The following is a 227,264-nucleotide window of genomic DNA, read 5'->3' as shown; positions in this document are numbered from 1 at the left end:
GGGACTTCATTCTCGAACAGCTGGCGGATGAATTCCGGCGCGGTGCGCGACAGGATCACCTGCTGGCCGCGCGCGGCGTGGTCTACGCGCAACACAAAGGCGCGGACGCGGTCGGCCACCCGGAGGTTTTCCTTCGGGATCATTTCGGAACGCGGCAGGCGCGCTTCGATCTTGCCGGTTTCGACGATGGCGTCGCCCTTGTCCATGCGCTTGATCGTGCCGGACACGATGGTCTCGCCACGGTCCAGGAAGTCGTTCAGCACCTGCTCGCGCTCGGCGTCGCGGATCTTCTGCAGAATGGCCTGCTTGGCGGCCTGCGCGCCGATGCGGCCGAACTCGATGGGTTCGAGCGGCTCTTCGATGTACTCGCCTTCCTTGATGCCGGGGACGATTTCCTGCGCGTCCGACAGCATTTCCTGCTTGTCGGGCTCTTGCAGGCCAGCCTCGTCGGGCACGACCAGCCAGCGGCGGAAGCCTTCGTGATCGCCCGTGTCCCTATCGATGGCGACACGGATGTCCGCATCATCCTTGAAGCGCTTTTTCATCGCCGAGGCCAGCGCGCTTTCCAGCGCTCCGAACACGACGTCGCGCGTGACGTTCTTTTCACGCGCCAAGGCATCGACCAACAGAAGAATTTCGCGACTCATCGCTTTTTGCCCTTGAAATCCAGAACGGGATCCAGTTTTGCACGTTCGATATCGTCGACCGTGAAATTCAATACCTGGACGTCGTTCTTTTTTGCCTCAAATTCGAGACCGAACACGGTCTTTTGCATTCCAGCAGCCGCGTCGGAGGCTGCGGCGTCGTCTTCGGGCACCGTCAGGGTGCCGGCAAAGACCTTGCGGCCGTCCAATGCCTCGCGCAGCTTGATTTCGATGCGCTCGCCTGCGAACCGGCGGAAGTCGGCCTCGTTGCGCAGCGGGCGGTCGACGCCCGGCGAACCGACTTCCAGCCGCTTGTAGTCGACGTTCTCGACTTCGAACACCCGCGACAACTGGCGGGACACCTGTTCACAGTCTTCGATGCGCACACCGCCGACCCGATCGATCGTGACGCGCAAAAGGCCCAGGGCGGCACGCTCGACGTCCACGAGTTCGACGTCCATGCCGGCCAGAGCCTCTTTGGTCAATGCGAATAAATCAGCCATATACTCAAAAAAAATGGGCTGCACGCCCAGCCCACCGTATTGCACAGCGCCCAGCCGCCACCCTACTGCACGTAAGGAGCAATGCTGGGCAGTGCCCTATATTGCGACCTAAATTTGGCTTGCGCCGCCCCAAGGCCATTAAGACCCGCCGCCCCAACCCGCAACCCGGGCCAGGCAGCACCAGGCGCAAAGTCCGATGCAAACTGCCAGCTCTTGCCGCCCCTGTATTTGCGTGCTTTTCCTTGCGGGCACGCAAAAGGCGACGGCGCGAAGCCATGAAAACCATTGATTTTACCAGATAAACTGGAAAAACGCCTGATTCGTCGCGGGCTTACGTTTATGCGGGACATATCCCGCGCAGCGGCGCGTCCGGCGCGCCGCCCGCAGGCCTTCAGCGACCCTGACGACCGCGCCCGCCCATCACGCCCAGACGGGATTCGTGCGCCGAAGCGCCGCGCGGCTGCCAGTCATCGCCGCGCGGGGACGACGAGGCATTACGGGGTGCGCGCGGCTTGCCGCCAGCGTTCGGCCCCTTATTGCCGCCGGCGCCGCCCGACTTGTTACCGCTACGGCCGCCACCGGCGCCTGCCGGCTTGCCGCCGCGACCGCTATTGCCACGCGCACCGGCAGGCTTGCCGCCAGCCGAGCGACGACCGCCAGCCGGCGCTTCCGCGACATTGCCGCCGCCAGCCTCGACCGACACGGCATTGCCAGGCTGGCCGCCCGCCGCAGCCGCGCGCGGACCGCGCGGCTTGCCGCCGGACTTGCCACCAGGCTTGCCCCCGCCCTGCTTGCCGCCGGCCTTGCCGCCCGCCCCCGCTGCGGAACGGCCGCCGCCAGGCTTGCCGCCCTTGCGGTTGCCCCCAGCGCCCTCTCCCGACAGGGGATGGCCGTTGGCATAACCACCGGCAATCATCAGGCCCGTGCCAAAAGGATCCGACGGACACGCGGCCGCCTGGCCTGCGCTGCCCAAGCGGCCGCCTTGCAGCTTGCCGCGGCGGCCGATGCGCGCGCCGTTCATGCCGTTGCGGTCCATGGTGCCGAAACCCGGGGGCAGCGCGCTGTCATGCGACTGCGGCTGCTTGGAGCGGCGACGGTTGCCGCCGGATTCATCGTCGTCGCGCACCAGGCCCAACTGGACCATCAAGGCCGTGACCAGGGAAGAATCCAGTTCTTCCCAGCGGCCGCGGCGCAGCGTACGCGGCAGGACCACGTCGCCGAAACGGGTGCGGATCAGCCGGCTGACCGTGACGCCCACGGCCTCGAACATGCGGCGGACTTCGCGGTTGCGGCCTTCCTGCAGGGTGACGCGGTACCAGCGGTTGCTGCCGTCGCCGCCCAGGTAGTCCAGGGCGCCGAAGGCAGCCATGCCGTCGTCCAGCTCGATGCCGTCGACCAGCGATTGGCGCTGAGCCTCGTCCATTTCTCCCAGCACACGCACCGCGTACTCGCGTTCCGTGCCGTAGCGCGGATGCATGATGCGGTTGGCCATGTCGCCGGAGGTCGTGAAGATCAACAGGCCTTCCGTGTTCAGATCCAGACGGCCGACCGACAGCCACTTGCCCGTGCGCAGCTTCGGCAGGCGGGCAAAAACGCTTGCGCGGCCGCCCGGGTCGTCATGGCTGACGATCTCGCCAGCGGGCTTGTGATACAGGATCACGCGCGGCGGCTTTTTCGTATTGACGCGCATGATGGGCTTGCCGTTGACGCGCACCTGGTCATTGGGCGCCACGCGCTGGCCGATATGGGCCGGCTCGCCGTTGACCGACACGCGGCCCGCAACGATCAGTTCTTCCATTTCGCGGCGCGAACCGATGCCGGCGTCCGCCAGCACCTTGTGCAGCTTGGGCATGACCGAATCGCTGTTCAGGTACTTGCCCAGACGCTGCTCCATGCGGTCAGCGGTTTCCAGGTACGACAACGCCTGCTCGGCTTCCTGCTCGGTGCCGCGCGACTCCTGCGGCTCGGCCTGAGGGGCGGCAGCCGCCGCGGGCTGCGCTTCGCCGGCCGGCGCCTGCTCGGCGGCGGTATCGCCGCGGCGACGGCGGAACGGCGTTCTCAGCTTGCGGCCCCTGCCGCGGGCTCCCGTCTCGCCTTCAGCCGCCGGCTCACGCGCGGCGGATTCCGGCTGGCCATTGGAAGCGGCATCATCCGAACGGGGATTGTCGTCCTGCATTGCTGTATTCGTTGTCACTGGGACAGCTCCGAATTTCAAACTTGGGTGGGCCTGCCTGCGGCAGGCTCGTCATCATCTGGGGACGCCGGCTGTCGGTCGGCCTCGGGCCGCTCGACGCCTGCCTCGTCCGATTCCGGAGAGGCGGCATCCGGGCCAGGCCGAACAGGATCGGCAAGACCGGAAGCGGGCTCATGCCCGGCGGCGTCAGGCGCCGCGGTATCGGTCTCGTCAATCGGGTCGGTCGGTTCCGCGTGTTTTGCGTTCTCGACGCTTTCCTTTGCAGCGCCGGCTTCTGGGGCATCGGCGGCCATATCGGAAATGTCGTTGTCAGCCGCATCGTCGGGAAAACCGGACGTGGCTGACGTATTGGACAAGCCTTCGGCTTGCTCCCGGACGGTGGATTCGTCGGCGGGATCCGCGCCTTCTTCTGTGCGCGAAAGCATGGATTCTACGCTATCGACGGGAGCGATGGGTACATCCTGTTCCGAAACAGACAATTCCGCAACCGGAATACTGACTTCGGACGCCTCACCCTCGCCTGCCGTAGCCGCAGGTTCGCCGCCAGGACGAGCCTCGGCTTCGCCGCCAACCTCGCCCTCGGCGCTCGCCTCACCCTCGACGCCCTCCGCAGCCTCGGCAACCGCTTGACCGGCAGCGTCGGCGTCCTCGGTGGACGCATCCTCGGCGGCGGGCGCTTCGCCGCCCAGCACCTGCTGCACTTCACCCAGATCCAGCCCGGCGAGCGCGGCCGCGGCCTGCGCGGATTCCAGCGCCGGCAATTCGTCCAGGGCGCGCAGGCCCAGGTCATCGAGAAACTGGCGCGTCGTGCCGAACAGCGCCGGACGGCCCGGCGCGTCGCGGTGGCCGATGACCTCGATCCAACCGCGGTCCTCCAGCGCCTTCACGATCTGCGAAGACACGGTGACGCCGCGGATATCCTCGATGTCGCCCCGCGTCACCGGCTGGCGCCAGGCCACGATGGCCAGCGTTTCCATCACGGCGCGCGAATACTTGGGCGGCTTTTCCGGATTGAGGCGCTCAAGGTAGCGCTGCATGCGCGGACGGCTCTGAAAGCGCCATCCGGTGGCCAACTGCACCAGCTCCAGCCCGCCATCGGCCCAATTGGCCTGCAACGTTTCCAGAAGCGTGCGCAATGCGCTGTTGTCGAATTGTTCATCGTCCCCGAATAGCTTGCGCATATCGGACAGTTGCATCGGCTGCGCCGCGCAAAGCAGCGCGGTTTCCAACACGAGTATTGCCTCGCTATCGTTCATCGACATTCAAATTCAAAAAGGGCTAACTTGCGCTAGGTTGAAAATAAGGCTACTATTCATTTCTCAGACGCGGGGTGGAGCAGTCTGGCAGCTCGTCGGGCTCATAACCCGAAGGTCGTAGGTTCAAATCCTGCCCCCGCAACCAAATTGATTCAGGCCTGGCGATTTCGCCGGGCCTTTTTCATTTGCGGCGCCGGAAAAAATCCGCAGATCCAGCAAACCCGGCCGCACCGACGTGCGCAGCACGGCAGCACAGGCACCCGCCGCCGCACCGGCAGCCTCGGCGGCTCGCCAGCAACAGACTGCATGGGTTTGCGTAGTTCTCACTGGATTCCTGTGTTTACCGCCATGCGCCCCGGATAGAGATACCCCGGACATGTGCCGAAACGACCGCGCCAATCGGGATTGAGCGGGATGCCTGCCGCGCCCCGCGCAGCAAACACTCAAGCAAATTCTGGAAAAGCCGGCACAAATCGCCAGCCAGCCCGCGGAGCACGCCGGCAACCCGGCGCCGCCTTCCCGCGGCAATCGATATCAAGGACCTGAATCATCAAGGTTCGGGCGCCACGGACAGACCGCCACAACCCACAAACCCGATACGTTTCCCCTGGCGCACGCGAAAAACCAGTTCCGCAATGCCCGCGGCCCACATAAGCCGCAACCACGATTCTTGGATGTTTTCTAACCAGACAAGGCCGGCATCCGCCCGCCGCGTCCAACATATTCAAGCAGTTGTTTCATTATACCGCCATATACCCCACCCTCAAGCCCGCACAGCGCCTTGCGCGGCGCAAAAACTACGGAGCAGGCTTGTCCCACGGCGTGGATTCCAGGCGGTCCACCAGAAAATCCAGCATGGACCTCAAGATCAGAGGCATCTGGCGGCGCGAGACATAAACACCATAAATACCCAGCTCCTGCGGCTTGCTTTGCGTCAGGATGGCCCGCAGGCGGCCCGATGCGATGTAGTCCGCGGCATAGTAGGTCGGCAGCATCGCAATACCCGCGCCCTCCAGCGCCGCGCGCGACAACACCGACACCTCGTTCGCGCTGATATTGCCACTGACCGGCACATCCACCGGCTCGCCGTCGCGCTCGAAGCGCCACAGGCTCTTGCCGAAATACGAATGAGTCAGACAGTTGCGCAAGGACAGGTCCTCGATGCGCGCCGGCACGCCTTCGCGCTGCAGGTACTCGGGCGAGGCGCACACCACCGAACGGCAGACCGCCAGCTTGCGGGCGATCAGGTTGGGATCCAGGTCATTGGTGATACGCACCGCCAGATCCACGCGCTCTTCCACCAGATTGACGGCGCGGTCGACCAGCATCAGGTCAACCGAGGTGCCCGGATGCAGCTTGACGTAGTCGGTAATGGCGCTGGCCAGATGGCGGGAGCCAAACGACATGCTGGTGGTAATGCGCAGCAGCCCGCGGGGCGTGTCGTCCGGGGTCGATACCGCATTGCGCAGGTCTCCCACCATGTCCAGCATCTGGCGGCAGCGCGGCAGCGTTTCGGCGCCTGCCGGCGTCAGGCTCAGGCGCCGCGTCGTGCGGTGCAGCAGGCGCACCCCCACCCACTGCTCCATTTCCGCGAGATAGCGCGACACCATGGCGCGCGACATGTCCAGATGGATCGCCGCCGCCGACAGGCTGCCCCTGTCAGCGACTTCCACGAATACCTGCATGGCTTTCAAACGATCCATGATTGTCTCGATTCTTGCACCAGACCGCTCCGGTTATACCGTATTTCGGCGCAACATCGACACCATAATCGAGACGGCCACCCGCAAGCCCTGACCAGACCAGACGCTCAGACGCAGACGATCAAGGAGCCGGCTGCCCGAGCGCAACGCCCAAGGCGGCACGAACCTCATTGACATCCAACCCCCGCAGGATGCAGACCAGCCGTGACGCCCGCCCCTCGTCCGGCCACTGCTCCAGCTGATTGATCGGATAGAGCTCGCCATGCACGCCATGCACCTCGCACGGCAGCGCCTCACCCTCAAAGCACACCAGCCCCTTCATGCGCAGCAAGCCCTGCCCAAAGCGTTCCAGAACCCGCGACATGCCAGCAAGAAACGCCGCCCGCCCGACAGGAGCAGCCAATACCAGCGAGAAACTGCCCACATCTCCATGAGCGGCGGCTCTCGACTGCGCGAAGGGCCGCAACCAATTCGCAAGGGTCACGCCATCGCGCCTGGCCCGCAGGTCGAGACCCGCGCGCAGCGGATCCGCAAGCGGCGCATCAGGCCATTGCACGCAGCGCTGCGCCCCCGGATTAATGGCGGCGACGGCCTGATCCAGAAGATCCAGACTCGCGGCGTCCGCCAGGTCCGGCTTGCTGAACACCACGACATCCGCCAGGGCCAGTTGCCGCGGGGCTTCGGGCTGCCGCTCCAATTGGTCCAACCCATTACGGGCGTCCGCCAGGACGATCGCGCCCCGGTACGCATAGCGCTCGGCGAGGAAGCGGTCGTGTTTGAGGGTGAACAGGATGGGCGCGGGATCGGCCAATCCGCTGGTTTCGATGACCACGCGACGAAAGGGCTTGATCTTGCGGCTGAGCGCCAACATGAATAATTCGCGCAAAGCGTCGACTACCGCGCCGCTGACGACGCAACACAGGCAGCCGCCCTCAACCAGGACAATGTTGTCGCGGGCCTGGCGCACCAGGTGATGGTCCACACCGATCTCACCGTACTCATTGACGATGACGACAGCGTCAGCGTATGCCGGATCCCTCAGCAGGCGATTGAGCAGCGACGTCTTGCCGCTACCCAGGAAGCCGGAAATCACCGTCACGCCTATGCGTTTGTCGTCCATACCCGATCTTCCATGCTCGCCGCCCTGATGGAGAAAACCAAAAGGGCCATTCACTTGCGTGAATGGCCCTGAATTCTTTGGCTCCCCGAGCTGGGCTCGAACCAGCGACCTGCGGATTAACAGTCCGTCGCTCTACCGACTGAGCTATCGGGGAACTGCTAAGAAACGAGATTATGAACTAAAAATTTGAAGTGTGCAAATCGCTGATTTTTTCGCCGGTTTGGCCTGCTTGGTTTCCCATCGCAAAAAAACTCTGATATGATCTCGGTCTTTCCAGATCGGACCCCATAAACAGGGTGACGGACCGGAAAAAACGAAGATGTTTTGCTTGCGGCTCTTACAGGAGCGGAGCAAATGGTCTTGCCGGCATAGCTCAGTTGGTAGAGCAGCGCATTCGTAATGCGAAGGTCGTAGGTTCGACTCCTATTGCCGGCACCAGATTCCAAAAAGCAGCCCGCTCGGGCTGCTTTTTTCATTTCCGCGCCGGTTCGCGCGCCGAACCCTTACCCGGGAACTCCCGTCCGCCGCCACGCGTCCAATCTGCTGGACCATCCTGGCGGACACGACCATGCGCATCCTTCTAGTCGAAGATGACCTCATGATAGGCGAGAGCGTGCTGGACTGCCTGCGCGCCGAACACTACGCCGTAGACTGGGTCAAGGACGGCAATGCCGCGGAGCTCGCGCTGCGCACCGATACGTACGACCTCATACTTCTGGATCTGGGGCTGCCCAAGCGCGACGGCCTGTCGCTCCTACGCGACCTGCGCACGCGCAAGGACCGCACGCCGGTGCTGATAGCCACCGCCCGCGATGCCGTGAGCGACCGGATCGCGGGACTGGACGCCGGCGCCGACGACTATGTGGTCAAACCCTACGACGTGGATGAATTGCTGGCCCGCATGCGCGCCCTGATCCGCCGCAGCGCAGGCCGCGCGGAACCGGTGTTCGAGCATGAGGGCATCACCATCGATCCCCAGTCGCACGCCGCCATGGTGGACGGCGCTCCGGTCACGCTGACCGCGCGCGAATGGGCGGTGCTCGAACCGCTGATCGCTCGCCCGGGCATGATTTTTTCGCGCGCCCAGCTGGAAGAAAAGCTGTACAGCTGGAAAGACGGCATCAGCAGCAACGCTGTTGAGGTTTATATTCATGGCCTGCGCAAGAAGCTGGGTCCGAACCTGATCCAGAACGTCAGAGGCGTCGGCTATGTCATCCCCAAAACATGAGCATTCCGCTTAGCTACTCACTGAGAGCCAGGCTGCTTTTCTTCCTGTTGGCCGCCATCGTGGTCGGCGCGCTGGTGCAAGGCGCCATCGCTTACCGCAGCACTTTGGCGCAGGCCGACGATATCTTCGACTCGCTGCTGCAGCGCACCGCCCTGTCGCTGGGCACCGGCGACGGACTGCTCAGCACAGGTCCGGCGCACGCGCGCGGCGCGGGTTCGCCCGTGGCGGACGACCTGATCATCCAGATCTGGACGCCCGACGGCGTGCGCGTCTTCAATTCCCGATCCCGCCGGCCGCTCCCGGACCAGATCATCCTCGGCTTCTCCGACGCGAAGATGGAGGGCAGCACCTACCGCGTATATTCGCTGGCCACGCCCTTCCAGGTCATCCAGGTGGCGCAGGACATGACCGTGCGCACCAGCATGGCGCGCGCGCTGGCGCTGCGCACCATCGCCCCCATCGCCGCCGCCGCTCCCCTGCTCATGCTGATCGTCTGGTGCGTGGTCAGCTGGTCGCTACGGCCTGTGAAGCGGGCGCGCGCCCAGGTTGCGGCGCGCCAGCCGGAAGATCTGTCGCCCGTCAGCGTGGAGGGCCTGCCCGATGAGATCCGGCCGCTGGTGCTGGAACTGAACCTGCTGCTGGAGCGCATGCGCGGCGCCTTCGCGCAGCAAAAGCAGTTCGTCGGCGATGCGGCGCACGAACTGCGTTCGCCCCTGACTGCGCTACGCCTGCAATTGCAGGCCCTGCAACGCGCGGGCGACACGGATGCGCGCCGGCTGGCCGAACAGCGGCTGGCAGCCGGCATCGACCGCGCGACACGCCTGGTCGAACAGCTGCTATCCATGGCGCGCCATGAAAGCGCGGCCGGACAGGCACCCGCCGAAACCGTGGACCTGGCCGACGTGCTGCGCCAGGCGCTCTCTGAAATGCTGCCCCAGGCCAACGCGAAATCGATCAGCATCGACCTGGACGGCGCGCCGCAAGCATCGGTGCAGGGACATCGCGACGCGCTGACGCTGCTGGCACGCAACCTGCTGGACAACGCAATCAAGTACACGCCCGCCGGCAAGCGCGTCCACCTCCATCTGGAACAGGCTTCCGGCGAGGCGACCCTGCTGATCGACGACGAGGGCCCCGGCATTGCGCCGGACGAGCGCGAGCGCGTGTTCGACCGTTTCTACCGCGTCGAAGGCAATTCGCAGCACGGCAGCGGCCTGGGGCTGGCGATCGCGCGCAGCATCGCCGACCAGCACGGCGCCACCATAGAACTGCAGGACACGCCGGTGGGCGCAGGCCTGCGCGTGAAGGTGGTTTTTCCGACTTAAGACTCGCCTAAGTGTCAGGCCCGAAGATAGCGCCATGTCCTTCAACATGAACGCAGGAGCCGACATGAAGACCACCCAAATGAAACCCTCGCGCCTGGTGCTGGCGCTGCTGGCAGCCGGCGCCATAGGCGGCGCGGGCGCAACCGCCTTCACCGGCGGCGTTTCGATGGCGGCCACCGCGCCGGCCATCGCTTCCTCCTTCCAGGCGCCGGGCACGTCCAGCCCGCCCAACTTTGCGCAGATCACGCGCGACTTCGGTCCGGCCGTGGTGAACATCAGCGTCAGCGGCACGCGCAAGGTGTCCGCCGACGAAGGCGATCCGTTCGCCCAATTCTTCGGCCAGATTCCCGGCGCGCGCGGCCAGCGGCCCGCGCGTGAAGTGCCCATGCGCGGCGAAGGCTCCGGCTTCATCGTCAGCGCCGACGGCATCATCCTGACCAATGCGCACGTGGTGCAGGACGCCAAGGAAGTCACGGTCAAGCTGACCGACCGCCGCGAATACAAGGCCCGCGTGCTGGGCTCGGATCCGCAGACCGACGTGGCCGTCCTCAAGATCGACGCCAAGAACCTGCCGGTGGTGAAGGTGGGTGACGTCAACCAGCTGCAGGTGGGCGAATGGGTGCTGGCCATCGGCTCGCCCTACGGCCTGGAGAACACGGCCACCGCCGGCATCGTCAGCGCCAAGGGCCGGTCGCTGCCCGACGACACCTCGGTGCCCTTCATCCAGACGGACGTGGCGGTCAACCCCGGCAACTCGGGCGGCCCGCTGTTCAACGACCGCGGCGAAGTCGTGGGCATCAATTCGCAGATCTACAGCCGCACCGGCGGATTCCAGGGCCTGTCGTTCTCGATCCCGATCGATGTGGCCTACAAGATCAAGGACCAGATCCTCGAACACGGCAAGGTGCAGCACGCCAGGCTGGGCGTGACGGTGCAGGAAGTGAACCAGGACCTGGCCAACTCCTTCAAGCTGGATACCCCCTCGGGCGCGCTGGTTTCCAGCGTGGAGAAAGGCAGCGCCGCCGACAAGGCCGGCCTGCAGCCTGGCGACGTGGTGCGCAAGATCGACGGCAAGACCATCGTGTCCTCGGGCGACCTGGCCTCCACCATCACGCTGGCGACTCCGGGCGAAAAGATCAAGCTGGACGTCTGGCGCAACGGCTCGCAGAAGGAGCTGGTCGCCACCCTGGGCGGCGTGCCCAAGGACAAGACGCAGGCCTCGGCTGGCGACCAGGAGGTTCAGCGCGGCCAACTCGGCCTGGCACTGCGTCCGCTGAGCCCGCAGGAGCAGCAGGCGGCTGGCGCCGAGGGGCTGCTGATCGAACGCTCGATCGGACCGGCCGCCAAGGCCGGGATCGAACCGGGAGATGTGCTGCTGTCGCTGAACGGCGTACCGGTGCGCAACGTCGCTCAGGTGAAGGACGCGCTGTCCAAGGCGGGCAAGACGGTCGCCCTGCTGGTACAACGCGGCGAAGACAAGATCTTCGTGCCGGTGCAGATCGGCTGAGCCGGTCTGCACCCGGATAGGCGCTACTCCGCGTCGGGCTGCTTGCCCGGCGCGGCCGCGTCGAACGCCGGCAATGCACGGCAGGCGGCATCGATGCGCACGACGTTGGGCATGGCCGACAGGTCGCAGTCGAAACGCTGGGCGTTCGCCACCTGAGGCACCAGGCACAGATCGGCAATGGTGGGCGTATCGCCGTGGCAGAAGAGGCCGGTGGCGGAAGAACCGGCCAATTGCGCCTCCAGGGCTTCCAGGCCCTGATGCACCCAGTGCTTGTACCAGGCGGTCTTGGCCGCCTCGTCCACGCCCAGGGTGTGCTTCAGGTACTTCAGCACGCGCAGGTTGTTCAGGGGATGCGTGTCGCAGGCGATACCCAGCGCCAGGTCGCGCACCCGCGCGCGGCCTACCGCGTCCGCCGGCAGCAACGGCACTTCAGGATGCGTTTCTTCCAGGTATTCGATGATGGCCAGCGATTGGCCGATGACGGCGTCGCCATCGACCAGCGTGGGCACCAGCGCGGTCGGATTCACCTTGCGATAATCTGCCGACAGTTGCTGGCCGCCGTCCTTCAGCAGATGCACGGGCAGGTATTCGTAGGGCAAGCCCTTCAGGTTGAGGGCGATGCGCACGCGGTACGCGGCCGAGCTGCGAAAGTAGCTGTACAACTGCATGAAGTCTCCTTGATTTTCTGTTGCGGCGCCGCGCATGCGCGCGGCGCCCGCCTGCTTATTCCAGCGATTCCGTCTGCGCCGACTTGCGGGACAGGCCCTTGGGCAGCGGGAACGCCACATTCTCTTCCAGGCCGGGCATGGTGCGTACCGACACCGCGCCCAATTCCTTGACCCGATCGATCACCTGCTGCACCAGGATCTCCGGCGCGGAAGCGCCCGCGGTCACGCCGATGCGCTTGCGGCCCACCAGCCAGGCCGGATCGATCGATTGCGCACCGTCGATCAGATAGGACGCGACGCCCTTGCGCTCGGCCACTTCGCGCAGCCGGTTGGAGTTGGAACTGTTGGGACTGCCCACCACCAGCACCAGGTCGCAATCCGGCGCCATCACCTTGACCGCGTCCTGGCGGTTCTGGGTGGCGTAGCAGATATCGCTTTTCTTGGGCTCGGCGATGTTGGGAAAGCGTTCTTTCAACGCCCGCGACACGGCCGCCGCGTCGTCCACCGACAGGGTGGTCTGCGTGACGTAGGCCAGGTTCTCGGGATCGGTGACCTGCAGGCCGGCGACGTCCTCGACGGTCTCGACCAGGTACATGCCGCCCTGGGCCTGGCCCAGCGTGCCCTCGACCTCGGGATGGCCCTTGTGGCCGATCATGATGATCTCGCGGCCGGCCGCGCGCATGCGGGCCACCTCGATGTGGACCTTGGTGACCAGCGGGCAGGTGGCGTCGAACACGCGCAGCCCACGGGCGTCGGCCTCGGCCCGCACCGCCTTGGACACGCCGTGCGCCGAGAACACCACGATGGCGCCGGCGGGCGCGTCGTCCAGTTCATCGATGAAGATGGCGCCCTTGGCGCGCAGGTCTTCCACCACGTAGCGGTTATGGACGATTTCGTGGCGCACATAGATGGGCGCGCCATGCAATTCAAGCGCGCGCTCGACGATGTCGATGGCGCGATCCACACCGGCACAGAAGCCGCGCGGCTGCGCCAGCAGGACTTCGGCGTCGGTGGCGGTGACAACCTGGCTCATCAGAGGACTCCCAAGAGCGCCACGTCGACCCGCAAGCTGATGCCCGCGAGCGGGTGGTTGAAATCGAACAGGGCCGATTCGTCGTTGATTTCCTTCAGGACGCCCGAATAGCGGCCGCCGTTGGGCGCGGTGAATTCCACCAGGTCGCCGGGTTCGAAGGTGGCGTCGGCGCCCGCATGCTCGGCCAGCATGGCGCGCGTGACGCGCTGGATCAGTTCGGGGTTGCGTTCGCCGTAGGCGTCGGCGGGTTCGACCGTGACGCTGAAGCGCTCGCCTTCGGCGCGGCCGACCAGCGCCGCTTCCAGGCCAGGCGCCCATTGGCCGCTGCCCATCTGCAGCGTGCCGGGACGGCCATCGAAGGTGTCGGCGAACACGGAATCCTTGCCCGGGCCCGAGGCCAGCGTGATGCGATAGTGCAGCGTCAGGTAGGAATCCGGACGGACCAAAACGTTCACTTCATTAGAGGCGATGCTCAAGATCTGCCACCGTATATGCAATTGAGTAAACCTTGATTTTAGAGCCTCTTATGAAATTGTCCGACCGGCTGCCCAAACACGAGCGCCCCAGGGAGCGGTTGCTGCGCCACGGCGCCGCTGCGCTCCAGGACTCGGAACTGCTCGCCATCGCCCTGCGCACCGGTATTCCCGGCCTGGACGTGGTTGAATTGGGCAGCCGGCTCCTGACCCGATTTGGCGGCCTGCGAGGCCTGCTGGGCGCGACGCCCGAGGAACTGACCGCGGTTCCCGGCCTGGGGGTTTCCAAGGCGTGCATGCTGGCCGCCCTGCTGGAACTGGCCCGCCGCGCCATCGAGGAAGACCTGGCCCGCAACAGCAATCTGGATCACCCGCTGCCGGTAAAACAATATTGCAAGATGGCGCTGGGGCACCGGCAGGTGGAACACTGCATTGCGCTCTACCTGGACAACCGCCTGCGCCTGATCGCCACGGGCGAGCTGGCGCGCGGCACCCTGTCGCAGGCATCGGTCTATCCCCGCGAGGTCGTGCGCGAAGCCCTGCGCCATCACGCGGCCGCCCTGATCATCGCCCACAACCATCCGTCCGGCCTGGCCGAGCCCAGCGCCGCGGACCGCATATTCACCCAGCACCTGAAGCAGGCGCTCGCGCTGGTGGACATCCGGCTGGTGGACCACCTGATCGTGGCTGCCGGCACGGTCGTGTCCATGGCCGAACTCGGCGGCCTGTAGGCTGCGGCCCGCGCCGGAATTCGTTAGACTAGCGCCCGCAATTGCTTTAGGCTTAACGCATCTCTCGATCCCCCCGCCTGACATGAAACGCTTGTGGGACATTTCCCCGCCCGTGTCCACCGCATCGCCAGTCTTTCCTGGCGACACGCCGTACCGCCAGCAATGGAAATGGTCGCTTGCGCCCGGCTGTCCGGTGAATGTCAGCGAAATCACCATGTCGCCGCATATCGGCGCGCACGCTGACGCTCCCCTGCACTACCAGAACGGCGCCGCAGCCATCGGGGCCGTATCACTGGAACCATTCCTGGGTCCCTGTCGCGTCATCCACGCCATCGATTGCGGCCCCCTCATCACGGTGGACCACCTGGCCCATGCGGCCCTGAACCTGCCGCCGCGCGTGCTGGTCCGCACCGCCAAGCATGCCGCGCAGGACTGGTGGACCGACGATTTCTCCGCCTACGCGCCCCAGACCATCGAATGGCTGGCCGAACGCGGCGTCATGCTGATCGGCCTGGATACGGCCAGCATCGACCCCGCGTCCAGCAAGACCCTGGACAGCCACCACACGATCTTGCGGCACGACATGCGGGTACTGGAGAACCTGGTGCTCGACGATGTGCCGGAAGGCGATTACGAGTTGATCGCACTGCCGTTGGCGCTGGTCCAGGCCGATGCCAGCCCGGTTCGCGCCGTCCTGCGCGAACTGTAGGCTGGTCCGCTGGCCATGGCGGCCGATCCGAAGTCGGCCGCCGGTTCTGGAAGCACGACCATGAAAGACCATTCCGATTTGCATGCGGCGCTTGCCTGCGCCCGCCCCCACGCGCCCTCGTGGCGCGCCCTGCCCGCCTCGGCGCGCCGCGCCGCCCCGCCCTGCAAGGGAGGCCGCGCATGAGCCACTCCGAACGCCCCGAAGACATCGTCCGCCAGGAAAAAGCGCAGCTGGATTTCACGCGCGACATGACCTATGGCGATTACCTGCATCTGGACGAACTGCTGGGCGCGCAGCATCCGCTGTCGCCCGAGCACAACGAGATGCTCTTCATCATCCAGCACCAGACCAGCGAACTCTGGATGAAGCTGATGCTGCACGAACTGCGCGCCGCCATCGCCAATGTGGCAGCCGACCGCTTGCAGCCCGCCTTCAAGATGCTGGCCCGCGTCAGCAAGATCATGGAACAGCTGGTCCATGCCTGGGACGTGCTGGCGACCATGACGCCGCCCGAGTATTCGGCGCTGCGTCCCTATCTGGCGCGTTCCAGCGGATTCCAGAGTTATCAGTACCGCCAGGTCGAATTCCTGCTCGGCAACAAGAACGCGGCCATGCTAAAGCCGCATGCGCACCGCGAGGACCTGCTGGCCCAGGTGCGCAGCGCCTACGAAGCCCCGTCGCTGTACGACGAGGCGCTGCGGCTGCTGGCGCGCCACGGCCTGGACGTGCCGGCCGATCACCTCGAACGCGACTGGACCCAACCCTACCAATCGTCGGCTGGCGTGGAAGCTGCCTGGCTGACGGTCTACCGCCAGCCCGACCGCTACTGGGACCTGTACCAGTTGGGAGAAAAGCTGACCGACCTGGAAGACGCGTTCCGCCTGTGGCGCTTCCGCCACGTCACGACGGTCGAACGGGTCATCGGCTTCAAGCGCGGCACCGGGGGCACGTCGGGCGTGGACTACCTGCGGCGCATGCTGGAAGTGGTGCTGTTCCCCGAGATCTGGAAGCTGCGCACGGATCTTTAAGCGCCGAATTTATCTGGCCCCAATTTTTGGCCAAGGGGCGCCCCTGAGCGGGGCCTCCTTTCCTCTTGGCCTGGCCAAAATTCCCATGCTAGAATTTGGGGTTACTTTTTGGATACGTGGCTGGAACAGTCAACGAGTATCCGGCCGCTGGGCAAACCCGATCCGCATATCGGCGGGTTCGCCAGGCAGGCGGGACACCGGACACCCGGCTGGCGACCCTAACAACTTGCAAGGCTCGACAGAGCCCTAGGAAAGCACCATGAAAGAAGGCATTCACCCCGAATACCGCGAAGTCGTCTTCGCCGACCTGCAAACGGGCAACAAGTTCATCACCCGTTCGACCGTCCAGACGCGCGAAAGCATCGAACTGGATGGCAAGACGTACCCGCTCTTCAAGTGCGACGTGACCTCCGAATCGCATCCGTTCTACACGGGCGCCCAGACGCGCATCGTCGAAACCGGCCGCGTGGAAAAGTTCCGCGCCCGCTTCGCCCGCACCGCAGGCACGGTCAAGTCCGCTTCCTGATCTGTCGCTCCCCCGGGAGCCGCAGCGAAAAGGCAGCCTCCGGGCTGCTTTTTTTTCTCCCTGGCCGTCCGATTCTGACGCTGGGTACTAGCGCAACCAGACCACTCGGTTACATTAACGCCCGTGTCCCCACTTTCCATTTCCACTCCAGCCCGGCTCACGTCCGTGGCTACCGCGAAACTGCCCAGACTGATTCTGCTGGGCTTGTCGCTGGCCTATATCGTGGCCGGCCTGTTCATGCGCGACCCGTGGAAAACAGACGATGCCGTGGGACTGGCGACCATGATCACGGCGATCCGCGAAGGCGGCATCACCTGGTTGCTGCCGCAGGTGGGACACTTGGCGCACGCCGAGGAAGGTCCCCTGATCACCTGGGTGGGCGCGATCTGCATCTGGCTGTTCGGCCCCTACATCGGCGACATCACCGCCGGCCGCCTGCCCAATCTGCTGTGGTTCGGCATCACCGCCACCAGCGTCTGGTACGGCACCTATCTGCTGGGCCGCCGCGCCGAGGCGCAACCGCTGGCCCTGCCCTTCGGCGGCGAACCCGAACCGCGCGACTACGGACGCATGCTGGCGGACGCCGCGCTGTTGTTGCTGCTGGCCACGGTCGGCATCCTGCAGCGCACCCACGAAACCACCGTGGTGCCCGCCATCATGGCTTGGCAGGCGCTTGCCTTCTATTCGCTGGCGCGCAGCATAGACCGGCCATTCACCGGCAGCACCACCCTGGGCATCGCACTGGCGGCCAGTTTCCTGACCCGCGGCTGGGTCGGCGCCATCCCCATCATGGTGGGCGCGGCCCTGGCGTTCTACCCCCGCAGCCGACTGTGGAAATGCCGGCGCTGGCTGCCGTGGGCCGCGCTGCTGGCCGCCGTCCTGATTCTGGCTTGGTGGATACCCGCCAGCCACAGCAGCGAATACTGGATCCGCAACTGGAAGACCTGGAACCTGTCGTCCTTCGCCGTGCCGCCCTGGCATGACATCGGGCGCACCCTGCGCGACCTGCCTTGGTACCTGTGGCCGACCTGGCCGCTGGCCCTGCTGGCCATCTGGCGCTGGCGCGCCTGGCTCTACGCGCCGCACATCTGGCTGCCGCTGGTCCTGCTGGTGTGCTCGGCGGTCGTGCTGTTCGGCCTGGAAGAAGCCTCGGATTCCGAGTACGTGCTGCTGGCCGTGCCCTGCGCGGTGCTGGGCGCGTTCTCGCTGCCCACACTGCGCCGCGGCGTGGTCAACACGCTGGACTGGTTCGCCGTCATGTGCTTTTCGCTGACGGCCATCACGGTCTGGCTGGGCTGGGTTGCCCTGCACTTCGGTTGGCCGGCGCAGATTTCCCGCAATATCGCCCGCCAGACCACCGGCTACCAACCCGAGATCTCCTGGGTCGCGTTCGCGCTGGCCGTGGGTTTCACCGTGGGCTGGATCGCGCTGGTGGTGTGGCGGCTGCGGGTGCGGCCGCAGGCGCTGTGGCGCGGCACGGTGCTGTCGGCCGGCGGCCTGACGGTGACCTGGATCCTGCTGGTGCTGCTGTGGCAACCCGCCGTGGACTACGCCCGCAGCTACCGCACCGTGTCGGGCCAGTTGGCCCAGGCGCTACAGCAGAACGTGCGCCCCGGCGAGTGCGTGCGCGGGCTTAGCCTGGGCAGCGGGCAGCGCGCCTCGTTCCTGATCTTCAATAACCTCACGTTCACGTTCGACTCCAAGTGCACGCTGGTGCTGCAGCAGACCAGCAACCAGAGCTTGCGGGACAACACCGCCGCCTACAGCGACGGCGCCGAGGTGCTGTGGCAAGGCGGCCGGCGCGCCGACCGCCAGGAAGTCTTCCGCCTGCTCCGAGTCGGCGCCCCCCGATGACGCCCGCGCCCGCCGCGCCGATGAGTTTCGGCGCCACCCTGCGCGGCATCGCCAGGCAGGCCTGGCCGGTGCTGGTCAGCCAATGGGCCGGCATCTCCTTCGGCGTGCTCGACACCGCCATGACCGGCCATTCCAGCGCCGCCGACCTGGCGGCAATGGCGCTGTCCGCGTCGATCTACATCACCATCTTCGTCGGACTGATGGGCGTGGTGCACGCCCTGATCCCCATCCTGGCCCAGCACTTCGGCGCAGGCAACAATCTTGAGGTCGGCCGCAGTTGGGGCCAGGGCGTCTGGCTGGCGCTGGGATTGTCCGTGGTGGGCGCCGTGCTGATGCTGTTCCCCAACATGTGGCTGTCCATGTCCGGCGAGGTCGCTCCCGGCGTGCGCGAACGCATCGGCTCGTATCTGCAGGCCCTGGTGCTGGCCCTGCCCGCCGCGCTGGTGTTCCGCACCATCTACGCGTTGGGCACGTCGGTTTCGCGGCCCAAGCTGGTCATGGCGATCAACCTGACAGCCATAGTCTTCAAGGCCTTCTTCAACTGGCTGTTCATCTACGGCAAGCTGGGATTGCCCGCCATGGGCGCCACCGGGGCAGGGCTGGCCACCGCCGTGGTGTCGTGGATGAGCCTGGGCCTCGGCTTGTGGGTCATCACCCACGACCGCTACTACCGCCGCTTCAAGCTGCACGTCGGCAAGCCCGACTGGAAGACGCTCAAGGAACTGCTGCGCCTGGGCATCCCCATGGGCGGTTCCTACCTGGTCGAAGTGTCGGCCTTCACTTTCATGGCCCTGCTGGTGGCGCGCGAAGGCACTTACGTGACCGGCGGCCATCAGATCATGTCCAACCTGGCCGCGCTCTGCTACATGATGCCCATGGCGCTGGGCGTCGCCACGGCAGCCCTGACCGCGCAGGCCATCGGCGCGGGCAACCTCGCCCATGCGCATCGCACCGGCATGGCCGGCCTGACGCTGGGCATCCTGGGCGCCCTGCTGACGGCGGCGGTGCTGCTGGCCGGCCGTCCGCTGATCCTGGCCGCCTATACCGACAATCCGGAGGTGGCCGCGGTGGCGACCACGCTGCTGGCCGTCCTGCCCCTGTTCCACCTGTTCGACTCGATGCAGTGCATCAACTCCTACCTGCTGCGCGCCTACAAGGTCGCGGTGGTGCCGCTGCTGCTGCAGGTGGTGGCGCTGGCGGGCGTGGGCCTGGTCGGCGGCTGGTGGTTCGGTTTCGGCCCGGGCCGCGGTGGCCTGGACGGCGTGCGCGCCATCCTGGTCCCTGGCTCCCCCCAGGGCGCGGGCAGCATGTGGCTGATGGCCATGGTCGGCCTGGGACTGTCGGCGGCCTTGCTGCACTATTGGTACCGGCGCATCGTGCGCGGGACGATCAAGTAAAAAAAGCAGCCTTGCGGCTGCTTTTTTTGGACCTTATTTCGGCCGCTTGTCGATCACGCGGCGAGCCTTTCCGGTCAGCGTGCGTTCCACGTGCCCGGAATCCGACACCTGGATGCGCGCGCTCACGCCGATGTGCGTCTTCACGGCATGCTGGAGCTGCTTGCCCAGGTTTGCGCGCTCGGCATCCGACAGGGTCGAGAATTCGGCGCGCAGTTCGGTCAGGATTTCCAGCTCGTCCATATTGCCGGTGCGCGACAGCACCAACTGGTAATGCGGCGCCAGCTGGGCGATCTTCAGGACCAGTTCCTCGACCTGGGTCGGGAACATGTTCACGCCGCGCACGATCAGCATATCGTCGCTGCGGCCAGTGATCTTGCCGATGCGCCGCATGCTGCGCGCGGTGGGCGGCAGCAGGCGCGTCAGGTCGCGGGTGCGGTAGCGGATGATGGGCATCGCTTCCTTGGTCAGCGAGGTGAACACCAGTTCGCCCGGCTCGCCGTCGGCCACGGGCTCGCCCGTGTCGGGATTGATGATTTCCGCGTAGAAATGGTCTTCCCAGACCACCGGACCGTCCTTGGTCTCGACGCATTCGCTGGCAACGCCAGGCCCCATCACTTCGGACAGGCCGTAGATGTCCACGGCGTCGATGCCGGCTTCGGCCTCGATGTCGGCGCGCATCTGCCCGGTCCAGGGTTCGGCGCCGAAGATGCCGATGCGCAGCGAACTTTGACGCGGATCAATCCCCTGGCGGCGCTGTTCCTCCAGAATATTGCAGAAGTAGGAGGGCGTGACCATGATGATGTCCGGACGGAAATCGTTGATCAACTGCACCTGCTTTTCGGTCTGTCCGCCCGACATCGGGATGACCGTGCAGCCCAGGCGTTCCGCGCCGTAATGCGCGCCCAGGCCGCCCGTGAACAGGCCGTAGCCGTAGGCCACGTGCACCGTGTCGCCGGGCTTGCCGCCCGCCGCGCGGATCGAGCGCGCCACCAGGTTGGCCCAGTTGTCCAGGTCGCCCTTGGTGTAGCCCACGACCGTCGGCTTGCCGGTGGTGCCGCTGGAGGCGTGGATGCGCGAGATGCGCTCGCGCGGCACGGCGAACATGCCGAAAGGATAGTTCTCGCGCAGTTCCTTCTTCGTGGTGAAGGGGAACTTCGAGATATCGGACAGCTGCTTCAGATCGTCGGGATGCACGCCGGCTTCATCGAAAGCCTTCTTGTAGTGCGGCACATTGTCGTAGGCATGCTTGAGCGACCACTTCAGGCGCTCGAGCTGCAGCGCGCGCAGCTCATCCTGGCTGGCATGCTCGATGGGGTCCAGCCCCGGCTTGCTCATGGTGTTGGACATGGTTATCTCTCTCCTGAAATTCTCTCTGCGCGGGGCCGGATCGCGGCGGGCATATGCCCTGCCCGCTCGCGGCGCGGCCCGCGGCCGTATAGCTTTGGTTGGCTGGCTGCCTCAAGCGTCCGCGGGGACGCCGACGATCTGGCCCTTGATGCGGTAGGAACGGCCGCGGAACAGCGCCACGTTGCGTCCTTCCTGGTTGGTGACGGTGACGTCATAGACACCGGTGCGGCCGGCCAGCGAACGCTCCTGCGCCACGGCAGTCAGCAGATCGCCTTCGAAGCCCGGGGCCAGATAGTCGATGGTGCAGCCCGAGGCCACGGTGCTGACGTTGCGCGAATTGCACGAAAAGGCGAAGGCGCTGTCCGCCAGGGCGAAGATGAATCCGCCGTGGCAGGTCTTGTGGCCGTTCAGCATGTCGGCGCGCACGCGCATGGTCAGCCGCGCGTAGCCCGGCGCCATTTCCTCGACTTTCATGTCCAGGCCCTGCGAGGCCGCATCGCCCGCAAACATGACGGTGCCGACGGCCTGCGCCAGCTCCTGGGGATCGGCCGGCACTTCGACCGCGGGAACATGTGCGTTCATTCTTATTGCCCCTTGAATTGCGGTTCGCGCTTACCGAGGAAGGCGGCCACGCCTTCCGCGTAGTCTGCGCTGCGGCCGAGTTCGCGCATCATGTCGCGCTCAAGGTCCAGCTGCGTGGACAGGTCATTGCCCAGGCTGGCCTGCATGGCCCGCTTGGTGTACGCCAGGCCCTTGGTCGGCGCCTTGGCGAAGTGCTGCGCCAGGCGTTCCAGCGTGGCATCGAATTCCTCGTCCGCCACGCATTGCCAGATCAGGCCCCACTCTTCGGCCTGCTTGGCGCTGAGCTTGTCGCCCAGCATGGCCAGGCCCATGGCGCGGGCACGGCCGATCAGACGCGGCAGCACAAAGGTGCCGCCCGTGTCGGGGATCAGCCCGAGGCGGCAGAACGACTGGATGAACGTTGCCGAAGCCTTGGCGATGACGATGTCGCCCGCAAACGCCAGGTTGGCGCCTGCGCCGGCCGCCACGCCGTTCACGCCCACCACGACGGGCATGGGCAAGGCGTTGACGCGGCGCACCAGCGGCCCGTAGAACTTGTCGACGGTTTCGCCGAGATCGGGCGGCGTGCCGTCGGCGGCGGGCTTGCGCTCGCTCAGGTCCTGGCCGGCGCAGAAGCCGCGGCCGGCTCCCGTCAGCAGCAGCACACGCGCGCCCTCGGTCTCCACGCGCGTCAACGCGTCGGCCACTTCGCCGTGCATGTTGGCGGTGAAGCTGTTCAGCTTGTCGGGACGGTTCAGCGTCAGGCGCGCGATGCCGCCGGACAGGTCGAATTGGATATCCTGGTAGCTCATGTCATCGCCCCCGTTCAGACATGACGGCGGGTTTGCACCACGCGGAAGCGGTTGGACACGAAGGCCGAATCCGACAGCGCGGCGTTGGCAGCCGGGTTGGCGCCGGTGCCGTGGAAGTCGCTGAAAGCGGCGGTCTGGTTGACGAACACGCCGCCCGTCAGGTTCAGCGACAGCGACACGCCCGAGACTTCAGCCGCGTCCTGCACCTGGTCGGCGACGGCGTCGCTGGTGGTGTAGGCCGACAGCGACAACGCGCCATGCTTGATGACGCTGTCACGCGCCAGCTGGATGCTGTGGGTGGTGGAATCGGTAGCCACCACGAAGGCGATCGGGCCGAACCATTCCTGGCTGATGGCGGCGTTGCCAGCTTCCGTGCGCAGCAGCAGCGGCGTGCGGACGCGGGCGTTCTCGAACTGCGGGTGCGTCAGCGCCTTGCTGTCGGCCACCACCGGCAGGCCCAGCGCGCGGGCCTTCTCGATGCGCTCGACGATGCCTTCGTTCTGGATCGCGCCGGTCAGCTCGACGGCCTTGGCCGCATCGGCTCCGACCTTCTCGACCGCGGCGCCCAGGGCAGCAGCGACCTCGTCGAAGCTGACGCGGCCTTCCGGCGTCTGGATGCCGTCGCGCGGCACGTAGATGTTCTGCGGCGCGGTGCACATCTGGCCCGAGTACAGGGCCAGCGAGAACGCCAGGTTGCGGGCCACGCCCTTGAGGTCGTCGGTGGAATCGATGATGACCTGGTTGACGCCGGCCTTCTCGGTGTAGACCAGCGCCTGGCGGGCGTTGTTCTCCAGCCAGTCGCCGTTGGCGGTGCTGCCGGTGAAGTCGACGATCTTGACCGCCGGGTCCAGCGCCAGCTTCTGCGCGGTGTCATCGCCGGCAGCGTGCGCGGCCAGCAGGACGACGTCCGGGTCGAAGCCCGCTTCCTGCAGAACTTCGCGCGCCACCTTCACGGTGATGGCCAGGGGCAGGATCGCGCCGGGGTGCGGCTTGACGATGACGGTGTTGCCGGTAGCCAGGCTGGCGAACAGGCCGGGGTAGCCGTTCCAGGTCGGGAAGGTGGAGCAGCCGATCACCAGCGCCACGCCTCGCGGCACCACGGTGAACTGCTTTTCCATGCGGATCGGGTCGTTCTTGCCTTGCGGCTTTTCCCAGACGGCCACGCCGGGGATGCGCGACATTTCCTGCCAGGCGTAGGTCACGGCTTCGAAGCCGCGGTCCTGCGCGTGCGGGCCGCCGGCCTGGAAGGCCATCATGAAGCCTTGGCCGGTGGTGTGCTGGACCGCGTAGGCGATCTCGAAGCTGCGCTTGTTCAGGCGCGCCAGGATTTCCAGCGACACGCCCACCCAGGCGCGCGGGCCGGCGCGGCGCCAGTCTTCCAGCGCGCGCTTGGAGGCGGCGATCAGCTTGTCGGCGGGCACGTGCGGATAGGTGATGCCCAAGTCGAAGCCGAACGGCGATTTTTCGCCGCCGACGGTACCGTCGGCGTCGTGCAGGTTCAGCGGGAAAGGCTTGCCTTGCAGCGCTTCAAAAGCCGCGCGGCCGTCGTCGTTGGCGGTTTCGCCATAGTTGCGGGGGCTGGGCGACTCGGCAAAGGGGCTCCAGTAGCCGCGCAGGGAGGCGGCGGCCATGGCTTGTTCCAGCAGGGGCTGATGGCGTTCGAAGAATTGTTGGGACACTGCGTCTCTCCAAATGGATATGGTTTTATCTGCCTGGCGCGGGCCGGGTCAGGTTTCCTGGTCGAAGTCGATGACCAGGCGGTCGCTGACCGGAAAGCTCTGGCAGCTCAGGATGAATCCGCGCGCCACTTCGTAGTCTTCCAGGGCGAAGTTGGCGTCCATGTCCACCTCGCCTTCGATGACCTTGCAGCGGCAGGTGGAACACACCCCGCCCTTGCACGAATACGGCAGTTCGATACCTTGCGCCAGCGCCGAATCCAGCACGCTGTCTTTATTCTTTTCAATCACGAACATACGGCTGTGGCCGTCCTGCACCACGGTCACCTCGCACTGGCCCTTGCCGGGCGCCTGGCGGGCGTCCTGGCCGGTGCGCAATGCGCGCGGCCCCTTGGGCGCGCCGAAGAGTTCGAACTTGATGTTCGACTTCGGAATGCCGCGGGCCTGCAGCCGCTCGACCACGCTTTCGGTCATGGTCTGCGGACCACAGACAAAAGCGTAATCGATATCCTCGGGGCTCATCCAGGCCGACATCAGCTGGTCGACCTTGTCGCCGTCCAGGCGGCCGTTGAAGAGTTCGATGTCCTGGGTCTCGCGGCTCATGATGTAGACCAGCGAGAAACGCTCCATATAGAGGTTCTTCAGGTCCTCGATCTCTTCGCGGAACAGCACCGCGGACGAAGCGCGGTTGCCGAAGAACAGCGTGAACTTGCTGTCGGGCTCGGTCGACAGCGCGGTCTTGACCAGGGAGAACACCGGCGTGATGCCGCTGCCTACGGCAAACGCCACATAGTGGCGCTTGTTCTCGGGGGAAAAATCGACGGTGAAGTTGCCGGCCGGCGCCATGACTTCCAGGGTCTGGCCGGGCTGCAGTTCATGGTTGGCCCAGCTGGAGAAAACGCCCTCGTCCACCTTCTTGATGGCCACGCGCAGCAGCTTGTCGTGGGGCGCGGAACAGATGGAATAGGAGCGGCGCTGCTCCTGGCCGTTGAGCTCGGTGCGCAGCGTCAGGTACTGGCCCGGCAGGAAGGCGAACTCTTGCGCCAGCGTCTCGGGCAGGTCGAAGGTCACGACCACGGCGTCGCGCGTGTTGCGCGCCACCGAAGCCACCGTCAAGGAATGGAATTGGTTCTGGCTCATTGCGAAACCGCTCTCAGTGAGTCTTGAAATAATCGAAGGGCTCGCGGCAAGACACGCAGCGATACAGCGCCTTGCACGACGTGGACCCGAAGTTGCTGACCAGGCGCGTGTCTTTCGAGCCGCAGCGCGGGCAGGCGATGGCGGGGCCGGCCGCGCGCCGGCTGATGCCCGAGATGTCGACGGCGCGTTCGGCGGGCGCGGCGATGCCGTAGCCCTTGAGCGCCTCACGTCCCTTCTCGCTCATCCAGTCGGTGGTCCAGGCTGGCGCCAGGCGGGTTTCCACGCGGACCTCGGCGACGCCGTGGCGGGCCAGCGTCTGCTGGATATCCTGCGTGATCTCGCGCATGGCCGGACAGCCGGAGTATGTGGGCGTGATGACCACGACACAGGCCTCGCCGTCCCAGGACACGTCCCGCACCACGCCCAGATCCACCACGGACAGCACAGGGATCTCCGGGTCGGGGACCTCCTGCAGCCAGGCGTAGACCTGGTCGGCGGAAACGGGCGCCAGCGCGTTCACCAGGTCGCTCCCGGGTAGGCGCGCGGCAGGAACTGCATTTCGGCGAGCACGTAGCCCAGTTCCTCGGTGTGCTTGCCCTGGCGTCCGCCACGGTATGCCAGATGGCTGGCGGCGGCTTCGTCGGGCACCGTCAGGGTGGCTTCTTCCAGGACTTCGCGCACATGGGTCAGCCAGGGCTGGCGCAGGGCCGACAGTTCACAGCCGATGCCGCGGGCGGCGACGTCCAGGTCGACGGCGTCGTCGGCGAACAACTCACCGGTGAAACGCCAGGCATCATCGATGGCGGCCTGCATCTTGGCATGGCTTTCCGCCGTGCCGTCGCCCAGGCGCACCACCATGTCCGAGGAACGCCGCACGTGGTAGGTCACTTCCTTGATGGCCTTGGCCGCAATGCCGGCGACGCGTTCGTCGCTGGACTTTTCCAGGCGCTGCAGCAGGAAATAGTGCCAGACGTCGAACAGGAACTGGCGCGCCATGGTGTCGGCGTAGTTGCCGTTGGGGCGTTCGACCAGCAACGCGTTATGGAACTGGTGCGCATCGCGCAAATAGGCCAGCGCGTCTTCGTCGCGGCCGGCGCCTTCGACTTCGCCGGCCAGCGTCAGCCACATGCGGGCCTGGCCCAGCAGGTCGAGCGCGGTGTTGGTCAACGCCAGGTCTTCTTCCAGGATCGGGCCGTGGCCGGTCCAGGCGCCCAGCCGCTGCGACAGGATGAGCGAGGAATCGCCCAGGCGCAGCAGGTATTCAAACAGAGTCTTGTCCATGTCTCCCCCGCCGTCTTACATGTGCTTGATTTCTTCGGGCATCGGGAAGAACGTGGGATGCCGGTAGACCTTGCTGTTGGCCGGTTCGAACAGCGGATCCTTGTCGCCGGGGCTGCTGGCCGAAATATCGGAGGCGCGCACCACCCAGATGCTCAGGCCTTCGTTGCGGCGCGTGTAGACGTCGCGGGCGTGGTTGATCGCCATTTCGGCGTCGGGCGCGTGCAGGCTGCCGACGTGCTTGTGCGCCAGGCCGTGCTGGCTGCGGATGAACACTTCCCACAGGGGCCAGTCTTTGCTCATGATGGATGTCCTTGAATGCCGGGCGCGCGCGGCGCGCTTCGGTTTGCAATGGTGGTGAAGAAGAGTGGAGCCCGCTCGCGGGCTCAAGCTACCTTGCGCTCGGCCTGCTTGTCGGCGTAGGCGACTAGCGCATCGCGCACCCAGGCGCCGTCCTCGTGCGCCTTGACGCGCGCGGCCAGGCGTTCGCGGTTGCAGGGGCCGTTGCCCTTGAGCACCGCGTAGAACTCGGACCAGTCGATCTCGCCGAAGTCATAGTGGCCGCGTTCGGCGTTCCACTTGAGCTCGGGATCCGGCACCTTCAGGCCCAGGTATTCGGCCTGCGGCACGGTCTGGTCCACCATCTTCTGGCGCAGTTCGTCGTTGGAGAAGAGCTTGATCTTCCAGGCCATGGACTGGGCGCTGTTGGGCGAGTCGGCATCCGAGGGACCGAACATCATCAGCGCGGGCCACCACCAGCGGTTCAGGGAGTCCTGCACCATGGCCTTCTGCTCGGGCGTGCCGTGCAGGCACATCTGCATCAGCAGGTCGTAGCCCTGGCGCTGGTGGAAGGACTCTTCCTTACAGACGCGCACCATGGCCCGCGCATAGGGGCCGTAGGAACAGCGGCACAGCGGGATCTGGTTGATGATGGCCGAGCCGTCGACCAGCCAGCCGATCATGCCGATGTCGGCCCAGCTGAGCGTGGGGTAATTGAAGATGCTGGAGTACTTGGCGCGGCCGGCATGCAGGTCGTCGATCAGGTCGTCGCGTGACACGCCCAGGGTTTCCGCGGCGCTGTACAGGTAGAGGCCGTGGCCGGCTTCGTCCTGGACCTTGGCCAGCAGGATGGCCTTGCGCTTGAGCGAAGGCGCGCGGGTGATCCAGTTGCCTTCGGGCAGCATGCCCACGATTTCCGAGTGCGCGTGCTGGGAAATCTGGCGCACGAGCGTCTTGCGGTAGGCGTCCGGCATCCAGTCCTTGGCCTCGATGCGGACGCCGTCGTCGATCCGGCGCTGGAACGTCTGTTCCCGGCCTTCGAGCTGGTCCGCGGTCTTGACCTGCTTGACGCCGGTTTCGACGAGTTGAGCGTACATGTTTGTCTCCTTGAAGACGGTTTGCGAAAACGCAAAGCAAACGTTCCGCAGTGCCGTCATGTCATAGGCGGATTATTTAATACAAAAAATTCATTGTCAAACTCAAATCTGTATCACATTGGATTTATGTATCATATTGCGGATCCCGATATCGGCCACTCTGGCCCCCTCTAATGGCAAACCCTCAGTCGCCCCTGGACCGCTTTCTGTCACGCCTGATCAAGAACGATCCGCCGCGCGCGAAATCGCTCTGCGTCAGCCTGCTCGGGGACGCATTGGCGCCGCACGGCGGCGCCATCTGGCTGGGCGATCTGATCGAGCTGCTGGCCCCGCTAGGCATCAATGAACGGCTGCTGCGCACCAGCGTGTTCCGCCTGGTGGCGCAGAACTGGCTGCAATCCGAACGCCACGGACGGCGCAGCCTCTACCTGATCTCCGAGCAGGGCCTGCGCCACACCGCGCACGCCTCGCAGCGCATCTATGTCGGTCCGCCCCTGGAATGGAACGGCGAATGGACGCTGGTCGCCCTGCCGCGCACCGGCAACGGACTGGCCGAGCGCGCCGAGTTGCGCCGGGAACTGGTCTGGGAAGGCTTCGGCATGATCGCGCCGGGGCTGTTCGCGCATCCGCACACCGAGGCAAGCGCCGCGCACGACATCCTGGAAAAGCTGGGTATCCCCGACCGCGCGCTGGTGCTGTCGGCGCGCGACCTGGCCGGCGCAGGCGGTCTGCCGATAGCCAGCCTGGCCTCGCAATGCTGGAACCTGGACGAGCTGGCCGAGCAGTACCGCCAGTTCGCGAAGAATTTCGGCCCGCTGGAAAAGCTGCTGGAAACCCCGCCCGCCCCCGCCGATGCGTTCATCGTGCGGGTCATGCTGCTGCACAGCTGGCGCCGGATCGTGCTGCACGATCCGCAACTGCCGGGCCCCATGCTCCCTGACGACTGGCCCGGCCATGCCGCCCGCGAGATCTGCGGCCGCATCTACTGGCAGGTGTTCGACGCGTCGGAAGCGCATCTGGATGCACTGGCCGGCCGCGACAACGAGCGCTACGCGCCGCTGGCGGCCGACATCGCCTCGCGCTTCGGCGGCAAGCCCGCCTAGGCCAAGACGCCAAGACCTGCCTTTCGGATCAGGCCGCCGGCTCGATGGTCACGCCCAGCGTGTCCACTGCCGACACGCCGCAGGCGTCGCGTCCCGGGCCTGGCCGTTCCAGCCCCCTGGCCCGGCCGATGAAAGACAGCGTCCAGCGCGCCCGGATGGGCCGCCCCAGGGCCTCGCCGCTGTCCGCGTCTATGCCGCTGGGCACGTCCAGCGCCAGCACCGGCACGCTCCAGGCGTTGACCGTGTCCACCAGCGCCTGCCAATCCGCGCCCAGCGGGCGATTCAAGCCGATGCCGAACAGGCCGTCTATGACCAATTCCGGCACGAAGCCCGGTTCCAGTTCCGACCAGGTTTCACCGCCCGCGGCCATCCAGCCGGCATAGGCGCGGGCGGCATCCGGCGGCAGGCGCTGCGCCCCCGCCGGCAACAGCACCCGCACGTCATGTCCCATGGCGCGCAGGCCGGCCGCAGCTTCCAGCGCATCGCCGCCATTGTTCCCAGGCCCCGCCAGTGCCAGCACCCTCGCCCCCGGCCCGAGCCGCGCCGCCGCGTAACGGGCCGCAGCGGCCCCCGCCAGGGGCATCAAGTTTCTGCCGGCGGCCAAGGCCTGGCGTTCGGCGTCGCGGATCCGGGCGACCGAGTATGAAGATGGCATCGCTTTTTATGTGTGAAATTCACGCATTGCGTGAAAATTTACCCGCAAATTTAAAGAGATCGCGCCGACAAGCCCGCAAATTCGCGGGTTTTACGCTTCCCGCCAGTTGGCACGCATCTTGCGTTGTAGTCATTGCCGGTACGAGCGAGACCGGACGACTCAACTGAAGAGACTACACCCATGCGTTCCATGAGCATCATCTGCCCGAACGGGCACTTAGGATTCGCCCCCTTGCGCACCGAGAGCTTCCAGCTCGGCGTCGCCGCCGGGCCGGACTGCATCGCCGCCGACTCGGGCAGCGACGACGTGGGTCCCGTGCCGCTGGGCTCCGACACCTCCACCAGCCCGCAAGCCTGGCAGCGCCACGACCTGGAACAGATGCTGCTGGCCGCGCGCAAGCTGGGCGTGCCCATGGTCATCGGCTCGGCCGGCGACACCGGCTCCAACAGCCGGGTCGACCTGTACGTGCGCCTGATCAAGGAGATCGCCGCCGAGCACAAGCTGGCGCCGTTCAAGGTCGGCTACTTCTATTCCGAAGTCGACAAGGAACGCGTGCGCCGCGCGCTGCGCGCGGGCCAGCAGGTGGCCGGCCTGGACGGCTACGCTGACCTGACCGAAGCCGAGCTGGATGCCAGCGACCGCATCGTGGCGGTGGCCGGCGTGCATCCCTACATCAAGCTGCTGGAAGCTGGCGCGGACGTGATCATCGGCGGCCGCAGCTCGGATGCCGCCGTGTTCGCCGCCCCTGCCCTGCACCGGGGCTACGACGCCGACCGCGCCTATTACCTGGGCAAGGTGCTGGAGTGCGCTTCGTTCTGCGCCGAACCCTATGGCGGCAAGGAAACCGTGATGGGCGAGATCTCGGCGGAGGACGTGCGCGTCACGGCCATGCATCCCGACCAGCGCTGCACCATCGCGTCGGTCGCGGGCCACGCGATGTACGAGCGCTCCAATCCCTACGAAGAATTCTTCGCAGGCGGCCGGCTGGACATGGCCGATTGCCGCTACGAGCAGTTGAGCGAAAAGACCACCCGCATCACCGGCTCGCGCTTCGAACCCGCCGCCCAGGTGCGCGTAAAGCTGGAAGGCTCCGGCAAGGTCGGCGAGCGCTACATGGGACTTTGCGGCATACGCGATCCCTACACCATCGCCAACGTCGACCGCGTCATCGCCTGGGCGCGAGACAAGGTGCGCGAACGCTTCGGCGACTCGGGCTATGAGCTGCACTACAAGGTCTACGGGCGCGACGGCGTCATGGGCGACCTGGAGCCGCTGCGCGACCAGCCGGGCCATGAGCTGTGCGTCATGGTCCAGGGCGTGGCGCCGACCGCCGAAATGGCCGAGGAACTGACGCTTACGGGCCTGCGCCAGATGTTCTACGCCCGCCTGCCCGACGTGAAAGGCACGGCCGGTTCGGTGTCGTTCCCGCTGGACGAGGTGGTGCGCACCAGCGCCGCCTACCGCTGGACCCTGAACCACACGCTGCCGGTGGAAGACGCCGGCGAACTCTTCCCGACCCACCTCACCGAGGCTGGCGCCTGAGCCGGCAAGACCATGAGCACCCAGAAACTCAGCACCCTGGCCAAGACCATCCGCAGCAAGAACGCGGGCGTGAACAAGATCACCTTCGACATCATCTTCCGCGAGCCGGCGACCTACGAGGCGGTCAAGCGCTCCGGCGCGCTGACGCGCGCCAGCATGGCGGCCCTGTACCGCATCGACGACAGCCGCATATCGGACTTCGTGCATTACGATCCCGGCCTGGCCATCAAGTTCACGATCTACCGGCTGGCTCCCAGCGGGTCCGCGGGCGATGGCGACATCTTCGGCGCGCAGCAATATGCGCCGCTGCTGGACGTCGCCGTCCCCATGCCGGACTGAACGCCGCGGGCGCCGCACCCGGCGCCCCGCTCCAACCCCCGCTCTCCTAGAGAATCGATCATGAAAGCGCTAATGCAAACAACGTTGTTCCTGGCGGCATCCTTGCTGGCCGGCGCGGCAGCGGCCCAGACGGAAGTGCCCAAGCAGGTCAAGATCGTGGTGCCGTTCACCGCCGGCGCCAGCAATGACGCGATCGCCCGCGCGATCGCGCCGCAGCTTGCGGCCCGCTTCGGCAACACGGTGATCGTGGAAAACCGCGGCGGCGCGGCCGGCGCGATCGGTTCCGAGTACGTGGCCCGCTCGGCCAAGGACGGCTCGGTGCTGCTTCTGACCTCGTCGACCTTCCTGACCACCGCCGCCACACAGCCTCACCTGCCCTACGACCCGCTGAAGCAGTTCGCGCCGGTGGCGATGATAGGACAGGGACCGCTGGTCATCGCCGCCTCGGCGCAGACGCCCTATACCTCGTTGAAGCAGCTGCTGGAAGCGGCGCGCAGCAAGCCGGGCGCCCTGAACTACGGCAGCGCCGGCGTCGGTTCGCTGGCGCATCTGGCCACCGTCATGCTGGACGACGCGGCCGGCACGGAGATGACTCACGTGCCCTACAAGGGCGCGGCCAACGCCGCCTCCGACCTGGCCGGCGGGCTGATCCATGTCATGCTGTCCAACTACAGCACGCTGGCCCCCGTGGTGCAGGGCAAGAAGGTCAAGCTGCTGGCGACCACCGCGCAATCGCCCTCCGCGGCGTTCCCCGACCTGCCGCCGGCCGCGCAGGCGCTGCCGGGATATTCGGTGCAGATCTGGGTGGGTGTGTTCGCGCCGGCGGGCACGCCGCAGCCTTATATCGACAAGCTCAACGCCGCGCTCGTCGAGATCTCGGCTTCGCCCGAAATGAAGGCATTGCTGGACCTGGACGGCACCGTGCCGTCGCGCATGGACAGCGCCGAATTCGCCACGCGCGTGCGCGAGGAACTGGCCCTGTGGCAAGGCATTGCGCGCAAGCACAACATCAGCGCGGAATAGGCCTCAGCCTTCCAGCCCCAGCTTGAGCATCTGGTGGCGCAGGGCGTGCCGCGTGAGCCCCAGGGACTCGGCGGCGCGCCCCAGGTTGCCGTCCTGGGCCTGCAAGGCCGCCCGGATCAGGCCGCGCTGGAACTGCGCGGACAGTTCGGCGTAGGTGCCGGCGGCGGCAGACGAGGCCGCCGGCGCGGGCTTGCCCGCTTCGCGCAGGATGCGCTGCGGCAGGTGTCGCGCCAGTACCGTGTCGCCGTCTTCCAGGATGCAGATGCGCTCCAGCAGATTGCTCAGTTCGCGCACATTGCCCGGCCAGGCGTAGGCCTTGAAAATGCGCCGCACCTCGGGATCGATGACGGTGAAACGGCTGCCGTGGGTGGCGTTGTAGCGTTCCAGGAAGCGCTGCGCCAGCACGATCACGTCATCGCCGCGCTCGCGCAACGGCGGCAGGTTGATCGACACCACCTGCAGGCGGTAATACAGGTCGTCGCGAAAGCGCCCGGCCTGCACCTCCCCCAACAGGATCTTGTTGGTGGCGGCGATGAAGCGCGCATCGACTGAAACCTCCTGGACGGAACCGATGCGCCGGAAGCGCCGGCTGTCCAGCAAGGTCAGGATCTTGGCCTGCATGACCGGATCCAGCTCGCGGATTTCGTCCAGGAACACGCTGCCGCCATTGGCGGCTTCGAGCAGGCCGGTCTTGCGCGCCACCGCCCCGGTGAACGCGCCGCGTTCATGGCCGAACAATTCGGACTCGAGCAGGTTGCCCGGGATGGCGGCGCAGTTGATCTCGGTATAGCCCTTGGCCGCGCGCGCCGACTGCGCATGCAGGTTGCGGGCGACCAGCCCCTTGCCGGTGCCGGTTTCGCCGTAGATGAGGACGATGCTGGCCTTGCTGCGGGCGACCCGGCCGACCAGATCGCGCAGCGCCGCCATCGACGGGTGATCCCCGATGAGCGGCTCGCAGGCGGACGGGGCGGCAGGCATGGGCGGGGGCCGCTTATACCTTCAGGAAGTGTTCGCGGTAGTACTTGAGCTCGTCGATCGATTCGTAGATGTCGGCCAGCGCTTCGTGGCGGCTCTTCTTCTCGAATCCCTTGTAGACGGCCGGCGCCCAGCGGCGGGCCAGTTCCTTCAGCGTGCTCACGTCCAGGTTGCGATAGTGGAAAAACTGCTCCAGGCGCGGCATGTAAGCAAACATGAAACGGCGGTCCTGGCTGATGGTGTTGCCGCACAGCGGCGACTTGCCCGCCGGCACATGCTGCGCCAGAAACGCCAGCAGCGTATCCTCGGCCTGCGCCTCGGAAATCGTGGACGCCTTGACCTTGTCGATCAGGCCGCTCTTGCCGTGCGTGGACTTGTTCCAGCTGTCCATGGCGTCGAGCAGGCTGTCGGGCTGGTGCACCACCAGCACGGGGCCCTCGGCCACGACGGTCAGGTCGGGTTCCGTCACCACCACGGCGACTTCGATGATGCGTTCTTTCTCGGGGTCCAGGCCGGTCATTTCCATGTCCAGCCAAACCAGGCGGTTTTCGTTCACAGCCATATAATTTGCCTATAAAACGTTCGATTTTCGCACATACCCACACTTGAGCACGCCGCATCGCCCATGTTCACATTGCTGTTCGTTGCCTTCCTGCTGACCGATATCGCCGTGCGCCTGTGGCTGGCTACGCGCCAGATCCGCCATGTCGCGCGCAACCGCGACCAGGTGCCGTCCGAATTCTCTCACCGTATCGGGCTGGCCAGCCACCAGCGGGCGGCGGACTACACCGTGGCGCGGGTCAAGCTGGGCATGCTGGAACGCACCTACGACGCCATCCTGCTGGTGTGCCTGACCCTGATGGGCGGACTGCAGCTCATCGACCTGATGGTGGCCCAGATTACCAGCAACGACTTCCTGCGCCAGATGCTGCTGCTGGTCGTGGTGGCGCTGTTGCTGGGCGTGCTGGGCCTGCCCTTCACGTTGTGGCGGCAGTTCAAGCTGGAAGCGCGCTTCGGCTTCAACCGCATGACGCCCGGCCTGTTCATCGCCGACGCCGCCAAGGGCCTGCTGGTCGCGGCGGTGCTGGGCCTGCCGCTGGCGGCCGCGGTGCTGTGGCTGATGGGCAGCGCGGGCGCCTACTGGTGGGTGTGGGCCTGGGCGCTGTGGACCGCGTTCAACCTGGCGCTATTGATCGTCTACCCGATGTTCATCGCCCCGCTCTTCAATAAATTCACGCCGCTGTCCGACCCGGAGCTGGCCGGCCGCATCCAGCGCCTGGCCCAGCGCTGCGGCTTTGCGCTCAACGGCCTGTTCGTGATGGACGGCTCGCGCCGCTCCGCCCATGGCAATGCCTACTTCACGGGCTTCGGCCGCTCGCGCCGCATCGTGTTCTTCGACACCCTGCTGGCGCGCCTGAACGGCGACGAGATCGAAGCCGTGCTGGCGCACGAGCTGGGCCATTTCGCCAAGCGCCACATCGTCAAGCGCATCGTCTTCAGCTTCGCCGCCGCGCTGGTGTTCTTCGCCATCCTGGGCTGGATCTCGCAACAGCCCTGGTTCTACGTGGGACTGGGCGTCATGCCGCAACTGGGCGGACGCAACGACGCCATGGCGCTGCTGCTGTTCTTCCTGGTGATCCCCGTCTTCACTTTCATGCTCACGCCCGTGGCCAGCTGGTACTCGCGCCGCGACGAGTTCGAAGCGGACCGCTACGCGGCCGAACAGAGCTCGCCGGAACGCCTGGTGTCCGCGCTGGTCAAACTCTACGACGACAACGCCGCCACCTTGACTCCCGACCCCGTGCACTCCGCCTTCTACGACAGCCATCCCCCCGCCGCCGTGCGCATCCGCCACCTGACGGCGGCCGCTGCATGACCGCGCCGTCCAACGAAGGCCGCATCATCGCCGCCCACGGGCGCCACTACACGGTGGAGCTCGCCGACGGTACGCTGCGCAAGTGCTTCCCGCGCGGCAAGAAGGCAGGCGCCGCCGTCGGCGACCGCGTGCGCATCACCCCCCAGGGCAAGGACGAAGGCGCCATCGACGCCATCCTGCCGCGGCGCAATCTGCTGTACCGCTCGGACGAAATGCGTTCCAAGCAGTTCGCCTCCAACGTCGACCAGTTGCTGATCGTGGTCGCCGTGCAGCCCACGTTTTCGGACGACCTGACCGGCCGCGCCCTGGCCGGCGCCTGGAGCGCGGATATCGCGCCCATCATCATCCTCAACAAGACCGACCTGGCGGACGAACTGCCGGCGGCGCGCGCGCGGCTGGCGCCGATCGCCGCGCTGGGCGTGGACGTGATCGAACTCAGCGCGCTGGAACCCGAAAAGGTGCATACGCTGCTGGCGCCGCGCCTGGCCGGACACACCAGCCTGCTGCTGGGCCAGAGCGGCATGGGCAAGTCCACGCTGCTCAACGCTCTGGTGCCCGACGCGGCCGCTCCCACCCGCGAGCACTCCACCGCGCTGGACATGGGCAAACACACCACCACCAGCACGCGGCTCTATCACCTGCCCGCGCCGGGCGGCGACCTGATCGACTCGCCGGGCTTCCAGGCCTTTGGCCTGCAGCATCTGAGCCGTGAGGACATCATCCGCGGCTTCCCGGAGTTCACCAAGCCCATCGAGGAGTGCCGTTTCTACAACTGCACCCACCGCCAGGAACCCGGCTGCGGCGTGGTCGCGGCCTTGCAGGCGGGCGCAATCGATCCGGCGCGCTACGCCTTGTACCAGCGCATCCTGGAAGAAAACCTGGCGGGACAGCAGCGCTACTAGCGTGTCGTCCAATGGGGACCTGCTGCGGAGTCCGACACACACTCCCCTGGACGTCCCGTAATTGAATACGGCCCCTGTACGGGGCCGTATTCATTGGCAGCGAAAGCCGGAAACCAAGGCCGGCTTGCGGCGGGGATCAACGGGGCGTAAAGCCGTGGCGCAGCAGATGGTAGAGGTTGCGCAACATGCCGGCTGTCGCGCCCCAGATGAAATGCTTGCCGTAAGGCATGCCGTAGTACTGGCGCACCCGGCCGTCGTCCAGACGGGCCTCGTACAGCCGGTGATTGGCGGGATCCATCAGGAAGGACAACGGCACTTCGAATACTTCCGCCACCTCGAAGGCGTCGGGCGCCAGGTCAAAGCCTGGACGCACCAGCGAAACAACCGGAATGATGGAGAACCCCGTCGCCGTCAGATACGGCGGCATGCTGCCCAGCACTTCGACGTGGTTGGCGGGCAGCCCGGTTTCTTCCTGCGCTTCGCGCAAGGCCGCGGCCTCCGGCGTGGAGTCGCTGGTTTCGATGCGCCCGCCCGGAAAGCTGATCTGGCCGGCATGGTCATGCAAGTGGGCGGCGCGCTGCGTCAGCATGATGTGCACGCCATTGTCGCGCGTTACCAGCGGAATCAGCACCGCCGCAGGCACGGGCACGCCTTCGCGGCCCGGATAACGCAGGTCGGTGTCGCGCGACAGCTCCAGCGTCCAGGTGGACGGCTGGCTGAGCGTGCCCCGCAACGAATCCGGGGTCAACAGGCTGGCGGGCACGGCCGGCAAGGACGCGTTGGCCACCACCCAGGGTTGCGTCGCCGGATCGAAGCCGGGACGCGCCAGCGGCCGCCGGGGCCGCGGGGAAGACGAGGAATCAGACATACGTCTCTGCAAAAGACTCTGCAAAAAGAAAAAGGCACCCTCGCAGGTGCCTTTTTAACCCGGAAACCCGTGCCGAACGAAAACGCTGGATGGCGTGAGCGTCCGACACTGGTAGGGCCGTGTGCCGATAAGCGATCAAGCCGCCGAGGCTTGCTTGCTGACCAGCTTTTCCTTGATACGCGCCGACTTGCCCGAGCGGTTGCGCAGGTAGTACAGCTTGGCGCGGCGCACGTCGCCGCGGCGCTTGACTTCGATGCCGGCGATTTGCGGCGAGTACAGCTGGAACGTACGTTCCACGGCTTCACCCGACGAAATCTTGCGCACGGTGAACGCGGAGTTCAGGCCGCGGTTGCGCTTGGCGATCACGACGCCTTCGAAAGCCTGCACGCGCTTGCGGGTGCCTTCAACGACGTTCACGCTCACGATGACGGTGTCACCAGGAGCAAATTCAGGCTTGGCTTGACCGCCGGTCAGGCGGGCAATTTCTTCCTGTTCCAGGATAGCGATAAGGTTCATGAGAACTCCTAGATCATCATGTCTTTGCGGACTAAAACTTTTGCCGTTCGATGTTGTTCACGTGGCTTCTGCAGGATTGCGCTATAAGCACAAGCCCGCATCCATCGCGTGTTGCACGGCCAACTGACGCTAAGGCCAGCTCCCGTTGCATGTGCCGCAAGCAGAGGATGAGATTTGGCAAACCAATGATTCTACACCAAAAATCGCTCCGGGCATCAGGTAACATGGCCCCGGTTCTCGCGGTTTGGAGTACCCTTCCGTCTTCTGTAACAAACACGTCATCTGGCGCTGTTCCTTCATGTCGTATTCGTCCCTGATATTGGTCGTCCTGGCGGCAATGGCCCACGCCACGTGGAATCTGCTCGCCAAGCGCGCGGCCATGGTGGGCGCTCCCTTCGTCTTCGCCTATGGCCTGTGCGCCTCGGTACTGTATGCGCCGTGGGTCATCTGGGTGCTGTTGCACGACGGCATGACCTGGACCTGGCCCGTGGTCGGCGCCATCCTGACTTCCAGCCTGTTGCATCTGGGCTACAGCCTGTGCCTGCAACGCGGGTACCAGGTGGCCGACCTGTCTGTGGTCTACCCCATCGCACGGGGCACCGGGCCGCTGCTGTCCACCACCGGCGCCTTTCTGCTGCTGGGCGAACCCGCCACCAGCACCGGCATCATCGGCATGCTTTGCGTAGTGGGCGGGGTGCTGCTGATCGCAACCCAGGGCCGCCTGGCCATTTTCAAGCAGGCCCAGGCCTGGGTGGGCGTGCGCTGGGGCGTGGTGATCGGCCTGTTCATCGCGGCCTATACCGTCGTCGACGCCTACGGCGTGAAGGTGCTGCTGATCAGCCCCGTGCTATTCGACTGGTTTACCTGCGTGACCCGCACGACCATGATGGCCCCCCACATGCTGCGCCGCCGCCCCCAGTCCTGGGAGGCCATGCGCGGGCACTGGCATCTGGCGCTGGCCGTGGGCCTCTTGTCGCCGCTGGGCTACATCCTGGTGCTGTACGCGCTGCGCAACGGCGCGCCGCTGAGCCTGGTAGCCCCTGCCCGGGAAATGTCCATGATGCTGGGCACCCTGGCCGGCATGTTCCTGCTGCGCGAAAAAGTCGGACCGGGCCGGTTGGCTGGCTGCCTGGCCATCCTGGCGGGCGTCGTTCTGCTGGGTTCAAGCTGACGAACCCTGCTCCGGGCAGTTCCGGCTGGCGGGGCTGGCGCGTACCGGTTACGCCTTGCCTGCCGGCTACCGCCGGGCATCCGACCGTTCAGAATCCGGCGGCCGCGCCCAGCCACATCAGGCCAGGAATGATCGCGCCCCAGGCCAGCACCATCACCACATCTATCACCATGGCCTTCATGGTCACTTGAGCCGTCACGGGTTCCACCGTGGCGTTACCCAGGCTGCGCTCGCGCGCGGCAGGCGCGGCGGCAACCGCGGCCTCGACCGGTGCTGCGGGCGCAGGCATCGGCGCGGCGACGGCCGGGCCTGCCGGCGCGCCAGCCTCGGCCGGCGCGGGCGGGAACGGCCAGCGAGCCGGCGCGGAGCCGGGCCGCACGCGGCGGCGCGGCTCGACATCGGCGCCGGAGGTGTTCCAGGGCAGCGCCATGCCGGCCACCCGGGCGCACCAGGCGCGGGCGCGGTTCGTGCCGCGGCGCAGCGGGTTCAGCGTAACGACGAGTTCGTCCGACAAGACGGAAATATCAGCGGTGTTCATGGGAACTCCTAGGAAAGACGGTCCAGCGCCAGGCGTAGCCCCCCGGCAGGCATCCGCGGCGGCAGCCGGCGGTCAATCGAACAATGACAACTGGCCTGCGGCCATGGCTTGCAACTGGCGCGCTGCGCGCCCGTGCGCGCCGCCGGCTGCGGGCGATACGGCGGGAAAAGGGACCCCTGAAGACGCTTGCGCGCCAACCGGGGATAGGAAATCGGCAGCCTTCGCCGCAGTTGCGGCAGGAGGCAGGAAACGGTCGCAGTCCAGCGCCAGGCGATGGCGGTTCAGGCCCAGCTTGCGCGTGGCGATGGTGAACCGCTGACGCAGCAGATCGGCCCAGACGCCGGTTCCGCGCATGCGCGACCCGAAGTTGGGATCGTTGCGGCGGCCATTGCGCAGGTCTTCGATGCGATGCAGGACGCGCTGGGCGCGGTCCGGGAAATGGGCGTTGAGCCAATCCTCGAACAGGGTCTTGACCTCCCAGGGCAGGCGCAGGACGGTGTAGCTGGCATAGTGCGCGCCGGCCGCCTTGGACTCCTGGAGGATGTGCTCCATGGACTCGTCGTTGATGAACGGGATGATGGGCGCGACCAGCACGCCGACCGGCACGCCGGCGTCGGTCAGGCTGCGCACGGCTTCCAGCCGGCGCCACGGCGCGGCGGCGCGCGGTTCCAGCGTGCGGGCCATGCCGGCGTCCAGCGTGGTGATGCTCATGTACACCACCACCAGCTTCTGCTCGGCCAGCGCGGCCAGCAGGTCCAGGTCGCGGGCGACCAGCGCGTTCTTGGTGACGATGGTGAGCGGATGGCGGGTTTCCAGCATCAGTTCCAGCAGGCCGCGCGTCAGCCGCCATTCGCGTTCGATGGGCTGGTAGGCGTCGGTGGCGGAACCGATGTTGATGGGAGACGGCTTGTAGCCGGGCCGCGCGAGTTCGGCGCGCAGGGCCTCTACCGCGTTGGCCTTGGCCACCAGCCGGGTTTCGAAGTCCAGCCCGGGCGACAGGCCCAGGTAGGAATGCGTGGGCCGGGCGTAACAATAGACGCAGCCATGCTCGCAGCCCCGGTACGGATTCACCGCCACGTCGAAGGGGATATCGGGCGAATCGTTGCGCGACAGCATCTTGCGCGCTTCTTCAGCAGTGACCGTGGTCTTGGGAGCGGCGGGCGCTATGCGCGCATCCGGCAGGATGGGAATGACGCGGGCGGCTTGCTCGCCGGCGGCAGCTTCGGGGAAATTATCGGGGACGGAATCTATGAAGTCGGCGGGCAGGCCGGAGGAGGACCAGCCGTCGTCGACCTGCACGCGGTCATCGCGCTGAAAGCGATGCCGAACATTAGTAACCGCACCCCGACCGCGCAAGGCGGCGGGGGCGGCAGCCGGGGACCCAGAACCGGCGGGAAAAGAATGATCGGTGCGTGCCATGAAAACTACTGTACAAAAACACAGTGATTTTGACAAGCACCAAAAGCCTTTTCGTAAGACAGCCCCACTTTACCGCAAGACGCCGGCGCCGTCCGGACAAATCGATTTCACCAGGCGAGATCGCCCGGAAACACGCGCCAATACTGGATCTAGCAGAAAAACAACAGGTCCCGCAGGGGCTGGAAACCCGTTGTTTTCCGGCCTCTTGCGGATTAGCGCAACATGCCTGCCGCAGCAGTCTGATGCGTGGCCTCGTCGATCAGGATGAATGCGCCCGTCGCGGGCACATCGGCATAACGATCGACCGCCAACGACTCGCGCGTGGTGAGCGTGACGCGTCCGATGTCGTTCATGCGCAGCGTGCCCTCGGTGTTCTCCACTTCCTGCAATTCGTGGATGTCACGATGCGACAGCACCGCGCGGATCTTCGCCGAGGTCAGGCGCGTACCCGACTTCAACAGATACTTGCGCGCGGGATTCAAGGCCTGCGCATCGAGCCAGCACAGCTCGGCTTCGAATTCGCGCGCGACCTGCGCCGGCGCCGACGCATGCACGATCACGTCGCCGCGCGACACGTCCACGTCGCGATCCAGCACCAGCGTGATCGAGTCGCCCGCCACCGCCTCATCCAGCGCGCGGTCGAAGGCGCGCACTTCGCTCACAACAGCCGTCACGCCCGAGGGTTGCACCGTGATCTCGTCGCCCGGCCGCAGCACGCCGCTGGCGACGCGGCCGGCATAGCCGCGGAAGTCATCCTTGCGACTGCCGTCATGGCGTGCCACCCATTGCACCGGAAAGCGCAGCGGCAAGGCGCGGCCGTCGCTTGCCAGGTCCAGCGATTCCAGCAAGGCCAGCAAAGGCTGCCCGCCGTACCACGGCGTCTGCGGCGACAAGGTGACGACGTTGTCGCCATTGAGCGCCGACAGCGGCAAGGCGTCGAAGTGCTCGATGCCCAGCTTGCCTGCCAGATCCGCATAAGCATCGCGGATGCGCTCGAAGACGGCGCGGTCCCAGTCCACCAGGTCCATCTTGTTGACCGCCACCACGATATGGCGGATGCCCAAGAGGCGCGCGATGGTGCTGTGCCGCTTGGTCTGCGGCAGCAGCACGCCGTCGGCCGCGCGGGTGGCGTCGATCAGGATGACGGCCACGTCGGCGGTCGACGCGCCCGTGACCATGTTGCGCGTGTACTGCTCGTGGCCCGGCGCGTCGGCGATGATGAACTTGCGCGCGGGCGTCGAGAAGTAACGGTAGGCGACGTCTATGGTGATGCCCTGTTCGCGTTCGGCCTCCAGGCCGTCGGTCAGCAGCGAAAAGTCGATGCCGTCGCCCGCCACGCGCTTGTGCTTGGCGCGCGAGATCGCGTCCAGCTGGTCGGCGAACACGCCCTTGCTGTCATACAGCAGGCGGCCGATCAGCGTCGATTTGCCGTCATCCACCGAGCCGGCGGTGATCAGGCGCAGCACGCCCGTATCGGCGCCGGAAAGAAAAGAATCGTTGAGTGCGTTCATGTGCGTTCCTGGTCGCCGGCTGATGCCGGCGTGTCAAGCGATCAGAAATAGCCTTCCTTCTTGCGGCGCTCCATCGAGGCCTCGGAAGTCTGGTCGTCCATGCGCGTGGCGCCGCGCTCGGTAATGTCGGTCACCGCTGTTTCGGCGATGATGGCCCGGGTGTCGGCGGCATCGGACGCCACCGGGCAGGTGCAGGAGATATCGCCCACGGTACGAAAGCGCACCTGCAGGCGTTCGACCTGTTCGCCATCCTGCGGCGGGGTCAGCCGCGTGACCGGCACCAGCAGGCCCTTGCGGCGCACGACCTCGCGCTGGTGGCTGTAGTAGATCGACGGCAGCGCCAGCTGCTCGCGCTGGATGTACTGCCAGACGTCCAGCTCGGTCCAGTTCGAGATCGGGAACACGCGCATGTTCTCGCCGCGATGCACGCGGGTATTGAACAGGTTCCAGAGTTCCGGGCGCTGCGCCTTCGGATCCCATTGGCCGAACTCGTCGCGGAACGAGAAGATGCGTTCCTTGGCGCGGGCCTTTTCCTCGTCGCGGCGCGCTCCGCCGATGCAGGCGTCAAAGCCGAATTCCTCGATCGCCTCCAGCAGCGTCACGGCCTGGGCGGCATTGCGCGAATCGGTCTCGCGGCGCAGCACCACGCTGCCGCGCGCGATCGAATCCTCGACGCTGCGCACGATCAGGGTCTCGCCCAGTTCTGCCGCGCGCGCATCGCGGAAGGCGATCACTTCGTCGAAGTTGTGGCCAGTGTCGATGTGCATCAGCGGGAACGGAAAGCGTCCCGGCCGGAATGCCTTCTCGGCCAGGCGCAGCAGCACCACGGAGTCCTTGCCGCCAGAGAACAGCAGCACGGGCTTCTCGCTTTCGGCGGCCACCTCGCGCAGGATGAATATTGCTTCCGATTCCAGCCAATCCAGGTGGCTGCGTTGGATCACTGCAGACATATGCACTTCCCCTAAAACAGATTTCGAATTCGTGGGCCGCATCAGTCGGCGCGCGCCGCGATGCCGATGACCCGGTTGCCCGCATGCAGGCCGCATTCCTTGGAGTCCGACGACTCCCACCACCAGCGCCCTGCCCTGAGGTCCTCGCCCGGACGGATGGCGCGGGTACAGGGTTCGCAACCAATGGACGGGTAGCCTTGGTCATGCAGCGGGTTGTACGGGATGCCCAGCGCGCGGATGGCGGACCAGACTTCCTCTTCGCTCCATTCGGCCAGCGGATTGAACTTGTAGAGGCCGAAGGTCTGGTCGTGTTCTTCCAGCGGCAGTTCGCCGCGGGTGGTGGATTGCGCGCGCCGCTGCCCGGTGATCCAGGCGCCGCGTCCGGCCAGCGCGCGCTTGAGCGGCTCGACCTTGCGGATCTGGCAACAGGCCTTGCGCAGCTCCACGCTTTCATAGAACGCATAGGCGCCGTGTTCGGCGACGTGCTGCTCGACCGCGGCCGCTATCGGCCGGTACACGGAGACCTCGCGGCCGTAGCGTTCGCGCACGGCGTCCAGTACGCCCAGCGTTTCGGCGTGCAGCCGGCCCGTGTCCAGCGTAAAGACTTCCAGGTCCAGGCCGGCGCTGTAGATGGCGTGCGTCAGCAGCATGTCCTCGGCCGCCAGCGAGGACGCCAGCGCGGCGTCCGGGTAGCGTTGCTGCACGTCGGCCAGGCGTGCGCCCAGCTCGCGCCAGCGCGCGGCCAGGCCCGCCTCGAGTTCAGGCAAAAGATCGGTAGTGCTCATGATTGCGTCGCGAAAATGCGCGCCCGCCGCGGACGCGCCAACAGAATTTCGCCATCGCGCAGGCCCAACTCCCGGTACAGGGACTCGGGCACCTCGGCTTCGATGATGGCGTCGGAATCCTCGCTCGCCAGCTCCAGATAGGCGCTGGGCCCGGCAAGGAAGGCGTGTGCCAGGCGCACCGGAATGCCGTCAGCGCCGGCACGGTAGCGCTCGACTTCGAACTCGTGCGGCCGTACGTAGGCCGTGGCGCGCTGCGCTTCGGCCTGCGCCAGCTCTGGCGCGGGCAAGGACAGGCCGGCGCCGTTCCAGACGCCCCGCGTGGCAAAGCCCTGCAACTGGTTGACGTCGCCCAGGAAGCCGTAGACGAAGGGCGTGGCCGGTGCTTCCCAGACCTCGCGCGGCGTGCCGACTTGCTCGATGCGGCCCGAGTTCATCAGCACCACCCGGTCCGACACTTCCAGCGCTTCTTCCTGGTCATGGGTGACGAACACGCTGGCCACATTCAGCTCGTCATGCAGGCGGCGCAGCCAGCGCCGCAATTCCTTGCGCACCTTGGCGTCCAGCGCGCCGAAGGGCTCGTCCAGCAGCAGCACCCGCGGCTCCACCGCCAGCGCGCGCGCCAGCGCGATACGCTGACGCTGGCCGCCGGAGAGCTGCGCGGGATAGCGGTCGGCCAGCCAGTCCAGCTGCACCAGGCCCAGCAGGTCATGCACCTTGCGCTGGATCACGTCCTCCGAAGGACGCTGCGAGCGGTGCTTGACGCGCAGGCCGAAGGCCACGTTCTCGAACACCGTCATGTGCTTGAACAGCGCGTAGTGCTGGAACACGAAACCGACCTGGCGCTGGCGCACGTCCACCGCGGTAGCGTCTTCGCCCGCGAACAGCACGCTGCCGGAATCAGCCGACTCCAGCCCCGCGATGATGCGCAGCAGCGTGGTCTTGCCGCAGCCCGACGGGCCCAGCAGCGCGACCAGCTCTCCCGTCTCGATATGCAGCGAGACGTCGTTGAGCGCGCGGAACTGGCCGAAGCGCTTGGATAGATTGCGGACTTCGATACTCATGCTTGTCTCCTGTCAGGCCAGGGCCGGCTTGATGGCGGCCGGCTGGCCGGGATACTCGACCGGCAGGTCGGCGGCCTGCTGAAAGCGCGCGTTGCGCCACTCGACGACGTTCTTGGCCACCAGCGTCACCAGCGCCAGCAGGGCCAGCAACGACGCCACGGCGAACGCCGCGGAATACTGGTACTCGTTGTAGAGAATCTCGACGTGCAGGGTCATGGTGTTGGTCAGGCCGCGGATCTGCCCGGACACCACCGACACCGCGCCAAACTCGCCCATGGCCCGCGCGTTGCACAGGATGGCGCCGTACAGCAGCCCCCACTTGATGTTGGGCAGCGTGACGCGCCAGAAGATCTGCCAGCCGTTGGCGCCCAGGGTCAGCGCAGCCTGCTCTTCCTCGCTGCCCTGCGCCTGCATCAGGGGGATAAGCTCGCGCGCCACGAACGGAAAGGTCACGAAGAGCGAGGCCAGCACGATGCCCGGCACCGCGTAGACGATCTTGATGTCATGTTCCTGCAGCCAGCCGCCGAACCAGCCCTGGGTGCCGAACAGCAGCACGAACACCAGGCCGGCCACCACCGGCGACACCGAGAACGGCAGGTCGATCAGGGTGATCAGGAACTGCTTGCCGCGGAACTGGAACTTGGTGATCGCCCAGGCCGCGGCCACGCCGAACACCAGGTTTACCGGCAGCGCGATGGCCGCCACCAGCAGCGTCAGTCGGATGGCGGACAGCGCGTCCGGCTCGACGATGGCGTCCAGGTACAGCTGCCAGCCCTTCTTGAAGGCTTCGGCGAATACCGCTGCCAGCGGCACCAGCAGGAACAGCGCCAGGAATCCCAGCGCGATGAAGAGCAGCACGCCGCGCACCCAGCGCGGCTCGGTCAGATGGGCGGGACGGTCCGCGGCGCTCATGCGAGCCTCCCGAGGTTGCGGCGGGCCTGCCAGCCCTGCAGCAGATTGATGACGAGCAACAGCGCGAAGGACAGCACCAGCATCACCGTGGCAATGGCGGCAGCGCCCGCGTAGTCGAATTCCTCGAGCTTGGCGATGATCAGTAGCGGCGTGATCTCGGACACCATCGGCATGTTGCCGGCAATGAACACCACCGAGCCGTACTCGCCCACCGCGCGTGCAAACGCCAGCGCGAAGCCCGTCATCAAGGCGGGCATGATGATGGGCAGCAGCACCCGGCGTATGGTCTGCCAGCGGTTGGCGCCCAGGCTGGCCGCGGCCTCCTCGATTTCGCGCTCCACGTCTTCCAGCACCGGCTGCACCGTGCGCACCACGAACGGCACGCCGATGAAGATCAACGCGATCACGATGCCCAAGGGCGTAAATGCCACCTTCCAGCCGAACCAGTCGGCCAGCGGTCCGCCCAGCCAGCCCTTCTGCGAATACAGCGAGGTCAGCGCGATGCCCGCCACCGCCGTGGGCAGCGCGAACGGCAGATCCACCAGCGCATCCAGAATCTTCTTGCCCGGAAAGCGGTAGCGCACCAGCACCCAGGCCACCACCGTGCCGAACACCAGGTTCACCAGCGCCGCGATCAACGACGCGCCGAAGGTCAGCTTGTACGAGGCCAGCACCCGCGGCGCGGTCACCGCGTCCCAGAAGCCTTGCCAGCCCAGGCCCGCGCTCTTGATCGGCAAGGCCGCCAGCGGAATGAGCACGAGGATGCTGAGGTACAGCACCGCGTAGCCCATCGAGATGCCGAATCCGGGCAGCACGCCCGGGCTGTTGCGCCGAAAGGCAAAAGGCGCTTGCGCGCCGCTTGCCACCGGGTTCGAGGCTGTCGTCATGGCCGTCGTCCGATCGTCAGATGCTTATTTCTTTTGCGGCAGGTAGATCTGGTCGAAGGTGCCGCCGTCGCTGAAGTGGTCCTTCTGCGCCTTGCGCCACCCGCCGAAGATCTTGTCGTCGATGGTCACGAGCTTGACCTTGGGAAACTTGCTTTCGTACTTGGCGGCCACGGTCTTGTCGATGGGCCGGTAGTAGTTCTTGGCAATGATTTCCTGCGCGGCGGGCGTGTAGAGGAATTCCAGATAGGCCTGCGCCGCGGCGCGGGTACCCTTCTTATCCACGACCTTGTCGACCACGGCCACCGGCGGCTCGGCCAGGATGGACAGCGACGGCACCACGATGTCGAACTTGTCCGGACCCAGCTCTTCCAGCGCCAGGAAAGCCTCGTTTTCCCAGGCCAGCAGCACATCGCCCACGCCGCGCTCCACGAAGGTGGTGGTGGCGCCGCGCGCGCCAGTGTCCAGCACCGGCACGTGCTTGAGCAGGTCGCCCACGAAGGCGCGAGCCTTGTCCTCGCTGCCGCCGTTCTTCTCCAGCGCATAGGCCCAGGCGGCCAGGTAATTCCAGCGCGCCCCGCCCGAGGTCTTGGGATTGGGCGTGATGACCTGCACGCCATCCTTGACCAGGTCGTCCCAGTCCTTGATCTGCTTGGGGTTGCCCTTGCGCACCAGGAACACGATGGTGGAGGTGTAGGGCGAGCTGTTCTGCGGCAGGCGGGCCTGCCAATCGGCAGGCAGCAGCCCACGGTCGGCAACCGCGTCGATGTCATAAGCCAGCGCCAGCGTCACCACGTCGGCTTCCAGGCCGTCGATGACGGAGCGCGCCTGGCGGCCCGAACCGCCGTGCGATTGGCGGATGGTCAGGTCGACGTTGGCCTTGTCCTTGTATTGCTTGATGAACGCATCATCGATGGCGCGATACAGCTCGCGGGTCGGGTCATATGAGACATTCAGGAGCGTCTGCTTCTGCTGTGCCTGCGCCGGCGCAATCGCGGCAAACGACATCGTCACTGCGGCCAAGGCGGCCAACCAACCGGCTTTCCTGAAAGACATCCCATGCTCCCTGTGTTCGGCAATGTGGGAGCAAGTGTGCTGGCTGGGCGTTCTGAACGGAACGAATCATTATTTGGTTGCTCATCGCTCGCAGGCATATAGGACCGGTGTCCCAGCAATGGGAATTTGCCCTGGCCCCATGCGCGCCCCAATGAAAAACCGCCGCCTCCCCAAGGGGCAGGCGGCGGTTGCTAACGGGGACCCGCCCCTTCGATTTCCGAATTTACTTATTCGGCTGAGGCGTAATGCGCAGATAGGGACGCACGGCCTTGTAGCCCTTCGGGAATTTCTGCTTGATCACGGCCTCGTCCTGCAAGGACGGAACAATGATCACATCGTCGCCGTCTTCCCAGTTCACCGGCGTGGCCACGCTGTGGCTGTCGGTCAGCTGCAGGGAGTCGATGACGCGCAGGATCTCGTTGAAGTTGCGGCCGGTGCTGGCCGGATACGTGATGGTCAGGCGCACCTTCTTGTTGGGGTCGATGATGAACACCGAGCGTACGGTCAGCGTGGCGTTGGCGTTCGGATGGATCATGTCGTAAAGCTCGGACACCTTGCGGTCCTTGTCGGCCAGGATCGGGAAGTTGACCTTGGTGGACTGCGTGTCGTTGATGTCCTCGATCCACTTGGTGTGCGAATCGGTGCCGTCCACGGACAGCGCCAGCACCTTCACGTTACGCTTGGCGAATTCGTCGGCCAGCTTGGCGGTGTAGCCCAGTTCAGTGGTGCAGACGGGCGTGAAATCGGCCGGGTGCGAGAAAAGAACACCCCAGCTGTTGCCCAGATACTCATGGAAGCGGATCGGCCCTGCCGAAGATTCCTGTTCGAAATCAGGGGCGGTGTCGCCCAGGCGTAGATGACTCATGGTGTCTCCAGTGTGCGGATGCAGGTTGGGGGCTGGCCGCCCGTCGCGGCGGGCAGCGCAGGAAAAGCGTTTCATGGCGCAGGTCAGCGTCTGTGAAACGATTCTTCCATCAAACCTGTAGCCGGGGAAATACGCAAGTCATATAACCTTATGCAATATTCAAGCTGGCGCCGCAGGCGTCCGCCACCACCCCGGCCCGCACTGCGGCGGACAGGGCCAGCGCGCGCGGCAGGATGTGGGCGCCGTAGAACAATCCGGTCGCCAGCTTGGCCCCGTAGAACGGATCGGTGGATCCTGCCGCCAGATGCCGGCGGCAGGCCAGCACGGCCCGCGCCATCTGCCAGCCGCCGTGCACCACACCGGCCAGCATCAGATAGGGCACGCTGCTGGAATAGACCGCCCTGATATTGGTCGGCGACTGCTCCAGGATGAATGCCACGCCGGCCTCGTAGGCCTGGATGGCGCTGTCCAGGTTGTCGCGCAGCAGGCGCAGTCCTTCGCGATCGTCCGCCGACGCGCGCATCGCCTCGTTCTCGACTGCGCGCAGCGTCTCGCGCATCGCCGCGATCGCGGCATGGGCGGTGGCGCCGCCGTCGCGCTGCGTCTTGCGGCTGACCAGGTCATTGGCCTGGATCGCGGTCGTGCCTTCGTAGATGGGCAGGATGCGCGCGTCGCGGTAATACTGCGCGGCCCCGGTTTCCTCGATATAGCCCATGCCGCCGTGCACCTGCAGGCCCAGCGATGCGACCTCGACCGCGGTCTCGGTGGAGAATCCTTTGACGATGGGCACCATGTACTCATAGAAGGCCCGGTTGCGCGAGCGCTGCTCCGGATCCGGATGATGCGTGCCCTTGTCGTGCGCGGCCGCCGTCACGTAGGACACGGCGCGCGCCGCCTCGGTCAGCGCCTTCATGGTCATCAGCATGCGCTGCACGTCCGGATGGCGCACGATGGCCACGGGGCCGGCCGACCCTTCGACCGCGCGGCCCTGCACGCGCTCGCGCGCATAGGCCAGGGCATGCTGATAGGCGCGTTCGGACACGCCTATGCCCTGCTGCCCCACCGAATAGCGGGCGGCATTCATCATGATGAACATGTATTCCAGGCCGCGGTTCTGCTCGCCGACCAGATAGCCGATGGCGCCTTCGCCCACGTCGCCCTTGCCCGAACCGTACATGAGCACGGCGGTGGGACTGCCGTGGATGCCCAGCTTGTGCTCCAGCGACGCGCACCAGACGTCGTTGCGCTTGCCCAGGCTGCCGTCGGCCTGCACCAGGAACTTGGGCACGATGAAAAGCGAGATCCCCTTCACGCCGGCCGGCGCGTCCGGCGTGCGCGCCAGCACCAGATGGATGATGTTCTCGGCCAGATCGTGGTCGCCATAGGTGATGAAGATCTTCTGGCCCGTCAGCCGGTAGCTGCCGTCGTCCTGCTTCACCGCACGAGTCGCGACCTGCGCCAGGTCCGAGCCGGCCTGCGGTTCGGTCAGGTTCATCGTGCCGGTCCACTTGCCGCCGATCAGCTGCGGCACGTACTGCTTGCGTTGCGCGTCCGATCCGACCGTCAACAAGGCTTCGATCACGCCGTCCGTCAGCATGGGGCACAGGGAAAATGCCAGGCTGGCCGCCTGGATGTTCTCGCCCGGCGCCGCCGCGACCAGCTTGGGCAGGCCCTGCCCGCCCCACTCCACCGGATGCTGCAAGCCCTGCCAGCCGCCCGCGGCGTAATCCTTGAAGCCCTGCCCGTAGCCCGGGGTGGTCGTGACCTGGCCATCCTTCCAGACCGGCGGCTGCGTATCGCCCGGCACGTTCAACGGTGCCACGGCCTGCTCGACGAAGCGGCCGTTTTCTTCCAGGATGGCGTCCACCAGATCCGGCGTGACTTCTTCGAAGCCGGGCAGTTTCAGGACATCATCGAGTCCTGCCAGCTCCTTCAAAGCGAAGCGGAAGTCCTGCAGCGGGGTTACGTAGGGCATGGGGTCTCCATCAATTGGCCGTTTCCTGACTCTCTTTGGCCAATCTTAAACCCTTGCTTCCTTCCTTGCGGGCATACTCCCCGAACGCGGCCAAGGACGCGGACGGCGTCACTTCCTCGTATCCGGCCGCCATGCCCTGCTGCACATCGGCCAGCGCCAGCACATCGTTGCTGGCCTTGAACAGCGTGTCCAGCACCTGCGGCGGCGTGCCCTTGGGAGCAAAGATTCCCCACCAGTTGGACACGTCATAGCCGGGCACGGTCTGCGCGATGGTCGGATAGGGCAACAGGCGCGAGGGCTGGCCAGACGTGACCGCCAGGGCCACCACCTTGCCCGTATCGATCACCGACTTGGCCGAAGGCGCCGTGGCGAACGAGATATCTGTGTCGCCCGCCGCCACGGACTGCGCCGCCGCGGCGCCCCCCTTGAAGGGAATGTGCATCAGCTTCACGTTGGCAAGCGTCATGAACTCGACCGCGGCCAGATGCGTGATGACGCCGTTGCCGGACGAGGCGACATTGATGGACCCCGGCTTGCTCCTGGCCCGGTCTATCAGGTCCTGCACGCTTTTCAGCCCCAGCTTTGCGTTCGCGATCAGGACCATGGGGCCGGTCGTGAGCTGGGCCACGGGCACGAAGTTGTCCGGCGTGTAATCCACCTTGTACAAGGCGCTGTCGCTGCCCATGACGCTGGAATTCCCCAGGTACAGCGTGTAGCCGTCGGCGGCGGCGCGCGCGGCCAGGCTGGCGCCGATCGTGGAACCGGCGCCAGGGCGGTTTTCCACGACCACCGGCTGCTTCAATTGCCTGGCCAGCGCATTCGCATAGACCCGCCCCACTTGATCCGCCCCGCCGCCGGGCGGGAACCCGATCACCAAGGTCAGGGGTTTGGAGGGATAAGGATCGGCGGCATGCGCGGCGCCGGACATCGCGGACAAGGCGATGGCGGCAAGCAAGGCGCCATGGACGGCAATAGCAGGTTTCATCAGGGTCTCCTTTGATGGAATCGGAGCCGCTTGTGGCGCGGCTCTCTGGTCATGCGCCGGCCGCGTCAGCGGCCGGTGAAATCCGGCGCGCGCTTCTCCTTCCACGCCCGCGCGCCCTCGGCCAGGTCGCGGGACTGCTCGGAACGCAGCACCGCCTGCTCGATTGCGGCCAGATCGAGCTCGCCCCGCGCGATGCGGTTCAGGTGCGCTTTCACACCGAACAGCGGAATCGGAGCCATTGCCGCAATCTGCGCGCTCAAGGCGTCCAGCCGGGCCGATAGCATTTCTTGCGGTACCAGCTCCGTCAGGAATCCGATGCGCAGCATTTCGTCGGCCTGGATTTTTTCCGCCGTCAGGAACAGGCGCTTGGCCTGGTCCAGGCCCAGGCGCGTCACATAGCGCGACATGCCGCCCGCGTAGAAGTGCAGGCCCAGGCGCGTGGCCGGCATGAACATGTCGGACTGCGGCGTGCCGATGCGGAAATCGCAAGCCAGGCACAGGTCCGTGCCGCCGCCATAGGCCCCGCCCTGCACCGCCGCGATGGTCACTGGCCGCGCCGCCTCGATCAGGTCCATGGTCTGGCCAAAATAAAGAGAGCTGGGCGCGCTGTCGGACGCCAGGGACGAAATGTCATACCCGCTGCAAAAATACTTGCCGTCGGATTGAAAGCGCAGCACCCGCACGGCGTCGTCCGCGTTGACCCTGTCCAGATGCTCTCTGAGGACCGCCAGGTCCTGCGGCCCGAGCCGGTTGGCATGGCCGGGCCTGCGCAGCCGGATGGTCGCCACGTGGCCGTCGACGGCAAGGCTGGGCGTATCGGCGGAACCCGTCATGTGCACGTCTCCGCCTGATGCGCCACGCCCTCGGCCAGCAGCCGGTCGATCTCGGCATCTGCCATCCCGTAACGGGCGAATACCTCGCGCGTGTGCTGGCCGAACACGGGCGGAGCGCGGCGGCTCGGCGCCTGCGCGCCGCTCAGACCCAGGGGCAGGTCCACCTGCCGCAATTCGCCCAACACCGGATGCGTCAACGAGCGGACCAGTCCGCAAGCCTGCACCTGCGCGTCGGCGAACACATCCTCCAGGGTATTGATGGGCCCTGCGGGAATGCCGCCCTCGATCATCAGCGCGGTCCATTCCATGCGCGTCTTGCGCTTGAGCCCCGCCTCCAGCTCCTGCTTCAACGCATAGCGGTGCTGCATGCGCTCGGCGTTCGTCAGGAACCGCTCGTCGGACACCAGATGGGAGAGTCCGAGAATGCCGCAAAGCCTGACCCACATCGCCTGGGTCGCGGGCGCCAGGTTGAGCGGCCCATCCGCGGTCTCGAATGTGCCGTAGGGCGCGATGACCGGATGCACGTTGCCGCAGGGTTCCGGGATCTCCCCCTTGCTGAGGTAGCGCTGGCCCTGCACGCTGAGCAACGCCATGAGGCCCGCCAGCAGCGAGGTTTCCACATGCTGCCCGCGACCAGTCGAGGCGCGCTGCGCGACGGCGGACAGTATTCCTATCGTCAGCCACATGCCGGCGCTCAAGTCGCCCACGGCTACGCCCACCCGCATCGGCCCCGATTCCGGCGTGCCGGTCAGGCTCATGAAGCCCGAATAGCCCTGCGCGACCTGATCGAATCCGGCCCAGTCCCGTGCCGGCCCCTTGCTGCCAAAGCCGGAAATCGACGCCATGATCAGGCCCGGATGCTCTTGCGCCAACGCCTCGTATCCCAGGCCCATCGCCTCCATCGTTCCGACCTTGAAGTTCTCGACCACGATGTCGGAAGCCAGGGCCATCTTGCGCAGCAGCGCGATCCCTTCCGGCTTGCGGAAGTCCACGCCTATGCCTTGCTTGCTGCGATTGGCACTAAGATAATAAACACTTATGTCGTCATCGAAGGGGCCCCACTGCCGCGCCATCTCGCCGGCGGGCATGGGTTCCACCTTGACGACCTCGGCGCCCAGGTCTCCCAGAATCATTGTGCAGAAAGGCCCGGAAAGGGCCCGAGTCAGATCCAGCACTTTCAGCCCTGCCAATGGCAGACTCATGTTCGTCCTCCCGTGATGCGAAGCCCATTCTAGGCAGCGCTTCACAGGTCCCGAAAATACTGTTTTCCGATCCATTCATAAGATTTTCTTATCCAATGAATCTGCGTCAGCTCAAGTACTTCGTCCGGGTGGTTGAAATGCGCAACATGACCCGGGCCGCCGAAAGTCTGCATGTGGCGCAACCCGCGCTGAGTCAGCAGATGGCGCTGCTGGAGGAAAGCCTGGGCGTCGCACTGCTGGTGCGCGGGGTCAAAGGCGCCCAGCCCACCGCGGAAGGCCTGTTGCTGTACCGGCACGCGCAAACCATCCTGCGTCAGGTCGACAGCACTCGCAGCCTGCTGTCCAAGACCGGGGACCAGGTCACCGGCACGGTGTCGATAGGACTGGCCTCCAGCACCGCGCGCATGCTGGCGTTGCCGCTGATGCGCCGGGCCAAGGCGGAACTGCCTTCGGTGGTGTTGGAAATCGTCGATGTGCCCAGCGCGGACCTGACCAAGCTGGTGCTGCAGGGACGCATCGATTTTTCCTTGTCGCCGGACCAGCAACCCATGCAGGGACTGCTGCGCACGCCACTGCTGCGCGAGAGCCTGTTCCTGCTGGCTCACGCCAGCGTCGCGCTGCCGCGCCGCACGCTGGCCATCGCGGACTTCGCCGCCTTGCCCCTGGTTCTGCCCAGCCTGCCCAACACGCTGCGCGCACGCCTGGACCATGCCTTCCTGACCGCCGGCCTGACCTGCAATCTGTTTGCCGAAGCCAGCACCTCGGCCATCCTCGTCCCCGCGGTGCGCAGCGGCATGGCCGCCACGATCCTGCCCTGCTCGGCCGCGCAGCCCGAAATCGCGGAAGGGTCGATCGTGGCGCATGCCCTGGACGACACGCTGTCGCGCGAACTGGTGCTATGCGCCAGCGAGAGCCTGCCCCCCACGCCGGCGGTGAGCCAGATCATGGCCTTGTGCAAGGACGAAATAAAACGCCTGATCGACGATCAGGCGTGGCAGGGATGCGCGCTGCTGAAGCAGACCCCGCGCTAAGCCAGATGATGCGCCAGCGACACGATGATCGGCCCCAGCACTGGCAGCAGCACGTTGGCGATGGCGTAGGTCACCGTGTAGCCCAGTAGCGGCACGGAACTGCCGCTGGAGGTCAGGATGGCGCTGATGGCCGGCGTGCTGACATGCTGGCCAGCGATGGCGCCGACAAGCAAGGGACCTTCGATCTTCAGGATCTTGTGTCCCACCCACAGCGACAGGCAGGCAGGCCCCAGCGACACCAGCAGGCCGATGAGCGGCAATACCGCGCCATGCTCGCGGATCAGCGCGATGGCTTCCGGCCCCGCCGACAAGCCCACACAGGCCACGAACACAGCCAGGCCCAGATCCTTCAGCAACTGCACGGCATGGTCCGGCATGTGGCCTATCGAGGGCCGCTTGGCGTTGATCCAGCCGCAGACCAGACCGCTGACCAGCGCGCCCCCGCCACTGCCCAGCGACACGGGGATGCCCCACATCCGCGCGCTCAGGCTGCCGATCAACAAGCCGGCCAGGATGCCGAACGCCAGGAACACCAGGTCGGTCACGCCGCTGCGCCGCAGCTCGTTGCCCAGCGCCGCGCCGGCCTGGGAGAGTTCGGGCTCGGCGCCGACCAGCGTAACCAGGTCGCCGTACTGCACCACGGTGGCTGGCGTGATCGGCAAGGAATGGCCCGAGCGCACGATGGACTGCAGAAACACGCCACGTGCGCGTTGGGCGTTGGGCCGCTTCGCCAGTTCGCCGACGGTATGGCCATTGACGGCCTTCTTGTTGACGATGACGGCCAGCTCGCTCAGCTGCAAGTCGTCGGCATGCGCCTCCGGCAGCTGGATTTCGGGTCCGATGACGGAACCCGCGCGCAGCGCGAAGCGCCGCAAGCCCAGCACCACCACGATGTCGCCCGTGGCCAGCATGTCGCCGGGCGTGGCGTCCACCGCCTCGCCATTGCGCAGGATGCGGCTGATGACGGTGCGTCCGCCCAGCGCGGCTTCCACTTCAGCCACGCTTTTGCCATCCGCGTCCTTGACCACGTGCGAGCGTCCCACCAGCCGCGGCAAGGTGGGCATGTTCGCGTCCTCGCCCTCTCCGGCCGCCACGCCGAGCTTTTCCTCCAATGCCTTGGAAGCCTCGCGCAGATTCATGCGCAACAGGGCTGGCGCTACCTGGCTGGTGAAGAACACGATGCTGATCAGGCCAACCAGATAGGTCAGCGTGTAGGCCGTGGCGATGTTGGCTTCCATGCGCTGGACCTCGGCATCCGCCAGGCCCAGATGCTTGAGCGCCTCTGCCGCCGTGCCTACCACGGCCGATTCGGTGGCCGCGCCGGCCGCGAGGCCCGCCGCCGTCCCAGCGTCCAGGCCGAACAACGGCACCGCGGCCAGCACGATGGTCAGCACCAGCAATGCTTCGATGATAGGCAGCGCGATGTAGCGCAAGCTGGAGCGGTTCAGGTTGGCAAAGAACTGCGGCCCGCCCGAGTACCCCATCGCGAATATGAACAGGGCGAAGGCGACTTCCTTGAGGTCGCCGCGCATCTGACAACCCGTCTGGCCGATCAGCAGGGCGACGATGAGTGTTCCGCACACGCCGCCTAGCTGGATCGGTCCGACTTTCAGCTTGCCGATCAGGTATCCCAAGCCCACCGTCACAAACAGCACTGCGATGGGAACGCTATTGAAAAACCCGACCGTACAAGTCATGTCGTCATGTCGCCCTGGAGGTTGCTGCCCGGCCCGCCTACTTGCGCGCCACGGCCTTCTTGGCGGACTTCGCCGCCGTGTCGGCCTTCTTCACTGCCTTCTTGACCGCTTTCTTGGCTGCCGCGGTCTTGCCCGCCTTGCGCTTGGCCGCGGGCGCCTTCGTGGTCTGGCCCTTGCCGGCCGTCGGGCCCGAACGCACCAGTTCGCCGGCCTTCCACGCCTCGACGTACTCGGTGGCGGCTTCGACCATATGCTTGCCGATCTTGGCGTAGTCGCCGTCGTCCAGGTTCGCCAGCGACACGCGGATCGACCACGGCGGACCGCCGAAGCCGCCGCCGTCCATCAGCACCACGCCGGATTTCTCGGCCAGGCGGAACAGGAAGTCGACCGGCTCGTAGTTGGCCATCATGTACTTGCAGAACGCATCGCCGTACGTGATCTTGGCCCAGACCATGAAATCCAGCTCGACGTAGTACCAGGCGCGCATCGGATCTTCGGGCGGCATGGGTATGCCCAGGCCGCGCCACAAGGCATCGCGGCGCGCGCGCACGATCTTCATCGTCAGGTGCTTGTAGGAGTCCTTCAGGTCCATCAGGTGCGACAGCGCGAAGAATCCCATCTGCACCTGCTGCGGCAAGGACAGGCCCGCGGTGTGGTTCAGCGCGACGTTGCGGCTGTCGGCCACCAGCCGGTCGATGAACTTGAGCTTTTCGGGCTCCATCGTCATGGCGCCATAGCGCTTGTTCAGGCGCTGTTTCCAGGATGCAGGCAATTCGGCGATGCGGCGGTCCATGGTGTTCTTTTCATGGGTCGCAATCACGCCCAGGCGCCATCCCGTGCAGCCGAAGTTCTTCGAGAACGAGTACACGCAGATGGTGTTGTGCGGCACTTCCGCCATCAGCGAGCGGAAGTTCGGCACGAAGGTGCCATAGACATCGTCCGTCACCAGCACCAGGTCCGGATTCTTGCGGATCAGGCGCACGATCTGCTTCATCTCGACCGGGCTGAACGCCACCGACGGCGGGTTGCTGGGGTTGACCGTGACCGCCAGCTTGATCTTGGGATTCTCGAGCTTGGCGATTTCGGACGCCGGGTAGTGCCAATCATGGGTGCCGTCGGCCCGCAGGCTGCTGGCGTTGATCGGCACGATCTTGAACTGGAAGCGCTCCAGATGCGAGATCTCGATATAGGGCGTGAAGGTCGGCAGGAACAGCGCGATGGTATCGCCCTGCTTGAGCAGGCCGTTCTGCATCAGCGAATCGAAGATGTAGCACATGGCCGCCGTGCCGCCTTCGACCGGGAACAGGTCGAACTTGCCCTTGGGCGGACGGCCGTCGCACATTTCCTTGATCAGGTAATCGTGCACGATCTGTTCAAGATGGACCAGCGCGCGCGGCGGCACGGGATAGTTGTCGCCGATGATGCTGTCCGTCAGTTCATGGACCCACGCGTCGGGGTCGAAGCCCTTGACCTTGACGCCGTACTCCAGCACGCCGACGAGGAAATCGTAGCCGTCCATGCCTTTGTGCTTGGCCAGGAACTTGCGCATCCGGTCGGCGCAGCCCTTCTTGGCCGGCATGCCCGCCAGGATGGATTCGTCGCGCACGCGGCGCGCTTCCTTCATCGCGAACTGGCCCATCAGGAAGAAGGCGTCGCGCGGTTCGGTGGCGATCCAGTTAGGGTTGCCGCGGCCCGCGTTCAGCATGGTGATGGCGGCGGTGTGCTGGTTGTCCTTGGCCAGCGTGATCAGGTAGTCCTTGAGTTCAAACGGAGAAAGCTGCTCCAGGTCGCGTTGGCGCGAACGGGTGGTTTTCAAGGCCGAAGCCAGGCTGACGGTAAGAGGCGCGGTGGAAGCCATTGTTCAGTACTCCTGGTTTGCATGGTGACAGGCGCTGAGCGTCGCCGGCCGCGCCGGCGCGCTTGCAAAACGCCCCGCAAGCGCGGGGCTGGCGGGGCGTTCTGCTAGGACATGAGCATGACGATGACAATCCCCCAGATGATGAGCAGGGTATTGCCGATGGCGTAAGGAACCGTGTAGCCCAGGGCAGGCACCTGGCTCTTCGCCGTTTCAGTTATCTGGCCGATGGCCGCGGTGGTGGTCCGGGCTCCGGCGCAGACTCCCAACGCAATGGCGGGATGGAACTTGAATACATACCGCGCAATGTATACGCCCACGATCATCGGAACGCTGGTGGCGATGATGCCCGCGATGAAGAGCTTGGCGCCCAATTGCTGGAAGCCCAGCACGAATCCCGGCCCTGACGATATACCCACGACCGCGACGAACGTCGTCAGCCCCACCGATGTCAGGAACCAGTGCACCGGTTCCGGCACACGGCCGAAGGTCGGATGCACCGAACGCAGATAGCCGAAGATCAGGCCGGAAATCAGCGCGCCGCCGGAGGTCGACAAGGTGACGGGAACGCCGCCCACGGTCAGCACCAGAGAGCCGAACAGGCCGCCCAGCAGAATGCCGAAGCCGACGAAGACCATGTCGGTCTGGCTGGTGGCGCGATCCACGTAGCCCAGCCGGCCGACCACGCGTTCTACGTCGCGCTTGGCGCCCAGCACATACAGGCGGTCGCCGCGGTCAAGCTTCAAGCCCCAGTTGATCGGCATGTCGTGGCCGCCGCGCACGACTTTGCGCAGGAACACGCCGCGTCCCAGTTCGCGGCCCGCTTCGCTGTCGGCGATTTCCTTGATGGTCTTGCCGGCGATGTTCTTGTTGGTCAAGACGACTTCGACGACCTCGGCGGGCATGTTGATCAGGTCGCGGTCCTCGACTTCGGTGCCGATGATGCCGGCGGCCTGCGTAACCAACGCATCATGCCTGCCGGTCACGCCCAGCACGTCGCCTTGCTGCAGCACCGTCTTGGCATCGCTGTCGATGATCTGGTCGCCGCGCCGGATGCGCTCCACGAACACCCGGGCCTCGACGAAGCGGGACTCCAGCTCTCCCACCGTCTTGCCGGCGAATTCCTCGCGGTCCAGCTTGTAGGCGCGCGCGATGAACTTGCGGTAGCCCGACAACTCCATCGAGTCGGCGCCCCCCGACATCTTGGCTTCGTATTCCTGGCATTCTTTGACGATGTCCACGCGCATCAGCTTCGGGCCCAGGGATGCCAGGATCCAGGCGCTTCCAACCGTGCCGAAGATGTAGCAGACCGCGTACGCGACGGGAATGCTGTCAATCCATTTCTTTTTGGTTGCTGCGTCTATGCCCAAGCCGTTGATGGTGTCCGTCGCCACGCCCATGACCGCGGAAATGGTTTGGGCCCCTGACAGCAGGCCTGCGCCGGTGCCGGCATCGAAGCCAAAGCCTACGGCTGTCGCCCATGTCACCAACAGGCAGATCACGCAAATAATGACGGCAAAGATGACCTGCGGAAGGCCGTCGCTTTTCATCCCTCGGAAGAACTGCGGTCCGACGCCGTAACCCAGACCGAAGAGGAAGAGCAGGAAGAAGACCTGCTTGAGGACGGGAGCGATCGTGATATTGAGCTGTCCCACCAGCACGCCGACCAGCAGCGTGCCAGTCACGGCTCCCAGATTGAATCCGAAGAGTTTCTTGGCGCCTATCCAGTACCCGAGACCGAGGGTAAGGAATATCGCAAGTTCCGGATATTTTCGCAGAGTGTCAAAGAACCATTCCATCCCGAATCTCCTTCGTTCTGTACAGGCCAAGCACTTGCGCGAATCTAGCTGCGCGCGGAACACATTATCAGAATCTTTCGAGAAATCAAAAGATTTGGAATACTGAAATCACAAGATGTGTAGTCCTCGCGTCAAAATAATAAAAAAGCCCGCCAGCGCGAAGCTGGCGGGCCTTCGATACGGCTGCGCGTTGTGGCTTACAGCGCGCCGGTCAGTTCGGGCACGACCTGGAACAGATCGCCCACCAGGCCATAATCGGCCACGCCGAAGATCGGCGCTTCCGGATCCTTGTTGATGGCCACGATGACCTTCGAATCCTTCATGCCGGCCAGATGCTGAATGGCGCCCGAGATACCAACCGCGACGTACAGTTGCGGGGCAACGATCTTGCCGGTCTGACCGACTTGCCAGTCGTTAGGCGCGTAGCCGGCGTCGACCGCGGCGCGCGAGGCGCCGAGCGCTGCGCCCAGCTTGTCGGCCAGCGGATCCAGGATCTTGAAGTTTTCGGCGCTGCCAAGGCCGCGGCCGCCGGAGACGACAACGCGCGCGCCAGCCAGTTCCGGACGGTCGCTCTTGGCGACTTCACGGCCCACGAAGGTGGACAGGCCCGAATCGGCCACGGCGGCAACTTCTTCCACCGCACCCGAACCGCCCTGCGCGGCCACGGCGTCAAAGCCGGTGGTGCGCACGGTGATGACCTTGACGGCATCGGCCGACTGCACCGTGGCAATGGCGTTGCCGGCGTAGATCGGGCGTTGGAAGGTGTCGGCCGATTCCACGCCGATGATGTCGGAGATCTGCGCCACGTCCAGCTTGGCAGCCACGCGGGGTGCCACGTTCTTGCCCGAGGCGGTCGCGGGGAACAGGATGTGGCTGTAGCCCGAGGCCACGGCCAGCACCTGGGCGGCGACGTTCTCGGCCAGGCCGTCGGCCAGTTGCGGCGCGTCGGCCAGCAGGACCTTGGCCACGCCGGCGGCGGCGGCGGCCTGGTCGGCCACGGCGCGCGCGTTGGCGCCGGCGACCAGCACGTGCACGTCGCCTCCGATCTTGGCGGCGGCGGCGACGGCGTTCAGGGTTGCGCCCTTGAGCTGGGCGTTATCGTGTTCGGCAATAACCAGCGTCGTCATGTTCAGACCACCTTCGCTTCGTTCTTGAGTTTGTCCACCAGGGCCGCGACATCGGCCACCTTGATGCCGGCCTTGCGGGCGGGCGGCTCGCTGACCTTCAGCGTCTTCAGGCGCGGCGCGGCGTCCACACCCAGCTCTTCAGGCGTGACGGTGTCCAGCTGCTTCTTCTTGGCCTTCATGATGTTGGGCAGCGTGACGTAGCGCGGCTCGTTCAGGCGCAGGTCGGTGGTGACGATGGCGGGCAGCTTCAACGTCAGCGTTTCCAGGCCGCCGTCGACTTCGCGCGTGACCGTGACCTTGCCATCGGCCAGCTCGACCTTGCTGGCGAACGTGGCTTGCGGCCAGTCCAGCAGCGCGGCCAGCATCTGGCCGGTCTGGTTTGCATCGTCGTCGATGGCTTGCTTGCCCAGGATCACCAGCTGCGGCTGTTCCTTGTCGACCAGCGCCTTCAACAGCTTGGCCACGGCCAGCGGCTGGAGTTCGGCATCGGTCTGGACCAGCACGCCGCGGTCGGCGCCGATGGCCATGGCAGTGCGCAGCGTTTCCTGGCATTGCGCAACGCCGCAAGAAACCGCCACGACCTCGGCGACAGCACCCTTCTCCTTCAGGCGGGTCGCTTCCTCGACGGCGATCTCGTCAAAGGGGTTCATGGACATCTTCACATTGGCGATATCCACGCCGGTTTGATCAGACTTGACGCGCACCTTGACGTTGTAGTCAACGACGCGTTTGACAGGTACCAAAACCTTCATCCCGCTGCCTCCAAATGGAAAATAATTACCCGGCATGCGCCGGGATCGCATTGCACAATTTTTTCTCGATTCTACAGCTTCGCCAGCGCTCGTATATGGGCGACCACGCTGCGGCCCAAGGCGGACAAGTTGTAACCGCCTTCCAGCGTGCTGACGATGCGCCCCTGACAGTGGCGCTCGGCCACCTCCACGAGCTGTTCTGTTATCCAGGCGTAATCCGCCTCGACCAGGCCCATCTGGCCCATGTCGTCCTCGCGATGCGCGTCGAAACCGGCCGATACCAGGATCAGTTCGGGCCGGTGCGCTTCCAGCGCCGGCAGCCAGGTATCGGTGACGATGGTCCTGACCGCCGCCCCGCCGGTGTACGCGGCCACGGGCACGTTCAGCATGTTCGAAGCGGGACTCTCGGCGCCGCTATTGGGAAAGAACGGATGCTGGAAGAAGCTGCACATCAGCACCCGGTCGTTGCCGGCGAAGATGTCTTCGGTGCCGTTGCCGTGGTGCACGTCGAAATCGACGATGGCCACGCGCGAGAGGCCGTGGAAGTCCAGCGCATGCTGCGCCGCAATAGCGACGTTGTTCAGAAAGCAGAATCCCATGGCCTGGGAACGGCAGGCGTGATGCCCCGGGGGCCTCACCGCGCAGAAGGCCGTGCGGGCCTCTCCGCCCATCACCGCATCCACCGCGGCCACCCCTGCCCCGGCCGCGTACAGGGCGGCTTCGTAGGTATGGGGATTCATCAGCGTATCCGGATCGATAGGGAAATACCCTTGCTCCGGCGTATGTTCACGCAAACTGTTCAGATACTGGACAGTGTGCACCCGCAATATGTCATGGCGGGATGCCTGCGGCGCCTGGCGGTCGTCCAGGTAAGGCATCAAGCCGCTGGCAAGCAACTGGTCTGAAATGGCGTCCAGCCTCTGGGGGCTTTCGGGATGCCAACTGCCCATTTCATGCAGGCGGCATGCCGGGTGGGTAAGATACATGGTCTCCATAAGGAAGATTATGTTCATCTGTCGGCGATTACTGCAACTCGGAACGCTCTCCGCCCTGCTGGCGGGCTGCTCCACCACCGCCCCCTCTGCACCCAACACCGTCGCCGGCCAGCCGGCCGCCGAATCAACCCCGGCCCCCATCCGCATCGGACCCAGCGCGCCGACACCTGGATCCGAACTGGCGGACGACGCCCCCGCCGCGCTGGCCGCCAATGGCACGTTGCGGCCTGAAGTCCGCACTTTCGTGGAAAACCTGGCCACCGAGCGCCAACTGCCGCTGGACCCCATGGTCGCCGCGCTGGCCGGTTCGCGCTACAACGCCACCGTCGCGCGCCTGATCGCGCCGTCGCCCCCGGGCAAGAAGATCTGGCGCAGCTGGCTGACCTACCGCTCGCGCTTCGTCGAACCCAAGCGCATCGGCTGGGGCGTGGAGTTCTACAACGAGAACCGCGACCTGCTCAACCAGGCGGCGCAGCGCTTCGGCGTTCCGGCGCCGGTGATTGCCTCGATCATCGGCGTGGAAACGCTGTACGGCCGCAATATGGGCAATTTCCGCGTGCTGGATGCGCTGACGACGCTGGCCTTCGACTACCCGGACCCCGCCAAGCCCGAACGCGCCACCATGTTCCGCGGCCAGCTTGCCGACTTCCTGACCCTGGTCATGAAAGACAAGCTGGACCTGGAAACCCGCGGCTCGTACGCCGGCGCCATCGGCATGCCCCAGTTCATGCCCACCAGCGTCATGCATTACGCGGTGGACGGCGACGACAACGGCCATATCGACCTGAGCAACAACACCCGCGACGCCATCATGTCCGTGGGCAGCTTCCTGTCGCAGCACGGCTGGCAGCGCGGCCTGCCGGTGTTCGCACCCGTGGTGCTGCCTGCCGATCCCACCGCGCTCGTCGACGGCGGACTGGAACCCAAGCAAAGCTGGGGCACGCTCACCGCCGCCGGCGCCCGCCTGCAGCCAGGCGCATCGGCCTCGGGCTGGGGCAGCCAGCCGCTGGGCGTGGTCGACCTGGTCGAGGAGGCCCGAGGCACGGCGCAATATCGCGTCGGCACGCCCAACTTCTTCGCGCTCACCAAGTACAACCGCAGCTACTTCTACGCGACCTCGGTAGCGGATCTGGCAAGCGAGATCGAAGCGCGCGTGGGCCGCTGAAGCCCCCAGGACCCGCGGCGCCAGGCGCCGCGGTCCTGCGCTTTACACCGTCGCAACCGGCGTCACGGGCGAACCCACGGCGCCAGGCAGGTTCAGCGGCGGCGCCGTCAGCAGGAAGCGGCTGCGGCCGTTGGCCGTCAGCCAGCGCGCCAGCGCCCCCAGGTACCACATCTCGCCGATCGGCAGGCCGAGCTTGAAAATGCAGTGGTGGTGCAGAGGCAGCGCCGCGCAGCAGGCATTGGGCTTCTGCGTGGGATAGATTTCCAAGGCGTGGTTGTCCGAGGCCATGGCCGCCACCTTCGAGTCGGTGATCCACTGCAGCAGCTTCTCGTCGCTGCCGTCCAGGCCGGCGCAGATCTCGTGCAGCGTATGGGGATCCGGCTCGCGGTTCTTTTCCAGCAGGGCGTCGCCGAATTCCGTATGGAACAGCACGATATCGCCCTGCTCGATCTCGATCCGGTCCGCGTCCAGGATGCGCATCAGCTCGTCATAGCCGACCGACTTCTGCTCCCGTCCGTAGTGGCGCGCCAGATCGACCATCACGCCGCGCGTCTGCAGGCACGATTCGGCCAGCTGGGTGATGTCCAGCTTCTTGGCGTTGGAGGCCGGCCCCTGGCCCAGATCGGTCTTGGCATAGCCATCGTCCACGTCGTAGTCCACCGGACCCACCACGTGCTCGTTGGGCCGGTAGCCGTTGTAGTAGACGCGCTCGGGCAGGCCGTCGCCATTGGCGTCGAACAGCGCGCCCACGTGGGCCAGCGAATCCCATTGCGTCGAATACTGCAAGCTCATTTCGACGATGTCGTCGCTGAGCACGTCGACGCAGCCGGGACGCAGGCGTCCCAGCGGGAAATTCAGGTACTGGTCGCCGTCCCTCTCGGTGGGCCGCAGCTTGGGCGGATGGCGCCGCACGTTCACGCCGTTGCCGCCCGGATAATCCAGCGGCAGCGACAGGCAGAAGCTCAGGCCTTCGCGCACTTCCCGCATGCCGCTCAGCACGTTCGCGGGGGTGATGTAATTCAGGCAACCTCGCTGGTCGTCAGGCCCGAAATCTCCCCAGTTCGATCCCTCAGGGCGGTTCTTCCATCTCATGCGTTGCAACTCCTGGTCGATTGAATGCTGTTTGACATAAATTTATCACGTATAGGATACTAAAATCATGGATGTGAAAACTGCTGGCCGAGTGCTGGATGTGCTGAACCTCTTTGCCGAGGAGCAGAAGCCCCTGCTGTACAGCGAGATCGCTGCCCAGATGGGGATTCCGCTGTCGAGCTGCCATGGGCTGCTGAAGACCATGGTGGCGCGCGGCTATCTCTACGAAATCGGCAAGAAGCACGGCTATTACCCGACCCAGAAACTGATACACGTGGCCACCCTGATCTGCCATAGCGACCCGCTGAACGCGGTGATCGAGCCGGTGCTGGCCCGGGTGCGGGACCTGACGGGCGAGACGGCGTTGCTGGCCAAGCTGGCCGACGACAAGGTCGTGTACCTGATCGTCGCCGAGTCCAAGCAGACCATCCGCTTCTCGCATCAGCCGGGCGGCTTCAAGGCGGTGCACGCCACCAGCTCCGGCAAGGCGCTGCTATCGGTGCTGTCGCAGGAAGAACGGCAGAAGTGGTTCAAGGCCTACAGCGGCTTTGCCGCCTACACGGACAGCACGCTCACCAGCCGGGAAGCCTTCGACCGCGACCTGGAGGCGGGCATGGCGCGCGGCTGGCAGCGCTCGGTGGGCGAGAACGTCGAGGACGTGATGTCCATTTCGCTCGGATTCCGCGCATACGAACAACCCTTTGCCATCGTGGTGGCCGGCCCGCTGAGCCGGATGCTGAAGAACGAAGCCACCACGGGGAAACAGCTGGCCGAGGTCAAGGCGATGCTGCAAGCAGCGCTGCCCTCGGCCAATCTCACCTTTGTAGGAGTAGACAGTAGATGAACAAACGCACCTTCCTCGCCGCGGCCTGCTCGGCGATCGCCACGGCGGCCGTGCCGGCAGCAACCGCCTACGCGCAGGCGGACTATCCGGACAAGCCCATCCGCGTGATCATGCCTTGGGCGGCAGGAGGACCGACAGACGTGGTCGGCCGCCTGATCGCGGTCCAGATGGGCGAGATCCTGGGTCAGCCGCTGGTGATCGAAACCCGCGCGGGGGCCAGCGGCACCATCGGCACGGCCCAGGTCGCCAAGGCGCCGGCGGATGGCTACACCTTGCTGATGAACCCGTCGGTGCAGGGCATCTATCCGGCCCAATTCAAGGATCTGAGCTTTGACCCGATCAAGGACTTCAAGATGGTGGGCGTGCTGGGTACGGTGCCGATGGTGGCCGTCGTCCCGCCCAACTCGAAGTTCAAGACCTTCGGCGAACTGATCAAGCAGGGCCAGGCCCAGCCCGGTTCGCTGACCTTCGCATCCCCCGGCGTGGCCACCTTGCCGCACCTGGCGGGCGAACTGATCAATACCTCCACCAAGGCCAAGATCACCCATGTCGGCTACCGCGGCAGCAGCCCGGCCCTGACCGACGTCGCGGGCGGCCACGTGGACCTGATGTACGCGCCGCTGGCGCCGGCTCTCCCGCTGATCCAGAGCGGCAAGATCCGCCCGATCGCCGTGACGACCAAGACCCGCCTGGCCGAACTGCCCGACGTGCCGACCATCGCGGAAAGCGTCCTGCCCGGCTTCGACATCGTCACCTGGTACGGCATGTGGGCGCCCAAAGACACGCCGCAGCCCATCATCGCCAAGCTGAACAAGGTCATGATCGAAGCCTCGCAATCGCCCAAGGTGGTTGAAGCGCTGAAGTCGCAAGGCACGCTGCCCAGCACCATGAGCTACCAGGAAGCCGAAGCCTTCAACCTGGCGGAGAGCGAGCGTTGGATCAAGGTGATGCAGGACGCCGGCATCCAGCCCGAATAAGCGCGCAAGAAACACGGGCGCACGCCGCGCCCGACCAATGAAAAACCGCCATGCCCGGCAAACCCGGCATGGCGGTTTTGTTCTGCCCGACGGCGATCAGGCGTTCAGTTGAAGACGCCCGTGGACAGGTAGCGGTCGCCGCGGTCGCACACGATGAACACGATGGTGGCGTCGTTGACGCGTTCCGCCACGCGCAGGGCGGCAACCAGCGCGCCCGCCGATGAAATTCCGCCGAAGATGCCCTCTTCCGCCGCCAGCCGGCGCGCCATCTGTTCGGCCTCGGCCTGCTCGATGGATTCATAGGAGTCCACCCGGCTGCGATCGAAGATCTTGGGGAGATAGGCTTCGGGCCACTTGCGAATGCCCGGGATCGACGATCCTTCAGCGGGCTGCGCGCCCACCACCTGCACCGCCGGGTTGCGCGACTTCAGGTAGGTCGACACGCCCATGATGGTGCCGGTGGTGCCCATGGCGCTCACGAAGTGGGTAACGCGCCCTTCGGTCTGGTTCCAGATTTCCGGCCCGGTGGTTTCGATGTGGGCGCGGGGGTTGTCGGGGTTGGCGAACTGGTCCAGCACCAGACCGCGGCCGTCCGCCTGCATGGCCGACGCCAGGTCGCGGGCGTATTCCATGCCGCCCTTGTCCGCGGGCGTCAGGATCAGCTCGGCGCCGTAGGCCGTCATGGCCGCGCGGCGTTCCACCGACAGGTTGTCCGGCATGATCAGGATCATGCGGTAGCCGCGCATGGCGGCAGCCATGGCCAACGCGATGCCGGTATTGCCGCTGGTCGCCTCGATGAGGGTGTCGCCCGGCTTGATGTCGCCGCGTTCTTCCGCGCGGGCGATCATCGACAGGGCCGGACGGTCCTTCACGGAGCCGGCGGGGTTGTTGCCCTCCAGCTTGGCCAGGATGACATTGCCCCGGGCGGCGCCCGCGGCCCCGGGAATGCGCTGCAGGCGCACCAGCGGCGTATTGCCGACGGTTTGCTCGATAGTGGGATAGGTAGTAGTCATGCGGACGATGATAACCCCGCCTGGCGGCGCGCGCCGCCAAAAGCCGCGCTCCCGCCAGGGCTACCCGCGCGGCGCGCGACGCGCTCAGGGCCGGGCGCGGGCCGCGGGCTGGGACGCCGCCGGTTTCGCTTCGGATTTGGCTTCGGCCTTGCCCGCAGCCGGCTTGCCCTGCGCCGGCTTGGCCGCCGTATCGCCCTGCCCGGCCTGGGGCCCCGTCCCTGCCACCTGCAGGCCGGCCTCTTGCAGGGCCTGCGCCTTCTTCGGGCCGATGCCGCGCACGCGTTCAGCCAGGTCGTTCAAGGATTCGAACTTGCCGCCCCGTTCGCGTTCCTTGATGATGATTTCCGCCATGCGCGGGCCGATGCCCCGGACGCCTTCGAGCTGCTGGGCATTGGCCTGGTTGAGGTCCACCGCGTGCGCCTGCGGCGCGGCCAGGCCCAGGCCCGCCGTCACCAGCAGCGCGCCCAAGGCCTGCCGCAAAGGGCGCGGCCGGGCGCCGGAAGCAAGGGTGGCGCGCGCCCTGCGCCATCTGGCAAAAGGGGCCGGGTGGGCAGCGGCGGATTGAAGGAATGGATTCATGGAGGGTCTCCCAGGAGTCTGGCGCAACGGCTGTCACGCCACGCTCAGATCATGCGGGCGGCGCGCCCCGCCACGGCGGCGCAGTGAATGGAAACATCCGCCCCGGCAAACCGCCAGGCGAAAAAAAAGCCACCGCGAACGGTGGCTTTTCTTGCAGACCCGGCGCAGTGGCGCAGACTTACTTGCGGGCGCGCCAGTAACGCACGTACTCGGTGACGCCGGTCCGCACATCGCGCATCGGCGCCTGGAATCCCGCTGCGCGCAGGCGCGTGACATCGGCCTGCGTGTAGCTCTGATAGCGCCCTTTCAGGTCGTCCGGGAACGGGATGTAGCGGATCAGATCCAGTTCCACCAGTTGCGCCAGCGTCAGCTCGGCTTCGCCGCGCTCCGCGCGCAGCGCATTGACCACGCCGGCCGCCACATCGTTGAAGGGCTGCGCGCGGCCCGTGCCGCAGTTGAAAATGCCCGACTGCTCGGGGTGATCCAGGAAATGCAGGTTGACCGCGACCACGTCTTCGACGGAAATGAAGTCGCGGCTCTGGCCGCCATCCACGTAGCCGTCCCAGCCCGCGAACAGGCGCACGTGCCCATGCTCCAGGAACTGGTTCATGTTGTGGAACGCCACCGAAGCCATGCGGCCCTTGTGCTGTTCGTGCGGACCGTAGACGTTGAAGTAGCGCAGGCCCACCACCTGTGCGGTCAGGCTGTCCATGCGCTGGCGCAGGACCTGATCGAACAGCAGCTTGGAATAGCCATAGACGTTCAGCGGGCCTTCGTTGGCGGGGTCTTCCACGTAGATCGAGGAACCGCCGTAGACCGCCGCCGACGAGGCGTACAGGAACGGAATGCGGCGCTCCTGGCAGAACTCGAACAGCTCCAGCGTGACGCGGTAGTTGTTGTCGAGCATGTAGCGGCCGTTGCGCTCGGTCGTGTCCGAGCACGCGCCCTGGTGCAGCACGGCACGCACTTCCCGCAGGCTGCCGTCGAGGACGCGGCGGCGGAAGTCGTCCTTGTCCATGTAGTCCGCGATCTGGCAATCGACCAGGTTGACGAACTTGTCGCCTTCGGTCAGGTCATCGACCGCGATGATGTCCTTGATGCCGCGGCGGTTGAGCCCGCGCACCAGGTTGCTGCCTATGAAGCCCGCGGCTCCGGTAACGACGATCATGAGAGTTCTCCTGCCAATTCCGCGGCGGTGACGATGGACGTGCCAAGCTTGCCCACGGCGATGCCGCCGGCCTTGTTGGCCCAGCCCATCGCGTCGACCCACGGCAGATCGATAGCGCGCGACACGGCCAGCGTCGCCAGCACGGTGTCGCCTGCGCCGGACACGTCGAACACTTCGTGCGCCTGCGCGTCGATGTGGTCGCGTCCCGCGTCGGTAAACAAAGTCATACCCTGCTCGGAACGGGTCACGAGCAAGGCTTCCAGATCCAGGTCGGCGCGCAAGCGCTGCGCGCGATCGGTGAGTTCGGCCTCGGAACTCCAGCGGCCCACGGCCTCCTGCATTTCCGAGCGGTTGGGGGTGACGAGCGTCGCCCCGCGGTAACGGGTGTAATCGTGGCCCTTCGGGTCCACCAGCACCGGCACGCCGGCGTTGCGGGCCAGCGCGATCAGTGATTCGACCCGCGCCAGCACGCCCTTGGCATAGTCGGACAGCACGACGATGTCGTGGTTGGCCAGATGGCGCGCGAAAGCGGCATCGACGTTGTCCAGCGCGGCCTGTGCCGGATGCTGTTCGAAGTCCACGCGCAGCAGCTGCTGCTGGCGACCCAGCACGCGCATCTTCAAGGTCGTGTGCAAGGACGGATCGGCGACCAGCTCGGCCTGTATGCCGGCTTCGGCGGACAAGCGCCGGACGCTGTCGCCCGCCTCGTCTTCGCCCAGCACGCCGACCAAGGTCACATGGCCGCCCAGGGCCGCCACGTTGCGCGCGACGTTGGCCGCGCCGCCCAGGCGGTCTTCGCGGCGCGCCACGCGTACCACGGGCACCGGCGCTTCGGGCGAAATGCGTTCGACTTCGCCGAACCAGTACCGGTCCAGCATCACATCGCCCACCACGAGGACGCGGCTATGCGAAATGGCTTCGGCGGGAAATGCATTCATTCAAGTTCTTCCAAGCGGCGCGGCGCGTAGGTTTCCCAGGCGTTGCAGCCGGGACATTGCCAGTAAAAGCGACGCGCCTGAAAACCGCAACTGCGGCATGCGTAGCGGTCCAGCCGCTGCGTATGCTTGTGGATCAGGCTGCGCAACAACGTCAGGTCGGCGCCCGGCACTGGCGCCTGCTCGGCGCCGCTTTCCGGATTGGCCAGCTCGGCCTCCAGCAGACGGTCCAGCCCCAGCAGCGACGGATGGCTGCGCAAGGCATTGCGGGCAAATGCCCATGACGGCGCGGAGCCCTGCTGGGCGCGCAGTTCGCGGAACAGCACGTTGAACAGGTCCAGCGACGCGTGGCGCGCATACTGCTTCTGCAGCACGTCGAGCCCGGCCGCTTCCTGATTGGCGGCGCGGTAGTTCGCCAGGACCTGCTCGGCCACCAGGCCGGCGTACTCGGGAGCGTCGGTCATGATCGACTCCAGGTACAGGCGTTCGCGCTTCGGGTCCTGTTCGATCAGGGCCAGGCGGGCGCGCAGCATGGCGGTGCGCACCATGGCGCCTTTGCTCGACGCCGGATCGATGGTCGACAAGGCATGGTCGGCGGCATCCAGCGCCTTGTGGGCCGCGTCGATGTCGGCGGGCTTGGCCGACAGCGCGGTTTGCGCCTGTTCGCAGTAATAGTGCACGAGCTGCGGCACCGGCTCGTCGACCAGACCCTGCAGCGTCTTCACGGCTTCGATGGCGCGCGGCCAATCGTGCTCGGATTCGTAGATGCGGATCAGCGAACGCAGCGCGGGCAAGGCGTAGCGGGTGTCCTTGAGCTGCTCGAAGCCGTTTTCGGCGCGGTCCAGCATGCCAGCCTTGAGGAAATCCTGCGCCAGCTCGTGCTGCGCATGCTCGCGTTCGGCGGCGGGCAGGTCGGAACGGTTCAGGAGGCTCTGGTGCACGCGGATGGCGCGCTCCATTTCGCCCCGGCGGCGGAACAGGCTGCCCAGCGCAAAGTGCAGCTCGGTGGTTTCCGGGTCCAGCTTGGCCACTTCGACGAAGGCGTCGATGGCGCGGTCCGGCTCTTCATTGAGCAGGAAGTTCAGCCCGCGGAAATAGGAGTCGGGCAGGCTGCGGGTTTCCCGCAGCATTTGCCGGATATCGAAGCGCGCGGCCAGCCAGCCCAGCGCGAACAATACCGGCACGAAAATCAACCACCAAGGTTCAAAATCCACTATGCGGGCTCTTGCGGTAATTCAGTGCGGAAAGGGATTCAGTGCTGACGCAACGGCATCACAGCGGCGACATCGGGGCCACGGCCTCCGGCGGCACGGCGGGCGTGGTGCCGGCGACGGCGGCCTGGACACGGTCCAGCTCGCGGCGCAGGCGCATGGCTTCGCGGCGGCGGCGCATGGCGGCGGGCACGGTCAGCAACAGGCCAAACAAGGCGCCCAAGACGAACACGACCAGCATCACAACGATGAGGGGCACGTCCTGCACCACGTAATCGGCGTAGAACTTCACGGCGACCGGATCCGTGTTTTTCAACGCGAACATCAATACTGCAACAAACACGAGCAATCGCAGGGCCCAGACTAGGTAGCGCATGGCGCATGCTCCAAAGAATTCAAGACTATCAATTGTAAGCGACGGATCCCGCCTGGCGCCAAAAAACAAAGCCCCTTGATTGCTCAAGGGGCTAGGTTCTCGGTCCGATCCGCCCGAAGGCGGCCTTACTGCCGTGCCGTCAATGCATGGCGTGCAGACTCACCATCGACGGCATCGGTTCACTCGATCCAGAAGATTGAGCGTCCTCGTCATTGCCGCCGGCCAAGTCCACCCGCTCGCGCAATTCCTTGCCCGCCTTGAAGTGCGGCACCTGTTTTCCAGGCACCAGCACCTGTTCGCCGGATTTCGGATTGCGACCGATGCGGGGAGACCGCTGCGACAGCGAGAAGCTGCCAAAACCGCGGATCTCGATGCGCTGACCCGAGGCCAGGGCCTGGGTCATTGCGTCGAGCACGGTCTTGACCGCGTAATCGGTGTCGCGGGCGGCCAGCTGAGGATAGCGGGCCGCCAAGGCGGCGATCAGCTCCGACTTGGTCACGAATTAACCGTCGTTGCGCTGTTGGTCCAGCTTGGCCTTCAGCAGCGCGCCGAGGTTGGTGGTGCCGGACGAAGCGCTGGCGTCGGACATGCGCTGGATCGTTTCGGCGGTTTCGGCGTTGTCGCGGGCCTTGATCGACAGCTGGATCGAACGCGTCTTGCGGTCGATGTTGACGATCATGGCTTCGATGTTCTCGCCGGCGGTCAGAACGGTGGTGGCGTCTTCAACGCGGCCCGAGGAGATCTCGGAAGCGCGCAGGTAGCCTTCAACATCCACGGACAGCGTGACAACAGCGCCCTTGGCTTCGACCGACTTGATGGTGCCCGGAACAACGGCGCCCTTGTCGAACGTGGCAACGAAGTTGTTGAAGGGGTCGCCTTCCAGCTGCTTGATGCCCAGCGAGATGCGTTCCTTGTCGGTATCGATGCCCAGAACCACGGCTTCGATCTCGTCGCCCTTCTTGAAGTTGCGCACGGCTTCTTCGCCGGTTTCCGTCCACGACAGGTCGGACAGGTGAACCAGGCCATCGATGCCGCCGGGCAGGCCGACGAACACACCGAAGTCGGTGATCGACTTGATGGCGCCGCGGACCTTGTCACCACGCTTGAAGTTGGTGGCGAACTCTTCCCACGGGTTCTGGCGGCACTGCTTCATGCCCAGCGAGATGCGACGACGGTCTTCGTCGATTTCCAGGACCATGACTTCGACTTCTTCGCCCAGGGTCACGACCTTGCGCGGATCGACGTTCTTGTTGGTCCAGTCCATTTCGGAGACGTGCACCAGGCCTTCGATGCCGGCTTCGACTTCAACGAACGCGCCGTAGTCGGTCAGGTTGGTGACCTTGCCGAACAGGCGGGTGCCTTGCGGGTAGCGGCGAGCCAGGCCCACCCACGGATCTTCGCCCAGCTGCTTGACGCCCAGGGAGACGCGGCTCTTTTCCTGGTCGAACTTGAGCACCTTGGCTTCGACTTCCTGACCCACTTGCAGGACTTCGGAGGGGTGACGCACACGGCGCCAGGCCATGTCGGTGATGTGCAGCAGGCCGTCGATGCCGCCCAGGTCCACGAACGCGCCGTAGTCGGTGATGTTCTTGACCACGCCCTTGACCACAGCACCTTCGTGCAGGGTTTCGAGCAGCTTCTGGCGCTCTTCGCCCATGCTGGCTTCCAGCACCTGGCGACGCGACAGAACGACGTTGTTGCGCTTGCGGTCGAGCTTGATGACCTTGAATTCGAGGGTCTTGCCTTCGTACGGGGTGGTGTCCTTGACCGGACGCAGGTCCACCAGCGAACCCGGCAGGAACGCGCGGATGCCGTTGGTCATGACGGTCAGGCCGCCCTTCACCTTGCCGGTGATGGTGCCGGTAACCAATTCGCCGTTTTCCAGGGCCTTTTCCAGTTGCAGCCAGGCCGACAGGCGCTTGGCGCGGTCACGCGACAGGATGGTGTCGCCGTAGCCGTTTTCCAGGGAATCGATGGCCACCGAGACGAAATCGCCAGGTTGCACTTCGAGCTCGCCCTGGTCGTTCAGGAACTCTTCCAGGGGGATCAGCGCTTCGGACTTCAGGCCGGCGTTGACGACGACGAAGTTGTGGTCGACGCGCACTACTTCGGCGCTGATGACCTCGCCGGACTTCATGTCCTGGCTCTTGAGGCTTTGTGCGAAAAGGTCGGCGAAGCTTTCGCCGCCGGTGGCGGTAGTGGAAACGGAAGACATGGGGTTGAAATCCATTGGGCCGAAATGGCCGTTAAAAACACACCGCAGCGGATTGCCCGCCACAGTGGAGTCAAAATGCCTGCTTGCCGGTTTACCCTTGCGGGGTGTCCCGTGGGGGCTGCGCCTGGCTTGAACAGGGCCGATAAAAAAAACAGAAAACTGCGGAGGATTCGAGAGAAAAGTCCGGGACCGGTAATTCAATCCGCGGCGGCGTTCTTCCAGAAATCCAGTATTGCCTGCACCGTTTCTGCAATCGTCAAATCAGACGAATCCAGCACGTGTGCATCCGCTGCGGGAGCCAAGGGAGCGGTAGTCCGCCCCATATCGCGGGCGTCCCGCTCGCGCATATCCCGTAGGAGGTCATCAAGATTAGCAGAAATTCCCTTTTCGATCAACTGCTTACAGCGCCTCTGCGCCCGCGCGACCACATCGGCTACCAGGAACACCTTCAGGGGCGCATCGGGAAACACCACCGTACCCATGTCGCGCCCGTCCGCAACCAGGCCCGGAGCCAGCCGGAAGGCGCGCTGACGCTCGAGCAGCGCCTGGCGCACGCCCGGGAAGGCGGCCACGCGCGAGGCGAAGTTGCCGACTTCCTCGCGACGGATATCGTGGCCGACATCCACGCCCTCGAGGTAGACATGAGGCCCTTCGAAACGCACATCCAGGGTTTCGGCCACGCGCGCCACGGCGGGCTCGTCCTCGGGGGACAAGCCGCGGTTGAGCGCCGCCAGCGCGGTCAGGCGATAGAGCGCGCCGCTGTCGAGCACGGCCCAGCCCAGGGCCTTGGCGACGCGGTGGGCCACCGTGCCCTTGCCGGACGCGGTGGGGCCGTCGATGGTGATGACGGGGACAGTGGAGGAAGTTGCAGGGGAAATCGAAGTCATGGGCGATTCTTCGCTAGGCCGCTACCAGGCCCGCGTAAACATCAAAGTAACTCGGGAAGGTCTTGCTGACGCAGCCCGGGTCGAGAATACGGACGGCCGCCGGCCCGAAAGCCGCCAGCGAAAAGCACATTGCCATGCGGTGGTCGTCCCAGGTGCCGATGTGCGCATCGCGCCAGGCATCCTGGGCCGGCGGCGTCACGCGCAGCCAATCCGGCCCCGATTCCACCTGCGCGCCCAGCTTTTCCAGTTCGGTCTGCATGGCGTGGATGCGGTCGGTTTCCTTGACGCGCCAGCTGCCGATGTTGCGCAGGCGGCACGGGCCGTCGGCGTACAGCGCCAGGGCGGCCGCGGTCATGGCGGCGTCCGGGATCAGGTTGAAATCGGTGTCGAAGGCCTTCAGGCGTTCGCCCTGGGCGACGCGCGCGCCCGTCACCTCGATCCAGTCGGGACCGTAGGTCACGGTCGCGCCCATGTCGGCCAGCGTGCCGGCAAAGGCGACGTCGCCCTGGATGCTGTCCGCGCCCACGCCGGTCACGCGCAGCGGCCCGCCGCCGATCGCGCCCAGCGCCAGGAAATAGGAAGCCGTCGAGGCGTCGCCTTCGACCGCGATCTGCCCGGGGCTGCGATAGGCCGCCCCGCCGTCGATGACGAAACGGCTCCAGCCGTCGCGCCGCACCTGCACGCCGAAGCGCGCCATCAGGTTCAACGTGATCTCGATGTACGGCTTGGAGATGAGCTCGCCCAGCACTTCGATCGTGACCGGCTTGCCGCTGCGGCCGGCCTGCAGCGGCGCGGCCATCAGCAAGGCAGTCAGGAACTGGCTGGACACCGAACCCTGCACGCGCGTGACCGCGTCCGCCGCGATGTCGCCGCGGCCGATATGCAGGGGCGGATAGCCAGGCTGGCCCAGGTAATCGATGCTGGCGCCCAAGCCCTTGAGCGCGTCGACCAGGTCGCCAATGGGGCGCTCGTGCATGCGCGGCACGCCCGACAGGCGGTAATCGCCGCCCATGAGCGCCAGCGCCGCGGTCAGCGGCCGGATCGCGGTGCCGGCGTTGCCCATGAACAGGTCGGCGCTTTCCACCGGAAAGCGGCGCACGCCCTGCACCGTGACACTGCCCGCCTCCAGTTCCGACACCTGCACGCCCAGCTGGCGCAAGGCGCCGAGCATGACGCGGGTGTCGTCGGAATCCAGCAAACCGGTGATGACGGTGCTGCCCTCGGCGATGGCGGACAGCAGCAGCACGCGGTTGGAAATGCTCTTGGAACCCGGCAGGGCCATCACGCCCCGCGCTTGCCGCACGCGCGGCAGATCGAGATAAGGCAAAGCGCCCATGTCAGCTACTCCTTGCGCCAGTTGCGGCGGGCGCGGGCCGCCGTGTCCAGCAGCGTCAGCAAAGCCGCGCCATCGCCATCGGCAATGGCGCGTTCGGCACGATCCAGCACCGTGCGCACGTCGGCCAGTTCGGCCAGCATGGCGTCGCGGTTGGACAGAAAAATGTCGCGCCACATCTCGGGCGAACCCGCGGCGATGCGCGTGAAGTCGCGAAAACCGCTGCCCGCCAGCGCCAGGCGCGTGGAAGCATCGGTGGCCTCGGCCACTTGCTCCATGTAGACCGCCGATAGCAGATGCGGCAAATGGCTGACCGAAGCCAACACGCGATCATGGGCGTCGGCGTCCATGTCGATCACGTCCGCCCCGCAAGCCTGCCATGCCCGGCGCACCAGCTCCAGCGAGGCCGCGCCATTCTCGGCCAGCGGCGTCAGGATGACGGTGCGCTTGCGGTACAGGTCGGCATCGGCCGCCTCCGGTCCGGTGCGCTCTGCGCCGGCGATGGGATGGCCAGGCACGAACTGCGCGATCCGGTCGCCCAGGGCGGCGCGTGCGGCCTCGACCACTTCGGCCTTGGTACTGCCCCCATCCGTCAGCACGGTATCGGGGCGCAGATGCGCACGCATGCGCGACAGCACGTCGCCCAGCCCGCCCACGGGCGTCGCCAGCAGGATCAGATCGGCGCGCGCCGCGGCATCCTCTGCGGAAGCGGCTTCGTCGATCAGCCCTAGTTCAACGGCGCGGGCCAGCGATTGCGCGTTGCGCCCTACCCCAAGCACCCGGCCCACCTGCCCCGCCCGGCGCAAGGCCGCGGCGAAGGATCCGCCGATCAGGCCCACGCCTACTACGGCCAATACAGGAATCAGGGGGCCAGCGGCCCCCTGATCGGATTTCGGTGACGCGTCGTTCATGCGGACAGGATGGCGCTCAAGGCTTCGATGAACCGCTCGTTTTCCTGCGGCAGTCCGATGGACACCCGCAGCCACTCCGGCAAGCCGTCGCCGGCAACCGGGCGCACGATCACGCCGCGCTTGAGCAGCTCCAGGTTGATGCGCGGGGCGTCGCCCACATGCACCAGCACGAAGTTGCCGTAGCTGGGCACGTAGCGCAGCTTCAGGCGCTCGAACGCGGCGCACAACTGCGCCTTGCCCGCCTTGTTGGAGGCATAGGCCTCTTCCAGGTAGGCCGCGTCGCGCAACGCGGCGATGGCCGCGGCCTGCGCCAGCGTATTGACGTTGAACGGCTGGCGCACGCGATTCAGCAGATCCGTCAGGGCCGGTTGCGCCACCGCGAAGCCCACGCGCAGCCCCGCCAGGCCGTAGGCCTTGGAGAAGGTGCGCGACACGATCAGGTTGGGATAGCGGCGCACCAGCGCGGTGCTGTCGAAGCGGAACTCGGGATCGAGGTACTCGTTGTAGGCCTCGTCCAGGACCACCGTCACGCGATCGCCGTGGGCGGCGTGCACGCGTTCCAGGAAGGCCGCGACCTGGTCGCCCGGCACGAAGGTGCCGGTGGGGTTGTTCGGGTTGGCGATGAACAGCAGCCGCGTATCGTCGGCGATGGCATCGAACATCGCATCCAGGTCATGCCCGTAGTCCTTGGCCGGCACCACGATGTGGCGGGCGCCGCGCGCCTGGGTGGCCAGGCGGTAGACCGCGAACGAGTGCTGCGCATAGACCGCCGAAACGCCCGGTTCCAGCAGCGCCAGCGCCGCGATTTCCAGGATGTCGTTGGAGCCGTTGCCCAGCGTGACCCAGCTCATCGGCACGCCGTAGCGTTCAGCCAGCGCCGACTTCAGGTCGAAGCCGTTGGGATCGGGATAGCGCGCCAACGACTCGGCCGCGGCCAGCATCGCCTCGCGCGCCGACTTGGGCATGCCCAGCGGGTTTTCATTGGACGCCAGTTTGACGATCCCGGCCGGGTCCAGCCCGAATTCGCGGGCCAGTTCTTCGATGGGCTTGCCGGCCTGGTAAGGCGCGATGGCGCTGACGTGCGCCGGAGCAACGAGGGGCTTGGATGCGGTGGTCATGTCGGAAGGGCTCACGGCGCCGGGTAGGAACCCAGCACTTTCAGGTAGGCAACCTGCGCCTGCAAGGCGGCCAGGGCGCGTTCGACGTTCGGGTCATTGCGGTGACCCAGGACGTCCACATAGAAATAGTATTCCCACTGGCCGGTGCGGGCCGGCCGCGACTCGAAGCGCGTCATGGACACGCCATTGGCCGCCAGCGGCGCCAGCATTTCGTAGACGGCGCCAGCGCGGTTCGGCACGGCCAGGATCAGGCTGGTCTTGTCCTTGCCGCTGACCAGCGGCTCGATGTTGCCGATCGCCAGGAAGCGCGTGCGGTTATGCGGGTCGTCCTGAATGCCCGCGGCCACGATCTGCAGGTTCCAGGCGGGCGCCGCCACTTCACCGGCGATCGCCGCGATGCTCGGGTCGCCCGCGGCAGCGCGCGCGGCCTCGGAATTGCTGGACGCGGCCACGCGGGCCACATCGGGATAGTTGCGCGTGAGCCAGCCCTGGCACTGGGCCAGCGCCTGCGGATGCGCGGAAATCGTCTTGATGCCGTCCATGCTGCCGGACTGCGACATCAGGCAATGGCGAATGACCAGCGAACGCTCGCCCAGGATCTTCAGCGGCGTGTTCAGCAGCAGGTCCAGGCTGCGGTTGACCGCGCCTTCGGTGGAGTTTTCGACCGGAACCATGCCGACGTCGGCCTGCCCCGCCTCGACGGCGCGGAAGACTTCGTCAAACGAAGCGCAAGGCAGCTTCTGCACGGCGTGGCCGAAATGCTCCTGCGCCGCCTGTTCCGAGAACGAGCCCTGCGGCCCCAGGAAGGCGACGGTCATGCCGCGCTCCAAGCCGCGGCAGGCCGAGATGATTTCGGTCCAGACCGCGGCCACGCCAGCGTTCGGGAACGGGCCGGGATTGGTCTGCTGCAGGCGGCGGATGACCTCGGCTTCGCGCTCGGGGCGCAGCACGGGGCCATCGGCATTCGCGGCGTGCTTGGCCTCGCCCACTTCCAGGGCGGCGCTTGCGCGCTGCGTCAGGAGGTCGAGGATCTGGGCGTCCAACGCGTCGATGCGCTGACGCAAGGGGAGCAGCTTGCGCTGCAGATCGTCATCCATAGCGACGCTCGAATTCCTTGAGGTACTCGACCAGCGCCGTGACCCCAGCCAGCGGCACCGCGTTGTAGATCGAGGCGCGCATGCCGCCCACGCTCTTGTGGCCCTTGAGCTGCGTCAGGCCGGCCGCGTCCGCGCCTTGCAGGAAGGCGTCGTTGAGCGATTCGTCGCGCAGCACGAACGGCACGTTCATGCGCGAGCGCACCGGTGCGTGGATGGGATTGCGGTAGAAGCTGGTGCTGTCCAGATAGCCGTACAGCAGATCGGCCTTGGCCTTGTTCGCGGCTTCCATGCCGGCCACGCCGCCATTGGCCTTGACCCACTTGAAGACCAGGCCGGCGACGTAGATGGCGAAGGTGGGCGGCGTGTTGTAGCGCGAATGCTCCGCGGCCACGTTGGCGTAATCGAACGCGGACGGGCAGATCGGCAAGGCGTGGCCGATCAGGTCGCGGCGCGCGATGACCATGGTCACGCCCGCCGGGCCGGCATTCTTTTGCGCGCCGGCGTACATCATGCCGCAGCGCGTCACGTCCATCGGACGCGACAGGAAATGCGAGGACGCGTCGACGACCAGCGGCACGTCGGGCGCGCCCAGCGCGGCGGTGTCGGGCCAGTCCATGAACTCGACGCCGCCGATGGTTTCATTGCTGCACAGGTGCAGATAGGCCGAATCCTGGCGCACTTGCCAGGTATCGACCGGCGGCACCCAGGTCAGCGGCGCCTGCTCGCGGCCATCCAGCTGGATGGCCTGCTCGCTGCTTGCCGCCACATGGGTGCTGCCGTAGCGGCCGGCTTCCTTGTACGAACGCTTGGACCAATGGCCCGTCACGACGAAGTCGGCCGCCGGCGTACCGCGGCGTCCCATGAGATTCATGGGAACGATGGCGTTTTCCCCGGAACCGCCGCCCTGCATGAACATGACGGCGTAGTCCGCCGGCAGTCCGAGCAGGTCGCGCAGATCGGACTCTGCTTCATCGCAGATCTGCACGAAATGCTTGCCGCGATGGCTCATTTCCATCACGGACATGCCGCTGCCGTGCCAGTCCAGCATTTCCGCAGCGGCTTGCTGCAGCACCACCTCGGGCAAGGCCGAGGGGCCTGCCGAGAAGTTCCAGGGGCGGGCCATTATTGCTCCGTAGGTTCCGTCGAATCCGTCGAGTCCGCAGCGCCGTTGTCGTCGCCGCCGTCCGCGTCCTGGCCGTCTTCGCCCAGGTCGCCGTCATCGTCCGCATCGCTTTCCACGACGCGGCGCACGCCGGACAGAGAGCTGCCGTCGTCGACGTTGATGAGCGTGACGCCTTGCGTGGCACGGCCCATTTCGCGGATTTCAGAGACGCGGGTGCGCACCAGCACGCCGCCGGTCGTGATCAGCATGATCTCGTCCGAAGGCATGACCAGCACCGCGCCCACGACCTTGCCGTTGCGCGAGCTGGTCTGGATGGCGATCATGCCCTTGGTGCCGCGGCCGTGACGCGTGTACTCGGTGATCGGGGTGCGCTTGCCGTAGCCGTTTTCGGTGGCGGTCAGCACGCTTTGCGTTTCGTCGCCAGCCACCAGCAGCGCGATGACGGTCTGGGTGTCTTCCAGCATCATGCCGCGCACGCCACGGGCGTTGCGGCCCATCGGACGCACGTCGTTCTCGTCGAAGCGCACGGCCTTGCCGGCGTCCGAGAACAGCATGACGTCATGCTGGCCGTCGGTCAGGTCGGCGCCGATCAGGTAGTCGCCGTCGTCCAGGTCCACGGCGATGATGCCGGCCTTGCGCGGGTTGGAGAAGTCGGACAGCGGGGTCTTCTTGACCGTGCCGCGCGAGGTCGCCATGAAGACGTAGTGGTCTTCGCTGAATTCCTTGACGGGCAGCACCACGGTGATCTTCTCGCCTTCGGCCAACGGGAACATGTTGACGATGGGCTTGCCGCGCGAGTTGCGCGTGCCTTGCGGCACTTCCCAGACCTTCAGCCAGTACACGCGGCCGCGGTTGGAGAAGCACAGCAGGAAGTCGTGCGTGTTGGCGATGAACAACTGGTCGATCCAGTCGTTTTCCTTCATGGCCGTGGCCTGCTTGCCGCGTCCGCCGCGCTTTTGCGAACGGTACTCGGACAGCGGCTGGCTCTTGATGTAGCCGCCGTGCGACAGGGTCACGACCATGTCGGTCGGCGTGATCAGGTCTTCGGTGTCGAGCTCGGTGGCGTTGAGTTCGATTTCCGAGCGGCGCGTATCCTTCGCGCCGGTCGAGAACTCCGCCTTGATGGCCTGCAGCTCTTCGCCAATGATCGTGGTGATGCGCTCAGGACGCGCCAGGATATCCAGCAGGTCGGCGATGGTGGACATGATGTCCTTGTATTCGCCGACGATCTTGTCCTGCTCCAGCCCGGTCAAGCGTTGCAGGCGCATGTTCAGGATTTCCTGGGCCTGCGTGTCGCTCAGGCGGTACAGGCCGTCGCCCTGGAGACCGAACTCGGCGCCCAGGTCGTCCGGACGGAAGGCCGCGCGGCCTCCCGGCGTGTCGCCGTCGGCGCGCGACAGCATTTCGCGCACCAGCGACGAATCCCACGACTTCGCCATCAGTTCCTGGCGCGCGACCGGCGGGGTCGGAGCTGCCTTGATGATGGCGATGAAATCGTCGATGTTGGCAAGCGCGACGGCCAGGCCTTCCAGCACGTGGCCGCGTTCGCGGGCCTTGCGCAGCTGGAACACCGTGCGGCGCGTGACCACTTCGCGGCGATGCTGCAGGAAGTAGTCGATCATCTGTTTCAGGTTGAGCAGGCGGGGCTGGCCATCGACCAGCGCCACCAGGTTCATCCCGAAGGTATCTTGCAGCTGCGTGTTCTTGTAGAGGTTGTTCAGGACAACCTCGGGAACCTCGCCGCGCTTGAGCTCGATGACCAGGCGCATCCCGTCCTTGTCGGACTCGTCGCGGATGTCCGAGATGCCTTCGATCTTCTTGTCGTTGACGAGCTCGGCGATGCGTTCCTGCAGCGTCTTCTTGTTGACCTGGTAGGGGATCGCGTCGACCACGATGGCCTGGCGGTTGCCCTTCTCCATGTCCTCGAAGTGGGTCTTGGCGCGCATGATGACGCGGCCGCGACCGGTGCGATAGCCTTCGCGCACGCCGGACATGCCGTAGATGATGCCGCCAGTGGGGAAATCGGGGGCCGGAATGAGCTCCATGAGCTCATCGACCGAGCAGCCCGGATTGCGCAGGCAGTACAGGCAGCCGTCGACCACTTCCTGGAGGTTGTGGGGCGGAATGTTGGTGGCCATGCCCACCGCGATGCCCGAGCTGCCGTTGACCAGCAGGTTGGGCAGGCGCGACGGCAACAGCAGCGGTTCTTGTTCGCTGCCGTCGTAATTGGGGCCGAAGTCCACCGTTTCCTGGTCGATGTCGGCCAGCAATTCGTGGGCGATCTTGGCCAGGCGAATTTCGGTGTAACGCATCGCCGCGGCGTTGTCGCCGTCGATCGAGCCGAAGTTGCCCTGGCCGTCGACCAGCATGTAGCGCATGGAGAAATCCTGCGCCATGCGGACGATGGTGTCGTAGACGGACTGGTCGCCGTGGGGGTGGTATTTACCGATGACGTCCCCGACGATACGCGCCGACTTCTTATAGGCGCGGTTCCAGTCGTTGTTCAGTTCGTGCATCGCGTAGAGCACGCGCCGGTGGACAGGCTTGAGGCCGTCCCGCACATCCGGTAGCGCCCGCCCGACGATCACGCTCATCGCGTAATCGAGGTAACTGCGGCGCATCTCTTCTTCCAGCGATACCGGAAGCGTCTCCTTGGCAAAGGAATCCATATATATAACGACAGAATCGTGTAAGGAGGAACCCGGGCCGGGTAAACAGGAAATTCTATCATCCGATTCCCGCGGCGGTCAGAAGGCGCTCCCCAAGCGGCGCCTCGACCGGCCGGACGGGAAGATATGGGGCGGCGACCAACCGCGCGTCCGCCCGCGTCCCGCGGCCCTGTTGTCAAAAACCAACATGGAAAACCGAAGGAGCGCCGAAAACGTCATATCCAGCGCCAATGCGCCTCTCCAGGGAAGCCAAAGCCCCCCAAATGCCTTAAGATTGTTTCCAGCACGCAGGAAACCCAGTAGCTATTCCTTTGAACCAGCTCTTGGCGTTGCTATACTGGCCCCGTTTTCCTGATATGCGGCGGGGGTTCGCTGCGAGTCACTTATCCAGCTTCAAGCTCAACGAGGAGAAACATGAACAAACCCTCCAAATTCGCTCTGGCGCTCGCCTTCGCCGCCGTCACGGCCTCTGGTGTAGCTTCCGCGCAAACCGTGGACAACTGGCGCAACCCGTTCGGTGACGTTTGGAAGAACGGCACGAACGAACTGTGCTGGCGCGATGCATTCTGGACCCCGGCCACCGGTATCCCCGGTTGCGACGGCGTGCCGGTTGCACAACAGAAGGCGAAGCCGGCCCCGATGGCGGCCAAGGTCGTGTTCAATGCTGACACGTTCTTCGACTTCGACAAGTCGACGCTGAAGCCCGAAGGCCGTCAGCTGCTGGACCAAGTCGCCCAGCAAGCTCGCGGTATCGACCTCGAAACCATCATTGCTGTGGGCCACACCGACTCGATCGGTACCGAAGCCTACAACCAGAAGCTGTCCGAGCGCCGCGCCGCTTCGGTCAAGACCTACCTGGTCAGCAAGGGTATCGACCCGAACCGTATCTACACGGAAGGCAAGGGTGAGCTGAACCCGATCGCTTCCAACAAGACGAAGGAAGGCCGCGCCCAAAACCGTCGCGTTGAGATCGAAATCGTGGGTAGCCGCAAGTAATTGCTGGACTAGCTACAATAAGGGGGCCTCGCATAGCGAGGCCCTTTTTTTCGCCAGCCACGCACCAAAGCGGTGCAGGGCTGCGCCGCCCCTCCCTCGCCCGGCGCGATGGACCCCTCTATATATAGAGTCATAGAGTCGCCTTACGCTGAACCTGCCCATGACTACGCAAACCCACGATACCGCCCGCCCCATCAACGCCGACCAGGCCGAAATCGACAAGTTCGGCGCCCTGGCCAGCCGCTGGTGGGATCCCGAAAGCGAGTTCAAGCCCCTGCATGCCATCAACCCGCTGCGGCTGGAATGGATCCAGGAATGCGCAGGCAGCCTGGCGGGCAAGAAGGTGCTGGACGTGGGCTGCGGCGGCGGCATCCTGTCCGAAGCCATGGCGCGCAGCGGCGCCGAGGTGACCGGCATCGACCTGGCCGACAAGTCCCTGAAGGTGGCTCGCCTGCATGGCCTTGAATCGGGCGTGAAGGTGGAGTACCGCAAGGTTCCGGTGGAGGAACTCGCAGCGGAACAACCCGGCCAGTACGACGTGGTGACCTGCATGGAAATGCTGGAACACGTGCCGGATCCGGCGTCCATCGTGCGCGCCTGCTCGACCCTGGTGAAACCGGGCGGCTGGGTGTTCTTCTCGACGCTGAACCGCAATCCCAAGTCCTTCCTGTTCGCCATCGTGGGCGCGGAATATGTCCTGCGCCTGCTGCCGCGCGGCACGCACAGCTATGACCAGTTCATCAAGCCCAGCGAGCTGTCGGCAGCCGCGCGCGGCGCCAACCTGGAACCGGTCAGCATGCGCGGCATGGAATACAACCCGATCACCCAGATCTACACCCTGTCGTCCGACACCTCGGTCAATTACCTGATGGCTACCCGCAAATGAGCGCCCTGATCCTGTTTGACTTCGACGGCACGCTGGCCGACACCGCCCCCGACCTGGCCGCCGCAGCCAACCGCCAGCGCACCCGCAAGGGACTGGAACCTATGCCGTACGAGGCCCTGCGCCCGGTCGCATCCCAGGGCGCCCGCGGCCTGCTGCGCGTGGCGCTGGACCTGAAGCCGGGCGACGCCGACTACGAGCCCACCCGGCTGCAGTTCCTGGAAGACTACGCCGCCGGCTCCACCGTCCACAGCAAGCTGTTTCCCGGCATCGAAGCGCTGCTGGCGGACATCCGCAACCGCGGACTGTCCTGGGGCATCGTGACCAACAAGGTCACCTATCTGACCCTGCCCATCGTCGAATACCTGGACCTGACGCGCGACAGTGCCGTCCTGGTCTGCGGCGACACCACGGCCCACGCCAAGCCGCACCCGCTGCCGTTGCAGCACGCCGCGCGCGAAGCCGGCTTCGCCGTAGACCGTTGCGTCTATGTCGGCGACGATCTGCGCGACATCCAGGCCGCGCACGCGGCGGGCATGCCGGCGGTCGCGGCCGCTTACGGCTACGTCGGCGAAGACGACAACATCACGGCCTGGGAAGCGGAAACCTGCGCCAATTCCCCCGCGGAACTCTGGTCCGCCATCCAGCCGCTGCTGCCCAGCGACCTGCGGTAAGCCTGCCTGACCGGGCCGCCACGCGGCCCGGCTCCTGTCTTGCTGTTGTTCGCGAAAATTAGTTGAGTTTCCCGAACAATATTTCCGAAACCAGGGCCTTTATCCTGAAACCAAAGTCACTTAAAGTGTGGCTTATGCAAGGCATGCGGGTGCTTCCCGATTGCCTTTTCCGGCTGATGCCGGAGGTTGCGGACACCGCCGTCCGCCACTGATCCCTGCCACGGCGCCCTTCGGCCCCGTTGCTCTGCCCGGCATTCAGGCCGGCGCACACCTGACCTTTTTTAGACCGCCCACAACGCCCCCCGCGCGCCGCCTTGCCGCGTCGCGCCAGAGGAATGCCTATGCTATTGCCCATCCTGTTACTTTCCGCCGCCGGCTTCACCATCCTGACGACAGAGTTCCTGATCATCGGGCTGCTGCCCGGCCTGGCCCGCGACCTGAACGTCACCGTGTCCCAGGCCGGCCTGCTGGTATCGCTGTTCGCCTTCACGGTGGCGGCGACCGGTCCGCTGCTCACGGCGCTCATGGCCAACATCGAGCGCAAGCGCCTGTTCATTGGCGTGCTGGCGCTGTTCGGCCTGTCCAACGCCCTGGCGGCCGTCGCGCCGAACATCTGGGTCATGGCCGTGGCGCGCCTCGTCCCTGCCCTGGCTCTGCCGGTGTTCTGGTCGCTGGCCAGCGCCACGGCCGTGGAACTGGTCGGCCCGGCGCGCGCCGGCCGCGCCATCTCCATGGTTGCCTTCGGCATCGTCGCGGCCACGATATTCGGCATCCCCATCGGCGTGCTGATTTCCGACGCCTTCGGCTGGCGCGCCGCCTTTGGCGTGCTGTCGGCGGTGGCGTTCGCCAAGGCCCTGCTCTTGCTGTTCGCCTTCCCCAGCACCCGCATCCGCGCCGACAGCGTCAAGCTCATCACGCAGCTGCGCATCCTGCGCAACCCGATCGTGGTCGGCCATGTGCTGCTGTCGCTGCTGGTCTTCACCGGCATGTTCACGGCCTACACCTACCTGGCGGACATGCTGGAGCGGCTGGCCGGTTTCAACGGCCAGATCGTCGGTTGGACGATGATGGCGTTCGGCGCCGTCGGTTTGATCGGCAACACCCTGGGCGGCCGCATGGTGGACCGCAGCCCCCTGGGCGCGACCGCCTTGTTCTCGGCGCTGATGGCGGCAGGTTTGGCCGTGATCGCCCCCGTGATGCAGTCGCACGGACTGCTGGCCGTGGCGCTGGGCGTCTGGGGCATTGCGCAAGCCGCGCTCTTCATCGTCTGCCACGTGCGGCTGATGAAGTCCGCGCCGGAAGCGCCGGCCTTTGCCGCGTCCCTGAATATCTCGGGCGCCAACACCGGCATCGGCCTGGGCGCCGTGGTCGGCGGGTACGTCATCGACAACTACGGACTGGCCTCGCTGGGCTGGGCCGCGGCCGTCATCGTCGGCATCTCCGTGGTCCTGGCCTTCGCGCTGATGGCGGCTTCGCGCCCACGCCGGGAACCCAAGGCGGCCTGCGCCAACGCCGCCTGACGGCGCGCCTGTATCGTCTGCGCCACGCCCGGGCATGGCGGTGCAGACGATGCAGCAAGCTATGGCGTTTCCCAGTACAATAGATCTTCTTGGGGCCGATCCGGATTCGACGTGGGTCGCGAAACAACTCAGGGCATGCCGAGCACCAGTACGCTCGTTAAACCACTGGAACACTACAAACGCCAACGACGAGCGTTTCGCTCTCGCCGCTTAAGCGGTGAGCCGCTGCACTGATCTGTCCTTGGGTCAGGCGGGGGAAGGCAACTTCCTAGGGGGGCAACCCTCGAACCGCAGCAGCGACATTCACAAGGAATCGGTTTGAACTGGGGTCACACGGTTCAAATTTAAATTACGTGAATCGCTCTGGTCCGGCCTGTCGGTTGGCTAAGTCCAGGGTTAAAACCAAATAAATCGACTACGCATGTAGAACTGGTTGCGGAGGGCTTGCGGACGGGGGTTCAATTCCCCCCGGCTCCACCAAATACCGCAGAAGGCCGGTCTGATTCAAAGTCAGACCGGCCTTATTTATTTGCCTGCGCCGGCCGGCGCTGTGCTCACACCTCCAGCCTGAACTGCGGCAAGGTGATCTCGTCCGACACCTGCTCGAAACACACCCGCACCCGGCTTCCTATCCGGACCGCCTCGGGCGGGGTGTCGATGATGTTGGCCATCATGCGCACGCCTTCGTCCAGGTCGATCATGGCGACGACATATGGCACTTTTTCGCTCAGGGCGGCATTGCTCGGACGCCGGTTGACGGTGTAGGTGTAGACGGTGCCCAGTCCTGCGGAGTCGATCCACTCGATGCTGTCGGACAGGCAGGCGGTGCAGAATTCGCGCGGATAGAACTGGCGCGTCTTGCAGCAGGCGCATTGCTGGATGACCAGGCGGCTTTCCTTCGCCGCGTCCCAGTAAGGCTGGGTGATCCGGGTCGGTTGCGGCAGCGGGCGTTGGGCGAGTTCCATGGTCAGACTCCGAGTATCAGGGTGGTGTTGCAGGAAAAAACCAGGCCTGGCGCGTGCACCAGGGCCAGTTCGGCGCGGGGCAGCTGGCGCTCGCCGCATTCCTTGCGCAATTGGTGCACGGCCTCGAGCAGCAGCAGCATGCCGAACTGGCCGGGATGGTTGTAGGACAGGCCGCCGCCCGAGGTATTGATGGGGAAGTCGCCCCCCGGAGCCAGGCGTCCGTCCGCCACGAAGGCCCCACCCTCCCCGCGCTTGCAGAAGCCCAGTTCTTCCAGCGACTGGATCACGCCGATGGTGAAATGGTCGTAGATCTGCACCACGTCGATGTCGGCGCGCGTGACGCCGGCCATGGCGAGCGCGGCGTCGGCCGTCTGCGCCACATTGGTGTCCAGCCAGTCCGCCGTGTTGAAGGGCGTGTAGTGGTGCGAGAAGGATTCGGCGATGCCCATCACGTAGACCGGCGGCCGCTTGAGCTCTAGCGCTCGCGCCGCGGACGTGATGATGACCGCGCCGCCGGCGTCGGTCACCAGGCAGCAGTCGCGCTGGCGCAAGGGGTCGGCAATCAACTTGGACGCCATGACTTCCTCGATCGAGGTGTCCTCGCGGCGGTAGGCCTTGGGGTTGAGCTGCGCCCATTTGCGCGCCGCCACCGCCACTTCGGCCAGGTCCTTGTGGGTGGTGCCGTAGCGCTGCATGTGCAGCTGCGCCACCATCGCGTAGTAGCCGATAGGGCTCAGCTGCCCATACGGCGTGATGAACTGTCCGCGCGGCATGCGCATGTCTTCGGGCGTGCCGCCCACCTTGCGCGTGCCGTCCGACAGCTGGGTGCTGCCGTAGGCCACCAGCGCCACCTCGCACATGCCGGCCTCGATGGCGGCCATGGCGTGGCGGATGTGCATGACGCTGGACATGCCGCCCACGCTGGTCGAATCCACATAGCGCGGCCGTATGCCCAGGTATTCCGCCAGGTGCAGCCCGGCGAACTTGTCGTCCACGTGCGCGAACACGCCGTCGACGTCCTTGAGCGTCAGGCCGGCATCGCGCAGCGCGCGGGTCGCTGCCTGCGCCTGCAGGTCCAGCGAGGTCATCCCGGGCACTTTCCCCAGGTCGGATTCGGCGGCGCCGACGATGGCAACCGATTTCGAGAGATGCTTGCTCATGTAGGGATCTGTTCCTGTCGAAGTCGAAGAAGAAGAAAGTTCAAAGCGTCCGTGCGATCAGCTCTCGCATCACTTCCGAGGCACCGCCGTAGATCCGGTTGGGCCGCACGTCGGTGTAGGCGCGGGCGATGGGGTATTCACGCATGTAGCCGTAGCCGCCGTGGAACTGCAGCAGGTCGTCGATGGCGCTGGTGGCTTCAGATGCCCACAGCTTGGCCATGGCCGCGCCGCCGGCATCGAGCTCGCCATCCAGGTATTGCTGCACGCAACCGTCGACGAAGGCGCGAGTGGCGGCGGCCAGGGTCTTGATGTCTGCCAGCTTGAAGCGGATGTGCTGGTTGTCGATCAATGCCTTGTCAAAGGCGCGCCTGTCCTTGGTGTAGTCGACGGTCCATTGCAGCGCGCTTTCCAGCGCCATGGCGCAGCGCACCGCGATCATCAGGCGCTCGCGCACCAGTTCCTTCATCAGATAGCCGAAGCCCTGACCTGGCTCGCCCAGCATGTCCTCGTCCGGCACGAACATGTCCTGGAAGAAGAGTTCGGCCGTGTCCTGCGCCTTCTGCCCGACCTTGTCCAGCAGGCGTCCGCGCGTGAATCCGGGCGTCGCGGTATCGACCCAGAACAGGCTGATGCCGCGCGCGCCGGCTGCCGGATCGGTCTTGGCCACCACCAGCACGCGGTCGGCATGGAAGCCGTTGGTGATGAAGGTCTTCTGGCCGTTGATGACGTAGCCGCCCTGCGCGCGGACCGCCGCGGTGCGTATCGCCTTGACGTCGCTGCCCGCGCCCGGCTCGGTCATGGCGATGGACGCCACGATATCGCCCTGGGCCATGCCGGGCAGGTCGCGCTGCTTCTGGCGCTCGGTGCCGAAGTTCAGCAGATACGGCGCGACGATATCGGAATGGGTGGTGAAGCCGGTGACGCCGGTGGCCAGCGCACGGGCGATCTCTTCCACCACGATGATCGTGTGCAGGAAGTCGCCGCCGCCCCCGCCATATTCCTCGGGCGTGCTGGGCAGCAGGATGCCGGCCGCGCCGGCCTTGCGCCACAGTTCGCGCGGCACCAGGCCTTCCTGTTCCCATTGGTAGTGATGCGGCGTGATCTCTTGCGCGATGAAGCGCGCCACGGTGTCGCGGAACAGGTCATGCTCCGCCGAGAAAAGCTTGCGCTGCCGATTCATGCTGCCTCCTGATCTTTCATGGCGGGCCGCCTAGGCTTGCGGCCAGTAACGTTGCTTGACCAGGCGCTTGAGCAGCTTGCCGGTCTCGGTGCGCGGCATGTCGCTGGAAAAGTCCACGCTCTTCGGGCACTTGATGGGCGAGATCCGGTCGCGGCAATAGTCGATCAACTGCCGCGCCAGGTCGGGGCTGGCCGTGGCCGGATCGCGCAATTGCACGACGGCCTTGACCTCCTCGCCGAACTCCGGGTTCGGCACGCCGACCACTGCTACGTCCGCCACCGCGGGATGCGTGCTCAGCAGGTTCTCGGCTTCCTGGGGATAGATGTTGACGCCGCCCGACACGATCATGTTGGACAGGCGATCGGTCAGGTACAGATAGCCGTCCTGGTCCAGGTAGCCGATATCGCCATAGGTGGCCCAGCCGCGCGCGTTGTAGGCGCCGCGCGTCTTAGCCGGGTCCTTGTGGTATTCGAAGGAGCCGCCGCCGGAAAAATAGATGACGCCAGGCTGGCCCGGGGGCAGTTCGTTCAGCCCGTCCTCGCTCATGATGTGGGCCTGGCCGAACTCCGGCCGGCCGACCGAGCCGCGGTGCGCCAGCCACTCATCGGAGCCCAGCGAGGTGCGTCCCACCAGTTCGGTGCCGCTGTAGTACTCGTACAGGATCGGCCCCCACCACGCGATCATGGCTTCCTTGACGTCGGCGGGACACGGCGCGGCCGCATGCACGGCGTAGCGCAACGTGGACAGGTCGTGGCGCGTGCGCTCCTCCTGCGGCAGGCGCAGCAAGCGGATGAACATGGTCGGCACCCATTGCGAATGCGTGACGCCATGGGTGGCGATGGCCTCCAGCGCAGCGGCCGCGTCGAATTTTTCCATCATCACGCAGCTGCCGCCCGCCCGCAGCGCCGCCATATTCCAGCGCACCGGGGCCGCGTGATAGAACGGCGCGGTGGACAGATAGACGGTGTCGCGGTCGAAAGCTTTCCAGGCGCTGCTGGGCGCATCGCCAACGCGGAAATAGCGGTTGGCCACCGACAGCGGGCGCTTGATGCCCTTGGGCAGCCCGGTGGTGCCCGACGAATACAGGAAGTCCGTGCCTTCCGGGGTTTCAGGCAGGGCCACGTCATCGGCGTAGCGGCCGATCCAGTCTTCGTACGGGATTGCGCTGGCGTCCGCGCCGTCCATGCTGACGCGCAGCACGCCGCGCGCATCCAGCTCGTCCGCATCCGTTTCGGCCTGCGTGTGACCGGAATAGAACAGCACCCGCGCGTCGCAGTTTTCGATGATGTAGCGCGCTTCCTCGCGCTTGAGGTGGCGGCTGATGGTGGTGTAGTACAGGCCGACGCGGTGCGCGGCCCACAACAGTTCGAAGAAGCGCGGATGGTTTTCCAGGAATACCGCGATCACATCGCCGGATTGCAGGCCGGCGTCCAGCATGGCCGCCGCGCATTTGCGGCTGCGCAGTTCCAACTCGCGCCAGGTCACCGTGGTGCCGGACGGAATCATGCGGTAGGCGATGCCATCGGGCATCTCCCGGGCATGGGCTTCAAGTACTGACATGGTTCACCTCTGGTTTTTCTCAATGCGCCAGGCTGGCGGCGCCGTGGCTCAGCACCACCGTGCCGCGCTCGTGGGCCAGCGCGCGGAATTGCAGGCGGTCGCCGTCGCGCCAGATCTCCACGCGCAGCGTTTCGCCCGGGAAGAACGGCGCGGAAAAGCGCGCGGCGATGGCGCCCAGCCGTTGCGGCGCCGCCGGCGCGCAAGCCTGCAGCAAGGCTCGCGCCGCCATGCCGTAGGTGCACAGGCCATGCAGGATGGGCCGGTCGAAGCCGGCGGTGCGCGCCATGTGCGGCAGCGCGTGCACCGGATTGAGATCGCCGTTCAGGCGATAGAGCAACGCCTGCTGCGGCAGCGTGGACAGCAGCACGACCTGATCGGGTTCGCGTTGCGGCGTGGCCGGCAGGGCCTCGGGCGGCTCGTCGCCCTGGCCGAAGCCGCCATCGGCGCGGCAGAACGACACATGCTCCACCGTGGCCAACGGCGCACCGCTCTCAGCATCCGAAATGTCGCGCACGGTGACTACCAGCGCACCCTTGCTGGCGCCTTTGTCCACGACGCGCGTGACGCGGGTCTGGCTGCGCACCGCGCCGGCCGCGGCCAGCGGCGCATGGAAGGTCATGCGGTGCTCGCCGTGCAGGATCTTGACCCAGTCTATGCCGGTGGCCGGATCGGCGGCCCAGCCATTGGGCGCGCCGATGGTGGCCAGGAAAGTCGGCACCACGGCCGTCCCGTCCTCGTGCACGTAGCGCAGCTCGGCTTCATCGGCCGGATCGCTGCCGTAGCCCAGGCCCAGCGCGTAGATCATGCAGTCGCGCGCGCTGTAGCGGTCGACGCGGTCCTCGAACTTCCAGTTGCGCAGGTTTTGATAATCGATTGCCATGGATCATGCCTCCCTACGCATGCCGGCGGCGCCAGGCCGCCGGCATGCTGGTCATTCCGCCTTGATGCCGGCGGCCTTGATGATTTTTTCCCAGCGGTCTTTTTCCGACCGGATGAAGCTGTCGAACTCGGCCGGCGTGCCGCCCAGCGGAATGCCGCCCTGCTGCGCCAGCTGCTTTTTCACCTCTTCATCGGCCAGGACCGCGTTGAGCTCCTTGTTCAACCGCGCGACCACCGCTGGCGGCGTGCGCGCCGCGACCAGCACGCCCAGCCAGGCGCCGACGTCGACATCGGGATAGCCTTGCTCGGCCAGCGTCGGCACGTCGGGCAGGATCTGGCTGCGTTCGCGGGTGGTGACCGCCAGCGCCCGCAGCCTGCCCGCCTTGACCAGCGGCGCCACGGTGATCACGTTCTCGACCGTGAAGTCGACCTGGCCTGCGACCAGGTCGTTGGTCGCGGGCGCGGCGCCCTTGTAGGGCACGGTGACAGCGGTGAAGTCCAGGCGGTTCTTCAGCAGCTCGCCGCCCAGGTGTCCGGACGTGCCGATCATGGAAACCGCCATGGACAGATTGCCCTGCTTCTTGCGGGCATAGTCGCGGAACTCGGCCAGCGTCTTGACCGGCGCGTTGGCGTTGACCACCAGCGCGTTCGGCATGGTGATGATGCGGATCACCGGGGCGAAGTCGGACATGGCGTACGGCAGTTTGCTGTACAGCGTGTAATTGACCGCGTTCGGGCCGCTGCTGCCCATGACCATCGTGTAGCCGTCGGGCTCGGCGCGCAGCAGGCCTTGCATGCCCAGGATGCCGGCCGCGCCTGCCATGTTTTCCACCACCACCGGCTGGCCGAGCCGCTCCGACAGCTTCTTGCCTATCACCCGGCTGGTGATGTCCAGGATCCCGCCGGGCGAACTGGGCGCGATCAGGCGCAGGGGCTTGTTCGGATAGTCATCGGCCGCGTGCGACATCTGCGGCAAGGTCATTGCGGTCATCAGGCCGGCCAGCACTGCCAGCGTGTATCGCCTGCGTGTGTTCATGTATGTCTCCTGATTGGTCTTGTGTCCGCGGGCTTGTGGCGCCCGCTGTCTCGAATCCGGCAAACGGACCCGTTGCCGCGCGTCAGTCCACCTTCATGCCGGTGGCATCGACCACGCCCTGCCACTTCTTCACTTCGCTCTTCAGGAAGGCCCGCGCCTCTTCGGGGCCGCCGGTCAGGGGCCGGGCGTAGATCCGGTCCATGAATTCCTGGACATCCGGCTGCTTGTTGATGTCGGCCACGGCATCGGCCAGCGTCTTCAGGACCGGCGCCGGCACCTTGGCGGGGGCCGCCATGAAGTACACCGCTTCCACGTCGTAGCCCTTGAGGCCGGCTTCCTCGATGGTGGGCAGGTCGGGCATCGCCTTCATGCGCTCGCGCCCGGTGACAGCCAGCGCCTTCAGCTTCTTGGACTGCATCAGCGGAATGGCCGTGGAAACGCTGCCGAACATCATGTCCACGGTGCCCGACATCAGGTCCACCTCGGCCGGCGACACGCCCTTGTAGGGCACGTGGGTCATGTCGACGCCGGCCATGACCTTGAACAGCTCGCCCGCCAGGTGAATGGACGAGCCCATGCCGGCCGAGGCGAAAGTCAGCTTGTTGCCGCCGGCCTTGGCCTTGCTGATCAGGTCGTCGACACCCTGGATGCTGGAGCCGGGCGGCACCACCAGGATGTTGGGCGTGGAGGCCACCATGCCTATGGGCATCAGGTCGCGCTCCCAGTCGTAGGGGTTGCGCTTCATGGCGGCGTTGGCCGCCACATAGTTGGCCGCCATCGCGATGGTGTAGCCGTCGGCCGGGGCCTGCGTCAGCGCCTGGATCGCGATGTTGCCGCCCGCGCCGGGGCGGTTTTCCACGATGAATGTCTGGTTGAAACGTTCGCCGAGCTTTTTGGCGTACAGGCGGGCAAGCAAGTCCGTGGCGCCGCCGGGCGCGAAGCCCACGTACACCCGCACCGGCTTGTCCGGATAAGCGTCGGCCCCGCTGGCTGCGCCTGCGGCAGCCAGGCTCAGTACCGCGGCCAACAATCCCTTCAACATTGCCATGAGTCGATCTCCTTCCGTTTTTTTAGAGATATGGGAATGTCGGGCCAACTTATTCCGACATGCCGAACAGTATAACGACGTGCCGATATTAATTGTCAAGAATTCCGGTGGTGTGTATATTTGTTCGGAACCTCGGAATAAATTCAAACTTGCCAGGCGCCTATCCCGGGATATCGGATTTCGGGCCCAGCGTGCCGGGCGCCATCAGCTACAGAAGGGGAATGGAGATGGACCTGCAACTCACCGGTAAAGTCGCCGTCATCACGGGTTCCGGCCGCGGCATTGGCTATGCGTCGGCACTGGCCCTGGCGCAGGAAGGCGCCCGCATCGTCATTACCGACATCAATCCCGAATCGGTGGAACAGGCGGTAGCCAACCTGAAGCAGGCCGGCCACGAGGCCATCGGCGCCGTGCTCGACGTCTGCGACGCGGAACAGGTGCAGACCATGGCCGAGCTGGCCGCGCACAAGTTCGGCGGCATCGACATCCTGGTCAACAACGCCGGCTTCACGCGCGACAAGTACCTGCTCAAGATGCCGGTGGAGGACTGGGATTCGGTGGTCGACACCATCCTGAAAGGCGCCTACTACTGCACCAAGGCCGCCCTGCCCTCGATGATGGAAAGGAAGTGGGGCCGCGTCATCAACATCGCCTCGCGCGCGCACTGGGGCAATCCCGGCCAGACCAACTACTCGGCTGCGAAGGCGGGCCTGATCGGCTTCACCCGCGCGCTGGCGCTGGAACAGGGCAAGTTCAACATCACCGCCAACGCCATCGCCCCGGGACTGATCGAAACGCCGCTGGTGCGCGGCCTGTCCACCTACGAAACCCTGCGCGCCAATGCGCTGGCGCGCCAGCCGGTGCCACGCCTGGGCGCGGTCGAGGACATTGCCAACGCGGTGGCCTTCCTGGCTTCTGAACGGTCCTCCTTCATCACGGGCGAACTGCTGCATGTGACCGGCGGCCGCTACGCTTCGTAAAACGCTCCTCCCATCCGGAATCCGATCAGCCATGCAAAGCGCAAGCCCTGCCAGCCCATCCCCGCTTCCCGTCCAGCAACCGCTGGAGGTCGGCCATTGCTTCGAATCCGCCGGCCGCACCATTACCGAAAGCGACATCGTCAACTTCGCCTGCCTGTCCGGCGACTTCAACCGCCTGCACGTCGACCACGAGTACGCCAGCACCACGCCCTTCGGCCAGCGCATCGCCCACGGCCTGCTGGTGCTGTCCGTGCTGTCCGGGCTGACCACCCAGTCCAGCGGCTACCGCCAGCTGGAACCCTACGTGCTGGCGCTGATCGACATCAACTGCCGCTTTCCCAAACCCACCTTCATCGGCGACACCATCGTCGTGCGAGTGACGGTGACCGAAAAAACCGGGCAGTACCGGCCGGGCAAGGACAAGGTGGTGTTCCGGCGCGAAGCCGTCAACCAGCGCGGCGAGGTGGTGGTCCAGGCCGACTTCGCGATGGTGCTGCGGTCCATGGAGGGCGCGGCATGAAACCGTTCGCAGACCTGACGCGCTTCGTCAATCCGCGCAATGTGGCCGTGGTCGGCGCTTCTGCCCGCGAATCCAGCCAGGGGCGCCGCCTGTACGACAACCTGGTGCTGCATTCGTCGGTGCCGGGCGAGGTGTACGCGGTCAACCCGGCCTACCAGGAAATCGGCGGCCGGCCCTGCTGGCCATCCATCAGCGCCCTGCCGCCAGCCGAGATCGACGTGGCCCTGATCATGATCAACGCCTCGCTGGTGCTGGATGCCTTGCGGCAATGCGCGGCGCGCGGGATCCCTTTCGCGGTGGTCATGACCTCCGGCTTTTCCGAGGCAGGCGAGGAAGGCCGGCGCCTGGAACGCGAGATCGCCGAGCTGTGCGAGGCTACCGGCCTGCACGTCTACGGGCCGAACTGTCCGGGCTTCGTGAACGTGCGTGACCGCCTGGGCATGACCTTCTCGCCCGCCTTCAAGGACGATCTGAACACCGGCTCCATCGGCTTGGCGACCCAGGGCGGCGGACTCGGCCGCAACCTGCTGCAGGGCCTGTCCTACGGCCAGGGAGTGGGACTGTGGTTCTCCGCCGGCAACGAGGTCGACCTGGAGATTCCTGACTTCATCGCCCACATGGCGAACGATCCGAAAACCAGCGTGATCGCCTTGCTGATGGAAGGCGTGAAGCACGGCAGGCGGCTGACGGCGGCGCTGGAACTGGCGCGCGCCCGCAACAAGCCGGTGGTGGTGTTGAAGGTGGGCCGATCGGAAGCCGGCGTACGCGCCGCGCAGTCGCACACGGCGTCGGTGGCCGGCACGGCTGCGGTCAACAGCGCGGTGTTCCGGCAGTTCGGCGCAATCGAAGTGGACGACCTGGACCAGTTGCTGGCGGTCTCGCGCCTGCTGACGCGCATCACGCCCAAGAGCGGCAACGGCCTGTGCATCCATACCTTCTCGGGCGGCACCGCCGCGCTGGCCGCCGACATCGCCGGCGCAGCCGGCCTGCCGATGGCGGTGTTCGCGCCCGAGACCAAGGCCGCCTTGCGCAAGCTGCTGCCGGATTTCGCCAGTATCGACAACCCGGTAGACACCACTGCCGACATCCTGCGCAACCCCGAAGCCTCGGCGGCCTGCCTGCGCGCGATATGCGCCGACCCGGCGGTGGGTACGGTGCTGCTCCCCATCCCCATGGATTACGGTTCCATCACCGACGGCATGGCGCAGGCCATCGCCACGGTGGCGGCCGAAACCGAAACCCTGATCGTGCCGGTCTGGATGAGCCGGCGGTTGGGCGGCGGTTTCCAACTGCTGGAAACCGCCGGCCTGCTGCCGTTCCTGTCGCTGTCGGACGCGATCGCGGCCCTGTCCAAGGCCATACCGTGGAAGCGGCCCGAACGCGCGACGGCGGCAGCGCCCGCGCACGCCGATGCCGCATCCGACCAGGCCCGCATGCTTAGCGAAGCCGCGGCCAAGGCCATGCTGCGCGCGGCCGGCCTGCCAATACCCGAAGGAGTGGTTGCCGCCAGCGCCGAGCAGGCAGCCCGCGAGGCCGAGCGCCTGGGCTTTCCCGTGGTGATGAAGGTGGTCAGCGCCCAGATCGCGCACAAGACCGAAGCGGGCGGCGTCAAGCTGGGCATCGCCAGCGCCGGCGCGGCGCGCGAAGCCTATGCCACCATTCATGAATCGGTCGCACGCCACCAGCCGGACGCCATCATCGACGGCATCCTGGTGGAGCGCATGCTGCCGCCGGGCGGCCGCGAGGTGCTGGTCGGCGTGCATAGCGATGCGGCCTTCGGCCTGGTGCTGACCTTCGGCCTGGGCGGCATCTTCGTCGAAACCATCCGCGACGTGGCCCACCGCATGGTGCCGTTGTCGCGCGACGATGCGCGCGCCCTGCTGCGCGAGATCCGTTACGCCGACGTGCTGGACGGCGTGCGCGGCCAGGCGCCCGCCGACCTTGCCGCGCTGGAGGACCTGATCCTGCGGGTCTCGGACTTTGCCTGGAGCCGCCGCGACACCTTGCAGGAACTGGAGCTCAACCCGGTCTGGGTCGGCGCCGAAGGACAGGGCGCGATGCCGCTGGACGCGCTGATCGGCCTGCGCCCCGGCGCGGATGCCAGCCTGGAGCAACGCCCCTCATGACCGCCGCCGCAACGCCCTCCTCGACCATCTCCGCCTAGGACTCGCATGGACTTCTCACTGGACTCCACCCAGATCGAATTGCGCGACTCGCTGCGCCGCTACCTGACGGCCGAAGTCGCGCCCATCGTCAACCGCTACGAGGCCGAAGCCCGCGTGGTGCCGCAGGACATGGTCCGCGCCATGCGCGACTTCGGCCTGTTGGGCGGCATGCTGCAGGAAAAGGACGGCGGCTACGGCCTGCCGATGACGACCTACGGCATGCTGATAGCCGAGCTCGCGCGCGTCTGGCCGTCGCTGCGCAGCATCGTCAGCACCAGCAATCTCGCCGCCTCGGTGCTGAGCGACGGCGGCTCGCCCTACCTCAAGGAAAAGTACCTGCCGCGCGTCCTGTCGGGCGACGCGATCGCCAGCTTCGCGCTGAGCGAACCCAACATTGGTTCGGACGCGGCCCATGTCGAAACGCGCGCGGTGCAGACCGAAACCGGCTGGCGGGTCAACGGCCGCAAGCTCTACATCAGCCTGGGCACGGTCTGCGAGCTGGGCGTGGTGTTCGTGCAGACCCAGCGGGATGGCGGCGAACGCGGCGTGTCCTGCCTGCTGTTCGAGCGCGCCATGCAAGGCTTCTCGTCCAGCCCCATCGACAAGATGGGCATGCTGAGCTGCCCGTTGGGCGAGCTGCTGTTCGAAGACGTGGAGATCCCCGCGGCCAACCTGATCGGCGCCGAGGGCAAGGGCTTCGCGCTGGCCAAGAAGTACCTCAACATCGGCCGCTGCGTGGTGGCGTTTTCCGCGTTGGGCATCGCCGAGGCCGCCTATGAGGCGGCGGTAAAATACGCCGGCGACCGGGTCCAGTTCGGCCGGCCCATAGGCGGCTTCCAGCTGGTGCAGCATATGATCGCCGACATGATGACGCTGGTCGAAACCTCGCGCCTGCTGTGCTGGCGCGCCGCCGACGCGCTGGACCGCAACGCCGCCGACAGCCAGATGCTATGTTCGATGGCCAAGCGCCATGCCACCGACGCCGTGCTGCGCGTGGCGGAACTGTCCATGCAGGTGCATGGCGGCGCGGGCTACACCACGCTGTTCCCCGTCGAGCGTCATTACCGCGACGCCCGCCACCTGAGCATTGCCGAAGGCACCAACCAGATCCAGGCCCTGCTCATGGCGCAAAGCGTATTAGGCATTTCCGCGTTGAAATGACCGGCTACGCAAACGCCCGGGCCGGTTCCACTATCCACTCCGACATCCTATGCCGCAAATCCTCCCTACCGCACAGCGCGTGCTGCAAGTCTTCGAAGTCTATGCGCGGGAACGCCGTCCCCTGACGAATTCGGAAATGGCGCGCTTTCTCGACCTGGCCGACAGCAGTTGCTCGGACCTGCTCTACACGCTGCGCCAGGCAGGCTACCTGTTGCGCACGCCCAAGTCGCGCTACTTCCACCCGACGGGCAGGCTGCTCGACGTGGCCCAGGGCATTTCGGCGGCCGACCCGCTGCAAGCCTTCGCGTCCGAAGCGCTGGAGATCCTGACGCGCCAGTCCGGCGAATCCTCGATGTGCGGCCTGCTGGACGGCAACAAGGTGAAGATCTACGCCAGCCAGGAAAGCCCGCGCGCCTTGCGTTACGTGGTGCAGCCCGGCACCACCTTCGACCTGCAGGTCGCGGCGCTGGGCAAGGCGCTGCTGGGTGAAATGGACGCCGCAGAACGCAACGCCGTGATCGATGCGCTGCCGTTCGAACACGTCACGGCCAGCAGCATCACCGACCCCGGCACCTTGCGCACGCAGATCGAATCCCAGCTGGAAAAGAAGTACTTCCACACCCGCGACGAAGGCAATGAAGGCGTCTCGGCCATCGGCATCGCCGGGCGTGTCGGCGGACAGTTGACTGCCCTGTCCATCGTCGGCCCGACCCATCGCATGGACGCCAACATGGAGAAGTACACCCAGGTCATCCTGGACGCGCGCGCCGAATTCTTCGAAGCCTGAGAACCCGACACATCATGGAGTGACGATAGACATGGCTGGTCCCCTGAACGGATTGACGGTGGTGGAAATGGCCGGCATCGGGCCCGGCCCGTTCTGCGCCATGATGTTGGCGGACATGGGCGCGGACGTGATCCGCATCGACCGGCTTGCGCCCGGCTTCCTGGGCGGCGGCGGCACCATCATCGACCGGGGCCGGCGCACGATCGCGCTGGATCTCAAGAAGCCCGGCGCGACCGACATCGTGCTGCGGCTGCTGGACCGGGCGGACGCCTTGCTGGAAGGCTTCCGGCCGGGCGTGATGGAAAGGCTGGGCCTGGGGCCGGACGAATGCCTGGCGCGCAATCCGCGGCTGGTGTACGGACGCATGACGGGCTGGGGCCAGGACGGACCGCTGGCGCAGGCGGCCGGCCATGACCTTAACTACATCGCCATCACCGGCGCGCTGCACGCCATGGGACATGCCGACCGGCCGCCGACGCCGCCGCTGCATCTGGTCGGCGACATGGCCGGCGGCGCCATGATGCTGGCCTTCGGCGTGCTTTGCGGCCTGCTCGAGGCCGGCCGCACGGGCCGGGGCCAGGTGGTGGACGCAGCCATCTGCGACGGCGCGTCCCTGCTGGCGAGCGCCTACCACGGCAAGCTGCAAGACGGAGGCTGGATCAACCAGCGCCAGTCCAACATGCTGGACGGCGGCGCCCATTTCTACGGATGCTATGCCTGCGCGGACGGCAAGTACGTTTCCATCGGCGCGATCGAACCGCAGTTCTACCGCCTGCTGCTGGAGCGTTGCGGCATCGACGACCCGGACTTCCAGCAGCAATGGGAACGCGCGCAATGGCCGCAGCTGCGCGCCAAGCTGGCCGGCATCATCGCGGGCCGCACCCGCGAGCAATGGTGCGCGCTGCTCGAAGGCACGGATGCCTGCTTCGCGCCGGTGCTGGACTTCGAGGAAGCGCCGCGGCACCCCCACCATGTGGCGCGCAACAGTTTCATCGAAACCGGCGGCATCGTGCACCCCGCCCCCGCGCCGCGGCTTTCGCGCACGCCCGGGCAGGCTCGCGCAGTGCCCGCGGCCGGCGCGCACACGGAAGAATTGCTGGCGGAACTGGGCCTGGCGCCAGCCGAGATCCAGGCCCTGCGTGAACGCGGCGCCATCGCCTGAGCGCCCGCGGCAGCTTGCGGCCGGATCCGCATGGCGCGGCCCGGCCATCATGGAAGGCAGACATGGAGACCGATCCGATGCAAGTCATCTCTAGCGAGTTCAAGACCCTGCTCTATGCCGTGGAAGGCGGCGTCGCCACCATCACGCTGAACCGCCCCGCCCAGCGCAACGCGCTGGACATGGTCATGCGCGAAGAGCTGGCCCATCTGGTGGGCGAGATCCGGCGCGACCGCGGCGTGCGCGTCGTGATCCTGGCCGGCGCGGGCGGCGCCTTCTGCTCGGGCGGCGACATCTCCACCATGGGCTCCGGCGGCTCCGCCGAAGAGGCGCGCGAACGCATGGCCAGCCTGCTCCTGACGATAGAAGGCCTGATCACGCTGGACCGGCCGGTGATCGCGGCGGTCGACGGCCCGGCCTATGGCGCCGGGCTGGGCCTGGCCCTGACCGCCGACCTGATCCTGGCCTCGCCGCGGGCGCGCTTCTGCCTGTCCTTCCTGCGGCTGGGGGCCATCCCCGATTGCGCCACCATGTACACGCTGCCGCGCATGGTGGGCCTGCAACGCGCCAAGGAACTGGCCTTCTCCACCCGCGAATTCGAGGCGCAGGAAGCCCGCGACATGGGCATCGTGTTCGAGATCCAGCCGCAGGAGGCGATCCACGAGCGCGCGCGGCAGATCGCGCTGTCCATGGCAGAACTGCCCATGGCGGCGCTGGCGATCACCAAGCGCGGCTTCAACGCTTCACTCAACAGCGACCTGAACGCGATGCTGGACCTGGAAGCCGCGGGCCAGGGCGTGGCCCGCTCCACCGACTACCACCGCGAGGCGGCCGGCCGCTTTCTCGACAAGGTGGCGCAACGCTTCCAGTGGCCGGCGGCCGGCCTCTAGCCCGAGGTCCGCGCGCTTGCCCGCCGCGCCAGCGTGCAGTAGTACTCGGCCGCCGGCGTCAGCGGCAGGCCGGCGCGCTGCACGATACATACCGGCGGCGCGGGCAGCGGTTCCTTGACGCGGATTTCCTGGAACACGCCTTGCAGCAGCGGATACTGCAGCCATTGCACCGGCAGCATCATCAGCAGGTCGGAATTGGTCAGGGCCGTGATGAAGGTCAGCGCGGACTGGGCCTTCAAGGCCAGGTGCGGCGGCGGCAGGCCATGCTTCTCGAACAGCGGACCCAGCTCTTCTTCGGCCTTGTGCGTGATGGAGGTGGTGATCCATTGCGCCCCGGCCAGGTCGCGCAGGGAACGGGCGCGCGCCAGCGGATGGCCCTTGCGGCCGATGATCACGCGCGTGTTGTCGAAGAGCTTTTCCACCTGTAGTTCGCCAGGCGTGCGCGCGGGCACCGGCCCGATGTAGAAGTCCACGGTGCCATCCAGCAGGGACGCCTCCACCAGCGGGTAGACCCCGTCGATGATCTCCAGATGAGTATCCGGGTAGCGCGCCCGGAACTCGCGCAACACTTCGGCGAACAGTCCCAGATGCGGCGCGGTCGACATGCACAGCGTGACGCGTCCGCGGGACGCGCCGTTCAACTGGCCGATCTCGTCGCGCGCACGCTGCAGCTCATGGCGGATGGCGTTGGCCCGCCTGAGGAACACAGCGCCCATGGGGGTCAGGCGCACGCCCTTGGCATGCCGTTCGAACAGCACGCACCCCAGCTCTTTCTCGAGTTCGCGGATGCTGCGCGAGATGGCCGGCTGAGGCGCGTCCAGATGGCGGGCCGCGGCCCTGACGCCGCCGCGTTCGGCCACGGCCAGGAAATCCCGCAGGGTGTTGAGCTTCATGGAAGTGAATCAAATTTGATATCGGCAAGCCAATTCTGCCATCTTTCAGCATCATGGACATAGGCCTAGGATGCTTCCAAAGCCTGCAGGTGAGCAGGCAACCGAGGAGACCGAAGGTGGAGAAGCGAGCCTCGCCCCGCGTGCTGATCGTGGGCGCCGGACCGGCCGGACTGAGTCTGGCGATCGAACTGGGGCACAGAAGGATTCCGTGCCTGCTCATCGAGCGCAACGACCGCGTGGGATACGCACCACGCGCCAAGACGACCAATGTGCGCACGCGCGAACACCTGCGCCGCTGGGGCATCGCCGACCGATTGCGCGCGGCGTCGCCGCTGGGCGCGTACTACCCCTCCAACGTCGTGTTCTGCACCCGCCTGGCCGGCGTCGAACTCGGGCGGCACGAGAACGCCATGTACTGCGCCCCCGGCCGCAATCCGCTGTACTCGGAACACGCGCAGTGGATACCCCAGTACACCGTGGAAGAGGTCTTGCGTTCGCATGCCTCCTCGCTACCCGACGTGGAGATACGATTCCGCTCCGAGCTGCTGGACCTGACGCAGGATGCCGGCGGAGTGCACGCCCGCTTGCGCGATCTGGCGCAAGGCCGGGACATCGAACTGGAAGTGGATTACCTGGTGGGCGCCGACGGCGCCCGCAGCCTGGTGCGGGACCTGATCGGCACGCGCATGGAAGGCAGCTACGGGCTGTCCCGCAACTACAACATCGTGTTCCGCGCCCCCGGACTGGCCCAGGCCCATCGGCACGGCCCCGCCATCATGTACTGGCAGATCAACGGCGACGCGCCCAGCCTGATCGGTCCGATGGACAGCGGCGACACCTGGTTCTTCATGCCCACTCACGTGGACCCGCAGCAACGGGCCAGCGACATCGACGCGCGCGCCATGATCGCCCGCGCCACCGGCATCGACCTGCCATACGAGGTGCTCAGCAGCGACGAGTGGACCGCCAGCAAGCTGCTGGGCGACCGCTACCGCCAAGGGCGCGTCTTCCTGGTGGGCGATGCCTGCCATCTGCATCCGCCCTTCGGCGGCTATGGCATGAACATGGGGGTGGCCGACAGCGTGGACCTGGGCTGGAAGCTGGCCGCGGCGCTGCAAGGCTGGGGCGGCCCCGCCCTCATCGACAGCTATGAACGGGAACGCCGGCCCGTGCACCAATGGGTGCTCGACGAAGCCGAACACAACCATTCGATCCTCGGCAATCATTTGCTGGCGGACCATCTTGAAGACGCTGGCGCCGCAGGCGAGCGGGCGCGCCAGGAAGCCGGCGCGCGCATCCGCGCGGCGAAGATGCGCGAGTTCTCCACCCTGGGCGTGGTGCTGGGCTACCAGTACGCGGACTCTCCCGTCATCGTGCCCGACGGCAGCCCCGAGCCGGCCCGGGACTTCATCAACTACACGCCCTCGTCCCGTCCCGGCGCCCTGGCGCCGCATGCCTGGCTGCATGACGGCAGCTCGCTGTACGACCATTTCGGCCCGGGTTTTACCCTGCTGGCCTTGCCCACGGCAGCCGCCCGCGACGTCGATGCCGCCGTATCCGCAGCGCAGGCTGCGGGCGTGCCCTTGACGCTGATCCGTCCGGACGAAGGCGGCGTGGCCAACCTCTACCCCGCCCCGCTCACCCTGATCCGGCCCGACCAGCACGTCGCCTGGCGCGGCGCCGCGTGGCCGGATACCGACCTGTACGCCCGGGTGACAGGGCGCAACTGAAACCACAGCCGGCGCAGTGCTGCCCCGCGCCGCCGCCATCCCAGCCTAGAGAGATCCGCCGCCAAGGCGGACGACAGGAGACCTACCATGATCCGCAATGAAGATCTGGCGCATGCCGAACAGGCTGTCGCCGGCTTTCGCAACCGCGTCCTGCCCTTGCTGTTCGCAGGATATCTGCTCAACTTCCTGGACCGCACCAACATCAGCTATGCGCAGCTGCAGATGGGCGCGGACCTGGGCATCTCCCTGGCGGCCTACGGGTTCGGCGCGGGGCTTTTCTTCATCGGCTATGCCAGCGTATGCGTGCCCGCCAACCTGGCGCTGCAACGCTTCGGCGTCCGGCGCTGGCTGGCCTGCATGTTCCTGGCCTGGGGCCTGGTCTCCTGCCTGATGGCCGCGCTGCACGGTGAAAAATCGTTCTACGCGCTGCGCTTCCTGCTGGGCGTGACGGAAGGCGGTTTCATTCCCGCCGTCAACTTCTACATCGCATCCTGGATTCCGCCGCGCTACCGCAGCCGCATCAATTCGATCTTCATCATGGCGCTGCCGCTGGCCATGATCTTCGGCGGGCCACTGGCGGGCGCGCTGCTGAAGATCGACGCCGGCATGCCGGGCTGGCGCTGGCTGTTCCTCATCGAAGGCCTGCCCACCATGCTGCTGGGCTTGATGATCCTGCGCTACCTGCCCGGCACGCCGCAGGAGGCCCGCTGGCTCAGCGACGGCCAGCGCCAGGGCTTGCGCGCCGTCATGGAACACGAGGCTCCGGCCCGCACGGCCTTCCCCTCCGCTTCCTGGACGCACGGATTCGCCGTCTTCCGCCAGCCCATGCTGTGGGGCCTGCTGTTGATCTTGCTGGCCGCGTATGCCGCGACCTTTGCCCTGGCGTACTTTCTTCCGACCATACTCAAGCAGCTGTACGGCATCACGCCGCTGGAAATCGGCGCGCTGCTGATGATTCCCAACGTCGTGGCGCTGGTGTTCAGCTACGTGGTCGGACGCAGCAGCGAACGCACCGGCGACATCCGCTGGCACCTGGCGGTCGTCTGCCTGGCGGGCGCGGGCGGCTTCCTGATGCTGCACGGCGCGGCGATGGTGTCCCTGGCGGCATTCCTGGCCGTGGTGTCCATCATCACCGGCTACACCATCGCGTACTACGGTCCGCTCAATGCCGCGGTGCAGAACTACATCGGCGCGAGCGCCGGCCCCCTGGCGCTGGTTACGACCATCGGCTCGCTGGGTGGCTTCTTCGGCCCGACCCTGACCGGCGCGGTCATGCAGGCCAGCGGCGGCGAATGGGAACTCGCGGCCCAGGTGTTCGCCCTGGCGACGCTGGCGAGCGCGGGCCTGGCGATCCTGTGCGTGCGCAACCGGCGCGCGGCGCCGGCCGCGCAAGCAGCGGCCTCCGGCACCTGAAATCGACACAACCTACATAGCGAGTCAGACATGAGCACGAACACTCAAGCAAGGACCGCCGTCATCACCGGCGGCGCAAGCGGGATCGGCCAGGAATGCGCGCGGCAGCTGCGCGCCGAAGGCTGGCAGGTCGTGGTATGGGACCGGAGCGCCGCGGATGACGCCGTGGCCGTCGACGTTTCGGACTACGCCAGCGTAGCCCGCGCGGCGGCACAGCTGGACGGCGTAGACCTGCTGATCAACGCCGCCGGCATCGCCGGCAGCCGTGCCCCGGTCGCGGAAAAGGACCCCGCGGAATGGGCCCAGGTCCTGGCGGTGAACCTCAACGGCACCTTCCATTGCGCGCATGCCCTGTATCCGGCGCTGCGCGCCCGCGGCGGCGTCATCGTCAACATCGCGTCGGTGGCCGGCATGGTCATGATGAAGGGCCGCGCCCACTACGCCGTATCGAAGGCCGGCGTGGCGACGCTGACGCGGTCGCTGGCCAATGAATGGGCCGAGGACGGCATCCGGGTCATCGCGGTGGCGCCGGGCTACGTCAAGACGCCCTTGATCCAGCATTCCATCGACGCGGGCGAACTGGACGAAGCGCGGCTTGCGGCCATGCATCCGATGAACCGCCTGGCGACTACCCAGGAAATCGCGGCGTCGATCATCGCGTTGACCAGGCCGCCGTTCCTGTTCATGACGGGTTCGGTCGTCACCATCGACGGCGGCATGACGCTGGGTAAATAGTTCGGGGTATCGCGCGAAAGCAACAGTTTGTCCCCAAATTTTCCGGCAATCCCCTTTTATTGAAATAAACCGTCACATATTACGATTACTTTCAATCCATAATCTACGCAAGAAAATGCCACCGGCGTAGGGGGCCCGCTCTTGCGATGAAAGTCCTTTCCATATTCGGGACCCGTCCCGAAGCGATCAAGATGGCGCCCCTGGTGTCCGCGCTGCAAGGCGAACCCCGGATCCAGAGCGTCGTCTGCGTGACGGGCCAGCATCGCGAGATGCTGGATCAGGTGATGGCCCTGTTCGACCTGCGGGCGCAGCACGACCTGGACATCATGGTGCCCAACCAGACGCTCAACGGCCTGTATGCGCGGCTGATCAGCCGGGTGGACAGCGTGCTGGAGGCGGAGCAGCCCGATTGCGTGCTGGTCCACGGCGACACCAGCACCGCATCGGCCTGCGCGCTGGCGTCTTTCCACCGCCGCGCGCGCATCGGCCACGTCGAAGCCGGCCTGCGCACCGGCGATCTGGCCAAGCCCTTCCCCGAGGAAATGAACCGCCGCGTGGTCGACGCGGTGGGCGACTGGCTGTTCGCGCCGACTGCGCAATCGCGCGCCAACCTGTTGCGCGAAAACCTCTCGGGCCGCATCACGGTCACAGGCAATACCGTGATCGACGCGCTGGCCATGACCTGCGCCAAGCTCGCGCCCGAAGGTGCGCTGGCGCAGCAATTGGCGGCACGCTACGGCTGGCTGGATCCGCAGCGCCGCCTGCTGCTGGTGACCGGACACCGGCGCGAAAGCTTCGGCGAGGGCTTCCGGAACATCTGCGCCGCCCTGGCCGAACTGGCGCGGCGCGAAGACCTGCAGATCGTCTACCCCGTGCACCTGAATCCGCAGGTGCGCAACGTGGTGATGGCTCAACTGGACGGCCTGTCGCGCGTGCATCTGATCGCCCCGCTGGATTACCTGGACTTCGTCTGGTTCATGCAGCGCGCCTACCTGATCCTGACCGACTCGGGCGGGGTGCAGGAAGAAGCGCCCTACCTCGGCAAGCCGGTATTGGTGATGCGCGACGTCACCGAACGCCCGGAAGCCGTGCAGGCCGGCACCGTGACGCTGGTCGGCACCGATACGCAGCGCATCCTGGCCGAAGTGAACCGCTTGCTCGACAACCCGGAACTGCACGCTTCGTTCTCGCGCCGCATCAATCCCTATGGCGACGGCCTCGCCAGCCAGCGCATCGTCGATGCGCTTTGCGGCCGCGCCGTATCCGAGTTTGCGCCTCAAGCACCGGCCGCGGCCCGTTAGCCGCCCCATGCCCCTCACCACCGGAGCCCTCATGCCCCATGCCCCGCATTCCCCCGCCGCCCGCACCCTCTGCCGCGCGCTGATCGCCGCCGGGTTGCTGCTCCCCTTGGGAGCGATGGCCAGTCCCGCGGGCGACGCCTTGCGGCGCTTGCTGGGCGACGACTGGGTCACGCGCGACACCAGCCTGGAAGACCTGGGCATCCGCGAACCGGTGGTGCTGAGCAACAGCGATGCGCGCCAGGAGTTCTACCTGCCGGTACCCCGCGGCGTGCCGATAGCCGACGCCACGCTCGATTTCGACGCGCGCTACATCAAGGGCGAACCGGGCCGCGCCAGCATGGTGTTATGGGTGGACGGCGTGCCGCAGACGGCGCAGCGCATCGCCGACGGCGAGGGGTCGGCCACGCGCAAGCTGAACGTGGAGCAACGCGTGCGCGACACCGGCTTCGTGCGCCTGGCGGTGGACTGGCAATCGGAGATCGCGCAGCGCCAGTGCGAAAGCAACCGCGCCACCGCCAACGCCTTGATGGTGTCGCCGCGCACGCGCCTGAGCTACCGCTACGACGCCTCGGCCATCGGCAGCCTGGACGAAGCCTGGAGCACCCTGCCCGGCAAGCCCGTGCTGATGGTGGCGGGCGCCAAGCTCGACCAGCAGGCTTTCGACAGCGCCTGGCGCATGGGCGTGGCGATGGAGCGCAGCGGCAAGCGGGTCGCAGTCCGCGCCTTCCCGGCGGTGGGCGACGAGATCGACACCCGCGGCCTGCAGGCCCCGAACGGACTGGGGCAAGTGCAGGCGTTCGCAGCCCTGGCGGGCAAGGACAAGCACAAGCTGGCCAACGCCGCGGAGATCGGCGCGCTGCTGGTCATGGGCGCGCCCGCCGTCAGCGGCGACGTGGTGATCGCCGACGCCGCGCTGCGCGCCCGCTACAACGAGGCGCTGGACGCCTTGCAGGCGCAATTGGCGCAGGACGGCGACGCCGCCGAGGCCTTCCAGGCCTGGCGCCAGCGGCGCATGCCCCTGGCCGGCCAGGACCTGCCCTCCAAGGAGATCCGCCTGGCGCCGCTGGGCCGGCAGGCGGTCATCGCCGTGGCCGCCGACGCCGGCGCGCAAGGCGCGGGTGCCTTCGACACGGCTTGGCGCCGCATCCTGGTCACGCGCCAGGCGCAGGTCAAGACGGCGGAGCCGCCGCAGGCTTCGGGCGAAGATGGCATGCGCCTGACCGCGTTGGGCGGATCGTCCGCCAGCTTCGACGTGGTCGCGCGCGGCGACTGGAACGCCACGTTCGCGCTGGCCGCGGTGTCGGCGGACGGCAGCATGCCGGACGAACTGGTCATGGACCTGGCCGCCGCGCCGGGCGCGTCCGCCACCCGGCCGGTCGCCTCGGTGTTCTGGAATGGCATCCTGCTGGCCGCCAAGCAGATGGACGCCGACGGCCATCCCGAACGCCTGACGGCGCGCGTGCCAGGCTACGCCCTGGGCCTTACCAACGCGGTGCGCGTCACGTTCCAGCGCCAGCCGGTATCGGTGGATTGCAATGAAATCCCGCAAGGCTACCCCGTCAACGTGCTGCCCACCAGCTATGTGAAGCCGGGCCGCGCGCAGCCGGACGGCACCTTCGTGGGGCTGCTGCCGCTGTTGGCCGGCAGCCCCCAGTTGCTGATCCCCGACGGCTATCTGGCCGACGCGCCGGCCAGCCTGCAACGCATCATCGGCATCGCCACGGCCAGCGGCCTGTCCGCCACGCGCGCGGCGCTGTCGCTCACGCCGGCGGGCCAGGCGGCCAAGCCCGGCGGCCCCTTCGTGGCGATGGAGGTCGCGGTGGACGGCGCCAAGCCCATGGTCAAGGTCACGGACCGCAAGCAGCTGACGGTGGACGGCAAGAGCGCGCCCTGGCTCGACGTTTCCGGCCTGGACAACCTGAGCACGGCCGAAGTGGTGCGCGCCGGCGGCCAGGACGGCCTGCTGTGGCACACGCTGGGCCAGCGCCCGGTCATGCCGCAGGCGCCCTTCGTGCTGAACCGCGGCAACATCGCCATCATCGGCGCGGCAGGGCCGCTGGCCTGGATCGACAGCGCCAATCCCGCGGCGGGCCAGCCGCCTGGGGCGGGCGCAAGCGCCTTCTTCGAATGGCGCAACTACCTGTCGTGGAGCGTCCCGGCGCTGAGCGTGGGCCTGCTGGTCCTGCTCCTGATCCTGATCGCCGCATTGCGCGTCACCCGCAGGAAGAACAAGGACAGCAAGTAACCCGGAGGCGCCATGTCCTCGCTTTACTGGCCCTACCTCATCGCCGACTACTACCGCGGCCTGGAGATCGTGACGGCGGTAGTCGGCGTCATCATCCTGCTGTCCAGCCTGGACGACCTGTTCATCGACGGCTGGTTCTGGCTGCGCGAACTGCGCCGCGGGCTGACGGTCAAGCGCCAGTATGCGCCGCTGACCGCCGAGCAGTTGCGCGCCAAGCGGGAACAGCCGCTGGCGATCATGGTGCCGGCCTGGCTGGAGTACGACGTGATCGCGCCCATGCTGGAGAACATGGTGTCGACGCTGGAATACAAGAACTACATGATCTTCGCGGGCACGTACCAGAACGACGAGCGCACCATCAAGGAAGTGGAACGCATGCGGCGGCGCTACCGCCAACTGATACGGGTGGAAGTGCCGCACGACGGGCCGACCTGCAAGGCCGACTGCCTGAACTGGATCGTGCAGGCCATCTTCGCGCAGAACGCCATGCAGCCCGAGCCCTTCGCCGGCGTGATCCTGCACGACAGCGAAGACGTGCTGCACCCGCTGGAACTCAAGTACTACAACTATCTGCTGCCGCGCATCGATTTCATCCAGTTGCCAGTCACGTCGCTGGAACGGGAGTGGCACGAGCTGGTCGCCGGCACCTACATGGACGAGTTTGCCGAATGGCACACCAAGGACCTGGTGGTGCGGGAAAGCCTGTCCAAGATGGTGCCGTCCGCCGGCGTCGGCACCTGCTTCTCGCGCCACGCGCTGGAGGTGCTGGCGGCAGAGACCAACAACCAGCCCTTCAATACCGACACGCTGACCGAGGACTACGACATCGGCGCGCGCCTGGCCCAGCGCGGCATGCGCCAGATCTTCGGCAAATTCGAGGTCGAGTACGTGACGCGCCGCCGCTCATGGTTCGGCCTGGGGCGGGAGAAGATCTCTGCCATCAGGATGCCGCTGGGCGTGCGCGAATACTTCCCCAACACCTTCCGCACCGCCTACCGGCAAAAGGCGCGCTGGACGCTGGGCATCGGCCTGCAAGGCTGGCAGCAGGTGGGATGGACCGGCTCGCTGGCCACCAAGTATCTGCTGTTCCGCGACCGCAAGGGACTGTTCACGTCGTTCATCGCGATACTGGCCTATCTGCTGCTGGCCAACTTCTTTCTCTTCTATCTGGCCGACCGCTTTGGCTGGTGGAAGGTTTATTACCCTTCCTACTTCCGCCCCGGCGGCTGGCTGGTGACGCTGATGTGGCTGAACGCGGGAGCCTTGCTGCTGCGCGTGGTGCAGCGCGCGTACTTCGTCGGCCGCATGTACGGCTGGGAGCATGCCCTGCTGTCCATGCCGCGCATGATCGTCGGCAACTTCATCAACGCCATGGCGGCGGCGCGGGCCTGGCGCCTGTTCATCGGCCACCTGATCACCGGAAAGCGGCTGGCCTGGGACAAGACCATGCATGACTTCCCCTCCACCGACCAGTTGGCGCAGCAGCGCCAGCGCCTGGGCGACCTGCTGCTCTCCTGGCAGGCCATCGATCATCAGATGCTGGAGCAGGCGCTGGAGATCCAGGCGCGCGAGAAGCGGCCGCTGGGCGAAATCCTGATGGAGCGGGGCTGGCTCGACGAAAAGACGCTGCACGAAGCGCTGTCATTCCAGCAAGGCGCCCCGACGCAAACCGAACACCCCGCGGACCCGCTATCGCACAGGCCCACTCCTCCATGACCGTCCTTTCCCGTACGCTGGCTTTCAGCGCCCTGCTGTGCGTGGCCGCAGTCCCTGTAGCGGCCGCGCAACCTGCCGCCGCAGCCGAACGTCCGCTGGAAGGCGACGCCTACCAACTGGCCGACCAGGCCTACAAGCAGTACGACGCCGGCCATTACGAAACCGCCCAGATCATGGCGGAGAACGCCATCCGCCTGCGGCCCGACGTGGCTCGCCTGCGCCTGTTGCTGGTCTATGCCTTGGAAAAGCAAGGCAAACGGCAGGAGGCCGCCCGTGCGGCCGACGCGGCGATCGCCGACGGCCTGGGCACCCCGGAACTGCGGCAGGCCAAGGCCAACCTGCAGCGCCCGCCTGCCGTGGCCGCCACGCCCACACAGCCCGCGGCGCAAACGCCTGCGCAAGCTTCCGGGCAGACGCCCGTGCAGACGCCCGCCCCTGTCCGCAAGCCCGCGCCGCAAACCCCGTACCAGCGCGCCTATCCCGTGGCGGCGCGCGCCTATGCGGACTATGGACGCCAGGATTACGCCGCGGCCGCCGCAGGCGCCGAACGCGCCTTCCGCGCCGTGCCCAGGCAAGGCGAATGGGCCTTGCTGTGGGTGGAATCGCTGGGCGCGCAACAGCGCTACGAAGCCGCCAGCCAGGCCGTCGACACGGCGCTGGCGCTGGGCGCGCCCAACAAGGCGGCGCTGCAGGCGAGGCAGCAGGCCTATCAGAAGCAGATCGCCGCAAGCCAGGCGCCCGCGGCGCCGGCTCCGGGTAGCGAGGCAGCCACGGGCGCCTATGCCGCCTACGACAAGGGCGCCTATCAGGAAGCCATCACGCTGGCCCGCCAGGCCGTGGCGCAAGCGCCGGACAATGAGAGCTATGCCCAGCTGCTGACGACCGCGCTGGCCGCGGGCAACAAGGCGCAAGCCGCCGAGGCGGAAGCCCGGCTGAGCGACGCCATCGCCCGCCAGCCGGACTCGGCCCAGCTGCTTGCGCAGCGCGGCTATGCGCGCCAGCGCCTGGGCCAGCCCGCGGGTGCGGCGTCCGACTTCGCGGCCGCGCGCGCCACCGGCCAGGCGCCGCCGCGCCTGATCCTGGACCAGGCCTATGCGCAGTCGGCAATGGGCGACAACCGCGCCGCCACCGACTCGCTCAAGCAAGCCATCGACATGGACGATGCCGGCCAGTTGGGCCTCACGCCGCTGGAGCGCTACAACACGCGCAGCGGCGTCGCCGCCCTGTCGCGCGAATGGGGCGGCTCGTTCTCCGCATCCTATCGCGGCGCACGGCCGGCCAGCTCCAGCCTGGGCGGGGCCGCCATCAACACCCCTGGCGACGTGATCTTCAGCACCGCGGAAATCTTCTGGCGTCCGCCGCAACTGAACAACCGCTGGGGCATGCTCGAGGCGTACGCGCGCAGCTCCAACACGCTGTACGACAGCGGCAGCACCTACGAGTCGCGCAGGAATGTCGACCCTTGCACCGGGGAAAGCACCCCGGACGAACGCTCTAACGAAGAACGCTTTCGCAACAACAGCACCTCATCCGGCATCCCCAGCACGATCGGCGCGCTGGGCCTGCGTTATCTGCTGGCCGATACCGGCATAACTTTCGGCATCGAACGCCGCTTCTTTCTGGGATCCGCCACCCGCCAGGGCTATGCCTACCCCGAATCCAGCGCGGTGCAGTGCGCGGCGCAGCAGGCCTTCCACAACGCCTATCCCAATCTGCAGGACCAGAGCGCCGTGGCGCGCTACAAACTCAACGGCAATGCCGGGGGCTGGATGTCCTACGTCACCTACGGCTATTACCAAGGCCGCGAATTGCGCGTGGACGTACCCAGCTGGCTCACGATCGAAGGCTATGCGCAGGCCGGCTACGCCTGGGACGACAACAGCGCCCGCTATACCGCCTATTCGGTGGATTCCAAGGGCCAGCGTCAGCAGGATCTGGGCAGTTCCTCGGGCCGCCTCAAGCGCGACCAGGCCTTCCTGTCCGGCGAACTGCGCGTGGGCCGCAGCTTCCGCGCCACCAGCATCAGCGACAAGCTGGTGCTGTTTCCGTACGCGGTGGTCGGCGCGGACTGGCTGTGGCAGAAGAGCGTGGCCAAGCTGGACGACCTGCCCGGCTACGGCAGCCAGTCGGTGGTCCTGTCCGACCACGGCACTTCTTGGTCGCTGGGCGTGGGGCCGGGCTTCAACGTGCGCTACTGGTTCCGCGAAGACCACTACAACGCGCCGCGCTCTTACCTGGACTTCGGCGTCCAGTACCGTACCAGCCTGGGCGGGGGCGAGAGCGACCGCGCCAAGGGTTGGTTCATGAACATGACGCTGTCGTACTGAGCCGCTGATACACACGATTACATCGGTTCATAAGCCTATAACAATGAATCGGGCATAGTGCTCCGCGCCACGCAGGCTGAGCGATCGCCAGGCGTGCAAACCTCATCCCTCACCGCGTTGGAGATTGAATTGCCGATGTTCAAACAAGCCCGTATCGCCCTGGCCGCCGCCGCCCTGACCCTGGCCAGCGGCGCCGCCCTTGCCCAGCAGACCATGCAGGGCCAGATGCCCAACCTGGCGGCCGTGAGTGGCCAGATGCATGCCGCCGCCGAGTACTGCGGCGCCTACACGGCAGCGCAGCTCGAGCAGATGAAGCAACAACAGAAGACTGCGACCAGCGCCCAGGGCATGTCGGCGGCGGACTTCGACGCCGCTTTTTCGAAGTCCTACAGCCAAGCCAAGGTGCAACTGGGCACGTTGAGCGCGGCCGACAAGGAAAAGACCTGCGCGCAGCTCAAGGCCATGGCCGCGGCGCAACCGCGCTAACCATTCCGCGTCAGACCGCTGATCGGCCGCCTAGAGCGGCCATTCCCGCTTCAGGCGCTCGGCCTCGGGCGTAGGCCCGATCAGCCAGGGATCAGCCGCAAAGGCGACCACGCGTTGCGCGCGGTAGCGCCGCGCGATGCGCAACTGCCGGCGCACGCGCGCCGCGTCGGCGGAGCGGGCATTGAAGGTGGTGCCGTCCTGGCGTTCGGACGGCAGTTCCTCGAATAGTTCGACGATCAGGTCGAACGGCGCACGACGCGCCAGCAGCATGCGATGCAAGGGCTCCAACGCCTCATACGCCTCCATGCCGGACACGCCCACTCCGTCCTGGAGCATGGGCCTCAGCCTGACCACATCCAACAATCCGTTCCACAGGTCGGCCAGGCTCAGCGCTCCCGGCAATTTGCTGTGATACGTGGAGATGGCGGGCACGCGTCCCGTCTGTTGCGCGAGCGGATCGGACAGCTCGCGCAGCCATTGCGCCAGCAGCGCCTGGCGGCCGGGCGCAGCCCAGCTGTGCTGCTCGATCTCGTAAGGGATGTACCAGCCGCGGAAAGCGGCAAGCCCGGTTGCGTTCGACGCTTGCGCATAAGCCAGCGCCTGCGCCTGTGCGGCCTGCAGGAATGCGGCCAGCGCGGCGTCATCCGGATTGCCCAACTGTCGCCACCAGCGCTCGTCGTAGGGCAGGCCCAACTGCAGCCCCATGCCCAGGCGCTCGGCCTCGTCGAAGATCAGCGCCAGCGTGGACGCGGGCAGTTGCCAGGGCTGCGCCCCGCCGCTGGCGCCCACCCACTGAATGATGATCTCGCGAAATCCCAACGCGTGCATGGCGGCGATGCGTTCGCGCCACGCCTGCGGGCTCAATTCCAGGTGGCTGGGCCAAAGCTGCCAGAAGGTGCTTTGCACCGACCAGGCCGGCGCGCAGGCGGGCAGGCTGGCGGCCAGCGCCGCCACGCCCAAGCCCTGCAACAGGCGTCGCCGGCCGGTGGAAGCAGGCGCAGACGCCTGCATGGGCTGCCTGGCGATAGGATTTACCCGGCGCGGTTGCCGAAGATGCCCGACAGGGACGCCAGCAGGTCGGCAGGGTTGAATTGCTGTTCGCCCTGGACCTCGCCGTTGGGCGTGGCCTTGTCCACCAGCTGCGGCAGCAGCGAGGACAGCGAACCCAGCACGGAGTCCGTGTCCTGACCGGTCTTGGCGGCCAGTTCGTTGACGACGCCGGGATCCAGCACGGAACCGAGCTGATCGGCGCTGACCGGCATGTTCTGGCCGGTGCCCACCCATGACGCCACGATCTCGCTCAAGCCGCCCTTCTGGAAGCTGGCGATCAGGCCGGTCAGGCCGCCCGGGTACTTGTTCAGTTGCTCGATCAACGCGGGCAGCAGCGAAGCCGAGCCCCCTTGCTGACCGCCGCCGGCCATCGAGGCCAAGGTATCCAATAGGCTCATCATCGTGCTCCTGAAAAAACGGAGATCCAGTATAGGCCCATGCCTGCCGCCCCGCCTGTCATCCGATGGATGACACCCGGCATCTTTACAAAGCTTGTCGATTGCATCCCGTCAGTCGACGGCCTTTTCCGCCTGCAAGGCCTGCAGCGACTTCAGGCCGGCGCGGCCGTCCGGCCGCAGGCCCAGTTCGCGCTGCACCGTCTGCAAGGCCTGCCGGGTGCGGGCGCCGATCATGCCATCGGGTTCGCCGATCTCATAGCCGCGGGCAATCAACAGCCGTTGCAATTCCCGCCGCTGCGCCCGCGACAGGCCTGGATCGTCGGTTGGCCAGGCTTGCACCAGCGGGCCGCCGCCGCGCAGCCTGTCGGACAGGTGGGCGATGGCCAGCGCGTAGCTTTCGGCTGCGTTGTAGGAATACAGGGCATCGAAATTGCGCGTGACCAGGAAGGCAGGACCTTTGCTGCCCGCCGGCAGCAGCAGCCCCGCCGGCGTGTCGCCCGCGGGCAGCGGCTGGCCGTCGGCGCGCGTCACGCCGCGCCCCGCCCAGTACGACATCGCGCGCTTGTTCTTGCGGCCCGCGCCTGAAGTGTCCAGACCCGCCGGCAGGCGGACTTCATAGCCCCATTGCAGCGCGCTGTTCCAACCCGCGCGCTTGAGGAAATTGGCTGTCGATGCCAGCGCGTCCGGCACGCTGTCGACCAGGTCGCGGCGGCCGTCGCCGTCGAAGTCCACCGCCAGCCGCAAGTACGTCGAGGGCATGAACTGGGTCTGGCCGAAAGCGCCCGCCCAGGAGCCCGTCAGGCGTTCGGGCGCGATGTGCTCGTCCTGGATGATCTTCAGCGTGGCAAAGAATTCGCCGCGGAAATATGCCTGGCGCCGGCCGAAGCAGGACAGCGTGGACAGCGACGTCAGCAGGGGCCGGCCGCCCAGTGTGCGGCCGTAGTTGCTTTCCACGCCCCACACCGCGGCGACGGTGGCTGCGTCCACACCGTAGCGCGACGCGGCGCGGTCCAGGTCAGACTGCCAGCGCGCCATGCCGGCCCGGCCGTCGGCCACGCGCTCGTCGTCGACCAGGGCCGCCATGTAGTCCCAGATAGGCGTCTTGAATTCCGGCTGGGCGTCCAGCAGATCCAGCACTGTCATGTCCGGTGCAAGCCCGGCGGTCTGGGTGTCGAACGTGGCGCCGGACACGCCGGCCTTGAGCGCCGCGCCGCGCAATTGCGCGAGGCAGGCCGCGAACGCGTCGGCGGCCGACGCCGCGGGCGCCAGCGAAATGAGGGCGCCGCCGGCCAGGGCGCAGGCCAGCGCGCGCAGCGGGCGGGCCCGCAGCGTCTTGAAGAAGTTATGGTTGTTCATGTCGTCCAGTCAGCCGGCCTGCAGCGCGGCAAGCTCGGCGTCGTCGAAGCCGGCGGCGCGGCGCGCCTCCAGGTTGAAGGGACCGCGCAGCCGGGGCGCGTCATAGCGTTGCGCCAGTTCGGCATAACAGGACACGGGATCCTTGCCCGCCTGCGCGCACAGCTGCTTGTACCAATGATTGCCGATGGCCACGTGGCCGATCTCGTCGGCCAGGATGATGTCGACGATGGCAGCGCTTTCCGCATCGCCCGCTCCCGCCAGCTTGGCACGGATCGCGGGGGAAGCATCCAGGCCGCGCGCCTCCAGCGTGCGCGGCACCAGCGCCAGGCGGGCCAGCAGATCGTCTTGCGTGCGCTGCGCCATGTCCCACAGACCGTTGTGGGCGGGGAAGTCGCCATAGGCGTAGCCCATGGCGGCCAGACGCTGCCTGAGCAGATCGAAGTGATAGGCCTCTTCGCGCGCCACGCGCAGCCAGTCGCGGTAGAAGGCTGCCGGCATGCCGGCAAAGCGCCACATGATATCCAGAGCCAGGTTGATGGCATTGAATTCGATGTGCGCCAGCGCGTGCAGCAGCGCCGCGCGCCCTTCCTCGGTGGCCATGGAACGCTGCTTGACCTGGGCGGGGACCACCAGCTCAGGCCGCGCCGGGCGGCCCGGCAGTTCCGCCGTGGGCGTGTAGGCCTGCTCGCAGTCCAGCACCGTCTCATCCGACATGGCGCGCACTGCCGCCAGCTTGTCCTGCCAGGCCGTGGCGGCCAGGGCCGCCAGCGCCTGCCCACGCAGGCAATCCTGGCGATGCCCGGCCGCGTCGGGCGTCGTGTTGCTATCCATATGCTTCTCTGTGCCGGGCGGCCTCGCGCCCGCCCGAAATCCCTTGAAAGCGCCGTGGCCGCAGGCCTCGCGCATACACGGAGACTTTATCATTCACCCATGGATTCCCTGCGCCTGACCATAGAGACCGACCTGTCCCGCATCGACGCCCAGCAATGGGACGCGCTGGCGGGCGACCAGCCCTTTCTGCGCCATGCATTCCTGCGCGCGCTGCACGAGACCGGCTGCGCCGCGCCCCAGACCGGATGGGCGCCGCATTACCTGGCGCTGTGGCGCGACGATGCGCTGGCGGCTGCTGCGCCGCTCTACCTGAAATCCCATTCGCGCGGCGAATATGTATTCGACTACGCCTGGGCCGACGCCTTCCAGCGCCACGGGCTGCGCTACTACCCCAAGCTGCTGTCGGCCATTCCCTTCACGCCGGTCACCGGCCCCAGGTTGCTGGCCGGCAACGATGAGGATCGCGCCACGCTGGTGCGCGGGCTGGTCGCCTTCGCCGAAGAGATCAAGGTGTCTTCGCTGCACCTGCTGTTCCCCGCCGAGGCCGACATGCGCGCGCTGCGCGAGGCCGGCTTCATGATCCGCGAAAGCGTGCAGTTCCACTGGACCAATCCGGGTTACGCGGACTTCGACGCCTTTCTGGCCACGATGAGCCACGACAAGCGCAAGAAGATCCGCCAGGACCGCAAGAAGGTCGCGGCCGCCGGGCTGTCGTACAGCTGGCTGCGCGGGGCCGAGATCGGCGCGGTCGAGCTGGACTTCTTCTACGAATGCTATTGCCGCACCTACTTCAGCCATGGCAATCCACCCTACCTGAGCCACGAATTCTTCCGCTGCGCGTATCGCGAACAGGCCGAGGCCTTCGTGCTGATCCTGGCAGAGCGGGACGGCCAGCCGGTGGCGGCCGCGCTCAACCTCGCCGGCGGCGACGCGCTGTATGGACGTTACTGGGGCGCGACCGAATACGTGCCGGGGCTGCACTTCGAGACCTGCTACATGCAGTCCATCGCCTATTGCATCGCCCACGGCATCGCGCGCTTCGAGGGCGGCGCGCAAGGCGAACACAAGATGGCGCGCGGGCTGCTGCCCACGCCCACCTGGTCGGCGCACTGGGTCGCGCACCCCGGCTTCGCGGACGCGATCCAGAACTTCCTGGACGAGGAAACCGCCGCGGTGACGGACTATCTGGGAGAGCTGGAAACGCACTCCCCGTTCAAGCGGCCGCGGGAAGGCTGAGGGTTAGAGGAAGCGGTCCAGCAGCTTGCGGCTGTGCTTGTCCAGCGACTGGATGTCGCGCACCAGATAGAAGATGCCGTGGCTGTCGGCGATCAACAGGGTCTGCGGACTCAGGCGGCGGATGTCCTCTTCGCCGCGCAGCGTGAACGAGGTGGGGCCGCGGTCGGTATCGACCTGCCAGGTGCTGGGAGTGGCGAAAGTGGAGACGCTGGCCAGCTTGCGGATCTCGGGCATGAATTCCCGGCTTGCCAGTTCTTCCTCGATCAACTCGCGCTGCGGAGCCGGCACATCGGACAGGTGCTCGATCCAGAGCAGTTCGCGCCCGTCCACTGTCACGAGCGACAGGCCGCGGCCCGGTTCGCTGATGGGAAAGGCGCGCACGGGCAGCACGCCCTCGTGGTTCTGGCCATCGGCGGACTGGAACTCCAGGCGCCCGAAGGCATTGCGGCGCAGCTGAAAAGACGGCAAGGTCATGACGATAATTCCGGTTCCGCGTCAGGCCACGGCGGCCATGTCTTCGCTGCCCGACGCCTGCGCGTCGGCCTCGGCCTGGCGCGCCTGCGCCTGGTACAGGCGGTAGTAGGCGCCCTCGCGGGCCATCAGTTCTTCGTGCGGGCCCTGCTCCACGATCTGGCCGCGGTCCAGCACCACCAGGCGGTCCGCCTTGCGCAGCGTGCTCAGACGGTGGGCGATGGCGATCGTGGTGCGGCCACGCACCAGGTTGTCCAGCGCCTTCTGGATTTCCTTTTCGGTGGTGGTGTCCACCGACGAGGTGGCTTCATCCAGAATCAGGATGCGCGGATCGATCAGCAGCGCGCGCGCGATCGAGATGCGCTGGCGTTCGCCGCCGGACAGCGCCTGGCCACGTTCGCCGACCAGCGAGTCGTAGCCGTGCGGCAGCCGCAGGATGAATTCATGCGCATGCGCGGCGCGCGCCGCAGCCACGATTTCGTCACGGGTGGCGTCCGGCTTGCCGTAGGCAATGTTCTCGGCGATGGTGCCGAAGAACAGGAACGGCTCCTGCAGCACCAACCCGATGTTGCGGCGGTAGTCCGCCACGCGCACCGAACGGATATCGGCGCCGTCCACCAGCACCGCCCCTTCGGATACGTCGTAGAAGCGGCAGATCAGGTTGATCAGCGTGCTCTTGCCCGAGCCGCTGTGGCCCACCAGGCCGATCATCTCGCCCGGCGCGATGTTCAGGTTCAAGCCGCGGATGACCTGGCGGTTGCCGTAGCGGAAGCCCACGTCGCGCAACTCGATGCGGCCGTTGATGTGCGGCAGCTTGGCGGGATTCTGCGGTTCCGGCACGCTGGAGACATGGTCCAGGATGTCGAAGATGCGCTTGGCGCCAGCCGCCGCTTTCTGCGTGACCGAGACGATGCGGCTCATCGAATCCAGACGCATGTAGAAGCGCCCGATATAGGCCAGGAAGGCGGCCAGCACGCCAACAGTGATCTGCTTCTGCGACACCTGCCAGATGCCGAAGATCCACACCACCAGCAGGCCCACTTCGGTCAGCAGCGTGACGGTGGGCGAGAACAGCGACCAGGTGGTGTTCACGCGGTCGTTGACTTCCAGGTTGCGGTTGTTGGCTTCGCGAAAGCGCGCGACTTCACGCTTTTCCTGCGCGAAAGCCTTGACCACGCGGATGCCCGGAATGGTGTCGGCCAGGACGTTCGTGATCTCTGACCAGATGCGATCGACCTTTTCGAAGCCATGGCGCAGGCGGTCGCGCACCGCGTGGATCATCCAGATGATGAACGGCAGCGGCACCAGCGTGACCAGCGCCAGCCACGGGTTGATGGACACCAGGATGACCGCGGTCATGCAGATCATCAGGATGTCGTTGGCGAAGTCCAGCAAGTGCAGCGACAGGAACACGCAGATGCGGTCGGTTTCGCTGCCGATGCGGGAAATCAGATCCCCGGTGCGCTTGCCGCCGAAATACTCCAGCGACAGCTGCTGCAGGTGCTCATAGGTGGTGGTGCGCAGGTCCGCGCCGATGCGCTCGCTGACCCAGGCCAGGATATAGGTCCGGGCCCAGCCCAGCCCCCAGGCCAGGAAAGCCGAGGCCAGCAGCCCGCCCAGATAGAGGCGGACCTTGTCGTAATCGATCGGCGCGCCGTTCTGGAACGGAATCAGCACGTCGTCCATCAGCGGCATGGTCAGGTACGGCGGCACCAGGGTGGCGGCGGTGCCCAGCAGGGTCAGCACGAAACCCGCCAGCAGCGGCCCGCGGTAAGGGCGGGCGAAACGCCACAGGCGCAGCAGCGCCCAAGTGGTGGATGGCGCTGCCTGTTCCTGGTTGCAGGTCGGGCATTCTTCCTCGCCCGCCGGGATGACGTTATTACAGACGGTGCAGGTGCGCTCCGCCAGATCCTCGTCCTGATGGCCGGACAAACGGATGGCCTGCTGCGTTTCGAACTGCGCCAGCAGCCGCAACGCGGCCGGATTGCGCGCCAGCGTGAAACGCCACGCGCCCAGGCGGGAGCCGTCGTCGTGCAATTCCAGCAGCGCGGCGCCAGCGTGGTCGGTGAGGCTCAGTTTTAATTGGGGGCCATATGCCCAGGATTCCCAGCGCGGTTCGTCGGGATGGCGCGCCAACAGCCGGCGGTCGGTGGCGGCGATAAGCCCCGGACGGAACTTCAGGCGCTGATCCAGGTCTATTTCAACCCAGGCCAACAAGGTTTCGCCGTCCGCCAGTTCGGCGCTGATTTCATCGCGCCAGCGGGCAGGAAAGGCTTCGGCAAGGCCGGAAAGCAGGTTTGGTTTTTTCATTGGTACGCATGCCGGGCCAGGACTCTGCCCTACTAGGCGGCAACCGGTTCGCAACCAGGACTGGCGGCAAACGTGTCCCTTCCTTACAACATAACGATTTCACGCCTTGAAGGCGTCGTATAGTAGCAGCCGATTTTTCTAATTAGGAATATCTGGGATCCCCCACTCGTTGGCATTATTCTAAAGGCGCAACCCCAATAAATTCGCGGTCTTGCATAGGGGCGTCCGCGCGTGCCAACCTGCTTCTCTCGTAAATTAAAACATGAAAAAGAAAGACATTGAATTTCTCGATGTCGTGGCTTTGCGCGGCCCGAACATTTGGACGTACCGTCCGGTACTCGAAGCGTGGGTGGATATCGGTGAACTGGAGGATTATCCCTCCAACACCATTCCCGGCTTTTACGAACGCCTGACGGAATGGCTGCCGACGCTGATCGAGCACCGCTGCAGCCCGGGAGTCCGGGGCGGTTTCCTGTCGCGCCTGAAAGAAGGCACCTGGCCCGGCCACATACTTGAACATGTCACCCTGGAACTGCAGAACCTGGCCGGCTTGCGCGGCGGTTTCGGCAAGGCCCGGGAAACCTCCACCCGCGGCGTCTACAAGGTCGTCGTGCGCGCCTGGCAGGAACAGGTCACCCGCACCGCCCTGAACGAAGCCCGCGACCTGGTCATGGCCGGCATCGAAGACCGCCCCTTCGACGTGCCCGCCGCCATCGCCAAGCTGCGCAGCCTGATCGACAAGCACTGTCTCGGCCCCAGCACCGCCTGCATCGTGGATGCCGCCGACGACCGCGACATTCCCTACATCCGCCTGTTCGAGGGCAACCTCGTGCAGTTCGGCTACGGCTCGGCCCAGCGCCGCATCTGGACTGCCGAGACCGACCGCACCAGCGCCATCGCCGAAGGCATTTCGCGCGACAAGGACCTGACCAAGGAACTGCTGTCGACCTGCGGCGTGCCCGTGCCCGAAGGCCGCCTCGTACGCAGCGAGGACGACGCCTGGGAAGCTGCCGAGGACATCGGCCTGCCGGTGGTCGTGAAGCCCTATGACGGCAACCACGGCCGCGGCGTGTTCACCAATCTGACGACACGCGAGGAAGTGGTGTCGGCCTACCGCGTGGCCGTGGACGAAGGCAGCGGCGTCATCGTCGAACGCTTCGTGCTGGGCAACGAACACCGCCTGCTGGTCGTGGGGGACCGCATGGTGGCCGCCGCCGCCGGCGAACCGGCCTGGGTGACGGGCGACGGCAAGTCCACCATCACCGAACTCATCGACAGCCAGATCAATACCGACCCGCGCCGCGGCCGCACCGAGAACCACCCGCTGAACCCGGTGCGCCTCGATTCCGCCGCGCGGCTGGAAATCGCCCGCCAGGGCCTGTCGGAAGACAGCGTTCCGCCCGAAGGCCAGCGCGTGCTGGTGCAACGCAGCGGCAACGTCGCCTTCGACGTCACCGACCGTGTGCATCCCAGCATCGCCGCCACCGTGACCCTGGCCGCGCGCATCGTCGGCCTGGACATCGCCGGTGTGGACCTGGTGGCCGAGGACATCTCGCGCCCGCTGGAAGAACAGCGCGGCGCCATCGTCGAAGTCAACGCCGGCCCCGGCCTGCTGATGCATCTGAAGCCTGCCGACGGCACGCCCCGTCCGGTCGGCCGCGCCATCGTCGACCACCTGTTCCCTGAAGGCGATGCGGGCCGCATCCCCATCGTCGGCGTTACCGGCACCAACGGCAAAACCGTGGTGGCGCGCCTGGTGGCCCGCCTGCTGAGCCTGTCCGGCAAGCGCACCGGCCTGGCCTGCAGTGAAGGCCTGTACCTGGACCGCCGCCTGGTGCAAAAGGGCGACCGCGCCGATTTCGCTTCCGGTACGCGCCTGCTGATGAACCGAAACGTGGATGCCGCCGTCATCGAGAACGACAGCGGCGTGATCCTGGGCCAAGGCCTGGCCTACGACCGCTGCCAGGTTGGCGTGGTCACCAACATCGACGACGCCGACCACCTGGGCGACTTCGACATCAATGAAACGGAGCGCATGTTCAACGTGTTCCGCACGCAGGTGGACGTGGTGCTGCCCGGCGGCTCCACCGTGCTGAACGCGCGCGATCCGCGCGTGGTGGAAATGGCCGAGCTCTCCGACGGCGCCGTGATCTTCTTCGGCATCGATCCCGCCCTGCCCGCCATCGTCGCTCACCTGCAACAAGACGGCCGCGCCGTGTTCGTGCGCGACGGCGGCATCGTGCTGGCGCATGGCACCCGCGAGGAGCGCCTGGCCACGGTGGCCTCGATCCCGCTGACCCATGGCGGCCGCGTGGCCTTCCAGGTCGAGAACGTGCTGGCCGCGGTGGGCGCGGCCTGGGCGCTGGACATACCCGTGGAGCTGATCCGCGCCGGCATCGAGACCTTCGACATCGACCAGGCCGACGCTCCCTGGCAGTTCACGCTGTTCGAACGCAACGGCAGCACCGTGGTGGTCGACGACGTGCACAACGCCTCGGCGTTGCGCCCCCTGATCGCCGCCATCGACCAGTTCCCGTCGACCACGCGCGCCGCCGTCTACTCGGCCGGCGCTGACCGCCGCGACGCGGACCTGATCGAACAGGGCAAGCTGCTGGGCGACGCCTTCGACCGCGTGGTGCTCTACGACGACCTGACCGTGCGCAGCAAGCGTCCCGAAGGCGAGGCGCGCGCGCTGTTGCGCCAGGGCCTGGCGCAAGGCTCCCGCGTCAAGGACATCCAGGACGAACCCGACCACGGCAAGGCCATCCAGAGCCAGCTCGACGCCATCGCCGCAGGCGACTTCGTCCTGCTGCAGTCCGACGAAGCCTTCTCCGGTCCCACCATCGACCTGGTCCGCCGCTGGATTCAGCAATACTGACAATATCTGCGCGCGCCCTCGCACTAGCGGGGCGCGCGTGAGCTAGACAGGAATACCTGCCATGGAAGTTTCCCGTATCCGAGCACTGCGCGGCCCCAATCTGTGGAGCAAGAACACCGCGATCGAGGCCATCGTTTCCTGCGCCGACGCCGAATGCTCCATCGACAACCTGCCTGATTTCGAAGCGCGCCTGCGCGCGCGCCTGCCGCAGACCGGGCTGCTGCGTCCGGAAGGCCATCAGGGCGCGGTCTCCATCGCGCACGTGCTGCAGATCGTGGCCCTGACGATGCAGGCGCATGCCGGCTGCCCCGTCACGTTCGGCCGCACCGCCTCCACCATCGAGCCTGGCGTGTTCCAGGTGGTGGTCGAGTACAGCGAAGAAGAAGTCGGCAAGCTGGCGATGGAACTGGCGCAAGTGCTGGTGCGCGCCGCGCTGGACGACACCCCCTTCGATCTCGCCGACGCCTTGAAGCGCCTGCGTGAACTGGACGAAGACGTGCGCCTGGGGCCCAGCACCGGCTCCATCGTCAATGCCGCCACCGCCCGCAACATCCCGTACCGCCGCCTGACCCAGGGCAGCATGGTGCAGTTCGGCTGGGGCAGCAAGCAGCGCCGCATCCAGGCCGCCGAAACCGACCTGACCAGCGCCATCTCCGAGTCAATCGCGCAGGACAAGGACCTGACCAAGATGCTGCTGGACGCCGCCGGCGTGCCGGTGCCCATGGGCCGTTCGGTGACCACCGCCGAGGAAGCCTGGGCCGCCGCCGAGGAACTGGGCGGCCCGGTCGTGGTCAAGCCGCGCGACGGCAGCCAGGGCCGCGGCGTCGCCGTCAACATCGAATCCCGCGAGCGCGTGATCCAGGCCTTTGAAGTGGCCGAGGAAATCAGCTCCGAGGTCATCGTCGAGCGCTACATCCCCGGCCACGACTTCCGCCTGCTGGTGGTCGGCGGCGCACTGGTCGCGGCCTCGCGCCGCGACCCGCCGCAGGTCACGGGCGACGGGGTGCAGACCATCCGCCAACTGGTGGACCAGGTCAACGCCGACCCGCTGCGCGGCGACGGCCACGCGACCTCGCTGACCAAGATCCGCTTCGACGACATTGCCCTGGCGACGCTCAAGAAGCAGGGCTTCGAGGCCGACTCCGTGCCGCCGTCCGGCACCCTGATCTTCCTGCGCAACAACGCCAACCTGAGCACCGGCGGCTCGGCCACCGACGTGACCGACGAAGTGCATCCGGAAATGGCCGCGCGCGCGGTGTCGGCGGCCCGCATGATCGGGCTGGACATCTGCGGTGTGGACGTGGTCGCCGAAAGCGTGCTCTACCCGCTTGAAGACCAGAACGGCGGCGTGGTGGAAGTGAACGCCGCCCCCGGCCTGCGCATGCACTTGAATCCGTCCTTCGGCAAGGGCCGCGCCGTGGGCGAGGCCATCATCGCCAACATGTACGCGGACGGCGACGACGGCCGCATCCCGGTCGTGGCCGTGGCCGGCACCAACGGCAAGACCACCACCGTGCGCCTGACCGCCCACATCCTGGGCGTCGCCGGCAACCGCGTCGGCATGACGAATTCCGACGGCGTCTACGTCGACAACCTGCGCATCGACACCGGCGATTGCAGCGGCCCGCGCAGCGCCCGCAGCGTGCTCATGCACCCGGACGTCGACGCGGCCGTGTTCGAAACCGCGCGCGGCGGCATCCTGCGCGAAGGCCTGGCCTTCGACCGCTGCAATGTGGCCATCGTCACCAACATCGGCATGGGCGACCACCTGGGCCTGGGCTACATCAGCACGGTCGAGGACCTGGCCGTGGTCAAGCGCGTGATCGTGCAGCACGTGCACCCCAGCGGCACCGCGGTGCTGAACGCGGCCGATCCCATCGTGGCTGAAATGGCGGCGAGCTGCCCGGGTTCCATCACCTACTTCGCCGAAGACCGCAATCATCCCGTGCTGGCCACGCATCGCGCGCAAGGCCTGCGCTGCGTGTACCGCGACGGCGACTCCATCGTCACCGCGCAGGGCGGCGAAGAAACCCGTTACCCGCTGGCCGCCATTCCGCTCACGCGCAACGGCACGATCACCTTCCAGGTGGAAAACGCCATGGCGTCAATCGCCGCGGCCTGGGCGCTGGGTCTGGACACGGACATCATCCGCCGCGGCCTGGCCAGCTTCGTCAACGACGCCCAGACAGCGCCCGGACGCTTCAACGTGTTTGACTACCGCGGCGCCACGGTGATCGCCGACTACGGCCACAATCCCGATGCCATCCTGGCCCTGGTGCGCGCGGTGGACGCCATGCCGGCCAAGCGCCGTTCCGTGGTCATCAGCGGCGCGGGCGACCGGCGCGACGAAGACATCCGGATGCAGACCGAGATCCTCGGCGAAGCCTTCGACGACGTGCTGCTTTACCAGGACCAATGCCAGCGCGGCCGCGCCGACGGCGAAGTGTTGGCCCTGCTGCAACAAGGCCTGGCCAACGCCACGCGCAGCAAGCACGTCGAAGAGATCCACGGCGAGTTTCTCGCCATCGACACTGCGCTGGCGCGCCTGGGCGCAGGCGACCTGTGCCTGATCCTGGTCGACCAGGTCGAAGAGGCGCTGGATCACATCGCGCGCCGCATCGCGCAAGCCTGAGCCGTACGCGGTTCCTGAAGTGCAAACGGGGCGCCCAAGGGCGCCCCGTTTGCTTCGGCGCGCGCCGATCAGCTGCTGGACGACACCACAGGCGCAGCGGCCTGATAACGGTCCGTCACGTGCGTGCATCCGAGCGCGGCCATCGCGGTCAGCGTCAGCAAGATAGCGCGGCAAAGTCGTTGCGTCATGCGAGTTCCTCTTTCCATATTCTGTGGCCGAACCTGCTTGCGGGTTCCGCGGACACTATACCGGCGCGCGCGTCGGCAAGCCAAGCGCGCATGCCCGCGTCCAGCCTTGCAGATCCAGTTACCAGCCTCCCTCAAAAGGGGACAAGACATTGCCGGAATGTAACTGCGGCACCTAGTACGCCTGCAATCTCCTCCCGCCGGAAACCAGGCCATTTTGCCGCCGCCAGGCCGTTACATTTGCCCACAGCCAGGTTTGACGGCCATGCCGCAGGCTCGTACGGTAAGTACATGGCCTGCACGGCAACTTCTTGAACCGGCAGGCCCTAGCTGATCAGTGTCCCACTCAACCGCGACAACCCGGTTTACAGGCCGCAAACCGGATGCCGCTAGCAACAGGAGAGGTCACCATGAACAACGACATCATCGCTGGCAAATGGAAGCAACTGACGGGCAAGGCCAAGGCCGCCTGGGGTGAGCTCACCGACGACGAGCTGACCCGCACCGAAGGCAACGCCGAACGTCTGGCGGGCCTGATCCAGGAGCGTTATGGCAAGACCAAGGAACAAGCTGAAAAAGAAGTCCGCGACTTCTTCGACCGCAATCCTTGATCCGATAAACCACCAGGAGAAGCTGACATGTTGCACTACGCCGTAGTTTTCTTCGTCATCGCCATCATCGCGGCTGTCCTGGGCTTCGGCGGCATCGCCGCCGGCGCTGCCGGCATCGCCAAGATCCTGTTCTTCGTCTTCCTGGTACTGGCGCTGCTGTCCATCCTCGGCGGCGCTTTCCGCAAAAAATAGAAATCGGACCCAAGACACCACACAATCCTCGCGTCCCGACGCGCTGAACCACTAACAAGGAGCATGACTATGGAATTCCGCAAGCTGATCGCCGCCGCTGCACTGGGCACGGGCGCCGTCTTCACTTCCATGGCTTTTGCCGCCGATGACGGCAAGCCGAAACAGTCCGTGGGTGAGTACGCGTCCGACGCCACCGTGACCACCAAGGTCAAGGCTGCCATCGTGGCCGACAAGCAGCTGAGCGCGCTGGACATCGCCGTGGAGACCAATGCGGGCGTCACCAAGCTGACGGGTACCGTCGGCACCGCAGCCGAAGCCGATCATGCCGCCACCGTGGCGCGCGGCGTCGAAGGCGTCAAGCAGGTGATGAACAACATCAAGGTCGACCCGGCCAAGAACAAGAAGTAAGCCCGACCGGGCCGCTTCGGCCCGGTCTTGAAAACAAGGCGGCGCCTGTGTCCGACACAGGCGCCGCCTTGCTTTTGCGCCGCGTCCCGCACGGCGGTCCTGATCAGACGTCCACTACGCCCCGGCCTATCTCCAGGGCGCGTCCGCCCACCTGGATCCGGCCATCGGCCTGGACGTCCAGCAACAACCGGCAGGGCCTGCCCATCTGGTCGCCCTGCTCCACCAGGATGCTGGCGGGCAAGGGTCGCTTTTGATGCAAAAGCCAGCCGCCCAGATTGGCGCAGGCCGAACCCGTGCCGGCGTCTTCGTTCACGCCGCCGCCCGCCTTGGCGTAGAAATAGCGCGCCACCACCACCTGGCGCCCATCCTGCTGGCGGCTGTCGTCGAAAGCGTAGGCATACATGACCTTGCGGCCCAGGCTGTTGGCCTGCCAACGGTCCAGCCGCGAGGCATCGGGCGCAACGCGGCGTACCGCGTCCACGCTGGCCAGCGGCACCAGCAGTTGATCGGCGCCGGTGTCCAGCCAGATCGGATCGTCCAGCAGATCGCTCGCATCCAGACCCAGCAGGCTGGCGATTTCGCCTCGCTCCAGCGCGGGCGCGGCGGTGCGCACGCCATCCGGGCACGGCGCGGTAAAGGTCCAGGCATCGCCGCGCGCCGTCACCGGCACCACGCCGGCAGCGAACTCCAGGGTCAATGCATCGCCCGTCTGCCGCAAGTCACGCACGACCTGCGAGGTGCCTATGGTGGGATGGCCCGCGAACTTCATCTCGAAGCCCGGCGTGAAGATGCGCACGCGCGCTGCCGCCTTGTCGGAGGGCAGGATGAAGGTCGTTTCGGACAGATTGAATTGCGCCGCCAGATTCAGCATCGTGGCGTCGTCCATGCCGCGCGCGTCTTCGAACACGCAGAGCTGGTTGCCGCTGAAGGTGGAGGAAGCGAAAACGTTGAGCAGGCGGAAAGCGTAGGTGGCCATGGCGGTAGCGATAGTTGAAAACATTGCGCCGGCTTGAGCCGGCGCGTTCCCTACTTTATCGCAAGCCTCGGGCCCGGACTACCAGACCGCGAAGAACAACACCCATGCCAGGCAGAACGGCGCCAGGCCGGCTGCCAGCACCAGCCAGGCCAGCCCCTTGCGCCAACCGCTTGCCGCGCGCGGCTTGAGCAGGCGCGCATACAGGCGCAGCGTCCACAGCACCGCCAGGCTCAGCAGCGTGAACCGCACCGGCGCGGCCCAGGCGGCCTGCATCCCTTCGTGCTTGAGCAGATTTACGGTGGTGGCCGACAGGCCCAGGAACACGCCGATGCCGGCGGAAGGAATCAGGGCCTGCGCCAGTTTGTGCAGGCCAGGACGGCCCCAGCGCGTCGCGGGTTCGCCTTCCACAGGCGCGGCGGGCGCCAGGCGGTCGGCGATCCACAACGACAGGAAGGAAGCGCCGCCGACACAGATCGTGGCGCCGACGACGAACATCAGGATGCCGGCGCCGTCCAGCCACGAGAAGCTGTCGTTCACTTCCGGGTAATGCGTCAGGATGAACCAGGGCGCGTTGTCCAGCAGCGGCCACATGATGTCGTGTTCGACCAGCCAGGTCGCGGCCCACTGCTTGGCGGTCACGTACCAGGGGCTGGCGCTCCAGAGGAAGGCGCCGATCGCGATGCCCATCAGGCCGAAGCACAGCAGCGCCGTCTGCCATGGATCGCCATGGGTGACATGCACGATTTCTTCTTCGGGCGAACGCGGCGTCAGTTCGATCGCACCGCGATAGCCGCTGCAGCGTCCGCAGACATGGCAGTCGCCCGCGCCCTTCATGTGGCGCAGCGGTACCAGCGGCGCACAGTTGATGGGCTCGATGCGGATGACAGGATGACGCCACTTCTCTTCGTCGACCTTGAAGTGCCAGGGAGCCAGCTTGGCCAACAGGTTGAAGACGCCGTTGACCGGGCACAGGTACTTGCACCACACGCGCTTGCTGCGGCCGTAGCGCCAGCCGACGATCATGGCCGCCACCGTGGACCCGCCCAACACCGCCAGCACCGCCAGCGGATATTGATAGACGCTGACCAGTTGACCGTAGACGGTCGTCAACGCGAACGCGACGAAAGGCCAGCCGCCCCAACGCATCCATTTCGGAATCGCATGGCCCTGGCCGCGCTCGCTGGCCCATTCGGTCAGCATGCCCTCCGGACAGAGCCAGCCGCACCAGGCCCGGCCCAGGATGGGCATGGAAATCAGCACGAACGGCCACCACACGCCCCAGAACGCGAACTGAGCGACGATGGTCAGATTGTTGAAGACCGAGGCCGCGTTGTCCGGCAAGGGCAGGATCGCGGGCACGATCAAAAGGAACGCGTATATCGCAACAATGCCCCACTGCAGCTTGCGCAACAGCGGGGCATGGTCACGGAGAAAGTCGGCGATACGGGAGGTCGCCCTCCCGAGTGCAGCTGCCATGGTCAAACCTTCAAATATTCAGTCCGGCAACAGTCGGTTCAGGTGGCGCTGCGGGCGGCGGTGGCAGCGCCTGCCGGCTTGCTCCCCACCCAGCGCAGCAGCGCCCACACAATGATCCAGTAAGCCACCCACAACAGCACCGAGATCAACGCAGGCAGCGCGCGGTAGCCGGCGAAGTCGGCCAGGACCTTGCCCACGCCGGTGCTGTCGCTCAAGAGCCACGAGCTGTCCCAGACCGGATCCACGATGGTCGGCAGCACGTCCAGCGAAATCAGGTGATCCAGGCCGCCCACCAGCAGCGAGCCGGCCAACAGCAGCAACAGGATTTCGGTCACGCGGAAGAAGCGGCGCCAGGTGATGAGCTTGCCGCCCAATTGCAACAGCCAGAACGTCAGCAACGCCACCACAAAACCGGCCACGCCAGCCAGCGCCAGCATCAGCATGTCGCTGCCGCCCTCGCCCGCCGACACGGTGCCGTACAGGAACACCACGGTTTCGCTGCCTTCGCGCGCCACGGCAATGGCCACCAGCACGAACAGGCCCCACCAGTTGTCGCTGGCGACGGAAGCGCGGGCTCCGCCTTCGAGTTCGCCCTTGAGCGTGCGGCCGTGCTTCTTCATCCACACGACCATCTGCACCACCAGCGCGCACGCGGCCAGCGACATGATGGCCTGGAACCATTCCTGGCCTTCGTCGCTGAGCCAGGAGGAGACGCCCAGCAGCACCAGCGCCAGGGCCACGGCCAGCGCCAGGCCTGCCGCGACGCCACCCCACAGGTAGTTCAGGCCGCGCTTGCCCTCCGGCGTGGAGCGCAGCCAGGTGTAGAGTATGCCCACCACCAGCATGGCTTCGACGCTTTCACGCCAGACGATAAAGAGGACCTGTTCCATATATTGCTACCGCTTATTCCTTGGGTTTGACGACCAAGGTGCCTTTCACGCTCTGGTGAAAGTCATCAAAAAATGGATACTCGCCGGGGCGGGAAATGGTGATCACCACGAAAGACTTCACACCCGGCCCCAGGACTTTTTCCTTGCGCAGCGGAATGCTTTCGAACTCCACCGGCTCGTTGCTCTCGTTGATGAGCTCGATCTTGAAACGGCCCGCCGGCACTTCCAGCGTGGCGGGCTCGAACGTACCGTTCGGCTTGAAGGTCAGCGTGAACGTGGGTAGTTCGTCAGCCTGCGCGGGCGCCCCGCCGGCCAGGCCGGCCAGGCCGATCAGCAATGCGACGGCAACGCGAAGCAGGCTGCGCACGATCAGTAACCGCCCTTCTTGCCGGTGCCGGCGTAGACGAATTCATATTCGAGGTCGAAGGGCTCGAACCACGGCCCCACGCCGGTTTCCTTGTCGACGTGACGGCCGAAGTGACTCATCTTGTCCGCGGTCGGCGGCAGGATGGAGTATTTCAGCTTGTACTTGCCCGGACCTTCCAGCTTGACGTTCTCGCCGTAGTGCGGACCGTCGTTGGCGACCATCGGCATGAAGGTGCCCTTCTGCACGTTCTGGCTGCCGACCTTCTGGATTTCGTACTTCACGACCAGGTAAGGCACCCACTCGCCTTCGGGGAAGCCCGTCTTGTTGCCGGCGGTGGCATGAATGTCGGCCTCAAGGTGCACATCCGAATCCTTGGCCGGGCGCATCATGCCCGGGGGGTCCATTTCGATCGGCTGCAGATACACCGCGCCGATTTCCATGCCGCCCTTTTCCACCGGTTTGCCGATGGGGTATTCGGCCGCGTTCGCGGCGGAAACGCTCAGGGCGACAATGGCCAGGGCCAAGGCTTTCTTGATCATGTGCATAATCCTTGAGACACAAATGAGACGACGGCCCCTAAAATACAAACAAGAACCGTTTTCATTAATGTAACCAAATCAACTGACAGAACCCTGAACCTCGGATCAGGAAAATCTGCGGATCATTGCGTTTGATCAAGCGGCGAAAAAGGCCCTGACCTTTTTTCAGAGCCCGAGAAACTTGAACGGCGCCGCGGGCTGGAAGTCGCGCGTGGCGTCGCCCGCAAACGTGTGGCGCTGATCCGGCCCCAGGTCCAGCTTCAGCACCTTGCCGGTTTCCGGACTGAAGTCCAGGGCCTTCAGGTCCACCCAGAACGTGTTGGGCGTCAGGGCCGATTCGAAGAAGTACAGCTTGCGCTGGTGGTCGAAGACGGTGCGCCAGCGGGTGGACGAGATATTGGGCTGTCCGGGCGTGCTGATGCCATAGGGTACGGAGACGTTGCGTATCACGCTGAAGACGCTGGCCAGCGCCTTGTTGGGATCGGGATCCTTGGGGATGGCGTTGATGTAGAACGATGCGCGCACGAAACGGTCGGCTGCGCGGTTGGTGCCCGGCAGCATGGTGGTGCCGCCGATCTGCTGCCAGTAGGCATCGAGCGCAAGCTGCTGCTCGAACTGAGGCGAGTTGGTCATCACCTGGTAGTCGCGGCTATGGTGGATCACCTGGCGTCCGCCGATGTATTCGATGATGGCGCTGTCGCCGCTGGCGTCCGAGATCGACAGGTGCAGCGTCGTCAGGCGGTCCTCGCCCGGCACGTTGTCCGAGACGATGGTGTAGGGTTCCTGCTCCAGCGCCGCCACGGCCTCCTTGACGGTGGCGTAGTTGTCCAGCACGTATTGCGCCCACGCCGCGATGGTCAGGCCGGGCTTGCTCTTCGCATCGAATTGCGGGTACTGCGATTCGGCCAGCCACAGCAGATTGGCGCTCAGGCCCGCCTCGTTCACGCCATCGGTGGTGGAGACGTCATAGCCGGACGTGACCACGCTGCCGTAGCGCGAAGTCCAGCGCAGGGAGTTCGGGCCGGCCTCGCCGCTGCGCGCCATGCCGCGCGGCAATACCCACAGGTTGCTGGTGATGTCGTTCTTCCAGTCCATGGAGCGTGCGGTAACCACCTGCTGGTTGGCGCCATGGAAGACCACGCGTGTGCAAGCCCAAGCGGCGGGCGACGCGGACATGGCCGTCAAGCCTGCCAGTGCCGCGCAGGCCAGGCGGGAAAACGCCTTGTTCAGTCTCATGCTTGCTCTCCGAGGTATCTGTGCTTGCTTGCCGCGCGAGCAGAACCTGCACGCGGTGATGAAAAAACACCCCAAGAACCAGATCTCTGTCCGGCTTTTGGGGTGCTGATCGATGAGGCCGCGCCAGGCACGGCCCCGCCATTACTTGCGGCCGGGACCTTGCGTGCCGCCAGGCGTGAACGGGAAGGTCGAGAACATGGCGCGGGTCTGATCCTGCATCTGGTCCTGCATCTGCACGAACAGATTCTTGCTCTGGTCGATGTAGTTGTTCATCATGTTCTGCAGCATGGGCGTCTGCACGTTCATGAACTGGGCCCAGGCCTCGGGGCCGAATTGGCTGCCGTACAGGCCCTTGGATTGCTCCGCCATGCGCTGCTGGATTTCCATGAAGGCCTGGATGTTCTTTTCCAGGTAGGAACCCATGATGCCCTGCATGGCATGGCCATAGAAACGGATGATCTGCGACAGCATGTTCGAGGAGAACATGGGCATGCCGCCGCTTTCCTCTTCAAGGATGATCTGCAGCAGGATGCTGCGCGTCAGGTCTTCGCTGCTCTTGGCATCGACGACCTGGAATTCTTCGTTTGCCAGGACCAGTTGCTTGACATCTGCCAGGGTGATGTAGGTGCTGGTCCGGGTGTCGTACAGGCGACGGTTGGGGTACTTTTTAATCAGGCGCAGGCTGGCGCCGGTTTGTGCTTGCGTCATGGTTGTCCCCGGATCGGGCGATCTCTAAGGCTTCGGATAGGGTTAGTGTAATCCGGAGGGCCCTCTCCCCGAGGCCCTCCGGCGCCGACGGGCCGCCCGCTGGCGGCCCGCGATGGGTCAGCCCATGTGCAGGCCGCCATTGAGCGAGAAGTCCGCGCCCGTCGAAAAGCCGGACTCGTCCGAGGCCAACCACGACGTCATGGACGCGATTTCTTCCGGCGTGCCAAGGCGGCGCACCGGGATGGTGGCGACGATCTTTTCCAGCACGTCGGGACGGATGGCGCGGACCATGTCGGTGCCGATGTAGCCGGGCGAAATCGTGTTGACGGTGACGCCCTTGCTGGCGACTTCCTGGGCCAACGCCATGGTGAAGCCATGGATGCCGGCCTTGGCGGTCGAATAGTTCGTCTGGCCGAACTGGCCTTTCTGCCCGTTCACCGAGCTGATGTTGATGATGCGCCCCCACTGGCGTTCGACCATGCCGTCGATCACCTGTTTGGTCACATTGAACAAGCTGTTCAGGTTGGTGTCGATGACCGCGCGCCAATCGTCCGCGCTCATCTTGCGGAACAGGCCATCGCGGGTGATGCCCGCGTTGTTGACCAGCACGTCGACCGGGCCCAGCTCCTTCGTGACCCGTTCGAAGGCTTCTACCGTGGAGTCCCAATCGGACACGTTGCCCACGGACGCGTAGAACGTGTAGCCCTGCGCTGCCTGCTCATCCAGCCACTGCTGGTAGTTGCGGCTGGGGCCGCAACCTGCCACCACGCGAAAGCCATCCTTGGCCAAGCGCTGGCAAATAGAGGTGCCGATACCGCCCATCCCGCCTGTAACGTAAGCCAGTTTTCCGCTCATTGGACTTCCTCCTGTGTGCGACGGACGCCTCGTTGATTAACCTTCTTCTCGTCTGGGCCTAACCGCTGGTCGCGGCTTCAGGCTGCCCGGACTTTCACATATCTGCCAGGCGCCGGCTCTATCGGCCGGTACTTGGCATTGCCCAATTTTTCACGCGCCTTGACCTGCTTGCCGGAATGGCCCGACAGCCAGCCGGCCCAATCGGGCCACCAGCTGCCCGGCGTCTCGACCGCTTGCGCGAACCAGGTGTTCGGGTCGCCAGGCAGATGATGGCCTGACTGTTCAAGCTTGTCAGCAGCCCAGTAGCTGCGGCGCTTCTTCGCCGGAGGGTTCACCACGCCGGCGATGTGGCCGGACGCCCCCAGCACGAAGCGCTGCGGTCCGCGCAGCACCTGGGTCGACGCATACGCCGAAACCCAGGGCACGATATGGTCCTCGCGTGACCCGAAGATGTACGCCGGCATTTCCAGGCGCGTCAGGTCCAGCGGCAGGCCCGCGGCCTGCGCGCGGCCCGGCACCTTGAGGTTGTTCTCCAGATAGGTATTGCGGAAATACCAGGAGAAGAACGGGCCGGGCAGATTGGTGCTGTCGCCATTCCAGAACAGCAGGTCGAACGCGGGCGGCTTCTGGCCTTTCAGGTAGTTGCCGACCACATAGTTCCAGACCAGCTCGTTGGGCCGCAGGAACGAGAACGTGGTGGCGAGATCGCGCCCGGGCATCAGCCCGCCCTGCCCCAACTGGTGGTCGCGCAGCAGCGCGTGCGCTTCGTCGACGAAGACGTTGAGGATGCCGGTATCGTGGAAATCCAGCAGCGAGGTCAACAGGGTCAGCGACGCGACCGGATGCTCGCCGCGCGCCTCGGCCAGGGCCAGCGCGGAAGCCAGCATCGTGCCGCCCACGCAGAAGCCCAGCGCATTGACCTGCGGCTGTTTGGTGATGTCGCTGGCCACGCGCAGCGCCTGCAGCACCGCGTCGTCCAGATAATCGGACCAAGTCGCGCGGTCCACGCCATCGGTGTCGCTGGACACCGGATTGCGCCAGGAAATCAGGAATACCGTATAGCCCTGGTCCACCGCGTGCCGCACGAAGGAATTTTCGGGCTGCAGGTCCAGGATGTAGAACTTGTTGATGTTCGGCGGAACGATGACCAGCGGCCGTTCGTGCACGGTGGCGGTCGACGGCGCGTACTGGATGAGCTGGAACAACCGGTTTTCAAACACCACTTCGCCCGGCGTCACGGCGACGTTGCGGCCGATCTCGAACTGCGATTCGTCGGTCTGCGTGATGCGGCCTTTCTTGACGTCGCCCAGCAGATTGGCCAGCCCTTCGTTGAGCGCGCGTCCGGCGCTTTCGACGATGGATTGCTGGGCATCCGGGTTCAACGCCAGGAAGTTCGACGGCGACAACGCGTCGACCCATTGCATGATGGAAAAGCGCAGGCGATCGCGCATGGGCTCGCTGACCTGGGCCGCGTCGACCATGCGCGACATGGCGCGGGCCGACAGCAGATAGGTATGCGCCAGCAGCAGGTGCGAATGATTGGAGGCCCAGGCATCGCCCGAAAAACGGCGGTCTGGCGGCGGCGCAAGCGCGCCACGGCGGGCGTCATCGCAAAGGCGCTGCCACTCGCGGGAGAATTCGGCCTGAATGTCGGCCAGGACTTCCGGTGCCACGCTCACCGGAATGGGCCCTGCGGAGAGATTGGCATTCACTTCGACACCTTGTTATCGAAACTACGCGATTGATGTTGCATTCCGGGTCCGGGACTGTCAATGCGGGTATACAAGGAGGCCTGACAGGGTATGACGCAAGGCCGGCTGCGGGCCTTGCGCCAGATCAAACCGGGCCTAGCCAGGCCAGCAAAGCCATGCGTCCGGTTTCGCCGTCGCGGCGGTACGAGAAGAACCGGTCCGCCCCGGCCACCGTGCACATCCCGCTCAAGGACACTTCTTGTACTCCGGCGCGGCGCAGGCGGAAATCAGCCAATCCGGCGAGGTCGGCCAGCCATTTTCCGGAAATGCCCGGCCGCGGCGTGAAGTAGCGCAGGGTTGCCGGATCGTCCTTGGTGAACGCGTCCAGTACGTCCTGCCCGACCTCGAACGCCTGCGGGCCGATGCCGGGGCCGACCCAGGCGCGCCAGCCCGAGGCCTGCGGCGCCTTGGCGCGCATGGCCGCGAGCGTGTTCTCCAGCACGCCGCCCGACAGGCCGCGCCAGCCGGCATGCGCCGCGCCCAGCACCGTGCCTTGCGCATCGGCGATGACCACGGGCAGGCAATCGGCAACCATCACGGCCAGCACGCGGCCGGGCTGCGCCGTGACGCTGGCGTCGACCGCCGGCTCGTCCGGCAGGTCGGCCTGATCGGCATCCACCACTACGCTGCCATGGACCTGACGCAGCCACAGGGGTTCGGCCGGCAGCGCAGCGCGCACGCGGCGCCGGTTCTCAGTCACCGTGTCCGGATCGTCCCCGGCGCGGCGGCCCAGATTCAAGGTGTCGTGCGGCGCGACGCCCACGCCCCCTGCCCGGGTCGTGCAGAAGTAGTTCACGCCCGGCCATTGCGGGCCCGTCACCACCGGCAAGCCTGCCACTACGCGTTCCATGCAATCTCTTCCTGGACCAAGCTCATGTCGGGAGGCACGGCCGCGGTGAAGTCGACTTCGCCGCGACCGCCCGGATCTTCGAAATGCAGCGCGCGCGCATGCAGCATCTGCCGCTGCGCGCCCGCAATGTTCTTGCCGCCGTAGATGGTATCGGCCAGCAGCGGATGCCCCAGGCTGGCCATGTGCACGCGGATCTGATGGGTGCGGCCGGTTTCCAGGCGGCACACCACTTCGGTGACGCGGCCGCCGGGATCCGCCTCGCCGCGGCGGGCGGGCATGTAATGGGTGATGGCGGGCTTGGGCGCCACCGGGCGCTCCACGCTCATGCGGACCGGCACGCGCGCATCGCGGCCGATGGGACGATCGACCTTGCCGGCCGCGGCCAGCCAGCCGTGGACCAGCGCCACGTACTCGCGGCCCATGCTGCGCGCCTGCAATTGGCGCACCAGGTGGGTCTGGGCGGTTTCGTTGCGCGCCACGACCATCAGGCCGGAGGTGTCCTTGTCCAGGCGGTGCACGATGCCGGCGCGCGCCACCTGCGCCAGTTCGGGATAGCGGTACAGCAGGCCGTTGAGCAGCGTGCCGCTCCAGTTGCCGGCGCCAGGATGCGTCACCAGGCCGGCGGGCTTGTTCACCACGATCCAGTCGGGGCTTTCGGCCACGACCGCGAACTCCACGGGTTCGGGCGCGAAGGCCAGGGTTTCGGGCGCGGGCTGGGGCCAGACGGTGAGTTCGTCGTCGGGTCCGACCGTCTGGCGGATCTTGCCGGGCTTGCCGTTCACGTGGACGTTGCCGGCCTCGATCCAGCCCTGCAGCCGGCTGCGGGAATGCTCGGGCATCAGCCCCGCGAGCACCTTGTCCAACCGGTCGGCGCGCGTGCCGGAAGGCACTGTTACAAATTGCGGTTCCCCCTGCGGGTTTTCTTCGGAAATACCCAGGAGTTCGTCGTCGGAAACGAGATCCGCGCCGGAGGCTGTATCAGACATGGAGACAAATCATATAATCAGCCTTGCATGCTAACACCAAGGATACGATTCTCGTGATTCACCACTCCGCAGCTCCCTCGAATCCCGCCTCCCGAAGCGGGCCGGTCTTGCGCGTGGTTATCGCGCTGCTCGCCGTGATGGTCATCGCCGGTTGCGGCTCGAGCAACAGCAAGTACGACAAGACCACCAACTGGAGCGCCGAACAGCTCTACGCAGACGCCAAGGCGGAAATGGCCTCGGGCGGCTGGAAAGAAGCGCGCGAACGCCTGACCGCGATCGAAAGCCGCTACCCCTTCGGCGTCTACGCCCAGCAAGCCCTGCTTGAGCTTGCCTACGTCAACTGGAAGGACGGCGAAAACGAGCAGGCCCTGGCCGCCATCGACCGCTTCCAGCAGCTCTACCCCAATCACCCCGGCACCGACTACGCCCTTTACCTGAAGGGCCTGATCAACTTCACCCCGGCCAGCGCCTTCATGAGCAGCATCACCGGCCAGGATCCCGCCGAGCGCGATCCCAAGGGCCTGCGCGCGTCCTACGACGCGTTCAACGAGCTGATCAAGCGCTACCCGGACAGCAAGTACACGGTGGATGCCGAGAAGCGCGTCGCCTGGCTGGTCAACACCATCGCCATGAACGAAGTGCACGTCGCCCGCTACTACTACGAGCGCGGCGCCTACGTGGCCGCGGCCAACCGTGCGCAGACCGTCATCACCGACTTCGAAGGCGCCCCCGCCACCGAGGAAGCGCTCTATCTGATGGTCGAGTCCTACGACAAGCTCGGCCTGACCGAACTGAAGAACGACTCGCAGCGCGTGTACGACAAGAACTTCCCCAACAGCGAATTCAAGACCAAGGGCCTGAAGGCCGACAAGAGCTGGTGGAACCCGTTCAACTGACGTAACGCCCGCCGCACCAAGCAAAGCCCCTGCCACGCAGGGGCTTTTTCATGCCGGCGCGCCGCGCCGCAGCGCTTGCGGCGGCTGCCCGTAGATGCGGATGAAGGCGCGGCGCATGCGCTCCGTATCGCCGAAGCCCACCCGGCGCGCGATGGCATCCATGCCGGCCTCGCCTTCCTCGACCAGTTCACGCGCAGCCTCGGCGCGCACGCGCTCCACGGCCTTGGCCGGGGTCTGCCCGGTTTCCAGCTTGAACTGGCGGCAGAACTGGCGCGGACTCAGGCAGGCCACGCCGGCCAGGCGCTCGATGTCCAGGACTTCGTCCAGGTGCTGGCCCACATGGGCCAGCACCTCGCGCATGCGTCCGCTGGCTGGCGCCAGGTCCTGCAATGCAGAGAACTGCGACTGCCCTCCCGTGCGCCGGTGATAGACCACCATCTCGCGAGCGGTGGCGCGGGCGACCGCCTCGCCGTGGTCCGCCTGCACCATGGCCAGCGCCAGGTCGATGCCGGCCGTGATGCCCGCCGAGGTCCAGACCGCGCGGTCCTCGACGTAGATGCGGTCCGCTTCCACCGCAAGCGCGGGATGGCGCTGCTGCAGTTCGGCGGCATGACGCCAGTGGGTGGTCACGCGGCGCCCTTGCAGGATGCCGGCCTGCGCCAGCACGAACGCGCCGGTGCAGACGCTGGCCACGCGCCGGCCGCGCGCATGCGCGGCGCGCAGATAGGCCAGCATGGCCGGGGCCGCCTGGGGTTCGCGCGCGCCCTGGCCGCCCGGCACCAGCACGGTGTCGGCGCGCAGACCGCGCCAGGGCCGCGTCAGCACGGGCACGCCGGCCGAACAGCGGACCAGGCCGCCTTCGGCCGACGCCACGGCCACTTCGTAGGCGCCCGGCACCAGTTCGGCAGCGATCTGGAAGACCGACAGCGGGCCTGCCATGTCGAGCAGCTGGAAGTTGGGTACGGGCAGAATGCAGACGCGATGGGTCATGGCATGAAATGAGGGAAAATATTCATTCTTGCCATAGTTTCCGGCGCTAGAGTGGGGCCTGTCAATCCTCCGGACTCCCACAGCCATGACCTCCTCCACGCGCGGCCTGCGCAATGCCCGCATCCTCGCCGTCTGCCAGGGCCTGTACATCGCGGCGATCTCCATCGACCTGACCCTGACGGCGCTGACCGGCCAGATGCTGGCGCCGCATCCGGCCCTGGCCACGCTGCCGTTCGCGCTGATCACCGTGGCGGGCGCCGCGGTCACCTGGTATGCATCGCTGCTCATGCAGCGCATCGGCCGCCGTGCGGGCTTCATGCTGGGATCGCTGGCGGGCGCGGCCGGCGGGCTGATTTCCGTGGCCGCGGTGTTCGCCAGCGACTTCTGGCTCTTCTGCCTGGGCACGGCGCTGGTCGGCGTGTTCCAGGCGTTTGCGCAGTACTACCGCCTGGCCGCCGCCGACGCGGTACCCGCCGAGGCCAAGAGCCGCGCCATATCCGTGGTCCTGACGGGCGGCGTCATCGCCGCCATCGCGGGGCCGGCGCTGGCGGCCTGGGCCAAGGACATCTTTCCCGCCGCGATCTTCTCCGGCGCCTATCTGATGGTGGCGCTGCTGGGAGCCGCCAGCGCGCTGCTGCTCTTCGCCTACCGCGACCAGGAAGGCGAAGGCGGCCAGCCCGCCGACACGCAGGCCGCAGGCCTGCCGGCCCGTCCTTTGGGCGAGGTCATGCGGCAGCCGATTTTCGTGGCGGCCCTGGCCAACAATGTCGTGGGTTCGGTGTCGATGATGTTTGTCATGACGGCCGCGCCGCTGGCCGCGGTCGCCTGCCAGCACAGCATCGCCGATGGCGCCAGCATCATGCAGTGGCACCTGATCGGCATGTACGCCCCGGCCTTCTTCGCCGGCGCGCTGATCAACCGGCTGGGGCTGCCCCGCGTGCTTGGCATGGGCATGGCGCTGAACGCGGCCTGCTCGCTGATCGCGATGCAATCGACTTCGCTCACGGCCTTCCACGCGGCATTGTTCTGCCTGGGCGTGGGCTGGAACTTCATGTTTGTCGGCGGCACCACGCTGCTGGCGCAGTCCTACCGTCCCGCCGAACGGGCGCGCGTACAAGGAGCCGCCGAAATGCTGCGCTACGCCACCACCGCCCTGGCCACGCTGGCCGCGGGTCCGGCGCTCGTGCGCATGGGCTGGGAAACGTTGAACGCCGCCATGCTGCCCATCGTGGGCCTGGCCGCGGTCATGACCGGGTGGTGGGCGATGTCGCGGCGGACGGAACGGGTCGCGGCCTGAGGCGGCTGGCAGGGGCGCCCGCTGGCGCGGGCAGCCCCAGGGCTGGCTGATTGTGGCGTGAACGGCCGCTAGTCCTGCGGATCCTGCTTGCGCCGGTAGAACGCCAGTACTTCTTCCAGTTCGCGCGTCCGCGCGAACGGCGGCAGACCGCGCCACAGGCGCTTGCCATAAGGCTTTTCGACCAGGCGCGCGTCGCCCACCATGAGCACGCCCCAGTCCGATTCCGTACGGATCAGACGGCCCGCGCCCTGCTTGAGCGAGATCGCGGCTTCGGGCAGTTGGTATTCCGCAAAGGGATTGCCGCCATGCGCACGGCAGGCGCGCAGGCGCGCCTCGATGACCGGATCGTCGGGCGGCGCGAACGGCAGCTTGTCGATCGCCACCAGGGTCAGCACGTCGCCGGGCAGGTCTATGCCTTCCCAGAAACTGGCGCTGCCCACCAGCACCGGATGCTCCAGTTTGCAGAAGCGGTCCAGCAGATCGCGGCGCGTGCCCTCGCCCTGCTTGAGCAAGGGCCATTCATGGCCGGCATCGTCGAAGGCGTCGGCCAGCAGGTTGGCGACCTTGTCCACCGCGCGCAGCGTCGTGCACAGCACCAGCGTGCCGCCAGGGCTGGCCTCCAGCAGCGGCAGCAGGGTCTGCACGAAGCGGTCGAGGAACTGCGGCGATTGCGGTTCGGGCATGCCGCGCGGCACGAACAGCAAGGCCTGTTCGGGATAGTCGAAGGGCGATTCCCATTTACCCGTGCGCGCCTTCTCCAGCCCCAGCTGGCTGGTGAAGTGCGTGAACTCGCCGTTCACGGACAGCGTGGCCGAGGTCATGATCCAGGCCTGGCCCGGCTTGCGGTACTTGGAAAAAGCCTGGGCCACCGACAGCGGCGCCGAATGCAGGCGCACGTGGTGCTGCCCGTGTTCGACCCAGCGCACCGCCGGGCCGGTCCATTGTTCCGCCGCGGCCGCGCCCTCCAGGATGGCGGCAGGCGTGGGCAGTCCGTCGCCCAGCGCCGATTGCACGACGGGTTCGGACGCCTGGTCGTCGCGGCCCCAGCCTTCGTCGGAATGATCTGCGCCCGCCCGTCCCGGCGTGGCCCAGCGCTTCAGCCGCACCGAAATCTCGGCGCCGCTGCGCGCGGCCGCCATCAGGTCCGGGTGCTTTTCGGCCACCGCGCCCAGCGCCTTGGCCGCGCCGTCCACGGCCTCGCGCAGCGCCAACAGCGCTTCGTCGAATTCCTCGGGATTGGGGATGGCCTCGAAAGTCGCCTTGCGGCCGGGCATACGGTCCAGCGGCGCACAGACCAGGCGCAGCTCGCGCGCCGCCGTTTCCACATGGCGGCTGACGTCGCTCCATTTGGCGGCTTCGCGCGCGTAGGCCAGGCCGGCCGCTTCCAGCGCGCGGCCGAAATCCAGCAACTGGTGCGTGGACACGCTGCTGCCCAGAAAGCGGGTGGCCGTGTCCGGCAACTGGTGCGCTTCGTCGAAGATCACGGTGTCCGCTTCGGGCAGCAGGTCGGTCACGCCCTCTTCGCGCAGCACCAGGTCGGCCATGAACAGGGCATGGTTCACGACCACCACGTCGGCTTCCTGCGCCTGGCGGCGCGCCTTCACCACGAAGCAGTCGCGGATGCGCGGGCATTCCTGGCCCAGGCAGTTCTCGCGCGTGGAGGTCACGCGCTGCCAGATGTCGGCGTCTTCCGGTACCTGCGCCAGGTCGCCGCGGTCGCCCGTCTTGGAAATGCCCGCGAACACCTGGATCTGGCGCAACTGCTGGATTTCGGTGCGCGACTTCAGCGCGCGCTCGTCGCCCTGCAGGCGGTCCAGGTGGTAATGACAGACGTAGTTGCCGCGGCCCTTGAGCAGCGCGGCCGTCACCGGCGCGGCCAACGCCGCGCGTACGCGCGGCAGGTCACGGGCGAAAAGCTGGTCCTGCAGGGTCCGCGTACCCGTGGAAATCAGCACCTTGCCGCCCTGGATGAAGGCGGGTACAAGATAGGCCCAGGTTTTGCCGATGCCGGTGCCTGCCTCCGCCACCAAGGTGGCGCGGTCCTGGATGGCCTGCCCTATGGCCTGCGAGAGTTCGACCTGTGAAGGCCGGGGCTTGTAGCCGGGCAAAGCCGTGGCCAAAGGCCCGTCGGCGTCGAAGAATTCGGAGATATCCAGGTCCAGCATAGCGAGTCAACGGTGAACCGGTGCCGGTTGCGGTTCGGGCGCCAGACACTTGGGTGGGAAAGGACCAAATGATACCCGCTGCCGGGCCGCGGATTGGCCGCCAGGCCGTCGCGAGGGGGACATATCCGTCCACCTTGGCACGTTTTGTAACAGCGGCTTATGGCACAATCCGCCCCTTGTTTTTCCTTTTTGTCGTCGTATCGAGATGTCTGAAACTTCCGCTATCACGTACGTCGCCGCCGGCGTCGACAACGCCCGCATCGTCGCGCAGCTCGCCACCGAGCTGGGCACGCGCGCCTCCCAGATCGCTTCGGCGGTGGAACTCCTGGACGATGGCGCCACCGTGCCCTTCATCGCCCGCTATCGCAAGGAAGCCACCGGCGGCCTGGACGATACCGTGCTGCGCAATCTCGAAGTGCGCCTGGGCTATCTGCGCGAACTCGAAGAGCGCCGCGGCTCCATTCTTGAATCCATCTCGCAACAGGGCAAGCTCACGCAAGCGCTGCAGCAGGAAATCGCCACCGCCGACACCAAGCAGCGCCTGGAAGACTTGTACGCGCCGTACAAGCCCAAGCGCCGCACCCGCGCCCAGATCGCCCGCGAAGCGGGCCTGGAGCCGCTGGCCGACGGCATCCTCGCCGATCCCGCCTGCGACCCCGCCGCGCTCGCCGCGCAATACCTGAATCCCGAAGCGTCCATCAACGACGCCAAGGCCGCGCTCGACGGCGCGCGCGACATCCTGGCCGAGCGCTACGCGGAAAACGCGGATCTGCTGGCCGACATGCGCGAGCACCTGTGGTCCACCGGCCTGATCCATTCCAAGGTGGTCGACGGCAAGGAAACCGAGGGCGCCAATTTCCGCGACTGGTTCGACTTCAACGAACCGCTGCGCACCCTGCCCTCGCACCGTATCCTGGCGCTGCTGCGCGGCCGCCAGCAAGGCGTGCTGGAACTGCGCCTGGGCCTGGAAGCCGAACTGGAAGCGCAGACGCCGCATCCCTGCGTGGCCCGCATCGCCGGCTTCCTCAAGCTGGGCAACGGCCTGTTCGCGCTGGACGCCACGCCGCGCGCGCGCTGGCTGGGCGAAGTCTGCCGCTGGACCTGGCGCGTGAAGCTGCTGACGGCGTTCGAAAGCGAGCTGATCGGCCGCCTGCGCGAAAGCGGCGAAGCCGAAGCCATCCGGGTGTTCGCCGCCAACCTGAAGGACCTGCTGCTGGCCGCGCCCGCCGGCCCCAAGGCCGTGCTGGGCCTGGACCCCGGCATCCGCACCGGTTGCAAGGTCGCCGTGATCGACCAGACCGGCAAGGTCGTGGACACCACCACCGTCTACCCGTTCGAACCGCGCCGCGACCGCGACGGCACCATCAACACGCTGGCCGCCCTGGTGGCGCGCCACAAGGTCGACCTGATCGCCATCGGCAACGGCACCGCCTCGCGCGAAAGCGAGAAGCTGGTGGGCGACATGATGGAACGCTTCCCGGACCTGAAGGTCACCCGCGTGGTGGTCTCCGAGGCCGGCGCTTCCGTCTATTCGGCGTCTGAAACCGCGGCCCAGGAATTCCCCGACCTGGACGTGACGCTGCGCGGCGCGGTGTCCATCGCCCGCCGCCTGCAGGATCCGCTGGCCGAACTGGTCAAGATCGATCCCAAGGCCATCGGCGTGGGCCAGTACCAGCACGACGTCAACCAGCGCGAGCTGGCGCGTTCGCTGGACGCCGTGGTCGAGGATTGCGTGAACGCCGTGGGCGTGGACGTGAACACCGCGTCGGCCGCCCTGCTGGCCCGCGTGTCCGGCCTGAATTCGCTGCTGGCCAAGAACATCGTCGCCTGGCGCGACGAGAACGGCGCCTTCCCGACCCGCGAGATCCTGCGCAAGGTGCCGCGCTTTGGCGACAAGGCATTCGAACAAGCCGCGGGCTTCCTGCGCATTCCCAACGGCGACAACCCGCTGGACGCCTCGTCGGTTCACCCCGAAGCCTATCCGGTGGTCGAACGCATCGTCGCCAAGATCAAGGCCGAGGTGAAGCAGATCATCGGCCAGCGCGAAGCGCTCAAGGGCGTGTCGCCGTCCGACTTCACCGACGAGCGCTTCGGCCTGCCGACGGTGCGCGACATCTTCGCCGAACTGGAAAAGCCCGGCCGCGATCCGCGTCCGGAGTTCAAGACGGCGCAGTTCAAGGAAGGCGTCGAAACCCTGAACGACCTGTACCCGGGCATGGTGCTGGAAGGCGTTGTGACCAACGTAGCGAACTTCGGCGCGTTCGTGGACATCGGCGTGCACCAGGACGGTCTGGTCCACATCTCGGCCCTTGCCGAAAAGTTCGTGAAGGATCCGCGCGACGTCGTGCGGGTGGGCCAGACGGTCAGCGTGAAGGTGCTGGAAGTGGACGTGGCGCGCAAGCGCGTCGCGTTGACCATGCGCCTGAACGACACCGCAGCTCCCGCCCGCCGCAGCGGCGACGCCCCCAAGGGCGGCGACCGCAACCGCCGTCCGCAGGGCGACGGCAGCCGCGGCGGCGCCGGGGCCGGCGCCGGCATGAACAGCGCCATGGCGGACGCGTTCGCCAAGCTCAAGCGTTGAGCGAGACCCGCCCCACGGAAAACCGGCGCCTGATGCGCCGGTTTTTTTTTACCTAGGGCTTACCCGTAAAGAGGCGGGTTACTTGTCTTCTCTCAAGCCAAACCTATCAAAAATGATAGAAAATATCTAATTGTGTCCAAATAATAAAACCCGGCGGCGCCAGGCCGCAAGGCGGCACAAGCCCCCCGCGAGCAGGCGAGCCAAGGCGCATAGCGCCTGCCGGGGAGCAGCACAAGAACAACAGCGCCCTGCCCCGAACGACCGGAGATCCGCCCAGCCATGTCCCATACCATCACGCTTGCCGCCAATGAAACGGCAACCCTCACCGCCGAGGAAGCCAACGCCAGCGGCGTCTACAGCGAAATCACCCTGGGCCAGTATTCGCACCTGCTTGTCGATGGCGCCGAAGTCAGTTTCAAGCACATCACGCTGGAGCGGCTGGGCAGCCGCATCATCGAATTGAGCAATGGGGCGCAGTTGCACGTCGGCGCACTGGGATTCGCCAGCATGGGCGCCAGCATCACCTACCGTATCGGCGCGGGTTGCGCGCTGACTTTCGATGCCAGCCAATGGGATCCGGAAGTGGTCGCCAACACCACCTTCGATTTTGCCAGCCAGGGCAGCGGCACGCTCAAGTACTTCCCGTTCATCAACCCCGAATGGCTGGACTGCCCGAATGTCACGGGCTACACGGAAGGCGACATGCTGGAAATCGCCGGACAGGGCAGCGCCCAGCGCTTCCAGGTGCGCGACGGGCGCATCGTAGCCAGCGCCCGCGCGGCCTGAACCGCCGGGCCGGCTGCGCGCCGGCCCCTTGGGTTTATTCCTGCGACAAAGACGACAGCGCGGCGCGCGCGCGTTCCAGCAAGGCGCCGGATTCGTCTTGCGCGCCAGCCGGCGCGGTGGCCACGGCCACGCCGTCGATCATCGCGGCATAGCCTTGCCCATCGGCCTTCAGCACCGCATCGGCCGGTTCCGCTTGCAGACGGCGCATCAACGCGCCGGCTTCCTTCGGATCGGCGAAACGCTGCGACAACAGCAGTTCCTCGCCATCCGCTGCCAGCAGGCGGAAACGGAAGCTGCCGTCCTCGTCGCGGAAGCTGACGAAGCGCGCGCCCTTGCCCTTTTCCTTCTTGGGCTGCGCGGCCTTGGCGCCCGAGCCGGCTTCCAGGTTGCGCAGGCCCACGGCCTGGCGCAGTTCCTGCATGAAAGGCGTGGCCAGCTTGCGCGCCTTGGCGGCGCCGGCCTGCAGGATGTCTTCGATGCGGCCAGGGTTGGCCATCAGGTCGAAATACTTCTCGCGCATGGGCGCCAGCAGGTTTTCCAGGTGGTCGTACAGCGCCTGCTTGGCTTCGCCCCAGCCCATGCCTTCTTCGAGCTGCTTGCGCAGCGCGGCAGCCTGTTCGTGCGTGGCGAAGGCGCGGTAGATGGTGTACAGGTGCGAGTTCTCGGCGTCCTTGGGTTCGCCCGGCGCGCGCGAATCGGTCACGATGCGCATCACCGCCGCGCGCAGCGCGCTGGCGCCGCCCTCGAACAGCGGAATGGTGTTGTTGTAGCTCTTGGACATCTTGCGGCCGTCCAGGCCCGGCAAGGTCGCCACGTCTTCTTCGATCACCACTTCCGGCAGCGTGAAATAGTCGCGGCCGTACAGGTGGTTGAAGCGCTGGGCGATGTCGCGCGCCATTTCCAGATGCTGGATCTGGTCACGGCCCACCGGCACCTTGTTGGCGTTGAACATGACGATGTCAGCGGCCATCAGCACCGGGTACGAGAACAGGCCCATGGTCACGCCATCGTCCGGTTCCAGACCCTTTTCCGTGTTCTGGTCCACCGACGCCTTATAGGCGTGCGCCCGGTTCATCAGGCCCTTGGCCGTGACGCAGTTCAACAGCCAGGTCAGCTCGGGGATCTCGGGGATGTCCGACTGGCGGTAGAAGGTCACGCGCTCGTGGTCCAGGCCCACCGCCAGCCAGGTCGCGGCGATTTCAAGGCGCGAGCGCGCCACGCGGGCAGGGTCGTCGCACTTGATGAGGGCGTGGTAATCCGCCATGAAGAAGAATGCGTCCACGCCGGGCTGCGCGCTGGCCTGAACGGCGGGACGGATCGCGCCCGCGTAGTTGCCGAGGTGGGGAGTTCCAGAGGTGGTGATGCCGGTGAGGACGCGGGTATTCATGAGGCGAAGAGGCGTTTGCTGGGGGAAACGCCCAGTGTAACTTGCCGGGCGCGCGGCTACAGGACGGCCAACACTGGCGCCGCCAGCGCGCACAGCCCGCCCGCGGTCAGCGCGGCGCGCGGCCGGAACGTCAGGAACCAGATCAGGAGCAGCCCGGCGATGCTCAGAATGCCGATCCATTCCACCGTGCCGTAGCTCCAGCCCCAGACCGCCGCCGAGGCGCACAAGGACAAAGCCAGCGCCCCCCAGCCGAACAGGCGCAAAGGCAACCTGTGACGCCGCGGCAGCGCGCGGTCGAACAGGTCTTCGTAGTGGCGGTCCATGCCCAGGCACAGGGCGGAAAAGCCCGCGTAGGCCAGGCAGAAGGCAGCTAGCGTCATGGCGTATCACCTCTAGGTTCGTAGGCGGGCTGGGACGGCTTGGATGCGGCGCGGCCCTTGGCGGGCGCCTTGGCGCCCGCTTTGCTGGCGCGGGCCGCCTTGCGCGCCATCCAGGCCAGCAGCAGCGCCCCGGCCAGGCAGGTCAGGTCAAAACCAGCCATGACCCAATCGCCCGCAGGCAGCGACACCCCGAGATGGCGCGAGGTCGTCAGGGCGTTGACCACCGGCACCAGCGCCAGGGAGGCCGCGGCCGCGGCCAACAGGTCGCGCCACTTGCTGCGCTGGAACAGGAAGGCGTAGACCAGCGACAAGCCCCAGACGGCGAAGAAGGCGCGCGATTCCCAGAACTGCCTGCCCGCCAGGTCGATCGGCAGGAGGCGGTTGGCCCAAAAAAAGGCGGCGATCGAGATGAACAGGCCAGCGACCGTGCCGGCGTTGAGCGCATCGACCAGGCGCAACGAAAACGCTTCGCGCGCCCCCGGACGCGCCTTCTGCCGCCGCTTGGCGATCCACAGGACCAGGCCCGTGCCCACCATCGCCGTGCCCGCCATGCTGACCAGGAAATAGAGCCAGCGCAAAAACGGTTCGGCAAACAATCCCAGGTGCAGGCCGACGATGACGCCCGCCGTACGCGCCGTGGCGCCGAGCTCGTCCTCGCCTTCCTGGAATGCGCCCGTGACGCCGTCAAAACGCATGTAGGGCGCCAGCTTGCCGAACGACACGCCATCCGCGGCGTCGCGCACCAGGGTCACGGTCGCGCCGGCATCGCCGGGATGATTGACGGTGATGCGCCCCACCCGGCCGCCTTGCCAGTGCTGCTGCGCCTGCTCCACCAGCGGCGCCAGCGCGGTCAGCGGCGCGGGCTCGTTGCGCGCGGGAGTGATCCTGAAGGACTTGAAGACCTCGTCGGAATACTGCCTGGGGCTCTCGTAGACGGCCAGTATGCCGGCCGGCATCAGCATGGCCATGAACAGCACCAGCCCGCTGAACGTGATCATCAGGTGGAACGGCAGCCCCAGCACGGACAAGGCGTTGTGGCCGTCCATCCAGGCGCGCTGCCCGCCTTTCCCGGGCCGGAACGTGAAGAAGTCGGTGAATATCTTCTTGTGGGTGATGATGCCGCTGATGATGGCCACCAGCATGAACATGCCGGCGATGCTGGCCAGCCAGCGCCCCCAGGGAAACGCGGTTTCCAGTTCGAAATGGAAGCGGTAGAAGAAGTCGCCGCCACGCGTCTCGCGCGCGGTCAGGGCCTGGCCGGTGGCGGGGTCCAGCTTCACGCGCACGAAACCGCGTTCGCCCGGCTTGGGCTTGGGCACTTGGTAGAGCAGTTGGATGAGCGGTTCGCGGTCGGACGGCGGCGTGATGAACCAGCGCGTGGCGTCGGGCGCATGTTCCGCCAGGTAGTTCTGTGCAGCAGTCACGGACTGCGCCGCAGGCGCGGGCCGCGTCTGGATCTCGGGCTGCATCCAGGCCGTAATCTCGGGGCGGAAGAACGCCAGCGTGCCGGTCAGGAACATCGCGAACAGCACCCAGCCGAAGATCAGTCCCGACCAGGTGTGCAGCCAGGACATGGATTGGCGCAGGCCTTCCTCGCCCGGCGCCTTTTCCACTTTCGCCTTCATGCCGCCCCCATCGCGCGGCCGATCGCGAACAGCCCGCCCAGGAGCGCGGCGGGCGCCAGCACGCCGGCCCAGGCGCGCCAGGCATTGCGCGTGGCAAAAACCCAGATCACGCCGCAGGCGTAGAACACGAAGGACAGCATCTGCGCCGTGACCACGGCGTCCGGCCGCCGCATGGGCAGCCAGATCGCCAGGCAGGCGGCTGCCGCCGACGCCAGAACATAGCCGCCCAGGATGGCGGCCGCCGCCCTGGAAAAGACGGCCAGACGGTAGCGCATCATGCCTGCGCCGGCAGCGGGAGCTTTCACTGGGACACGTTGAAGGTAGTAGTGGAAACGTAGCGGATCTTGGCGTATGCCTTGCCGTCGGCCTCCCCCGCCTTGTCTTCGACGTGGGCGGCTTCGAGCACGTACTGGCCGGGCCACGGGGTGGTGATTTCGATGCGGCCGTTTTCATCGCTGTGGAAGCGCTTCTCCCACTTGGGCGGGCCGAATACGGTGACTTCCGTCTTCGCCAGCGGCTTGCCCTTGAACTGCAGCACGAAGGCGTTGGTCCCCGCCGCGACCGGCACGAGTTCCAGGTCCAGCTTGCCCTCGGTGTCCGCGCGGCCGGCCTTGGCGCCGTACTGCACCAGGGTGTCCTTGAACTGGTAGGCCTGGCGCAAGCGCACGTCGCCCTTGCCCGCCGCCGCGAATTCGAGGAAGTCGGCGCCTTCGCCCGAGGCCTTCAGCGGCTTGCCATCGGCGCCCGTAACGACGGGCGCGACCATGATCTTGCCGAGCAGGCCGTCACGCTTTTCGCGCACGTCATCCGCCCATTCCCCGAAATACGCCTTGGCCGGTCCCTCGGCGCTGCGTTCCAACCAAACGAAATGCGCCTGCGCGGCGCCCGCCGTGCCCAACAGGGCAATGGCGGCCAAGGTTCTTGCGAATGTCATTATTGATTTCCTTTAGAGGACCGGATCGGACCAGCCCCGCGGCCCAAGCCCGATTCGGAGGGTTTTAAATTATAACCATTCTCACTTCGAACTAGCAGCAAGACTTACCAGCGATAGCGCAGGCTGGCCTTGATGGAGCGCTGGTAGCCGTACCAGCACCAGGAATCGCCCGAGCACGACGCGATGTATTCCTTGTCGAACAGGTTCTGCACGTTCAGCGCCACCTGCATGCCCTTGAGCGACGGCGACGCGCGGCCCAGGTCGTAGTCCAGCATCAGGTCGAACAGCGTGACCGACGGCACCTTCAGGGTGTTGGTCTCGTTGGCATACGAGGAACCGATGTAGCGCACGCCGCCACCCACTCCCACGCCCGCCAGCGGACCGTCCTGCAACTGGTAGCGGGCCCAGGCGGACGCCTGTTGCGAAGGCACGCCCACCGGCGTCTTGCCCTTCAGGTTCATGCCCGCGGCGTTGGGATAGCCCTTGGAGTACTCGTTGTCCATCAAGGAGTAAGCAGCCACCAGCGTCAGGCCGCGCAGCGGCTCGGTCTTGGCTTCGAGCTCGATGCCCTGCGTGCGCAGCTCGCCCGCCTGGATCGAGCAGCGTCCGCCCGCCGTGCCGCAGATGTGGGTCGGATCCGGATCGGTGGTGGTCATGTTCTCGCGGCGGATGTCGAACGCCGCAAACGACAGCAGCGTGGCGCTGCCCGGCGGCTGGTACTTGATGCCGACCTCGTACTGGTTGCCTTCGATCGGCTTGAACGGCTTGTTCTGCCAGCCCGTGCCGGACTGCGGCTCGAACGATTCCGAATAGCTGAAGTACGGCGCCACGCCGTTGTCGAAGTTGTAGATCGCACCCAGGCGGCCCGTGAACTTCTCCGCATTCAGCGAGGACGGCGCGACCCGTCCGGTGGCGATCGTGGTGGTCTCGCCCACGGTGCGCGACCAGTCGTAGCGGCCACCCAGCAACACCGAGAGGCGATCGATCTTGATCTGGTCCTGGAAGTACAGGCCGGTCTGGTACTGCTTGTTGGTCGCATCCGTCGAGAACGCCGGCGCCGGGATGTTCTGATGATTGTTCGGGTTCAGCACATCCAGCGCGGGCGCGGTGCCAAAGCCGGACAGCGTGTCGGTCTTGACGTGCTGATAGTCAAAGCCCAGCAGCGTGGTGTGGGCGAAGGGGCCGGTGTTGAAGCGCGCCTGCACATTGTTGTCCAGCACCAGCGCGCCCACGTCCACATCCGTCGCGATCGACGCGCGCTGCTGGTAGCGGTAGGTCTTGTCGGTAAAGCCGTAGTTATTGGTCATCGCGCCGTAGATGCTGCGGTACTGCGCTTCCGCACGCGTCCAGCGCAGGCTTTGCGATGCCTTGATGTTGTCGTTGAAGCGGTGCTCCAGCACATAGCCCAGCGAATAGCTCTTGCGGTCGCTCTTTTCGAAATTGGCGTCGCCGTCGTAGTAATCGGCCGGCAGGCGGATGCCGTCGGGCGCGGAAAGCAGCGTGCGCATGGCCGGCACGCTGCCATAGGAACCCATGTCGGGATCGCGCTGGAAGTTGGTCAGCACCGTCAGCGTCGTGTCGCTGCTGGGCTTCCAGGTAAAGGCCGGCGACACGAAGTAGCGGCGTTCCTTGGTGTCCTTGACCTGGCCGTCTGACATGTAGCCCGAGCCGACCAGGCGGTACAGGAACTTGCCGTCTTCATCGACCGGACCGCCGAAATCGAAGTTGGCGCGACGGTAGTCATAGTTGCCGACCTGCACCTCGACCTCGCGCAGCGTCTCTTCCAGCGGGCGCTTGCTGACCTGGTTGACCACGCCGCCCGGGCCGCCCTGCCCGTACATGACGGAGGCCGGTCCCTTCAGCACGTCCACGCGCTCCAGGCGATAGGTGTCCACCTGCGGCAAGGCGTCGCGCCCGCCGAATACTCGCAAGCCGTCCAGGTAGGACGAAGCCTGAAAGCCGCGCACGCTGAACTGGTCCAGGCGCGTGGCGGTGGCACCGCGCGATTCGGTGGCCACGCCCGCGGTGTAGCGCAGCACCTGGTTCAGTGTCTGCGCGCCCTGCTCCGTGATCTGCTCGCGCGTGACGACCGATACCGACTGCGGCGTTTCGATCAGCGGCGTGTCGGTCTTGGTGGCGCTGGCGCTCACCGTGGCCACGTAGCCCACCGTCGTGATTGCGCTGTCGGACATGCCCGACACGGTCACCGGCGCCAGCGTGGGCGTGTCGCCCGCGGGTGCGGCAACCTGCAGCAGCGTCCAGGTATTGCCCGACTGCGCACGCGCCTGCAAACCGCTGCCCGACAGGATGCGGGCGAATCCCGCGCCCACCGAGTAGGCGCCGTCCAACCCGTCCGAGCGGCGTCCCCGCACCAGCGCCGGATCGAACGACAGGACCACGCCAGCGCTGCGCGCGAACTGCGTCAGGGCATCGGCCAAGGAGCCGGCAGCGATCTGGTAGCTGCGCGGCGCGTTCGCGGAAGCGGGCGCCGGCTGCGCCCAGGCCTGCGGCATGCCGGCGGCAAGCCCGCCCGCGCACATGGCGGCCAGCAGGGCCATGCGGCCGGCAGACAAGGGGGCGCGCAAGCGCGAGTGAGATGAAGCGGACACAAAACTCTCCCTGTACGGTGGTATCTATCCCTGCCTTCCGTACGGGATCGGAAAACCTGCAAGCCGCAGGCAAAAAAATTTGTAACGCTCAGGCCTCGCGCGGACCGACCTGCAGCCAATACTGCGTATGCCGCGTCACGCGGATGGGCAAGGCGGGCTCCAGTGCCTTGAGCGCACGCTCGGCGTCATCCAGCGGAAATACGCCCGACAGCCGCAGACCGGCCACCGCCGGATCCACCCGGATCATGCCCAGGCGCTGGCGAGCCAGGTATTGCGCGAAGTAGTCCAGGCGCCAGTCCTTGGCCACCACCAGCCCGTCGGTCCAGGCCAGCCGGTCGGGATCGGAGGCAAGACGGCCGACTTCGCCATGCTCGGAGAATTCCAGGCGCTCCCCGGCTTCCGCATGCGTAGCCACGCCGCCGCGCAGTAGCGTCACGCTGCCTTCGTACACGCCCAAGCGCGCGCCTGCGGCGGTGCGCCGCAGGTCAAAGCGCGCCCGTTCGGCGCGCAGTTCGCCATGCCCGGTATCCACGCGCAGAGCCGCCATGGCGGGCCGCATTTCGGTCCGCACCAGCACTTCACCGCGCAACAGGTCCAGGCCGCGGGCATCGTCCTGCAAGTGCAGGCGCACCGCGCTGTCGCTGTTCAAGGTGATGTGCAATCCATCAGCCACCGCAACGGCCAGCCGTTCGCCTGTGCCGGTGCTGAGGTCCGCCGCCAGTCGCTGCCACGGCGTATGCCGGTAGCCCGCCCAACCGGTAAAAGCCGTGCCGCCAACAGCCAGCAATCCGCGCAATACCGTGCGACGGCCGGCCGATCGGGGCGAGGACGATGCAGAACGCGTCAGCGCGTCATGCGCCAACGCCGCCGGCACGCGCCGCGCATCCTGACTGATGCGCTGCAAGCGATCCCACGCGCAGCGATGCGCGGGATCCTGCGCCAGCCATGCCTCGCAGGACTGCCGCTCTGCCGCACCGGCCAGGCCGGATTGCAGCCGCACCCACCAGGCGATCGCCTGGTCGGCGACGGGGTCCGCGGCGCTAGTCATCAAAGGCCGCGTAGCACGCGGTCATGGCGCGCACCATGTATTGCTGCACCGAACTCAAGGAGACTTCAAGCCGCTGGGCGATCTCGGGATAGGTCAGCCCGTCGAGCTGCGACAGCAGGAACGCGGAACGCGCCTTGGGCGGCAAGCCGTCCAGCAGACGGTCCAGCCGCGCCAGCGATTGCAGTTGCTCGGTCTGCTCTTCGGGGGACGGCGCATAAGCCTCGGGTATGGCGGCCAGGTAGGCGAGATAGGCCCGTTCCAATGCCGCATGCCGCTGGTGGTCCACCACCAGGCCCTTGGCAATGGTGGTCAGCAGTCCGCGGGCTTCGCCGGCGCGCACCGCCTTGCGGCCCTGGATCACGCGCAGAAACACGTCTTGCGCCAGGTCTTCGGCCCGGTGCTCGCAGCCAAGCCTGCGGCGCAGCCAGCCGAACAGCCAGGGGCGGTGATCGCGGTACAGGCCATCGACGGGCGCGGCGGAAGGGTCGGTGCGCGCGGCCGATGCGGACAAGAGGGTGGAAGACACGTTGGAAACTGCGGTGCTGGACCAGAAGTCTCCAAATCTTAATTGATAATGACTTGTATTACCAATTTCAACCGCGATCTGCCCGGAAAATTCGGACAGATGCGGCGCGACTACAACGACACGGTGTGGCGGCGTTCCGATTCCAGGTACTCGCGCGACTGCATTTCCAGGATGCGCGAGACCGTGCGGTGGAATTCATTGGCCAGCGCGCCTTCCGTGTAGATCTCCTCGGGTTCGCACTCGGCGGACATGATGAGCTTGACGCGGTGGTCATAGAACACGTCGATCAGCCAGGTGAAGCGGCGCGCCTCCGAAGCCTGCCGCGGTCCCATGCGCGGCACGCCCGACAGGATCACCGCATGGAAGCGGTTGGCCAACTCCAGATAATCGTTCTGCGAACGCGGCCCGCCGCAAAGCGTGGCGAAATCGAACCACACCACCGATCCGCCCATCGCCAGCGCGCGGATCTCGCGGTGCTCGATATGCAGCACCGGATCCTGGGGCGGCGTGTCGGCCAGGCTGTCGAATGCTTCCTGCAATGCTTTCTGGGCGCGCTCGTCCAGCGGCGTGTGATAGCACTGCACCTGTTCCAGCGAGCGGCGGCGGTAGTCCACGCCGGCGTCCACGTTCATGATGTCCATGCGCGCCTGGATCAGCTGGATCGCGGGCAGGATGCGGTCGCGGTGCAGGCCGTCCGGATACAGGGTCGAGGGCTCGTAGTTGGACGTCATCACGAAGGACGTGCCGTACTCGAACAGCTTGAACAGCAGCCGGTGCAGGATCATCGCGTCGGCCACGTCGGACACGTGGAACTCGTCGAAGCAGATCAGGCGGTAGCGTTTGGCCACGCGCCTGGCCACTTCGTCCAGCGGATCCTGCATGCCCTTCACTTCTTCGAGTTCGCGGTGCACGCCGCGCATGAACTCGTGGAAGTGCAGGCGCGTCTTGCGCACCACGGGCACGGTGGCGTAGAAGGCGTCCATCAGGAAGCTCTTGCCCCGCCCCACTCCGCCCCACAGGTACACGCCGCGCGGCACGTCGGGGCGGTTCAGCAGCTTCTTCAGCGCGTTCGAGCGCATCGACTTGAACTTGACCCATTCGTCGAAATAGCGCTGCAGCCGGTCGATCGCCTTTTTCTGGGCTTCGTCGGGCTTGTAGCCGCGTTCGGCCAGGGCGTGTTCGTAGTATTCGCGGACGTTCATGTGGGAGCAGGAAAAGCAGAATGAAAAAAGGGCGGATCCGTGAACCCGCCCCCGTCTTGCATCGGCTATGCGCGTATCAGAAGTTCAATGCGCGCTTGTCCACGGCCAATGCGGCTTCCTTCACGGCTTCCGACAGCGTCGGGTGCGCGTGGCAGATGCGGGCGATGTCTTCGGCTGCGCCACGGAATTCCATGATGGTCACGGCTTCCGAGATCAGTTCCGAGGCCATCGGGCCCACGATGTGCACGCCCAGGACCTCGTCGGTCTTGGCATCGGCGATCACCTTGGCAAAGCCGGTGGTGTCGCCCAGCGCGCGGGCGCGGCCGTTGGCCAGGAAGGGGAAGCTGCCAGCCTTGTACTCGCGGCCCTCGGCCTTGAGCTGCTGCTCGGTCTTGCCGACCCAGGCGATTTCCGGCGAGGTGTAGATAACCCACGGCACGGTGTCGAAGTTGACGTGGCCGTGCTGGCCGGCGATGCGCTCGGCAACCGCCACGCCTTCTTCCTCGGCCTTGTGCGCCAGCATGGGGCCGCGCACCACGTCGCCGACTGCCCAGACGTTCGGCAGGTTGGTCTTGCAGTCGCCGTCCACGGCGATGAAGCCGCGCTCGTCCAGCTTCAGGCCCACGGCGTCGGCGTTCAGGCCGCCGGTGTAAGGCACGCGGCCGATCGAGACGATCAGCTTGTCGACCACCAGCTTCTGCTCGGCGCCCTTGGCGTCGACGTAGGGCACGGTGACGGACTTGGCGGTCGCCTTGATCTCGCCGATCTTGACGCCCATCTGGATGTTCAGGCCTTGCTTGGTGAAGGCCTTCAGGGCTTCCTTGGCCACCTGGCCGTCAGCGGCTGCCAGGAATTCCGGCATGGCTTCCAGGATGGTGACTTCGGAACCCAGGCGGCGCCACACGCTGCCCATTTCCAGGCCGATCACGCCGGCGCCGATCACGCCCAGCGTCTTCGGCACGGCGCCGATGTTCAGCGCGCCGTCGTTGGACAGCACGACCTTTTCGTCGAACGGCAGGCCGGGCAGCTCGCGCGCCGACGAACCGGTGGCGACCACCACGTGCTTGGCAACCAGGTCTTCCTCGGCGGTGCCGGCGACCTTGATGGCCCAGCCGCCTTCAACCTGGCCGGCGAACGCGCCCTTGCCATGGAAGAACGTGACCTTGTTCTTCTTGAACAGGTACAGGATGCCGTCGTTGTTCTGCTTGACCACCGTGTTCTTGCGGCCGATCAGCGTGTCGAGCTTCAGGCTGACGCCCTTGACTTCGATGCCGTGCTCGGCGAAGTGGTGATTGGCTTGTTCGTAGTGCTCGGACGATTGCAGCAGCGCCTTGGACGGGATGCAGCCGACGTTGGTGCAGGTGCCGCCGGGAGCCGGGCCGCCTTGGCCGTTCTGCCAGGCGTCGATGCAAGCCACCGACATGCCGAGCTGCGCGGCGCGGATGGCGGCGATGTAGCCGCCGGGGCCCGCGCCGATGACGACGACGTCAAATTGTTTGGACATAGTGTTCTCGCGATGAGGTATTGAGTGGAGCACGCCCCGCCCTGCGGGCCGGCAATAAGCCGGCCAGGGCGCCGCAAGACCCAGGGGTCGGGTGGGCGCCGGGCCGGGGCGTCGAGATTACAGGTCCAGCAACAGGCGCTGCGGATCTTCCAGGGCGTCCTTCATGGCGACCAGGCCCAGCACGGCTTCGCGGCCGTCGATGATGCGGTGGTCGTAGGACAGCGCCAGGTAGTTCATCGGGCGGATGACGATCTGGCCGTTTTCAACCACGGCGCGATCCTTGGTGGCGTGCACGCCCAGGATGGCCGATTGCGGCGGGTTGATGATCGGGGTCGACAGCATCGAGCCGAACACGCCGCCGTTGGAGATCGAGAACGTGCCGCCGGTCATTTCTTCAATGCCCAGCTTGCCGTCAGCGGCGCGGCGGCCGAAGTCGGCGATGGTCTTTTCGATGTCGGCGATCGACAGCTGGTCGGCGTTGCGCAGGATCGGCACAACCAGGCCGCGCGGGCTGCCGACAGCGATACCGATGTCGAAGTAGCCGTGGTAGATGATGTCCTTGCCGTCGATCGAGGCGTTGATCAGCGGGAACTTCTTCAGCGCGGCAACGGCGGCCTTGACGAAGAACGACATGAAGCCCAGCTTGATGCCGTGCTCTTTCTCGAACTTGTCCTTGTACTTGTTGCGCAGGTCGATGACGGCCTGCATGTTCACTTCGTTGAACGTGGTCAGGATCGCGTTTTCCTGTTGCGATTGCAGCAGGCGCTCGGCGATGCGGGCGCGCAGGCGGCTCATCGGCACGCGCTGTTCCGGACGGCCGTCCAGCGACAGCGTCGGGGGCGCGACCGGAGCGGCGGCCTTGGCCGGAGCGGCCTTGGCGGGAGCGCTGGCGGCCAGGGCATCGCCCTTGGTCACGCGGCCGTCGCGGCCGGAGCCAGCCACGGAAGCGGCGTCAACGCCCTTCTCGGCCAGGATCTTGGCAGCAGCGGGCGAAGCCACGCCGGCGGCAGCCGACGAAGCGGGAGCGGCGGCCGGAGCGGCAGCGGCTTGCTCGGCGGCCTTGGGCGCTTCGGCGGCGGGCGCGGCGGCGGCAACGGCGGCCTTGCCGGCGGTGTCGATGCGAGCCAGCACTTCGCCGGAGGTGACGGTGCTGCCGTCGCCCTTGACGATTTCAGCCAGCACGCCCGAAGCGGGAGCCGGCACTTCCAGCACGACCTTGTCGGTTTCGACTTCGATCAGGATTTCGTCCGCTTCAACGGCAGCGCCCGGCTGCTTCTTCCAGGTCAGCAGCGTCGCTTCGGAGACGGATTCGGAGAGTTGGGGGACGACGACGTCGGTAATAGCCATTTTGTTTGTTCCGTAAAGTTTGTGTTCTGGTCGCGCTGCGCGGCAAGCTTCGAATCGGAATTCCAGAAACCTGCGCGCGCGGCGCGTGCATCAAGCGAGTGTTACTTCGTCAACATGACCTTGAACTTGGGCGCGAAAGCCGTTTCGATCAGGGCCTTCTGCTGCTCCTGGTGCTTGGCCAGGTAGCCCACGGCCGGCGATGCCGACGCGGCGCGGCCGGCGTAACCCAGCTTCTGGCCTTCGACCATGTTCTCGTACACGTGATGCTGAACGTAGAACCAGGCGCCCTGGTTCTGCGGTTCGTCCTGAACCCAGATCACTTCGGTTGCCTTCGGGTACTTGCGCAGTTCCGTTTCGAACGACTTGTGCGCGAACGGATACAGCTGTTCGACGCGGACGATCGCAACGTTGTCGGCGCCACGCTCGCGGCGGGCATTGACCAGATCGTAGTAGACCTTGCCCGAGCAAGCCAGCACGCGCTTGACCTTGCTGGCGTCGATGGCCTCGTCGACCTCACCGATGACCGGGCGGAAGCTGCCGCCGGCCAGGTCGGTCAGGGGCGAACCGGCGTCCTTGTTGCGCAGCAGCGACTTGGGCGTGAACAGCACCAACGGCTTGCGGAACGGACGGATCATCTGACGGCGCAGCACGTGGAAGATCTGCGACGCGGAGGTCGGCTGGACCACTTGCATGTTGTTGTCGGCGCACAGCTGCAGGAAGCGCTCGATGCGGCCCGACGAGTGCTCGGGACCCTGGCCTTCGTAGCCGTGCGGCAGCATCAGGGTCAGGCCCGACTGGCGGCCCCACTTGGCTTCGCCGGAGCTGATGAACTGGTCGATCACGACCTGGGCGCCGTTGACGAAGTCGCCGAACTGGCCTTCCCAGATGGTCAGCGTGTTGGGCTCGGCGCTGGAGTAACCGTATTCAAAGCCCAGCACAGCCTCTTCGGACAGCACGGAGTCGATGACGGTGAACGGAGCCTGGCCTTCCGAGACGTTCTGCAGCGGAATGTAGGTGCCGTCGTTCCAGCGTTCGCGGTTCTGGTCGTGCAGCACGGCATGGCGGTGCGTGAACGTGCCGCGGCCCGAGTCCTGGCCGGTGATGCGGATGGCGTAGCCCGAGGACACCAGGGTCGCGAAGGCGAGGTGTTCGCCCATGCCCCAGTCCAGGTTCATTTCGCCCTTGGCCATGGTGCGGCGGTCGTTCAGCAGCTTGGCGACCAGCGGGTGCACCGTGAAGCCTTCCGGCACGCTGGTGATGCGTTCGCCGATGCGCTTGAGTTCGGCCAGCGGCACGGCGGTGTCGGCCTGGTCGGTCCACTTGGCGCCCAGGAACGGCGACCAGTCGATGGCGTACTTGCTCTTGTAGTCGGTCAGCACCGGTTCGATGGTGCGCTGGCCGTCTTCCATCAGCTGGCGGTAATCCTTGACGAGCTGATCGGCTTCGCCGTCGGCCAGCACGCCTTGCGTGGTCAGCTTGTCGGCGTACAGCTTGCGCGTGCCGGGGTGATGGCCGATGCGCTTGTACATCAGGGGCTGCGTCAGCGACGGGGTGTCTTGCTCGTTGTGGCCCAGCTTGCGGAAGCAGACGATGTCCACGACCACGTCGTGGCGGAACTGCAGACGGTAGTCCAGCGCCAGCTTGGTCACGAACACGACGGCTTCGGGATCGTCGCCGTTGACGTGGAACACCGGCGCTTCGATCATCTTGACCACGTCGGTGCAATACAGCGTCGAGCGCGAGTCGCGGGGGTCGGACGTGGTGAAGCCGATCTGGTTGTTGATGACGATGTGCAGCGTGCCGCCCGTGCCGTAGCCGCGGGTCTGGGCCAGGTTCAGGGTTTCCATGACCACGCCCTGGCCGGCGAAGGCCGCGTCGCCGTGCACCAGCACCGGCAGCACTTGCTTGCCTTCGGCGTCGCCGCGGCGTTCCTGGCGGGCGCGCGCGCTGCCTTCGACCACGGGGTTGACGATTTCCAGGTGGGACGGGTTGAACGCGAGCGACAGGTGGACCGGGCCGCCACGGGTGGACAGGTCGCTGGAGAAGCCGTTGTGGTACTTCACGTCGCCGTCGGTCAGGCCTTCGGCGTGCTTGCCTTCGAACTCGGCGAACAGGTCGCCGGGCATCTTGCCCATGATGTTCACGAGCAGGTTCAGGCGGCCACGGTGGGCCATGCCGACCACGATTTCCTGGACGCCGTTTTCACCGGCGTGGTTCACCACTTCGTCCATCGAGGCGATGAAGCTTTCGCCGCCTTCCAGCGAGAAGCGCTTCTGGCCGACGTACTTGGTGTGCAGGAAGCGCTCGAGGCCTTCGGACTCGGTCAGCTGCTGCAGGATGTGGCGCTTTTCTTCGGCCGAGTAGGCGGGCGCGCCCAGGGTGGCTTCCAGGCGTTCCTGGATCCAGCGCTTGGCGGCGGGGTCGGAGATGTGCGTGAATTCGGCACCGATGCTGCGGCAGTACGTGTCGCGCAGCGCCTTCAGGATGTCGCGCAGCGTCATCGTGCTGGCGGTCGTGAAGTAGGTGTTGGTGGCCGAGTAGGTCTGGTCCAGATCGGCTTCGGTCAGGCCGTAGAAGGCCGGATCGAGTTCGGGGATCGGGGGACGTTCCTGGCGCTTGAGCGGATCCAGGTCGGCCCAGCGCGAACCCAGGGAGCGGTAGGCCGCGATCAGCGACTGCACCGAAACCTGCTTGCTGGCCACGGTCAGGTCGGGTTCGGCCGCGCGTTGCACGAAGGCATTGGCCTTGGCGCGCTGGGCGAACGATTCGACGATGGGAGCGTGGGCCTGGTCGCGGGTGGATTCCTGGCCGTCGGTAGCGGGAGCGTGTTGCAGCTGGTCGAAGTATTCGCGCCAGTTGTCAGGTACCGAACCGGGATTGTCGAGGTAGGCTTCGTAAAGCTCCTCAACATAAGGGGCGTTACCCCCAAAGAGATAAGACGTGGATAGAGATTCTATTTCCGAAGACATATCGCTTCACCTTTACGAGTGCTTCACTCGACACGATGCAGGAAAACCTTCCGCGACACGGGCTTCCCGTTAGGCGGATAGCAGGGGCAGAAGGCGCGTACAAGCCTTAAAAGCCGTATGGGATAAGAGTATAGCCCTTTGAGTTTAAGGACGTCTTCTTGCGTTTGCGTGACGCAAAAGCGCATTCGGAATGCCGTCATGCAGCATTGGAATGTCCAGGCAACCCCTTCCATTGCGCCGTCTACTCGCATTCAATTTCCGGCAACCCAAAATGCCGCGCCGCATCATTTTCACTGGCAGAAATTGCAGTGTTGCGCATTAGCCTCGTTCATACGGGCAATTCGGTGGTCGACAGGATCTCTTTCAGGACGAAAAAGGTGCGGATCTGGCGTACGCCGGGCAGCTTGATGATCTCGCCCGCATGCAGCTTGTTGAAGCGTTCCAGATCACGGATGCGCAGCATCAGGAAGTAGTCGAACTCGCCGGCCACCAGGTGGCATTCCAGGCAGCCGCTGATGCCGCGCGCCGCGGCTTCGAAATCGGTGAAGGATTCCGGCGTGGAGCGGTCCAGCACCACGCCCACGATGACCAGGGTGGCCATGTCCACTTCCGCCGGCTCCAGCAGGGCGACAGTCTTGCGGATGACGCCCTCGTTCTTGAGCTTTTCCACGCGGCGCAGGCAGGCGGCCGGGCTCAGGTGGACGCGCGCGCTCAGCTCCAGGTTGGTAATCTGCGCGTCCTGCTGCAGCACGCGCAGGATGTGGCGATCGATGCGGTCCAGCTCAGAATTTGCCGGCATTTGATACGTCCCTGAAAATTAAATTTCGATCAAAAAGCCAATCAGGAAATATTAAATATAAATCTGGACGTTTATTTAATTATTTTCCATTTAAATAATAAAAATACGCAATTGACGGCAAATCCTTGAAATTCCTATGATTTTTCCATCCGCGCCACCCGGCCCGGCCCAGGAGAGTCCCATGGATCTGCAACGATTTCCGCGCCATCGCCTGACCTTCGGCGACACCCCCATCGAAAAGCTCGAGCGCCTGTCCGCACATCTGGGCGGCAAGGTCGAGATCTACGCCAAGCGCGAAGACTGCAACAGCGGCCTCGCGTTCGGCGGCAACAAGCTGCGCAAGCTGGAGTACCTGATCCCGCAGGCGCTGGAACAGGGCTGCGACACGCTGGTCACCATCGGCGGCATCCAGTCCAACCACACCCGCATGGTGGCTGCGGTGGCCGCCAAGCTGGGCCTGGCCTGCGTGCTGGTGCAGGAAAACTGGGTGGACTATTCAGACGCGGTCTACGACCGGGTCGGCAACATCATGATGAGCCGCCTGATGGGCGCCGACGTGCGTCTTGTGGACCAGGGGTTCGACATCGGCTTTCGCCGCAGCTGGGAAGAGGCGCTGGAAGACGTCCGCAAGCGCGGCGGCAAGCCCTACGCGATTCCGGCCGGCGCATCCGACCATGAACTTGGCGGCCTGGGCTACGTCGGCTTCGCCGAGGAAGTGCGGCGCCAGGAAGCCGAGCTGGGCTTCAAGTTCGACTACATCGTCGTCTGCGCCGTCACGGGCAGCACGCAGGCCGGCATGGTGGTGGGCTTTGCGGCGGATGGCCGCGCGGACCGCGTCATCGGTATCGACGCTTCGGGCACGCCCGAGCAAACCCGCGCGCAGATCCTGCGCATCGCGCGGCGCACGGCCGATATGGTCGGACTCGGGACTGCCATCGAAGAGCGCGACGTGGTGCTGGACACCCGCTATGCCTATCCGGCCTACGGCCTGCCCTCGGCCGAGACCAACGAGGCCATCCGCCTCTGCGCCCGGCTCGAGGGCATGATGACCGACCCGGTCTACGAAGGAAAATCCATGCAGGGCATGATGGACATCATCCGCCGCGGCGAGATTCCGGCCGGTTCGCGGGTTCTGTATGCGCACCTGGGAGGGGTGCCGGCGATCAACGCCTACAGCTTTCTCTACCGCAACGGATAAGGGCGCCTACGGCGCCTTCGGCTGGCCTTGCGGCGACTTGCGCTGAAAGTCCAGCCTTGCCCCAGGGCTTGCCAGCCCTGGCCGCCAGCGCCCATGATGAGCGCAGGAAGCGCAGCCCAGCCGGCGTGTCCGCCGGCTGGGCTTTTTTCCGTGGCCGGACCTTCCCGACACATCGCCTCCGCAAAATTATGTACATAGTTTGTATACAAAACTAGGATTTCCAGCTATGGTGCTGATCATCAGGAAGTCGTCCGCCCACCCACGCCCGGCCGCCGCGCGCCGTTGCACTCCGCCCGCCTGTCCATGACCGTCTACGATTCCACGCTCCCCTACCCCCGCGACCTGGCCGGCTACGGCCGCAATCCGCCGCATGCCCGATGGCCGGGGCAGGCGCGCATCGCGGTGCAGTTCGTGCTGAATTACGAGGAAGGCGGCGAAAACAGCGTGCTGCATGGCGACGCCGGGTCCGAACAGTTCCTGTCGGAAATGTTCAACCCCGCCAGCTATCCCGAGCGCCACCTCAGCATGGAAGGCATCTACGAGTACGGCTCGCGCGCCGGCGTCTGGCGCATCCTGCGCGAATTCGAGAAGCGCGGCCTGCCGCTGACGGTGTTCGGCGTCGGCATGGCCTTGCAGCGCCACCCCGAGCTGACCGCCGCCTTCGTCGAGCTGGGACACGAAATCGCCTGCCACGGCTGGCGCTGGATCCACTATCAGCACATCGACGAGGCCACCGAGCGCGAACACATGCGCCTGGCCATGGACGCGATCACGCAATTGACCGGCAGCCGTCCGCTGGGTTGGTACACCGGACGCGACAGCCCGCGCACGCGGCGTCTGGTGGCCGACTACGGCGGCTTCGAGTACGACAGCGACTACTACGGCGACGACCTGCCCTTCTGGATGCGCGTACAGAAAACGGACGGCAGCGTCGTGCCGCAACTGATCGTGCCCTACACGCTGGACTGCAACGACATGCGCTTCGCGCTGCCGCAGGGCTATTCGCACGCAGATCCCTTCTTCCAGTACCTGAAGGACAGCTTCGACGCGCTCTACGCCGAAGGCGACGAGGCCCCCAAGATGATGAGCATCGGCATGCATTGCCGCCTGCTGGGCCGGCCCGGCCGCATCACTGCGCTGCAGCGCTTCCTGGACCACATTGCCAGCCATGACCGCGTCTGGGTCTGCCGGCGCCTGGACATCGCGCGCCACTGGAAGACGGCGCATCCCTACACCCCCAACGCCTGAACAGGACGGCCATGGCCCACACCCTAGCCCAACTCAATGCGGCAGCGCCCGCGGACGCCGCCGCCATGCTCGACGGCCTGTACGGCCGCGCGCCCTGGATCGCCGAACGCGCGCTTGGCCACCGGCCGTTCCGCTCGCTGGCCGACCTGGCGCAGCGCCTGCGCCGCGCCGTGAACGACGCGGATGCCGATGCCCGGACGGCGCTACTGCGCGCCCATCCCGAGCTGGCAGCAGGGACGCCCCAGGACGCGGATTCGGCGCGCGAACAGGACCTGGCCGGATTGGCCGCGTGTACGCCCGCCGAATCTGCCCGCCTGCAAGCGTTGAACGCCGACTACCGCGCCAGGTTCGGCTTTCCCTTCGTGCTGGCCGTGCGCGGCCCGCGCGGCGCCGGCATGACGCGCCAGCAGGTGATCGACGAGTTCACCCGACGCCTGGACAACCCGCCGGACCTGGAGTTCGATGAGGCCCAGCAGCAGTTGCACCGCATCGCCGAGATCCGCCTGCGCGATGGCTTCGGCGCCGAACCCGCCATCGGCAACGACATCTGGGACTGGGGCGAGCAACTGGCCGTCCACAGCGATCCCGGCTACGCCGAAAAAGGGCAGCTCACCGTCACCTACCTGACCGAAGCCCACCTCGCCTGCGCCGGACTGTTGTCGCAATGGATGCGCGACTGCGGCTTCGACGAGGTCGGCATCGACGCGGTCGGCAACGTGGTTGGCCGCTACCTGGCCGCCAGCCCCGACGCCCCCACGCTCATGACGGGCAGCCATTACGACACCGTGCGCAACGCCGGCAAATACGACGGCCGGCTGGGCATCTTCGTGCCGATGGCCTGCGTGCGCGAACTGCGCCGCCAGGGCAAGCGCCTGCCCTACCACCTGGAAGTCATTGGCTTCGCGGAAGAGGAAGGCCAGCGCTACCGCGCCACCTTCCTGGGCTCGGGCGCGCTGATCGGCGACTTCAAGCCGCAATGGCTGGACCAGCAGGACGTCGACGGCGTCAGCATGCGCGACGCCATGGCGCAAGCCGGCCTGCGCAGTGAAGACATTCCCACGCTCAAGCGCGACCCTGCCCGCTATCTGGGCTTCGTCGAAGTCCACATCGAACAAGGGCCGGTGCTCTACGAAATGGGGCTGCCGCTGGCCGTGGTCACGTCCATCAACGGCTGCGTGCGCTACCAGGTGCGGATCCACGGCCTGGCCTGCCACGCCGGCACCACGCCCATGAACCGCCGCCGCGACGCCGCCACCGCCACGGCCGAACTGGCCTTGTACGTAGAGCAGCGCGCCGCCCGCGACGGCGACTCGGTCGGCACCATAGGCATGCTGGAAGTCCCGGGCGGCTCGATCAACGTGGTGCCGGGAGAATGCCGCTTCAGCCTGGACCTGCGCGCGCCCAGCGACGCGCAGCGCGATGCGCTGGCGCATGACGTGCTGGCCGAACTCGAAGCCATCTGCCAGCGCCGCGGCCTGCGCTACACGCTGGAAGAAACCATGCGCGCCGCCGCCGCGCCCAGCGATCGCGCCTGGCAGCAGCGCTGGGAACGCGCCGTCGACGCGCTGGGACTGCCCGTCCACCGCATGCCCAGCGGCGCCGGCCACGACGCCATGAAGCTGCACGAGGTCATGCCCCAGGCCATGCTGTTCGTGCGCGGCCAGAATTCCGGCATCAGCCACAACCCGCGCGAATCCACCTCCAGCGACGACATCCAGCTTGCCGTGCTGGCGTTCCTGAACCTGCTCGACGACCTTGCCCACGACACCCAATAGCCGACCATGACCGACTACGCCCGACTCGACGCCTGGATTGACGCCCACTTTGACGAGGAAGTCCGCTTCCTGCAGGAGCTGGTGCGCGTGCCGACCGACACGCCGCCCGGCAACAACGCCCCGCATGCCGAGCGCACGGCCGAGCTGCTGCAAGGCTTCGGCCTGCAGGCGGAAGCCCATCCCGTGCCCGCCGAGGCCGTGCGGGACTATGGCCTGCAATCGATCACCAACCTGATCGTGCGCCGCGAATACGGCGCGGGCGGCCCGCGCGTGGCGCTCAATGCCCACGGCGACGTGGTGCCGCCGGGCGAAGGCTGGGAACATGACCCCTACGGCGGCGAGATCGACGACGGCAGCCTGTACGGCCGCGCCGCCGCGGTCAGCAAGAGCGACTTCGCCAGCTACACGTTCGCCCTGCGCGCGCTGGAAGCCGTCGCCCGCCCCAGCCGCGGCGCCGTCGAACTGCACTTCACCTACGACGAGGAATTCGGCGGCCTGCTCGGCCCCGGCTGGCTGCTGTCCCAAGGACTGACCAAGCCCGATCTGCTGATCGCCGCGGGTTTCAGCTACGAGGTCGTAACCGCCCACAACGGCTGCCTGCAAATGGAAGTGACGGTCCACGGCAAGATGGCGCATGCCGCCATCCCCAGCAGCGGCGTGGACGCGCTGCAAGGCGCGGTTGCCATCCTGAACGCGCTGTACGCGCAGAACGCACGGTACCGGGAAATCCGCTCCAAGGTGCCGGGCATCAGCCACCCCTACCTGAACGTGGGCCGCATCGAAGGCGGCACCAACACCAATGTGGTGCCAGGCAAGGTGGCGTTCAAGCTGGACCGGCGCATGATCCCCGAAGAAAGCGCGGCCGAGGTCGAGGCCGACATCCGCCGCATCATCCGGGAAACCGCTGCTGCCGTGCCCGGCATCAGCGTGGACATCAAGCGCCTGTTGCTGGCCAATTCCATGCGCCCGCTGCCCGGCAGCCAGCCGCTGGTGCAGGCCATTCAGAAGCATGGAGAGGAATTGTTCGGCGAGCCCATCGCCGCCATGGGCACGCCGCTCTACACCGACGTGCGCCTGTACGCCGAAGCGGGCATTCCGGGCGTGATCTACGGCGCCGGACCGCGCACCGTGCTGGAATCGCACGCCAAGCGCAACGATGAGCGGGTAGTGCTGGAAGACCTGCGGCGCGCCACCAAGGTCATCGCCCGCACGCTGGCCGACCTGCTGGACGCCGCCTGAGGCGGCCGCCCGGCAGGACTGGCCAGGCGCTTCACGCCAGTTTCATCACCCGGCGCCAGAACAGGATCGCCACCGCCACGAAGACGGCCAACCCCAGGAACGAGGCCGTGTGCTCGAAGCCCGCGCCGGCGATCGCCAGCGGGGCTTCGGTGCCGGCCGCGCCGATGATGCCGGCCATCAGCACGCCGACCAGGCTTTCGCCCACGATCAGGCCCGAGGCGATCAGCACGCCGCGGCGATTGGCTGCGTCGGCGAACTGCTCGTAGGGCTTGCCGGCGGCGGCCGCGCGGCGGCGCAGGGCGCGTTCCAGCAGCCATGCCAGGACCGCGCCGACCACGATGGGCGCGGCGACGGTGGGCGGCAGATAGATGCCGATACCCACGGCCAGCACCGGAATCCGGGCCACGCGGCAGGTGCGCTTCATGATCTCGTCCACCACGATCAGGCCCACGCCGACCGCCATGCCGATCAGGATCATGGTCCAGTTGAGCTGGTGCGTGAAGATGCCGCGCGCGATCGCCAGCATCAGCGTCGCCTGCGGCGCGGACAGGGCCTGCGCCGGGTCCATGCCCTCGCGCGGCATGGCGTCGGCAAAACCGTAGGCGTTGTAAAGCAGTTCCAGCACCGGCGAAATCACTGCCGCGCCGGCGACGCAGCCGATCAGCAGGGCCACCTGCTGACGCCAGGGCGTCGCGCCCACCAGCCAGCCGGTCTTCAGGTCCTGCAGGTTGTCGTTGGAAATGGAGGCCACCGCCACCACCGCCGAGGTACTGAAGATCGACAGCGCAATCGCCATCTGCACGCCGTTCTGCGCGCCCAGCAATTCGCCGCCCAGCGCCAGCATCAGCAGCGACACCAGCACGATGGCAACGATGCCCACGCCCGAGATCGGGCTGGTCGACGAGCCCACCAGGCCGGCCATGTAGCCGCAGGCGGCGGCCACCAGGAAGCCGAAGACGAAGGCAAACAGCACGGCGTAGGCCACCAGCTTCCAGATGCCGGCAGGCGACAGCGGCGCGCCGGACAGGAACACCTGGAAGGTCACCACCAGGACCGCCACCAGCACCAGCGTCACGGCCGAGATCCAGCCGGCCGACAGGTCGCGCTCGGTGCGCGGCGCGCGTCCGGCGCGGGCCGCGCCCGCCTTGGTCAGCGCCGCGAACGAAGCCTTGACGCCGCGCGCCATCGGCATGAACAGCGTGGCCAGCGTCCAGATGGCGCCCACGCCGATCACGCCGGCGCCGATGAAGCGCACCTGCGAAGCCCACAGGCCGGTGGCGTACTTCGCCAGCGACGTGCCCGCCGGGATGTCGCCCATGGCGGTGAGGATGGGCACGGCGATGCCCCAGGAAATGATCAACCCGGTCAGCATGGCCAGGCCCGCGACGATGCCGATCAGGTAGCCCGCGCCCAGCAGCGCCAGCGAAAAGCCCATGGGCAGCCGGAACACCGCGCCGCCCAGCGCGAACCAGCCGCTGACGCTGTCTCCCAGCACGCGCAGTCCGCTGGCCGCGAAGCTGACCGCGGCGGCGACCACGCCGCCGGCCACGATGTCGCCCATGCCGGTCTCGGCCTTGGCTGGCGCGCGTCCGTTGTCCGCGGCCTCGTCCTGGGCGCGCTCGGCGCTGCCCACCCGCAGGATTTCAGCGGCAGCCACGCCTTCCGGATACGGCAGGTCGCTCTGCACCACCATCACGTGGCGCAGCGGAATGGTGAACATCACGCCCAGCATGCCGCCGGCGGCGCAGATGCCCAGCGTCTGCCAGAACGGGAAGCCCTGCCAGTGCCCCATCATGACCAGGGCCGGCAGGATGAAGATGATGGACGACAGCGTCCCGGCCGCGGAGGCCTGGGTCTGCACCATGTTGTTTTCGAGGATGTTCGCGTCCTTGAACAGGCGCAGGACGGACATCGAGATCACCGCCGCCGGAATGGCGGATGAGAACGTCAGGCCCACCTTCAGTCCGAGAAAGACGTTGGAAGCCGTGAAGATGACGGTGATGATTGCGCCCAGGAGGATGCCGCGGAACGTAAGTTCGGGCAACGTGACCTCTGCCGGGACGCTGATGGGTTGGGTCATTGCAGTTATTCCTATCTTGCCAGGCGCGAATTCTAGCGCCTTCGCGTCCACCTGGCGGTCACCCCTCTGATACGACCACCAAGCATATCCTCGGCAGAAGCTGCCGCAAGCGGTAAAACTTGCAAAAGATTATGCTGAATTTTCCGAAGTTTCCCCAGAATTTTGATCACCCATGCCAGGGGCTAGGGTCTAGCATGGACGTCAAACCAGGAGACGACAAGACCATGCGCGACGCCAGTTCCGCCCGCCCCGGGCAAGACATCCAGCACGACGCCGACCCCGCCGAAACCGCCGAATGGCGTGAGGCGCTGGAATCGCTGGTACAGGCGGAAGGTTCTGAGCGCGCGGGCTACGTGCTGGACAATCTGCTGGGTCATGCGGCGTCGCTGGGCCTGCGCGCCAACAGCCAGACCCGCACCGCCTACCTCAACACCATCCCCGCCGATCAGGAGCCGCCCTTCCCCGGCAACCTCGCCGTGGAGGAACGGATCGCCCGCATCAACCGCTGGAATGCGCTGGCCATGGTGGTGCGCGCCAACCAGGCGCATGGAGAGCTGGGCGGCCACATCGCCAGCTACGCCTCGGCCGCCGACCTGTTCGAGGTCGGCTTCAACCATTTCTTTCGCGCGCAGAGCCCGGACGGCCCCGGCGACCTGGTCTACATGCAGCCGCACTCGGCGCCCGGCGTGTATGCCCGCGCCTATCTGGAAGGCTTTCTGGGCGAAGAGGACCTGGCGCATTTCCGCCAGGAGATCACGGCTGGCGCGCGCGGCCTGCGCGGGCTGTCGTCGTATCCGCACCCGTGGCTGATGCCGGATTTCTGGCAATTCCCCACGGGCTCGATGGGCATCGGCCCCATCAACGCCATCTACCAGGCGCGCTTCATGCGCTACCTGGAGCACCGTTCGCTGATGCCCGGCGGCGACCGCAAGGTCTGGGGCATCTTCGGCGATGGCGAAATGGACGAACCTGAATCCATCGCCGCGCTGACGCTGGCCGCGCGCGAAAAGCTCGACAACCTGGTGTTCGTGGTCAATTGCAACCTGCAGCGCCTGGACGGCCCGGTGCGCGGCAACGGCCGCATCATCGACGAACTGGAAACGCTGTACGCGGGCGCCGGCTGGAATGTCATCAAGCTGGTCTGGGGCAGCGACTGGGACGCGCTCCTACGGCGCGACGCCAATGGCGCCCTGGCGCGCGCCTTCGCCAATACCGTGGATGGACAGTTCCAGACCTTCGCGGCCAACGACGGCGCCTTCAACCGCGCCCACTTCTTCAACCAGAATCCCGAACTGGCCGCCCTGGTGGCCGACTGGAGCGACGAAGCCATCGACCGCCTCCACCGCGGCGGCCATGACATGGTGAAGATCCACGCGGCCTACCACCGCGCCGTGCGCCATCGCGGCCAGCCCACGGTGATCCTGGCGCAGACCAAGAAGGGTTTCGGCATGGGCTCGGCCGGCCAGGGCAAGATGACCACGCACCAGCAGAAGAAGCTGGATGACGAGGCGCTGCTGGCCTTCCGCGACCGCTTCGCGCTGCCGATCTCGGACGCCGATTGCCTGGCGCTGAAGTTCTACCGCCCGGCCGAGGACAGCGCCGAACTGCGCCACCTGCAGGCGCGCCGCGCCGCGCTGGGCGGCCACATTCCCCGCCGCAATACCGAGACGCCGCGCCTGGCGCCGCCGGACGCGGAGCACTGGGCGCGCTTCGCGCTGGCCGCCGACGGCAAGGAAATGTCGTCCACCATGGCCATCGTGCGCATGCTCACCGCCCTGCTCAAGGACGCCAACGTGGGGCCGCGCATCGTGCCCATCGTGGCGGACGAGGCGCGCACCTTCGGCATGGCCAACCTGTTCCGACAGATCGGCATCTATTCCGCGCAAGGCCAGCTCTACGAACCCGAAGACATCGGCTCGGTGCTGTATTACCGCGAGGCGCGCGACGGCCAGATCCTGGAAGAAGGCATTACCGAGGCCGGCGCGATTTCCTCGTGGACGGCCGCGGGCACCAGCTATTCGGTCAACGGCCTGCCGATGCTGCCCTTCTATATCTATTACTCGATGTTCGGCTTCCAGCGCATCGGCGACCTGATCTGGGCAGCCGCCGATCAGCGCACGCGCGGCTTCCTTGTCGGCGCCACCTCCGGCCGCACCACACTCGGCGGCGAGGGGCTGCAGCACCAGGACGGCTCCAGCCACATCATGGCCGCCGCCGTGCCGAACTGCCGCGCCTATGACCCGGCCTATGCCTACGAGGTCGCCATCATCGTCGAGCACGGCATGCGCCGCATGCTGGATGAACAGCGCGACGAGTTCTACTACCTGACCGTCACCAACGAGAACCTGGCGCAGCCGGACATGCCGGCAGGCAACGACGTGCGCGAGGGCATCCTGCGCGGCATGTACCGCCTGCGGCCCGCGCGCGGGCAGGCCCAGGTGCGCCTGCTGGGCGCGGGCCCGATGCTGCGCGAGGCCGAACTCGCGGCGGAGCGCCTGCAGGCCGATTACGGCGTGGACGCCGAAGTCTGGAGCGTCACCAGCTTTTCCGAACTGGCCCGCGACGGCCGCGAAGCCGAACGCGCCCGCGTGCTCGGCCTTGCATCCGGCGCCGACTGGGTCCGCAGCTGCCTGGGCGCCAGCAACGCCCCGGTAGTCGCCGCCAGCGACTACGTGCGCGCCGTGCCGGAACAGATCCGCGCCTGGGTGCCCGCGCCCTACCGCACGCTGGGCACCGACGGCTTCGGCCGCAGCGATACCCGCGCCCAGCTGCGCGACTTCTTCGAGGTCAGCGCGGATTGGATCGTGCTGTACGCGCTGGACAGCCTGGACCGCCAGGAAGATGCCCAGGCGTTGCGCGCGCGCCTGAATGCCGGCGCGCGGCAAACGCCGCCTTGGGATAGATAGGATTGCAATCCGCAATGCAGCGAGGTTTTGCGCAAAATCGTCCATTCGCTGCAGCGCAACAACCAAGCACCCGCGCTTTCTGTTGAAATACGGGTGTTCCCAAGCATTTCCCAGAAAATACGGCGGGCCGCGAGCCCGCTTTTTGCAATCCCATTTCCTTTCCATTTAGCGCCCGCAAGGCCTGTATCCCATGGACGAAACCCTCACCAAAATGGCGTTGGACTACCACGCCTACCCCACCCCCGGCAAAATCTCGGTCACTCCGACCAAGACGCTGGCCAACCAGGACGACCTGTCCCTGGCCTACTCCCCCGGCGTGGCAGCCGCCTGCATGGCCATCTTCGACCAGGGCGATGACGCCGCCTCGAAGTACACCTCGCGCGGCAACCTGGTGGGCGTGATCACCAACGGCACCGCCGTGCTGGGCCTGGGCAACATCGGCCCGCTGGCCGCCAAGCCCGTGATGGAAGGCAAGGGCTGCCTGTTCAAGAAGTTCGCCGGCATCGACGTGTTCGACATCGAACTGGCCGAGAACGACCCCGACAAGCTGGTCGACATCATCGCCGCGCTGGAACCCACGCTGGGCGGCGTCAACCTCGAGGACATCAAGGCGCCCGAGTGCTTCTACATCGAGAAGAAGCTGCGCGAGCGCATGAAGATCCCCGTCTTCCACGACGACCAGCACGGCACCGCCATCATTTCGTCGGCCGCCATCCTGAACGGCCTGAAGGTCGTGAACAAGGACATCGGCAAGGTCAAGCTGGCCTGCTCCGGCGCCGGCGCCGCCGCCATCGCCTGCCTGGACCTGCTGGTCCACCTGGGCGTCAAGCGCGAGAACATCTACGTGGTGGATTCGCGCGGCGTGATCTGGGACGGCCGCGATGAAAACATGGAAGCCAACAAGAAGCGCTACGCGCAGAAGACCGACGCGCGCACGCTGGCCGACGTGGTCAACGGCGCCGACGTGTTCCTGGGCTGCTCGACCGCCGGCGTGCTGACCGCCGACATGGTCAAGACCATGGCCGCCAGCCCGCTGATCCTGGCGCTGGCCAATCCGGAACCGGAAATCCGTCCTGAAGTGGCCAAGGCCGCCCGCCCGGACTGCATCATCGCCACCGGCCGTTCGGACTACCCGAACCAGGTCAACAACGTGCTGTGCTTCCCCTTCATCTTCCGCGGCGCCATGGACGCCGGCGCGTCGCGCATCACGGAAGAGATGAAGCTGGCTTGCGTGAAGGCTATCGCCGAACTGGCGCAAGCCGAGCAGAACGACGAAGTGGCCCGCGCCTACGCCGGCCAGGAACTGTCGTTCGGCCCGGACTACATCATCCCCAAGCCCTTCGACCCGCGCCTGATCGTCCAGATCGCCCCCGCCGTGGCCCAGGCCGCCGCCGACTCCGGCGTAGCCGCCCGCCCCATCGAGGACATCGAAGCCTACCGCCAGAAGCTGATGGGCTTCGTGTACCACTCGGGCCAGCTGATGCGTCCGCTGTTCGCCCAGGCCAAGAAGGCGCCCAAGCGCGTCATCTACGCCGACGGCGAAGACGAGCGCGTGCTGCGCGCGGTGCAGACCGTGGCCGATGAGAAGCTGGCGTTCCCGATCCTGATCGGCCGCCCGGCCGTCATCGAAATGCGCATCAAGAAGTTCGGCCTGCGCCTGGCGGCCGGCCAGGACTTCGAGATCGTGGATCCGGAAGACGACAGCCGCTTCAACGAAACCTGGAACGCGTACTACCAGCTGAAGGGCCGCGAAGGCGTGACGCCGGCCATCGCCAAGGCGATGATCCGCAAGCACAACACGCTGATCGGCGCGATGCTGCTGCGTCGCGGCGACGCGGATGCCCTGCTGTGCGGCGTGGCCAGCAAGTACGACAACCAGCTCAAGTACATCGACGAAATCATCGGCAAGAAGGAAGGCCAGACCTACGCCGCCCTGAACGTGCTGATGCTGCCCGACCAGACGCTGTTCGTCACCGACACCCACGTCAATGAGAACCCGACGGCCGAGGAAGTCGCCAGCATCACCATCCAGGCCGCGGACGAAATGCTGCGCTTTGGCGTGGTGCCGAAGATCGCCCTGCTGTCGCACTCCAACTTCGGCAGCCGCGTGACGGAATCCTCGCGCAAGATGGCCGCCGCGCGCCAGATGGTGCAGGACCGCGCTCCCGACCTGGAAGTCGACGGCGAAATGCACGCCGACGCCGCCCTGTCGGAAAAGATCCGCGTCCTGGCCTACCCGGACAGCACGCTCAAGGGCCGCGCCAACCTGCTCGTCATGCCCACGCTGGACACCGGCAACATCACGTACAACATGCTGAAGATGACTGGCAGCAATGGCGTCGCGATGGGCCCGATCCTGCTGGGCGCGGCGCGCCCCGTGCACATCCTGACCACCAGCGCCACCGTGCGCCGCATCGTCAACATGACGGCGCTGGCCGTGGTGGACGCGCAGCAGGAAGCCGCCGAAGCCGCCAAGAAGCGCCGTTGATGATAGTCAGCCGCTGAGGCAATGGGCGCCCCTCGGGGCGCCCATTTTCATTGCGCGGGCTCATGCCGCCGCGATAGCCCGCCGGCACGGGCTGATGGTAAAAACCAAGTTCAACCTTGTTTTCTGGAGTCAACATGCTGGCCGACGCCTTGTATGCCTGGTTTCACTACCTGGCCATCTTCCTGCTGGTGGTGGTCCTGACCGCCGAAGCCGTGCTGCTGCGGCCCGATCTCACTGCCGCCGGCCTCAAGCGCCTGGTCATCTATGACCGCCTCTATGCGCTGAGCGCCGTGGTGGTGCTCATCACTGGTGTGCTGCGCCTGACGCTGGGCATCAAGGGCGCCGCGTTCTACATGAGCAATCCCTGGTTCCATGCCAAGATCACGCTCTTCGTCATCATCGGGCTCTGTTCGATCGCGCCGACGATGACCTTCCTGCGCTGGGCCAAGCAGTCGCGGCAGCAGCCGGGCTTCTTGCCTGCGGCCGCCGACATCAAGCGGGCGCGGCGCTGGGTCATGATCGAATCGCACCTGTTCATCTTCCTGCCGCTGTTCGCCGTGCTGATGGCGCGCGGCATCGGCGCGTAACACCCGCCCGCGAGGGCCGTGCGCTCAAGGGCAGGATGCGCGACGGGGGGCCTCGGGTTCCTCGTCGCCCACGACGAAGGTGGCGAAGTGGAAGACGCCCACCGTGTCGTTCCGGACCACGTCCACGACCTCGCCAGCCAAGGTCTGCATCACCGACATGCCTTCCGGCACGTCCGCCTGGCCGTCGCGTGTGGCGGCCTGGCCATTCCAGGGGCTCAGCACCAACACGCCCGGGAACGGCTCGCGCGCATCGCCGCGGCCGCGGCGCACCGACTTGACCTGGGTGCCGGCGGCATAGCTCACGCCGCCGAATCGCGTCGGGCAGGCCAGTTCCGCATCACTGACCCGCAGCAGGCGCCGCGCCTCGTCCAGGTACAGCCGGGGCTCGCTCAAGGGCAGCCCGAATATCCGGACCGCCATCGGATCCTTGACCTCGATGCGCCAGCGGTCCGGATCGCTCGAGCCATCGGTGTAGACCGTGCCGCCGGAGCCGTAGACGATGGAACCCGGCGCAAGGTCCAGGGTTTCGGCGCGGTTGCCCGGCCCCAGCACGCACTTGTCCAGCGCCCTCATCGCGCCATCGCGCGCCACCTCGAATTCGATGTCCTGCGTGGCGTCGCACTGCCAGCCCAGCACGGTCTGGCTGCCCGCGCCACGCAGGATGACGTTGCGCGGATAGCGGCCCCGCAAGGCGTAGGTTTCGTCGTCATAGTCCGAATTGAGATAGCGCCGCGCGCTCGACGCCTGCACGCCATACATGGCCACGGGCTGCGAAAATTCCGCTTCGAGATAGGTCTCCAGCTGCCCTTCGTCCTGCAGCTTCAGTCGAGTGCCCGCGGGCATGGCGATGCCGCCGACGGTCGTGACTTCCTGCAGCGTGACATTGCGGGCTGCCTCGGCACGGGCGCCCTCTCGCTCGATTTGCCAGATCACCGTCTGCACCCAGGCATAGAAGGCGAACGGCACGGCCAGCACGACGAACACCAGGGAAGAAGTCTTCCAGTACTTGCGCACCGTGCGGCGCGCGCCGCCGCTGGCGACCAGGACCACGGCCCAGGCCAGCAGCGCCAGACCGGCAAGAAAACCCAGGGAAACAAAAATGTAGAAGCCAGCAGAAGGCAGCGCTATCGGAATCATGGCAAGGATGGTACACGCCAAACCATCGCGCCGCGGCCACACGGCGTACAGGCAACAAAAAACCGCCCGAAGGCGGTTTCTTGTTCAAGCCAGACTGCGTATCAACGCTTGTCCATCGGGGGCACGTCGCGCGTGACCGAACCGGTGAACAGCTGGCGCGGACGGCCGATCTTGTAATCGGGATCCGACAGCATTTCGTTCCACTGGGCGATCCAGCCCACCGTGCGGGCCAGCGCGAAGATGGCCGTGAACAGCGAGGTCGGGATGCCGATGGCGCGCTGGACGATACCCGAGTAGAAGTCCACGTTCGGGTACAGCTTGCGCTGGACGAAGTACGGATCCGACAGGGCGATGCGTTCCAGTTCCATGGCCAGCTTGAACAGCGGGTCGTTTTCCAGGCCCAGGGCCGAGAGCACTTCCTTGCAGGTTTCCTGCATCAGCTTGGCGCGCGGGTCGTAGTTCTTGTAGACGCGGTGGCCAAAGCCCATCAGGCGCACGCCCGAGTTCTTGTCCTTGACCTTCTCCATGAACTCGCCGACCTTGGCGATGCCGCCGTTGGCTTGCAGCTCTTCCAGCATCTGCAGGCAAGCTTCGTTGGCGCCGCCGTGAGCCGGGCCCCACAGGCAAGCCACGCCGGCCGAGATGGCGGCGAACGGGTTGGTGCCCGACGAACCGCACAGGCGGACGGTCGAGGTCGAAGCGTTCTGCTCGTGGTCGGCGTGCAGGATGAAGATGCGGTCCAGCGCGCGCTCGACGACTTCGTTCACCTTGTAGTCTTCGCACGGCGTGGCGAACATCATGCGCAGGAAGTTGCCCGTGTAGGACAGGTCGTTCTGCGGGTAGATGAAGGGCTGGCCTTGCGAATACTTATAGGCCATCGCGACCAGCGTCGGCATCTTGGCGATCAGGCGGATGGCCGAGATGTGACGATGCTGCGGGTTCGTGATGTCGGTGGAGTCGTGGTAGAACGCGGACAGCGCGCCGACCAGGCCGGTCAGCACGGCCATCGGGTGCGCGTCGCGACGGAAGCCGCGCAGGAAGAAGTGCAGCTGCTCGTTGACCATCGTGTGATGGGTCACTTGCGAATCGAAATCGGCCTTCTGGTCCTTGTTGGGCAGTTCGCCGTTCAGGATCAGGTAGCAGATGTCCATGAAGTCGCAATTGACGGCCAATTGCTCGATGGGGTAGCCGCGGTACAGCAGTTCGCCCTTGTCGCCGTCGATGTACGTGATGCCCGATTCGCAGGCAGCGGTGGACATGAAGCCGGGGTCAAACGTGAACATGCCCGTCTGGCCGTACAGCTTGCGGATGTCGATCACATCCGGACCAACCGTACCCTTGTAAACAGGGAACTCAATGGGGGCGCTGCCATCCGAGAAGGATAGAGTGGCTTTTTTGTCAGACAGGTTCATGTTCATTCCTCTCAATTAATCAGAGCGCGCGCATCTGGCCAATGATGCTCCGAAGCCTGGGCGTGTCCAGCGCGCCCTCAAGCTCTTTGCGGGCCAGCAGCAGGTCGAGAAGGTCGTTGTCTCCCATCTCGAAAAGCTGCGTCAATGCGGCTACGTCATCATCGGTAAGCTCAGCCTCGTGGGCATCCAGATACCGGGTGATGATCAAGTCGTTTTCGAGCAAGCCGCGGCGCGCCCGCCAACGCAAGCGCGCCCGCTCCAATTCAGTTAGCTTGCTCATCCTTCTTTACACCTTTAAAAGCCCCCACGCCGCACCCGCTACGCGGGCTTGCTGCCCCCCTTGGGGGCGTTTTTGCCTTGGGACGGCCCGGCGGCAAAAAATGCCGCCGGAGGCAAAATGCGCTTAATAAAAACTAGACCGTACGGCGAACCATCAGTTCCTTGATCTTGCCGATCGCCTTGGTCGGGTTCAGTCCCTTGGGACAGACGTCGACGCAATTCATGATGGTGTGGCAACGGAACAGGCGGTACGGATCGTCCAGATTGTCGAGGCGGCTGCCCGTGGCTTCGTCGCGGCTGTCGGCGATGAAGCGGTAGGCTTGCAGCAGGCCGGCCGGGCCGACGAACTTGTCCGGGTTCCACCAGAACGACGGGCAGGAAGTGGAACAGCACGCGCACAGAATGCACTCGTACAGGCCATCCAGCTCTTCGCGGGCCTCGGGCGACTGCAGACGTTCCTTTTCGGGCGGCGGCGTGTCGTTGATGAGGTACGGGCGGATCGAGTGGTACTGGTTGAAGAAGTGCGTCATGTCCACGATCAGGTCGCGGATGACGGGCAGGCCCGGCAGCGGACGCAGAACGATGGGTTCCTTCAGTTCGCGCAGGTTGGTCGTGCACGCCAGACCGTTCTTGCCGTTGATGTTCATGGCGTCCGAACCGCACACGCCTTCACGGCACGAGCGGCGCAGGGCCAGGCTGTCATCGACGTCGTTCTTGATGCGCACCAGCGCATCGAGCAGCATCTTGTCGGTCGGCTGGAGTTCGACTTCCAGCTTCTGCATGTACGGGCGCTCGTCCTTGTCCGGATCGTAGCGGTAGATTTCGAACTTGACGATTCTCTTGGTGCTCATAGTGGGCTCAATCCGGACTTAGAAGGTACGCGCCTTGGGCGGGAAGGACTCGACCGTCAGCGGCTTCATCTGCACGGGCTTGTAATCCAGGCGGCTGCCTTCGGAGTACCACAGCGTGTGCTTCAGCCAGTTCTCGTCGTCGCGCGTCGGGTGGTCGTCCAGCGCGTGCGCGCCGCGGCTTTCGGTGCGGTTGGCGGCCGACTTGATCGTGGCGCGGGCCACTTCGGTCATGTTCGCCAATTCCAGCGCCTCGACGCGCGCGGTGTTGAACACCTTGGACTTGTCCTTGAAGTAGATGTTGTCGGCTTGCTTGGCCAGATCTTCGATCTGGGTCACGCCTTCGTTCAGCAGTTCCAGCGTGCGGAACACGCCGCAGTGGCGCTGCATCGAGAAGCGGATGGCGTTGCCGATGTCCTGGGTCTTCTCGCCCGAGGTGCGCGATTCCAGCTTGTTGATGCGGTCCAGCGAGAATTCGACGGCTTGCTGCGGCACGGGCTGGTGCGCGTGCTGGCGTTCCGGATGCGAATTGACGATGTGGTTGCCGGTGGCGCGACCGAACACGATCAGGTCCAGCAGCGAGTTGGTGCCCAGGCGGTTGGCGCCGTGCACCGACACTGCGGCGCATTCGCCGATCGCGTACAGGCCGTTGACGATCTTGTTCTCGCCGTTTTCGCGCGTCAGCACCTGGCCGTGGTAGTTGGCCGGAATGCCGCCCATCTGGTAGTGGATGGTCGGAACGACGGGGATCGGTTCCTTGATCGGGTCCACGTTGCCGAACTTGATCGCGATTTCGCGGATCGAGGGCAGACGCTTGTTGATCACGTCGGCGCCCAGGTGATCCAGCTTGAGGACCACGTAGCTGCCGTCCGGACCGCAGCCGCGGCCTTCCTTGATTTCCTGGTCCATCGAGCGGGACACGAAGTCGCGCGGGGCCAGATCCTTCAGCGTGGGCGCATAGCGCTCCATGAAGCGTTCGCCATCCTTGTTCAGCAGGATGCCGCCTTCGCCGCGCACGCCTTCGGTGATCAGCACGCCGGCGCCGGCCACGCCGGTCGGGTGGAATTGCCAGAATTCCATGTCCTGCAGCGGAATGCCCGCGCGGGCGGCCATGCCCAGGCCATCACCGGTGTTGATGAAGGCGTTGGTGGAAGCGGCCCAGATGCGGCCGGCGCCGCCGGTGGCCAGCACCGTGGTCTTGGCTTCCAGGATGTAGATTTCGCCCGTTTCCATTTCCAGGGCGGTCACGCCCACGACGTCGCCCGCTTCGTTGCGCAGCAGGTCCAGCGCCATCCATTCGACGAAGAACTGGGTACGCGCGGCGACGTTGCGCTGGTAGAGGGTGTGCAGCAGCGCGTGGCCGGTGCGGTCGGCAGCGGCACAGGCGCGCTGGACCGGCTTTTCACCGAAGTTGGCGGTGTGGCCGCCGAACGGACGCTGGTAGATGGTGCCGTCGGGGTTGCGGTCGAACGGCATGCCGAAGTGCTCGAGCTCGTACACGGCGTTCGGCGCTTCACGGCACATGAATTCGATGGCGTCCTGGTCGCCCAGCCAGTCCGAACCCTTGACGGTGTCGTACATGTGCCAGTACCAGTTATCTTCGCTCATGTTGCCCAGCGAGGCGCTCACGCCGCCCTGTGCGGCAACCGTGTGCGAACGCGTGGGGAACACCTTGGACAGCACTGCAACGGACAGGCCCGCTTGGGACAGTTGCAGCGAACAACGCATGCCGGCTCCACCGGCGCCAACGACCACCACATCAAACTGGCGGCGCGGCAGGGATTTCATGACAGAGACCACGGCTTAAATGCTCCAGAGGATTTGCGCGAAGTAAACGACCGAACCGACCAGCCAGAGGATCGTCAACACTTGCAGCAGCAGGCGCACGCCCACCGACTTGACGTAGTCCATCCAGATGTCGCGCACACCAATCCAGGCATGCCAGGCCAGCGCAATGAATGCAAGGGTGGCCAGGATCTGGCCAACCGGAAGAACGCCCACGTAGAAGTTGAACAGTGCGGTCCAGTGCTCGTACGTGAAGGCCGGCATCATCAGGATGCCGATGAGCAGCACCAGCGTATACACGGCCATGATGACGGCGGTGATGCGCTGGATGATGAAATCCATGACGCCGTAATGGGCGCCCACGACCAGACGCTTGGGTCCGTAGTTTTTGACGTCGGCCATTACAGCACTCCGAACAGTTTGAGAGCGAACACCAGGGTCAGCGCCAGGCTCACCCCGAAAACCACGCCGGCGCTCTTCTTGGCCGACAGCTTGTCGATACCGATGTGCAGGTCCAGCAGCAGGTAGCGGATGCCGGCACAGAAGTGGTGCAGATAGCCCCAGATCAGGACCAGGAAGACAAGCTTGACGATCGGGTTGCCGGCGTACGCGGCCACGGCTGCGAACGTCTGCGGTGCGGCCACGCTGGCCGCGAACAGCGGCAGAATGACCAAGGGAAGACAGAGGAACAGCAGCGCACCGCTGACGCGGTGCAGGATGGACAGCTTGCCGGCCAGGGGCAGGCGGTAGCTGGCGAGTTGCGCAATACCAATATTGCGAAACTGCGGACGTGGCTTGGCAGCGGTGTCGGACATGACGGCCTCGGTGTTTCGGAACTAGGGAATCGTTACGGCGGAAATGCCGTAGCCCTTGCGGGCAAACACGGTATTTTCGCCCAGAGATAGGGTCGGTATCAAATCGTAGGTAAAAAACTCATCAATTCAGACTATTGCGGTAGTGGTATCGATCGGTCAAGTACAACCCCCGGCGGATTTCCATGGGGCGGTCACCATACGTATAAGACACCCTATCAACCTGCAACAACGGCGTCCCGGCGGGAACATTAAGCAGCGGACAGACCTCGGCCGGCGCGATCACCGCGCGCAGCTTTTCGTCCGCGCGCACCATGCTCACGCCGAATTCGGATTCGAACAGACCGTAGAGCGGCGCCTTGTTGGCGGTCAACAGCTCCAGGGTCAGTCCACGGAAAATGGAACCGGGCAGCCAGATGTCGTCCACGACGGTGGGCGTCTGCCCCATGGACAGCAGGCGGCGGATCATGACGACGGTTTCGCCGGCACGCAGGTCCAGGGCGCGCGCGATCTCGGCGGGCGCCCGCAGGCGCCGGCATTCCAGGATGCGGCTTTCGGCCCGGCCGGCCTCGCCTTCGTCATCGGCGGCCAGGCGCAGGAAGCGGTAGCGCACGCGCGCTTCGTGGTGGGTGGCGACGAAAGTGCCCTTGCCCTGGCGGCGCAGCAGCATGTGCTCGGCAGCCAGCTCATCGACCGCCTTGCGCACCGTGCCCTGGCTTACCTGGAAACGGGCAGCCAGATCGATTTCGCTGGGGATGAGTTCGCCGGGCTTCCATTCGCCGCGTTCCAGGCTCTGGACAAGCAGATCCTTGATTTGCCGGTAGAGCGGACTGAAAGCGGCCCCCTCGCCCGCCGTGCGGGCGGCGCGAATGCGTAAGGAGGTTTCGGGCCGGGGCTCTGCCATGGATCTTTTTGATTGAGTCATGTTTATCCGGGGAAATGGGAGGGCGGCGCAAGGCAGCGAACCCATCCGCAATGCGCTGCCGCCGCCAGTGTTCTGGCTTGATACAGGCGCGCAACCGAAACCGGGTTGCGGCGCATTCGAATAAACGCTCTATTGTGGCATATCGGCCGGGCGGCTGTCCAACGTCTTATGTCTTATATAAGATAGAAGAGCAATTGACGGACACGTAAATTCGATCTAGGATTCAACGCTGCCCGGGCCCCGCGCCTGCCACTGCGCACGCCGTTGCATACGCGTTGATTTTCACGCCCAACGATTACACTGCTTGGTGAGATTTTTTCTCGCCAAACCATTACGGAGAACGTCCATGTCCAAGCCTGCCTTGCGTGTCGCCGTCACCGGCGCCGCCGGCCAAATCGGTTACGCACTGCTATTCCGCATCGCCTCCGGCGAAATGCTGGGTAAAGATCAACCCGTCATCCTGCAACTGCTGGAAATCCCCGACGAGAAAGCGCAAAAGGCCCTGAAGGGCGTCATCATGGAACTGGATGACTGCGCCTTCCCGCTGCTGCAAGAAGTCACCGCCCACAGCGACCCGCGCACCGCCTTCAAGGACGCCGACGTGGCCCTGCTGGTTGGCGCCCGCCCGCGCGGCCCCGGCATGGAACGCAAGGACCTGCTGTCGGTCAATGCCCAGATCTTCACGGCTCAGGGCAAGGCCCTGAACGACGTCGCCAGCCGCAACGTCAAGGTCCTGGTCGTCGGCAACCCGGCCAACACCAACGCCTACATCGCCATGAAGTCGGCGCCGGACCTGCCCGCCAAGAACTTCACCGCCATGCTGCGCCTGGACCACAACCGCGCCCTGTCGCAACTGGCTGCCAAGTCCGGCAAGGCCGTCGCCGACATCGAAAAGCTGGTCGTGTGGGGCAACCACTCGCCCACGATGTACCCCGACTACCGCTTCGCCACCGTCGGCGGCGAATCGCTGTCCAAGCTGATCAACGACGACGCCTGGAACCGCGACACGTTCATCCCCACCGTGGGCAAGCGCGGCGCCGCCATCATCGAAGCCCGCGGCCTGTCCTCGGCCGCTTCGGCTGCCAACGCCGCCATCGACCACGTCCGTGACTGGGTCCTGGGCAGCAACGGCAAGTGGGTCACGATGGGCATCCCGTCGGACGGCTCCTACGGCATCCCCGAAGGCATCATCTACGGCGTGCCGGTCACGACCGAAAACGGCGAATACAAGCGCATCGAAGGCCTGGAAATCGACGCCTTCTCGCGCGAGCGCCTGGACTTCACGCTGAAAGAGCTCCTCGAAGAGCGCGACGGCGTCAAGGACCTGCTGAAGTAAGCAGCGCATGAGTAAAGAATTGGGCCCGTTTGCGCGGGCCCAATTCCTAGGCAAGACCGAAACATAAACCTGTCCCTTTGCCCCTGCGCAAAGGAATGTCGCGAAGGGGACAGATTTATTTTCCGGGCCCGCGGTAAGGTCAGGAACCAGGACGGGACGCATCCCGGCCTGGCCTGCAACGCGCCAGTCCGCAGTCCAGTCGTTTCATCCGGGGCCCACGAAAACACCCGGTCCAAATTACGGAGACCACCCATGTCCAGACCCGAATCCGCCGGCGCCCTCTTTCGCCGCGCGCTTGCCGAAGAAAGCCCCCTGCAGATCATCGGCGCCATCAACGCCAACCACGCGCTGTTGGCCAAGCGCGCCGGCTACCGCGCCATCTACCTGTCCGGCGGCGGCGTCGCGGCTGGTTCGCTGGGCCTGCCCGACCTGGGCATCAACACCATGGACGACGTCCTGACGGACGTGCGCCGCATCACCGACGTCTGCGACGTGCCCCTGGTGGTCGACATCGATACCGGCTTCGGCCCGTCGGCGTTCAACATCGCCCGCAGCGTCAAGAGCCTGATCAAGTTCGGCGCCGCCGCCTGCCACATCGAAGACCAGGTCGGCGCCAAGCGCTGCGGCCATCGCCCCGGCAAGGAAATCGTCTCGACCGAAGAAATGGCCGACCGCGTCAAGGCCGCGGCCGACGCCCGCACCGATACGGACTTCTACCTGATCGCCCGCACCGACGCGATCGCCTCCCATGGCGTGGACGCCGCCATCGAGCGCGCGCTGGCCTGCGTGGAAGCGGGCGCCGACGCGATCTTCGCCGAAGCCGCCTACGACCTGCCTACCTACGACCGCTTCGTCAAGGCGGTCAAGGTGCCGGTGCTGGCCAACATCACCGAATTCGGCAAGACGCCGCTGTTCTCGGTGGAAGAACTGAAGAGCGTGGGCGTGGGCATGGTGCTCTACCCGCTGTCGGCCTTCCGCGCCATGAACAAGGCAGCCGAAGCGGTCTACACCGCCATCCGCCGCGATGGCCACCAGAAGAACGTGGTGGACCTGATGCAGACGCGCGAGGAACTGTACGACCGCATCGGTTACCACGAATTCGAATCGAAGCTGGACGCGCTGTTCCAGAAGGGCAAGGCCTAAGCCAGCCCACGGTTTCCGGCGTCGCGGCAGCCGCCCGGCGCCTTGCATGCCCACCCCCAATAGCAACGACCATCGCGAAAGGAAGGAGTAGAGACATGAGCACGGCTCCCAAGAAGCAAGTGGCCAAGACGGACGCCCAGCCGGAAGAAAAAGCCGGCTTCAAGCCCAAGAAGTCGGTTGCGCTGTCCGGCGTCGTCGCCGGCAACACCGCACTGTGCACGGTCGGCCGCAGCGGCAACGACCTGCACTACCGCGGCTACGACATCCTGGACATCGCCGACGCCAGCGAGTTCGAGGAAATCGCCCACTTGCTCGTCCACGGCAAGCTGCCGAACAAGGCCGAACTGAAGGCCTACAAGGAAAAGCTGCGCAGCCTGCGCGGCCTGCCCGCCCAACTGCAAGCCGCGCTGGAAGCCTTGCCCGCCGCCAGCCACCCGATGGACGTGATGCGCACCGCCGTGTCCGTGCTGGGCTGCGTGCTGCCTGAAAAAGACGACCACAACACCCCGGGCGCGCGCGACATCGCCGACCGCCTGATGGCCAACCTGGGCTCGGCGCTGCTGTACTGGTACCACTACAGCCACAACGGCCGCATCATCGACGTGCAGACGGACGACGACAGCATCGGCGGCCACTTCCTGCACCTGCTGCACGGCGAAAAGCCCAGCGACGAGTGGGTCAAGGCCATGCACATCTCGCTGAACCTGTACGCCGAACACGAGTTCAACGCGTCCACGTTCACGGCCCGCGTCATCGCCGGCACCGGCTCGGACATGTTCTCCGCCATCTCGGGCGCCATCGGCGCGCTGCGCGGCCCCAAGCACGGCGGCGCCAACGAAGTGGCCTTCGACGTGCAGAAGCGCTATGAAACCCCGGACGAGGCCGAGGCCGACATCCGCCGCCGCGTCGAAGCCAAGGAAGTTATCATCGGCTTTGGCCACCCCGTCTATACCGTGTCCGACCCGCGCAACAAGGTCATCAAGGAAGTGGCCAAGAAGCTGTCCAAGAAGGCCGGCAGCACCAAGATGTTCGACATCGCCGAACGCTTGGAAACGGTCATGTGGGACATCAAGAAGATGTTCCCCAACCTGGACTGGTTCTCGGCCGTCAGCTATCACATGATGGGAGTCCCCACCGCCATGTTCACGCCGCTGTTCGTCATCGCGCGCACGGCGGGCTGGTCGGCCCACATCATCGAGCAGCGCATCGACAACAAGATCATCCGCCCCACCGCCAATTACGTGGGCCCGGAAGACCAGAAGTTCGTGCCGCTGGAAAAGCGCAAGTAAGCCACGACACCAGGGCGCGGACGAGGGCACGGCATGGCCACCTGTATTCATTCCATGGAGAGGTACCGCTATGTCTGCCCCGATCTCCAACGTCCGTCCCGATCCCGACCTGGTTCTGGTCGATATCGCCGACTACGTCCTGAAGTATGAAATCCAGAGCGGCCTGGCGTACGAAACGGCGCGCAACTGCCTGATCGACACGCTGGGCTGCGGCCTGGAAGCGCTGGAGTATCCAGCGTGCAGGAAACTGCTGGGGCCCATCGTCCCCGGCACGACCGTGCCCCACGGCGCCAAGGTGCCGGGCACGCAATTCCAGCTCGATCCCGTGCAGGCCGCCTTCAACATCGGCACGATGATCCGCTGGCTGGACTTCAACGACACCTGGCTGGCCGCCGAATGGGGCCACCCGTCCGACAACCTGGGCGGCATCCTGGCCACCGCCGACTGGCTGTCCCGCACGGCGGTCGCGGCCGGCAAACCGCCCCTGCTGATGCGCGACGTGCTGACCGGCATGATCAAGGCGCACGAGATCCAGGGCTGCATCGCACTGGAAAACTCCTTCAACAAGGTCGGCCTGGACCACGTCGTGCTGGTGAAAGTTGCCTCCACCGCCGTGGTGGCGCAGATGCTGGGCCTGAGCCGCGATGAAGTGATCAATGCGGTGTCGCTGGCCTGGGTCGATGGCCAGAGCCTGCGCACCTATCGCCACGCGCCCAATACCGGCAGCCGCAAGAGCTGGGCCGCGGGCGACGCCACCAGCCGCGCCGTGCGCCTGGCGCTGATCGCCCGGACCGGCGAAATGGGCTATCCGTCCGTGCTGACGGCCAAGACCTGGGGCTTTTACGACGTGCTGTTCAAAGGCCAGCCGTTCCGGTTCCAGCGCCCCTACGGCAGCTACGTGATGGAAAACGTGCTGTTCAAGATTTCGTTTCCAGCCGAATTCCATGCGCAGACCGCCGTCGAGTGCGCAATGGAACTCCACGCCCGGCTGCAGGCCGCCGGCAAGAACGCCGACGACATCGCGAAAATCACAATCCGCACGCACGAAGCCTGCATCCGCATCATCGACAAGAAGGGACCGCTGGCCAACCCGGCCGACCGGGACCACTGCATCCAGTACATGGTGGCGGTACCGACGCTGTTCGGCCGCCTGACCGCGGCCGACTACGAGGACACGGTGGCGCGGGATCCGCGCATCGACGCGCTGCGCGACAAGATTGTGTGTGTCGAAGACCCGGCTTACACCCGCGACTATCACGACCCCGACAAGCGTTCGATCGCCAATGCGCTGACGGTGGAATTCAAGGACGGCACGCGGCTGGACGAGATCGTCTGCGAGTACCCCATCGGCCACAAGCGCCGTCGCGCCGAAGGCATACCGCTGCTGGAAACCAAGTTCCGCACCAATCTGGCGCGCATGTTTCCAGCCCGCCAGCAAGACTGCATCCTGCAGGCCTCGCTGGACCAGAAGCGGCTGGAAGCCATGCCGGTCCACGAGTACGTCGACCTGTACGTGATCTGAGCCGCCTCCTCGCAAAGCCCTGCCCGCGGGGCTTTGCCTCTTGGCCTGAACGCGTAGTGGCGCAGCTTACAATGCGGCTTTCCTCGACTGGATCGCGCCATGGCCATGCTTTGGGTCAAGACCTTTCATATTGTCTTTATCGCTTCCTGGTTCGCCGGCCTGTTCTACCTGCCGCGCATATTCGTGAATCTGGCGCAGCAATCGGACCCCGCGGTCCAGACCACCCTGCTGGGCATGGCGCGCCGCCTGTACCGTTTCACCACCATCCTGGCCGTGGTCGCGGTGGTATTCGGCATGTGGCTCTATCTGGGTTATCGCATCGGCGTGGGCCCCGGCAACGGCTGGATGCACGCCAAGCTCTTTTTCGTCCTGCTCGTCATCGGCTACCATCACGCCTGTGGCCTGATGCTGCGCAAATTCGAACAGGGCAAAAACACCCGTTCGCACAAGTTCTATCGCTGGTTCAACGAAGTTCCCGTCTTGCTGCTCTTGGTGGTGGTGGCGCTGGTCGTCGTCAAACCCTTCTGATACCCCTACCTCTGCACATTCGCCAGGATTCGTATGTCCTCTGATGAACAGGACCGCCCGCGCAAGACGCTGACGATCAAGAAAACGGCGCGCGACGCCTATGCCGAAGACGCCCCCAAGCGCACCCGCAGCGGCGCCCGCGCCCGTCTGGTCGCGCAACAGGAGCGCACCAAGGAAAGCATCGAACGCCAGAAAGATCCCGCCGCCTATCAGCGGCGCAAGGACGAGGAAGCGCGTGGCCCGCGCGGCGCCGGCCGCGGCCAGTCCGCGCGCGGCGCGTCGGATCGGGCGGCGCCGGGACGCGGCGCCTCGGACCGGGCGGCATCGGGGCGACCTGCTACGGACCGCAAGCGGGCCGACAGCCCGCGCCGCGAAACTGAATCCGGCGGCCGCTCCGGCCGCGCCCCGCAGCGCGCGCCGCGCCTGCGCGACGATCAGTACATCGCGCCGGCCACCCCGGCGGGACGCTTCTACGACCCGTTCGAGGACGACGGTCCGGCGCCGGAATATCAGGCTGAACCCGAGCACGAATCGGATTTTGTCGAAGCACGTAACCGGGACCAAGACCACCGCGAACCCGCCGTCGAGGTCCGCAGCCGCCGTCCGCGCGAAACCCGCCAGGCGGAAACATTTCCCATCTTCGCCCCCTGCCCCCAAGGACTGGAAGAGGCGCTGACGGCCGAAATGCAGGCGCTGGGCTTCGAGGACGCCCAGGCCGGCCGCGCTGGCTGCTCGTTCACGGCCGATTGGGCCGGCGTGCAGCGCGCCAACCTGTATTCGCGCCTGGCGACCCGTATCCTGGTGCAGGTCGCCCATGCCGAGATTTCGCACGAAGACGACATCCTGGACCTGGCCCGCGACACTCCCTGGGAGCGCTGGTTCGGCGCGGAGCAGACCCTGCGCGTGGATACCTCGGCCATCAAGAGCCCGGTGCAAAGCCTGCAGTACTGCAATTTGCGCGCCAAGGACGGTATCTGCGACCGCCTGCGCGAACTGGAAGGCGAACGCCCCAGCATCGACACCGTGCGTCCGGACGCACGCGTGCACCTGTTCCTGACCGGGCATACCGCGACGCTTTACCTGGACACCTCGGGCGAGTCGCTGTTCAAGCGCGGCTGGCGCCTGGACAAGGGCGAGGCGCCGCTGCGCGAGAACCTGGCCGCAGGCATGCTGGCGCTGGCGGGCTGGGATCCAGCCGCCCCACTGCTGGATCCGTTCTGCGGATCGGGCACCATCCTGATCGAGGCTGCCTGGATCGCCCTCGGCGTGCCCCCGGGCATCTCGCGCCCGTTCGGCTTCGAACGCCTGCGCGGACATGACGCCTACCGCTGGCGCGACCTGAAGGACGATGCCCGCGCGCGCATCCTGCCGCAACTGGACGCGCCGCTGGTCGGCTACGACCTGGACCCGCGCGCGATCGAATTCGCCCGCAACAACGCCGAACGCGCCTGGCTGACCGAAGACTCGATCCGCTTCGAGGTCGGCGATGCCCGCCACGTCACGGCGCCCGCCGACCACGGCTGGATCGTCACCAACCCGCCCTATGGCGAGCGCATGGGGACCGAACAGGACGCGGATCTGTGGCGCGACTGGGCCACCTGCCTGAAGCGCAATTTCGCGGGCTGGCAACTGCACGTCATCACCAGCGACCTCACCTTGCCCAACCAGATGCGCTTGAAGCCCAAGCGCCGCGTGCCGCTGCACAACGGTTCGCTGGACTGCCGCCTGTTCGGTTTCGAGCTGGTCGCGGCCGGTTACCGCGACGCCTGAGCGCCCCTGCGCCCCGGGAGGTTTCGGCCCCCGGGCGCCCCCCTTCCCCTTGAACAGCGCGTTGTAAAGGCGCCGCAACATGGCGCGCTTATCTTTGCTTATGGTTTTCCCCAGCACCGTTTGAGCGCATCATCGCACCAAGGTGTTGCCAATATGCACCAGGCACTTGCACAAGTTCAGGGTTAACCCCTATAATTCGGGTTATCCCTAGTAGCTAAACAAACAGTGCAAGCCCGTGGAGGCTATTGTGATCAACCCGAACAACACCATCCGCCTGACCGACGAACTCGAGCGCCAACTGATGCTCCAGGCTATCGAAGAACAATTCCGTCCGCACCCGATGCGGGCGTTGGCCGCCGGCCTGCGTAAGCTGGCCCACGGCATCCGTGCCCTGGCTGGCAAGACGAGCGCCAAGAACGCGCACTCCGCCGCCTGAGCAAGGCCCCAGGCTTACGGCCTGAACAGTTTTCCCCTTGGGGGCTGCATAGCCCCTTTTAAGACCCGCCCTTACCGGTGGGTTTTTTTTTGCCTTGGAAGGCCTGGGCTTTGTCGGATAATAGCGACCCATGACGACCGACGCCCTCCTCGACCAGACCCCCAACCGGCTGCGCCGGTTCGCCTGCATGATGTACGAAGCCGTGCTGCTGTTTGGCGTGGTGTTCCTGGCTGGCTACCTGCTGGATACCCTGACCCAGAGCAAGAACGCGCTGGAATTGCGCGGCGCCCGGCAGGCCTGGCTGTTCGTCGCCATCGGAGCGTATTTCGTGCTGTGCTGGCGCCGCCGCGGCCAGACCCTGCCCATGAAAACCTGGAACATCCGCCTGGTCGACCGCGACGGCAACACCCCGTCCACGACCCGCCTGATGTTGCGCTACGTCCTGGTCTGGCCTCTGGTGCTGGCCGGCGCGGCGGTCGTGTGGGCGGCCGCCAGCGCCACCGGCTGGCCTTCGATGGACATGTTCATCGTCGCCGCGCCCTTCACCATCTTCGTCTGGTCCTGGTTCGATCCCGACGGCCAGTTCCTGCACGATCGCATCCTGGGCACGCGGCTGCGCAACGCGCCGCGCCACAAGAAGGCCCGCTAGCCTGCGCCGGCAGCGTCAGCCGACGCGCCGTATACATTCTGCGACAAACGGCAACATCGTGCGCCGAATTAGCTGTTTGCTTTCAGAAAGTTGAAAGTCGACCGCAAAGACAATGGGGCCCCTTTTTTCAGACGCCCTAGAACCATCATGCGCGCTTTCCTTTCCCGTGTTGCGCTGGCCGCCGCCAGCGCCCTGTTCCTGCTGCCCGCCGGCGCCCTGGCGCAGAACGCCGCCGCCCAACAGGAAATCGAAGCGGCCACCAAGGCCGCCTTCGCCGCTGCCCAGGAAGGGCCCGCCGACGTCAAGCTGGGCGAGCAGGCGGTCGTGCATCTGCCCGAATCCATGTTCTTCGTGCCGCGCCTGCAGGCGGACCGGCTGATGGCGGCCTACGGCAACGGCAAGGATCCTTCCCTGCTGGGCGTGGTGATGCCCAAGAGCGACGATGACGATTGGGTCATCACCGTCAATTTCGACAAGGCCGGCTACATCAAGGACGACGACGCCAAGAACTGGAACGTCAACGAATTGCTGGACAGCCTGCGCGAAGGCACCGAGCAATCCAACGAAGAGCGCAAGAAGCGCGGCTTCCCCGAACTGATCATGGACGGCTGGGTCGAGGCGCCGAAGTACGACAGCAACTCGCAGCGCCTGGTCTGGTCGGTCGCGGTCAAGCACAAGGGCGAAAGCGCCACCGAGAACCCCACCGTCAACTACAACACCTACGCGCTGGGCCGCGACGGCTACATCACGCTGGACCTGATCACGCAGAAGAGCATGGTGCCCAAGGACAAGACGGCCGTGCTGACCCTGCTGGACAACCTGAACTACGTCGAAGGCAAGCGCTACGCCGACTTCAACTCCTCGACCGACAAGGTGGCCGAGTACGGCCTGGCCGCCCTGGTGGCTGGCGTAGCGGCCAAGAAACTGGGCCTGTTCGCCGTGATCGCCGCCTTCCTGGCCAAGTTCGCCAAGGTCGGCCTGCTGGCCGCGGCCGCGCTGGGCGGCGGCATCTGGAAGCGCCTGCGGGCCAAGAAGGCCAACCCGCAGCAGCCCTGACTGCCGACTCCGGTCGCGGCCCCCCCGAACCCATGAACCCGATGCACGGCGGTCCGCCGTGCATCGCAGAGCCTCGCCCGCCGTCACAACAGCGTCACGCAGCGTTCACGTTCCGGTCATCGCCGGATGGTTTCATTCCCAGGCATGAGCACAGCCCCTGGGAAAGCGACCGTGAACGAAATCCGCCCCGCGCACTGGCGCGCCCTCTGGATTTCCGATATTCACCTGGGCACCGCCGGGTGCAAGGCGGAATTCCTCCTCGACTTCCTGGACCACAACGATTCCGACACGCTCTACCTGGTGGGGGACATCGTCGACGGCTGGCAGCTGCGCAAGCACTGGCACTGGCCCCGGGCGCACAACGACGTCATCCAGCGCATCCTGCGCAAGGCGCGCAACGGCACCCGGGTCGTATTCATCCCGGGCAACCATGACGAATTCGCGCGCGAGTTCGCTGGCTATGCCTTCGGCGACATCGAGATCCTGGACGAGGACGTGCACACCACCGCCAAGGGGCAGCGCCTGCTGGTGCTGCATGGCGACCAGTTCGACGGCGTGATCCAGCACAGCCGCTGGCTGGCCCACCTGGGCGACGGGCTCTACCAACTGGCGCTGTGGATCAACCATCATTTCAACCGGCTGCGCCACCGCCTGGGACTGCATTACTGGTCCCTGTCGCAATACCTGAAGCACAAGGTCAAGAACGCCGTGTCCTTCATCACGGACTTCGAAGAGGCGCTGGCGGGCGAAGCCCGGCGACGGGGCCTGGACGGCGTAGTCTGCGGCCATATCCACAAGGCCGAACTGCGCTACGTGGGCGAGATCCTCTACTGCAACGACGGCGACTGGGTGGAGAGCCTGTCCGCCCTGGCGGAGACGCACGACGGCCAGCTCCAGTTGCTGGACTGGGCCACTGTCATGGCGGATCGCGAAGCCGATCCCGCCGCCCGGCCGCCCCGCTCGCTGACGCTGCCGGCCCTGCCCTCCGCACTGCGCCGCCAAGGCAAACACCCGTGATAACCCGTATGCGTCCCCGTTACGCAACGGGGATGTTGCAGTTCACGGCCCTCTAGGTCATGCTTGCATCTGGGGCAACGGGCCAACTTGACCCGTTCACGCTGCAACATGCTCACAACATAGGGCCATGAACGACCAATATCAGGCGCTCTACCAAACATTCCGCTGGCTGGTACCCACCCAGTTCAACATCGCGGAAGCGTGCTGCCACCGCTGGGCATCCAGCAGTCCGGATGCGCGGCGCATTGCCATCTACTACGAAGATGAATCTGGCAACCGCGAGGTCTGGACCTATGCTCGCCTGGCGGAAGCGGCCAATCAGCTGGCCAACGGCCTGGTGAAAATGGGCGTTGGGCGCGGCGACCGCGTGGGTGTGGTGCTGGGGCAACGGCCCGAGACCGTGGTGGCCCATATGGCCATCTACAGCGTCGGCGCGGTAGTGCTGCCGCTGTCCGCCCTGTTCGGCCCCGAGGCCCTGGAAAGCCGCCTGCGCGACTCCGAAACCCGGGTCGCGATCGTGGATTACGCCTCCAGCGCCAACCTGCTGGCCGTAAGCGACAACTGTCCCAACCTGCAGCAGATCATCGGCATCGGCTTCGCCGACGAACGCGTATTGCCCTGGCGCAGCCTGCTGGCGCGCCAACCCAGCGAATTCAAGATGGTCCAGACCCGTTCCTCGGACCCGGCCATCCTGCTCTATACCTCCGGCACCACCGGCGCCCCCAAGGGCGCGCTGCTGCCGCACAGCGTGCTGATCGGCAACCTGCCGGGCTTCGTGGCCTCGCAGGACTGGTTCCCCAAGCCCGCCGACGTGTTCTGGTCGCCGGCCGACTGGGCCTGGACCGGCGGCATGATGGACGCCCTTCTGCCCACCCTGTACTTCGGCCACCCCATCGTCGGCACGCGCGGCCGCTTCTCGGTCGAGCGCGCATTCGAGCTCCTGGAACGCTACCAGGTCACCAACACCTTCCTCTTTCCCACCGCGCTCAAGATGATGATGAAAGCGGTGCCGGAGCCGCGCGGCCGCTACCAGCTGGCCCTGCGTTCCATCATGAGCGCCGGCGAAAGCGTGGGCGAGACCGTCTTCGAATGGTGCCAATCGGCGCTGGGCGTAACGCCCAACGAAATGTTCGGCCAGACGGAAATGAACTACGTGGTGGGCAACAGCCAGAAGCGCTGGCCCGCCAAACCAGGCAGCATGGGCCGCCCCTACCCGGGCCATAACGTCGCGGTGCTGGACGAGGACGGCAAGCCGGTCGCGCCCGGCGCCACCGGCGAGATCGCCGTCAACCGGCTCGATATCCATGGCTACCCGGATCCCGTGATGTTCCTGGGCTACTGGCGCAATGAAACCGCCACCCAGGCCAAGTTCAAGGGCGACTGGTGCCTGACTGGCGACCTGGCCAAGATCGACGCCGACGGCTACCTCTGGTACGCAGGCCGCACCGACGACGTATTCAAGTCCGCCGGCTACCGCATCGGGCCGGGCGAAATCGAAAGCTGCCTGATCGGGCATCCGGCCGTGGCCAACGCCGCCGTCGTGCCCAAGCCGGACGCCGAGCGCGGCGCCCTGGTCAAGGCCTACGTGGTGCTGACGCCGGAGTTCGCGCAGCGCGACCGCAACGACATCATCGAGAACCTGCAGGAACATGTGCGCGAGCGCCTGGCCCCGTATGAGTACCCCAAGGAGATCGAATTCGTCGACGAGCTGCCCATGACCACCACCGGTAAAATCCAGCGCCGCATCCTGCGCCTGCGCGAAGAAGAGCGCTCGCGGATGACCGCAGCCATTACAGACGCGCCGCACGCCCCCAAGGCGTGACGCCGCAACCGGAGACCTAGGCATGCCCATTTACCAGCTCGACGACCTGATTCCCCGCATCGACCCGGCGGCCTATGTGGCCGACAGCGCCGACATCATCGGCAACGTAACGCTGGAGGCAGGCGTCAGCATCTGGTCCAACGTGTCGATCCGCGGCGACAACGACGCCATCCTGATCAAGAGCGGCACCAATATCCAGGAAGGCAGCGTGCTGCACGTGGACGACGGCTGTCCCATGACCATCGGCCCCAACGTCACGGTAGGCCATCAGGCCATGCTGCACGGCTGTACCATCCATGAAGGCGCCCTCGTGGGCATGCAGGCCATCGTGCTGAACAATGCCGTCATCGGCCGCAACTGCCTGATCGGCGCCGGCGCCATCATTCCGGAAGACCGCATCATTCCCGACAACTCCCTGGTCATCGGCATCGGCAAGATCGTCCGCGAGCTCTCGGACGAGGAAATCGCCAATCTGCACAAGAACACCGCCCATTACGTGGCGCGCGGCCAACACTACAAGACCGCGCTGAAACGGATCGGCTGAGCGCCCCGGGGCGGCGCTTCGACCCTGCTGGCGGCAGGGGGAATAGACGGGCCTGATCGGCTAACATTCCTCCATGACCGATCAGCTCAAGAAATACCTTACCGAAGACCGCAGCGTCCGCATCCAGGCCGTGCGCCTGGACGCGACCTGGAAGGCCGTGCAGGCCAATCACGACTACCCTCCCGCCATCACCCACCTGCTGGGCGAACTGGTGGCGGCGTCCACGCTGCTGGCCGCCAACATCAAGTTCGACGGCTCGCTGGTGCTGCAGATCCAGGGCGACGGCCCCATTGCCCTGCTGGTGGTGGAATGCCGCAACGACCTGAGCCTGCGCGCCACCGTCAAGATGCGCGAAGGCCACGACGTGCCCAGCGACGGCAACATGCAAAGCCTGCTGAACCCGGGCGGCAACGGCCGTTTCATCGTGGTGCTGGATCCGCAGCGCAAGCTGCCGGGCCAGCAGGCCTATCAGGGCATCGTGCCCCTGCAGGGCGACACCGTGGCCGAAGCCCTGCAGCACTACATGAAAGCCTCCGAACAGCTGGATACCCGGCTGTGGCTGGCGGCCGACGCCGACCATGCCACGGGCATGCTGATCCAGCGCCTGCCCTACCACGGCGGCTCGGACGCGCCCGCTCTTACCGAGCAGAACGCCGCCGAAACCTGGGACCGCGCCTGCGCCCTGGCCGGCACCATCAAGCGCGATGAACTGCTGGCCACCGACATCGACACGCTGATCCATCGCCTGTTCTGGGAAGAAACCCTGGTGGCGTTCGATCCGCTGGCGGTGCGCTGGCACTGCCCCTGCACCCGCGAACGCGTTGCCAGCATGCTGCGCACGCTGGGCCAGGAAGAGATCAACAGCATCCTGGCCGAACGCGGCCAGGTCGACGTGGCCTGCGACTTCTGCGGCAAACCGTATAAGTTCGACTCCGTCGACTGCGCCACCTTGTTCTCGTCCGGCGCAGCTCCGGCCGCGGACGAACCTCCCACGGTGCACTGATCCACACCGGCGGCCTGGCCGCCGGGACGTTTCGATCACGCCAGCTTATCCTCATCGACAGGCGGCCATGCCTGCGCCAGACTGCGCAGCCATGACCGCCTTTTTTCATGCACCCTCCTGCCGGCAACGCGGCGCCGCCGCCATCGAATTCGCGGTGGCGGGCGCCGTGGTGCTGCTGCTGGGCCTGCTGGCGATCGAAACGGCCCGCTGGCAGGGCGTGCGCCAGATGGCCTATCTGGCGCTGATGGAGGCTGGACGCGCCGGCGCCACCGGGCACGGCGATCCAGCGCGCATGCGCATGGCCTTTCTGCAGGCCCTGCTGCCGCGGTACGCCGATGCGCAGGGCCAGGCCGGCGCACGCCGCCGCCAGGAAGACGAGCAAGCCGAGCTGGCCGCCATTTCGGGTACCCACCCCTGGCGCATCGAAGTCCTGCTGCCCGACGAGCAATCGTTCCGCGAACACGCCCGCCCGGATCTCAAGGTACCCGCGGCGTCAGGCCTGCGCGCCATCGACAACGGCTACCAGGACCTGCAGCATGCGCGCCGGCCGCCGCAGCCGGGCGGCCAGACCATATTCCAGGCCAACACCTTGAAGCTGCGGCTGACCTATCTGCACAAGCCGTTGCTGCCGCCCTTGCGGGCGCTGCTGGCCGCGCTGGGCTCCGATCGCGGCAGCTATGCCGGAAACGCGCAGACCCGGGGCCTGTTACCCCTGCGCATGGAACTGGAAACGGAGATGCATTCGCACCCGGTGGATTGGGCGCGCAGGACGCCGCAACCCGCCGGCATCGTGTACGGAGAGTGCCGCAGCGTGCGCTGCGGTTGAACGGAACGGGGAATGAACAGGAACGGCAGCCGGCGCTCAGTGCCGGGCGTTGGCCTGATTGGCGGGCTTGGGAGGCGTAGCCGCAGGGCGGGCCGCCGGCGCGCTGGCGCGCGCGGGGGTGGCCGGCTTGGCCGCGGCGTCGGCAGCCAAAGAGGCGCCGCCAGCCGGGGCCGGGGTGTTCTGCGGCAGGATGTGCACGAACACCTCGCCGTCGCGCATCATGCCCAGTTCGCCGCGGGCGCGTTCCTCGATGGCGCCGGAGCCGCCTTCGAGGTCGCGCACTTCCGCTTCCAATGCGGCATTGCGCGCGCGCAGGCCTTCGTTGGTCTCGCGTTGCTCCGCCACCTGGCGTTGCAGATCCCAGACCTTGAACCACCCGCCCTTACCCAGCCACAGCGGGTATTGGATCAGGCCTAGCAGCACGAACAGCACCAGGAACAACAGGCGCATACGCGGGAACCCTCAGCAGTCGTGGCGTGGATGCGGCCCCGGGATTGCGCCTGGGGCCGCGCTTCTCATCAACGCAGGTTGTAAAAAGCTTCCAAGCCGGGATACGACGCGACTTCAGCCAGCTCTTCCTCGATGCGCAGGAGCTGGTTGTACTTGGCCATGCGGTCCGAACGCGACAGCGAACCCGTCTTGATCTGCATGGCGTTGGTCGCCACGGCGATATCGGCGATGGTGGAGTCTTCGGTTTCGCCCGAACGGTGCGACACGACGGCGGTGTAGCCGGCTCGCTTGGCCATTTCGATGGCGGCGAAGGTCTCGGTCAGGGTGCCGATCTGGTTGATCTTGATGAGGATCGAGTTGGCGACGCCCTTCTGGATGCCTTCGCGCAGGATCTTGGTGTTGGTAACGAACAGGTCGTCGCCCACCAGCTGCACCTTCTTGCCCAACTGGTCGGTCAGGAGCTTCCAGCCTTCCCAGTCGTTTTCGGCCATGCCGTCTTCGATCGAGATGATCGGGTACTTGTCGCACCAGGTGGCCAGCAGATTGGTGAATTCCTGCGAGGACAGCGAGATGCCGCCTTCGCCGGCCAGCGTGTACTTGCCGTCGCGGTAGAACTCGGAGCTGGCGCAATCCAGGCCCAGGGCGATCTGCGTGCCCGGCTCGTAGCCGGCTTCGGTGATGGCCTTCAGGATCAGCTGGATGGCGGCTTCATGGCTGGCCACGTTGGGCGCGAAACCGCCCTCGTCGCCCACTGCCGTGGACATGCCTTGGCCGTGGATCAGCTTCTTGAGCATGTGGAAGACTTCGGCGCCCCAGCGCAGGGCTTCGCGGAAGCTGCCTGCGCCCACCGGCAGAATCATCAGTTCCTGCAGGTCCAGCGTGTTGTTGGCGTGCGCGCCGCCGTTGATGACGTTCATCATCGGCACGGGCATGCTCATGGGGCCGCTGCCGCCGAAATAGCGGTACAGGGACAGGCCCGATTCGTCGGCGGCGGCGCGGGCCACGGCCATGGAGGCGGCCAGGATCGCGTTGGCGCCCAGGCGTTCCTTGGATTCGGTGCCGTCCAGCTCGATCAGGGTGCGATCGACGAAGGTCTGTTCCTGGGCGTCCAGGCCCATCAGGGCTTCCGAGATTTCCGTATTCAGGTTCTCGACGGCGCGCAGCACGCCCTTGCCCAGATAACGGCTCTTGTCGCCGTCGCGCAGCTCGATGGCTTCGCGCGCGCCGGTGGACGCGCCCGACGGCACGGCCGCGCGGCCCATGGCGCCGGACTCCAGCAGCACATCGCATTCGACGGTGGGGTTGCCGCGCGAATCCAGAATCTCGCGGCCGATGATATCGACGATAGCACTCATGACTTTACATTCCCTGAACGATAAACATATTCATGACAGCCGCGCCTTCGCGGGCATTGCGGGCGCGGCGGTACTGCCAGGAGTCGTAGAAAGCCTGGGCCGCGGTCATGGAGGGGAATTCCATGACGACGGTACGGCCAGGCTCACGGCCCTCGAGGTGCCTGGAATCGCCGCCGCGCACCAGGATCTTCGCATCGTACGCGCGCATTGCGAGCGTGGACAGACGCTTGTAGTCCTCGTACTGCGCGGGCTTGGTCACTGAGACGTCGGCGATGAGGTAGGCACTCATGGGATTCCTTCAGAGCAGTTGCGTTGGTTTCGGTCTGACGCCGGATACGGCGACGCCGCCAGTGTCGCGCAAGGCGGCCGGGCGACGCATATCCGATGCTAATTGGTTGTATCCGAAAGAAGCGCCGCCGTATAGGGCGGCGCTGAGGCGGCGGCCCGCGGTCCCGAAGATCCGCTTACGGAACTCCAGACCGCAGACGCGCATTACGCCTCCTGACCGCGGCGAGCCTTCTGCTCGATGGCGGCGCGGATATAGCTGGCGAACAACGGGTGGCCGTCACGCGGGGTCGACGTGAACTCCGGGTGGAACTGCACGCCCACGAACCACGGGTGGTCGGGCAATTCCATCATTTCCGGCAGGTTCTCGGTCGGCGTGCGGGCGCTGATCACCATGCCGGCTTCTTCCAGGCGCGGCACGTAGACGTTGTTGACCTCGTAGCGATGGCGGTGACGCTCGTTCACTTCGTCGCCGTAGATCGACTGCGCGCGGGTGCCCGGCTTGATCGGCACGCGCTGCGCGCCCTTGCGCATGGTGCCGCCCAAGTCGGACGACTGGTTGCGCTTTTCGACCTTGCCTTCGCGGTCCATCCATTCGGTGATCAGGGCCACCACGGGGTGCGGCGCCGAGGGATCGAATTCCGTGCTGTTGGCGCCGCCCAGGCCGGCGACGTGGCGCGCGAACTCGATCACGGCCAGTTGCATGCCCAGGCAGATGCCCAGGTACGGCACACCGTTTTCACGGGCGTAGCGGATCGCGGCAATCTTGCCTTCGGTGCCGCGCTTGCCGAAGCCGCCCGGAACCAGGATGGCGTCCAGGTGCTTGAGCTGGTCGGTGCCGCGGGTTTCGATGTCTTCGGAGTCGATGTACTCGATGTTGATCTTCGAGCGCGTGTGGATGCCGGCGTGAACCAGGGCTTCCGTCAGCGACTTGTACGACTCGGTCAGGTCGACGTACTTGCCGACCATGCCGATGGTGAGCTGGTGCTGCGGGTGCTCCAGCGCCTCGACCAGGTTATCCCACATGGACAGGTCGGCCGGCGGCGGGGTCAGGCCCAGCGCTTCGCAGACGATGTTGTCCACGCCCTGCGCATGCAGCATCGCCGGGATCTTGTAGATCGAATCGGCGTCCCAGACGGAGATGACCGCGTCCAGGGGCACGTTGGAGAACATCGAGATCTTGGCGCGCTCGTCGTCCGGGATGCGGCGGTCGGCGCGGCACAGCAGCGCGTTCGGGTAGATGCCGATTTCGCGCAGCTTCTGCACCGAGTGCTGGGTCGGCTTGGTCTTGAGTTCGCCGGCCGACGCGATGAAGGGCACCAGCGTCAGGTGCACGAAGGCGGCGTTGTTGCGGCCCATGCGCAGGCTCATCTGGCGGGCGGCTTCCAGGAACGGCAGGGACTCGATGTCACCCACGGTGCCGCCGATCTCGACGATCGCGACGTCCGTGTTGCCGTTCCAGGCGGCTTCGGCGCCGCGGGCGATGAAGTCCTGAATTTCGTTGGTGATGTGCGGAATGACCTGGACGGTCTTGCCCAGGTAGTCGCCGCGGCGCTCCTTGCGGAGCACGGATTCGTAGATCTGGCCGGTGGTGAAGTTGTTCACCTTGTGCATGCGAGCCGAAATGAAACGCTCGTAGTGGCCAAGGTCCAGGTCGGTTTCGGCGCCGTCTTCCGTGACGAACACCTCGCCATGCTGGAACGGGCTCATGGTGCCCGGATCGACGTTGATGTACGGGTCGAGCTTCAGCATGGTGACTTGCAGGCCACGCGACTCGAGGATGGCGGCGAGCGACGCAGCGGCGATGCCTTTGCCCAGGGAAGACACCACACCGCCGGTGACAAATACGTATTTGGTCATCGTAATGAGCACCCGGGACGAGCGGGCGCGTGCGGGAAATTTGGATTATAGCCGGGAGGCGGAGCTTATTTGGGTTTTCCCCTAGCTCCGGGGCGTAACATTTGGCAGCACTCGAATCGCCGAAAGGGGCATCGCCTTGTGTGGCGCGGCGCAGCGCCGTGCTATGTTCGATCCCTATTTTTTTGCTTGCTGTTTTTTCTCAACACTCCCGCTTCCGCCGATGACCGATCCCGCCCGATCCTCCTACTCGCTCGCCTGGCGCCTTGCGTTGACCGCAGTTTTCCTGCGGCTTGCTTACTCGGCGCTGGTCCAGTCGTACAGCCTGCTGGCCCTGCCCCAGTTCGAGCAAATGCAGGAGATGTACACCCAGCCGCAGTTCCTGGCGCCGCTGCTGGTCCATATCGTCGCGGGCGCGGTGATCGCCGGATTGACCGCTTGGGGAGCCATGCGAGGCTGGCTGGCGCGCCATGACACCCAGGCGGTGACCGAGCCCCGCAAGCTGTTCGGCACCTTCATCGCGCTGTTTCTGCTTTACACCCTGGCCGTGGCGGCAGGCATCGCCTTCCTGCAGAACACGCTGATGCGCTTCGTCATGGACCACCGCGACGTGCTGCAGGAACGGCTCGGCTTCGGCATGATCGGGCAGTTTCTGGCCCTGAACATCATCACCAAGCTCGTGACCATCGTGCTTGAGATCATCGGCATCTGCGTCATCGTGCGCATTGCCGCCTGGACCGTGCAGCCTGCGGGCCCGGCTGGCGGCCCCGCCTATGAACGGCGCCATGCCGCCTGGACGACCGCGCTGACCGTGCTGGTCTGGCAACTGACTGTTTCGATCTGGTTGGGCGGTTTCCTGCAGATGCAGGCTCAGGGCGCTGGCTGGACGGCGTACGCGCTGGGCTATCTGGTCCTGCCTGCGGCCCTGCTGGGGCTATGCACCCTGGTCTGCCTGAACATCCTGCCGCGCCCGATCGGCGCGGCCCGGTTCGGACGGGCCGTCGCCCACGGCACCATCGCCTTCTGGCTGGCGCAGGCGCTGGGCATAGGTTTGGGATTCCTGGCCGTCCGGGCGATGACCTGGGGACAACTGATGCGCGCGGCGGAGTCCCATGCGGCCGCCGGCCTGACGCTGCTGGCCTATGGCGCGCTGCTGGCCTTGGGCTGCCTGATCGGCAGGCTCGCACTGTATCCCCGCGCCAAGACGGCCACGCCGGCAAGCTGACCCGACTCCGCGCGAAGCAAAAGGCCGCGGGCATTGCGCCCGCGGCCTTTTTTCATGCACTCACGCAGCGGTTCAGATCGCGGCGGTGCGGCGCTCCAGCCAGGCCAGCGCCTCGCCTTCGACCAGCGGCGACAGGCGTTCGTACACCGTCTTGTGATAGTCGTTGAGCCAGGCGATTTCGTCGGCGCGCATCAGCGACGGCTCGATGCAGCGCGTGTCGATCGGGCACAGCGTCAGCGTTTCGAAGCACAGGAATTCGCCAAGTTCCGAGGTCAGCCAGGCGCGGTTGGCAACCAGGTTCTCGATGCGCACGCCCCAGCGGCCCGGGCGGTAGATGCCCGGCTCGTTGGAGGTGATCATGCCTGGCTCCATCGCCGTGTGCGGACCCGGCACGGCGCGGTAGGAAATGACCTGCGGGCCCTCATGCACGTTCAGGAAGTAACCCACGCCGTGGCCCGTGCCATGGCCGTATTCCGCGCCGCCTTCCCAGATAGGGGCGCGCGCAATGGCGTCCAGCATGGGCGAAGGCGTGCCGCGCGGGAACGAGGCGCGCGACAGCGCGATCATGCCCTTGAGCACCAGCGTGAAATCCACCTTCTGGTCGGCGCTGGGCGAGCCCACCGCGACCACACGGGTGATGTCGGTCGTGCCGCCCAGGTATTGGCCGCCCGAGTCGATCAGCAACAGGCCGTCGCCTTCGATGGTGGCGTGCGATTCCTGGGTTGCGCGGTAGTGCGGCATCGCGCCGTTGGCGTTGAAGCCGGCGATGGTGGCGAAGCTGGGGCAGACATAGGCCGGCCGGCGCGCGCGCGCAGCGGTGATCTGCTCGTCGATGGTCAGTTCGGTGATGGTTTCATTGCCCAGCGCGCCTTCGAACCAGGCGAAGAACTCACAGAGCGCGGCGCCGTCCTGCGCCATGGCAAGACGTACGTTCGCCAGCTCGGCATCGGTCTTGCGGGATTTCAGCAGCGTGGACGGATTGATGGCCTCGACGCGCGGCACGGCCGGGTCCATCGCATGGAACACGCCGCAGGTCACGCGCGCCGGATCAATCAGCAGCTTCTGATCGAGTTCCAGCGAGGCCAGCGCATCGGCGGCCTGGGCATAAGCGGCCACTTCCACGCCGTCGGCCGCCAGCACGGCGCGCAGGGCGTCGTCGATCTTGCCGTCGGCCACGAACAGCGTGGCATGGTCCTGTCCGACCAGCGCGTGGCCGACGAACACCGGGTTGTAATCCACGTCCGCGCCGCGCAGGTTGAAGAGCCAGGCAATGTCGTCCAGCGTGCTGATGAAATGCACGTCGGCGCCATACGTGCGCATGGCGGCGCGCACCTGCGCCAGCTTGTCTGCGCGGGTCACGCAGGCTTCGGGCGCCACATGTTCATAGATGGCGGCGCCGGGCAGCCCGGCGCGTTCCTGCCAGATGTCTTCCAGCAGATCCTCGCGGATTTCAAGCGCCGCGCCGGCCGAGGCCGCGGCCGCCGACAAGGCGCGGAAAGCGCCCAGGCCCAGCACCTGTCCGTCCACCCCGATGACCTCGCCCGCCTTGGCATTGGCCGCCAGCCAGTCCACATGGCCCGGCGTCGTGGCCAGCGCGATCTTCATCAACTGCACGCAGGTGCCGGCCAACTGAGCTTCGGCCTGCACCCAGTAGCGGCTGTCCACCCACAGGCCGGCGAAATCGGCCGTGACCACCAGCGTGCCGACCGAGCCCGTGAAGCCGGACAACCAGCGCCGTCCCTGCCAGCGCGCGGGCAGGTATTCGGACAGGTGCGGGTCCGAGGACGGAACGACATAGGCGGACAGGCCGCGGCGGCTCATGGCCTGCCGCAATTGGGCAATACGGGCGTCGGTGCTAGACATGGGGGATGGGATCCTTAGCGCAACATGAAAGACATGGCGGCCAGGCTGTTCAGCGTGCGGACGGCGGACTGCATGCTATCCGTGGTGAATCGCAAGGTCACGCCGTCCACGCGTTCCAGCGTGGGCCACATGCAGAACAGGTCGGCCAGGGCCGAGCTCTGCGTCTGCAACCGGCATTCTATAGGGGCGGGAATGCGGAAAGGAACCACTCCCCCTTTCTTCAAATTGCGCACGGCGGCTTCGGCGGCGGACGCAATCGCGCGGCGCGATGCAGCAGGCGACAGGGTCACGCCGCTACCCTGCCCATGGGCCACCTTGGTCTGCACCCATTCGGCGCCCGGGAAGGTATCGCGAGTCTCCGCGATGAAGGCATCGTCGCCGGTGCCCAGGATGACGGGTACGCCCATCTCGCCCGCCAGCGCGCCGTACAGGCCGGCCTCGCCCAGCTCCATGCCGTTGATGATTACGCGGGCAAAGGCGAAGCTGTTGATGGTGTGGGCCAGGATGCCGCGGCCCTGCGAACGCGAGTGGTAGCCGATCATGAAGACGGCGTCGCAGCCCTCTTCCAGACCGCCCATCATGCCGAGGTAACGCGGCTTGCCCAGCACCAGGCGGGCGCGTTCGTCTAGGCCGTCAGGCAGCAGGTTGCGAAAGCCGCCGTGCGAATCGTTGACCAGGATCTCTTCGGCGCCGCCGGCGATCGCGCCTTGCACGGCCGCGTTGGCCTCGGCGGTCATCCAGGCGCGGGCGCGCTCGTATTCGCCGTTGCCGGCGCGGACTTGTTCGGAATGAAAGACGCCGGCGACGCCTTCGATATCGGTGGAAATCAGGATCTTCATGGGATCAGCCTCGGAGGATTTCAGAATTCGGTTTCGGACAGCCACTGGCGCCACTGCGGCGCCGCGTCGCGGATCGCGGCGCGGTGGTTGCCGTCGCGCCCCGTCACGCCTTCGGCATGCCACAGCGCGGAAATGATGGCCTGTTCGCAGGCTTCGGCGGCGGCTTCGAACAAGGGATCGATGCGGGCCTCGTGCAGCATCGCCACCGCCGGCATGGGCTGCTCCGGCAGTTGCGGCACCGTATAGGCCGTGGAAAACGCCAGCGCGATGTCGCCGCTGCCATGGCCGTACACCGAACCGGTGCGGGCCAGCCCCGCCCCGGCCCGCAGCGACAGGCGGCGCAACTGGCGCGAGTCCAGCGGCGCATCGGTCGCCAGCAGCAGGATGATGGAACCCTTCTCGGGCACGATGGCGGCGTTCTCGCCCGCCTGGGCGAGGCTGCTGTCCAGCTGCTGCGCCAGCCGGCGGCCGAAGGGCCTGCCCGCCACGGTCAGGTTGGGCAGGCGGCCGAAGTTCGCCAGCACCAGCGCGCCAACCGTGTATTGCGGTCCGGCCTGAATGGATGCCAGGCGCGAGGCCGAGCCGATGCCGCCCTTGAACGAGAAGCAGGACATGCCCCGGCCCGCGCCGACGGCGCCCTGCTCGAACGGCTTGCCCGCGGCGGCCAGCGCCTCGGCGTAGTGCGATTCCTGCACCGCCAGCGCCTGGATATCGTTCAGATAGCCATCGTTGCATTCGAAGACCAGCGGATTGACGGTAGCCATGCCGCGACCAATGCCAGGGTTCGCGGCGACCGCGGCGCGGATCTGCGCATTGGCCACCGTACCCACGCCAAACGTATTGGTCAGCGCAATGGGCGTTTCCAGCACGCCCAGCTCCTGCACCTGGACCAGGCCGGTGCTCTTGCCGAAGCCGTTCAGCACGGTGGCGGCAGCCGGCACCTTATCCAGATAGGGATCGCCGGCATGCGGACGCACCACGGTTACGCCGGTCTGCAGCGGGCCTTCGGCCAGCGTACGGTGGCCGACGGCGACCTCGCCCACGTCGCAGATCGAATCCAGCGGTCCCGATGGCAGTACGCCGATGCGGGGGATGTCCAGCGCTTGTTTGTCCATGTTCGCTGCGTGTCGCCACGCTCCTGAATGTAAAACGCCGCCGCCCTGGGGCGACGGCGCAAAGATTCGCCCTCCACGCCAGCCCTCCAGGGAGGGCCGGCGGCAGGATTACTTGCGGTCGATCTTGGGATCGAGCGCGTCGCGCAGGCCGTCGCCCAGCAGGTTGAACGCGAGCACCGTGAAGAAGATCGCCAGCGCCGGGAAGATTGCCACGTGCGGCGCGATCACCATGTCGGCGCGCGCTTCGTTCAGCATCGCGCCCCACTCCGGCGTGGGGGGCGAAGCGCCCATGCCCAGGAACGACAGGCTGGCCGCGGTGATGATCGAGGTGCCGATGCGCATCGTGCCGTAGACCACGATCGGCGAGATCGTGCCGGGCAGGATGTGGCGCATGATGATGGTCCAGTCGGACGCGCCCACGCTCTTGACCGCTTCGACGTAGGTCATCTGCTTGATCGACAGCGTGTTGCCGCGCACCAGGCGGGCAAACGCCGGCACGCTGAACACGGCCACGGCCACGATCACGTTGACCATGCTGGAACCCAGGATGGCGACCACGCCGATGGCCAGCAGCATGCCGGGGAACGCCAGCAGCACGTCGGAGATGCGCATCGTGATGCGTTCCCACCAGCCTTCGTAGTAGCCCGCCATCAGGCCCATGAAAGTGCCCACGACGGCGCCCATGGCGACGGACAGGAAGCCCGCGGCCAAGGAGATGCGCGCGCCCATGATGATGCGGCTGAAGATGTCGCGGCCCAGCGAGTCCACGCCCAGCCAGTGGGTGGTGGAAGGTCCGGCGTTCAGGGCGTCGTAGTCGAAGAAGTTCTCCGGGTCGAACGGCACGATCCACGGCGCGAAGACCGCGACGACGACGAGCAGCAGGACGAAGATGCCCGCGCCGACGGCGAGCTTCTGCTTCTTGAATTTGCGCCAGAACTCGGTGGCGGGGGTGCGCACGTCGTTCTTGGGAGCGGCGGCGATGGTCGTGGCGGGTGTCGTATTGCTCATGGCCGCCTCACTTGTAACGGATGCTGGGATTGATGACGCCATAGAGCACGTCGACAATCAGGTTGATCAGGATGAATTCCAGCGAGAACAGCAGCACCAGGCCCTGGATCACCGGATAGTCGCGCTGGGTCACGGCGTCCACCAGCAGGCGGCCGAGGCCGGGCCAGTTGAACACGGTCTCGACCACGATGGAGCCGCCCAGCAGGAAGCCGAACTGCAGGCCCATCATCGTGACGACGGGAATCAGCGCATTGCGCAGCGCGTGCTTGATCACGACGCGGCGCTCGGTCAGGCCCTTGGCGCGGGCGGTCCGCACGAAGTCTTCCTGGATGACTTCCACGAAGGAAGCCCGGGTAAAGCGCGCCATCACGGCCGCCACGGCGGCGCCCAGCGTGATGGACGGAAGTATGTAGTGTTGCCAGGTCGAGGCGCCCACGGTAGGCAGCCAGCCCAGATTCACGGAGAAGACCTGCATCAGCATCATGCCCAGCGCGAACGCGGGGAACGAGATGCCGGACACCGCCAGCGTCATGCCGAGACGGTCGGGCCAGCGATTGCGCCATACCGCCGACACGATCCCGATGATCATGCCGAAGGTCACTGACCACACCATGCTGGCGAGCGTGAGCCACAGGGTGGGCATGAAACGGTCGGCGATTTCGGTCGAGACGGGGCGCTTGGTACGCAAGGAGGTACCCAGGTCGCCTTGCAGCATGTGGCTGAAATAGCGCACGAACTGCTGCGGCAGCGGCAGATCCAGTCCCAGTTCCTTGCGCACGAGCTCGACGGTCTGCTGGTCGGCCTCCTGGCCCGCGGCCAGTCGCGCCGGGTCGCCCGGAAGCATGTGCACAAACAGGAACACGACCACGGCTACCAGCAGCAGCGTGGGGATCATGCCCAAAAGACGTTTGACGATGTAGGTCAGCATTGAAATTCCTGCAACATCGGCGGGGACACCGCGCCCCCGCCGTATGTGGCCTTACAGGGGCGACTAGGCCCCGAGAGTTACTGCCAGATTTACTGCTTCAGATCGATGTCGCCGAACCAGAACGAGGTGTCCGGCTCAACGTACACGCCCGACAGGTTCTTCGACTTCACGTACAGGTTGTTCTGGGTCACCAGGAAGGCCCACGGGGCGTCCTTCCAGATGGTTTCCTGAACGTTCTTGTAGATTTCGGTCTTCTTGGCGCGGTCGGTCGTGGCCAGGGCTTGCTGGATGCCATCGTCCACCGACTTGTTCGAGTAATACGACACGTTGTTGAGCACCGGCGGGAACGCGGCGGTGGTCAGCAGCGGACGCAGGCCCCAGTCGGCTTCGCCGGTCGAGGACGACCAGCCGGCGTAGTACATGCGGACCTTGGCGTCTTCAGGCTTCTGCACCTGTTGGACGCGCTGCACGCGCTGGCCCGATTCCAGCACTTCGACCGACACCTTGATGCCGACTTGCGCCAGTTGCTGCTGCAGGAACTGCACCACCTTCACCGAGGTGCCGTCGTTATAGGCGGACCACAGCTGGCTTTCGAAGCCGTTGGGGTAGCCGGCTTCGGCCAGCAGGGCCTTGGCCTTCTTGATGTCGTACGGCCACGGGCCGGTCTTGTGCGCGTAGTCCACGCCTTGCGGCACGACGCCGTCGACGATGGTGGCATAGCCCGAGAAAGCGACCTTGGCCAGGGCTTCCTTGTTGATGGCGTAGTTGATGGCTTCACGCACCTTGACGTTGTCGAACGGCTTTTGCTGCGTGTTCATCGACAGGTAGCGCGCCATGATCGAGTTGTGGTGATCGACCACGTCCAGCTTGTCGTTCTTCTTCAGCACGGCGGCCTGCTCGAACGGCACCGGGAAGGCGAACTGCGCTTCACCCGTCTGCACCACGGCGGCGCGGGTGTTGTTGTCCGTCACGGTACGGAAGGTCAGGGTGTCGACCTTGGGGTAGCCCTTCTTCCAGTAGCCGTCGAACTTCTTGACCTTCAGGTATTCGGCCGGCTTCCATTCGACGAATTCGAAGGGACCGGTGCCCACGGGGTGGAAGCCGATTTCCTTGCCGTACTTGGCCAGCGCGGCGGGCGAGATCATCATGGCGGCCGGGTGGGCCAGCGCGTTGATGAAGGCCGAGAACGGCTTCTTCAGCGTGATCTTGACGGTCATCGGGTCGACCACTTCGGTCTTGTCGATGACGCTGAACTGGATGTAGCGCGACAGGCGGTTGTCCGGATTGGCCGGACGGTCGAAGTTGATCTTGACGGCTTCGGCGTTGAAATCGGTGCCGTCATGGAACTTCACGCCGGGACGCAGCTTGAAGGTGTAGACCAGGCCGTCTTCGCTGACGGTGTAGTCGGTGGCCAGGACCTTCTGGACCTTCAGGTCCTTGTCGAACTCGAACAGGCCTTCATAGTAGGCCTTGCCGGCCGCCTGGTTCAGCGTGCTGTTGGTGTTGTACGGATCGAGCGTTTCCAGCGCGATGGAGACGGCGAACGTCACGTCCTTGGCGGCATGCGCCAGCGGCGACGCGATCACGCCGAAGGCCAGCGCAGCGGCGGCCATCAGTTTGGTGGGGCGCAGAACTTTCATCATTGCAACTCCTGGTTCCAAAAAGGAATTAGGGGGTTTGGTGGAAGAAAAACAAGTACGACAACTGACTCAATACGCTCCGCCGACCGGATGCCGGGCGACGAAGTGATCCGTTCCGACCTGCACCAGCGGCTGCACCACGGGCTCGTCGCCGAGCTTGCGGATGGGGCTGGGGATTTCGTCGGACAACAGCGTGCGCTTCATGTGGCGGCGGGCCGGATCGGCAATCGGCACGGCGGACATCAGCTTCTTGGTGTAAGGGTGCTGCGGATTCTCGAAAATGGCGCGGCGCGGCCCGATCTCCACGATCTGGCCCAGGTACATGACGGCGACGCGGTGGCTGACGCGCTCGACCACAGCCATGTCATGCGAAATGAACAGGAAGGAAATGCCCATGTCGCGCTGCAGGTCGATCAGCAGGTTCACGATCTGCGCCTGGATCGACACGTCCAGCGCCGACACGGATTCGTCCGCGATCACGACCTTGGGGTTCAAAGCCAGGGCGCGCGCAATGCAGATGCGCTGGCGCTGGCCGCCCGAAAATTCGTGCGGATAGCGCTGCGCCATTTCCGCCGGCAGGCCCACGCGTTCCAGCAGTTCGGCCACGCGGCGCTCGGCATCGCGGCCACGGGCCACGCCGTGCACCAGCAGCGGCTCCATGATGGAAAAGCCGACCGTCACGCGCGGATCCAGCGAGGCGAACGGGTCCTGGAACACGAACTGGATGTCGCGGCGCAGGGATTGCAGTTCGGTGTTCTTCAGGCGCACGATGTCGCGGCCGCCGAAGCGGATCTCGCCGCCCTGGCTGTCGACCAGGCGCAACAGCGAGCGGCCGGTGGTGGACTTGCCGCAACCGGACTCGCCCACCAGCGACAGCGTTTCGCCGGGGAACAGGTCGAAGCTGACCTGCTCCACCGCATGCACGCGGCGCTGCACGCGGCTCATGATGCCGCCGCGCAGATCGAAGCGGGTGACCAGCTTGCGCACGCTCAGGATAGGCTCGCGCTTGGCGTCCGGCGCGGCGGGCGCGCTGACCAGAGCTGCCTCGGGCTGGGCCTGGCCTTCGGCCTGCAGCAGCGGGAAACGCGCGGGCAGGTCCGTGCCCTGCATGGCGCCCAGCTTCGGCACGGCCGACAGCAGCGCCTTGGTGTAGCGGTGCTGCGGCGAGGCGAATACCTGCTCGGACGGGCCTTCCTCGACCTTGTCGCCGCGGTACATGACCAGCACGCGGTCGGCCACTTCCGCGACCACGCCCATGTCGTGGGTGATGAACACCACGCCCATGTGCATTTCTTCCTGCAGCTGGCGGATCAGTTGCAGGATCTGCGCCTGGATGGTGACGTCCAGCGCGGTGGTGGGTTCGTCGGCGATCAGCAGCGCCGGCTTGCAGGCCAGCGCCATGGCGATCATCACGCGCTGGCGCATGCCGCCCGACAGTTGGTGCGGGTAGCGGTCCAGCACCGACTTGGCTTCCGGAATACGGACCTGCTCCAGCATGCGCAGCGCCTCGGCGCGCGCGGCCGCGGCGTCCTTGCCCTGGTGCTGGCGGATCGATTCGGCGATCTGGTCGCCGGCGGTGAAGACCGGATTCAGGGAGGTCATCGGCTCCTGGAAGATCATGGCCATGTCCGCGCCGCGCACACTGCGCATTTCGCGTTGGCTGGATCCGACCAGGTCGATCACGGAACCGTTGCGCCGCCGCAGGGCCATGCTGCCCTGGGCGATGCGCCCGCCGCCGTGCTCCACCAGACGCATGAGCGCCAGGGACGTCACCGATTTGCCCGAACCCGATTCGCCCACGATGGCCAGGGTCTCGCCCCGGTCCACATGGAACGACAGATTGCGCACGGCTTCGACCGTGCGCTCCGATCCCACGAAGCGCACCGTCAGGTCGTCGACCTGGACCACGCGGTTTTCCGGCAGCGCCAGGCTGTTTGCGCGATCAACCATCTCTTTTGATTCCCCAAATACTGAAAAAACGAACCCGCCGCCGCTTATCGGTAGATAGCGGTGACCGGCTTCTCGCCGACGCGGGCGTAACCCCGATACATGCCTTCCGTGTTGAACGGCAAGGCCACATTGCCCTGGGCGTCGACGGCCACCAGGCCGCCCTTGCCATCGATGGTGGGCAGCTTTTCATGCACGACGCGGTCGGCGGCCGCTTCCAGCGACGCGCCGCAATATTCCATCTGCGCCGCCACGTCATAGGCGGCGACCATGCGGATGAACATTTCGCCGGTGCCCGTGGTGGACACCGCGCAGGTCTTGTTGCTGGCATAGGTGCCGGCGCCGATCAGCGGCGCGTCGCCCACGCGGCCGACCTGCTTGTTGGTGATGCCGCCGGTCGAAGTGGCCGCGGCCAGGTTGCCCTGGGCGTCCACCGCCACCGCGCCCACGGTGCCGAACTTCTTGTCCGAGTCCAGCGGATCGGCCGGTGCGGGCTGGCCGCGCGCGACCAGCGCCTGGCCGTCATGGTCCAGCACCGCCGCTTCCGGCGTTTCGCGCTGCACGCGCAGCAGCTGTTCGCGGCGGGCTTCGGTGGAGAAGTAGGAGGGATCGACCAGTTCCACGCCTTCTTCCTTGGCGAAGGCTTCGGCGCCCTCGCCCACGAAGAACACGTGCTTGCTGTTTTCCATGACCTTGCGCGCGGCGAAGATCGGGTTGCGCACGCGGTGCACGCCGGCGATCGCGCCCGAGCGCAGCGTGGCGCCGTCCATGATGGCGGCGTCCAGTTCGTGGGTGGCGGCGCTGGTGAACACGGCGCCATGGCCGGCGTTGAACAGCGGACAGTCTTCCAGCAGGCGGACGGCTTCGGTCACGGCGTCCAGGGCGCTGCCGCCACGGGCCAGCACGGCCTGGCCGGCGGTCAGGATGGATTCCAGCGCGCTCAGGTACTCCTGTTCTTTCTCGGGCGACATGGCCGCGCGGGACATCGCGCCGGCGCCACCGTGAATCGCAATCACGGGTTGAATCATCGTTTACCTACTCCATGGATGAGCCACGGCATCACGGACTGGGTCACCCCAGCGGCGGCCGCGACGGAATTCTTGGCCCGATAGGCCACCGCGGCCGACAGGGCTTCGATCAGCCCCAGCGCAGCGGTTTCGGAATTGGGAATCAGCTGGCGCGCGGAATACGCATACAGCAGGACGGAAGCCGTGGGCGCCAGCGGCGAGGTGGGCTTGTCGGTCAGCACCAGCACCGGCACGCCGGCCTGCTTGGCGGCGCCGGCCAACGTCACCGTGTCGGCCAGGTAGCGGGGAAAGCCGATGGCGATCACCAGGTCCTTGGACGTCATGCGCGCCATCTGGCGCGCCGCGTGCGACACGCCGCCGGGACCGGCCAGCGATTCGACGGAATGCAGATGCATGCACAGGCCGCGCTGCAGGAGGCCGGCCAGGAAGCCGCTGGCGCCGAAACCGATGATGAAAACGCGGTCGGCGGCCAGGATGGCCTCCACTGCCTGCTCGCAGGCGGCGGCGTCCAGCGACTGCAGGTTGCGCTGGGCATTGCGGATGTCTTCTTCCAGCGTGGCGGCGAAGATCTGCACGGCGCTGGCGGAATGCGCCAGCTCTGTGCGTAGCTTTTCCACTGGCTCCAGCGCCGCCTCGAAGCCGCGCGCGAGTTCGGCGCGAAACTGCGGATAGCCCGGCAGGTCCAGGGCGCGCGCGAAGCGGTTGGCCGTCGCCACCGACACTCCCACCGCCGCGGCGAACTCATCGATGGTCATGGTGGCGGCGCGGAACTGGTGCGCCAGCACGTACTCGGCCATCTTGTGCTGAGTACGGCTCAGCGCGGGCTGGGCCCGGGCGATCCGGTCAGCAATCGTGAGTGCGGCCTTGGTCATCGAGGGGGGAGATGTAGCGGGAGTTTATGTAAATCTGTTTACAAACAAATTTTAGAGAAGAAAATAGATTTTCATACTAAGGGTATACCCGTGAAAACATGTAACAGTGCATCGAATAAAACGGGGTCGGTTTGAGGTACGCTAAGGCCCGCCCTAATGGCCCCCACCCCGCCACACCGGATTGACGCTATGCCCGATTGGATCTGCAAGCCGCACCAGGAACTGACCGTGACCGAGATCTACGCGATCCTGCGGTTGCGCACGGAAGTCTTTGTCATTGAACAGAATTGCATCTTCCAGGACATGGATGGCAAGGATCTGATCGGGCAGACCTCGCACCTGATGGCCTGGCAGGACGGCAAGCTCGCCGCCTATTGCCGCATCCTGGATCCGTCGCTGAAGGACGGCCAGATCGAGATCGGACGCGTCATCACCGCCCCCTGGACCCGCGGCCAGGGCCTGGGCCACGAGCTGATCCGCCACGCGATGCAGGAAGTACGCCTGCGCTGGCCCGGCCGCGCCATGTACCTGGGCGCGCAGGCCCGACTGCGCAACTACTACGGCGGCCACGGCTTCGTGCAGGTCACCGAGGAGTACATCGAGGACGGCATCCCGCATGTGGGGATGCGGCTCGACGAAACGGCATAAAAAACGCCCCGGAGGGGCGTTTTTCATGGGTGCGGCGCAAGGATTACTTGACTGCCGACACGTCCAGCTTGGCCTGGGTCTTGGACTTGATCTCGTCCACCGTCACGCCCGGCGCCGTTTCCAGCAGCTTGAGGCCGTTTTCGGTGACTTCCATCACGCCCAGGTCGGTGATGATCAGGTCGACCACCCCCACGCCCGTCAGCGGCAGGTTGCATTCGGACAGCAGCTTGATGTCCTCGGTGCCGTCCTTTTTCTTGGCCACGTGCTCCATCAGGACCACGACGCGGCCCACGCCCGCCACCAGGTCCATGGCGCCGCCCATGCCCTTGACCATCTTGCCCGGAATCATCCAGTTGGCCAGGTCGCCCTTTTCGGACACCTGCATGGCGCCAAGAATGGCCAGGTTGATCTTGCCGCCGCGGATCATCGCGAACGAATCCGCCGACGAGAAGATCGAGGAGCCGGGCAAGGTCGTGACCGTCTGCTTGCCTGCGTTGATGAGGTCGGCGTCGACCTCATCGTCGGTGGGGAACGGGCCGATGCCCAGCAGGCCGTTCTCGGATTGCAGCCACACTTCCATGCCCTTGGGCACGTGGTTGGCCACCAGGGTCGGCAAGCCGATGCCCAGGTTCACATAAAAGCCGTCTTGCAGCTCGCGCGCGGCGCGTGCCGCCATTTCATCGCGGGACCATGCCATGTCTGTTCTCCTTAGGCCGGGCGAGTGGTGCGTTGTTCGATGCGCTTTTCGGGCGTTGCATTCAGCACGATCCGATGCACATAGATGCCGGGCAGATGGATCTGATCGGGATCCAGGCTGCCGGTGTCAACGATTTCCTCGACTTCGACCACCGTGAACTTGCCCGCCATGGCGACGTTCGGATTGAAGTTGCGGGCGGTCTTGCGGAACACCAGGTTGCCGCTGCGGTCGGCGATGTGCGCCTTGACCAGCGACACGTCCGGCACCAGCGAACGCTCCATCACGTACTGCTGGCCATCGAACTCGCGGATTTCCTTGCCGTCGGCGACGATGGTGCCCACGCCGGTGCGGGTGAAGAAGGCCGGGATGCCGGCGCCGCCGGCGCGCAGCTTCTCGGCCAGCGTGCCCTGGGGAGTGAACTCCAGCTCGAGTTCGCCGGACAGGTACTGGCGCTCGAATTCCTTGTTCTCGCCCACGTAGGACGCAATCATCTTGCGGACCTGGCGCGTATTGAGCAGCTGGCCCAGGCCAAAGCCGTCGACGCCCGCGTTATTGCTGATGCAAGTGAGATCCTTCACGCCCGAATCGCGCAGCGCGGCGATCAGTGCCTCGGGAATGCCGCAAAGGCCGAAACCGCCCACGGCAATCATCTGGCCGTCCTTGACGATGCCTGCCAGCGCCTCCTGGGCGCTTGCAAAAACCTTGTCCATCGCTCCAACTCCTAGTTAAGGTCGAACTTGAAGAGGGCGCGGCTGCCGACGCCGGTCCCAGCAACACCGTACGGAGTCCTGTGCGGCTGGCGCCTAGGGTGGCGCGCCCTTATTGCTTTTTTGATTTTGCGCTGATTTTACCGGCATGGCCGGCCAACGCACGCGCTATTTTGGCCGGCGCCGATTCAAGCCCCGGGCTTGAACATGGCGCCCAGCTTGGACAGCACCTCTTGCGGCCACGGGGCGGACGCATTGACCACATAGTCCATCCAGACTAGCACGTTGCGCGCGCGGGCATACGGACCGCCTTCGTCGCCCGCCTTCTCCAGCAGCAATTCGAATTCGGCGCTGGATCGGCCTATGCGCATGAGTTTGTGCGTCACGAGCACATTGGCGGGATAGGTCAGCGGCCGCAGAAAATCGCAGGACGCATGCGCCAGGATGAGCCCCTGATCTGCGGGGAGCGCGAAACCCGCGCCATAGAGTATCTGTATCCGGGCCTCTTCCATGAGGCGGAAATACATCGCATTGTTCAGATGATTCAGAGCGTCCGAGTCGCCCCACCGCAAAGGCAGTTCGACTTGATGGGTATCTCCCACGGCCAGGATCCGCGCTGAGGTTTTGTCCGCGTTCACCAATTACTCCTGATGGCTAAAAGAAATACGAAGGCAACCATGGCCTCCGCCTGCAATACAATCGCCGATAATACTTCCAGCCATATATGGAATACATACGGGGAGCTTTGCAATGTCTGAACGCGAGTCGATGGAATATGACGTGGTCGTGGTTGGCGGTGGACCCGCCGGCCTGGCCACTGCTATCCGTCTTAAGCAGTTGGCCGCTGAGAAGAATCAGGAAATCGGCGTCTGCGTACTTGAAAAGGGCGCGGAACTGGGTGCACACATCCTGTCCGGCGCCGTCATGGACCCGCTGGCGCTGACCGAGCTCATCCCCGACTGGAAGGAAAAAGGCGCGCCCCTGAACGTGCCCGTCACGCATGACAAGTTCATGTTCCTGTCCGAGACCGGCGCGCGCACCACGCCCAACTGGCTGCTGCCGCCCTGTTTCCACAACGAAGGCAACTACATCGTCCGTCTGGGCGATGTCGTGAAGTGGATGGGCGAGCAGGCCGAGGCCCTGGGCGTGGACATCTTCCCGGGCTTCGCAGCCGTGGAAGTGCTGTACGACGAAAACGGCGCGGTCCGCGGTGTGGCCACCGGCGACATGGGCGTGGCCCGCGACGGTTCGCACACCGACCATTACCAGCCCGGCATGGAGCTGCACGCCCGCTACACCGTGTTCGCCGAAGGCGCGCGCGGCCAGTTGGGCCGCCAGCTGATCGAACGCTATAAGCTGGACGACGGCCGCAATCCTCAGTCCTACGGCATCGGCATCAAGGAAATGTGGGAAGTCGATCCGGCCCAATCCAAGCCCGGCCTGGTGATCCACACCGCCGGCTGGCCGCTGGACGCCGACACCTACGGCGGCTCCTTCCTCTATCACCTGGACAACAACCTGGTGGCGGTGGGCATGATCGTGGGCCTGGACTACGCCAACCCCTGGTTGTCGCCGTTCGACGAATTCCAGCGCTACAAGACGCACCCCGCCATCCGCGGCACCTTTGAAGGCGGCAAGCGCATCGCCTACGGCGCGCGCGCCATCACCGCGGGCGGCCTGCTGGCCCTGCCCAAGCTGACTTTCCCGGGCGGCGTGCTGGTCGGCTGCGAAGCCGGTTTCCTCAACGCCTCGCGCATCAAGGGCAGCCACGCCGCCATCAAGTCCGGCAAGCTGGCCGCCGAAGCCGCGTTCGACGCGCTGGTCGCTGACCGCCGCCAGGACGAGCTGGCCGCCTACCCCGCGGCCTTCGAGTCTTCCTGGCTGCATGCGGAACTGAACAAGGCGCGCAACTTCAAGCAGTGGTTCAAGAAGGGCCGCACCATCGCCACCGTGATGACCGGCGTCGAACAGCTGCTGCTCAAGGGCAAGATGCCGTGGACCCTGCGCCACAACAAACCCGACCACGCCTGTCTGCAACCCGCATCGCAATGCGCGCGCATCGACTACCCCAAGCCCGACGGCAAACTGACCTTCGACAAGCTCAGCTCGGTGTTCATCTCGAACACCAACCATGACGAGAACGAACCCGTCCACCTGACGCTGAAGGATCCGTCCGTGCCAGTGCAGGTCAACCTGGCCAAGTATGGCGGCCCGGAATCGCGCTACTGCCCGGCGGGCGTGTACGAATTCGTCAAGGACGACCACGGCGAGGACCGCCTGCAGATCAACGCGCAGAACTGCGTGCACTGCAAGACCTGCGACATCAAGGACCCGACCCAGAACATCGTCTGGGTGGCCCCGCAAGGCGGCGAAGGGCCCGTGTACAGCGGCATGTAACGCTACCGGACGCCCGCGCCCGGCCACCGAAGGCGCCCCGCGGGGCGCTTTTTTTTCGACAGGCAGAACTCTCCATGACCGAACGCGTACTCCTTATCGGCTGCGGCGACCTGGGTCAGCGCGCGGCCCGGCGTTTCCTGGCGCGCGGCGACGAAGTCTACGCGCTGCGCCGCAATCCACCGGTAGGGGATGCGGACGGCATCCACTGGCTGCGGGGCGACATCTCCCGCGCCGACGGGCTGCCCGCCCTGCCCCCGGGTGTCACGCGGCTCATCCACCTGCCCGCGCCCGGCGCGCGCGAAGCCGCCGCCTACCGCGCGGTGTTCGTCGATGGCCTGAAACACGTGCTGGACGCGCTGGACGCCACACAGCTCAAGCGCATCGTGTTCATCTCGTCCAGCGCGGTCTACGGCGAACACGAAGGCGGCTGGGTCGACGAAGACACGCCGCCCGCGCCGCTGGGCGTCAATGGCCGCATCCTGCTCGAGGCCGAAGCCGCGCTGGCGGCCCGCGGCCTGCCCTCGACCGCCTTGCGCCTGGCGGGCCTCTACGGCCCCGGACGCCTGCACTTGATCGAACGCCTGCGCCAAGGCGCGGCAGGCGCGCCGACCGCTCCCGAACACTGGGCCAACCGCATCCACATCGACGACGCGGCGGGGGCCGTGGTCCATCTGGCGCTGCTGCCCGACGTCGCGCCTGTCTACATAGGCTGCGACGATACGCCGCTGCCCCTGCACGAGCTCTATGCCGACCTCGCCAGGCTGATCGGCGCCCCCGCGCCGCGCGAGGCGCCGGCGCCGGCCAACGTCGGCAGCAAGAAGCTGAGCAACGCTCGCCTGCGCGCCAGCGGCTTCACCCTGCAATGGCCGGACTCGCGGCTCGGCTATGCCGCGCTGCTGGCGGCGGCAGGCAACCCGGACGCGCCGCAGGCATAGTTCGCCGCGCATCGAATCGTGGCCGTCAAGGCTGGCGGATACTGGCGGCCGTATCCATTACCGGCCATCGCCATGCATCCTGCCCATCCCCTGCAGGCGGTCACTCACCCCGACCCCTACCCGTACTACGCCGCGCTGGCGCGCGAGCGGCCGCTGTATCGCGAGGCGGCGCTGGACCTGTGGGTGGCCAGCCATCCGGACGCGATAGCGGCCATCATGCAGCATCCGGCCGCGCGCGTGCGCCCGGCCGCGGAGCCCGTGCCCAAGGCGCTGTGTCCAGGCCCGGCGGGCGAACTCTTCGGCCGCTTCGTGCGCATGAACGACAGCGCAACGCACACGCAGGTGAAGGCCCTGCTGAGCGCCTACCTCCGCGAACAATCGGCGCGGCCCTGTACGCCCGCGTGTCCCGATCCCGGCCCCCTGGACGCCGCCGCCGTCGACCGTTACCTGAGCGCCGCGCCGGTGCATGCGCAAGCCGCCTTCCTGGGGCTGCCGCCTGACCTGTATGCAGATTGCGCCGCCGATATTGCGGCGTTCCTGTCCGCGCTGCCCGCCGCCGCAGCGGCGGATCGCATCGAAGCGGGACACGCCGCAGCGCAGCGCCTGCAGACACGCCTGGAATCGCATCTGCAAGCCCCCGACGCCGCGCCGGCCCTGCGCCGGCTGCGCGAAGACGGCGCGCGGGCGGAGATAGCGCCCGCGGTGCTGGCCGCCAACCTGGCCGGCCTGCTGTTCCAGTCCTGCGAGGCGGGCGCCGGCCTGCTGGGCAACGCCATCGTCCTGGCCGGACGGCGCGGCCTGCGCGCGGATCTCACGGACGCTGCGGCGCTGGCACTGGTGGACGACGTGGAACGCAGCGACCCGCCGTTGCACAACACGCGGCGCTTTCTCGCCGCGGGCATGGACGTCTGCGGCTTGCGCATCGAAGCCGGCCAGACCGTGCTGCTGGTGCTGGCCGCGGCTGCCACGGTGCAACCCGAGGCGCACTGGACTTTCGGCGCTTTCGGGCATGCCTGCCCGGGCCGCCTTCCGGCCCGCCAGCATGCGGCGGGCGCGCTCACTCGCCTGCTGCGCGCAGGCCTGGATGCCGCGGCGCTGGCGGCCCGTTTCCGTTACCGGCCGCTGCCCAACGCGCGCGTGCCGCAGTTTGATTTTTCCGAGGAACAAGCACCATGATCGCAGTGATATTCGAAGTCGAACCCGCCCACGGCAACCCCGATCCCTATCTGCACATCGCCGCCAGCCTGATCGACGAGCTGAAGGCCATTGACGGCTTCGTCTCGGTCGAACGCTTCCAGAGCCTGAGCGATCCGGGCAAGCTGCTGTCGCTGTCGTTCTGGCGCGATGAAGCGGCGGTCCAGCGCTGGCGCACGCTGGAGTCGCACCGCCGGGCCCAGGAAGCCGGGCGCGGCGGTGTCTTCGCCAATTACCGCCTGCGCGTGGCACAGGTGCTGCGCGACTACGGCATGAACCAGCGCGACGCGGCGCCCGTCGACAGCCGCGAGCGGCACGGCTGAGGCCCCCGCCTCAGGCCCCGGCCGCGGCTGCCGCCAGCGCCACCCGGTGGGTCGCGCCTGATTCGAGTACCGCCGTCATTGCGGGCAGGCCCGGCGCGGACGAGGGATCGAAGTAATCGGCCTCGTCGCGCCCCGGGCCCGCCGGCAGGTCGCGCACTTCCACGCGAAAGCCCTCGGTCCGGTTGCCGCGCAGTTCCGGCACCGCCTGCAACAGGCGGCGCGTGTAGGGATGCGTGGGCCGGTCGAACACTTCGTCGCGAGTGCCTTCTTCGACGATATGGCCGCGCAGCATCACCACCACGCGGTCGGCGATCTGCTCGACCACGCCCAGGTCATGCGAGATCAGCAGGCAGGCAAAGCCGTGTGAACGCTGCAGCGACATCAGAGTCTCCAGCACCTGCTTCTGCACGGTGACGTCCAGCGCCGACACTGGCTCGTCCGCGATGATGACCTCGGGCCGCAGCACCAGCGCCCGCGCGATGGCCACGCGCTGGCGCTGGCCGCCGGACAGCTCGTGCGCATAGCGCTCGGCGTAGTCCTCGCCCAGGCCCACGTCCCGCAACGCGTCGGCCACGCGCTTGCGGCGGATGTCCGCCGTCATGCCGCCTTCCAGCCGCAGGCCCTCCCCCACCAGGTCGCCGATGGTCATGCGCGGATCCAGCGATGAATAGGGATCCTGGAACACCATCTGCACCCGCCGGCGCGCCGCCTGCCACGACTGCCCCGAACCGCCCGCGGGCAAGGCTTGGCCGTCCAGTTCGATGCGCCCCTGCGCCTGCGGCACCAGTCCCAGGATGGACATCATGACCGTGGTCTTGCCGCTGCCCGATTCGCCGACGATGGCCAGCGTTTCCCCCGGCGCCACCGCGAACGTCGCGCGGTGCACGGCGCGCACCGCGCGCTTGCGGAACCAGCCCTCGCGGACCGAGTAGTCGATCGCCAATCCGTCCACCTGCAGGATGGGCGCCGCTTCGACGGCAGGCCGGGCCGGACCGCGCTTGGGCAACGCGTCCAGCAGGCTGAGCGTGTACGGATCCGCCGGCCGCGACAGCACCTCGGCCACCGGCCCGGTCTCGACCGCCCGGCCGCGGCACATCACCAGCACGCGCTGCGTGTACGCGGCCACCAGCGCCAGGTTGTGGCTGATGAAGATCAGCGCCGTGCCCTGCTCGCGCGTCAGTTCGCACATCAGGTCCAGCACTTCCTTCTGCACCACGCAGTCCAGCGCGGTAGTGGGTTCGTCCGCGATCAGGAGGCGCGGCTTGAGCAGCATCACGCCCGCCAGCAGAATGCGCTGGCGCATGCCGCCGGAGAATTCATGCGGATAGCGCTTCATGCAATCCTGCGCGTCGCGCACGCGCACCCGCTCCAGCATCCGGACGGCTTCGTCCCAGGCCTCGCGGCGCGCCATGCCACGGCGCAGAACCAGCGCCTCGATCAGTTGTTCGCCCACGCGGAACGCCGGGTTGAGCGACACCATCGGCTCCTGGAACACCATGCCGATGCCGGTGCCGCGCTTCGCCAGCCAGTCGCGCGGCGCCTGCTGCAACAGGTCCTGGCCTTCGAACAGCGCCTGTCCGCCGGTGATGCGCGCCGAATCGGGCAACAGGCCCAGCAGCGTCTTGCCGATCAGCGTCTTGC

The 227,264-nt window shown here is 66.1% G+C and carries 201 protein-coding genes, 3 tRNA genes and 1 other RNA gene (2 of these 205 cut by a window edge); 79 read left to right on the top strand and 126 right to left on the bottom strand.

Annotated elements, in window-relative coordinates; all coding sequences use genetic code 11:
* The 4 genes from nusA to scpB all read right to left on the bottom strand — a co-directional run.
* Positions 1-647, bottom strand: the 5' end (the start) of a protein-coding gene (gene nusA / locus HV793_RS23435) for a transcription termination factor NusA (RefSeq protein WP_054450991.1). 832 nt of this gene lie to the left of the window's left edge; 647 of the gene's 1,479 nt are visible here — the first part of the coding sequence; it begins with the start codon at positions 645-647; the stop codon falls past the left edge of the window.
* Positions 644-1,147, bottom strand: coding sequence for a ribosome maturation factor RimP (gene rimP / locus HV793_RS23430; protein ID WP_054450990.1), 504 nt, complete (start codon positions 1,145-1,147; stop codon positions 644-646). Before rimP ends, nusA begins: the two co-directional genes overlap by 4 nt.
* 391 nt (positions 1,148-1,538) lie before the next feature.
* Entirely contained in the window at positions 1,539-3,323 is a 1,785-nt protein-coding gene (locus HV793_RS23425) for a pseudouridine synthase (RefSeq protein ID WP_054450989.1), read from the bottom strand.
* 35 nt (positions 3,324-3,358) lie between these two features.
* Entirely contained in the window at positions 3,359-4,597 is a 1,239-nt protein-coding gene (scpB, locus tag HV793_RS23420) for an SMC-Scp complex subunit ScpB (protein ID WP_374762709.1), read from the bottom strand.
* Between the two features lie 68 nt (positions 4,598-4,665).
* On the opposite strand from scpB, the gene HV793_RS23415 reads away from it, so the two are divergent.
* A tRNA-Met gene (locus HV793_RS23415) sits at positions 4,666-4,742 on the top strand.
* Between the two features lie 652 nt (positions 4,743-5,394).
* Here HV793_RS23415 and HV793_RS23410 read toward each other — a convergent pair.
* The 3 genes from HV793_RS23410 to HV793_RS23400 all read right to left on the bottom strand — a co-directional run bounded on the left by HV793_RS23410 (position 5,395) and on the right by HV793_RS23400 (position 7,574).
* Positions 5,395-6,300, bottom strand: coding sequence for a LysR family transcriptional regulator (locus HV793_RS23410; protein WP_119450881.1), 906 nt, complete (start codon positions 6,298-6,300; stop codon positions 5,395-5,397).
* Between the two features lie 121 nt (positions 6,301-6,421).
* Positions 6,422-7,420 (bottom strand): CobW family GTP-binding protein, encoded by a 999-nt coding sequence (locus tag HV793_RS23405; RefSeq protein ID WP_175214001.1) that lies wholly within the window; start codon positions 7,418-7,420, stop codon positions 6,422-6,424.
* A gap of 78 nt (positions 7,421-7,498) precedes the next feature.
* A tRNA-Asn gene (locus HV793_RS23400) sits at positions 7,499-7,574 on the bottom strand.
* 208 nt (positions 7,575-7,782) lie between these two features.
* Between HV793_RS23400 and HV793_RS23395 the strand changes: the two genes are divergently transcribed.
* The 4 genes from HV793_RS23395 to HV793_RS23380 all read left to right on the top strand — a co-directional run bounded on the left by HV793_RS23395 (position 7,783) and on the right by HV793_RS23380 (position 11,480).
* A tRNA-Thr gene (locus HV793_RS23395) sits at positions 7,783-7,858 on the top strand.
* A gap of 130 nt (positions 7,859-7,988) precedes the next feature.
* Positions 7,989-8,648: a response regulator gene (locus HV793_RS23390; RefSeq protein WP_054450985.1), complete on the top strand. Its 660-nt coding sequence runs from the start codon at positions 7,989-7,991 to the stop codon at positions 8,646-8,648.
* Positions 8,645-9,973, top strand: coding sequence for an ATP-binding protein (locus tag HV793_RS23385; RefSeq protein WP_175214000.1), 1,329 nt, complete (start codon positions 8,645-8,647; stop codon positions 9,971-9,973). The genes HV793_RS23390 and HV793_RS23385 overlap by 4 nt, the downstream gene beginning before the upstream one ends.
* A gap of 64 nt (positions 9,974-10,037) precedes the next feature.
* Complete coding sequence (locus tag HV793_RS23380; protein WP_054450983.1) at positions 10,038-11,480, top strand: DegQ family serine endoprotease; 1,443 nt, start codon at positions 10,038-10,040, stop codon at positions 11,478-11,480.
* A 23-nt stretch (positions 11,481-11,503) separates the two neighbouring features.
* Here the strand turns inward: HV793_RS23380 and maiA are convergent, their stop codons facing one another.
* The 3 genes from maiA to HV793_RS23365 are packed head-to-tail and all read right to left on the bottom strand — an operon-like array spanning position 11,504 to position 13,657.
* Complete coding sequence (gene maiA, locus HV793_RS23375; protein ID WP_054450982.1) at positions 11,504-12,148, bottom strand: maleylacetoacetate isomerase; 645 nt, start codon at positions 12,146-12,148, stop codon at positions 11,504-11,506.
* Positions 12,149-12,203: 55 nt separating this feature from the next.
* A complete protein-coding gene (gene ispH / locus HV793_RS23370; protein ID WP_119450884.1) occupies positions 12,204-13,181 on the bottom strand; it encodes a 4-hydroxy-3-methylbut-2-enyl diphosphate reductase in 978 nt (325 codons plus the stop codon).
* Positions 13,181-13,657, bottom strand: a complete 477-nt coding sequence (locus tag HV793_RS23365; protein WP_119450885.1) for an FKBP-type peptidyl-prolyl cis-trans isomerase — start codon at positions 13,655-13,657, stop codon at positions 13,181-13,183. The genes ispH and HV793_RS23365 overlap by 1 nt, the downstream gene beginning before the upstream one ends.
* A gap of 50 nt (positions 13,658-13,707) precedes the next feature.
* On the opposite strand from HV793_RS23365, the gene radC reads away from it, so the two are divergent.
* The 6 genes from radC to HV793_RS23335 all read left to right on the top strand — a co-directional run bounded on the left by radC (position 13,708) and on the right by HV793_RS23335 (position 19,899).
* Complete coding sequence (gene radC / locus HV793_RS23360; protein ID WP_054450979.1) at positions 13,708-14,385, top strand: RadC family protein; 678 nt, start codon at positions 13,708-13,710, stop codon at positions 14,383-14,385.
* A gap of 82 nt (positions 14,386-14,467) precedes the next feature.
* Positions 14,468-15,094, top strand: a complete 627-nt coding sequence (kynB, locus tag HV793_RS23355) for an arylformamidase (RefSeq protein WP_054450978.1) — start codon at positions 14,468-14,470, stop codon at positions 15,092-15,094.
* Between the two features lie 179 nt (positions 15,095-15,273).
* Positions 15,274-16,122, top strand: a complete 849-nt coding sequence (kynA, locus tag HV793_RS23350; protein ID WP_054450977.1) for a tryptophan 2,3-dioxygenase — start codon at positions 15,274-15,276, stop codon at positions 16,120-16,122.
* A 259-nt stretch (positions 16,123-16,381) separates the two neighbouring features.
* Complete coding sequence (locus HV793_RS23345; RefSeq protein ID WP_054450976.1) at positions 16,382-16,648, top strand: type B 50S ribosomal protein L31; 267 nt, start codon at positions 16,382-16,384, stop codon at positions 16,646-16,648.
* Between the two features lie 123 nt (positions 16,649-16,771).
* Complete coding sequence (locus HV793_RS23340) at positions 16,772-18,502, top strand: ArnT family glycosyltransferase (protein ID WP_054450975.1); 1,731 nt, start codon at positions 16,772-16,774, stop codon at positions 18,500-18,502.
* Positions 18,499-19,899: an MATE family efflux transporter gene (locus tag HV793_RS23335; protein ID WP_119450886.1), complete on the top strand. Its 1,401-nt coding sequence runs from the start codon at positions 18,499-18,501 to the stop codon at positions 19,897-19,899. The genes HV793_RS23340 and HV793_RS23335 overlap by 4 nt, the downstream gene beginning before the upstream one ends.
* 33 nt (positions 19,900-19,932) lie before the next feature.
* Here the strand turns inward: HV793_RS23335 and paaK are convergent, their stop codons facing one another.
* From paaK to paaA, 9 genes are all read right to left on the bottom strand, one after another.
* Entirely contained in the window at positions 19,933-21,246 is a 1,314-nt protein-coding gene (gene paaK / locus HV793_RS23330) for a phenylacetate--CoA ligase PaaK (RefSeq protein ID WP_054450973.1), read from the bottom strand.
* Between the two features lie 111 nt (positions 21,247-21,357).
* Positions 21,358-21,828 (bottom strand): hydroxyphenylacetyl-CoA thioesterase PaaI, encoded by a 471-nt coding sequence (gene paaI / locus HV793_RS23325; protein WP_054450972.1) that lies wholly within the window; start codon positions 21,826-21,828, stop codon positions 21,358-21,360.
* Positions 21,829-21,830: 2 nt separating this feature from the next.
* Positions 21,831-22,619, bottom strand: a complete 789-nt coding sequence (paaG, locus tag HV793_RS23320) for a 2-(1,2-epoxy-1,2-dihydrophenyl)acetyl-CoA isomerase PaaG (protein WP_175213999.1) — start codon at positions 22,617-22,619, stop codon at positions 21,831-21,833.
* A gap of 14 nt (positions 22,620-22,633) precedes the next feature.
* A complete protein-coding gene (paaN, locus tag HV793_RS23315; RefSeq protein ID WP_054450970.1) occupies positions 22,634-24,298 on the bottom strand; it encodes a phenylacetic acid degradation protein PaaN in 1,665 nt (554 codons plus the stop codon).
* 48 nt (positions 24,299-24,346) lie between these two features.
* A complete protein-coding gene (gene paaE / locus HV793_RS23310) occupies positions 24,347-25,435 on the bottom strand; it encodes a 1,2-phenylacetyl-CoA epoxidase subunit PaaE (protein WP_054450969.1) in 1,089 nt (362 codons plus the stop codon).
* Positions 25,436-25,448: 13 nt separating this feature from the next.
* The gene (gene paaD / locus HV793_RS23305) at positions 25,449-25,955 is read right to left on the bottom strand and encodes a 1,2-phenylacetyl-CoA epoxidase subunit PaaD (protein WP_054450968.1); all 507 of its coding nucleotides are present in this window, start codon (positions 25,953-25,955) and stop codon (positions 25,449-25,451) included.
* A complete protein-coding gene (gene paaC / locus HV793_RS23300) occupies positions 25,952-26,716 on the bottom strand; it encodes a 1,2-phenylacetyl-CoA epoxidase subunit PaaC (protein WP_125473612.1) in 765 nt (254 codons plus the stop codon). Before paaC ends, paaD begins: the two co-directional genes overlap by 4 nt.
* A 15-nt stretch (positions 26,717-26,731) precedes the next feature.
* Positions 26,732-27,016: a 1,2-phenylacetyl-CoA epoxidase subunit PaaB gene (gene paaB, locus HV793_RS23295; RefSeq protein WP_006388300.1), complete on the bottom strand. Its 285-nt coding sequence runs from the start codon at positions 27,014-27,016 to the stop codon at positions 26,732-26,734.
* A gap of 83 nt (positions 27,017-27,099) precedes the next feature.
* Complete coding sequence (gene paaA / locus HV793_RS23290) at positions 27,100-28,089, bottom strand: 1,2-phenylacetyl-CoA epoxidase subunit PaaA (RefSeq protein ID WP_054450966.1); 990 nt, start codon at positions 28,087-28,089, stop codon at positions 27,100-27,102.
* 173 nt (positions 28,090-28,262) lie between these two features.
* On the opposite strand from paaA, the gene paaX reads away from it, so the two are divergent.
* The gene (gene paaX, locus HV793_RS23285; RefSeq protein ID WP_119450889.1) at positions 28,263-29,192 is read left to right on the top strand and encodes a phenylacetic acid degradation operon negative regulatory protein PaaX; all 930 of its coding nucleotides are present in this window, start codon (positions 28,263-28,265) and stop codon (positions 29,190-29,192) included.
* 28 nt (positions 29,193-29,220) lie between these two features.
* Here paaX and HV793_RS23280 read toward each other — a convergent pair whose 3' ends face one another.
* Complete coding sequence (locus tag HV793_RS23280; RefSeq protein ID WP_175213998.1) at positions 29,221-29,847, bottom strand: NAD(P)H-hydrate epimerase; 627 nt, start codon at positions 29,845-29,847, stop codon at positions 29,221-29,223.
* Between the two features lie 180 nt (positions 29,848-30,027).
* On the opposite strand from HV793_RS23280, the gene HV793_RS23275 reads away from it, so the two are divergent.
* From HV793_RS23275 to HV793_RS23265, 3 genes are all read left to right on the top strand, one after another.
* On the top strand, positions 30,028-31,389 hold the full coding sequence (locus HV793_RS23275; protein ID WP_054450963.1) for an acyclic terpene utilization AtuA family protein: 1,362 nt from the start codon (positions 30,028-30,030) through the stop codon (positions 31,387-31,389).
* Positions 31,390-31,401: 12 nt separating this feature from the next.
* A complete protein-coding gene (locus HV793_RS23270; protein WP_013392433.1) occupies positions 31,402-31,728 on the top strand; it encodes a DUF4387 domain-containing protein in 327 nt (108 codons plus the stop codon).
* A gap of 72 nt (positions 31,729-31,800) precedes the next feature.
* Positions 31,801-32,751, top strand: coding sequence for a tripartite tricarboxylate transporter substrate-binding protein (locus HV793_RS23265; protein ID WP_244958688.1), 951 nt, complete (start codon positions 31,801-31,803; stop codon positions 32,749-32,751).
* Between the two features lie 3 nt (positions 32,752-32,754).
* Here HV793_RS23265 and HV793_RS23260 read toward each other — a convergent pair whose 3' ends face one another.
* Together HV793_RS23260 and orn are read right to left on the bottom strand one after the other, a co-directional pair.
* Positions 32,755-33,729, bottom strand: a complete 975-nt coding sequence (locus HV793_RS23260) for a sigma-54 interaction domain-containing protein (protein ID WP_054450961.1) — start codon at positions 33,727-33,729, stop codon at positions 32,755-32,757.
* 13 nt (positions 33,730-33,742) lie between these two features.
* Positions 33,743-34,288 carry an oligoribonuclease gene (gene orn / locus HV793_RS23255; RefSeq protein ID WP_042792554.1) on the bottom strand — a complete coding sequence of 182 codons (546 nt, stop codon included), beginning with the start codon at positions 34,286-34,288 and terminating at the stop codon, positions 33,743-33,745.
* 63 nt (positions 34,289-34,351) lie between these two features.
* Between orn and HV793_RS23250 the strand changes: the two genes are divergently transcribed.
* Positions 34,352-35,602 carry a M48 family metallopeptidase gene (locus tag HV793_RS23250; protein WP_054450959.1) on the top strand — a complete coding sequence of 417 codons (1,251 nt, stop codon included), beginning with the start codon at positions 34,352-34,354 and terminating at the stop codon, positions 35,600-35,602.
* On the top strand, positions 35,599-36,504 hold the full coding sequence (gene rsgA / locus HV793_RS23245) for a ribosome small subunit-dependent GTPase A (protein WP_054450957.1): 906 nt from the start codon (positions 35,599-35,601) through the stop codon (positions 36,502-36,504). Before HV793_RS23250 ends, rsgA begins: the two co-directional genes overlap by 4 nt.
* Positions 36,505-36,640: 136 nt before the next feature.
* Here rsgA and HV793_RS23240 read toward each other — a convergent pair whose 3' ends face one another.
* The gene (locus HV793_RS23240; RefSeq protein WP_119450892.1) at positions 36,641-37,372 is read right to left on the bottom strand and encodes a CoA pyrophosphatase; all 732 of its coding nucleotides are present in this window, start codon (positions 37,370-37,372) and stop codon (positions 36,641-36,643) included.
* A gap of 135 nt (positions 37,373-37,507) precedes the next feature.
* A complete protein-coding gene (gene rplS, locus HV793_RS23235) occupies positions 37,508-37,888 on the bottom strand; it encodes a 50S ribosomal protein L19 (protein WP_006218237.1) in 381 nt (126 codons plus the stop codon).
* A 298-nt stretch (positions 37,889-38,186) separates the two neighbouring features.
* On the opposite strand from rplS, the gene HV793_RS23230 reads away from it, so the two are divergent.
* Positions 38,187-39,059, top strand: coding sequence for an EamA family transporter (locus HV793_RS23230; protein ID WP_054450952.1), 873 nt, complete (start codon positions 38,187-38,189; stop codon positions 39,057-39,059).
* A gap of 88 nt (positions 39,060-39,147) precedes the next feature.
* On the opposite strand, the gene HV793_RS23225 is transcribed toward HV793_RS23230, so the two are convergent.
* The 14 genes from HV793_RS23225 to HV793_RS23160 form a co-directional block, all read right to left on the bottom strand.
* Positions 39,148-39,597: a hypothetical protein gene (locus HV793_RS23225; RefSeq protein WP_054450951.1), complete on the bottom strand. Its 450-nt coding sequence runs from the start codon at positions 39,595-39,597 to the stop codon at positions 39,148-39,150.
* 72 nt (positions 39,598-39,669) lie between these two features.
* On the bottom strand, positions 39,670-41,016 hold the full coding sequence (locus tag HV793_RS23220; protein WP_175162835.1) for a PA0069 family radical SAM protein: 1,347 nt from the start codon (positions 41,014-41,016) through the stop codon (positions 39,670-39,672).
* A gap of 212 nt (positions 41,017-41,228) precedes the next feature.
* Entirely contained in the window at positions 41,229-42,527 is a 1,299-nt protein-coding gene (locus HV793_RS23215) for a sulfate adenylyltransferase subunit 1 (protein ID WP_175213997.1), read from the bottom strand.
* Positions 42,528-42,568: 41 nt separating this feature from the next.
* Positions 42,569-43,477 (bottom strand): sulfate adenylyltransferase subunit CysD, encoded by a 909-nt coding sequence (gene cysD, locus HV793_RS23210; protein WP_059379315.1) that lies wholly within the window; start codon positions 43,475-43,477, stop codon positions 42,569-42,571.
* Between the two features lie 41 nt (positions 43,478-43,518).
* On the bottom strand, positions 43,519-44,262 hold the full coding sequence (locus HV793_RS23205; protein WP_175181970.1) for a phosphoadenylyl-sulfate reductase: 744 nt from the start codon (positions 44,260-44,262) through the stop codon (positions 43,519-43,521).
* Positions 44,259-45,323, bottom strand: a complete 1,065-nt coding sequence (locus tag HV793_RS23200) for a sulfate/molybdate ABC transporter ATP-binding protein (protein ID WP_054450941.1) — start codon at positions 45,321-45,323, stop codon at positions 44,259-44,261. Before HV793_RS23200 ends, HV793_RS23205 begins: the two co-directional genes overlap by 4 nt.
* Positions 45,324-45,335: 12 nt before the next feature.
* The gene (gene cysW / locus HV793_RS23195) at positions 45,336-46,235 is read right to left on the bottom strand and encodes a sulfate ABC transporter permease subunit CysW (RefSeq protein WP_054450940.1); all 900 of its coding nucleotides are present in this window, start codon (positions 46,233-46,235) and stop codon (positions 45,336-45,338) included.
* Entirely contained in the window at positions 46,232-47,122 is an 891-nt protein-coding gene (gene cysT / locus HV793_RS23190) for a sulfate ABC transporter permease subunit CysT (protein ID WP_054450938.1), read from the bottom strand. Before cysT ends, cysW begins: the two co-directional genes overlap by 4 nt.
* Before the next feature lie 24 nt (positions 47,123-47,146).
* Positions 47,147-48,127, bottom strand: coding sequence for a sulfate ABC transporter substrate-binding protein (locus HV793_RS23185; RefSeq protein ID WP_225589316.1), 981 nt, complete (start codon positions 48,125-48,127; stop codon positions 47,147-47,149).
* Positions 48,128-48,398: 271 nt separating this feature from the next.
* The gene (locus HV793_RS23180) at positions 48,399-49,040 is read right to left on the bottom strand and encodes a peroxiredoxin (protein WP_042792543.1); all 642 of its coding nucleotides are present in this window, start codon (positions 49,038-49,040) and stop codon (positions 48,399-48,401) included.
* Positions 49,041-49,188: 148 nt separating this feature from the next.
* Positions 49,189-51,015 (bottom strand): acyl-CoA dehydrogenase, encoded by a 1,827-nt coding sequence (locus tag HV793_RS23175; protein ID WP_175213996.1) that lies wholly within the window; start codon positions 51,013-51,015, stop codon positions 49,189-49,191.
* A gap of 10 nt (positions 51,016-51,025) precedes the next feature.
* Entirely contained in the window at positions 51,026-52,000 is a 975-nt protein-coding gene (locus tag HV793_RS23170; protein ID WP_054450932.1) for a tripartite tricarboxylate transporter substrate-binding protein, read from the bottom strand.
* A gap of 65 nt (positions 52,001-52,065) precedes the next feature.
* The gene (locus HV793_RS23165; protein ID WP_175213995.1) at positions 52,066-52,833 is read right to left on the bottom strand and encodes an enoyl-CoA hydratase/isomerase family protein; all 768 of its coding nucleotides are present in this window, start codon (positions 52,831-52,833) and stop codon (positions 52,066-52,068) included.
* Complete coding sequence (locus HV793_RS23160) at positions 52,830-54,035, bottom strand: CaiB/BaiF CoA transferase family protein (RefSeq protein ID WP_054450927.1); 1,206 nt, start codon at positions 54,033-54,035, stop codon at positions 52,830-52,832. The genes HV793_RS23165 and HV793_RS23160 overlap by 4 nt, the downstream gene beginning before the upstream one ends.
* Positions 54,036-54,130: 95 nt before the next feature.
* Here HV793_RS23160 and HV793_RS23155 point away from each other — a divergent pair, with 95 nt between their 5' ends.
* Entirely contained in the window at positions 54,131-55,066 is a 936-nt protein-coding gene (locus HV793_RS23155; protein ID WP_175213994.1) for a LysR substrate-binding domain-containing protein, read from the top strand.
* Here the strand turns inward: HV793_RS23155 and aspT (HV793_RS23150) are convergent.
* The 6 genes from aspT (HV793_RS23150) to HV793_RS23125 all read right to left on the bottom strand — a co-directional run bounded on the left by aspT (HV793_RS23150) (position 55,063) and on the right by HV793_RS23125 (position 63,291).
* A complete protein-coding gene (aspT, locus tag HV793_RS23150; protein WP_175213993.1) occupies positions 55,063-56,763 on the bottom strand; it encodes an aspartate-alanine antiporter in 1,701 nt (566 codons plus the stop codon). The two genes, HV793_RS23155 and aspT (HV793_RS23150), sit on opposite strands and share 4 nt — an antisense overlap.
* A 37-nt stretch (positions 56,764-56,800) precedes the next feature.
* Entirely contained in the window at positions 56,801-58,621 is a 1,821-nt protein-coding gene (locus tag HV793_RS23145) for a bifunctional aspartate transaminase/aspartate 4-decarboxylase (RefSeq protein WP_119450897.1), read from the bottom strand.
* 104 nt (positions 58,622-58,725) lie between these two features.
* Positions 58,726-60,417, bottom strand: coding sequence for an aspartate-alanine antiporter (gene aspT / locus HV793_RS23140; RefSeq protein WP_119450898.1), 1,692 nt, complete (start codon positions 60,415-60,417; stop codon positions 58,726-58,728).
* Between the two features lie 197 nt (positions 60,418-60,614).
* Positions 60,615-61,544 (bottom strand): electron transfer flavoprotein subunit alpha/FixB family protein, encoded by a 930-nt coding sequence (locus HV793_RS23135; protein WP_054450918.1) that lies wholly within the window; start codon positions 61,542-61,544, stop codon positions 60,615-60,617.
* 2 nt (positions 61,545-61,546) lie between these two features.
* Entirely contained in the window at positions 61,547-62,296 is a 750-nt protein-coding gene (locus HV793_RS23130) for an electron transfer flavoprotein subunit beta/FixA family protein (RefSeq protein ID WP_013392406.1), read from the bottom strand.
* A 71-nt stretch (positions 62,297-62,367) separates the two neighbouring features.
* Positions 62,368-63,291: a histone deacetylase family protein gene (locus HV793_RS23125; RefSeq protein WP_082400679.1), complete on the bottom strand. Its 924-nt coding sequence runs from the start codon at positions 63,289-63,291 to the stop codon at positions 62,368-62,370.
* A 10-nt stretch (positions 63,292-63,301) separates the two neighbouring features.
* Between HV793_RS23125 and mltB the strand changes: the two genes are divergently transcribed.
* On the top strand, positions 63,302-64,456 hold the full coding sequence (mltB, locus tag HV793_RS23120) for a lytic murein transglycosylase B (RefSeq protein ID WP_119450899.1): 1,155 nt from the start codon (positions 63,302-63,304) through the stop codon (positions 64,454-64,456).
* Between the two features lie 42 nt (positions 64,457-64,498).
* Here the strand turns inward: mltB and HV793_RS23115 are convergent, their stop codons facing one another.
* Entirely contained in the window at positions 64,499-65,548 is a 1,050-nt protein-coding gene (locus HV793_RS23115) for a cyclase family protein (RefSeq protein ID WP_175213992.1), read from the bottom strand.
* Positions 65,549-65,615: 67 nt separating this feature from the next.
* On the opposite strand from HV793_RS23115, the gene HV793_RS23110 reads away from it, so the two are divergent.
* Together HV793_RS23110 and HV793_RS23105 are read left to right on the top strand one after the other, a co-directional pair.
* Complete coding sequence (locus HV793_RS23110; protein WP_054450911.1) at positions 65,616-66,392, top strand: IclR family transcriptional regulator; 777 nt, start codon at positions 65,616-65,618, stop codon at positions 66,390-66,392.
* Entirely contained in the window at positions 66,389-67,369 is a 981-nt protein-coding gene (locus HV793_RS23105) for a Bug family tripartite tricarboxylate transporter substrate binding protein (RefSeq protein WP_175213991.1), read from the top strand. The genes HV793_RS23110 and HV793_RS23105 overlap by 4 nt, the downstream gene beginning before the upstream one ends.
* 104 nt (positions 67,370-67,473) lie before the next feature.
* Here HV793_RS23105 and cysM read toward each other — a convergent pair whose 3' ends face one another.
* From cysM to gyrA, 15 genes are all read right to left on the bottom strand, one after another.
* Entirely contained in the window at positions 67,474-68,382 is a 909-nt protein-coding gene (gene cysM, locus HV793_RS23100; protein WP_175213990.1) for a cysteine synthase CysM, read from the bottom strand.
* An 84-nt stretch (positions 68,383-68,466) separates the two neighbouring features.
* The gene (locus tag HV793_RS23095; RefSeq protein WP_054450906.1) at positions 68,467-68,961 is read right to left on the bottom strand and encodes a ComEA family DNA-binding protein; all 495 of its coding nucleotides are present in this window, start codon (positions 68,959-68,961) and stop codon (positions 68,467-68,469) included.
* A gap of 178 nt (positions 68,962-69,139) precedes the next feature.
* Entirely contained in the window at positions 69,140-70,129 is a 990-nt protein-coding gene (rfaD, locus tag HV793_RS23090; RefSeq protein WP_054450903.1) for an ADP-glyceromanno-heptose 6-epimerase, read from the bottom strand.
* Positions 70,126-71,067: a D-glycero-beta-D-manno-heptose-7-phosphate kinase gene (gene rfaE1 / locus HV793_RS23085; RefSeq protein WP_054450899.1), complete on the bottom strand. Its 942-nt coding sequence runs from the start codon at positions 71,065-71,067 to the stop codon at positions 70,126-70,128. Before rfaE1 ends, rfaD begins: the two co-directional genes overlap by 4 nt.
* On the bottom strand, positions 71,064-72,278 hold the full coding sequence (lapB, locus tag HV793_RS23080) for a lipopolysaccharide assembly protein LapB (protein WP_054450896.1): 1,215 nt from the start codon (positions 72,276-72,278) through the stop codon (positions 71,064-71,066). Before lapB ends, rfaE1 begins: the two co-directional genes overlap by 4 nt.
* A gap of 58 nt (positions 72,279-72,336) precedes the next feature.
* Positions 72,337-72,651: a LapA family protein gene (locus tag HV793_RS23075; RefSeq protein ID WP_013392395.1), complete on the bottom strand. Its 315-nt coding sequence runs from the start codon at positions 72,649-72,651 to the stop codon at positions 72,337-72,339.
* 139 nt (positions 72,652-72,790) lie between these two features.
* On the bottom strand, positions 72,791-73,150 hold the full coding sequence (locus HV793_RS23070; RefSeq protein WP_013392394.1) for an integration host factor subunit beta: 360 nt from the start codon (positions 73,148-73,150) through the stop codon (positions 72,791-72,793).
* A gap of 3 nt (positions 73,151-73,153) precedes the next feature.
* On the bottom strand, positions 73,154-74,866 hold the full coding sequence (gene rpsA / locus HV793_RS23065; protein ID WP_026382780.1) for a 30S ribosomal protein S1: 1,713 nt from the start codon (positions 74,864-74,866) through the stop codon (positions 73,154-73,156).
* 197 nt (positions 74,867-75,063) lie between these two features.
* A complete protein-coding gene (cmk, locus tag HV793_RS23060) occupies positions 75,064-75,753 on the bottom strand; it encodes a (d)CMP kinase (RefSeq protein ID WP_054450894.1) in 690 nt (229 codons plus the stop codon).
* A gap of 13 nt (positions 75,754-75,766) precedes the next feature.
* Entirely contained in the window at positions 75,767-77,089 is a 1,323-nt protein-coding gene (gene aroA, locus HV793_RS23055) for a 3-phosphoshikimate 1-carboxyvinyltransferase (RefSeq protein ID WP_175213989.1), read from the bottom strand.
* 5 nt (positions 77,090-77,094) lie between these two features.
* A complete protein-coding gene (locus tag HV793_RS23050; RefSeq protein ID WP_054450889.1) occupies positions 77,095-77,997 on the bottom strand; it encodes a prephenate dehydrogenase in 903 nt (300 codons plus the stop codon).
* Positions 77,994-79,115 carry a histidinol-phosphate transaminase gene (gene hisC / locus HV793_RS23045; RefSeq protein WP_054451323.1) on the bottom strand — a complete coding sequence of 374 codons (1,122 nt, stop codon included), beginning with the start codon at positions 79,113-79,115 and terminating at the stop codon, positions 77,994-77,996. The genes HV793_RS23050 and hisC overlap by 4 nt, the downstream gene beginning before the upstream one ends.
* An 11-nt stretch (positions 79,116-79,126) precedes the next feature.
* Positions 79,127-80,212 carry a prephenate dehydratase gene (pheA, locus tag HV793_RS23040; RefSeq protein ID WP_054450886.1) on the bottom strand — a complete coding sequence of 362 codons (1,086 nt, stop codon included), beginning with the start codon at positions 80,210-80,212 and terminating at the stop codon, positions 79,127-79,129.
* Positions 80,205-81,335 (bottom strand): 3-phosphoserine/phosphohydroxythreonine transaminase, encoded by a 1,131-nt coding sequence (gene serC / locus HV793_RS23035; protein WP_054450883.1) that lies wholly within the window; start codon positions 81,333-81,335, stop codon positions 80,205-80,207. The genes pheA and serC overlap by 8 nt, the downstream gene beginning before the upstream one ends.
* Positions 81,335-84,004 carry a DNA gyrase subunit A gene (gene gyrA / locus HV793_RS23030; RefSeq protein ID WP_054450882.1) on the bottom strand — a complete coding sequence of 890 codons (2,670 nt, stop codon included), beginning with the start codon at positions 84,002-84,004 and terminating at the stop codon, positions 81,335-81,337. The genes serC and gyrA overlap by 1 nt, the downstream gene beginning before the upstream one ends.
* Positions 84,005-84,418: 414 nt before the next feature.
* Between gyrA and ompA the strand changes: the two genes are divergently transcribed.
* The 5 genes from ompA to ssrA all read left to right on the top strand — a co-directional run bounded on the left by ompA (position 84,419) and on the right by ssrA (position 88,557).
* The gene (ompA, locus tag HV793_RS23025) at positions 84,419-85,000 is read left to right on the top strand and encodes an outer membrane protein OmpA (protein ID WP_013392385.1); all 582 of its coding nucleotides are present in this window, start codon (positions 84,419-84,421) and stop codon (positions 84,998-85,000) included.
* Positions 85,001-85,160: 160 nt separating this feature from the next.
* Positions 85,161-85,886, top strand: coding sequence for a bifunctional 2-polyprenyl-6-hydroxyphenol methylase/3-demethylubiquinol 3-O-methyltransferase UbiG (ubiG, locus tag HV793_RS23020; protein WP_054450880.1), 726 nt, complete (start codon positions 85,161-85,163; stop codon positions 85,884-85,886).
* Complete coding sequence (locus HV793_RS23015) at positions 85,883-86,557, top strand: HAD-IA family hydrolase (protein WP_054450877.1); 675 nt, start codon at positions 85,883-85,885, stop codon at positions 86,555-86,557. The genes ubiG and HV793_RS23015 overlap by 4 nt, the downstream gene beginning before the upstream one ends.
* A gap of 341 nt (positions 86,558-86,898) precedes the next feature.
* On the top strand, positions 86,899-88,077 hold the full coding sequence (locus HV793_RS23010; protein WP_175213988.1) for an MFS transporter: 1,179 nt from the start codon (positions 86,899-86,901) through the stop codon (positions 88,075-88,077).
* A gap of 91 nt (positions 88,078-88,168) precedes the next feature.
* Positions 88,169-88,557, top strand: a transfer-messenger RNA (tmRNA) gene (gene ssrA / locus HV793_RS23005).
* 74 nt (positions 88,558-88,631) lie between these two features.
* Here the strand turns inward: ssrA and HV793_RS23000 are convergent.
* The 7 genes from HV793_RS23000 to HV793_RS22970 all read right to left on the bottom strand — a co-directional run bounded on the left by HV793_RS23000 (position 88,632) and on the right by HV793_RS22970 (position 95,905).
* Positions 88,632-89,042, bottom strand: coding sequence for a Zn-ribbon domain-containing OB-fold protein (locus HV793_RS23000; RefSeq protein WP_054450873.1), 411 nt, complete (start codon positions 89,040-89,042; stop codon positions 88,632-88,634).
* A gap of 2 nt (positions 89,043-89,044) precedes the next feature.
* The gene (locus HV793_RS22995; protein WP_175213987.1) at positions 89,045-90,202 is read right to left on the bottom strand and encodes an acetyl-CoA acetyltransferase; all 1,158 of its coding nucleotides are present in this window, start codon (positions 90,200-90,202) and stop codon (positions 89,045-89,047) included.
* Between the two features lie 40 nt (positions 90,203-90,242).
* Positions 90,243-91,382 (bottom strand): acyl-CoA dehydrogenase family protein, encoded by a 1,140-nt coding sequence (locus tag HV793_RS22990; protein WP_054450868.1) that lies wholly within the window; start codon positions 91,380-91,382, stop codon positions 90,243-90,245.
* A 30-nt stretch (positions 91,383-91,412) separates the two neighbouring features.
* Positions 91,413-92,942 (bottom strand): AMP-binding protein, encoded by a 1,530-nt coding sequence (locus tag HV793_RS22985; protein WP_175213986.1) that lies wholly within the window; start codon positions 92,940-92,942, stop codon positions 91,413-91,415.
* A gap of 19 nt (positions 92,943-92,961) precedes the next feature.
* A complete protein-coding gene (locus tag HV793_RS22980; RefSeq protein WP_054450862.1) occupies positions 92,962-93,822 on the bottom strand; it encodes a MaoC/PaaZ C-terminal domain-containing protein in 861 nt (286 codons plus the stop codon).
* A gap of 51 nt (positions 93,823-93,873) precedes the next feature.
* Positions 93,874-94,857, bottom strand: coding sequence for a Bug family tripartite tricarboxylate transporter substrate binding protein (locus HV793_RS22975; RefSeq protein ID WP_054450860.1), 984 nt, complete (start codon positions 94,855-94,857; stop codon positions 93,874-93,876).
* Positions 94,858-94,939: 82 nt separating this feature from the next.
* Entirely contained in the window at positions 94,940-95,905 is a 966-nt protein-coding gene (locus HV793_RS22970; RefSeq protein WP_175213985.1) for a tripartite tricarboxylate transporter substrate binding protein, read from the bottom strand.
* Positions 95,906-96,132: 227 nt separating this feature from the next.
* Here HV793_RS22970 and fabG point away from each other — a divergent pair, with 227 nt between their 5' ends.
* The 7 genes from fabG (at position 96,133) to HV793_RS22935 (ending at position 103,567) form a co-directional block, all read left to right on the top strand.
* Entirely contained in the window at positions 96,133-96,885 is a 753-nt protein-coding gene (fabG, locus tag HV793_RS22965; protein ID WP_119450912.1) for a 3-oxoacyl-ACP reductase FabG, read from the top strand.
* Between the two features lie 31 nt (positions 96,886-96,916).
* Complete coding sequence (locus HV793_RS22960) at positions 96,917-97,405, top strand: MaoC/PaaZ C-terminal domain-containing protein (protein WP_175213984.1); 489 nt, start codon at positions 96,917-96,919, stop codon at positions 97,403-97,405.
* Positions 97,402-99,531, top strand: coding sequence for an acetate--CoA ligase family protein (locus HV793_RS22955; RefSeq protein WP_175213983.1), 2,130 nt, complete (start codon positions 97,402-97,404; stop codon positions 99,529-99,531). The genes HV793_RS22960 and HV793_RS22955 overlap by 4 nt, the downstream gene beginning before the upstream one ends.
* A 45-nt stretch (positions 99,532-99,576) precedes the next feature.
* Complete coding sequence (locus tag HV793_RS22950) at positions 99,577-100,731, top strand: acyl-CoA dehydrogenase family protein (RefSeq protein ID WP_125472801.1); 1,155 nt, start codon at positions 99,577-99,579, stop codon at positions 100,729-100,731.
* Between the two features lie 49 nt (positions 100,732-100,780).
* Positions 100,781-101,518: an IclR family transcriptional regulator gene (locus HV793_RS22945; RefSeq protein WP_054450848.1), complete on the top strand. Its 738-nt coding sequence runs from the start codon at positions 100,781-100,783 to the stop codon at positions 101,516-101,518.
* A 31-nt stretch (positions 101,519-101,549) separates the two neighbouring features.
* Positions 101,550-102,680, top strand: a complete 1,131-nt coding sequence (locus HV793_RS22940) for a CaiB/BaiF CoA transferase family protein (RefSeq protein WP_175162857.1) — start codon at positions 101,550-101,552, stop codon at positions 102,678-102,680.
* 62 nt (positions 102,681-102,742) lie between these two features.
* Positions 102,743-103,567 (top strand): enoyl-CoA hydratase/isomerase family protein, encoded by an 825-nt coding sequence (locus tag HV793_RS22935; RefSeq protein WP_054450846.1) that lies wholly within the window; start codon positions 102,743-102,745, stop codon positions 103,565-103,567.
* Here HV793_RS22935 and HV793_RS22930 read toward each other — a convergent pair.
* The gene (locus HV793_RS22930) at positions 103,564-104,460 is read right to left on the bottom strand and encodes a LysR family transcriptional regulator (protein ID WP_054450843.1); all 897 of its coding nucleotides are present in this window, start codon (positions 104,458-104,460) and stop codon (positions 103,564-103,566) included. The genes HV793_RS22935 and HV793_RS22930 overlap by 4 nt on opposite strands.
* A gap of 116 nt (positions 104,461-104,576) precedes the next feature.
* On the opposite strand from HV793_RS22930, the gene HV793_RS22925 reads away from it, so the two are divergent.
* The 8 genes from HV793_RS22925 to HV793_RS22890 all read left to right on the top strand — a co-directional run bounded on the left by HV793_RS22925 (position 104,577) and on the right by HV793_RS22890 (position 116,413).
* The gene (locus HV793_RS22925) at positions 104,577-106,190 is read left to right on the top strand and encodes an FAD-dependent monooxygenase (RefSeq protein WP_233564575.1); all 1,614 of its coding nucleotides are present in this window, start codon (positions 104,577-104,579) and stop codon (positions 106,188-106,190) included.
* A gap of 87 nt (positions 106,191-106,277) precedes the next feature.
* Entirely contained in the window at positions 106,278-107,603 is a 1,326-nt protein-coding gene (locus HV793_RS22920) for an MFS transporter (protein WP_175213981.1), read from the top strand.
* Between the two features lie 30 nt (positions 107,604-107,633).
* A complete protein-coding gene (locus HV793_RS22915; RefSeq protein WP_054450840.1) occupies positions 107,634-108,338 on the top strand; it encodes an SDR family NAD(P)-dependent oxidoreductase in 705 nt (234 codons plus the stop codon).
* 146 nt (positions 108,339-108,484) lie between these two features.
* Entirely contained in the window at positions 108,485-109,639 is a 1,155-nt protein-coding gene (wecB, locus tag HV793_RS22910) for a non-hydrolyzing UDP-N-acetylglucosamine 2-epimerase (protein ID WP_119450919.1), read from the top strand.
* A 31-nt stretch (positions 109,640-109,670) separates the two neighbouring features.
* On the top strand, positions 109,671-111,884 hold the full coding sequence (locus HV793_RS22905) for a cellulose biosynthesis cyclic di-GMP-binding regulatory protein BcsB (protein ID WP_175213980.1): 2,214 nt from the start codon (positions 109,671-109,673) through the stop codon (positions 111,882-111,884).
* Positions 111,885-111,896: 12 nt separating this feature from the next.
* Positions 111,897-113,600, top strand: coding sequence for a glycosyl transferase family protein (locus HV793_RS22900; RefSeq protein WP_054450835.1), 1,704 nt, complete (start codon positions 111,897-111,899; stop codon positions 113,598-113,600).
* Positions 113,597-115,927: an NfrA family protein gene (locus HV793_RS22895; protein ID WP_175213979.1), complete on the top strand. Its 2,331-nt coding sequence runs from the start codon at positions 113,597-113,599 to the stop codon at positions 115,925-115,927. Before HV793_RS22900 ends, HV793_RS22895 begins: the two co-directional genes overlap by 4 nt.
* A 135-nt stretch (positions 115,928-116,062) precedes the next feature.
* The gene (locus HV793_RS22890; RefSeq protein WP_054450831.1) at positions 116,063-116,413 is read left to right on the top strand and encodes a hypothetical protein; all 351 of its coding nucleotides are present in this window, start codon (positions 116,063-116,065) and stop codon (positions 116,411-116,413) included.
* Between the two features lie 30 nt (positions 116,414-116,443).
* Here the strand turns inward: HV793_RS22890 and HV793_RS22885 are convergent, their stop codons facing one another.
* The 4 genes from HV793_RS22885 to HV793_RS22870 all read right to left on the bottom strand — a co-directional run bounded on the left by HV793_RS22885 (position 116,444) and on the right by HV793_RS22870 (position 120,048).
* On the bottom strand, positions 116,444-117,424 hold the full coding sequence (locus HV793_RS22885; RefSeq protein WP_175213978.1) for a DUF4434 domain-containing protein: 981 nt from the start codon (positions 117,422-117,424) through the stop codon (positions 116,444-116,446).
* Between the two features lie 20 nt (positions 117,425-117,444).
* Entirely contained in the window at positions 117,445-117,861 is a 417-nt protein-coding gene (locus HV793_RS22880; protein WP_054450829.1) for a YidB family protein, read from the bottom strand.
* 111 nt (positions 117,862-117,972) lie between these two features.
* Positions 117,973-119,217, bottom strand: a complete 1,245-nt coding sequence (locus tag HV793_RS22875; protein WP_175213977.1) for a lytic murein transglycosylase — start codon at positions 119,215-119,217, stop codon at positions 117,973-117,975.
* A gap of 9 nt (positions 119,218-119,226) precedes the next feature.
* Entirely contained in the window at positions 119,227-120,048 is an 822-nt protein-coding gene (locus HV793_RS22870; RefSeq protein WP_054450827.1) for a ferritin-like domain-containing protein, read from the bottom strand.
* 99 nt (positions 120,049-120,147) lie between these two features.
* On the opposite strand from HV793_RS22870, the gene HV793_RS22865 reads away from it, so the two are divergent.
* Entirely contained in the window at positions 120,148-121,284 is a 1,137-nt protein-coding gene (locus HV793_RS22865; RefSeq protein ID WP_175213976.1) for a GNAT family N-acetyltransferase, read from the top strand.
* A 3-nt stretch (positions 121,285-121,287) separates the two neighbouring features.
* On the opposite strand, the gene HV793_RS22860 is transcribed toward HV793_RS22865, so the two are convergent.
* Together HV793_RS22860 and HV793_RS22855 are read right to left on the bottom strand one after the other, a co-directional pair.
* Positions 121,288-121,758 carry a cyanophycin metabolism-associated DUF1854 family protein gene (locus HV793_RS22860; RefSeq protein WP_054450822.1) on the bottom strand — a complete coding sequence of 157 codons (471 nt, stop codon included), beginning with the start codon at positions 121,756-121,758 and terminating at the stop codon, positions 121,288-121,290.
* 21 nt (positions 121,759-121,779) lie between these two features.
* Positions 121,780-124,065, bottom strand: coding sequence for a cyanophycin metabolism-associated ABC transporter (locus tag HV793_RS22855; protein WP_054450820.1), 2,286 nt, complete (start codon positions 124,063-124,065; stop codon positions 121,780-121,782).
* Positions 124,066-124,327: 262 nt separating this feature from the next.
* Between HV793_RS22855 and cphA (HV793_RS22850) the strand changes: the two genes are divergently transcribed.
* From cphA (HV793_RS22850) to HV793_RS22830, 5 genes are all read left to right on the top strand, one after another.
* A complete protein-coding gene (gene cphA, locus HV793_RS22850) occupies positions 124,328-126,943 on the top strand; it encodes a cyanophycin synthetase (RefSeq protein ID WP_054450818.1) in 2,616 nt (871 codons plus the stop codon).
* Between the two features lie 61 nt (positions 126,944-127,004).
* Positions 127,005-129,575: a cyanophycin synthetase gene (cphA, locus tag HV793_RS22845; protein WP_175164107.1), complete on the top strand. Its 2,571-nt coding sequence runs from the start codon at positions 127,005-127,007 to the stop codon at positions 129,573-129,575.
* A gap of 595 nt (positions 129,576-130,170) precedes the next feature.
* Entirely contained in the window at positions 130,171-130,371 is a 201-nt protein-coding gene (locus tag HV793_RS22840) for a CsbD family protein (RefSeq protein WP_006389412.1), read from the top strand.
* Positions 130,372-130,398: 27 nt separating this feature from the next.
* Positions 130,399-130,563, top strand: a complete 165-nt coding sequence (locus HV793_RS22835; protein WP_006389411.1) for a DUF1328 domain-containing protein — start codon at positions 130,399-130,401, stop codon at positions 130,561-130,563.
* A gap of 69 nt (positions 130,564-130,632) precedes the next feature.
* Positions 130,633-130,971, top strand: coding sequence for a BON domain-containing protein (locus HV793_RS22830; protein ID WP_013392352.1), 339 nt, complete (start codon positions 130,633-130,635; stop codon positions 130,969-130,971).
* A gap of 103 nt (positions 130,972-131,074) precedes the next feature.
* On the opposite strand, the gene HV793_RS22825 is transcribed toward HV793_RS22830, so the two are convergent.
* The 11 genes from HV793_RS22825 to HV793_RS22775 form a co-directional block, all read right to left on the bottom strand.
* A complete protein-coding gene (locus tag HV793_RS22825; protein WP_119450927.1) occupies positions 131,075-131,947 on the bottom strand; it encodes a PhzF family phenazine biosynthesis protein in 873 nt (290 codons plus the stop codon).
* Positions 131,948-132,025: 78 nt separating this feature from the next.
* The gene (locus HV793_RS22820) at positions 132,026-133,423 is read right to left on the bottom strand and encodes a 4Fe-4S binding protein (protein ID WP_175164111.1); all 1,398 of its coding nucleotides are present in this window, start codon (positions 133,421-133,423) and stop codon (positions 132,026-132,028) included.
* Positions 133,424-133,461: 38 nt separating this feature from the next.
* Positions 133,462-134,313: an FTR1 family iron permease gene (locus HV793_RS22815; RefSeq protein WP_054450811.1), complete on the bottom strand. Its 852-nt coding sequence runs from the start codon at positions 134,311-134,313 to the stop codon at positions 133,462-133,464.
* A 13-nt stretch (positions 134,314-134,326) separates the two neighbouring features.
* Complete coding sequence (locus tag HV793_RS22810) at positions 134,327-134,680, bottom strand: cupredoxin domain-containing protein (RefSeq protein WP_370540024.1); 354 nt, start codon at positions 134,678-134,680, stop codon at positions 134,327-134,329.
* Positions 134,681-134,682: 2 nt separating this feature from the next.
* Complete coding sequence (locus HV793_RS22805; protein ID WP_013392347.1) at positions 134,683-135,219, bottom strand: iron transporter; 537 nt, start codon at positions 135,217-135,219, stop codon at positions 134,683-134,685.
* A 165-nt stretch (positions 135,220-135,384) separates the two neighbouring features.
* Positions 135,385-136,395, bottom strand: a complete 1,011-nt coding sequence (locus HV793_RS22800; RefSeq protein ID WP_370528711.1) for a linear amide C-N hydrolase — start codon at positions 136,393-136,395, stop codon at positions 135,385-135,387.
* A 201-nt stretch (positions 136,396-136,596) separates the two neighbouring features.
* Positions 136,597-137,163 carry a polyhydroxyalkanoate synthesis repressor PhaR gene (gene phaR / locus HV793_RS22795; protein ID WP_042792481.1) on the bottom strand — a complete coding sequence of 189 codons (567 nt, stop codon included), beginning with the start codon at positions 137,161-137,163 and terminating at the stop codon, positions 136,597-136,599.
* 117 nt (positions 137,164-137,280) lie between these two features.
* Positions 137,281-138,018, bottom strand: a complete 738-nt coding sequence (gene phbB, locus HV793_RS22790; protein ID WP_054450805.1) for an acetoacetyl-CoA reductase — start codon at positions 138,016-138,018, stop codon at positions 137,281-137,283.
* A gap of 77 nt (positions 138,019-138,095) precedes the next feature.
* Entirely contained in the window at positions 138,096-139,730 is a 1,635-nt protein-coding gene (gene phaC / locus HV793_RS22785) for a class I poly(R)-hydroxyalkanoic acid synthase (RefSeq protein WP_054450803.1), read from the bottom strand.
* Positions 139,731-139,854: 124 nt separating this feature from the next.
* The gene (gene pgeF / locus HV793_RS22780) at positions 139,855-140,619 is read right to left on the bottom strand and encodes a peptidoglycan editing factor PgeF (RefSeq protein ID WP_054450801.1); all 765 of its coding nucleotides are present in this window, start codon (positions 140,617-140,619) and stop codon (positions 139,855-139,857) included.
* Positions 140,607-141,605 carry an RluA family pseudouridine synthase gene (locus HV793_RS22775; protein ID WP_054450799.1) on the bottom strand — a complete coding sequence of 333 codons (999 nt, stop codon included), beginning with the start codon at positions 141,603-141,605 and terminating at the stop codon, positions 140,607-140,609. The genes pgeF and HV793_RS22775 overlap by 13 nt, the downstream gene beginning before the upstream one ends.
* A gap of 137 nt (positions 141,606-141,742) precedes the next feature.
* On the opposite strand from HV793_RS22775, the gene HV793_RS22770 reads away from it, so the two are divergent.
* The gene (locus HV793_RS22770; RefSeq protein WP_233564578.1) at positions 141,743-142,501 is read left to right on the top strand and encodes an outer membrane protein assembly factor BamD; all 759 of its coding nucleotides are present in this window, start codon (positions 141,743-141,745) and stop codon (positions 142,499-142,501) included.
* Between the two features lie 48 nt (positions 142,502-142,549).
* Here HV793_RS22770 and HV793_RS22765 read toward each other — a convergent pair whose 3' ends face one another.
* Positions 142,550-143,491 (bottom strand): GlxA family transcriptional regulator, encoded by a 942-nt coding sequence (locus HV793_RS22765; RefSeq protein WP_054450795.1) that lies wholly within the window; start codon positions 143,489-143,491, stop codon positions 142,550-142,552.
* An 85-nt stretch (positions 143,492-143,576) separates the two neighbouring features.
* On the opposite strand from HV793_RS22765, the gene HV793_RS22760 reads away from it, so the two are divergent.
* Entirely contained in the window at positions 143,577-144,788 is a 1,212-nt protein-coding gene (locus HV793_RS22760) for an MFS transporter (protein WP_175213975.1), read from the top strand.
* Between the two features lie 68 nt (positions 144,789-144,856).
* Here the strand turns inward: HV793_RS22760 and yoaA are convergent, their stop codons facing one another.
* A complete protein-coding gene (yoaA, locus tag HV793_RS22755) occupies positions 144,857-146,953 on the bottom strand; it encodes a DNA repair helicase YoaA (protein WP_119450932.1) in 2,097 nt (698 codons plus the stop codon).
* 205 nt (positions 146,954-147,158) lie between these two features.
* Between yoaA and tex the strand changes: the two genes are divergently transcribed.
* The gene (gene tex, locus HV793_RS22750) at positions 147,159-149,534 is read left to right on the top strand and encodes an RNA-binding transcriptional accessory protein Tex (protein WP_054450789.1); all 2,376 of its coding nucleotides are present in this window, start codon (positions 147,159-147,161) and stop codon (positions 149,532-149,534) included.
* Positions 149,535-149,813: 279 nt separating this feature from the next.
* Positions 149,814-150,320 (top strand): hypothetical protein, encoded by a 507-nt coding sequence (locus HV793_RS22745; protein ID WP_054450787.1) that lies wholly within the window; start codon positions 149,814-149,816, stop codon positions 150,318-150,320.
* Positions 150,321-150,354: 34 nt separating this feature from the next.
* Here the strand turns inward: HV793_RS22745 and HV793_RS22740 are convergent, their stop codons facing one another.
* From HV793_RS22740 to HV793_RS22680, 13 genes are all read right to left on the bottom strand, one after another.
* Positions 150,355-151,707, bottom strand: coding sequence for a tryptophan--tRNA ligase (locus tag HV793_RS22740; RefSeq protein ID WP_054450785.1), 1,353 nt, complete (start codon positions 151,705-151,707; stop codon positions 150,355-150,357).
* A 56-nt stretch (positions 151,708-151,763) separates the two neighbouring features.
* The gene (locus tag HV793_RS22735; protein ID WP_054450784.1) at positions 151,764-152,087 is read right to left on the bottom strand and encodes a DUF3325 domain-containing protein; all 324 of its coding nucleotides are present in this window, start codon (positions 152,085-152,087) and stop codon (positions 151,764-151,766) included.
* Positions 152,084-153,712, bottom strand: a complete 1,629-nt coding sequence (locus tag HV793_RS22730; protein ID WP_054450783.1) for a PepSY-associated TM helix domain-containing protein — start codon at positions 153,710-153,712, stop codon at positions 152,084-152,086. The genes HV793_RS22735 and HV793_RS22730 overlap by 4 nt, the downstream gene beginning before the upstream one ends.
* Positions 153,709-153,990: a DUF3649 domain-containing protein gene (locus HV793_RS22725; RefSeq protein WP_054450781.1), complete on the bottom strand. Its 282-nt coding sequence runs from the start codon at positions 153,988-153,990 to the stop codon at positions 153,709-153,711. Before HV793_RS22725 ends, HV793_RS22730 begins: the two co-directional genes overlap by 4 nt.
* A gap of 23 nt (positions 153,991-154,013) precedes the next feature.
* Positions 154,014-154,646, bottom strand: a complete 633-nt coding sequence (locus HV793_RS22720) for a DUF4198 domain-containing protein (protein WP_119450933.1) — start codon at positions 154,644-154,646, stop codon at positions 154,014-154,016.
* 104 nt (positions 154,647-154,750) lie between these two features.
* Positions 154,751-157,204, bottom strand: a complete 2,454-nt coding sequence (locus tag HV793_RS22715) for a TonB-dependent siderophore receptor (RefSeq protein ID WP_425321813.1) — start codon at positions 157,202-157,204, stop codon at positions 154,751-154,753.
* 139 nt (positions 157,205-157,343) lie between these two features.
* Positions 157,344-158,303: a FecR domain-containing protein gene (locus HV793_RS22710; RefSeq protein ID WP_119450935.1), complete on the bottom strand. Its 960-nt coding sequence runs from the start codon at positions 158,301-158,303 to the stop codon at positions 157,344-157,346.
* Positions 158,296-158,829, bottom strand: a complete 534-nt coding sequence (locus tag HV793_RS22705; RefSeq protein ID WP_082400675.1) for a sigma-70 family RNA polymerase sigma factor — start codon at positions 158,827-158,829, stop codon at positions 158,296-158,298. The genes HV793_RS22710 and HV793_RS22705 overlap by 8 nt, the downstream gene beginning before the upstream one ends.
* 110 nt (positions 158,830-158,939) lie before the next feature.
* Entirely contained in the window at positions 158,940-160,031 is a 1,092-nt protein-coding gene (gene zapE / locus HV793_RS22700; RefSeq protein ID WP_175213973.1) for a cell division protein ZapE, read from the bottom strand.
* A gap of 76 nt (positions 160,032-160,107) precedes the next feature.
* On the bottom strand, positions 160,108-161,535 hold the full coding sequence (gene lpdA, locus HV793_RS22695; RefSeq protein ID WP_054450768.1) for a dihydrolipoyl dehydrogenase: 1,428 nt from the start codon (positions 161,533-161,535) through the stop codon (positions 160,108-160,110).
* Between the two features lie 117 nt (positions 161,536-161,652).
* Positions 161,653-162,882, bottom strand: coding sequence for a 2-oxoglutarate dehydrogenase complex dihydrolipoyllysine-residue succinyltransferase (gene odhB / locus HV793_RS22690; RefSeq protein ID WP_054450766.1), 1,230 nt, complete (start codon positions 162,880-162,882; stop codon positions 161,653-161,655).
* A gap of 101 nt (positions 162,883-162,983) precedes the next feature.
* On the bottom strand, positions 162,984-165,851 hold the full coding sequence (locus HV793_RS22685) for a 2-oxoglutarate dehydrogenase E1 component (protein WP_054450764.1): 2,868 nt from the start codon (positions 165,849-165,851) through the stop codon (positions 162,984-162,986).
* A 328-nt stretch (positions 165,852-166,179) separates the two neighbouring features.
* On the bottom strand, positions 166,180-166,650 hold the full coding sequence (locus HV793_RS22680) for an Lrp/AsnC family transcriptional regulator (protein ID WP_054450761.1): 471 nt from the start codon (positions 166,648-166,650) through the stop codon (positions 166,180-166,182).
* A gap of 181 nt (positions 166,651-166,831) precedes the next feature.
* Between HV793_RS22680 and HV793_RS22675 the strand changes: the two genes are divergently transcribed.
* The 4 genes from HV793_RS22675 to HV793_RS22660 all read left to right on the top strand — a co-directional run bounded on the left by HV793_RS22675 (position 166,832) and on the right by HV793_RS22660 (position 172,110).
* A complete protein-coding gene (locus HV793_RS22675; RefSeq protein ID WP_175213972.1) occupies positions 166,832-167,848 on the top strand; it encodes a 1-aminocyclopropane-1-carboxylate deaminase in 1,017 nt (338 codons plus the stop codon).
* Positions 167,849-168,151: 303 nt separating this feature from the next.
* A complete protein-coding gene (gene puuE, locus HV793_RS22670; RefSeq protein WP_175163661.1) occupies positions 168,152-169,096 on the top strand; it encodes an allantoinase PuuE in 945 nt (314 codons plus the stop codon).
* Between the two features lie 11 nt (positions 169,097-169,107).
* Positions 169,108-170,871 carry a 2-oxo-4-hydroxy-4-carboxy-5-ureidoimidazoline decarboxylase gene (gene uraD, locus HV793_RS22665; protein WP_175213971.1) on the top strand — a complete coding sequence of 588 codons (1,764 nt, stop codon included), beginning with the start codon at positions 169,108-169,110 and terminating at the stop codon, positions 170,869-170,871.
* A 6-nt stretch (positions 170,872-170,877) separates the two neighbouring features.
* Positions 170,878-172,110: a M20 family metallopeptidase gene (locus HV793_RS22660; RefSeq protein ID WP_175213970.1), complete on the top strand. Its 1,233-nt coding sequence runs from the start codon at positions 170,878-170,880 to the stop codon at positions 172,108-172,110.
* Between the two features lie 31 nt (positions 172,111-172,141).
* Here the strand turns inward: HV793_RS22660 and HV793_RS22655 are convergent, their stop codons facing one another.
* Positions 172,142-174,190, bottom strand: a complete 2,049-nt coding sequence (locus HV793_RS22655) for an OPT family oligopeptide transporter (RefSeq protein ID WP_054450752.1) — start codon at positions 174,188-174,190, stop codon at positions 172,142-172,144.
* Positions 174,191-174,414: 224 nt separating this feature from the next.
* On the opposite strand from HV793_RS22655, the gene mdeB reads away from it, so the two are divergent.
* The 3 genes from mdeB (at position 174,415) to HV793_RS22640 (ending at position 180,171) form a co-directional block, all read left to right on the top strand.
* Positions 174,415-177,096: an alpha-ketoglutarate dehydrogenase gene (gene mdeB / locus HV793_RS22650; protein WP_175214070.1), complete on the top strand. Its 2,682-nt coding sequence runs from the start codon at positions 174,415-174,417 to the stop codon at positions 177,094-177,096.
* Positions 177,097-177,286: 190 nt separating this feature from the next.
* The gene (locus HV793_RS22645) at positions 177,287-179,584 is read left to right on the top strand and encodes an NADP-dependent malic enzyme (protein ID WP_054450748.1); all 2,298 of its coding nucleotides are present in this window, start codon (positions 177,287-177,289) and stop codon (positions 179,582-179,584) included.
* A gap of 134 nt (positions 179,585-179,718) precedes the next feature.
* Positions 179,719-180,171, top strand: a complete 453-nt coding sequence (locus tag HV793_RS22640) for a DUF2214 family protein (protein WP_054450746.1) — start codon at positions 179,719-179,721, stop codon at positions 180,169-180,171.
* A gap of 24 nt (positions 180,172-180,195) precedes the next feature.
* On the opposite strand, the gene HV793_RS22635 is transcribed toward HV793_RS22640, so the two are convergent.
* The 8 genes from HV793_RS22635 to HV793_RS22600 form a co-directional block, all read right to left on the bottom strand.
* Positions 180,196-181,308 carry a hypothetical protein gene (locus HV793_RS22635; protein ID WP_175213969.1) on the bottom strand — a complete coding sequence of 371 codons (1,113 nt, stop codon included), beginning with the start codon at positions 181,306-181,308 and terminating at the stop codon, positions 180,196-180,198.
* 101 nt (positions 181,309-181,409) lie between these two features.
* Positions 181,410-182,720: a citrate synthase gene (locus HV793_RS22630; protein ID WP_013392312.1), complete on the bottom strand. Its 1,311-nt coding sequence runs from the start codon at positions 182,718-182,720 to the stop codon at positions 181,410-181,412.
* A gap of 19 nt (positions 182,721-182,739) precedes the next feature.
* Entirely contained in the window at positions 182,740-183,000 is a 261-nt protein-coding gene (locus HV793_RS22625; protein ID WP_013392311.1) for a succinate dehydrogenase assembly factor 2, read from the bottom strand.
* Positions 183,001-183,133: 133 nt separating this feature from the next.
* On the bottom strand, positions 183,134-183,850 hold the full coding sequence (locus HV793_RS22620; protein WP_054450743.1) for a succinate dehydrogenase iron-sulfur subunit: 717 nt from the start codon (positions 183,848-183,850) through the stop codon (positions 183,134-183,136).
* An 18-nt stretch (positions 183,851-183,868) separates the two neighbouring features.
* Positions 183,869-185,635, bottom strand: a complete 1,767-nt coding sequence (gene sdhA / locus HV793_RS22615) for a succinate dehydrogenase flavoprotein subunit (protein WP_225589297.1) — start codon at positions 185,633-185,635, stop codon at positions 183,869-183,871.
* Between the two features lie 15 nt (positions 185,636-185,650).
* Complete coding sequence (gene sdhD, locus HV793_RS22610) at positions 185,651-186,034, bottom strand: succinate dehydrogenase, hydrophobic membrane anchor protein (RefSeq protein WP_013392308.1); 384 nt, start codon at positions 186,032-186,034, stop codon at positions 185,651-185,653.
* Positions 186,034-186,447: a succinate dehydrogenase, cytochrome b556 subunit gene (sdhC, locus tag HV793_RS22605; protein WP_013392307.1), complete on the bottom strand. Its 414-nt coding sequence runs from the start codon at positions 186,445-186,447 to the stop codon at positions 186,034-186,036. The genes sdhD and sdhC overlap by 1 nt, the downstream gene beginning before the upstream one ends.
* A gap of 121 nt (positions 186,448-186,568) precedes the next feature.
* Positions 186,569-187,348, bottom strand: a complete 780-nt coding sequence (locus HV793_RS22600; RefSeq protein ID WP_042792450.1) for a GntR family transcriptional regulator — start codon at positions 187,346-187,348, stop codon at positions 186,569-186,571.
* A 367-nt stretch (positions 187,349-187,715) separates the two neighbouring features.
* Here HV793_RS22600 and HV793_RS22595 point away from each other — a divergent pair, with 367 nt between their 5' ends.
* The 14 genes from HV793_RS22595 (at position 187,716) to HV793_RS22530 (ending at position 202,310) form a co-directional block, all read left to right on the top strand.
* Complete coding sequence (locus HV793_RS22595) at positions 187,716-188,705, top strand: malate dehydrogenase (protein WP_013392305.1); 990 nt, start codon at positions 187,716-187,718, stop codon at positions 188,703-188,705.
* Positions 188,706-188,957: 252 nt separating this feature from the next.
* A complete protein-coding gene (gene prpB / locus HV793_RS22590; RefSeq protein WP_054450739.1) occupies positions 188,958-189,848 on the top strand; it encodes a methylisocitrate lyase in 891 nt (296 codons plus the stop codon).
* A gap of 95 nt (positions 189,849-189,943) precedes the next feature.
* On the top strand, positions 189,944-191,137 hold the full coding sequence (prpC, locus tag HV793_RS22585; RefSeq protein ID WP_042792448.1) for a bifunctional 2-methylcitrate synthase/citrate synthase: 1,194 nt from the start codon (positions 189,944-189,946) through the stop codon (positions 191,135-191,137).
* A gap of 70 nt (positions 191,138-191,207) precedes the next feature.
* Positions 191,208-192,659 (top strand): bifunctional 2-methylcitrate dehydratase/aconitate hydratase, encoded by a 1,452-nt coding sequence (locus HV793_RS22580; RefSeq protein WP_175213968.1) that lies wholly within the window; start codon positions 191,208-191,210, stop codon positions 192,657-192,659.
* Positions 192,660-192,758: 99 nt separating this feature from the next.
* The gene (locus HV793_RS22575) at positions 192,759-193,187 is read left to right on the top strand and encodes a CopD family protein (RefSeq protein WP_175163653.1); all 429 of its coding nucleotides are present in this window, start codon (positions 192,759-192,761) and stop codon (positions 193,185-193,187) included.
* A 33-nt stretch (positions 193,188-193,220) separates the two neighbouring features.
* Positions 193,221-194,957 (top strand): THUMP domain-containing class I SAM-dependent RNA methyltransferase, encoded by a 1,737-nt coding sequence (locus HV793_RS22570; protein ID WP_054450736.1) that lies wholly within the window; start codon positions 193,221-193,223, stop codon positions 194,955-194,957.
* Positions 194,958-195,204: 247 nt separating this feature from the next.
* On the top strand, positions 195,205-195,393 hold the full coding sequence (locus HV793_RS22565) for a hypothetical protein (RefSeq protein ID WP_006389355.1): 189 nt from the start codon (positions 195,205-195,207) through the stop codon (positions 195,391-195,393).
* Between the two features lie 130 nt (positions 195,394-195,523).
* On the top strand, positions 195,524-196,042 hold the full coding sequence (locus HV793_RS22560) for an RDD family protein (protein WP_054450734.1): 519 nt from the start codon (positions 195,524-195,526) through the stop codon (positions 196,040-196,042).
* Between the two features lie 147 nt (positions 196,043-196,189).
* Complete coding sequence (locus HV793_RS22555; RefSeq protein WP_054450732.1) at positions 196,190-197,098, top strand: DUF2167 domain-containing protein; 909 nt, start codon at positions 196,190-196,192, stop codon at positions 197,096-197,098.
* A gap of 144 nt (positions 197,099-197,242) precedes the next feature.
* On the top strand, positions 197,243-198,115 hold the full coding sequence (locus HV793_RS22550) for a UDP-2,3-diacylglucosamine diphosphatase (RefSeq protein ID WP_119450948.1): 873 nt from the start codon (positions 197,243-197,245) through the stop codon (positions 198,113-198,115).
* 127 nt (positions 198,116-198,242) lie between these two features.
* Positions 198,243-199,937, top strand: coding sequence for an acetate--CoA ligase (locus HV793_RS22545; protein WP_175213967.1), 1,695 nt, complete (start codon positions 198,243-198,245; stop codon positions 199,935-199,937).
* 22 nt (positions 199,938-199,959) lie between these two features.
* A complete protein-coding gene (locus tag HV793_RS22540; protein WP_054450727.1) occupies positions 199,960-200,481 on the top strand; it encodes a gamma carbonic anhydrase family protein in 522 nt (173 codons plus the stop codon).
* A 73-nt stretch (positions 200,482-200,554) separates the two neighbouring features.
* Entirely contained in the window at positions 200,555-201,484 is a 930-nt protein-coding gene (gene hslO / locus HV793_RS22535) for an Hsp33 family molecular chaperone HslO (RefSeq protein WP_054450725.1), read from the top strand.
* Positions 201,485-201,575: 91 nt separating this feature from the next.
* On the top strand, positions 201,576-202,310 hold the full coding sequence (locus tag HV793_RS22530; RefSeq protein WP_225591407.1) for a pilus assembly protein: 735 nt from the start codon (positions 201,576-201,578) through the stop codon (positions 202,308-202,310).
* Between the two features lie 36 nt (positions 202,311-202,346).
* On the opposite strand, the gene ftsB is transcribed toward HV793_RS22530, so the two are convergent.
* The 4 genes from ftsB to HV793_RS22510 all read right to left on the bottom strand — a co-directional run bounded on the left by ftsB (position 202,347) and on the right by HV793_RS22510 (position 206,260).
* Positions 202,347-202,760 carry a cell division protein FtsB gene (ftsB, locus tag HV793_RS22525; protein ID WP_054450721.1) on the bottom strand — a complete coding sequence of 138 codons (414 nt, stop codon included), beginning with the start codon at positions 202,758-202,760 and terminating at the stop codon, positions 202,347-202,349.
* A gap of 68 nt (positions 202,761-202,828) precedes the next feature.
* Positions 202,829-204,115, bottom strand: coding sequence for a phosphopyruvate hydratase (gene eno, locus HV793_RS22520; protein ID WP_054450719.1), 1,287 nt, complete (start codon positions 204,113-204,115; stop codon positions 202,829-202,831).
* A 4-nt stretch (positions 204,116-204,119) separates the two neighbouring features.
* Positions 204,120-204,404, bottom strand: a complete 285-nt coding sequence (locus HV793_RS22515; RefSeq protein WP_013392289.1) for a DUF1330 domain-containing protein — start codon at positions 204,402-204,404, stop codon at positions 204,120-204,122.
* A gap of 203 nt (positions 204,405-204,607) precedes the next feature.
* Positions 204,608-206,260: a CTP synthase gene (locus tag HV793_RS22510; protein ID WP_054450715.1), complete on the bottom strand. Its 1,653-nt coding sequence runs from the start codon at positions 206,258-206,260 to the stop codon at positions 204,608-204,610.
* 268 nt (positions 206,261-206,528) lie between these two features.
* Between HV793_RS22510 and HV793_RS22505 the strand changes: the two genes are divergently transcribed.
* Positions 206,529-207,482 carry a hypothetical protein gene (locus tag HV793_RS22505; protein WP_225590355.1) on the top strand — a complete coding sequence of 318 codons (954 nt, stop codon included), beginning with the start codon at positions 206,529-206,531 and terminating at the stop codon, positions 207,480-207,482.
* Between the two features lie 72 nt (positions 207,483-207,554).
* On the opposite strand, the gene HV793_RS22500 is transcribed toward HV793_RS22505, so the two are convergent.
* The 9 genes from HV793_RS22500 to HV793_RS22460 form a co-directional block, all read right to left on the bottom strand.
* Positions 207,555-209,345, bottom strand: coding sequence for an aminopeptidase P family protein (locus HV793_RS22500; RefSeq protein WP_175213966.1), 1,791 nt, complete (start codon positions 209,343-209,345; stop codon positions 207,555-207,557).
* Between the two features lie 14 nt (positions 209,346-209,359).
* The gene (locus HV793_RS22495) at positions 209,360-210,184 is read right to left on the bottom strand and encodes a M55 family metallopeptidase (RefSeq protein ID WP_175213965.1); all 825 of its coding nucleotides are present in this window, start codon (positions 210,182-210,184) and stop codon (positions 209,360-209,362) included.
* 20 nt (positions 210,185-210,204) lie between these two features.
* Positions 210,205-211,299: a DmpA family aminopeptidase gene (locus HV793_RS22490; protein WP_119450955.1), complete on the bottom strand. Its 1,095-nt coding sequence runs from the start codon at positions 211,297-211,299 to the stop codon at positions 210,205-210,207.
* A gap of 108 nt (positions 211,300-211,407) precedes the next feature.
* Positions 211,408-212,307 carry a glutathione ABC transporter permease GsiD gene (gsiD, locus tag HV793_RS22485; RefSeq protein WP_054450707.1) on the bottom strand — a complete coding sequence of 300 codons (900 nt, stop codon included), beginning with the start codon at positions 212,305-212,307 and terminating at the stop codon, positions 211,408-211,410.
* Between the two features lie 7 nt (positions 212,308-212,314).
* Positions 212,315-213,235, bottom strand: coding sequence for a glutathione ABC transporter permease GsiC (gene gsiC / locus HV793_RS22480; protein WP_013392281.1), 921 nt, complete (start codon positions 213,233-213,235; stop codon positions 212,315-212,317).
* Positions 213,236-213,324: 89 nt separating this feature from the next.
* Positions 213,325-214,878 carry a glutathione ABC transporter substrate-binding protein GsiB gene (gene gsiB, locus HV793_RS22475; RefSeq protein WP_054450705.1) on the bottom strand — a complete coding sequence of 518 codons (1,554 nt, stop codon included), beginning with the start codon at positions 214,876-214,878 and terminating at the stop codon, positions 213,325-213,327.
* 66 nt (positions 214,879-214,944) lie between these two features.
* Complete coding sequence (locus HV793_RS22470; RefSeq protein WP_175213964.1) at positions 214,945-216,825, bottom strand: dipeptide ABC transporter ATP-binding protein; 1,881 nt, start codon at positions 216,823-216,825, stop codon at positions 214,945-214,947.
* Positions 216,826-216,869: 44 nt separating this feature from the next.
* A complete protein-coding gene (locus HV793_RS22465; protein ID WP_054450701.1) occupies positions 216,870-217,850 on the bottom strand; it encodes an isoaspartyl peptidase/L-asparaginase family protein in 981 nt (326 codons plus the stop codon).
* The gene (locus HV793_RS22460; protein ID WP_054450699.1) at positions 217,847-218,722 is read right to left on the bottom strand and encodes a MurR/RpiR family transcriptional regulator; all 876 of its coding nucleotides are present in this window, start codon (positions 218,720-218,722) and stop codon (positions 217,847-217,849) included. The genes HV793_RS22465 and HV793_RS22460 overlap by 4 nt, the downstream gene beginning before the upstream one ends.
* Positions 218,723-218,911: 189 nt before the next feature.
* Here HV793_RS22460 and HV793_RS22455 point away from each other — a divergent pair, with 189 nt between their 5' ends.
* Positions 218,912-219,370 carry a GNAT family N-acetyltransferase gene (locus HV793_RS22455; RefSeq protein ID WP_054450697.1) on the top strand — a complete coding sequence of 153 codons (459 nt, stop codon included), beginning with the start codon at positions 218,912-218,914 and terminating at the stop codon, positions 219,368-219,370.
* A gap of 43 nt (positions 219,371-219,413) precedes the next feature.
* On the opposite strand, the gene HV793_RS22450 is transcribed toward HV793_RS22455, so the two are convergent.
* The 3 genes from HV793_RS22450 to HV793_RS22440 all read right to left on the bottom strand — a co-directional run bounded on the left by HV793_RS22450 (position 219,414) and on the right by HV793_RS22440 (position 221,412).
* On the bottom strand, positions 219,414-220,067 hold the full coding sequence (locus HV793_RS22450; RefSeq protein ID WP_054450695.1) for a CoA transferase subunit B: 654 nt from the start codon (positions 220,065-220,067) through the stop codon (positions 219,414-219,416).
* Between the two features lie 11 nt (positions 220,068-220,078).
* Positions 220,079-220,777, bottom strand: a complete 699-nt coding sequence (locus tag HV793_RS22445) for a CoA transferase subunit A (protein ID WP_025137174.1) — start codon at positions 220,775-220,777, stop codon at positions 220,079-220,081.
* A 185-nt stretch (positions 220,778-220,962) separates the two neighbouring features.
* Positions 220,963-221,412 (bottom strand): acyl-CoA thioesterase, encoded by a 450-nt coding sequence (locus tag HV793_RS22440; RefSeq protein ID WP_119450957.1) that lies wholly within the window; start codon positions 221,410-221,412, stop codon positions 220,963-220,965.
* A 112-nt stretch (positions 221,413-221,524) separates the two neighbouring features.
* Here HV793_RS22440 and HV793_RS22435 point away from each other — a divergent pair, with 112 nt between their 5' ends.
* The 4 genes from HV793_RS22435 to HV793_RS22420 all read left to right on the top strand — a co-directional run bounded on the left by HV793_RS22435 (position 221,525) and on the right by HV793_RS22420 (position 225,623).
* Entirely contained in the window at positions 221,525-223,171 is a 1,647-nt protein-coding gene (locus tag HV793_RS22435; RefSeq protein WP_054450691.1) for an electron transfer flavoprotein-ubiquinone oxidoreductase, read from the top strand.
* Between the two features lie 74 nt (positions 223,172-223,245).
* Positions 223,246-224,106 carry an NAD-dependent epimerase/dehydratase family protein gene (locus tag HV793_RS22430; RefSeq protein ID WP_175161943.1) on the top strand — a complete coding sequence of 287 codons (861 nt, stop codon included), beginning with the start codon at positions 223,246-223,248 and terminating at the stop codon, positions 224,104-224,106.
* A gap of 72 nt (positions 224,107-224,178) precedes the next feature.
* Positions 224,179-225,282, top strand: a complete 1,104-nt coding sequence (locus HV793_RS22425; protein ID WP_175213963.1) for a cytochrome P450 family protein — start codon at positions 224,179-224,181, stop codon at positions 225,280-225,282.
* Positions 225,279-225,623, top strand: coding sequence for an antibiotic biosynthesis monooxygenase family protein (locus HV793_RS22420; protein WP_175213962.1), 345 nt, complete (start codon positions 225,279-225,281; stop codon positions 225,621-225,623). The genes HV793_RS22425 and HV793_RS22420 overlap by 4 nt, the downstream gene beginning before the upstream one ends.
* A 10-nt stretch (positions 225,624-225,633) precedes the next feature.
* Here the strand turns inward: HV793_RS22420 and HV793_RS22415 are convergent, their stop codons facing one another.
* Positions 225,634-227,264, bottom strand: the 3' portion of a protein-coding gene (locus HV793_RS22415) for an ABC transporter ATP-binding protein (protein WP_175213961.1). It continues 145 nt past the right edge of the window; only the last 1,631 of its 1,776 coding nucleotides appear in the window; its start codon lies beyond the right edge, outside the window — the gene reads right to left on this strand; the stop codon is at positions 225,634-225,636.

The sequence above is a fragment of the Achromobacter aegrifaciens genome (genome assembly GCF_902859965.1).
GTDB lineage: Bacteria > Pseudomonadota > Gammaproteobacteria > Burkholderiales > Burkholderiaceae_B > Achromobacter > Achromobacter aegrifaciens.
Note: the sequence above shows the minus strand (reverse complement) of the source record. Positions and strands in the feature narration are given on the sequence as shown.

What these genes read in the sequence shown, in the direction of transcription:
- rimP (WP_054450990.1), bottom strand. Translation starts at nt 1,147, where the DNA reads ATGGCTGATTTATTCGCATTGACCAAAGAGGCTCTGGCCGGCATGGAC.
- HV793_RS23425 (WP_054450989.1), bottom strand. Translation starts at nt 3,323, where the DNA reads ATGCAGGACGACAATCCCCGTTCGGATGATGCCGCTTCCAATGGCCAG.
- scpB (WP_374762709.1), bottom strand. Translation starts at nt 4,597, where the DNA reads ATGAACGATAGCGAGGCAATACTCGTGTTGGAAACCGCGCTGCTTTGC.
- HV793_RS23410 (WP_119450881.1), bottom strand. Translation starts at nt 6,300, where the DNA reads ATGGATCGTTTGAAAGCCATGCAGGTATTCGTGGAAGTCGCTGACAGG.
- HV793_RS23405 (WP_175214001.1), bottom strand. Translation starts at nt 7,420, where the DNA reads ATGGACGACAAACGCATAGGCGTGACGGTGATTTCCGGCTTCCTGGGT.
- HV793_RS23390 (WP_054450985.1), top strand. Translation starts at nt 7,989, where the DNA reads ATGCGCATCCTTCTAGTCGAAGATGACCTCATGATAGGCGAGAGCGTG.
- HV793_RS23385 (WP_175214000.1), top strand. Translation starts at nt 8,645, where the DNA reads ATGAGCATTCCGCTTAGCTACTCACTGAGAGCCAGGCTGCTTTTCTTC.
- HV793_RS23380 (WP_054450983.1), top strand. Translation starts at nt 10,038, where the DNA reads ATGAAGACCACCCAAATGAAACCCTCGCGCCTGGTGCTGGCGCTGCTG.
- maiA (WP_054450982.1), bottom strand. Translation starts at nt 12,148, where the DNA reads ATGCAGTTGTACAGCTACTTTCGCAGCTCGGCCGCGTACCGCGTGCGC.
- ispH (WP_119450884.1), bottom strand. Translation starts at nt 13,181, where the DNA reads ATGAGCCAGGTTGTCACCGCCACCGACGCCGAAGTCCTGCTGGCGCAG.
- radC (WP_054450979.1), top strand. Translation starts at nt 13,708, where the DNA reads ATGAAATTGTCCGACCGGCTGCCCAAACACGAGCGCCCCAGGGAGCGG.
- kynB (WP_054450978.1), top strand. Translation starts at nt 14,468, where the DNA reads ATGAAACGCTTGTGGGACATTTCCCCGCCCGTGTCCACCGCATCGCCA.
- kynA (WP_054450977.1), top strand. Translation starts at nt 15,274, where the DNA reads ATGAGCCACTCCGAACGCCCCGAAGACATCGTCCGCCAGGAAAAAGCG.
- HV793_RS23345 (WP_054450976.1), top strand. Translation starts at nt 16,382, where the DNA reads ATGAAAGAAGGCATTCACCCCGAATACCGCGAAGTCGTCTTCGCCGAC.
- HV793_RS23335 (WP_119450886.1), top strand. Translation starts at nt 18,499, where the DNA reads ATGACGCCCGCGCCCGCCGCGCCGATGAGTTTCGGCGCCACCCTGCGC.
- paaK (WP_054450973.1), bottom strand. Translation starts at nt 21,246, where the DNA reads ATGTCCAACACCATGAGCAAGCCGGGGCTGGACCCCATCGAGCATGCC.
- paaI (WP_054450972.1), bottom strand. Translation starts at nt 21,828, where the DNA reads ATGAACGCACATGTTCCCGCGGTCGAAGTGCCGGCCGATCCCCAGGAG.
- paaG (WP_175213999.1), bottom strand. Translation starts at nt 22,619, where the DNA reads ATGAGCTACCAGGATATCCAATTCGACCTGTCCGGCGGCATCGCGCGC.
- paaE (WP_054450969.1), bottom strand. Translation starts at nt 25,435, where the DNA reads ATGAGCCAGAACCAATTCCATTCCTTGACGGTGGCTTCGGTGGCGCGC.
- paaC (WP_125473612.1), bottom strand. Translation starts at nt 26,716, where the DNA reads ATGGACAAGACTCTGTTTGAATACCTGCTGCGCCTGGGCGATTCCTCG.
- paaB (WP_006388300.1), bottom strand. Translation starts at nt 27,016, where the DNA reads ATGAGCAAAGACTGGCCCCTGTGGGAAGTGTTCATCCGCAGCCAGCAC.
- paaA (WP_054450966.1), bottom strand. Translation starts at nt 28,089, where the DNA reads ATGTACGCTCAACTCGTCGAAACCGGCGTCAAGCAGGTCAAGACCGCG.
- paaX (WP_119450889.1), top strand. Translation starts at nt 28,263, where the DNA reads ATGGCAAACCCTCAGTCGCCCCTGGACCGCTTTCTGTCACGCCTGATC.
- HV793_RS23280 (WP_175213998.1), bottom strand. Translation starts at nt 29,847, where the DNA reads ATGCCATCTTCATACTCGGTCGCCCGGATCCGCGACGCCGAACGCCAG.
- HV793_RS23275 (WP_054450963.1), top strand. Translation starts at nt 30,028, where the DNA reads ATGCGTTCCATGAGCATCATCTGCCCGAACGGGCACTTAGGATTCGCC.
- HV793_RS23270 (WP_013392433.1), top strand. Translation starts at nt 31,402, where the DNA reads ATGAGCACCCAGAAACTCAGCACCCTGGCCAAGACCATCCGCAGCAAG.
- HV793_RS23265 (WP_244958688.1), top strand. Translation starts at nt 31,801, where the DNA reads ATGCAAACAACGTTGTTCCTGGCGGCATCCTTGCTGGCCGGCGCGGCA.
- HV793_RS23260 (WP_054450961.1), bottom strand. Translation starts at nt 33,729, where the DNA reads ATGCCTGCCGCCCCGTCCGCCTGCGAGCCGCTCATCGGGGATCACCCG.
- orn (WP_042792554.1), bottom strand. Translation starts at nt 34,288, where the DNA reads ATGGCTGTGAACGAAAACCGCCTGGTTTGGCTGGACATGGAAATGACC.
- HV793_RS23250 (WP_054450959.1), top strand. Translation starts at nt 34,352, where the DNA reads ATGTTCACATTGCTGTTCGTTGCCTTCCTGCTGACCGATATCGCCGTG.
- rsgA (WP_054450957.1), top strand. Translation starts at nt 35,599, where the DNA reads ATGACCGCGCCGTCCAACGAAGGCCGCATCATCGCCGCCCACGGGCGC.
- HV793_RS23240 (WP_119450892.1), bottom strand. Translation starts at nt 37,372, where the DNA reads ATGTCTGATTCCTCGTCTTCCCCGCGGCCCCGGCGGCCGCTGGCGCGT.
- rplS (WP_006218237.1), bottom strand. Translation starts at nt 37,888, where the DNA reads ATGAACCTTATCGCTATCCTGGAACAGGAAGAAATTGCCCGCCTGACC.
- HV793_RS23230 (WP_054450952.1), top strand. Translation starts at nt 38,187, where the DNA reads ATGTCGTATTCGTCCCTGATATTGGTCGTCCTGGCGGCAATGGCCCAC.
- HV793_RS23225 (WP_054450951.1), bottom strand. Translation starts at nt 39,597, where the DNA reads ATGAACACCGCTGATATTTCCGTCTTGTCGGACGAACTCGTCGTTACG.
- HV793_RS23220 (WP_175162835.1), bottom strand. Translation starts at nt 41,016, where the DNA reads ATGGCACGCACCGATCATTCTTTTCCCGCCGGTTCTGGGTCCCCGGCT.
- HV793_RS23215 (WP_175213997.1), bottom strand. Translation starts at nt 42,527, where the DNA reads ATGAACGCACTCAACGATTCTTTTCTTTCCGGCGCCGATACGGGCGTG.
- cysD (WP_059379315.1), bottom strand. Translation starts at nt 43,477, where the DNA reads ATGTCTGCAGTGATCCAACGCAGCCACCTGGATTGGCTGGAATCGGAA.
- HV793_RS23205 (WP_175181970.1), bottom strand. Translation starts at nt 44,262, where the DNA reads ATGAGCACTACCGATCTTTTGCCTGAACTCGAGGCGGGCCTGGCCGCG.
- HV793_RS23200 (WP_054450941.1), bottom strand. Translation starts at nt 45,323, where the DNA reads ATGAGTATCGAAGTCCGCAATCTATCCAAGCGCTTCGGCCAGTTCCGC.
- cysW (WP_054450940.1), bottom strand. Translation starts at nt 46,235, where the DNA reads ATGAGCGCCGCGGACCGTCCCGCCCATCTGACCGAGCCGCGCTGGGTG.
- cysT (WP_054450938.1), bottom strand. Translation starts at nt 47,122, where the DNA reads ATGACGACAGCCTCGAACCCGGTGGCAAGCGGCGCGCAAGCGCCTTTT.
- HV793_RS23185 (WP_225589316.1), bottom strand. Translation starts at nt 48,127, where the DNA reads ATGTCGTTTGCCGCGATTGCGCCGGCGCAGGCACAGCAGAAGCAGACG.
- HV793_RS23180 (WP_042792543.1), bottom strand. Translation starts at nt 49,040, where the DNA reads ATGAGTCATCTACGCCTGGGCGACACCGCCCCTGATTTCGAACAGGAA.
- HV793_RS23175 (WP_175213996.1), bottom strand. Translation starts at nt 51,015, where the DNA reads ATGCCCTACGTAACCCCGCTGCAGGACTTCCGCTTCGCTTTGAAGGAG.
- HV793_RS23170 (WP_054450932.1), bottom strand. Translation starts at nt 52,000, where the DNA reads ATGAAACCTGCTATTGCCGTCCATGGCGCCTTGCTTGCCGCCATCGCC.
- HV793_RS23165 (WP_175213995.1), bottom strand. Translation starts at nt 52,833, where the DNA reads ATGACGGGTTCCGCCGATACGCCCAGCCTTGCCGTCGACGGCCACGTG.
- HV793_RS23160 (WP_054450927.1), bottom strand. Translation starts at nt 54,035, where the DNA reads ATGAGTCTGCCATTGGCAGGGCTGAAAGTGCTGGATCTGACTCGGGCC.
- HV793_RS23155 (WP_175213994.1), top strand. Translation starts at nt 54,131, where the DNA reads ATGAATCTGCGTCAGCTCAAGTACTTCGTCCGGGTGGTTGAAATGCGC.
- aspT (WP_175213993.1), bottom strand. Translation starts at nt 56,763, where the DNA reads ATGACTTGTACGGTCGGGTTTTTCAATAGCGTTCCCATCGCAGTGCTG.
- HV793_RS23145 (WP_119450897.1), bottom strand. Translation starts at nt 58,621, where the DNA reads ATGGCTTCCACCGCGCCTCTTACCGTCAGCCTGGCTTCGGCCTTGAAA.
- aspT (WP_119450898.1), bottom strand. Translation starts at nt 60,417, where the DNA reads ATGGAATGGTTCTTTGACACTCTGCGAAAATATCCGGAACTTGCGATA.
- HV793_RS23135 (WP_054450918.1), bottom strand. Translation starts at nt 61,544, where the DNA reads ATGACGACGCTGGTTATTGCCGAACACGATAACGCCCAGCTCAAGGGC.
- HV793_RS23130 (WP_013392406.1), bottom strand. Translation starts at nt 62,296, where the DNA reads ATGAAGGTTTTGGTACCTGTCAAACGCGTCGTTGACTACAACGTCAAG.
- HV793_RS23125 (WP_082400679.1), bottom strand. Translation starts at nt 63,291, where the DNA reads ATGGAGACCATGTATCTTACCCACCCGGCATGCCGCCTGCATGAAATG.
- mltB (WP_119450899.1), top strand. Translation starts at nt 63,302, where the DNA reads ATGTTCATCTGTCGGCGATTACTGCAACTCGGAACGCTCTCCGCCCTG.
- HV793_RS23115 (WP_175213992.1), bottom strand. Translation starts at nt 65,548, where the DNA reads ATGAGATGGAAGAACCGCCCTGAGGGATCGAACTGGGGAGATTTCGGG.
- HV793_RS23110 (WP_054450911.1), top strand. Translation starts at nt 65,616, where the DNA reads ATGGATGTGAAAACTGCTGGCCGAGTGCTGGATGTGCTGAACCTCTTT.
- HV793_RS23105 (WP_175213991.1), top strand. Translation starts at nt 66,389, where the DNA reads ATGAACAAACGCACCTTCCTCGCCGCGGCCTGCTCGGCGATCGCCACG.
- cysM (WP_175213990.1), bottom strand. Translation starts at nt 68,382, where the DNA reads ATGACTACTACCTATCCCACTATCGAGCAAACCGTCGGCAATACGCCG.
- HV793_RS23095 (WP_054450906.1), bottom strand. Translation starts at nt 68,961, where the DNA reads ATGAATCCATTCCTTCAATCCGCCGCTGCCCACCCGGCCCCTTTTGCC.
- rfaD (WP_054450903.1), bottom strand. Translation starts at nt 70,129, where the DNA reads ATGATCGTCGTTACCGGAGCCGCGGGCTTCATAGGCAGCAACCTGGTG.
- rfaE1 (WP_054450899.1), bottom strand. Translation starts at nt 71,067, where the DNA reads ATGAATGCATTTCCCGCCGAAGCCATTTCGCATAGCCGCGTCCTCGTG.
- HV793_RS23075 (WP_013392395.1), bottom strand. Translation starts at nt 72,651, where the DNA reads ATGCGCTACCTAGTCTGGGCCCTGCGATTGCTCGTGTTTGTTGCAGTA.
- rpsA (WP_026382780.1), bottom strand. Translation starts at nt 74,866, where the DNA reads ATGTCTTCCGTTTCCACTACCGCCACCGGCGGCGAAAGCTTCGCCGAC.
- cmk (WP_054450894.1), bottom strand. Translation starts at nt 75,753, where the DNA reads ATGACTTCGATTTCCCCTGCAACTTCCTCCACTGTCCCCGTCATCACC.
- aroA (WP_175213989.1), bottom strand. Translation starts at nt 77,089, where the DNA reads ATGGGCGCTTTGCCTTATCTCGATCTGCCGCGCGTGCGGCAAGCGCGG.
- HV793_RS23050 (WP_054450889.1), bottom strand. Translation starts at nt 77,997, where the DNA reads ATGAACGACGCGTCACCGAAATCCGATCAGGGGGCCGCTGGCCCCCTG.
- hisC (WP_054451323.1), bottom strand. Translation starts at nt 79,115, where the DNA reads ATGACCACCGCATCCAAGCCCCTCGTTGCTCCGGCGCACGTCAGCGCC.
- pheA (WP_054450886.1), bottom strand. Translation starts at nt 80,212, where the DNA reads ATGGATGACGATCTGCAGCGCAAGCTGCTCCCCTTGCGTCAGCGCATC.
- serC (WP_054450883.1), bottom strand. Translation starts at nt 81,335, where the DNA reads ATGGCCCGCCCCTGGAACTTCTCGGCAGGCCCCTCGGCCTTGCCCGAG.
- gyrA (WP_054450882.1), bottom strand. Translation starts at nt 84,004, where the DNA reads ATGGATTCCTTTGCCAAGGAGACGCTTCCGGTATCGCTGGAAGAAGAG.
- ompA (WP_013392385.1), top strand. Translation starts at nt 84,419, where the DNA reads ATGAACAAACCCTCCAAATTCGCTCTGGCGCTCGCCTTCGCCGCCGTC.
- ubiG (WP_054450880.1), top strand. Translation starts at nt 85,161, where the DNA reads ATGACTACGCAAACCCACGATACCGCCCGCCCCATCAACGCCGACCAG.
- HV793_RS23015 (WP_054450877.1), top strand. Translation starts at nt 85,883, where the DNA reads ATGAGCGCCCTGATCCTGTTTGACTTCGACGGCACGCTGGCCGACACC.
- HV793_RS23010 (WP_175213988.1), top strand. Translation starts at nt 86,899, where the DNA reads ATGCTATTGCCCATCCTGTTACTTTCCGCCGCCGGCTTCACCATCCTG.
- HV793_RS23000 (WP_054450873.1), bottom strand. Translation starts at nt 89,042, where the DNA reads ATGGAACTCGCCCAACGCCCGCTGCCGCAACCGACCCGGATCACCCAG.
- HV793_RS22995 (WP_175213987.1), bottom strand. Translation starts at nt 90,202, where the DNA reads ATGAGCAAGCATCTCTCGAAATCGGTTGCCATCGTCGGCGCCGCCGAA.
- HV793_RS22990 (WP_054450868.1), bottom strand. Translation starts at nt 91,382, where the DNA reads ATGAATCGGCAGCGCAAGCTTTTCTCGGCGGAGCATGACCTGTTCCGC.
- HV793_RS22985 (WP_175213986.1), bottom strand. Translation starts at nt 92,942, where the DNA reads ATGTCAGTACTTGAAGCCCATGCCCGGGAGATGCCCGATGGCATCGCC.
- HV793_RS22980 (WP_054450862.1), bottom strand. Translation starts at nt 93,822, where the DNA reads ATGGCAATCGATTATCAAAACCTGCGCAACTGGAAGTTCGAGGACCGC.
- HV793_RS22975 (WP_054450860.1), bottom strand. Translation starts at nt 94,857, where the DNA reads ATGAACACACGCAGGCGATACACGCTGGCAGTGCTGGCCGGCCTGATG.
- HV793_RS22970 (WP_175213985.1), bottom strand. Translation starts at nt 95,905, where the DNA reads ATGGCAATGTTGAAGGGATTGTTGGCCGCGGTACTGAGCCTGGCTGCC.
- fabG (WP_119450912.1), top strand. Translation starts at nt 96,133, where the DNA reads ATGGACCTGCAACTCACCGGTAAAGTCGCCGTCATCACGGGTTCCGGC.
- HV793_RS22960 (WP_175213984.1), top strand. Translation starts at nt 96,917, where the DNA reads ATGCAAAGCGCAAGCCCTGCCAGCCCATCCCCGCTTCCCGTCCAGCAA.
- HV793_RS22955 (WP_175213983.1), top strand. Translation starts at nt 97,402, where the DNA reads ATGAAACCGTTCGCAGACCTGACGCGCTTCGTCAATCCGCGCAATGTG.
- HV793_RS22950 (WP_125472801.1), top strand. Translation starts at nt 99,577, where the DNA reads ATGGACTTCTCACTGGACTCCACCCAGATCGAATTGCGCGACTCGCTG.
- HV793_RS22945 (WP_054450848.1), top strand. Translation starts at nt 100,781, where the DNA reads ATGCCGCAAATCCTCCCTACCGCACAGCGCGTGCTGCAAGTCTTCGAA.
- HV793_RS22940 (WP_175162857.1), top strand. Translation starts at nt 101,550, where the DNA reads ATGGCTGGTCCCCTGAACGGATTGACGGTGGTGGAAATGGCCGGCATC.
- HV793_RS22935 (WP_054450846.1), top strand. Translation starts at nt 102,743, where the DNA reads ATGGAGACCGATCCGATGCAAGTCATCTCTAGCGAGTTCAAGACCCTG.
- HV793_RS22930 (WP_054450843.1), bottom strand. Translation starts at nt 104,460, where the DNA reads ATGAAGCTCAACACCCTGCGGGATTTCCTGGCCGTGGCCGAACGCGGC.
- HV793_RS22920 (WP_175213981.1), top strand. Translation starts at nt 106,278, where the DNA reads ATGATCCGCAATGAAGATCTGGCGCATGCCGAACAGGCTGTCGCCGGC.
- HV793_RS22915 (WP_054450840.1), top strand. Translation starts at nt 107,634, where the DNA reads ATGAGCACGAACACTCAAGCAAGGACCGCCGTCATCACCGGCGGCGCA.
- wecB (WP_119450919.1), top strand. Translation starts at nt 108,485, where the DNA reads ATGAAAGTCCTTTCCATATTCGGGACCCGTCCCGAAGCGATCAAGATG.
- HV793_RS22905 (WP_175213980.1), top strand. Translation starts at nt 109,671, where the DNA reads ATGCCCCATGCCCCGCATTCCCCCGCCGCCCGCACCCTCTGCCGCGCG.
- HV793_RS22900 (WP_054450835.1), top strand. Translation starts at nt 111,897, where the DNA reads ATGTCCTCGCTTTACTGGCCCTACCTCATCGCCGACTACTACCGCGGC.
- HV793_RS22895 (WP_175213979.1), top strand. Translation starts at nt 113,597, where the DNA reads ATGACCGTCCTTTCCCGTACGCTGGCTTTCAGCGCCCTGCTGTGCGTG.
- HV793_RS22890 (WP_054450831.1), top strand. Translation starts at nt 116,063, where the DNA reads ATGTTCAAACAAGCCCGTATCGCCCTGGCCGCCGCCGCCCTGACCCTG.
- HV793_RS22885 (WP_175213978.1), bottom strand. Translation starts at nt 117,424, where the DNA reads ATGCAGGCGTCTGCGCCTGCTTCCACCGGCCGGCGACGCCTGTTGCAG.
- HV793_RS22880 (WP_054450829.1), bottom strand. Translation starts at nt 117,861, where the DNA reads ATGAGCCTATTGGATACCTTGGCCTCGATGGCCGGCGGCGGTCAGCAA.
- HV793_RS22875 (WP_175213977.1), bottom strand. Translation starts at nt 119,217, where the DNA reads ATGAACAACCATAACTTCTTCAAGACGCTGCGGGCCCGCCCGCTGCGC.
- HV793_RS22870 (WP_054450827.1), bottom strand. Translation starts at nt 120,048, where the DNA reads ATGGATAGCAACACGACGCCCGACGCGGCCGGGCATCGCCAGGATTGC.
- HV793_RS22865 (WP_175213976.1), top strand. Translation starts at nt 120,148, where the DNA reads ATGGATTCCCTGCGCCTGACCATAGAGACCGACCTGTCCCGCATCGAC.
- HV793_RS22860 (WP_054450822.1), bottom strand. Translation starts at nt 121,758, where the DNA reads ATGACCTTGCCGTCTTTTCAGCTGCGCCGCAATGCCTTCGGGCGCCTG.
- HV793_RS22855 (WP_054450820.1), bottom strand. Translation starts at nt 124,065, where the DNA reads ATGAAAAAACCAAACCTGCTTTCCGGCCTTGCCGAAGCCTTTCCTGCC.
- cphA (WP_054450818.1), top strand. Translation starts at nt 124,328, where the DNA reads ATGAAAAAGAAAGACATTGAATTTCTCGATGTCGTGGCTTTGCGCGGC.
- cphA (WP_175164107.1), top strand. Translation starts at nt 127,005, where the DNA reads ATGGAAGTTTCCCGTATCCGAGCACTGCGCGGCCCCAATCTGTGGAGC.
- HV793_RS22840 (WP_006389412.1), top strand. Translation starts at nt 130,171, where the DNA reads ATGAACAACGACATCATCGCTGGCAAATGGAAGCAACTGACGGGCAAG.
- HV793_RS22835 (WP_006389411.1), top strand. Translation starts at nt 130,399, where the DNA reads ATGTTGCACTACGCCGTAGTTTTCTTCGTCATCGCCATCATCGCGGCT.
- HV793_RS22830 (WP_013392352.1), top strand. Translation starts at nt 130,633, where the DNA reads ATGGAATTCCGCAAGCTGATCGCCGCCGCTGCACTGGGCACGGGCGCC.
- HV793_RS22825 (WP_119450927.1), bottom strand. Translation starts at nt 131,947, where the DNA reads ATGGCCACCTACGCTTTCCGCCTGCTCAACGTTTTCGCTTCCTCCACC.
- HV793_RS22820 (WP_175164111.1), bottom strand. Translation starts at nt 133,423, where the DNA reads ATGGCAGCTGCACTCGGGAGGGCGACCTCCCGTATCGCCGACTTTCTC.
- HV793_RS22815 (WP_054450811.1), bottom strand. Translation starts at nt 134,313, where the DNA reads ATGGAACAGGTCCTCTTTATCGTCTGGCGTGAAAGCGTCGAAGCCATG.
- HV793_RS22805 (WP_013392347.1), bottom strand. Translation starts at nt 135,219, where the DNA reads ATGATCAAGAAAGCCTTGGCCCTGGCCATTGTCGCCCTGAGCGTTTCC.
- HV793_RS22800 (WP_370528711.1), bottom strand. Translation starts at nt 136,395, where the DNA reads ATGTCCGCGTCGCCCGCCGCTTGGGCTTGCACACGCGTGGTCTTCCAT.
- phaR (WP_042792481.1), bottom strand. Translation starts at nt 137,163, where the DNA reads ATGACGCAAGCACAAACCGGCGCCAGCCTGCGCCTGATTAAAAAGTAC.
- phbB (WP_054450805.1), bottom strand. Translation starts at nt 138,018, where the DNA reads ATGAGCGGAAAACTGGCTTACGTTACAGGCGGGATGGGCGGTATCGGC.
- pgeF (WP_054450801.1), bottom strand. Translation starts at nt 140,619, where the DNA reads ATGGAACGCGTAGTGGCAGGCTTGCCGGTGGTGACGGGCCCGCAATGG.
- HV793_RS22775 (WP_054450799.1), bottom strand. Translation starts at nt 141,605, where the DNA reads ATGTCTGATACAGCCTCCGGCGCGGATCTCGTTTCCGACGACGAACTC.
- HV793_RS22770 (WP_233564578.1), top strand. Translation starts at nt 141,743, where the DNA reads ATGGTCATCGCCGGTTGCGGCTCGAGCAACAGCAAGTACGACAAGACC.
- HV793_RS22765 (WP_054450795.1), bottom strand. Translation starts at nt 143,491, where the DNA reads ATGACCCATCGCGTCTGCATTCTGCCCGTACCCAACTTCCAGCTGCTC.
- HV793_RS22760 (WP_175213975.1), top strand. Translation starts at nt 143,577, where the DNA reads ATGACCTCCTCCACGCGCGGCCTGCGCAATGCCCGCATCCTCGCCGTC.
- yoaA (WP_119450932.1), bottom strand. Translation starts at nt 146,953, where the DNA reads ATGCTGGACCTGGATATCTCCGAATTCTTCGACGCCGACGGGCCTTTG.
- tex (WP_054450789.1), top strand. Translation starts at nt 147,159, where the DNA reads ATGTCTGAAACTTCCGCTATCACGTACGTCGCCGCCGGCGTCGACAAC.
- HV793_RS22745 (WP_054450787.1), top strand. Translation starts at nt 149,814, where the DNA reads ATGTCCCATACCATCACGCTTGCCGCCAATGAAACGGCAACCCTCACC.
- HV793_RS22740 (WP_054450785.1), bottom strand. Translation starts at nt 151,707, where the DNA reads ATGAATACCCGCGTCCTCACCGGCATCACCACCTCTGGAACTCCCCAC.
- HV793_RS22735 (WP_054450784.1), bottom strand. Translation starts at nt 152,087, where the DNA reads ATGACGCTAGCTGCCTTCTGCCTGGCCTACGCGGGCTTTTCCGCCCTG.
- HV793_RS22730 (WP_054450783.1), bottom strand. Translation starts at nt 153,712, where the DNA reads ATGAAGGCGAAAGTGGAAAAGGCGCCGGGCGAGGAAGGCCTGCGCCAA.
- HV793_RS22725 (WP_054450781.1), bottom strand. Translation starts at nt 153,990, where the DNA reads ATGATGCGCTACCGTCTGGCCGTCTTTTCCAGGGCGGCGGCCGCCATC.
- HV793_RS22720 (WP_119450933.1), bottom strand. Translation starts at nt 154,646, where the DNA reads ATGACATTCGCAAGAACCTTGGCCGCCATTGCCCTGTTGGGCACGGCG.
- HV793_RS22715 (WP_425321813.1), bottom strand. Translation starts at nt 157,204, where the DNA reads ATGGCCCTGCTGGCCGCCATGTGCGCGGGCGGGCTTGCCGCCGGCATG.
- HV793_RS22710 (WP_119450935.1), bottom strand. Translation starts at nt 158,303, where the DNA reads ATGACTAGCGCCGCGGACCCCGTCGCCGACCAGGCGATCGCCTGGTGG.
- zapE (WP_175213973.1), bottom strand. Translation starts at nt 160,031, where the DNA reads ATGAACGTCCGCGAATACTACGAACACGCCCTGGCCGAACGCGGCTAC.
- lpdA (WP_054450768.1), bottom strand. Translation starts at nt 161,535, where the DNA reads ATGTCCAAACAATTTGACGTCGTCGTCATCGGCGCGGGCCCCGGCGGC.
- odhB (WP_054450766.1), bottom strand. Translation starts at nt 162,882, where the DNA reads ATGGCTATTACCGACGTCGTCGTCCCCCAACTCTCCGAATCCGTCTCC.
- HV793_RS22685 (WP_054450764.1), bottom strand. Translation starts at nt 165,851, where the DNA reads ATGTCTTCGGAAATAGAATCTCTATCCACGTCTTATCTCTTTGGGGGT.
- HV793_RS22680 (WP_054450761.1), bottom strand. Translation starts at nt 166,650, where the DNA reads ATGCCGGCAAATTCTGAGCTGGACCGCATCGATCGCCACATCCTGCGC.
- HV793_RS22675 (WP_175213972.1), top strand. Translation starts at nt 166,832, where the DNA reads ATGGATCTGCAACGATTTCCGCGCCATCGCCTGACCTTCGGCGACACC.
- puuE (WP_175163661.1), top strand. Translation starts at nt 168,152, where the DNA reads ATGACCGTCTACGATTCCACGCTCCCCTACCCCCGCGACCTGGCCGGC.
- uraD (WP_175213971.1), top strand. Translation starts at nt 169,108, where the DNA reads ATGGCCCACACCCTAGCCCAACTCAATGCGGCAGCGCCCGCGGACGCC.
- HV793_RS22660 (WP_175213970.1), top strand. Translation starts at nt 170,878, where the DNA reads ATGACCGACTACGCCCGACTCGACGCCTGGATTGACGCCCACTTTGAC.
- HV793_RS22655 (WP_054450752.1), bottom strand. Translation starts at nt 174,190, where the DNA reads ATGACCCAACCCATCAGCGTCCCGGCAGAGGTCACGTTGCCCGAACTT.
- mdeB (WP_175214070.1), top strand. Translation starts at nt 174,415, where the DNA reads ATGCGCGACGCCAGTTCCGCCCGCCCCGGGCAAGACATCCAGCACGAC.
- HV793_RS22645 (WP_054450748.1), top strand. Translation starts at nt 177,287, where the DNA reads ATGGACGAAACCCTCACCAAAATGGCGTTGGACTACCACGCCTACCCC.
- HV793_RS22640 (WP_054450746.1), top strand. Translation starts at nt 179,719, where the DNA reads ATGCTGGCCGACGCCTTGTATGCCTGGTTTCACTACCTGGCCATCTTC.
- HV793_RS22635 (WP_175213969.1), bottom strand. Translation starts at nt 181,308, where the DNA reads ATGATTCCGATAGCGCTGCCTTCTGCTGGCTTCTACATTTTTGTTTCC.
- HV793_RS22630 (WP_013392312.1), bottom strand. Translation starts at nt 182,720, where the DNA reads ATGAACCTGTCTGACAAAAAAGCCACTCTATCCTTCTCGGATGGCAGC.
- HV793_RS22625 (WP_013392311.1), bottom strand. Translation starts at nt 183,000, where the DNA reads ATGAGCAAGCTAACTGAATTGGAGCGGGCGCGCTTGCGTTGGCGGGCG.
- HV793_RS22620 (WP_054450743.1), bottom strand. Translation starts at nt 183,850, where the DNA reads ATGAGCACCAAGAGAATCGTCAAGTTCGAAATCTACCGCTACGATCCG.
- sdhA (WP_225589297.1), bottom strand. Translation starts at nt 185,635, where the DNA reads ATGAAATCCCTGCCGCGCCGCCAGTTTGATGTGGTGGTCGTTGGCGCC.
- sdhD (WP_013392308.1), bottom strand. Translation starts at nt 186,034, where the DNA reads ATGGCCGACGTCAAAAACTACGGACCCAAGCGTCTGGTCGTGGGCGCC.
- sdhC (WP_013392307.1), bottom strand. Translation starts at nt 186,447, where the DNA reads ATGTCCGACACCGCTGCCAAGCCACGTCCGCAGTTTCGCAATATTGGT.
- HV793_RS22600 (WP_042792450.1), bottom strand. Translation starts at nt 187,348, where the DNA reads ATGGCAGAGCCCCGGCCCGAAACCTCCTTACGCATTCGCGCCGCCCGC.
- HV793_RS22595 (WP_013392305.1), top strand. Translation starts at nt 187,716, where the DNA reads ATGTCCAAGCCTGCCTTGCGTGTCGCCGTCACCGGCGCCGCCGGCCAA.
- prpB (WP_054450739.1), top strand. Translation starts at nt 188,958, where the DNA reads ATGTCCAGACCCGAATCCGCCGGCGCCCTCTTTCGCCGCGCGCTTGCC.
- prpC (WP_042792448.1), top strand. Translation starts at nt 189,944, where the DNA reads ATGAGCACGGCTCCCAAGAAGCAAGTGGCCAAGACGGACGCCCAGCCG.
- HV793_RS22580 (WP_175213968.1), top strand. Translation starts at nt 191,208, where the DNA reads ATGTCTGCCCCGATCTCCAACGTCCGTCCCGATCCCGACCTGGTTCTG.
- HV793_RS22575 (WP_175163653.1), top strand. Translation starts at nt 192,759, where the DNA reads ATGGCCATGCTTTGGGTCAAGACCTTTCATATTGTCTTTATCGCTTCC.
- HV793_RS22570 (WP_054450736.1), top strand. Translation starts at nt 193,221, where the DNA reads ATGTCCTCTGATGAACAGGACCGCCCGCGCAAGACGCTGACGATCAAG.
- HV793_RS22560 (WP_054450734.1), top strand. Translation starts at nt 195,524, where the DNA reads ATGACGACCGACGCCCTCCTCGACCAGACCCCCAACCGGCTGCGCCGG.
- HV793_RS22555 (WP_054450732.1), top strand. Translation starts at nt 196,190, where the DNA reads ATGCGCGCTTTCCTTTCCCGTGTTGCGCTGGCCGCCGCCAGCGCCCTG.
- HV793_RS22550 (WP_119450948.1), top strand. Translation starts at nt 197,243, where the DNA reads ATGAGCACAGCCCCTGGGAAAGCGACCGTGAACGAAATCCGCCCCGCG.
- HV793_RS22545 (WP_175213967.1), top strand. Translation starts at nt 198,243, where the DNA reads ATGAACGACCAATATCAGGCGCTCTACCAAACATTCCGCTGGCTGGTA.
- HV793_RS22540 (WP_054450727.1), top strand. Translation starts at nt 199,960, where the DNA reads ATGCCCATTTACCAGCTCGACGACCTGATTCCCCGCATCGACCCGGCG.
- hslO (WP_054450725.1), top strand. Translation starts at nt 200,555, where the DNA reads ATGACCGATCAGCTCAAGAAATACCTTACCGAAGACCGCAGCGTCCGC.
- HV793_RS22530 (WP_225591407.1), top strand. Translation starts at nt 201,576, where the DNA reads ATGACCGCCTTTTTTCATGCACCCTCCTGCCGGCAACGCGGCGCCGCC.
- ftsB (WP_054450721.1), bottom strand. Translation starts at nt 202,760, where the DNA reads ATGCGCCTGTTGTTCCTGGTGCTGTTCGTGCTGCTAGGCCTGATCCAA.
- eno (WP_054450719.1), bottom strand. Translation starts at nt 204,115, where the DNA reads ATGAGTGCTATCGTCGATATCATCGGCCGCGAGATTCTGGATTCGCGC.
- HV793_RS22515 (WP_013392289.1), bottom strand. Translation starts at nt 204,404, where the DNA reads ATGAGTGCCTACCTCATCGCCGACGTCTCAGTGACCAAGCCCGCGCAG.
- HV793_RS22510 (WP_054450715.1), bottom strand. Translation starts at nt 206,260, where the DNA reads ATGACCAAATACGTATTTGTCACCGGCGGTGTGGTGTCTTCCCTGGGC.
- HV793_RS22500 (WP_175213966.1), bottom strand. Translation starts at nt 209,345, where the DNA reads ATGTCTAGCACCGACGCCCGTATTGCCCAATTGCGGCAGGCCATGAGC.
- HV793_RS22495 (WP_175213965.1), bottom strand. Translation starts at nt 210,184, where the DNA reads ATGAAGATCCTGATTTCCACCGATATCGAAGGCGTCGCCGGCGTCTTT.
- HV793_RS22490 (WP_119450955.1), bottom strand. Translation starts at nt 211,299, where the DNA reads ATGGACAAACAAGCGCTGGACATCCCCCGCATCGGCGTACTGCCATCG.
- gsiD (WP_054450707.1), bottom strand. Translation starts at nt 212,307, where the DNA reads ATGAGCAATACGACACCCGCCACGACCATCGCCGCCGCTCCCAAGAAC.
- gsiC (WP_013392281.1), bottom strand. Translation starts at nt 213,235, where the DNA reads ATGCTGACCTACATCGTCAAACGTCTTTTGGGCATGATCCCCACGCTG.
- gsiB (WP_054450705.1), bottom strand. Translation starts at nt 214,878, where the DNA reads ATGATGAAAGTTCTGCGCCCCACCAAACTGATGGCCGCCGCTGCGCTG.
- HV793_RS22470 (WP_175213964.1), bottom strand. Translation starts at nt 216,825, where the DNA reads ATGGTTGATCGCGCAAACAGCCTGGCGCTGCCGGAAAACCGCGTGGTC.
- HV793_RS22465 (WP_054450701.1), bottom strand. Translation starts at nt 217,850, where the DNA reads ATGATTCAACCCGTGATTGCGATTCACGGTGGCGCCGGCGCGATGTCC.
- HV793_RS22460 (WP_054450699.1), bottom strand. Translation starts at nt 218,722, where the DNA reads ATGACCAAGGCCGCACTCACGATTGCTGACCGGATCGCCCGGGCCCAG.
- HV793_RS22455 (WP_054450697.1), top strand. Translation starts at nt 218,912, where the DNA reads ATGCCCGATTGGATCTGCAAGCCGCACCAGGAACTGACCGTGACCGAG.
- HV793_RS22450 (WP_054450695.1), bottom strand. Translation starts at nt 220,067, where the DNA reads ATGGCATGGTCCCGCGATGAAATGGCGGCACGCGCCGCGCGCGAGCTG.
- HV793_RS22445 (WP_025137174.1), bottom strand. Translation starts at nt 220,777, where the DNA reads ATGGACAAGGTTTTTGCAAGCGCCCAGGAGGCGCTGGCAGGCATCGTC.
- HV793_RS22435 (WP_054450691.1), top strand. Translation starts at nt 221,525, where the DNA reads ATGTCTGAACGCGAGTCGATGGAATATGACGTGGTCGTGGTTGGCGGT.
- HV793_RS22430 (WP_175161943.1), top strand. Translation starts at nt 223,246, where the DNA reads ATGACCGAACGCGTACTCCTTATCGGCTGCGGCGACCTGGGTCAGCGC.
- HV793_RS22425 (WP_175213963.1), top strand. Translation starts at nt 224,179, where the DNA reads ATGCATCCTGCCCATCCCCTGCAGGCGGTCACTCACCCCGACCCCTAC.
- HV793_RS22420 (WP_175213962.1), top strand. Translation starts at nt 225,279, where the DNA reads ATGATCGCAGTGATATTCGAAGTCGAACCCGCCCACGGCAACCCCGAT.